The organism is Rhizobacter terrae, from assembly GCF_003852895.1.
Classification (GTDB): domain Bacteria; phylum Pseudomonadota; class Gammaproteobacteria; order Burkholderiales; family Burkholderiaceae_C; genus Albitalea; species Albitalea terrae.
Genome location: NZ_QUSW01000001.1, coordinates 1,068,753 through 1,295,287, shown reverse-complemented (window position 1 = coordinate 1,295,287; position 226,535 = coordinate 1,068,753). Strand labels below are relative to the sequence as shown.

Below are 226,535 nucleotides of genomic sequence, written 5' to 3'. Positions count from 1 at the left end.
ACCGCAACAGCACGCTGTGGTCCTCCATGGTCATCCACACGCCCCGGCACAAGGTGTTCTTCAGTGGCGACACGGGCCTCACGACCGAGTACGAGGTCATCCGCGAACGGCTCGGGCCCTTCGACCTCGTGATGCTGGAGGTCGGCGCCTTCCATCCGTCGTGGGGCGACATCCACCTGGGGCCTGAGAACGCACTGAAGGCCTTGCAGCTGCTGGGCGGCGGGGCCTTCCTGCCGGTGCACTGGGGCACCTTCAGCCTGGCCCTGCATGCCTGGGACCAGCCGGTGCAGACCCTCTTCGAGCAGGCGCCCAGGCAGGGCGTGCAGCTCGTGCTGCCGCAGCTGGGCGAAGCGGTGGAACCCTCGACGGTGGACCGCGTGACGCCGTGGTGGCGCGGGGTGGATACGATGGAAGGTCCCGGCCTGCCTGAGGACGAGGCGAAGAAGCCGCTGCCCAAGGCCATGCCCTTTCCCGTGGATTGAATCGACGACATGACCATGACAACACCGACCCTCGGCACACCACTGTCCCCCACCGCCACCCGCGTCATGCTCCTGGGCGCCGGCGAACTCGGCAAGGAAGTGCTCATCGCCTTGCAGCGCCTGGGCGTGGAGACCATCGCGGTCGACCGCTACGAGAACGCACCCGGCCAGCAGGTGGCGCATCACGCCCGCACCATCGCGATGAGCGACCCGGCCGCCTTGCGCACGCTGATCGAGACCGAGAAGCCGATGGTGGTCGTGCCCGAGATCGAGGCCATCGCCACGCCCATGCTCGAAGAGCTCGAAGCGCGCGGCGTGGTGCGCGTGATTCCCACGGCACGTGCGGCACGCCTCACCATGGACCGCGAAGGCATCCGCCGCCTCGCGGCCGAGACGCTGAAGCTGCCCACCAGCCCGTACAAGTTCTGCGATTCGCTGGACGAGCTGCAGGCCGCGATCGACGGCGGCATCGGCTACCCCTGCATCGTCAAGCCGGTGATGAGCAGCTCCGGCAAGGGCCAGAGCAAGATCGACGGACCGGCCGACGTGAAGAAGGCCTGGGACTACGCCATGGCCGGCGGCCGCGTGAGCCACGGCCGCGTCATCGTCGAAGGTTTCATCGACTTCGACTACGAGATCACGCAGCTCACCGTGCGTGCAGTGGGTGCGGATGGACTGGTCGAGACGCACTTCTGCGAACCCATCGGCCACATCCAGGTCAGCGGCGACTACGTGGAAAGCTGGCAGCCGCACCCGATGGCCAGCAAGGCCTTGCAGCGCTCGCGCGAGATCGCCAAGGCCGTGACCGACAACCTGGGTGGCCAGGGCATCTTCGGCGTGGAGCTGTTCGTCAAGGGCGACGAAGTGTGGTTCAGCGAGGTGAGCCCGCGTCCGCACGACACCGGCATGGTGACGATGTGCACGCAATGGCAGAACGAGTTCGAGCTGCATGCGCGCGCCATCCTCGGCCTGCCGGTGAACACGGCGCTCAAGAGCCCGGGCGCGAGTGCGGTGGTCTATGGCGGCGTCGAAGGCAAGGGCGTGGTGTTCGACGGCGTGGCCGAAGCGCTGCGCGTGCCCAACACCGACGTGCGCCTGTTCGGCAAGCCCGAAAGCTTCACGAAGCGCCGCATGGGCGTGGCCCTCGCGTTCGATGCGGACGTGGAGACCGCGAGGACCCGTGCGAAGGAAGCCGCCGGCAAGATCAAGCCTCGCCTGCCCTGAGTGGCCATGCGCGCCTTGCCGCTGCGACTGACACCGGGCCAGGACCTGCGCCTGGCCCTGCAGGAAGCTCTGGCGGCCGATGGCGCGCAGGCGGCGTTCGTGGTGAGCGGCATCGGCAGCCTCGCACTCGCGCAGCTGCGCATGGCGGGGGCGCAGGAATCGCTGAGCCTTGAGGAAGACCTGGAGATCCTCACCTTGTCGGGCAGCGTCACCCCCACGGCCACGCACCTGCACATCAGCGTGTCGCGCGCCGACGGCAGCGTGCTGGGCGGGCACGTCGGCCCTGGCTGCACCGTGCGCACCACCGCCGAGGTGCTGCTGGCCGTGCTGCCTGGGTGGCGCTTCACCCGCGAGCGCGACGAGGCAACCGGGTGGGACGAACTGGTGATCAGTCGCTCTTGAGGCGCTCGCGCACGGCCTGCGGCAGGAACCAGGTGAATGCCTTCATCATCAGCTCGACCTGCGTCGCGGCCTGGCGCTGCATCTGCTCCACCATGCTGTCGTAGACGCCGCCTTCGGCCTCGCCCTGGAAGCGCTCGGTGCGCAGCTTGCCGTTGCTGAACGTGGTCCGCTGCGAACGCACCTGCGTGCGACCGCCTTCGGAACTCCATTCGGTGACGCTGTAGTGGAAACTGAAGAAGGGGTTCCAGGCCTTGAAGGGTGAGGCCGGTTCCAGGGCCTGCTCATCGGCGTCGATCAGCTCGGTGCCCGTCTTGGCGATGTCGTGTGAACTCATGCGTTTCTCCTGCATCGGCAACTCAAACCATTCTAGGAAGCGTCGCGCCACGCACCGTGCAATGACCCATCGCGGTGCCGGGTCGTGCGCTGCGGTAGGCTGCGGTTTGCCACGCAAGGAACACGCCATGCTCGACACCGTCATCGATGCCCGCCATGCCGATCTCGGCCATGGATTGCTGGTCCGCCGCATCCTGCCGTTTGCCAAGCGGCGCATGGTTGGGCCCTTCATCTTCCTGGACCATGCCGGCCCGGTGAAACTCCCGCCCGAATCGGCGCGCCAGGCGGACGTGAGGCCGCATCCGCACATCGGCCTGTCGACGGTGAGCTACCTGCTGGGCGGCGCGGTGACCCACCGCGACAGCCTGGGCAAGGAGCAGATCATCCGTCCCGGCGACGTCAACTGGATGACGGCGGGCAAGGGCATCTCGCACTCCGAACGGTTCGAGGACCCGGCGGCGTTCTCCGGCACGGGGCTGGAGCTGCTGCAGTCGTGGGTGGCGCTGCCCGTGGAGCATGAGGAGACCGAGCCGGCATTCGACCACTACGCCATGCAGGTGCTGCCCGAGGCACGCGAAAGCGGTGTGTGGATGCGCGTGATCGCGGGCGAGGCGTTCGGCCTGCGCAGTCCGGTGCGCACGCATTCGCCGCTGTTCTATGTGCATGTGGAACTGGATGCCGGGGCGCAGCTTGGCATGCCCAAGGGCCACACCGAGCGCGCGGCGTATGTGGTGAAGGGACGCGTCGAGATGGGCGGCCATGCCTACGTGCCCGGGCAGATGCTGGTGGTGACGGCAGGCAGCCTGCAGAGCCTGAAGGCGCTGGAGCCCTCCACCGTGATGCTGCTGGGCGGCGAGCCGGTGGGCGAGCGCCACATCTTCTGGAACTTCGTGTCCTCGCGCCTGGAGCGCATCGAGCAGGCCAAGGCGGATTGGAAGGCGGGGCGCATGGCCTTGCCGCCGAATGACAACAAGGAATTCATTCCCTTGCCTTGATCGGGACGGAGAACAGCGCATGAGCGACCTTGTGCCTGGGCCCGTGATGGCGGTGATGGTCCACGTTGCTGATCCCGATGCGGCGTTGGCTTGGTATCGGCAAGCCTTCCCGTCTGCCGTGCTCAAGCATGTTGCCGAGCCGCATCGGTTCAGATGTCTGGATGTCGATGGCGTGCAGCTCGAATTGGTGCCCGCCGATGAAAAGGTTGGCGCCGGTGCTCGTGGCAGCGTGGTGTATTGGCGCGTGACAGCCTTTGATGAAGCCTTGGCACGAATCGTTGCCCTGGGCGCTCGTGCCTATCGTGGTCCCATGGACATCGAGGATGGCATGCGCATGGGACAGGTTCTCGACCCGTGGGGCAACTGCATTGGGTTGAGGGGACCTCGCTGACCATGGAACGAAAGATCGTCGGCTTTCATCTCGATGAAGAGAACGACTGGGTGGCCGAGCTGGAGTGCGGCCACAACCAGCATGTGCGCCACAACCCGCCGTGGATCAACCGGCCCTGGGTGGTGACACCCGAGGGGCGGGCGAAGGTGTTGGGGCAGGTGCTCAAGTGCAAGAGGTGTGATGACGGGGCGCCGAGGGATTGGTTCTCATCGGACCAGCCAGCGTGATGGTGCTGAGGGGTCGTGTCATCAAGCCATGGCAATTCGATCGGAACGGCACGAAAGTCGACTGGCATGGCACTGAACCCAAGTGCATCGAAACCTAGACTGACCGTGTTCCCACTCACCAGCACGGACATGCTTGAAATCATCACTTCCCTCTTGCTTCCCCTGGCCGGCATCGTCGCGGATGGCGGCGGTGGTGCTGCCGCCTTCGCCGTCAGCAGCCCCGACATGGCGGACGGCAAGGTCGCACGAGCCCAGTTCGCCAACATCATGGGCGGGCCGGGCGACAACATCTCGCCGCAGATCGAATGGCGTGGCGCGCCGGCCAGCGCGAAGAGCTTCGTCGTCACCATGTACGACCCCGATGCGCCGACGGGCAGCGGCTGGTGGCATTGGGTCGTTGCGAACATTCCGTCGACGGCCAATGCATTGGCACGTGGCGCCGGAACCAATCCCGCATCGCTTCCGGCAGGCGCCGTCCAGGTCAACACCGACATGGGCGTGCCCGGCTATGGCGGCCCGCTGCCGCCGCCGGGCCAGACGCATCGCTACGTCATCACCGTGACGGCACTCGACGTGCCCCGGCTCGACCTGCCTCCCACCGCGACGCCGGCCTTGCTGGCCTTCATGATGCTGGGCCACACGGTGGGCAAGGCCACCTTCACCGCACAGGGCTCGCGTTGAACGAACGCATCGTCACGCCGCCGGATGCTTCGGCGCTCGCCCGGGAGCTCAACGTCCGGCCGGGTGTGGGCGTCGCTGCCCACATCCTGCAAGGCCGCGGGCTGGAGATTCTTCGCGTCCGCGTGGAGTACCCGACCTTGATCCTCGTCGACAGAGGCATCAAGGCCGTGAAGGTAGAGCGCGGCAGCGGCGTCCGGGCGTTTCGCGGCCAGGGCATCGTGATCGCGGGCAACCAGACCGTCGACTTCACGAACTCGGTGCCCGACGGCAGCCACTACGAAGCCCGCTGGCTGCTCTTTGACCCGGCCTTGCTCGATGACGCCTACTACCTCGCAAGAGCGGGGCAGGTCGAGCTTCCTGGCCGCGCTTCGGCGGCGGCTCGACTGCTGTCCCATGTGCCGCAGGGCCTGGCGGGTGCGTTCGAGAACGCCCGCCAGGCACTGGCACCTGCCGCAGGAATTCCGGACGCCATCGCGCGCCAGAGGGCGCTCGAAGTCATGCACTGGTTGCTGGAAGACGGCATCGTCTTGCGCAGTTCACCTGCCAACCCGAGCGTCTCGGTCAAGGTCCGCGCATTGATCGCGGGTCGCCTGGAAGGTGCATGGACCGCGGACCGCGTGGCCAGCGAACTGGCCTTGTCGGAGGCGACGCTGCTTCGCCGCCTGGCCGCGGAAAACACGTCGCTCACTGAGCTGCTGGTGGACGCCCGCATGTCCACCGCGCTCACGCTGCTTCAGGCCACGGCGCAGCCCGTGTCCGACATCGCGCTCTCGGTGGGCTACGAATCGCCTTCTCGCTTTGCCGTTCGATTCCGCCAGCGCTTCGGCTTCGCGCCGACCGCCGTGCGTGGCCATGAGCGCGACCATTGAAACCACCGACCCCTGGACACCCCATGATCAGAATCCATCACCTCGGACACGCCCAGTCCGAACGCATCATCTGGCTTTGCGAAGAGCTGGGCCTTGCGTACGAACTTCGGCACTACACGCGGGACCCGGTCACCTTGCTGTCACCGCCCGAGCTCAAGGCGCTGCATCCTCTGGGCGCCGCGCCCTTGATCGAAGACGGTGACCTGCAACTGGCCGAGTCGGCTGCGATCGTCGAGTACATCATCGTGAAGCACGGTGGCGGCCGACTCAAGCCCGGGCCCGAGCATCCGGACTACGCAGACTTTCTCTACTGGTTCCATTTCGCCAACGGCAACCTGCAGCCGGCGATGGGTCGCGTGATGTTCCTCAGCCGGCTTCAGCTTCCTGCGGACCATCCGGTGCTGGCATCGGTGCGAGGCCGGCTCGACCGGATCGTGGCCCTGCTGGAGGAACGCCTGGGCCGCGTCCCCTACCTCGCGGGACGCGAGTTCACCGCGGCCGACATCATGAGCGTGTTCTCGCTCACGACGATGCGGCTGTTCCAGCCCCTGGATCTGGCGCCCTGGCCGAACATCCGCGCCTACCTGCAACGCATCGGCGAGCGGCCGGCGTATCGGCGCGCGATGGCCAAGGGGGATCCGGATCTGGTGCCGATGCTGGCGTGAGCATCCTCACTCCTCGATGGCCTCGACACCACGCTGCTTGAGTTTCTCAAGGTGGTCGCGCATTTCCTTGAGCCGTTCGGCGGAGTGCCCCTTCCAATCGGTGACCTCGCCGACGACTCGAAACGGATCCCGGGAACGGTAGGACTGTGTGGGGTTGCCGGGATACCGCTTGTTCGTCAGATTGGGGTCGTCTTCGATGGGACCGGTTGGTTCGACGATGTAGATCCGGCCCCGCCCTGTGCCGACGGCCAGCTCGGCGCCCCAGATGGCCGCATCCAGCGTGGCGCTCAGGTAGACGAAATTCGCCTGCTTCCGGCTTCCGTAGTTGGAATCGAAGCCTGGTTCGATCAGGTCTCCCACGGTCAGGTCGGCTTTCGTGCCGTGGTAGTAGGTGGGGGCTGCAGGGCTGTCCACCGGCTCACACCCCTGCACACATCACGCGGAACGCTCCGCCCGTCCTCAACCCATCCTTGCGCCGCGCCAGGTACCGCGCGTTCAGATCCGCCGCATCCCAGCTCTTGATCGACGTGAACCCGAGCGCGTTCAGTTCCGCCTGGAACGGCACCGGGTCGAAGTGGCATTTCCACGGCTCACCCTCGTCGGTGATGATGCGCCGCAGGTATTCATCGATCACCCGCTCGATCGGATTCAGCGTCGCGGGCGGCGCGCGGTAGTCGAAAGTCACGCTGCTGCCTGCGGGCATGCCGGCCACGAAACGCAGGGTGTTGATCACTGCCTCGCGCTCCAAGTACACCGTCACGCCCAGCCATGAGAAGCAGGTCGGCTGGTCCATGCGCAGACCTGATGCCGCGAGCTGCTCGCCCAGGCTGTCGCGCTCGAAATCCACCGGCACGAAGCGCATCGAATCGGGCACGCGGATGCCGGTCTCGGCAAGTTGCCTCTGCTTCCACACCTGCGTGGACGGATGGTCCACCTCGTAGACCATCAGCCCCTGCGGCGTGTGGACGTTGCGGTAGGCGAAGGTGTCCAGCCCCGCGCCCAGCACCACGTACTGCCTCACGCCGGCCTTCACCGCCCGAGCCAGTTCATCTTCGGCCGCGCGGCTGCGCACCACCAGGGCCGCGCGCAGCCCGCGCGACAGCGGGTCGTTGTACTGGAAGGGGTCTTCGCGCACCTGTGCTTCGAGTGCCGCGCCGAGGATGGGCAGCGCCACCGGATCCTCGAAGACGATGGGTTCGTCCAGCAGCTGATGCGCCCCGCGCAGCGTGGCCACGCGCAAGGCGGAGCGGCTGGGTTCGCCGGTCTGGATGATGTTGATGTCGGACGTCGTGTTCATCGGCACTCCTGGTTGATCGCATCAGAAAGAGGGTCTGTCCACGACTCTCGGGGCTCACGTGGTGTGAGGGTCAAGTCCTTTCTCGGTTTCCCGCGGCTGCTGCAGGTCGGCCATGGCCTGGCGGATGAACTCGCGCTGCTGTTGGCTGAGCACCGCCCCCTCGCGCAGCAGCGGTTCGGTGTCGAAGGCCTTCACCAGCCGGGCCTGGAGGTCCGCGTCGCCGCGGACCATGCGGTTCATGAGTTCGAACCAGCGCTGCGCCATCTCGCGCGCCTTCGGCGAATCGGGGCGCAGGCCCTCATCCATCAGCACCCGGAGCTCAGCGGCATATTGGCGGCATTGCGGATCCAGGGTCTTGTCCATCCGCGCAACGTCTTCCGGCGAGAGATGCCGGTGCAGCGCCGCCAAGCGCATCTCGACGGCCTTGCCGATGTAGTCGATGACGTCCAGGTCGATGCCGTGCCGCCCACGCGCCTGCACTTCCTCGCGGTACATGCGGCCCCAGCGGATCAGGCGGTCCATGTCGCCTTCCATCCAGCGGATCGAGAGGTCCATCCAGCGGCGCGCCAAGGGCTGGACGCTGAGGTCGGTCGGGGGCACGCCCAGCGCCATCTGCTCGCGGATCTGCGCCGTCAGCGGCTGCCATTCCGACTCCATGCGCTTCAAGTTCTGCAGGATGGTCTTGAGCTCGTCGGCTGCGAAGTACTTGCCGTAGGTGGACATGAGCGACAGCGTGTCCAGCCAGTCGCTGACGCTGGGCGTGCTGCCGGTGGCCATGGCGGCCTGCACCAGCGTCAACCGCGCGCGCAGTTCGCTGGCCTGCTCGATCTCGCGGTCCAGCGCCTGGATCTGCCGCTCGACGATGGCCGGCAGCGTGGCGCCGTCGCAGGCCAGCATCTCGCCCACTTCCGACAGCGGCAGGCCCAGCTTGCGCAGGGCCTGGATGGCATGCAGTCGTGCGACGTCGGCGCGGTCGTACAGCCGGTAGCCGCTTTCCGAGCGCACGGAAGGCACGAGCAGGCCGATTTCGTCGTAGTGGTGCAAGGTGCGAACGGTGAGGCCGCTCCGCTTGGCGAGTTCGCCGACTTTCAGCAGTGACATGGACTCCCCTCGCCATGGCATGTGTGATGAGCGCCAGTATGAACCCTGACGTTACGTGAGGGTCCAGCTTTCCAGCGCGGCGCCAATGGCCTTTGGCCCGACTTCGGTAAGCTCGCGCCATCTCTGGCTCCCCACGGGACTTTCGCGATGCGCCGCTTCCTCCCCCTCGTCCTGCTGCCCCTGGCTGTGGCCGCCCGTGCCGACTCGATCGGCGAGGTGGACACGGTGTTCAAGCTGATCGGCCCCGACCACAAGATCGTGGTCGACGCCTACGACGACCCGAAGGTCAACGGCGTCACGTGCTACGTGTCCCGCGCCAAGACCGGCGGCATCTCGGGAGCGCTGGGGCTGGCCGAAGACAAGGCCGAAGCCTCCATCGCCTGTCGGCAGGTCGGGCCGATCAGCTTCTCCAAGCCGCTGCCTCAGCAGGAGGAGGTGTTCAATGAGCGGCTGAGCCTGGTGTTCAAGAAGCTGCGCATCGTGCGGATGGTGGACAAGAAGCGCAACACGCTGGTGTACCTCACGTATTCGGATCGGGTCATTGAAGGGTCGCCGAAGAACTCGGTGACGGCGGTGGCTGTGGATCGGGATATGCAGATTCCCTTGCGCTGAGGGGGGCGCGGCAGGCGGCATGGGCCAGGGGCAGCGGCTGTGGCGGTCGGCGCGTAGCGCCGACTTCGCTGTGCTGCTCGCACCGAGGGGTGTGCCGCAGAACTCGCTACGCGCCCCTGCGGTGCGCTGCGCTCAAACAGCCGCGGCAAGCTAGAAGACGAAGCGCGCTGCGCGCGCCACCCCTCGGTGCTGCGCTGCTCGCCGCCACAGACGCAGCCCCTGGCCCATGCCGCCTGCCGCTCAACAACCGATGGGTGTGCTCGACGAGAAAACCCGAAGCCCACCCACGCCTTTGCCCCAACCAACCGAAGCAACAAAAGAAAACGGCCGCCCAAAAAGCAGCCGTTCCCAAAGAGAAGAAAGAACCCCGATCAGCCCTTGCGCTCCTGCGCATCATGCTTCTCGTGATGGATGCGCTTGCTCTGGCGGTCTTCGCTGCGCTGGATGCGCTTTTGCTCGTGCGCACCGATGTGGCCATCACGGCCCGCCACGTATTCCTTGCGGTCCACCTTCGCCTGGCCGCGCTCCAGCTTGGAAACTTCGTGGTTGGTCAGCGAGCCGTCCTTGATGCCGTTCTCGACGCGTTGCTGCTGGTTGATGTTGCGCTGCACATCGGCCTGAGCACGCTGCGAAGAGGCCGACAGCGGGTTGCCGTTCACGCCGTTGTTCTTGGCCGTGTCGATGTCGCGGCTCGCCTTGTTCTGGGCCGCACGCAGGCGGTCGCGCTCGGCGTCGGACAGCTTGCCATCCTTCAGCGCCTGCGCCTGCAGCTTGTCGACCTTGGCCTCGTCGCGTTCCAGCAGCGCGGCTTCGCGGGTGGTGATGCTGCCGTTCTGCAGCCCGGATTCGATGCGCTTTTCCTGGTTGACATCACGCTGCACAGTCGAGGCAGCGGTCTGGGCGAAGGCGCCGGCGCTCATCAGCGCGGCGATCAGGACGAGGGAATGCTTGGTCATGATGATCTCCTGGTGCGGTGGGTCTTGCTTGGTTCGCGGCCATTGCGGCCTGCATCTGAAAACGACGGCAGGGAGACATCGTTGACTGTGTGCAAACTGTCACCAGGTGAAGTTTCTTTGCCTTTGCATGAACGGTCAGCCTCTGCTCAGAAACCCGCCGCCGAAGCCCTCATCAGGCCGGCGTCCCTCGGCAACGCAGCGCAGGCGACTCTGCGTTCAATTCACACCGTGATGCGCACCGCGACCTCGCCTTGCTTGCGGATCACATCGACGCCCACGTTGTTGTCGAAGCGCTGCAGCAGCAGATCGACGCTGTGCTTGCCCACTTGCAGGTCCTTCAACTCGACCCATTGCAGGTAGTCAGGCAGCCGCGGCGAATGGAACGACACCGTACCGCTCACGGCATCGATGTCCAGCCCGAGGCAGGACTGCAGCATGCTGAACACCGACGCCGCCGCCCAGGCCTGCGGCGAGCAGGCCACCGGGTAGAGCGTCGGGCCTTCACCGGGCCGGCGCGAGAAGCCGCAGAACAGCTCGGGCAGCCGATGCTGGGTGAAGTGCAGGCTGGCATCGAACAGCCCGCTGAGCACCCGCATCGCCGCCTCGGTGTGCCCGTAGCGCGCCAGGCCCGAGGCGATGAGCGCGTTGTCGTGCGGCCAGATCGAGCCGTTGTGGTACGACATCGGGTTGTAGCGCGCCTGGCTCGTGGCAATGGTGCGGATGCCCCAGCCGCTGAAGAAGTCCGGCTCCACGAAGCGTGCGGCCATGCGCTGGGCATGCTCGGGCGAGGCAATGCCCGTCCACAGCGTGTGCCCTGCATTGGACGATGCCACGCGGCATGGCTTCTTATCGCCGTCCAGCGCGATGGCATAGATGCCCATGTCCTCGCACCAGAATGCGCTCTGGAATCGGTGCCGCAGCGTCTCCGCTTCGGTGATCAGCCGCGACGCGCGTTCCGGCTCGTGCAGCGCCGCTGCCAGGTGCGCGGCCATTTGCTTGGCTTCGTACACATAAGCCTGCACTTCGCACAGCGCGATCGGCGCGGTGGCCATGCGGCCGTCGATGTGGAAGATCGAGTCGTGCGAGTCCTTCCAGCCTTGCTGCACCAGGCCCTCGCGGCTGCGGCGTGCGTATTCGACGAAGCCGTCGCCGTCCATGTCGCCGTAGGTGTCGATCCAGGTGAGCGCGGCCAGCACGTTGGGCCACAGCGTGCGGATGAACTCGATGTCGCCCGTGCGCTTGAAGTAGGCACCCGCCAGCGCCACGAACAGCGGCGTCGCATCCACCGTGCCGTAGTAGCGCCCGAAGGGCACCTCGCCCGTCATCGCCATCTCGCTCTTGCGCGCTTCGTGCAGGATCTTCCCCGGCTCCGCATCGCGCTCCGGCTCCTCTGCCACCGCCTGCGTCGCCGCAAGGAAGGACAGCACGCCGCGTGCGAGCGACGGGTCCAGCCACAGCGCCTCGCGCGCGGTGATCAGGCCGTCGCGCCCGAAGGTGGTGGAGTACCACGGCACGCCGGCGTAGGGGTAGGGCCCGGTCGGCAGGTCGGTGGTGAGCATCACCAGGTCCGAGCGCGAGCGTTCGAGCCACAGGTCCATCAGGGGGTTGGATGTCTCCACCCGGCACTGCGCGCTCTGCTGCGAGAAGCGCGCCTGCGTGTTGAGCCGGTAGGCGCTGTCGTAGTCGCGAGCCCGGTCGAAGGACTGGCCTTCGATGTCGCAACTGATCGTGCAGTACAGATGGAACTCGGCCCCGGGCTTGAGCACGATCTGCAGCCGCGCCTCATGGCCGCTCCACGCCGTGGGCGCGGGATGCACGCAGATGCGGCTCGCGCGGCGCCGGCCGTCCAGCCCGCGATAGGCGAACACCAGCTCGTCGTGCGTCGTCTCGGTGGGCAGCATCTCGCCGCGACGTGCGCGTGGCGTGCCGCGTACCTCGAACAGGTCCACGAAGTCCGCCTCGAAGCGCAGCGCGAGCTCCAGCGTGAGCGGCTCCAGCCCGTGGTGCGCCAGGCGGATGTGCTCGTAGCAGGCCGCGTCCTTCAGCAGCTTGGCACGGAAGATGTGCACCTCGCCCTTGGGCACGGCCACGCGGCCATCCACCATGAAGTCGGGGTTCATCATCTCCACGATGAGAAGGTTGTTGCCTTCCTTCACGGTGGAGCCGAGGAACATCGGCTTCACGCCATTCAGGCCGAACTCCAGCTGCGAGAGGAAGCGCGTGTCCTCGTGGTACAGGCCCAGGCCGCTCGAACCCCAGGAGTGGATGTCGCCGAAGCGGTCGAACAGCGCGAAGGTCTCGTCGTGCTTGACGACTTGCGGGCTCTCCTCGGAACGCGCGGCGGTGGCCGCCACGTACCACTGGTCCCCGATGCGGATGCGGTCGTTCATGTCACACCTCCCAGGTGCTGGTCGTGCAAAGTCATGCTGCCTTGAGCGCGGCGGCCTGTGCGTTGTTGTCGCTGCGCGCGTCGATGAGGGCCTGGTACACCTGCAGGTAGCGGTGGGCCATGGTGTCGGCGCTGAATCGTCGCTCGAAGACTTCGCGGCAGCGTGTGCGGTCGATGCGATGGATGTTCCGGGCCGCGGCGATGGCGTCGGCCTGGTTGTCCACCACGAAGCCGGTCACGCCATGCTTGATCACTTCGGGCACCGAGCCGCGCTGCCAGGCAACGACCGGCGTGCCGCAGGCCAGCGCCTCGATCATCACCAGGCCGAACGGCTCGGGCCAATCCACCGGAAAGAGCAGGGCCTTGGCTCGGCCGATGAAGTCGTTCTTCTGCGCATCGCCGATCTCGCCCACGAAATCGATGAGCGGGTGGTCCAGCAGCGGCCGGATGACCTGCTCGAAGTAGGCCTCGTCCGCCCGGTCCACCTTGGCCGCGATGCGCAGCGGCGTGCCGCAGGCGATGGCGATCCCGATGGCGCGGTCCAGGCCTTTCTCCGGTGAGACCCGTCCCACGAAGGCGAAATAGTCGCCGGGCGTTTCATGGAAACCGTACAGAGAAAGTGGCAGCCCGTGGTAGACCGTGCCGCACCAGTTGGCCTGCAACATCGGCGCGCGCTGGCTGTCGGAAATCGACACCAGCGGCATGGCCTGGAATTGCTGGTGCAGCTCCACCAGGTCGGGCAGGTCCAGCCGGCCGTGCAGCGTGGTCACGCTGGGCACGCTGAAACGCTGCGCGAGCGGGTAGTGCAGGAAGTCGATGTGCCAGTGGATGACGTCAAACCCGTGTGCCTGCGAGAACACCTCGTCGACCATCATCGTGTGGCGCATCACCCAGTCGGGCCGGCGCGGGTCTGTTCGCAGGCTGCGCTCGCACATGGGCTGCAGCGTGGCGGCGGTGTCGGAATCGCCACTCGCGAACAGGGTCACTTCATGGCCTTGCGCCACCAGGGCTTCGGTGAGGTAGGACACCACGCGCTCCGTGCCTCCATAGGCCGTGGGCGGAACACTTTCGAACAGAGGCGCGACTTGGGCGATCTTCATGGAGTCCGGCAGCGAGGTGGGAACCCTCACAGGGGCAAACGCGATGCCCGCCCCGTTGCCAAACGTACGCGGGCCGCGCGAATCCAGCTCGGTCCCCAAGGGGCCCGGCTATCATTTGCCCGTTGGTGCTCGTGCCGGTGTTCAGCCGGTGCAGTTAAACGGGAAGCAGGAAGGGCGCTGCGCGCGATGCCGCACACGCCCCAACCTGAGCTGCCCCCGCAACGGTAAGCGGATGAGGGGTCACCCCCTCCGCCCGTGTCTTCGGTCCACTGGATGCCTCGCGGCACCGGGAAGGACGCACGGGTCATGTCTGCCAGCCCGGATACCGGCCAGCAAGGCGGCGTGGCGCGAATGAGCGCTGCGCCATGAGGTGCGTGCCTGCGGGGAAGCTGGCGCTCACGTGATTCGAAGCAGGTGCTGTTTTCCGTGTTCTGCCTTCTCGCCTGGATGGACCCGCCGTTGCCGGGAGGCCGCCATGCATGAGCTCGTGCTGGGCGGCTGCAAGAGCGGCAAGTCGCGCTGCGCCGAACGGCGTGCTGCCGACTGGCTGGCGTCACCGGGGCGCAGTGCCTGCCTGCTCGCCACCGCGCTGCCGCTGGATGCCGAGATGCGCGAGCGCATCGCCCGCCATCGGCAGGACCGCGCCGCGCGGCTGCCGTCCGTCTCTGCCATCGAGGTGCCGCGCCCTCTGCCGCAGGTGCTGCGCGACATGAGCGCCGAGCACCGCATGGTGATGGTGGACTGCCTCACGCTGTGGCTCACCAACCTGATGATGCCCATGGAAGGCGAACCCATCGGCGACGACGCCTGGGCGCAGCAACAGGCTGACTTGGTCGATGCGCTGCGCGGCGCACGAGGGCCGGTGGTGCTGGTGTCCAACGAGATCGGCCTGGGTGTGATGCCCATGGGCCGCGAGGCGCGCCGCTTCCTCGATGCGCTGGGCCTGCTGCACCAGCGCGTGGCCGAGGCCTGTGCCCGCGTGACGCTGATGGTGGCCGGCCACGAGCTGGCAGTGAAGGGGCGACCATGAAGTGGTGGCTCGCACTGCTGCTGGTCCTGTCCGGCACGTGGGCCAGTGCACAGGGCATCGAGCTGCGAGACGATCGCGGCGCGCTGCATCGCCTGGTCGCACCGCCAGTGCGCGTGGTGTCGCTGCTGCCCTCGCTCACCGAAACCGTGTGCTCGCTCGGAGCCTGCGCACAACTCGTGGGCACCGACCGCTATTCCAACTGGCCTGCGGCGGTGCTGCTGCTGCCCAAGCTCGGCGGGCTGGAGGATGCCAACGTCGAACGCATCGTGGCGCTCAAGCCCGACGTGGTGCTGGCCGCGAAGTCCGCGCGCGTCATCGAACGGCTCGAATCGCTGGGGCTGCGCGTGGTGGTGCTCGAATCGCAGACGCATGCCGACGTGAAACGCAGCGTGGACCTCATCGCGAAGCTGCTGGGGCGGCCGGCGGACGCGGTGCGGCTGTGGGCGCAGATCGATCAGGACGTGGCCCGCGCCGCGGCGATGGTTCCGCCCGCGCTGCGCGGCCAGCGTGTGTACTTCGAGGTCGCGTCGGCGCCGTACGCCGCGGGCGAGGCCTCCTTCATCGGCGAGACGCTGACGCGGCTGGGCATGCGCAACGCGGTGCCCAAGGCCCTGGGGCCGTTCCCGAAGCTCAACCCGGAATTCGTGGTGCGTGCCAAGCCCGATGTCGTGATGGCCGAGCGCCGCGCCGTCGACGAGATGCCGTCGCGTCCCGGCTGGCAAGGGATCGCGGCCCTGCACGGCCGAAGCTGCGGTTTCGAGAGCAGCCGCTACGAGACGCTGATCCGCCCCGGCCCGCGCATGGGCGAGGCGGCCTTGCTGATGGCCGAGTGCCTGCAAGGGCTGGAGACGCCCAAGTGAGCGCGTTGCCGGCCATCGATGCGGTCCCGCCTGCGCTGCCGGACGATGGCGCGCGTCGTCGCCGGCTCATGCTGGTGTTGGCTGCCTTGGCCATCGCATTGACAGCGACCGGCTTGATGGTGGGCAGCCAAGGCTGGTCATGGTCCGGGTTCCGCGCTGATCTCGTGGACTCGCAGGCGGCGCTCATCCTCGGCGAGATCCGACTGCCGCGAACGCTCGGTGCGCTGCTGGTGGGCGGCCTGCTGGGGCTGGCCGGCGCATTGGCGCAGGGGCTGTTCCGCAACCCGCTGGCGGACCCGTTCCTGCTGGGCTCGGCATCGGGCGCTTCCTTCGCCGTCGTGCTGGTGCTGGCTGCGAGCAGCCTGAGCGGCCACGCCCTGGCCATCGCCACCGCGGCCATGCTCGCGCGTGCCGGCTTGGTCCTGGCCGCGTTCTTCGGTGCGCTCGTCGGCGTGCTGCTCACGCTGGTGCTGGCGCGCGGTGCGCAGGAGAGCGTGCGGCTGCTGCTGGCGGGCGTGGTGGTGGGCGTGGTGCTTGGCGCTGCGACCGACCTGTTCACCACCATCTCGCCCGAGGCCTTGCGCGGCAAGCAGGTCTTCATGCTGGGCAGCACCGGCTTCCTCGGCTGGGGCAGCGTGTGGGTGCTGCTCGCGGGGCTGGTGGGGGCCTTGCCGCTGTCGGTGCGCCTGTCGCGCGCGCTCGATGCATTGAGCCTGGGCGACGACAGTGCCGCCAGCCTGGGATTGGACCTGCCGCGCATCCGCTTCGCGCTGGTGGTGCTGCTCGCACTGTGCACCGGCATCGCCGTCTCGCAGTCGGGCCTGGTCGCCTTCGTGGGCCTGGTCTCGCCGCATCTCGTGCGCCGATATGCGCCCTCGGCCCATGCCTATGCGCTCGTGGCCAGCACCTGCGTGGGGGCGGTGCTGCTGCTGGCGGCTGACGTGCTCGCGCGTGGCCTGGTCGCGCCGGAGGAGTTGCCCGTGGGCGTGCTCACTGCCTTGCTGGGCGGCGGCTATCTGTTGTGGCTGTTGCACCGTGGGAGGGTGGCATGAGCACCGCCCGGCCGCCCGAAGGGGCTCGTACCGCAGTGCGCAGCACGGAGGTTCCCCAATGAGTGAAATAAGAACCCGTGCCTTGCGTGTCGCCCTGGGAGGACGATTGGTGCTGCGCGACGTGGCCTGCACGCTGGGCCCGGGATGGACCGCGATCGTCGGCCCCAACGGTGCCGGCAAGTCGACACTGCTGCGCACGCTGGCCGGCTTGATTCCGCCGGCCGCAGGATCGGTGCGGCTCGATGGCAATGACATCAACACACTGTCGCCGACTGAACGTGGCCGGCGCATTGCCTGGCTCGCGCAGCAGACGCCCGTGAGCGGCGAACTCACGGTGCGCGAGACTGTGCGGCTGGGGCGGCTCCCGCACATTGGCATCTTCGGTTCGCACAGTGCGCATGACGAGCAGGTCGTCGACGAAGCCATGGCCGCCACCGAATGCGGCGCGTGGCGGCATCGGCGTCTGCACGAGCTGTCTGGCGGCGAGCGCCAGCGCGTGATGCTGGCGCGCGTGCTGGCCACCGAAGCGCAGGTGCTGCTGCTGGACGAACCCACCACGCACCTGGACCCGCCGCACCAGGTGGCGCTGGCGCGCCTGTTCCGGCAGCTCGCAAAGCAGCGCACGGTGGTGAGCGTGCTGCACGACCTGTCGCTGGCCCTGCATGCAGACCGTCTGCTGGTGCTTCGCAGCGGTGCGGTGCAGGCCGTCGGCGAGCCGGGCGATGGCCAGCTGCAGGCCGCGCTCGAAGCAAGCTTCGACCATGCCGTGCGCATCGAGACGCGCGGACGCCATGCCATTGCCGTGCACGAACTGGAGGAGGATTGATCCCATGACGCCACCCAAGGCCGCGATCAGCTGGAGCGCCGGCAAGGACTCGTGCCTGGCCTGGCTGCGCACGCGCGAGGCCGGCATTCCGGTGAAGACCTTCCTGACCATGCTGGACGTGGATGGCCTGAGCAAGTCCCACGCCTTGCCGCGCGAACTCATCGTCGCGCAGGTGAGGGCGATGGGCGGGCAGTGGCAGCCCGCGGTGGCCGCACCCGGCCAGTACGCGCGCGTCTTCGCCGAGCAACTGGACAAGCTGCGCGAGACCGGGCATGACCGGCTGGTGTTCGGCGACATCGACCTGCAGGCGCACCGCGACTGGCTGGAGCCGATGTGCGAGAAGGCCGGGCTGCAGGCGGCCTTTCCGCTGTGGGGCAACAAGCGCCAGGCGCTCGCGCAGGAGATCATCGAGCGCGGCATCGAGGCCACGCTGGTGTGCGTGGATGCGCGGCGGCTGGACGAGTCCTTTGTCGGTGCGGCCTACGACCCTGCGCTGCTGCGGCGCCTGCCGGACGGCGTGTGCCCCTGCGGCGAGGACGGCGAATTCCACACCTTCGTCTGGAACGCGCCCGGCTTTGCGAAGCCGCTGGTGCTGCGGCCCCTGGAGAAACGCCGCGTCGCCGCCACGCCGCCGCTGTCGCCGGGCGAACTCATCTTTCAGACCTTGGAGCTGGCATGAACCGGGCGGCGCGCAGCCTGATGGTGTGGGGCACGTCCAGCGGCGCGGGCAAGAGCTGGCTGACCACGGCCCTGTGCCGCGTGGCACGGCGCCGCGGCATTGCGGTGGCGCCGTTCAAGGCGCAGAACATGAGCAACAACGCGCGTGTCGTGCCGGGTGGGCAGGGCGAGCCCGGCGAGATCGGCTCGGCGCAGTACTTCCAGGCGCTGGCGGCGGGCGTGCTGCCAGAGGTGGACATGAACCCCGTGCTGCTCAAGCCGGAGCGCGACACCGCGAGCCAGGTCGTGCTGCAAGGGCGGGTGGATGCCGCACTGTCGCGCATGCCATGGCGCGAGCGCAGCGACCGGCTGGCTGCCGCGGCGCGCGAGAGCTTTCACCGGCTGGCGTCGCGTCATGAACTGGTCGTCATCGAAGGTGCGGGCTCCCCGGCCGAGATCAACCTGGCCGAGCATGACTATGTGAACCTCGCCACCGCACGCTGGGCGCGCGACCTCGGAGGCTTGCAGTGCGTGCTCGTGAGCGACATCGACCGCGGCGGCGCCTTCGCCCACCTGTACGGCACCTGGGCCCTGCTGCCGCAGGACCTGAGGCACAGCCTGTCGGGCTTCGTGCTCAACAAGTTCCGCGGGGATGCCGGCTTGCTCGCACCGGGCCCGCAGCAACTGCAGGAGCTGAGCGGCGTGCCCGTCATCGGCACCTTGCCGATGCGCCGCGACCATGGCCTGCCCGAGGAGGACGGCGTGTTCGACGATGGCGCGAGCGGATCGGGCGCGGTGAAGCTGCGCGTGGCCGTCATTGCCACGCCGCACATCAGCAACCTTGATGAGTTCCAGCCGCTCAAGCGCGTGCCGGGGCTGTGGCTGGTCTGGGCGCGCACGCCGGCGGCGCTGGAGGGCGCGGACTGGATCGTGCTGCCCGGATCCAAGCAGGTCAGCGGCGATCTTGCATGGCTGCGCGCGCAGGGGCTCGACCAGGCCATCCGCGCGCATGCTGCCGCGGGCCGGCCGGTGCTGGGCATCTGCGGCGGGCTGCAGATGCTGGGCGAGCACCTGTCCGACCCTGCGGGCTTCGACGGCGAGCCGCATGCGCAGCTGGCGGGCCTGGGCCTGCTGCCGCTGGGCACGCGCTACGAAGCGTGCAAGAAGCTTGTGCGGACGCGAGCGACGTTCACCCGCACGCAAGGCGCGTGGTCCGCGCTGTCGGGCGTGGCGGCCGATGGCTACGAGATCCGCCACGGCAGCACGCAAGCCTTGTCGTCCTGCGGTGCGGTGCTGCAAGATGCGCAGGGCGAGCCCATCGGCTGGCAGCATGGGCCGGTGCTGGGCGTGTATGCCCACGGGCTCTTCGAGTCGCCCGCGGTGCTGCGGGCCCTCTTCGGCGCCGAGGTGCCATTGTTGGACGATGCCTTCGACACGCTGGCCGACATGGTGGAAGAACACATCGACGCGCGAGCCCTGGATCGCCTGCTGGGCAAGGACTGGACATGACTTCAAGCTTCGGCCCACGACGCATCGTGTGCCTCACCGAAGAGCCTACTGAATGGCTCTACCTGCTGGGCGAGGAATCGCGCATCGTGGGCATCTCGGGCTACACCGTGCGGCCACGCCGGGCGCGCGACGAGAAGCCGCGGGTGTCGGCCTTCCTCGACGGCAAGATCGACAAGATCGTCGCGCTGGAGCCGGAGCTGGTGATCGGCTTTTCCGACATGCAGGCGGTGCTGGCCGACAAGCTCATCCGCGCCGGGTTGAACGTGTGGATCACCAACCAGCGCAGCGTGGAGGAGATCTTCGGTACCTTGCGGATGATGGCCTCGCTCGTGGGCGCCAATGACAAGGCCGAGGCATGGATCACCGCATGCCGCGGTCGCCATGCGCAGATTGCCGCGGCGGCATCGGCCTGGAAGCGCCGGCCGCGCGTGTACTTCGAGGAATGGGACTCGCCGATGATCAGCGCGATCCAGTGGGTGTCGGAGCTGATCGGCATCGCGGGCGGCGACGATGTGTTTCCCGAACTGGCCGTTCAGCGCATGGGCCGCGACCGAGTGATCCAGGATGCGATGGAACCTGCGCGCCGCGCGCCGGACGTGATCGTCGGCTCCTGGTGCGGCAAGAAGTTCCGCCCCGAGCACGTGCGCGCTCGCGACGGCTGGCAGGACGTGCCGGCCGTGCGCCTCGATCGGCTGCATGAGATCAAGTCCTGCGACATCTTGCAGCCCGGGCCGGCCGCCCTGACCGACGGGCTCGAACAACTTCATCGACTCTTTGCAGATTGGAACGATCACCCATGATGTTCGACATCGCCGACCTTCACGACGATGCGCTCGCTGCCCGGCTGCAGCACCGCATCGACCGCAAGACCAAGCCGCTGGGCGCGCTGGGGCGCATCGAGTCGCTGGCGTTGCAGATCGGCCTGATCCTCGGCACCGAGGCGCCTCGGCTCCAGTCTCCGCAACTGGTGGTGTTCGCGGCCGACCATGGCATCTCAGCGCAAGGCGTGTCTGCCTACCCGCAAGAAGTGACGGTGCAGATGGTGGCGAACATGCTGGCCGGCGGTGCCGCGGTGTCGGTGTTCACGCGGCAGCACGGGCTGGCATTGACGGTGGTGGATTGCGGCGTGGCCGCTGACATCGCTGCGCAGCCGGGCCTCGTGATCGCGAAGGCGGCGAAGGGCACGGCGGATTGCACCTTGGGACGAGCGATGACACGCCAGCAATGCGAGCTGGCCATCGACCACGGTGCGGCGCTGGTCACACAGTTGCCGGGCAACGTGCTGCTGCTGGGCGAGATGGGCATTGCCAACACCTCGTCGGCGGCGATGCTGATGAGCCGCCTGACGGGCTTGCCCATCGAGCAGTGCGCCGGCCGCGGCACGGGGCTGGACGATGCCGGCCTGTCGCGCAAGGTCGAGACACTGTCGCGCGCGCTGCGCCTTCACGAGCAGGCCCGCGAGCCGCTGGATGTGCTGGCTGCGCTGGGCGGACTGGAGATCGCCACGATGGTGGGCGCCGTGATCCAGGCCGCGCACGAACGGCGCGTGATCGTGGTGGATGGCTTCATCACCACCTCGGCAGTGGCGGTGGCTGCGGCCTTGTCGCCGGCGGTTCTCGAGCGTTGCGTGTTCTCGCACTGCTCGGCCGAAAGCGGCCACGCGGCCTGGCTGTCGAAGCTCGGTGTGCGTGCCTTGCTCGACCTGGGCTTGCGCCTGGGCGAAGGCTCGGGCGCTGCGCTCGCCTGGCCGTTGCTCAAGTCTGCCGAGCTGATGCTGCAGGAGATGGCGAGCTTCGATTCGGCAGGCGTGAGCGAGAAGAACGCATGAGGCCAGTGGCCGCGCTCGTGCATGAGGTGCGGCTGGTGTTCACGGCGATCCAGTTCCTGACGCGGTGTCCGGTGCCGCCGTGGGTTGGGCACGATCCCTCGTGGCTGAACCAGTGTGTGCGGTGGTTTCCGCTGGTGGGCATGCTGGTCGGCCTGGTTGGCGCGGCGGTGTTGGTGATGGCGTCATGCCTGTGGTCCCCAGGGGTGGCCGCAGCGCTGGCGGTGGCATCGACGGTGTGGCTCACGGGGGCGTTCCACGAAGACGGGCTGGCTGACACGATGGATGCCCTGGGCGGCGCCGTGCCGCGCGAACGGGCGCTGGAGATCATGAAGGACTCGCGGATCGGCACCTATGGCGCGGTGGCCTTGGTGTTGTCGCTGGTCCTGCGCGTGGTGCTGCTCGGCAGCCTGCTCACGACGGGCGTGTGGGCAGCCGCACTGGCGCTCGTGGGCGCACACACGCTGGCGCGCGCCGCGCCGGTGGCCGTGATGGCCACCTTGCCTTACGCCGGTGACATGGACCATGCCAAGGCCAAGCCGCTGGCGACACGCGTGGGTGCTGCATCTGCGGCGACGGCCGTGGCGCTCGCAGTCCTTCTGGCCGGCGCCATGGCGTTCGTGGATGGGCGAGCCGCGACGTGGGGCATCGCCGCCGCGTGTGCCGTGCTCGCCGCAGCCGCCGCCCGTCAATGGATCCGCCAGCGCATTGGCGGGTACACGGGCGACACCCTGGGTGCCATCGAACAGGTGTGTGAGTTGGTGCTGCTGTTGGTGCTGGCTGCCGCAGTGGGTCAGCCGCTGGCGCGCTGACATGCCTGCTGGGCGCCTTCTCGCGCCAAGTCCCGCTCGTACTGCTGTTTCGCGAGGCTGGTGCGAAGCAGATCGTTCGCATGGCTCCCGATTGTGACTGGCGCACACGGGTGAAACCGGTTCCGTTGTTGACCCACTGCCCGGATTCTCCACAGGTCTAACCCTGATGGACGCACCGAATCCTGCTCTGATAGCCTTGTGAAAGCGATTTCAGAAAGCGGTTCCAAACCGCGCCAGTGGACCAACGAGACAACCTTCGGATAGGAACATGACACAGCCATCTACGCTGCGTCGTCGCCTGGTGGCGACGGGGCTTGCCATTTTCTCGACGCTTGCATTGCACGCCTGCGGAGGCGGCGGATCATCGTCCGCCCCGGCGCCTGCACCGGCCCCAGCCGCGGGCGTGCGCGCCCTCGCGGCGGACTTCTACACCCGCAAGGCAGTGGCCTATTCCGGCTACCGTGGCGCGGACCGCAACACCGCGCCCACCACGGCCCAGGTGCTGGAAGACCTTCAACTGCTCACGCAGGCCAACTTCAAGCTGATCCGCCTGTTCGGCAGCGGCGACGCTGACAGCAAGGTCGTGCTCAAGACCATCGCCGACAACCACCTGGACATCAAGGTGCAGCTGGGCGTGTGGATCTCCGGTTCCAAGGCGACGCAGGACACCGAGAACCAGGCCGAGATCACCCGCGGCGTGGCGCTGGCCAAGACCTACAGCGACATCGTGATGTCGGTGAGCATCGGCAACGAGACCATGGTGGACTGGTCGGCCCTGCAGGTGCCGGCCGATGACATGGCCGCCTACATCAAGCAGGTGCGCGACCAGATCACGCAGCCGGTGACCACCGACGACAACTGGGCCTTCTGGGCCAACAAGGACGGCAAGTACGGCACCGACAAGATCCTCGCGGCCGTGGACTATGTGTCGCTGCACACCTACTCGCTGCTGGACAGCGTGTACGACCCGGCGTTCTCGTGGAAGATGGAATCGACGCCCGAGCCGCAGCGTGCCGCCGCGATGATGGACGCGATGATCGACAAGGCCAAGACCGACTACGGTGCGGTCAAGGGCTACCTCACGAGCAAGGGCGTGACGCTGCCCATCATCATCGGCGAGACCGGCTGGAAGGCCGCCGGTGGCGAGGCCAACCGCGACCACCCGGTCAACCAGAAGATGTACTTCGACCGCCTCAACGCCTGGATGGGCGGCCCCAAGCAGATCTTCTACTTCGAGGCCTTCGACGAACCCTGGAAGGGCGGCGACAACGGCTGGGGCCTGTGGGACGTGAACCGCAAGGCGCGCTACGTCATCTATGACCTGTTCCCGGCCAACATGCAGGACGGCGGCACCTACGCCGCGGCCGACGCGCTGTACTACAAGGCGCCCACCGCGAACCCCACCATCACGGCCAACACCTACGTGCTGTTCGCCGACACCGTGCCCGCCGGCGCGGCGCAACCCTCGGGCGCGAACACGCCGCTGACGAGCTGGCAACCCTGGGACAGCCCGGCCACCGCCACCGGCGCCATCATCGGCACGAGCACGGCCGAGGGTGCGAATGCGCTGGAGATCTCGCCGAATCCGAAAGACTGGGGCTGGGGCTTCTTCCTCGGCCTCGCGAATGCGGACGACCTGAGCAAGTTCAACGTGGCCGATGGCTACCTGAACTTCAGCATCAAGACCACGTATGCAGGCAAGCTGGAGATCGGCTTCTTCACCGGCAGCGCTGGCGCCAACACCGGCGTGGACGTGTACCTGGCCATTGCGCCGGGCCAGTACGGCTACCAGAACGACGGCGCCTGGCACAACGTGTCGATCCCCGTGACGGCGATTGCTGCAAAGGCAGCGCCGGCTTATGGCCAGCCTGCATCGGCCGCGCTGAACATGGCCCAGGTGACCAACGGCTTCGTGATCGCCGACCGCTACGCCGTGACCAGCAACACGCCGGGGTCCAAGATCAAGATCCAGGTCGACAACATCTATTGGGACCATCACTAGTCGGTTCCCGTGAGCGGCGGGGTGATGTGCCATGGCGCGTCACCCCGCTTTTTTCATGGTTCGCACGGCCCGGTGTGACGAGTTTGTGCAGTCGCTGAACACAGTGACCTTACCTACTGCGCAACCCGATTGACACTGCGCCAGGTGCTGCGCAACATGCGGCGATCCGGGCAGTGAGGTGTCGCGACAGTCCATGGTTTCCAACGATCGTGCCGAACCGCGCCTGCGCATCGGCGTCTTGCTGCCGGAAATCGACGGCGAGTACTACCGGCCGCTGGTCGATGGTGTGTGCCGGCAAGCCAGCGAACTCGATGTCGACCTGGTGTTCTACCCGGGCCACCTGCCTGGAACTCCGGGCGTGTTCCAGCGCCAATGGGGCGCGGTGTTCGAGCTGGTGGACTCCGACATCCTCGACGGCCTGCTGATCTTTGCCTCGACCCTTCAGTTCTACCTCGACGAACAGGGCATGCGCGAGTTCCTCTCGCGCTTCGAGCACATGCAGGTGGTGTGCGTGGGCCTGGAGACGGTGCAGTGGCCAGCCGTCATGCTGGACAACCACAGCGGCTTCAAGAAGCTGGTGGAGCACTTTATCGAGGCGCACGGGCACACCCGCATCGCCATGATTGAGGGGCCGCCCGACAACCGCGATGCCCAGGAGCGCCTGCAGGCCTACCTGGATGCCCACCGCGATGCCGGCCTCACACCCGATCCGATGCTGCGGGTGGTGGGCGCCTTCTCTCAGCACACGGCGCGCGAGGCGATGGACATCCTGTGGTCGCGCGGCGAGCCCTTCAGCGCCATCGTCTGTGCCAACGACGAGATGGCCCAGGGCGCGCTGGCCGCAGCCGTGGACCGCGGCATCGACACTCCCTCGGGCCTGGCCATCGGAGGCTTCGACGACCTGCTGTCCATCTACAAGACCGGCCCCTCGCTCACCACCGTCAACCAGGCCATCGACACCCAGGGCGCGACCGCGCTGGGTTTGCTGGTCGACAGCCTGCGCGGCGAGGAAGTGCCGCAGTACGTGGCCATCGACACCCGGCTGGTACTGCGCAGTTCCTGCGGCTGCCATGGCAGCTCCTCGCTGTCCGAGCGCGCCGGACTGATGGCCCAGCAGGTGCGCGACATGGCGCGCACCGAATCTTCATTCGCCATCGCCAACACGCTCAGCCGTGACCTGCTGAGCTTGCGCGATGCCATCCATGCGCTGGAGCTGACGGAGAACCGCCGCCAGGTGCAGCAGCGTGACATCGCCCTGGATTTCCGCAACCAGTTCAAGGCGCGCGTCACCACCGACAACCTGGACGACCTGCTCGCCGCGCTGGGCGAAGGCCTGAAGAACCTGGGCGTGGGCACCTGCCTCATTGCGCTGTACCGCGAGCCCTTGACGCTGGAGCAGATGCGCGACGAAGGCATGCCGTCGTCCTCGCGGCTCATCTTCGCGATGCACGAAGGCTGCCTGCGGCCGGAATGGGTGGAACAGGACTTCTCCACCTGCCGGCTCTCGCCCGACGACGTGTCCATCGGATCACGCGCCACCGAACGCGTGGTGCTGCCGATGTTCTACCTGCGGGAGCACTTCGGCTTCATCGTCATCGACCGGCAGGCCGAGACCGGCCTGCGCTGCGAAGACCTGCGGCACGAGCTGTCCACCTACATCCACCACTGCCTGCTGGTGCGCGACCTGGCCAATGCGCGCGACCTCCTGCGCTCCGACCTGGCACGCGTGCAGCGCGACAACGAAGCCTTGTCGCACCTGGCCATGCGTGACGAGCTGACGGGCCTGTTCAACCGCCGCGGCTTCTTCGAGCTGGCGCACACGCTGCTGAGCACCGCGCGCATCACCAGCAAGCCGGTGACGCTGATCTTCGCGGACCTGGACGGCCTCAAACAGATCAACGACACCCACGGCCACGAGGAAGGCGACGTCGCCATCCGCGAGGCGGGGCGCCTGCTGCGCGACACCTTCCGGCAGGACGACATCGTCTCGCGCATCGGCGGCGACGAGTTCGTGGTGCTCACGCGCATCCACAACCTGGACAGCCTGCCCGAGATCGAGAAGCGCCTGAGCAAGGCTTTCGACGACTACAACACCACCCACGGCAAGCCCTACACCCTGGGCTGCAGCGTGGGCGGCTACGTGATTCCGGTGGACTCGAAGGAGACGCTGGAGGACGTGCTAGCCCAGGCCGACCGGCTGCTGTACGCCACCAAGCGGCGCAAGCGGGCGCAGCGGGAAGGGCGCACGTCGAAGTTTTGAACGCTGGACGGTGAAGATGGGGGGGCCGCGTTCCAAGCTGTGCGGTTTCGATCGTGTCTGGTTGGCATGGGCGCGGCCGCAAACGACCCAAAGCGGAAGTTGCGATGCCTCGATCGGCCGCCGCAAAGTGGTCAGTCAGCGGAGCTGCGGACTGCCCATTCGTCAGCCCTCGTACGAACCACATAGATGTGCTGCCTGTCGGGAAAGTCTGGCAGCGGAATCGGATTCTCCTCGTAGACATCAAGTACCGAGAAAGTCGTCGATGAAGAGAAAAACAGTTCCTGGTTTGCGCCAAAGTCATACTCGATGTCACCGTCGTCGATGCGGAGCAGGACTCCCCAGATCGAGAGCGGATTTCCTTGCGAGGTCGTACTGTCAAATTCGGTCCAAAACTGCGGAATCGAAGATCGAGACGCAGTGTTCGCCAGTTGCATCGCTCGTTCTTTGCTGGCATGTGCCAGACGGAGCAGTTTGTTTCCCTTGGCGATCGAATCGACCTCGTTAGACGCCGCACTGAACTGGAACCAAACTAATGAGGTGCCCAGCTGGAACTCAAGCGAGACAAGAGCGCCCGCATCCACGCGCCCGAGTGCATCGGATGATCGAAGTTCCGGAACAGCGGGCAGTCGATCTAAAGTGGCTCGTACATGTTGGCGTGAGGTGGATGCCATCTTATGCCTAGTTGTGAAGCGAACGCTTCTCGGTCACCGCAATTGGCTGCTGGGACCGCGGAGTCAAACGTCCCGACAGGAGAGTTCAACCATCGTGCTCGGGTGACCAAGCAGGGGCGATCGAATGGTCGGGATACAGGAGGATCCAGGACGAACCGCACTGCGTGCAGCAATATCGGACGCGGAGCAATGCGCCTCCGTCGATGGGGTGTCCATTCGTCCGCAGCCGCCCGGTATCGACATTGTGCTGAAGCACGCCTTCCACAGTCGCGATCGGCTGTCGGAAGTGCACAGTCTTCGCAATGGCCAAGCAGGATGAACAGGTCATCGATTCCGCAGACACGAAGATTGACGATGTCGCCCTGGCTCTCGAACTGCACACCGATCGTGACCGGTTCGCCGGTTATCACGAAGTGCCGAGCCGAACGTTGCTTTGTCGATCCGCTCAGGAAGCATGGGCCCAGTCTACCAAGCGGCCCCGACACCTGTCTGTCGCGACCGGCAGCTCCTGGCCGGGGTCGTGAAGTCGCGGCTGAGCCTCGCTATCGCGCTAGAGTCACCAAATGGCAATCCTCACCACCGCGCGCCTGCGCCTCGAGCCTTTCAACCTGTCGCACCTTCACGGCCTGCACGAGATGAACGCCGACCCCGAGGTGATGCGCTACCTCTCAGGGCGGCCGGAGACGAGGGAAGAAACCATGGCTGTCATCGAACGCGTGCAGGCGCGTTGGCTTGAGTTCGGCTATTCCTGGTGGAGCTTCATCGATCTAGCAAGCGCTCAGGTCGTTGGCGCGGGATGCATCCAGAACCTGCGCCGCACCAACACGCCGTTGCCCGATCGCACCTGTCCACTGGAGATCGGCTGGCGGCTGCGACGCGACCGCTGGCACCAAGGCTTGGCCAGCGAGGCCGCTGTTGCCATGGCCGACTTTGCATTCGGGGCACTCGCGGCGCCGGAGCTCTATGCAGTCTGCGATCCAGAGAATGCGGCGTCCGCCTCGGTGATGAGGCGGCTCGGCATGGATGACCTGGGCATCGACACCTGGTACGGACACAGCCTGCGCACCTGTCGCGTGACTGCTGAACGGTGGGCCTCCAGGAAAAGCTGAAGCGAGGCTGACCACCAAGCGGTGGGCCATGCCCGTCACGGCAGAGGGTCGATCCGCAAGCCTCCTACGCTTGATGGAGATGTGGGATTGACGCCTCATCCGTCGTCCCTAACGATCTCCTGCGCAGGATGGTCCTGCCACGACGAAAGGAGCAGCGATGAACACGATGAAGTGGGTCCTCTTCGACCGCACCAAAGGCGCGACGACGCACGACGGCGCCAGCATCACGCCGGTGGCGATGGGCCAGATGGCGGAGGCTGTTCAGGCGCAGATCAACGAGGAATTCGCGGCCGAGTGGGGCGCGAAGGCGGAGATTCGCGTCGGTGCCAGCGCGAATGACGTGAAGCCTGGCGAGTGGGCGTTCATTCTCGTGCCGACGCTGCCGGACGCACCCGGTGCGAGCGCGTACCACGACATCAGCGACAAGGGCGTGCCGTACGCGTTCTGCGCGGTAACCACCTGCGGCAGCATTCTCGGGCGCGACGGCGTGAGCGTCGACCTGTCACACGAGATCCTCGAAACCTTCGGCGACGAGGGCGCGAATCTCTATGCCTACGACAACGCCGGCATCCTGCATGCGATGGAGATGTGCGATGCGGTGGAGCTGCAGACCTACTCGAAACTGACCAGGGACAAGACGCCGGTGCAGGTATCGAACTGGCTGCTGCGCTCGTGGTTCATGGTGGGGTCGAAAGGCCCGTACGAGTACATGTCGCTGGCGAAGTTGAATGGTGCAGTCCAGCCGGCAGGGCCGCTGAAGACCGCGCCTGGCCACGGTGGCAACTACCAGATTGTCGGCCGGTGGAGCGGCGCGACGCACAACGTGTTTGCCAAGCACGCGGCCGGTGCCGCGGAGCAGCACATCGAAGGCGTGCGGCACAAGGGCATGACGCCTCACTGGAGTTCGCGAACGGCACTTCGGCTGTCGAAGATGGTGCAGACGGACCCGGCCGTGCGCGGCCTGCCAGGCGACATGCGCAACTTCGGTCAGAACCGGATCTCCCGTGTGCCGGTCGGGACGGAACGTCTGGACTGATCGACGGTCGACAGGGCTGGTGCGTTCACTGTCCGAGCAGTGCTTCCCGGATCGGTGCGCGCCACGCCTTGCGGCCCGGGTCGTACACGCCGAACCCTGCGCCGAATTCCCAGTAGCCCCAGGTCATGCCGCGGCGTTCCGCTTCGTCGCGCATGATCCGGGTGAATTCCTGGCGCGAAGCCATCGGGGCCTTGCCATAGGCGCCGAACTCTCCGAGGTAGACGGGGTAGCGGTGTTGCCGGGACCACTGCGCGGCGATGTCCAGGGGAGCTCGCATCTGCTCTTGTTGCGCGGGTGAACAGCAGGTCGTTCCCAGCCAGGCCGCAGCATGACTGTCCCATTCGGCACCCTGGTGGGTGAACTGGAAGGGCTCGTAGTTGTGGACCGTGACGATCAGCTCCGGGTCATTGGGCAAGGTCAGCTGGTTCAAGGCCTTCGCGCTGTTCCATTGCGTCGGACCGATCATCACAACCCGCTTGGGGTTGGACTGGCGCACGACCTGCAAGGCTCGCGCGGCGAGCTCCGCTGTCCAGCGCGTCGCCATCGAGCTGCCGATAGTGATGCATGTTCACGATCACCGTGAGATGCCGCTTGAGCAGCTCATCGATGACGGCGTCCACGCGCTTGCCAAACCCTTCGTCGATGTGTGCCTGTGCGTCCAGCGAGGCGTGGTTGCTCCAGCGCACGGGCAGGCGCACGCTCTGGAATCCGGCCTCCACGACCTTGTCGTAGAACGAGTCTTCCACGCGAATGCCCCATGCGCCTTCAGTGGGTGCCTCCAGCATGTTGCCGAAGTTGACGCCTCGCCCCAGCGACTTCGCGACGGCCCACGCCTGCTCTGAGGCACCCGGTGCCGCACCGGCGGCCATGGGCGGGAACGAGTCCAGGCTGAAGGACGGGTCGTTCGGCGCCTTGACCGCCGCGCAGCTCGCCACGGCGATGCACAAGCCGAGGCGCGCCATGACGGACAGGGGCCTGAGCAGCCATGGCGGCAGCCACTTTTTCCAGGGGAGCAAGAGCATGCAATCTCCTCGCGACAAGACGGCTCGGCAGCCTACCTGAAAGCAACCACTCGTCCCAGGCTTTCGACGCGAAGGCCCTGATGCGCATGCTCGAGGCGACCCCAGGGCACTTATGGATTCCTAACGCCGTCATATGCGGCCCTGACGCACGCACTGGTGTAGTCACGCCCATGCGCTGACCGCAGCGCCCAACGGGTTGAAAGGCGCAAGCCATGACGGACACCACAGACACGGACAACAGGGACAGGCTCGGCTCCCAGCTATGGGGCGCCCTGAAGAATGCATTGACGGACGAAGATCCGATTGCGCAGGCGCGGCGCGCCAAGCTTCAAGGCGGCAAGGCGCCCGTCGCCGCGACGGGGCCGGCTCCCGAACCGTCCGTTCAAGCGCCCATGTCGCCCATGGCGGTGGCATTGCTGGAACAGGTTCTGTCGAAGGCGACGGCCTATACCGCACTCACCGAAAAGCTCGCGCCGCTCGAGTCGATCATCTCCGACGAGCGCATGCGCTATCAGGCGGCCTACGCGCTGATCAAGGGCTCGCGCTCGGTCGAGCAGGTCGTTCAGTCGATCGACATGCAGCACATGCAGGCGCTCGAGGCAGAGGTGGGGCGCTTCGCCGCGCAGTTGCGGGAGAAGGAACGCGTCGAGATCGGCACCCGGTCTTCGGAGTGCCAGACGCTGAGCGCCAACATCGATGCAGCCACTCGGCAGACGGCACGCCTGCGCGAGGAACTCGACGCTCGCATTCAACAGATCGAAGCCACGGTGGCAAGAGACCGCGAGCGACTGGCCCAGGTCTCCCAGGAGATCGATGCGAGGCGGCAGGAGTTGACAGGCGTGAAGCAGCAATTCGACGCCGCCGCGGCGACGGTGCAGGACTCCCTCTCCAGGGCGAAGGCCACGGTCGTGCGGCACCTCGCCTGAACACGACAGGCGCAACACACGGAAGGGCCGATGCGGCCCAGCAAGGAATGAACATGAACGACATGGTCCCCATGGACTACAAGCCCAAGAGCTTCTGGGAACGCAAGGAGGGCGTCACCGGGCAGGTGGTGGGTGTCGCCCTCGTGGGGGGCGCCGGATACCTGCTCTACAAGGCGCTGCCTGCGCTCATCACGCTGCTGGAAAACACCATCTACGCCGGCGTGCTTGGCGTGGTCGCGGTGTGCCTGGGCTTCGTGATCACGGACAGGCGCTTCTGGCGGCTCGGAGCCTGGGCCTACATGAGCGCCATGCGCCGGCTCACGCAGGTCTTCGTGGAGATTGATCCCATCGGGATCATGAAGAACTACGTCGAGGAGCTGAAGAAGAAGCTGGTCGACATGAACGCACGCGTCTCGCGCCTGTCCGGAATGATCCGCGCCTGCAAGGAAGAGATCGCGAGCAACGACCAGGTGAAGTCAGGCGCGCTGGGTCTCGTCAGCGAGGCCAGGCGCAAGGGGCTGACGATGGTCGCCGCGGCGCAGTCGCGCAAGGCGGGCCGCATGGCCGAGGCCAACCTGACGTACCAGGACTTGCTCGCGAAGATGGAGCTCCTTCACCGGGTGCTCGTGAAGTACCAGGAGGTGTCGAGCTTCCTCATCGAGGACATGACGCAGGAGGTTGCCGTCAAGGAGCGCAAGCGCGCGATGGCCAAGGAAGCGTACTCCGCGATGAAGTCGGCCATGGCCATCATCCATGGCGACCCGAGCGCCAGGCAGATGTACGACATGGCCAGCGAGTACGTCGCTGCCGACTACGCCATGCGCATCGGCGAGATCGAGGACTTCGTGCGGATGTCCGACACCTTCATGCAGTCCATCGACCTGCGCAACGGCGTGTACGAGCAACAAGCCGTCGAGCTCCTGGCCGATTGGGAAAAGAACGCCGATTCGATCGTGCTGGGCGACGCCAAGCGCCTGCTGATCGAGAACAACCCTGCAAGCGCTGCTTCGCCGCCGCGCGGTGGAACTACCCAGCAGGGCACCGCAAGCACCGACGCGCCGGCGCTGGACTGGTTCGGCAAGGCCAGCAAGTGAGCCGACTTCAAGACTGAATGTGAAAGGAAACATCATGGCACTCAAGCCCCTCCCGAGACTTCTTCTCATCGTGACCGCTGTCGCCGGCAGCTGGTATGGCCTCAACCGATACGTCCAGTACATGCACGCACAGAACGTGACTGCGAGCGCGGTGCCGGCTCATGTGGATGTGCCCGTCGCAGGCTCCGCTGCCCCCGCGGCAGGCCCGATCGCGCTCGGGCCGGCGCCGATGGCCGCGGCCACGGGCGACTACACGGCGCGCACGCTGGTGTTGCCGTGGAATGCGGTGGCAGGCCTGGCCTACGCCAACGGTGACTCGACCACCAGCGCCGGCAGCCTCATGGCTCGCCGTGGCGTTCGCCTGGCGTTGGAGCGCCAGGACGACTACGCCCAGATGGTGGCCGAGCAGGCACTCTTCGCGGCCGAGGTTGCCGCCGGCGTGGCACGTCCGGCCAAGGGCGCCGCGTTCGTCGTCATCATGGGCGATGCGCTGCCGGGCTACGCAGCCTCCGCCCAGGCCGCCCTGGCCAAGATGGGCCAGCAAATCGAAGTCGTCGGTGCGCTCGGCTACTCGCGAGGCGAAGACAAGTGCATGCTGCCTGCGGAAGTCGCGGCCGACCCGCAGAAGGCGCGCGGCTCGCTGATCGGTGCCGTCCTTCGCGACGGCGACTGGAACATCTGCATCAAGTACGCCTCGGACAACAAGATCCCGGTCAACCCGGACCCGAAGACCTACGACCCCGATGCGATGAACTTCGTGTCGGTCGGCGCGTTCACGGAAGCCGACGAGAAGCTGATCGCCGCAAGCAAGGGAGCCTGTGAAACCCGCCCTGTGGTGCGCAATGGCCGGGCCACGGGCGCCACCCAGAAGGTCTGCCAGAACGGCACCGCCACCTGGACGCCTGGCGACGTGAAGGTCGCCCGCGAGGTGGGGGGCCTCGCGGCCGTCGCATCGACCAAGGAGTACATGTGGCAGATGCCGGCGGCCATCATCGGCAACAAGCAGTGGATGGCGCAGAACGCCCCGTTCGTCCGCAACATGCTGGCGGCCGCCTTCGATGCCAGCGATGCAGTGAAGGCGAGCGATGCCAACCTGCTGGCGGCGTCCAAGGTGATGGCCAGGGTGATGCGCGAGCAGACGCCCGAGTGGTGGGCCAAGTACCACCGCGGCGTGGTGGAAAAGGACGCGAAGGGCCTGGACATCAGGCTGGGCGGCTCGACCACCAACAACCTGGCGGACAACCTGTACCTGTTCGGCCTGAACGGCAACGACAGCCTGTACAAGCGCGTCTACACCGTCTATGGCGGCATTGCCCATGACCTCTATCCGGAGGAAATGCCGGCCGTGCTGCCGTACGAGTCGGTGGTGAACACCAGCTACCTGCAGTCGCTCGCCGCCAGCGCCACCGCTGCCGCTGCCGCGAAACCCGCCACGCCCGTCTTCGAAGCGAATGCGCCGGCGACCTCGACCTTCGCGAAGCGCTCGTGGGCGATCGAGTTCGACACCGGCAAGGCGAGCTTCCGGCCGGAAGCCATTCCCGTGCTCGAGCAGATGATCGACCAGGTGGCCGTGTCCGGGCTGGCGGTGCAGATCGCAGGCCACACCGACAACGTGGGCGACTCGGCGTCGAACCTGGTCCTGTCCAAGCGCCGTGCCGACGCGGTCAGCAGCTGGCTGCAGGCCAACGCGCCTTCGTCGTTCCCGAAGGATCGCGTGCGGACCCGCGCGTACGGGGACCAGCAGCCGGTGGCGGCCAACGCCACCGCAGAAGGCCGCGCGAAGAACCGCCGTGTCGACATCGCGCTGATCCGCACCGAGTGATGCGATGGACGGATCGCCCGCCAGCCATCGTGCGGACGATCCGTCGCGAGAAGCACCGTGAAAGCCGTCAACCTCTTTCTCCCGTTCACGCCCGTGCGGGCGCGCTGGCTCCAGCTGACGCTGATCGTCCAGGCCTGCCTGGCCATCGCGCTGTGGGCCATGAGCGGATCCACGACGCTCCCGTCCCCGATGGAGGTGGCCCGCGCGTGGATCGATCTGGTCCAGCGGCAGGGACTGCTGTTCGAGTTGTGGGCCAGCGTCAAGGTGAGCGTCGTTGCCTTGCTCGTGTCCACACTGGCGGCTGTCGTCGTGGCCTGCCTGGGCACTGCACCGGTGTTCATGCCGGCGGCAAGGCTGTCGGCGGCCATGCGGTTCCTGGGCTTCGCCGGCCTCACCTACGTGTTCATGCTCGCATCCGGCGACGCGCACTCGCTGCGCGTGGCGATCCTCTCGTTCGGCATGTTCGTGTTCATGGTGACCTCGCTGCTGGCAGAGATCGCGGCCACCCCGCGCGAGCGCATCGACCACTGCCGGACGCTGGGCATGCGGCACTGGCGGATCACAGCGGAAGTCGTCGTGCTGGGCAAGGCGGATGTCATCCTGGACCTGATGCGTCAGAACGCCGCCGTCGGCTGGACGCTCCTGACGCTGGTGGAAGGCATGACCCGGTCGGAAGGCGGTGTGGGCGCGATGTTGCTGAACCAGAACCGCTACTTCCTGCTGGCCGGTGTCTTCGCGATCCAGCTGACGATCCTGACCTACGGGCTGGGGCAGGACTTCCTGCTGTCGCTGCTGAAGGACTCGTTGTGCCCGTACGGCAGGCTGGGCAAGGAAGGAATCTCAGCGTGAGCCCCGCCATGAAGCATCCGTACACCCTCGGCCAACGCCTGCTCACCATCGACAAGGTGTGCGTGAGCTACGACAGGCCCATCCTCGAGGCCGTGAGCGGCACGATCGACAACATCCAGCGCGAAGGCATGCAGCAGGGCCAGGTCGTGTGCCTGCTGGGGCCTTCCGGTGTCGGCAAGTCGCAGCTTTTCCGTTGCATCGCCGGCCTGCAAAGGCCGACCTCGGGAAGCGTGCGCCTCAACGGCGCTCAGCGCGAGGTGCAACCTGGCGAAGTGGGCGTGGTGGCCCAGAACTACCCCCTGTTCAATCACCGGACCGTGTGGGGCAACCTGATGGTGGCAGCGAGCAAGACCAGCGACACCGCGGAACAAGCCCGGCAGCGGTGCCTGGCCTTGCTGGAAGAGTTCGAAATGGTGGACACCGCGAAGTCGTATCCGCTGGCACTCTCGGGCGGCCAGCGCCAGCGCGTGGCCATTGCCCAGCAGCTGTTGTGCAGCTCGCACTTCCTGCTGATGGACGAGCCGTTCTCGGGCCTGGACCCGCTGGCCAAGACGAAGGTGTGCGAGACGATCATCCGGGTCTCGATGACGAACGAGCTGAACACCATCATCGTGGTGACGCACGATGTGGAGAGCGCCATCCGCATCGCGGACACGCTGTGGGTGCTCGGCCGCGAGCGCAATGCCGATGGCAAGCTGATCTCAGGGGCGTCGATCAAGGAGGTCTACAACCTGGCCGAGATGGGGCTTGCGTGGGACCCGGACATCGAGTCGCGCAAGGAGTTCTTCGAGATGGCGGCGGCGTTGAAAGGCCGCTTCGCAACCCTGTGAACCGGTGGGGGCGCAGCCAGGCGCTGCGAAGGTCATGGCTGCAGCGCCTGGATGCATTCATGGGCGTGCGCCTGGAGGCTGGAATGTCTGGTACGGTTGCCACCATGATGGACGATTCCTCGATCGCACCGGCGCGGCTGGCAAGGTGGCGCTGGGCATGGGCCTCGGCGGTCTGGGCCGTGGCGTGGGCGCTGATGGTCTATTTCGAGCGCCGCATCGGGCTGGCCCAGGTCGCGATCACGCTGGTCCTGGCGTCGGCCCTCGCCGCCATCTGGCTGCCCCTCGTGTCTTCGCTCGCGACGACGGTGGCGGCGGTGCTTGCGTTTGACTATTTCTTCGTGACCCCGAAGTACACCCTGCGCGTCGACATGACCGAAGACGTGCTGTTGCTGCTGGAGATCGTCGTGCTGAGCTGGGTCGTCTCGGGCCTGCTCGCGCGTGGCCGCGTGCTGGCGAGCCGGGCTCGACGCAACGCGCGGCATGCCGATCAGATGCGTGCACTGGGGGACGCCTTGCGTGAAGCGGAAGACCCGCTGCAGCGCGGGAAAGCCTTGCACATGGCCCTGAAGGACCTGCTGGGGCAAGAGCCGAAGCTGCTGCTGCGAAGCCATGCAGCGATGGATGGCGAGGCGAGTGAAGTCATCGCCGTCGACGCCCCCAACGCTGACGAGCTTGCGGGGATGCGGCACTGCATGCGCCTGTGCAAGCAGTTCGGCCCTGGCACCGGCTGCGAGCCGGAGTTGCCGGCGCTGTATCTGCCGCTGCGTGGCGGGGAAGACGAGGCGTTCGGTGCAGCCTTGATTCCAGTCAGTCAAAAGCAGATGGCCGCTCCCGATGCGCTGACGCAGGCGCAGGCCTTGTGCGACCAGATGGGTCAATTGCTGCATCGTGCGCAGACCCAGCGCGAGGCCGAAGCGGCGCAAGCCCATGCCCAGGGACAAGCGGTTCGCAATGCACTGCTGGCGGCCATCTCCCACGACTACCGCACGCCGCTCGCGGCCATCATGGGCGCAGCGTCCTCGCTGCGTGACGTGGGCAACAAGCTCGCCCCTGAACAGCGCGAACGGCTCGCACAGAGCATCGTGGCGGAGACCCACCAGCTCAGCCGATTGACCGACAACACCCTGCAGCTCGTGAGGCTGGACGCGCCGGGGGTGAAATTGCACCTCGACTGGGAATCGGCGGATGAACTGGCCGGAGCGGTGGCCGGCCGGGCCCGCCGGCACGACCCGGATCGTCGGTTGAAGGTGTGGACTGAGCCGGACTTGCCGCTGGTCCGCTGCGACGCGGTGCTGTTTGCGCAGATGCTGGAGAACCTCGTCGACAACGCACTGAAATACAGCGACGCGCCGGCCCCGGTCGAATTGACCGTGCGCAGGCAGGGACACCACATCGTCTTCGCCGTTCGCGACCGCGGATCGGGCATCGAGCCCGCTTGGCGCGAAAGGATCTTCGATGTCTTCCAGCGTGGCGACTGGCGGTCCAGCAGCACGAACAGCGCCGCGCAGCGTGGCGCCGGCGTGGGCCTGGCCGTGTGCCGTGCGATCGCGCGTGCACACGGCGGCGAACTCAAGCTGCGTCAGCGCGGCCACGGCGGGTCGAGCTTCGAGTGCTGGCTGCCGGAAGAAGAGGCGCCTCGCGTGGAGGAACACGATTCAGCGATGAATGGAGCGCCGACATGACGCTGCGAGTGCTGTTGGTCGAGGATGACCGCGAGTTGTGCCAGACGCTGAAGGACGCAGTGGCGGCCGAGGGCTACGAGGTCTACACCGCCGCGAGCCTGAGCGAGGGCTTCGCCCTTCTCAGAGGCCTGGGGGCTGGCACGTCGCAGGGATGCGCGCCGGTGGACATGGTGCTGCTGGACCTTGGCCTGCCGGACGGCGATGGCGAACAGTTGCTGGTGGCGCTCAGGCAGAAGCACAACGTGCCGCTCATCGTCATCTCGGCGCGGGAAAGCGATGGCCAGAAGGTTCGATTGCTTGACGAAGGCGCCGACGACTATCTGGTCAAGCCGTTCAGCATCCGCGAATTGCTGGCCCGCATGCGGGTCGGCCTCAGGCACCGGGGCACGAGCGTGGCGCCCGCGGTGACGCACTACAGCCTGCGAGGCCTGGACATCGACCTGGGCACACGCGACGTGCTGCTGGACGGCAAGGAAGTGCACCTGACGCCCACCGAGTTCAACTTGCTGGCCCGCCTGGTGCGCAGCGCAGGCCAGGTGGTGACGCACCGCCAACTGCTGCTGGACGTCTGGGGTGCGGAGTTCACCGAGCACACGCACTACCTGCGCCTGTACATGGCTCAGCTTCGTGCAAAGCTGGAAGAGAACCCTGCAGACCCGCAGTTGCTGATGACCGAGCCAGGCGTCGGCTACCGGATCGTGGAGCAGCGCACCTGAGCCGGCGGCAAGAAGAGAGTAGGGCGGACGCAGCCAACGCGCCCGCCCTACAAAGCGCCGCAAGCTTGTCCAGTACAAGCGACGCACCGATGACCATTCAGGAAGGCGCTTCGATGGCGCCTTCCTGTCTCAAGCGCTGATCACCACCAGGCTTCAGCCTGGATGCCGATGGACGTGCCGGACTTCTGGTCGCCATAGACCTGCTTCAGGCGTTCGCCGTTGACCCAGTTGTCACCCAGCACCTGGCGTGCAGCTTCATTCCAGAAGGCGTGCGTGACGAACAGGCGCAGCGTCGGACGCGACCAGGGCTCCTTGCCGGCGGAGACTGCACCAGCCAGCGTCAGCTTGGTCATCTGGCGCGTGGCGGCGCCATCGGGCTTGACGATGTCCGTGCCCAGTTCGGCCAGGAAGCGGAAGGGGCCGCTGATGTGCGTGTCGGTGCGGCCGCCCAGCGCGGTCCACTTGCTCTTCACGCCGGCGTTGTCGTTGATGCGGTACTCGCCGAACAGGTCGAAGCTGGTGCTGGCGGCCAGCTTGCCGGTCTGTTGCACGACGAAGCGCGTGTTCTTCACGTCGCCGGTCTTGTCGTGCTTGAAGCCCAGCAGCGTGTCGCCACCGAGGAAGCCCGACAGGCTCTGGTAGGCGCCGAAGGCAATGCCGTTGGGCTGCTTCACCGGGTCGGTGCCGGCGGTCTGGTCATGCGACTTCAGCTGGGCCGACGGCGTGACGTAGATCGACAGCTCGCCGTTGGGCATGTCCTTGATGTTGGTCAGGCGGATCGGCAGTGCGAAGCGGTTGTCGTTCGCGGCACCGCGGCCGTTCATCATGAAGGCCACGCTCAGCTTGCCCAGGCCCACGTCCATGTTCTCGATGCCGGCGCCGTCGCCGTCGTTGTTCTCGAGGAACTGGTCGTTGATGCCCGTCTGCAGGCGGTTGTAGAAGCGGCGGCCGGCCCAGGCCGTGCCGTTGCCCAACTGCGAGATCTTGTTGCCGAAGATGTAGATCTGGCCGAAGCGGGTGGTCAGCTCGTCCGTGCCGTTCTCGGTCTGGCCCCAGGCGCGGTAGACGCTGGGCATGACGCGCACGTTCCAGTCGGCGCCTTCGTACTCGGCCAGCTTGGCGGTGAAGGTGGGCTCGATCACGTAGTCGCACTCATTGCCCAGGCGCCACTTGGTGTCCGCGCCCGGCAGGCCGAAGCACACCTGCGTGCCGCCGCGGGCGTTGATGCCGGTGCCGGCGCGCATGTAGCCGGAGAAGTCCACTTGCGTCGCGTTCGCGGCGCCGCAGGCCGCGAGAAGCGCGGCTGCCAGTGCGAGAGTTGTCCTTTTCATGAGAGTCTCCTGTAGTGCTCGAAAGGTTTTTGGGCGTGAGGAAGTCCTGCACGCGGCTGCCCGGCGCCGCGCGCATGTGCGAGAAAGAGGGGTGGTGGGACTAGCGGCTCAGCGTGATGCGGCCCACCTGGAAGTCGATGTCGCGTTTGCCGCCAGCGACCTTCGGATCGGCCACTTCCACCGCGGACACCGCAGTGCTGGTGGCGGCGATGGTCCTGGCGTTGCCGCCGCAGTACGCCTCGGAAGCGAAGCGGCTGAGGTCGATGCTGTATTCGCGAAGCTCGGTGCTCACCGGTTGCACCACCACCGGGTAGCAGCCGTTGTCGCGCGTGGCTTTCTCATTGCCCATCACGCGGATGCGCAAGGTGCCCGGCGCATTGGCGGCCAGCTGCAGCGTGAGCGTCTTGTACGAGGACAGGTCCAGCGTCTTGCCGCCATTGCCGGCGCCCACACTGAAGCCGATGCCGCCCCAGCTGCTGCCCTTTTGCGGCCAGATCACGCCGGTGACGTGCGCCACGCCGTCGGCCACGCTGATCTTGCCGAAGGACGCGTCGCCGGGCTTCTCCGAGTAGGCGAAGCCGTCCAGCGAGGCGCCTTGCTCGGTGCGTCCCTCGGCCTTCATGGCGGCGAACACCAGCTTGCCGGCATCGGCGGTCGGGGCCGGCGCTGCGGCGGTGGCCGCAGGAGCGGGTGCCGGTGCGGGTGCGGGACTGGGCGCGGGCGCGGGCGGCGCCGTCGGTGTGCTGCTGCAGGCCGCGCCCAGGGCAGCGGCCGCCACAGCGGCGAGCCATGCGCGGCTCGCGGCGGGACGTTGTCTCATGTCGGTCTCCTTTTTCGACTGATGGACAGGAGCGCGTGGCCATTCCCCCGAATGGACGCGCGGCGAAGACTCTGGATGGCGGCGAGCCAGCTCTCGTCGCTCGAGGTGAGCGACCAACTGGTCTCCTTGACCGTGTCGAACCAGGTGAAGGCGCGCACGTTGGGCAGCGACTCGATGTCGCTGAACATGCGCGCGATCCAGGCGGCCTTGTCGCCGCCGGTTTCCGAGCAGCCGAGTTCGGCCAGCACGATGGGCTTGTCGGGCGAGATGGCGCGTGCGGTGGCGACGGCATCGCTGAATACATCGGCGAACGAGGTCCAGCGCGACCAGCTGCGGCTGCTGCCGAAGTTGTAGCCGTCGATGCCGATCCAGTCGACGAACTCGTCGCCCGGCCAAGCCGCGCGCGGGTCGTTCCACGACGCCGCCGGCGCACTCGCGTTGTTGAAGCACCAGACCCACTGCACCTGGTGCGCACCGGCATCGCGAAAGCGCTGCACCACGCGGCGGTGCGCCTTCACGAACAGCTCGGGCTGGCGCTCGTTGTTCACCGTGCACCAGGGGTACCAGTCGCCGTTGAACTCGTGGCCGAAGCGCAGCATGAAGGGCAGGTCCAGCTTGGCGGCGGCCTGGGCCCAGGTGTCAATGTAGGCATCCCACCGACCCTCGACGATGTCGGCCAGGGTGATCGGCTTGTTGCCGTGGCCCCAGGGTTCCCAGGTGACCTGCGCGGCGATGTTGCGCTGCGCGAGGAAGCGAAGCTGCGATTCCGGGAAGGCCGATTCGAAGCGCGTGAACCACATCGCGGCCGCCGGCTGGCGGCGAAGGTCCGATTGCGTGGTGGCCACCACGTCGGGCAGCGCGTCTTCCCGGAAGATGCCGAAGAAGATGCCCTTGGCCGCATCGTCGCTGCCGTCCACCAGTACGGGCAGCTTCAGCGCCTTGTCCAGCGCAGAGGGCGCGGGCGCGGCGAGCGCGGGCCAGGCCAGGCCCATGGCTGCGGCGCTGACGAGGTGGCGTCGGGTGCTGTTCACGGCTGCGCGTCCAGTTGAACGAGGGCCATGGACCGGGCGGGCAGCGTGAGTTTGCCGTCCTTCACCGCGATGTCGGCGAAGGGTGCTTCGCTTTCCACCACCTCGGCGTCAAAGCCGCGTGCGCTCACGGCACGCAAGCCGCGGGCGTCGATGCGCACGCTTTGCGCGCTGGCGGCGGTGTTGATGAGCAGCAGCTTCGCCTGCTTGCCCGAGCGCGCCGCGTGCGCCCACAGCGATGCATCGCTGCTGCGCGTGTCCACGAAGCGGCCGTCGAGTTCACGCACCAGCTGGAAGCCGTAGTAGGTCGGGCGCGGCACGCCGCCGATGTCCAGCAGGCCGTGAAAGCCAGTGCCCTGGTAGGCGAAGTAGTGCGCCACCGACACACCCTGCTCGGCCATGCGAAGCGCGGACTCGCCAGCCCACAGCGCGCCGGTCTGGTCGGCGAGGAAGCGCGGCCGGTCGGTCTTCCACGACAGGCCGAACTCGGTGATGCCGAACTTGATGGCGCGCTGGTGGCCCAGCGGATTGCGCTTCGCGTCCTTCCACAGTGCGGTGTAGTGGGCGATGGAGCGGTCGACCTCGGCCACGGTGGACAGCGCGGAGTCTTCGGTGCCGTCACCATCGGTGGGGTAGATGTGCCAGGTCAGCACGTCCACCACGTCGCCGCAGCGTTCGACGAAGGCTGCGACGAAGCGCGGGGCGCCCGGCTGTGCGCCGGAGACCGCCGGACCGGCGATGAGCGCCTTCGGGTCCTCGTGGCGAATCGCGGCTGCCTGGGCCCGGAACATGTCGCAGTAGCGCTGGGCGGTCCAGCTTGCATCGCCGCGCACTTCGCTGAAGAGGTCCGGCTCGTTGCCGATTTCCCATGTCGTGACGTTCAGGCCGCGTTCGCGGGCCATGCGCACCGCGCGGGCGGCGTCCTCGGGCTTGTTGCCGGCCGGCCGGTCCGGACGGCCTTCGAAGACGCGTGTCTGGATGGTGAGTTCCGGGCCACCCTTGACCATCGACAGCAGCAGCTTGAACGTGTCCAGCGATGCGGCATCCATGTCCTGCTCGTCGCCGACGTTCCCCCCCGGGAAGCGCAGGGCGGCGGTCGGCACCTTCGCGAGCTCGTCTTTCCAGTCGGCCACTGCCATCCAGTTGCCGAAGTTGAAGCCGGCGGTCACGGCACGGTTCACGGCCAGGCCTTCGCGGCCCGCGTCCACCGTCACCGTGGTTTCGCCGTGCGCCACGGCGAGCGCGAGCGCACTGCAGCCGAGGGCTGCCATGCGCGCGACCGTCCGCCGTGTGATGAGGTGCTTCATGCTGCGCAGCCGTTGTTCGCAATGAGCTGGCTGTACCAGTGGAAGCTGTCCTTGGGCGTGCGCTGCTGCGTGCCGAAGTCCACGTGGATGAGGCCGAAGCGCTTGCCGTAGCCGTAGGCCCACTCGAAGTTGTCCAGCAGCGACCAGGCCATGTAGCCGCGGATGTCGCAGCCCGAGCGGATGGCACGGTGCAGCGCGATCACGTGGCGGTGCATGTACTCCACGCGCAGCGCGTCGTGCACCTGGCCGTCATGGCCCACCTGCGTGTTGTCGCAGGCGCCGTTCTCGGTGATGAACACCGGCGGGTTGCCGTACTCGTCGCGCAGCCAGGTCAGCACCTTGGTGAAGCCTTCGGGGAAGATGGGCCAGTCGATGTGCGTCTTCGCGAAGCCGGGCACGTTGACCGTGTCCAGGTTGCGCAGCGCATCCATCTGCCGCTGCGGGCTGTCGCCGGGGCGCAGCGGCAGGGGGTTGGCCGGCGCCTTCGCGAAGCTGCCGGTGTAGTAGTTGATGCCCAGCATGTCCGGGTGCTGGCTGATGGTGGCCATGTCGCCGTCCTCGATGGGCGCGCGGATGCCCAGTTCGGCATAGCGCGCCGCCATCGCGGCCGGATAGCGGCCGTGGTAGATGGGGTCGATGAACCAGCGGTTGAACCAGTCCAGCCCGCGTTCGCAGGCAGCGATGTCCTCCGGGTCCTGCGAGTAGGGCTCGCGCCAGTCGACGTTGGGCGCCATGCCGATCTGGCCGCCCAGCTTGCGCTTGCGGAATTCCGTCATGGCGAGACCGTGGCCGAGCAGCAGGTGGTGGGCCACGGTGACAGCGCGGTTGAGGTCCTTCTCGCCGGGCGCATGCTCGCCGATGGCATGCGACAGGAACGAGGCGCACCACGGCTCGTTCACGGTGAACCAGAAGGGCACGCTCTCGCCGAGCGCGTCGAACATGACGGCGGCGAAGGCCGCGAAGTCCTGCGCGGTGCGGCGGTTCATCCAGCCGCCTTCGTCATGCAGGGCCTGCGGCAGGTCCCAGTGGTAGAGCGTGGCCATGGGCGCGATGCCCGCGTCGCGCAGCAGGCTCACCAGGCGCTTGTAGTACGCGATGCCCAGCGGGTTCACTTCGCCGCGGCCATGGGGCATGACCCGCGGCCAGGCGATGGAGAAGCGGTAGGCGCGTGCGCCCATCTGCTTGAGCAGCGCAACGTCTTCCTCCACGCGGCGGTAGGAGTCGCAGGCGATGTCGCCGTTGTCGCCGTTCACCACGCGGCCGGGCGTCTTGGCGAAGCTGTCCCAGATGCTGGGCGCACGGCCGTCGACGTCGTGTGCACCTTCGATCTGGTAGGCCGAGGTGGCAGCGCCCCACAGGAACTGGGACGGGAATTGAATGGGGGGATGTGACTTCATGGCGGCCACGATAGCTGGCCATGCAAGCGCTTGCAACAACGTCGCCTAGCGATTCTTGCGAAACCGCCAAATCTTCGCGTTTTACCTAGGTGAATGCCCCGTTCTCGTGCGCGATTACGACATGATCGTTGGCGAGACAAGCGCTATCATCCACGGATGTCGATCGAAAGCAACACTGTCACCTTGGAAGAGGTGGCGCGCCTGGCCGGGGTGTCCACCAGCACCGTCTCGCGCTACCTCAGCGGCACCCACCAGGTGTCCAGCGAGAAGAAGGCCGCCATCGATAGCAGCATCAAGCGCCTGAACTACCGGCCCAACCTGGTAGCCCGGGGCCTGGCCAAGGGGCGCACGATGACGGTGGGCGTGCTGACGCAGGAAATCGCGAGCTCATTCTTCAATGAGGCAATGCGCGGCGTGGAAGATGCGCTGGCCAGCCACAACTACGAAGCCATCTTCGTGAGCGGTCACTGGAACAAGGTGGAAGAGGAGCAGCGGCTGCTGTCGCTGATCGGGCGGCGGGTGGACGGTGTCATCCTGCTGGTGGCCGACCTCGACGACGAGATCATGGACCGGCATGCCCAGGGCGTGCCCATGGTGCTGCTGGGTGGCCAGTCGGCCTCCATGCGTGTGCATTCGCTGGGCTTCGACCACTACAGCGGCGCTCGCATGGCGGTGCAGCATTTTGTCGAGCTGGGTCACCGGCGCATCGCGTTCATCAGCGGTCCGCAGGGGCGGCACGATGCCGACGAGCGTTTGCGCGGCTACCGCGAGGCGCTGGAGGCTGCGGGCATTCCCTATGACGAACGCCTGGTGGCCAACGGCGGCTATGTGGAAACCGGTGGCGTGACCGCCATGAACACGCTGCTCGACCGTGGACTGCCCTTCAGCGCGGTGTTCGCGGCCAACGACGACTCGGCCTACGGCGCCATGCTGGCCATGTACCGCCGCGGCATGCGCGTGCCCGATGACATCTCGCTCATCGGCTACGACGACCTGCCGCATTCCTCGTTCTCGCTGCCGCCGCTCACCTCCGTGCGGCAGCCGCTGCGCGACCTCGGCCGGGAGGCCGCGAGCGCGGTGGTGGCCTTGATCGAAGGCCGCAAGCCGCCGCGCGCGACGGTGGCGATGCTGGAGCTGATCGTTCGCGAATCGACGAAGGCGCTGCCGGTCGGCTCGAACTGAAGGTTGGGGGCCATGTCCCCTTCGGGCTGAACCCGCCGGAATCTCCACATCCGGGTTTGCACGGCCCTCCTGCACAACCTCCGGACACTCCGTGCAAGCCTCGTGATACCGCTTGCATGCCATTTCTCACAAACCGCAAGATCCGCTAGCTTTCTTCAGGGTTCCCCCCGACGCGGCATCCAAAATCTCCTCCCTACACTGCAATGCAAGCGCTTGCATGAACCGGGTCAAGAAAGCAGGTTCGAAGGCGCCGACCGCCCACCATGAGGAGAACACAGTGAAATTCACATCCAGGCTCACGCTCGTTGCTGCCCTGCTGGCCACTGCCGGCTTCGCCCACGCCCAGACGGTGCTGACCGTGGCGTCCTTCAAGGACCTCGACCGCTCCGTGCAAGCGGCCATCCCGCTGTACAAGAAGGTTCACCCCGAGGTGGAGATCAAGCTCGTGGCGCTGGGCTACGGCGACCACCACAACGCGATGACCACCGCACTGGCCACCGGCGCCAACCTGCCCGACGTGATGGGCATCGAGATCGGCTTCGTCGCCAAGTTCGCCGAAGGCGGTGGTGTGGAAGACCTGTCCAAGCCGCCCTACAACGCACTGCAATACAAGGACAAGTTCTTCAAGTTCGCGGTGGCCCAGGCCACCAGCCGCGGCGGCATCTTCGCCGCCATGCCGGCCGACATCGGCCCGGGTGCGCTCTTCTACCGCAAGGACCTGATGGACAAGGCCGGCGTCACTGAAGCGCAGCTCACCAAATCGTGGCCCTCGTTCATCGACGCGGGCAAGACGCTCAAGGCCAAGACTGGCTCCTTCCTCATCCCGCACGCCTCGGCCATCAAGGACATCATGATCCGCTCGGGCCTGAAGGACGGCGAGGGCATCTACTTCGACGGCAAGGGCAAGGTGCTGGTGGATTCGCCGCGCTTCGTGAACGCCTTCGAGACCGCCAAGCAGGCACGCGCCGCCGGCATCGACGCCAAGATCGGCGCCTGGAGCAACGAGTGGAGCGAAGGCTTCAAGCGCGGCACCATCGCCTCGGAAATGATGGGCGCCTGGCTGGCCGGCCACCTGAAGAACTGGATCGCACCGGACACCAAGGGCAACTGGCGCTCGGCCGGCATTCCCGGCGGCGTGAACGCGTCGTACGGCGGCAGCTTCTACGCCATCCCCAAGGGTGCGAAGAACAAGGAGCTCGCCTGGGACTTCGTGAAGTTCATGACGACCAACAAGGAAGTGCAGATCGCTGCCTTCCGAGAGCTGGATGCCTTCCCGGTGCTGGTGGATGCCACCAACGACGCCTTCGTGTCGCAGCCCATCGAATTCCTGGGTGGCCAGAAGGCGCGTGAGCAGTGGAAGGCCACCGCCGCGAAGATTCCCGCGACCGAAGTCGACAAGCTCGATCCGGTGGCGCAGGAAGTGGTGAATGCCGAATTCGACAAGGTGCTGGAACAAGGCAAGGACGTGAAGGCCGCGCTCGCCGACGCCAAGAAGGCGATCGAGCGCCGCATCCGCCACTGACGGCTGGGCACGCGGCGCCCTTGACGTGAAGTCACGGGTGCCGCGTGAACAAACAGTCCGCAGCAGTCCATAACACACACCACCGAGCCGCTCATGTCCGCTGTCCTTGCTTCCAACGGCACGCCGCCGAAGGGGCAGAAGAAGCGCCGCCTCAAGCCGTGGCAGTTCATGCCCTACGTCTTCGTCGCGCCCTTTTTCATCCTCTTCATCGCGTTCGGCCTCTTCCCCCTGCTGTTCTCGGCCTACGCCTCGTTCTTCCGCTGGGAATTGACCGCGGGCATCGGCAGCATGAAGTGGGAAGGCTTTGGCAACTACGCCTTCGTCCTGCAGCTCAACGACCTGCCCTGGGGCCGGTTCTTCTCCGGCGAGTTCTGGAGCGAGCTGTATTCGCGCGACTTCTGGCGCGCCATGTACAACACCTTCTGGCTGGGCTTTGCCTCCGGCCTGCCGCAGCACTTCATCGCCGTGCCGCTGGCCTTCTTCATCCACACCAAGTTCCGCCGTGCGCGCAACCCGGTGATCGCGATGTACTTCCTGCCGTACATCACCAACACCGTGGCCATCACGCTGGTGTTCTCGTCGCTGTTCTCGCGCGACTTCGGCGTCATCAACCAGGTGCTCACCGGCCTGAATCATGTCGAGGTGTTCGGCATGCATCCGCTGTCGTGGATATTCCCGGCGCAGAACATCGATTGGGGACGTCCGGAATACACCCGGCCCATCGTCGCCTTCATCGTGTGGTGGCGCTTCGTGGGCTGGAACACCGTGCTGTACCTCTCCGCCTTGCAGACCATTCCGAAAGACCTCTACGAAGCCGCCACCATCGACGGCGCCGGCCTGTGGCAGCAGTTCCGCTACATCACCGTGCCGCTGCTGCGTCCCATGATGCTGTTCGCCGTGACGCTGACCATCATCGGCAACCTGCAGCTGTTCGAGGAGCCCTTCATCCTCACCGGCGGCTCCGGCGGCGTGGGCCAGGTGGCCGAGACCGTGGCCATGCAGATGTACAAGGTCGGCCTCACCGATGGCGACTTCGGCACCGCATCGTCGGTGGCCTGGCTGATGTTCATGGTGATCGCCGCGCTGACGTGGCTCAACAACCGCACCCTCGGGCGCAAGGAGTAAGCCATGGCCGCCACCCAACTCTCCGTGCCGGCGATGGCCGTCCAGCCCTCGGCGCCCGTCAAGCAGGCGCGTTCGAAGAAGCGCAGCGTCAATCCGCTGCAATGGCTGCCGTACGCCGTCATCCTCGTCGGCGCGCTCATCATGCTCGCGCCGTTCTACTTCATGTTCGTCTTCGCGACGCACACGAACACCGACATCCTCTCGGTGCCTCCGCCCCTGTGGTTCGGCTCCGCGCTGATGGACAACCTGCGCGAGCTGGTGACGCTGCGCCCGCACTTCTGGCACAGCGTGGGCCTGTCGCTGTGGATCGCCTTCGCGGCCACGGTGCTGAACCTGTTCTTCTGCTCGCTGGGCGGCTATGCGTTCGCGATGTACGACTTCCCCGGCCGCGAGAAGCTGTTCGGCGCACTCATGGCCACCATGCTGCTGCCGGCCTTCGTGGGCATGATCCCCTTCGTGCTGCTGATGAAGGAGTTCGACTGGCTCAACAGCACGCGGGCGCTGATCATCCCCGGTGCCTGCTCGGCGTTCGGCGTGTTCATGATGCGCCAGTACATCGGCTCGGCCATCCCGCGCGAGCTGGTGGAGGCCGCCCGCATGGACGGCTGCGGCGAGTTCGGCATCTACTGGCGCGTCGTGGTGCCGCTCATCGGCCCGGCCATGGGTACGCTGGGCCTGGTGACCTTCATCGGGGCCTACAACAACTTCGTCGGCGCGCTGCTCGTGATGAGCCGCATGGAGATGTTCACCGCGCCGCTGGTGCTGCGCTCGCTGCAGGGCACGGGGCAGACGCCGTGGGGCGCGATCAGCGCGGGATCGGCCATCACCGTGCTGCCGCTGCTGGTGCTCTTCGTCCTCTATTCACGTCGCCTCATCGAAGGCCTGACCGCTGGTGCCGTCAAGGGCTGACCAAGGAAGCATTCAAATGACTCATCTCGTTCTCAAGGGCGTCGAAAAACAATACGGGACCGGTCCCCGCGTGCTGCATGGCATCGACCTGCGCATCGAGTCTGGTGAATTCATGGTCTTCGTCGGCCCCTCGGGCTGCGGCAAGACCACGCTGCTGCGCTCCATCGCGGGGCTGGAAGACATCACCGCCGGGCAGATCTTCATCGGCGACGAAGAAGCGCAGGAGCTGCCGCCGGTGCAGCGCGGCGTGGCGATGGTGTTCCAGAGCTACGCGCTGTACCCGCACATGACAGTGGCCGAGAACATCGGCTTCGCGCTGAAGTTCACCAAGCTGTCAAAAGACGAAGTGAAGAAGGCCGTGCAACGCGCGGCCGAGGTGCTGCAGATCGTGCCGCTGCTCGGCCGCAAGCCCAAGGAGCTGTCGGGCGGCCAGCGCCAGCGCGTGGCCATCGGCCGCGCGATCGTGCGGCACCCCAAGGTGTTCCTGTTCGACGAGCCGCTGTCCAACCTGGACGCCGCCTTGCGCGTGCAGATGCGCATGGAGCTGGCCAAGCTGCACCAGGAGCTGGGCACGACCATGGTCTACGTGACGCACGACCAGGTCGAGGCGATGACGCTGGGCACGCGCATCGCGGTGTTCAACGCCGGACGCATCGAGCAGGTGGGCCGGCCCATCGACCTGTACCGCAGTCCGCGCACGCAGTTCGTCGCCGGTTTCCTCGGTTCGCCCAAGATGAGCTTCCTGCCGGCCATGGCGCATGGCGAAGGCAGCGGCCTGCGCGTGTCGCTGGGCGATGCGGGCAGCGTGTACCTCCCGGGGCAGAGCCTGGCCACGCCGCCGGGCGAGGTGACCCTGGGCGTGCGGCCCGAGCACTTCAGCTTCGCGCCCGAGGGCGGTGGCCTCAAGGCCAGGGTCGACCAGGTCGAGCACCTGGGCGACTGCGACATCGTCTACACCCGCGTGGCCGGCCTGGCCGAGCCCGCGGCGGTCAAGCTCGCGAGCGGCGCACGCACGCTCGCGACAGGGGAGGTGGTGTGGCTCAAGCCCGAGTCGGGGCAGTGCCACTTGTTCGACCGTGAAGGGCGCGTGGTCAACGCGCGCTGAAGAGACACACGGCGCTTTTCCACCCAGCGAGGTCCGCATGAACACGCCAGCTTTATCCCCGGCCCTGGCGCCGGGACGTGTCGCCACGCTCCAGCCCATCCAGGCCGAAGTGCTGCCGCCGACCGGGCGCACGCGCGAGCATCCGGCCTTGCGCAGCCATCACCTGCGGCGCATGGAGCAAGTGCTGGACCACATCGAGACGCACCTGTCGGAGGACCTGGGCCTGGAAAAGCTGGCGGATCTCGCGGCCTTCTCGCCCTTTCATTTCCACCGCCTCTTCCTCGCCTGGACGGGCGAGACGCTGAAGGAATTCGTGCGGCGCCGCCGCCTGGAATCGGCCGCGGGGCGGCTGCGGCACTGTCCCAACGAGAAGGTGACTGCGGTGTCGCTGAACTGCGGCTTCGCTTCGCCCGAAGCCTTTGCCCGCGCCTTCCGCGAGCACTTCGGCATGACGCCATCGCAGTGGCGCTCGGGCGGATGGATTGGCTGGCGCACGCCTGCAAACGATTGCTGGCGCACGAAGCACTTCCGCGTGGAGGTCAAGCGCATCGAGGCGCGCGAGGTGCTGTACATGCGCGAGCGCGGCGACTACGCCAGCCATGCGCATTCCCTGTGGCTGCGCTTCATTCCCTGGGTCGACAGCCTGGGCCTGGGTGGCCAGCCGCTGATGTCGGTGGGCCTGGACGACCCGTCCATCACGCCTGCATCGAACTGCCGCATGGATGCCTGCGTTGAACTGCCGCAGGAATGGAACGACCCCGGCCTTCGCACCATGCGACGCCAGCTGCCCGCGCAATGGGCGGCATGCCTGAAGTTCGACGGCCCGGCCGCGGACATCGGCGGCGGTTGGGAGGCGCTGCTCAACGAGTGGCTGCCCGGCTCGTCCTTCCGCCTCGGCGAGGGCCACTTCTTCGAGCGCTACGACCGCCGCGAGGGCGCACCCGGCGGCGAGCGCGTGAGCTGCGAACTGTGCATGCCCGTCGAGCCTGCGTGACCCGCGGACGCCGGGATTCATCCGGACGCAGCCGCTGAGGCTTGTGTCGAAAACGCCATCCATCGCCGGTTCAGGCGCACGGCGGACGACGGTGGCAGGAAGGGGACAAAAGATGAACGCTCGCCGATTGTTGGGGGCTGCGTGCGCGGCATGGTGCATGTCGCCAGTCTTCGCAGCCGACGGACCGTCCATGGTGTGGGCGGAGTTCAGGTCGGCCTCGGTCAGCACCTCGGGGGCGCCGGTGAATGCCATCGCGCTCGCGGAGAAGCCGGGCGATGTCTCGTCAGAGCCGCTCGTGTTGGCAGGATCGGCCGTGAGGGTGGCCGGCCGCATCGCCCGCGGCCAGGGCAGCCAATGGAGCACGCTGGGCTTGGCGGTGCCGGCCAATGCGGCCAACACCGCGGTCAACCTGTCGGGGTATCAGAGCCTGCGCATCCGTCTCGCGTCGAACGCGGCGCGCAACCTGCGCATCCGCCTCAAGGGGCCGGATGTGAAGACGCAGAAAGAAGGCTGCTATCCGGTGGTGTTCCAGCGCGTCGCGGCGTCGGCCGAACTGGAGATTCCGCTGGAGGCTTTCGAGCCGGAGCCTTACTGCGGTCCTCGCGGGGCCAGCATCGCGCAGACGCTGCCGGCCGTGGTGCAGGTGGAGGTGACGGCCAATGACGCTGCCGACGAGCCGGTGATCTTCGACGTGGGTCGCATCGAATTCGTGAAGACCGGCGCGACAAGCCACCTGGCGTCGGCCGCCCCGCCACCCCCGGCCTCGGCATCGCGGCCGGCGGCCTGGAAGCTGGCCTGGTCGGATGAATTCAACGCACCCTCGGGCGCGGGCATCGACGAGAAGCGTTGGCTCAACAACAAGGTCCCGGGCACCACCGTGCCGGTGCATGACGGCAACGGTCACCTGGTGTTGACGGCACCGTTCAGCATGCAGATGCGCTATCCGGCGGCACTCACGCATGGGCGCGTGGAGTTGCGCGCCAAGCTCCCGCTGTCGTCCGCCGTGCGGGTGTCGCTGCGCGGCGCGCCGCTCACCGCCTTGAACTGGCCGGAGGAGGGTGAGATCACGCTGCTGGACAACGAAGGGGCCGACACCCACGTCGGCGTCTATGCGCCGGGCATCGACGAAGACGCGGCCTACCAGGCGGCCTTGTCCACCGCGCAGTTGCAGGATGGCTTCCACACCATCGTGCTGGAGTGGGACCCGAAGCAACTGCGCTGGCAACTCGATGGAGCCACGGTGAAGACGGTGGCCATGGCCGACATGCCGCCGGCGGCCCGCGAGTCCTTCGAGCACTGGCCCTTCCTGCTGCGCATCGAGATGAACGCCGGCTCGACGACGCCATGGGTCGTGGACCACCTGCGGGTGTTCCAGAACGATGAGCTGGCGGCGGCTCACCGTGCGCGCATGGCCCCCTGGCTGGCTGCGCACGGCAAGGGGGATGCGGTGCTTGCGGCTGCCGCGCCCAGGCCCGCGGCCAAGCCTGCGGCCCCGCGCCGCGCGGCGCCGACCGAGGCGCCTGCGCCCGTCACGCGGCGGGTCGTGACATGTGAACGGAACAAGTTCGGCTTGATGATGTGCTACTGATCTGCGACAGGGCGATCGCAAGAACGGCTAGGCCCAACGCAAGGAAGCGACTGCGTCGGCCATGTCCCAGGAACACCATCTCCTGGCCACATCACAGGAGACAACAGTGGACCAGCAGCAGTTCTCGACCCGTTCCCGCGGCACGATCGCCGCGCTTTTCAGTGCGGTGATGTTGGCCGCATGCGGCGGTGGCGGTGACAGTCCGGCCCCAACGCCGGCGCCGACACCTACACCCGCACCTGCACCCGCACCTGCACCCGCACCCGCACCTGCACCCGCACCCGCACCTGCACCTGCACCTGCACCTGCACCTGCACCTGCACCTGCGGACACCGCCTTCGCCACGCCGACCTCCGCCACGGCCACCAGCGAGTCAGGCGCGGTCCAGTCGTACAGCTTCGCCGAGAAGAGCGCGCAGCTCACCTCGGGCACGCTGAGCTATGCATCGGGCGAGGTGAGCTACAGCACCACGCTGGCAGGCGCGCAGGCCTATGCGGGCGCGGCCATCCGGCTTTACGCGCCGAACAACACCGGCTCGCTGCCGGCCACGACCTTCGATGCGAGCAGCTTCACCAAGCTGAAGATCCAGCTGCGCTCCAGCACCGACGCCGTGCTCACCATCAAGCTGCAGCCCAACCCGGTGGCGGGCGACGGCTGCACGGCCACGGCGCAGGCCATCGTCAACTCGACCACGTCCGAACTGGTCATCGACTTGAACGACACCAGCTTCCCCTTGCCCGATTACTGCAACGGCACCGGCAGCAAGGTGGCCACCGTGAAGGCGGGTCTCTATGCGATCGACGTCGTCAACTCTGCGACCACGACCGGCACCCACGACTTGAGCGTGGGCACCGTGAAGCTCGCGACGCACTGAGACGTCCACACACAACAACGCAAGGAGACAAGACCATGACCTTCAACACCATCGTCCGCGCCGCATTGGCCGCAGGCGTGATTGCTGCATCGGCGCCGGCCCAAGCCACGAACTTCTTCGACGGCTTCGACGGAACGGGCGGCCCCAACGGCAGCGTGTGGGAGACCGCCACCTGGTTCAACGGCGACATCTTCGGCTGCACATTCGCGTACAGCGAGGTGTGGCTCACGGGCTGGGGCGCGCTGGACCTGAACGTGAACGGCAGCACCGCCAAGTGCGCGGAAGTGCGCACCTGGCAGAGCTTCACCTACGGCAAGTTCGTCACGCGGCTGCAGCCGGGGATGATCGCAGGTGGCGACAGCTCGTTCTTCCTCTACACGGGCACGGCGGGCACGTCGAACCACTTCGAAGTCGACCTGGAGTTCATCAACGCGGGGCGCACGCTGCACACGAACGTGTGGGTGGCGGGCAAGCAGAACTACCAGCAGTTCGCCATCGCCACCGGCTGGAGGACCATCGGCTTCGAATGGCGGCCGAGCTACATCCGCTTCTTCCATGTGAACGATGCGGGGCAGGAGCAGGAATTCCGCCGCGTGAACTCTGCGATTTCCGCGCCGATGCGGCTGATGCTGAACCACTGGGTGGGCAACAACTCGGCCGGCGCCAAGGGCTTCGTCGGGACTTACTCCGGTGGGGGTGGGCCGGCCTACTACGACTGGGTGAAGGTCACGGATTGAACTGAGCTGAACCGGAAGCCACATCACGAGTGAGAGAGCGTGAGGTGTTGGCCGTCGCGTGGTTGTCTGCGCGACGGCCTCTTTTTTTGTTGTTGCCTCATTGGTCTGGTTGATCCGCGGCAGGCGGCATGGGCCAGGGGCAGCGGCTGTGGCGGTCGGCCTGGGGCCGACTGCGCTGTGCTGCTCGCACCGAGGGGTGCACGGGGAAACTCCCGCCGCGCCCCTGCGGTGCGCTGTGGTCAGACAGTCCCCGTGAGTCAGAAGACGAAGCGTGCTGCGCACGCCACCCCTCGGTGCTGCGCTGCTCGCCGCCACAGACGCAGCCCCTGGCCCATGCCGCCTGCCGCTCAAGTGGTGAAGGCTTGGCTCGACGAGAAAACCCGAAGTCACAACAGCAAAGGCGTGGGTGGGCTGGCTGGGGCGCGCATCAGGAAGCGGCGAGGAGCGCAGGCTTCATGGGCGCGCGCGCAGCGCGCTTCGTCTTCTGACTTGCCGCAGCATGTTTGAACGCAGCGCACCGCAGGGGCGCGGAGTGAGTTCTGCGGCAGCCCATGAAGCCGAGCACCGCAGCGGAGTCGGCCAACGGCCGACCGCTTCCGCCGCGCGCCCCAGCCAGCCCACCCGCGCCTTTGCCCCACCCCAATCTGCCAAAAACCGCACAGTGCGCTATTCGGAAACCGTTTCCACCCTTCAGCGGTTTAAGGAAATTCTTCCCAAACGAGAGCAACTTTTCCCCACCTATTCCGCCAATCGGCACTCAAGCACCCAGGCACCATGCCGATAAGGTCTGAGCAGTATCGGCTCCGTCCGAGCCCCCATTACCTTTTCGAGATCATTGGCATGCTTTCCAACCTCAAAGTCGGCACCCGCATGGGTCTTGGTTTTGGCGTGATGCTCCTGGCGGCGGCACTCATGGCCGCCGTGGCCTTGTTCGAGTTCGCCCGCTTCAAGGGCGAGTTCGACCATGTGGCCCTTCGCACCGTGCCTTCGCTCGAGTCCTTCTCGGCCATGGACCACGACCTGCAGGAAATCCGGCAGGCGCAGTTGCAGATCATGATCGAGTTCGACATGGAGATCCGCAAGAAGCAGCTGGCTCGTGCGGCCAATGCCTTTGCGTCGCTCTCCAAGCACCAGGCCGACCACAAGGCGTTGATCCATGATCCGCAGTCGCTGGCGCTGTGGCAGGCCATGGATGAGAAGCTCGCTGCATCCAAGGCGGCCTTCGACAAGCTGCAGCCCCTGGCGCTTGAAATGTCCAAGGCGCAGGACCTGCGCGGCGTGGTGACCGGCGAAGCCGCCACCGCCGGCGAAGGACTGAGCCAGGCCGTGCAGACCGCCTCCGCGCACAACGTCAAGCTGTCGCGCAATGCGGTCGAGCAGGCGCACAACTCGTACAACGCTGCACTGGTGGTCATCCTGGCCGTCACCGCGGCCATGGTGCTGGGCGGCGCGGCCATCGCGTTCACCATCACCCGCGCCACGCTCAAGCCGCTGCGCGAAGTCATCGATGCCGCCGCCCGCGTGGCCAGCGGCGACCTCTCCAACGACATCCGCCCCGAAGGCAACGACGAACTCGCGCAGCTCATGCGCTCCTTCGCCACCATGCAGGACGGCCTGCGCCGCATCGTGACGGAGATCCGCCAGTCCAGCGAGATGGTCACCAACGCGGCCAGCGAAATCGCCAGCGGCAACCAGGACCTGTCCAGCCGCACGGAACAGCAGGCCGCGAACCTTCAGCAGACCGCGGCGTCCATGGGCCAGCTCACTTCCACCGTGCAGCAAAGCGCGGGCACCGCCAACGAGGCCAACCAGATGGCCATCGGCGCGGCCGAAGTGGCCGGCCGCGGCGCCGAGGTGGTCGACCAGGTCGTGTCCACCATGGGCCAGATCAGCGCGTCGTCGGCCAAGATCGGCGAGATCATCAGCGTCATTGACGGCATCGCCTTCCAGACCAACATCCTGGCGCTGAACGCCGCGGTGGAAGCCGCGCGTGCCGGCGAGCAGGGCCGCGGCTTCGCGGTGGTGGCCGCCGAAGTGCGGTCGCTGGCCCAGCGCAGTGCGCAGGCCGCCAAGGAAATCACCCAGCTCATCCAGGAAAGCGGCCAGCGCGTGGAAAGCGGCTCGCGCCTGGTGGATGACGCCGGCAGGACCATCCAGGAAGTGCGCCGCCAGATCCAGCACGTCACCACCATGGTGGGGCAGATCCACACTGCCACGGCCGAGCAGTCCGACGGCATCGTGGACGTGAACAAGGCCATCGGCCAGCTCGATGAATCCACCCAGCGCAATGCGGCGCTGGTGGAAGAGGCAGCGGCTTCGGCGGAGAGCCTGAAGGACCAGGCCCGCACGCTGACGCAGCTGACGCAGTCGTTCAAGCTGCCTGCGACGGAAGCAGTCTGAGCGGGTTCATTGCGTCAGATGACAAAGCCGGCGCCGATGGCCGGCTTTGTTCCTCGAAGGAAGCTGCCGGCCTACTTCGCGTGGGCCGCGCGTGACGCGCGCCCGTAGCATGACGACTTCTCAGCCGAGCCGCAGGTGAGGTAGCTGTTGCCACCATCCTCGAAGCTCAGCACGGTGTAGCTCGTTTTGTGCAGTTCGGTCAGGCCGCCCATGCAGTCGGGCTGGCCGTTGGAGCCCAGCGTCGTGCGCAGCATGGCGTGCTGCTCCTGCCGATTCATCTTCATCAGCCCATAGGCCGCATCCAGCCGCTCGCTGCCGCTTTCGACCAGCGCCGTTCCGTCGGCCCGGTACTCGTGCGTCTCTCGGCAGCGACCGTCGTTGGATGTCCATTCCCAGCGCCCCACGAGCGGTGCTGTCTGCACCGGGCTCGCGGGCTGGGGCAGCGTGATGGCCGACGACGTGCCGCTGCCGTTGTCGTAGATGTCGCTGGCGAGGACCGAGCTGCCGTTGTTGAAACGCAGCACCGTTCGCCCTTTGGCATTGAAAGGCTTGCCATCGCGGAACTCGCCCTGCAAGAAGGTGCCGTTCGACGAGGTCAGCGTACCGGTGCCCTGGGCCCTGCCGTTCGTGCATTCGCCCGACCAGTGGGTGATTTCACCGGCGCCTGGGTAGGGAACGGCCACCTGGCAGCCGGTCGCGGCGTCGGTGACGAGTTCGGCATGGGCCTGGCCAAAGGCCAGAAGAATGAGTGGGGCGAGTCGGATGAGCATGCGCAAATCATATCGACCCACCCTCCTGACACTCCCTGACAGCAGCCGCTCCTAGCATCCCTTCATCAACACGAGGAGCTTGCGATGAACGACCTGCTGACCATTCCCGACTCGGCCCGCTGCTGGGTCGCCGTCGCTTCCGCCGAACACGTGCGCCGCGGCCGCCGCGAAGGCTTCATGCAGGTCTGCCACGGCAAGGGCGGGCCGCTGCGGCGCATCCACCCCGGCGATCGGGTGGCCTACTACTCGCCCACCGTGACCTTCGGCGGCAAGGACCGCCTGCAGGCGTTCACCGCTGCCGGCGTGACGCGCAGCCGCGACCCCTACCAGGCCGACATGGGCAACGGCTACTGCATGTTCCGCCGTGATGTCGACTGGTTCCGCGTGCACGAGACGCCCATCGCCCCACTGCTGGACGAGCTGAGCTTCTCGCGCAGCAAGACGAACTGGGGCTACGTGCTGCGCTTCGGGCTGTTTGAGGTCACGCGCGACGACATGGGCCTCATCCTTGATGCGATGAGTTCCGCCGATTCGATACTGGCGGCCTGACGCGAGCCGAAGTGACCGCGATCAAGCCTGGCCGCGGTCGTCAAAGCGGATTTCGTCGAACGAACTCATCCGCTGCACGACGTCCAGCCGCGGATGGCGTGCCATCTCGAAGCGGCTGGCCAGCGATCGCTCATCGGTCATGGGAAGGTACTGGTTGCCGAAAGTCTCGAAGACTGCGTCCGGCGACCACACGGCAGCGGCGATTTTCTGGCAGGCCGTCGCGAAGCCGCGGTAGACGTGGGGCAGTCGGGCTTGGTCCCGGACGAACACGGCATCTTCGCCGTAGTACGCCTTGGGCACGGTGAACGGCGCGTAGACCCAGATCTGCGTCCCTTGCATTTGCGGTGGCAGCGTCGCGACGAACGCAGGGTAGGGCGGCATGGCGGGAACCTCGGTCATCACGGCGTGAACGAACCCGCCGCGGGCGAGGATGTCGACCTGGTCGAACAGCCGGGAGCGCATGGTTGCTTGCTCAACACCTTGATCCAGCGCCGCTTGCGCCTCGTCGGACTGCCAGTACCGCCTGAACTCGTTGATCGCCTGGCTGGACAGCGCAAAGGTGCCGGCAAGCGTTGCGGCGATGAGGCCGGGCAAGGCGCTCGCCCGGTAGGCATATCGGCCATACGGAAAGTCCGCAGCGCCGCCCGTGCCGCTTGCAGGCGTGTTGTCCGCAATGATCCGTACCAGCTGGTTCATCAGCAGGTCCTCGAACACCTGCAGCAGTGTCTGGACAAGGGCACCGGGCGGCACCTGGTTCTCCAGGCAGAACGCCGTGGCGAACAACAGGCCATGGAGGTCGGCGACCAGTTCCTCCGTCGCGGCGAACTCGATCCTTGCCAGCGCAGGCAGCAGTTGCGTACCCCGCGACGCACTCTTGAGGTACTCGCCGGCAGGGCCGATCGTGTACTCGGACGATGGCTTGACGATGGCGTGAAGCTGGCTGTACGTTCCCTCCAGCCCTTCCCACAGATGCTTGTGGACGATCGTGTTGGCAGTTGCCCGAAGCTGCGCCGCACGGTCCGACGAGCGCACGACGTGATGGCCGATTTCGTGGCCCACCACGAAGTGCGCGGCGATCGGGATGGCATGGCGAGCCTGGAGGTCGAGCCCGAGTTCGCCGTCGTCGCTTCGGTTCACGAGGATGCGTTGGGGGCGGTCGATGGCGGGAAAGCTGCGGCCCAGCTCGGCATGACGATGCAGGTCCCAATGCGCCCGCTGGCAGATGGCTGCCGCTTCGCGCCATCTTGACTGCTCGAGGCATCGCTCGGCTGCACGAAGCATGAGTTCGGTCTGGACAAAGATGGGCAACTCGTCGCTGAACCTCAGCGACTGCATCCAGCCCAGGGCATTGATGTGTTCGTCGTCCAGCACGATGAGGCCGAAGGCCCCGATGCTTCGGTACTCCGTGATCCGTTGGACGGTGCTGACCACGGTGATGTGCAGCGAGTCGGCCCCGTCGTCGATGGACTTCAGCCAGCGCCATGCACGGCGTGCGAGCTGCCGCGCATCGCGATGAACCGCAAACGCAGGCACACGCCCCTGCCGAGCCAGGTGGGCGCGGATGGGCTTGCGCAAGCCCAGACGTTCCATGTGCCTACTTGATCGGAATGCCGGTGCTCTTGATGGCCTTCAGGATCTTGACGATGTCGTCGGGCGAGATGTTCTCGAACTTGACCTTGCCGATCTGCACGGTGGCCTTGCGCTTGGCCAGAAACCCGAACATCGCGGTGAACACCGTGACGACACGGGGTGCAAGTTTCAGGACCCACTCCGCCACCGTCGCGCCGTCGAACCGTTCGATGGTGTCTCTCGGAGGCAGCGCGGCGGATTCTTCCGGCACGAGCAGCTCCGCGGCCTCGGCCCATGCGGCCTCCAGGGCCTGGGCATGCTCTTCGGGGAGGTGGATGGAGAGTTCGATGTCCATGTCGTGAACTCCGGGCGGTGGGCGGATCTTCGTACTCCGATGACGATCCCCGATCCAGCATTCGCCGGCCGGGGATCGCGAGGTCAGCGGTCAGCGGGAGGCGCCCGCCGCGTCGATCGCCACCGAACCCCAATCGCACAGCTGCGTGGCCGATGCCGGATTGATCGGCTCGGCCAGGTGCTGCGCTCCGATGCGCGAGGGCATGGGCGAGGGCAGGTTCAGGTGGATGCGAACCTCGGCGAGCAGTTGCTGGCCGTTGCGCGAGTCGCAGATGAACTCCACCGCGTCGCCGGCGCCGCTGCCCAGGTCCTGCTCGACGGCGGCGTAGAGGTCGTCGAGCATCACCGTGCCGCCGACGTTGCTGGCCACCAGCCAGCGCAGGTTGCCCGCGTTCACGCCGGCGAGCAGCGACAGCGCGTTGGAGAAGTAGGTCTGCTGCGACAGGCCAGAGCAGGTGCCGTGCTTGGTCCACTCGTGGCGCTCCAGGTACGACTGGGTACCGGGCATCTTCTGCTTGAGGTCGGTCCAGGTCGACGAACTCAGCGAGACCGCCGGCAGCTGGTTCCAGCGGTTGGAGGTGTCGTAGGACTTGTTGGTCTTGCTCACGCCGCAGTAGGACCCGCTTTGCGGCCACAGGCCGTGCAGCGTGAAGTGCGACGCGTCGAAGCGCGTGGACGTGGCCGTCTGGCATTCGAGCTTGGTGGGCTTGGTCTCGCAGAACTCGGGCTGCCAGCTGAGGGCCAGCAGGTAGTTCTCGGTGCCGGCCTGCGCATGGTTGGCGCCCAGGGCGCCAACCATGGCGGCCGACAGGACGAGGCCGCGGCGAAGCGATGCAATCGAAAGGCTCATGAGGTCTCCTGGTTGAAGGAGCGTGCATTCCACGATGAGTGCGTGACGATGTGGTGATTGCCCCTGGCTACGGCAATGTTCTTGGATGTTTCAGCGCGTGCTCCGCTTCCATCAGATAGCGGTCGGCTGCCGCTGCATCGGGTTGCACGCCGAGGTCGCCTCGGCGATACGCCATCGCGAGTTCGAAGTTGGCTTCGGGATGTTCCTGCTCGGCCGCGCGCTCGAACCACTGCCGCGCCTGCAATACATCAGCGGGGCCGCCTTCGCCGTGCGCCACCATTTGTCCCAGCATGAACTGGGCATCGGCCAGGCCTTTCTCCGCGGAGAGGCGCAGCCATCGGCGAGCCTCCACCGCATCGCCCTTCAGGCCTGCCGCGCCTCGCCGATGCAGCAGGCCCAGGTGGAATGCCGCTGCGGCCGAACCATGCTCCGCAGCCCGCTGAAGATGCTCGCGTGCAGCCAGCGCGTCGGCCGGCTGCTGCGCAGCGTTCGCCAGCAAGGCCTTGCCCGCGGCGAGCTCCATGGCCACGTCCGGCCCGCAGCCTGCCAGCAGGCCCAGGACGAGCAGGCCGGCGAACCGCTTCACTTGCTCAGGTCGATGGCGTAGTCGGCCAGGCCCTTGCCGCTGCCATCGTCGTTGTTGATGCTGCTCACGTTGGCCAGGCCCGCCGCGGTCGCCAGCGTGAGCTGGTTGGCGGCAGACTTGAAGGTCACGCGGCCGGCCGTCGCCACCTTCGTGAAGCTCCAGCTGCGGGCCGATCCATTGCTCACCAGGCTCAGGGTCTTGGCGGCCTTGATGTAGTTGATGAGCGCATCACGGTTCGCATCGGGCGAGGCATAGATGGTCTTGCTGCCGTCCAGGCCCGGGAAGCTGCCGCCGCCGCTGGCGCGGTAGTTGTTCGTCGCGACGATGAACTCCGCATTCGGGTCGATGGCCGTGCCCTTGTACGTGAGGTTCTTGATGCGGCTGCCCACGGCTTTCGTCACATCGATCTCGTACTTGAGGTCGGTCGAGGTGAACATGTCGAAGTTGTAGCCGGGGAAGCTGCTCACCAGCGCCTGGTCGGCAGTCGCCGCGGGGTCGATCTGGTTGAAGCGCTTGGCTGCGGTCTCCAGCCATGCCTGGACGTCGCTGCCCTTGACCTTCACCGCGTACACGGTGTTCGGGTACAGGTAGAGATCGGCCGCGTTGTTGATGGCCACGTTGCCCGAGGCCACGTCGGTGAAGTCGTTGCCGCCGCCGAAGCCGCTCTTGAAGGGCGCGCTCACCGACAGCACCGGCAGCGCCTGGTACTGCGGCAGGTTGGCGGCGATGTAGTCGGCGACGTACTTCGCCTGCGCCTGGTTCACGATCTGGATGGCCGAGACATCGCCCACGTCCGCGAAATAGGTGTTCATGCGGAAGTCGGTGCTGCCGATGGGCGTCTTCACGTAGGCGATGGTGGCGTTGTGTTCGGTGTCGATGGCCGTGGCCACGCTGGCATCCGCATCCACGTAGGTCTTGTCGGCGTTTTGCGTGGAGCGCGCTTCCACCGTCGTCTTGCCGGTGTCCACCGTCCACTTGCCACTGGCATAGGCCAGTTCCATCTTGATCACGCCCAGGTGCTTGCCCCAGAAGTTGGCCATCACCGTGGGCACGCCGTTGACGGTGCCCGTCGCCTTGTCCACGCCCGGCAGGTTGAACTGCGGCACGGTGCTGGCGGCATTCGGGAAGATCTGGTGCGAATGGCCGATGAGCATCGCGTCGATGCCGGCGACCTTGGACAGGTGCCAGTTGCCGTTTTCCATGTCCGGCGCGTAGGTGCTGTTGTCCAGCCCGCCGTGCGAGATGGCGACCACGATGTCGGCGCCCTTGGCGCGCATCTCGGGCACGTACTTCTGCGCGGTCTCCACCAGGCCTTCGGACTTCACTTTGCCGTCCAGCCAGCGCTTGTCCCAGGCGAGGATGGTGGGCGGCGTGAAGCCGATGATGCCGATCTTCACCGGCACGTTCACCTTGCTGCCGTCGGGCTGCGTCGCGGTGAAGGTCTTGGTGATGATGCGGTAGGGCTGGAACAGCGGCGCGCCGCTCTTGAGGCTCGTGATGTTGGCCAGCACCTGCGGGAACTTCGGACCCGCGCAGGCTGCACCGGCCGTCACGCCGTCGACGTTGAACTGGCTGCCCGTCACCTGGTTGAGGTAGGACAGGCCGTAGTTGAACTCGTGGTTGCCGATGCCCGCGCCGTCATAGCCGATGGTGTTCATCACCTTGTAGACGGCCAGCGTGTCGGAGCAGGCCACCGGGTTCACCTGCGCCTGGTAGTCCGACAGGGCGGTGCCCTGGATGGTGTCGCCGTTGTCCAGCAGCACGTTGTTCGGGAATTCGGTGCGTGCGTTCTTGATGAGCGTGGCCACGCGCTCGAAGCCGATGGACTTGTCCTCGGCGAGCTTGAAGTAGTCGTAGCTGCGCACGTTGGTGTGCAGGTCCGTCGTCTCCAGCAGCGCGAAGGTGGTGCGCGTGCCGTCGGGCAGCGAAGGGGTGTCGTCGCTGCCGCCGCAGCCGTTCAGGGCGAGTGCGGCCAGCGCGACCAGGGTGAGGTTGAGGCGCAAGGGGATCTCCGCGGTTCTTTGGAAAACGGCGGAGTATTCCGAGCCTCGATGAATGCGGCGTGACACATCGGCGTTATGCCCGACGCGTGTGCGAAAGACAGTGACGCCGTGTATCCACTCAGGCCATTGCCGCCATTCGCGCACGGTCCACGTCGGGGCTGCGGTACACCGCTTCCGCAATCGTGGAGAGCGACGAAGCATGCAGCTGCTGTGGTGCGAGGCCGTAGAACTTCTGGAAGCTCATGATGAGCGGGCGCCACTTGTCCGGGTCCACGTGGTCGGGTCGGTCCTTCATCAGGATGGAGGGGTGCAGATGCACCCGCTGCACCCGCACCTCGATGTTGAGGATGCGTCCGCGCTGCATCTCGTCGTCATCGGCGATGTGGTGGATGGCCTCGACCACGGCTTCCATCTGCACCGGGCATTCGCGGATGCGCGGTGCGTCGACGGTTTCCGATTCCTGCGGCGTGAAGCCCGACGCGGCGAACTTGTCGTGCACGTGGCGGTAGCCGCGCGCCGCCTTGAACGCCGGCACCGGGTTGGAACCGGTGGTCAGCGCCAGCCGGTTCACCTGCGCCACCTCGTGCTGCGACGGCAGGTTCAGCACGCACTGCCGCTCGCGCCGCAGGTTGTAGGCCGTCTGCGACGATGCACCGAGGCCGAGAACGCAGCGCCAACCCAGCCAGAAGGCCGATGACATGGGCGCGAGGTTGGGCGTGCCGTCTTCGTTCATCGTGCTGATGACGACCACCGGCGTGCCGAAGTAGAGGATGTTGGGTTCGCTGTGTTGGTGCATGGGAGCCTCTGCAAGGTGAAGTGATGGGCTTCACTGTGCAGGGCCAGGCCCGCGGCGTCTGGCCGCTTCCGGACACGTCGTCTCGCCCGCCCGGGTGTGTCAGTCCAGCGCGAGCACCGTGTCCTCGGGCCCGGGCACGCAGCCGTCGCCGATCGGGTCCCAGCCGCGATGGATCACCATCTGCCGGCCGGCGTGGCAGAACTCCACGCGTCGCGCCTCGGTCAGCCTGGACTGCACGAAGGACTCGATCGACGAGGGCATGCTGATGCGAAAGCGCGCCTGCTCGACGTCCTGCGGCGGATGGTCGTCATGGTGCACCCAGGGCACGAAGTGGCCGGCCAGCACCAGCCAGCGCGACACGTCGAAGGTGGTGGGCGCATAGTGCTGCGCCATCAGCCAGGACTGCGCACCGGCTCGTGCATCCTCGGGCAGCAAGGCGGGCTCGCTCCATGCGGCGGCCAGCAATTCCGCCGTCCACTGGTTGCAGTTCTGGTAGCGCGTGCTGAACGGATACGCGTTTGCGCTGTACGTGCCGCCCAGCAGCGCGAGTGCCAGCCGGTCGTCGAGGGCCGCGCGTTCCAGCGGCGCGGCTGCTTCCTGCGGCAGGAAGACGATGGACACGAAGCCCAGGCCGGGATCGTCCGTGCCCATGAGGAAGCCGGCGATGCCCTGGTCGTAGACGCGAGGCCGCTTCTCGTCACAGGCGTAGTACAGCTGCCGCACCGACCACGGCGTGTTGCCGCTGGCCTTCAGGCTCACGCCCGCATGCGAGTAGCGGACGCCGAAGCGGCTCAGGTCGAGGCCCGAACGCGAGACGATGGCCACGCTGGTGCCCGACGCATCCAGCTCCTTCTTGATGAGCGCGCCCATGCGCAGCAGGGTGTCCTGCTGCTGCGGGCTCATCTCGGCCGGCTTGTCGCAAAAGCGGGTGACGCCGGCTTCACAGGCGCCTGCGCCAGCCAGCGCCATGCACGCCAGCGCACAGCGCGCCCACGCGCGCAGGACGCTCAAAGCGCGACGGGGCGGGACTGGAGTTCCTTGAACCACTCGTCGGCCAGCACGAGGAAGAAGGGCTTGTCGTCGTGCAGGCTGGCGAACTCGTAGCCGTAGTCGCGGGTGCGCGCCGTCACCACGCCGCCCACGCGCACGTGGCCGCGTTCCACCGCTTCTTGCGGCAGCAGCAGCACGAACTCCTTGTCGCCGGTGGTCGTGCCCATGGCCTGCAGCTTCATGCGCACCTTGCCGGCTTCATCGGGCACCGCGGCCATCTCGATGACCTTGTACTCGCCGTCAGCCACCTTGTTGTCGGAGGAGCTGTCGCTGGAGCGCTGGAAGGAGCCGGAGATGCTGCCCACCGAGGTGGTCACGCTGTCCGAGGCGGACGAGGCGGCGGAGCTGGCGGCCAAGGCCGGCGCGCTCAACGCGAGGGCCAGGGGCAGGGCGGCGAGAAAGCGGGTGGTGTGGTGCATGGCGTGGTCGTTGGGGATCGAGGCGAACGATGGTAGCCATTGCGAATGTGTCGTGCGTGTCTGAATGTGCGTGGCCACCGAGGTTTTTGGGTCAGCCCGATGTCAGTTCAGGCCGGAAGTTTTCACGCCATTTGGGCGAATGCCGCGCAATTTCAGGACGCTTCAGCCCGTGGCGCGCGCCGCTCTCCAGAATCCAGCCATCAAGTTTGGATAACCACGCGTGAGCACGACGTTCCCCCTCGCCCTGGACTACAAGACCGCCGATTTCGAAGTGTCGGGGTCCCGCCCCATGCGCTTCCGGCTCGGGCAGAGCGCCGACGTGGCCTTGTGGCTGGACGATCTGGATGCGCACGTGGCCTTCCTCATCATCCCCTCGGGCCGCCCGGCCACGCTGGATGAACCCCAGGAACCGGCCACCGCCCTGCGCTGGCTGCTGGACATGCTCAAGAAGACCCAGCTGCAATGGGAGCTGGCCCGCGCCCACGTGCCGCACCAGCGAGAGGTGATGCACGGCGTGTGCGTCTTCGACGTGCCGTTCGCGCTGGTCGATGAGTGGCTCATGTGGATGGACCAGGACGCGGCCGTGCAGGCCACGGGGTCGGGCAACGTGGTGCTGCGCTCGCACCCGGCCATCCGCACGCGGCACGACCTGGACTGACCGGGCCTGCGGCCACGAACTCAGCCGCCGAGCGCGGCTTTTGTTTTGCCCCGACGATTTAAAGACAGTTGACTGTCAATAAATAGTGTCGTTAAATGGGTGCATGTCCTCTGCTGACGACACCCCCCGCCATTCGCTCGAATCCCTGGCCATGCTGGCCGGCCTCACGCCGCGCACCGTGCGCTACTACATCCAGCAAGGCCTCGTGGACCGGCCGCTGGGCGAGAAGCGCGGCGCCTACTACGGGGCCCGCCACCTGGAGCAATTGCTGCAGGTGCGTCGCTGGGTCGATGCCGGTCTGAGCCTGGAGCGCATCGCCGAGCTGATGGCGGGCGCGCCGGACGATCCCGCGCCGCGTGTCGCCAAGCCGGGCAGCGTCGAAGTGTGGAGCCGCGTGACGCTGGCGGATGGACTGGAGCTGCACCTGGAACCCGGGCGTGCCGGGCTGGGTGCTGAACAGGTGCGCCGTCTGGTGCGGCGCATCACCGAGGCGTACCGGGATGTGCGCTCGAACGACAAGGAAGACTCATGACCCATCAGGAATTCGGCCTGCGCCACATCGCAGGCGGCACCGCCGCCGCACCCGTGCTGCAGCACGTCACCGCGCAATGCCGGCTCGACGGCCTGCTGCTGGACACCACCGTTCGCCAGGCCTACCGCAACACGTCGAAGGACGTGCTGGAAGTGGTCTATACCTTTCCGCTGGCCCCGGGCGCGGTGCTGCTGGGCTTCAGCGTGACGCTGGCCGGCCGCCGCCAGGTGGGCGCCATCGTCGAAAAGGTCCAGGCGCAGCAGCGCTATGAGGAGGCGATGGAGTCGGGCGACGCGCCCATCCTGCTGGAGCGTTCGGGCGATGGGCTGTGCACGGTGAACCTCGGCAACTTCAAGCCGGGCGAGGAAGCGGTGATCGAATACCGAAGCGGCGAGCTGCTGGCAGTGGAGCAAGGCCGCGTGCGCATCTGCATTCCCACCACCGTGGCGCCGCGCTACGGCGACCCGCTGCGGGGTGGCCAGCTGCAGCCGTACCAGGTGCCGGAGGCCTCCCTGTCTGCGGAATACGGGCTGGCGCTCACGCTCGACGTGGATGCGCAGTGGGCCAAGGCGCCCATGCACTGCGCGACGCATCGCGCCACCTTCGCGGCGACCGAAACAGGCGCGCGCCTGAGCCTGGGCGACCGCGCCTGGCTGGACCGCGACGTGGTCATCACGCTCGATGCGCCGTCGTCCGGCTCACACCTGCACCACGCGGCCGATGGCTCGCAGCAGGTCGTGCTCGCTTCGTTCCAGCCGGCGAACGCCTTGCCGCCGCGCGAGCGCATCGACCTCAAGCTGCTGGTGGACTGCTCCGGGTCCATGGCCGGCGACAGCATGCAATCGGCCCGCGTGGCCCTCGCGCAGGTGGTGCGCCAGCTGCGCGAGGACGACCGCTTCAGCTACAGCCGCTTCGGGGACCGCGTGCACCACGGCTTTCGCCGCATGGCGACGGTGAAGCCGCATCACCTCGCGATGTTGCAGGCCATGATCGCGGTGACGCAGGCCGACCTCGGCGGCACGCAGATGCTGGCGGCACTGGAGTCGACCATCGCCTTGCGCGGCACGGCTGAACAGGCGGACATCCTGCTCATCACCGACGGCGAGGTGTGGGATGCCGAGCCGATGATCTCCGCCGCAGCGGCGTCGAAGCACCGCATCTTCGCCGTTGGCGTGGGTGCCGCGCCGGCGCATTCGCTGCTGCGCCGCCTGGCCGAGGCCAGCGGTGGCGCCTGCGAATTCGCGACGCCGGGAGAAAACCTGGAAGCCGCGGTGGACCGCATGTTCGCGCGCATCCGCCAGCAGTCGATGCGTGACGTGCGGGTGCAGTGGGACGGTGGCGCCGCGCCGGATTGGGTCACCCCGTTGCCCGGCAGCGTGTTCGCCGGCGACATGATCCATGTGTTCGCCGGGTTCTCGCACGGGCTTCCTCGCACGGCGACGCTGGTGAACAGTGAGCGAGCGCTGGCGGAGGGCTCGCCGCCGGTGTCGGCCGACAAGGGCGACGCCTTGCCCCGCATGGCGGCCGCGTCGCGCATCGGCCCTGCGTCTGCTGACGAAGCCTTGTCGCTCGCATTGCGCTACCAGCTGCTGACGGATCGGACGAACTTCCTCGTCATCCACGAGCGGGCGGAGGCGGACAAGGCCACGGAGATGGCGCAACTGCACCAGGTGGCGTCGATGCTGGCGGCGGGTTGGGGTGCTGTGGGGTCCGAACGCGCACGCGGCATCGCCATGGCGGCAGGCGCGGCGGCCATGCCGGCGCCCGCCGGTGGTATGCGCATGGCCAAGCTCGCAGCGCGGCCAAGTCCGATGCTCAGCCGTGCACGCTTTGATGCGCTCGATGCCAGCCCGATGGAGATGGGGCGTGCAGCGCCGGCGGCCAGCGGCCAAGCCGATGCCGACGAGGTGCTGCGCGCGGCCGTCGCCTTCCTCTCGCAGGGACGCCAGGGTCGTCTTGCCGATGCCATGGAGGCTTTGAAGCCGGACGATGCTGTCATGCACGCCATCACGGCTTTGCAGGGGTTGGGCCTCGACCGCGACACCGCCTGGATGCTTCTCGTGCGCTGGCTCGCCGAGCAGCGTGCGATGGACCTGGACGATGCGGCCGAAGATGCGATGGAGCACGCACTGGACGGCGTGTCCGCGGAGCAATGGCAAGGCGCCATCGTTGCGCTGGCCGACGCGCTGGACCCCGCACGCGCCTGATGCGCGGGGCCACGACAGGCCTTGATGGAGGCGATCCATGCTGCGACACTGCGTCGCCTTTGGAATCGTTCCCATCGAGGGCCTGTCCGTGACCCCCAACGTCCGCGTCGTCGCCACGTTCATCCATCCCATCAAAGCCTGCGCGGCGGTGGAGCTGCCTTCCGTCACCATCGATCGATGGGGTGCGGCACAAGGCGATCGCCGCTGGGCGGTCATCAACGCGGAAGGCTCGGTGACCTGGGCGGGGGAGTTTCCTCGGCTGGTGCTGGTCATGCCCGAACTGCTGCCGCAGGGCTTGCGGCTGACGGCGCTGGACCAGGCACCACTGGACGTCGATGACGCCGACCTTCCGCCGCGCACCATCGGCATCTGGAACGACCTGGCCAAGCGCGTGGACCACTTCACCGTCGGCGATGCCGGCGACGAGGCCGCGCAGTGGATGTCCGAGGTCGTGAAGGCGCCGGTGCGGCTGGTGAGATTGGGCGACGATGCCGTCGGCCGCGACAGCACGAACCGCCTGCACGTGGTCAGCACGGTGTCATGCGCTGAGGTGGATGAACTGCTGGCGCAACGCGGCCTGCAGGCCGAATCGCTGCGGCGCTGCCGGCCCAACATCGTCATCGAGGGGCTGGATGCCCCGCTGGTGCCCTTCATCGAAGACCACCTCACGCAGATGCGCTGGCAATGCGGCGATGGCATGGTGTCGATGAAATTCACCGGCCGCAGCATCCGCTGCGTCGTGCCCAACGTCGACACGCGCACCGGCGAGGCGCAGCCGGTGGTGCTGGAGTCGCTCACGACGTTGTCGGCGCAGCGCTGGCCCAACGAGGCCGTGAGCTTCGGCATCTACGGCCGGGCCACCCCCGGTGCCCGGCTGGACCGAGGCCAGCCGGTGGAGGTGGAGTTCGGCTTCTGAATCACGAGGCGTGGTTCACCGGAGTCTGCAGCCGAGGGGCTTCGCTGTCTTGCGGCACGAAGATCCACATCAGCAGGTAGAAGAAACCGCCGCTGCCGCCGAACATGAACATCAGCGTGAACACCAGGCGCCACACCCAAGAGGCGATGCCGGTGAGCCGCCCCAGCCCGCCGCACACGCCACCCAGCCAGCGGTCGCTGCGGCTGCGGCGCAAGGCATTCACGGCTTCCACCGCGGATGCATCGCTGCTGCAGCGCGTGCCCAGTCCGTCGAGCAGGCGCGCCTTGGCGCGTGCAAATTCTTCATCCGACAGAACGCCCTTCTGATGCAGTTCGCCCAGCTTGGCCAGTTCGTCGCTCGTGCTCATGATCCGTCTCCAGTGGAGTGCTTCGATGGGCACACCTTACGCTTGTGACCGATCGGGCCCAAGCCCCCTGCGACAGAGTGCATGACAGCGGGGACAGGATGAAAAAACGGGCTCCCGAAGGAGCCCGAACTGACCGCTCTCGAACCTGCGAGAGCCATTTCTCAATGGGACATCAACAGGACACTCAGAACCAGATCTCGACCTGCGCGCCGTAGCTCGTGCCGGTGGTCTTGCCATCGCCGATGCCAGTCACGCCGCCCGCGCCGGCCGCCGCGTTGGCAGCGGCATTCCACTTCGCAGTGGTCACGTACAGGCGCAGTTCAGGACGGTTCCAGAAGCCAGGGCCGGTGGTGAGCGCCGGGCCGAAGGTCAGCTTGGCCAGCTTCTGCGTTTCGCCGCCGTCGGGCTTCTTCTGCGAATACGCCGCTTCCGTCAGCCACTTGAGGTTCCTGGTCATGGCATAGGACATGCGGCCGCCGATGGTGCCGCTGTTGGTCTTCAGGCCGGTGGCGCCGTCCTTGTCCTGTTGCCACATGGCCTGCGCCTGGCCGCCGAAGGCGCCGACCTGCCAGGTCAGGCTTTCGACGACACGGAACCCGCGCGTGCCGCTGGCGGCATCGAGCGTGCCGAAGTTCTGGTCGAGGCCGGCGGAGCCTTGCGCGAACTGCAGCCAGAAGGTGTTGCCGCCGCCCAGGCCGAAGACGTTGTCCTGGTTGTGCTGGAAGCTCAGGCCGAAGCCGCTCTTGCCGCCGCTGAAGTCGCCATTGACGAAGCTGCCGCTCACGCGCAGCTTGCCGCCGGGGTTGGTGTCCACGCCTTGCAGGTCGAGGTTCACGCGCGTCCCGGGCTTGGTGGCGCCGCCGTCGGTGCGGAAGTAGGCCAGGTTCAGCTTGCCCGATCCCACGTCGATGCCGTCCACGCCCGCGCCCACGCCGGACATGTTGACGTAGAAGGTGTCGACGATGTGCACGTCGGCGCGGCCGTAGAAGCGCTTGCCGATCCAGAAGGTGTTGTTGGGTGCGACGTCGAAGCCCTTGCCTTCGAGGTACATCTGGTTGATGCCCAGCTTGGCGTCACCGCTGTCGGTGCCACCGTTGTACATGTTGGTCATCAGGTTGGCCTTGTACTCGACGCCATCGGTCTTGAAGCCCTGGCTGAGCAGGAACTCACCGTAGAAGTCGCACTCGTTGCCCAGGCGGTACTTCAGGCCAGGGCCACTCAGGCCGTAGCAGGCGCGCGCGGCGTCCTTCTTGGTGGCACCGGGGCCGGTGCGGAAGTAGCCGCCCCAGTCCACCGCGCCGGCGGAACCGGCGAGGAGGGCGAGCGTGGAAGCCAGCGCGAGCGGCGCAATGCGGATGATTTTCATGAGGTGACTCTCTTGGATGTGGATGCACTTGTCCGCCCGGCCTGCTTCGATGGCGGGCCGGGAACCTTTGGGGATGCGCGATGAGGAACGCAACCGCGCCGCCGCGCCAAGCGCGGTGCGTGGAAGGTGCCGAGGTTTGTCTCCTGTTGCCTCTTGTGTGTGGCAGGGCGCATTGCGGCCGGTGGATGCTGGCCGCGACGACTCATCGCCAGGGCATTGTGGGGTGCCGTCTTCTTTTAATCAATAAGCTTGAATAATAGAAAACCCCAGAGTGTTGCGGGCACGCGAATGCGTTGTGCCTGCCGCGTCGCGGGTCAGGCCATGGGTTTCATGAACAGCGCGTTGTCGGGTGCCGTGGTCTTGTACAGCGGCAGCAGCGCCGCACCGATGGCCCGCGCTTCGGGGCCGACGCTGCCGATGCCGATGTTCGGCTGCGACACGCCTTCCCAGGGGTACAGCGCGAGGTGATGCTGCACCGACTCCACCAGGGCCTGCGCGAGGCCGCGGCCCATGGTGCCGTCGATGATCACGCAGGGCAGGTCGATGATGCAGGCCGCGCTGTGCACGGCCATCGAGATGCCGGGCGCCACTTCACGCAGCCATTTCTGCGTGTGGGGCCGCCAGCCGTCGGACATGGCGCGGTGGTCCATCCACGCATCCGACGCGAGGCCCGCGTCCACGTAGCGTGCCTCCAGGCTGCGCAGCGAAGCGATGCTCAGCAACTGCGCCGGCAGCGAGGCCGGCGACTTGCCGGTGCCCAGCGCAAGCGATCCCAGCGCACCCGCGTTGCCGTTCGTGCCCAACCGGAGCTGGCCGTTGATGACGAGGCCGCCGCCGATGAACACATCGATGAACACGTACAGGAAGGTATCGATCTGCCGTCCATTGCCCACGATCAACTCGGCCACGCATGCAGCGGAGGTGTCCTTCACCGCATGCACGCTCAATCCGTGGGCGGAGGGCAGCTGCGACACGCTGTCGGAAATGGAAAGTCCTTCCCACTTCTGCGCCAGCCTTGGAGGGAAGCCCAGCAGCTCGCCCCATCCGCCGAAGCTCAGCGGCGCTGCCACGCCCACGCCGCGCAGCCGCGAACGCAGCTTGGGCTTGATGAGCTGGCGCAGCGCCTTCAGTGCTTCCTCGACTTCGGCGAACAGAACATCCGGATCCGGGTACCGGTGCGCGGCCGACCAGCGTTCGCGGATCACGCCGGTGAAGTCCATGAGCAGCGCATCGAGCCGGCGTCGGCCGATGGACACGCCGATGAAGAAGGCGCCGTCGGGGTTGAGCGCCACGGGAATCGACGGCGCACCCACCTTGCCGCGTACCGGCTCCAGGCGCATCAGCAGCCCTTCGCTTTCCAGCCGCTCGATGATGAGCGCCATGGTCTGCACCGACAGATGGGTCTGCGAGGCCAGCACCGACTGCGGCGTGGGGCCTTGGGCGCGGATGGTCTGGATGACGATCTGGTCGTTGAACAGGCGAACGCCGGTCTGGTTCGAGCCCCTGCGCCGGGATGTTGCCGAATCTGCGTCCATCGTGGGCTGAACTCCGCTGTGGTGCCACCTTGATGCGACGGCAGTGTAGCCAAGGGCCGTCACACGACCGTGCGGCAGCCTTCGCGTGCGCCCTGCGCCTCAGCAACAGAGATTTACCTGAGTGAGGGCTGACCTGTGTCGTCGACGGTCATCGACCGTGCGTTGTCCGGACGACGCCGGTGCAGTGACGGCCGGTTCATGCCAAGACCACGGAAAGAATCCAACGATGAAGATCCTCCACACCGCATTCGCCGTCCTGGCCACAGCCCTGGCCGCCCAGGCATCGGCGCAAGTCACCTTCTACGAGCACGACAACTTCGGCGGCCGCGCGTTCACGACGCAGGAGCCGGTGTTCAACTTCAGGGACTACGGCTTCAACGACCGCGCGTCGTCGGTGGTCGTCACCGGGCGTCCGTGGGAAGTCTGCGAGCACGCTGAATTCAAGGGACGCTGCATGGTCCTGCGACCCGGCTCCTATCCGTCCCTGAGCGCCATGGACATGAACGACCGCCTGTCGTCCACGCGCCCCTACGTGCCCGAGCGCCCCAACCCCGGTAGCTTCGCGCCTCATCCGATGCCCGGCCAGATCATCTTCTACGAGCACAACGACTTCCAGGGCCGCGCCTTCGCGACGGAACAGGACGTGCCCAGCTTCGCGCAGTTCGGCTTCAACAACCGCGCGTCGTCGGTGGTGGTGCTGGGTGAGCGCTGGGAAGCCTGCGAGCACCGCGACTTCACCGGCCTGTGCGTGATCCTTCGCCCCGGCCGTTACCCGAACCTCGGCGCGATGGGCCTGAACGACAAGCTCTCGTCCGTGCGCGCCGTGCCCTCGGCGGCACGCTACGACGATGCCCGCTACGCACCGCGCCCGGTGCCGGTCTACGACTGGCGCCGTCGCCCCGAAGAGCGCGTGTACGAAGTGAACGTGAGCTCGGTGCGTGCCGTGTATGCGGCACCGCAGCAGCGCTGCTGGGTCGAGCGCGAGCAGGTGGTCCGCGAGCGGCGCAGTGAGCCGAACGTGGGGGGCGCGGTGGTGGGCGGCCTCATCGGCGGCATCCTCGGTCACCAGATCGGCGGTGGAACTGGTCGTGACATCGCCACGGTGGGTGGCGTGGTGGCGGGTGCCGCCATCGGCGCCAATGCGGGCCGCGACAGCGGGCAGGTCACCTCCACGCAGAACGTGCAGCGCTGTGCGGCAGTGCCGGCTCAGGGCAGGCCCGAGTACTGGGACGTGACCTACAACTTCCGGGGCACCGAGCATCACATGCAGACCAGCACGCCGCCTGGTGCGACGGTCACGGTGAACGAGAGCGGCGAACCGCGTCTTTGATTCGCTGCTGAATCTTTTGGCTGGAGGGTCGTCCGATTGGGCGGCCCTTTTTTTGCTTTTTGCATTCGATTGGGGGGGCCGCGGCAGGCGGCATGGGCCAGGGGCTGCGGCTGTGGCGGTCGGCGCGGAGCGCCGACTGCGCTGTGCTGCTCGCACCGAGGGGTGTGCCGCAGAACTCGCTACGCGCCCCTGCGGTGCGCTGCGCTCAAACAGCCGCGGCAAGCTAGAGGACGAAGCGCGCTGCGCGCGCCACCCCTCGGTGCTGCGCTGCTCGCCGCCACAGACGCAGCCCCTGGCCCATGCCGCCTGCCGCTCAAGTGGCAAAGGCTTGGCTCGACGAGAAAACCCAATGCTGCAACAGCAAAGGCGTGGGTGGGCTGGCTGGGGCGCGCATCAGGAAGCGGCGAGGAGCGGAGGGCTTGTGGTCGCGCGCGCAGCGCGCTTCGTTGACTAGCTCGGCGCGGTTGTTTGAACGCAGCGCACCGCAGGGGCGCGGAGTGAGTTCTGCGCCGGACCACAAGCCCGAGCACCGCAGCGGAGTCGGCGCAAAGCGCCGACCGCTTCCGCCGCGCGCCGCAGCCAGCCCACCCGCGCCTTTGCAAAACCGAAAGATCAACCCTCCCCAGCAACCCCCTGCGAATCCAACCCCCGGGAGGCCGACTCCGCATGCTGCACTTCATCCGGCAGATCGATCAGCTCCTCGATCACGAAGCGCCCGTACTTCTGCGCCCGCACCGCACCAAAGCGTTGCCCGGTCTGCGCCACTTTCCGCGCGAGCTTGTCGTCTTGCGCATGCACGATGAGGAAGTGATACCCCCGCTCGGCCAGCGCCCGATGCGCCTTCACCAGGTTCTGCTCCTGCCCCAGCGAAGACAAGGCCCCCGCATGCGCCAGTTGTGACTCGGCCTGCGCCAGGATCTCCTGCGGCGCGTAGTGCAGCACTTCACTGGCCGTGAGGCCGTCGCGCCGCAGTGCTTCTTCGGCGCGTGAAACATTCGCATCCGGCGGAAACGCCATCACCACATGGCCCACCGGCTTGAAGACGCCGAATGCCGTGGGTTCATCGGACTTTTGCATCGTTTGCTCCAAGGTCGTGCAATGACCGATCGTCCAGTCCGGTGCGTCGGCTGTGTACAGGAGCGTGGCGCGTCTTCCCGTCGGCTGTGTCCTACGTGCGCCAGCACCGGTACCATGCGTGCCATGGACCACAACCCCTACCAGCCGCCCCGGTCGGATGTTTCCGATGATCCGCACGGGAAGGCCATGCCGCCGACCAGCGTGTACGTGGCCTGCGGGCTGGTCCTGGGGGCATTGGCACTCGGCCTGCTGGGCCTCTTGCCCGGCGTCCGGCCGGAAGAAGGCGAGCCCGTGCCGGCGTGGTTCACCCTGGTGCTGGTGATCGTCTTCGGCGGCGTCACCGTGGTGCTGTCGCTGGAGACCCTGCGCGGCCGCAACTGGGCCCGCTGGGCCTTGCTGGCCTACCTTGTGCTCGGCTGGTACCTCACCGCGCCCGACCTGCCCGTCAACTTCGACCGCGCGCCGATGGCTGCCATGATCGACTCCGTCGGCATGGTCATGGAGCTGGTGGCCACCTGGTTGCTCTTCTTCGGCGAAGGCCCCAAGTGGTTCACCAAGGCCAGGCGCTGATGCGCTGATCCACCATCAGCGCAGGGACAGCGCGAAGGCGTCCAGCTGGTCGATGCAGGTGTTCCAGCCGTCGAAAAAACCCATCTCTTCGTGGCGGTCGCGCGTCGCCTTGTCCGGATGCATCACGGTGGCCCCGTAGCGCGTGCCGCTGCCTTCGTCGGCCATGGTGATGATGGCGGTGAAGCTCATCCACGGCGTGTGGGGCCGCCAACCAGCGACGAGCTGCGAGGTGAACACGATGCGCGACTGCGGCGCGATGTCCAGGAAGCAGCCCGGGTTGTCGCTGGTGCCGCCATCAGGCCCCTGCATGAAGGTGTGGAAGGCGCCGCCCGGCCGCAGGTCGAAGGCGCGCACCTCGGTCGTCCAGGGCTTGGGGCACCACCATTCCTTGAGCAGGGCCGGGTCCGTCCATGCCCGCCACAGGGTGGCCCGCGGTGCGCGCACGAGGCGGGAGATGACGAGGTCGTTGACCTCAGCGTTGTCGTTTGCCACGAGAGATGTCCTCCTGGTGAAGTTGCTCCGCGAAAGCAGCCATGCGGTCGGTCCGTGCCTCCCACAGGGCGCGCTGTTTGGCCATCCATTGCTCCGCCTGCGACAAGGTCTTGGGCACGAGCTCGCAGGTGCGGACCCGCCCCTCCTTTCTGGAGCTGATGACCCCGCAGCGTTCCAGCACCGACAGGTGCTTCATGAACGAGGGCAGGGCCATGTCGAAGGGGGCCGCCAGTGCGGACACCGTTTCCGGGCCGCGGCCGAGCACGCTCACGATCTTGCGGCGCGTGGGATCGGCCAAGGCGTAGAAGACCTCCGACAGGTCGGCGCGTTGGTTAGCCATTTGGCTTAGTATGCGTGTATTGGTAGGGTGGGTCAAGCGAAGCGGACCCACCCTGCGGATCAGCGTTGTTCCGAGTCCGGCGCCAGCAGTCCGCCGAAGAGGAAGCGCACCGCCAGCAGCAACACCCCGGCGCTGGCCACCAGCACCGCATGCAGGCCCCAGAACTCGCGGCCCGGCATGGTCTCCAGGAAACCGGCCAGCCAGCCCACGAAGGTGTTGGCCAGGAACAGGTGCAGGTAGTACGCGCCGATGAGCAGGCCTTCCATGCGCCGTGGCGCGGCGCGCGAGTACAGCGCCAGGCCCACCGGCAGCACATTGGCGAAGCCGAGGTCGTTGACGATGGTGTAGCCCAGCGTCCAGACGAGGCTGATCTTCTCCTGCGAGTTCTCGATCAGTCCTGCGGCGATGATGAGCATCGCCGGTGCGCCCGCGGCGATCAGGGAGCCCAGCGCCATCTTCGTGAGTTCGTCGGGTTCGCGGCGGCGCGTGGCCCACCAGCGCCAGAACGCGATGGAGGCGACCATGGTGCCGGTGCTCACGATGGCATCGATCGCCTGCAGCCAGGTGACCGGCACCGACCAGCCGAAGAGCAGCAGGTCCATGTGCTTCTGCGACCACAACGGGTAGGCGTTGTTGAACTGCTGGTTGCCCACCACGCTGAGCATCAGCACGGGGATGAGCGCGACGAGCAGCACCAGCCGCGCGACCTCGGTGCCCGTCATCGCGGGGCGGGGCGTGGCGTCGGAATCTTGGCGCTTGAATTCCGGCTCGGCCGGCAGGTGCTTGCGGCCGGCCAGGTAAACCACCAGGCCGAAGAGCATGCCCACGCCTGCGGCACCGAAGCCCCAATGCCAGGCGACTTTCTCCCCCAGCGTGCCGCACACGATGGGCGCGAGGATCACCGCGATCTGCACCGCGAGCATGAAGATCTGGAAGGCGCTCGCACGGCGCTTGTCGCCGGGGGCGTAGAGGTCGCCCACCTGCGCCGCGATGTTGCCCTTGAAGCAGCCCACGCCCACCAGCAGGCAGGCCAGCGCGATGAGGAAGCTCGCCTCGAAGGCCATGAGGAAGTGACCCGCGGCCATCAGGCTCGCGCCGATGACCACTGTCTTCGTCCGTCCAAGCAGCCGGTCGGCCACGAGGCCGCCGAAGAGCGGCGTGAGGTACACGAAGCCGGCATACAGGCCGAACACGACCGAGGCCAGTTGCTGCGGCGAGCGCGGGCCGGTCACGCTCTCGATCCAGCGGCGGGCGGCATCCATGCCGGCCACGTGGCCGATGTTCTCCGGCAGGAACAGGTAGTTGGTGAGGTACAGCACCAGCAGCGCCTGCATGCCGTAGTAGGAGAAGCGCTCCCACAACTCGCAGAACGACAGCCAGCCCAGGCCGGCGGGGTGTCCGAAGAAGGCACGGTCGCTGCGGGTGTCGCGGGCGACGCTGGTGGAGAAGGCTGTGGTCATGGGTGTCGACACGGCAGCTCCGAAAGGTCGTCAGGGTGGCGGATTGTGCCTCCCGCCGGTGGCGCTGAAGGCCCGTGAGGCCTTCGGCGAAACCCTAGTTGCCGCCGCCGGCGCGTCGCCGTGCCGTACCGTGCGCATGGCTTCCATAATGCAGCCTTCCAGGAGCACGCCATGGTCATCCACGGAGCCTGTCACTGCCGCAACCTGTCGTTCACGCTGAGCTGGGATCCGGACCCCACCGAGATCCAGGCACGGGCCTGCAGTTGCTCGTTCTGCGTGAAGCATGGCGGCGTGTGGACCTCCAATCCGGCCGGCAAGCTGCGGGTGCATGTGCAGGACGAAACCGCGGTGTCGCGCTACGCCTTCGGCACGCACACGGCGGACTTCCATGTGTGCTCGCGCTGCGGTGTTGTTCCGGTCGTCACCAGCCGCATCGACGACCACCTGTATGCCGTCGTCAGCGTGCACGCCTTCGAGAACGTGGAGCCTGCGCTGTTGCGCCAGGTGCCGGTCACCTTCGAGGAAGAAACCGAAGCGTCGCGGCTCGCGCGCCGCCAGCGCGGCTGGATCTCCGACGTGGAGTTCATCGTCGATTCGCCGCACCAGGAAAAAGCGCCGGCTTGAAGCCGGCGCCAGGCGATTCGCGGTCTCAACCGCAACGCTTCAGGGGAAGTTCGTCACCGTCGGCGTGCCCGCCGCATTGCACACCGTCTGCGCGCCGGTGTTGTTGATGACGTGCACGATGCCGCCGTTGTTGCCCAGGCACACCGAGATCATGTCGTGGAAGCGCACGTTCGGGGTGTTGGGCACCTCGATCGCACGGTCCAGCAAGATGCCCCCGTTGGTGAACACGCTGTAGATGCCCAGGCCCCAGGCTTCGTGGCTGGTGACGGAGTCCGCCACCTTGTAGGAGGCGTAGCCGCGGCCGGTCGGGCTGTTCCATGACGACTGGCTCGGCACGTCGTACGGAATCTCCGACTGGTAGAAGTACACCCGGCCGCCGTTGCCGTTCCACACCACCTGGTAGCTCTCAAAGTGCTCCACGAACAGGCCATAGATGGTGACGTCATTGCCGTTCACCCACAGGCCGTTGGCCGACGGGTTGGTCGTCCAGCCCACGCCCGCACCATGGTCCGCGCGCCACAGCCAGGTGTGGTCCACGATGGTGTTGTTCGAGTTCAGGCTGAGGCCGATGCCCACGCGCCCCGCGGCAGCGCCGCCGATGCGGAAGAACAGGTCGTGCAGCACGGTCGGGTTGGCCGCGTGGTTGGCACTCGCGCCGTTCGGCCCGATCTCCATCAGCACGCCCGACTCTGCACTGCCTGCATCGAGGAAGAGGCCCGAGATGGTGAGGCCATCCACGTCCGCGGTCTTCACCAGCGGCTGCCCGTTGTCCGAACGCAGCGTCGGGAAGCCCAGCCCGAAGAGGATGGTGTTCGGGTTGTTGACCTGGATCGTCTGCGTCAGCACATAGATGCCCGGCGTGAACAGGATGTGCTTGCCTGCGGCGAGCTGCGCGTTGATGGTGGCCGCGCTGTCGCTGGGCTTGGCGATGAAGAACTGGTCGATGGGCACGGTGGTGCCGGGCGTGGTCGCGCCGTTGGCCCAGCTGATGCCCGCGCTGTTGGTCCGCAGCGAGGGCACGCGCACCGCGTAGTTGCCGTTCGCATCGATGAACAGGTACGGCTTCTCGCGGATGATCGGCGTCTGCGCGACCTTGGTGTAGCGCTGGCCGGCGGTCGGGAAGTTGCCGGCCGGCGGGTTGGGCACGCCCACGAACACCATGTTCCAGTTCGAGCCGGTCCAGCTGCCCCACTGGCTGTTGCGCGAGATCCATTGCTGCTGCGAGGCGGAGTTCACCTGCCCGTCCACCAGCACGTCGGAGAACCATCCGCCGCTGGACCAGCCGTTGTTCTGGTTCAGCCTGATGTTGCCGCGCACGTGCATGCGGCGGAACGGAATGGCCTGCGACACCGCCCATTGCATCGTGTTGTTGCCGATGCCCAGGCTGGGCGTCACCGAGAAGTTCTCGGCGCCGCGCCAGAAGTTCTGCGTGGCGTTGTCGCCGTCCAGGTAGGCATTGGAGCGCAGGTCGCCATTGACGTAGACTTGGTCCGGATGGCTGCCCAGGCCCAGCACCTGCGTGTAGAAGCCCACCGGGATGCGCAGGTTGTTGTACGTGCCCGGCTGCAGCAGGATGGCATCGCGCCGCGGCCCGAAGTGGTTGGGCTGCTGCGCGTTGTAGATGCTGTCGATCTGGCTTTGCAGGTTCGGCGTGGACGGGCTGTAGATGTGCACGTTCGGCCCGAAGTCCGGCGCCGTGCCCGGAGGCGTGGTGGGCTGGTCGGATATGACGAACTGCTCCCAGGCCTGCACCGTGTTGCGGTTGGCGACGAGCGCGCCGCCGATGTTCAGGTCGGCCGACACGTACAGGTTGTTCGCCGCCGCACGGATCGCCACCGTGCCGTTGCCTTGCGGCACCAGCGTGAACTGTTCCCAGCCGTTGATGGCGGTGCGGTTGGAGATCAGCTTGCTGGTGTTCGGCGCGGCCAGGCCGATGTCGGCCGAGACGTAGTTGCCGCTGATGGTGGCCTTGAACGACACCGTGCCGTTGGCGTTGCTGACGATCTCGAACTGTTCCCAGGTGCTGGCCGTCTGGGCCGTGGCGGTCAGGAACGACGTGCCGGTGGCGGTGGCGCTGACGAAGGCGTTGTTGGCCACCGCACGGATGGTGGCCGCTTGGGCGGTGTTCCATGCGCCCAGCAGCGCGGCCGATGCGGCAGCGCAGGCGAACCAGCGGCTTGGCAGCCTGCGGCGGGGCGTGGCGGCAGGCGGGCGCGAGGCGGCGCGCCCAAGGGTTGACTGCATCAGTGTTCTCCTCACGAGTTTGAGAGTGATCCCTCCCCGAGCGGGCACGCGGCGTGGGCATGCCTCTTGTGGCGGTTCGTCGCGCTGTGGGTTTGCGCGGGTGGTGTGGTCGTGGCCGCAGGACACACCATGTATGGAACCGATTCCAAATCCGCAGGGATTGTGAACACTTTTCTCCGGATGGCGATTGAGGGTTAGCCCGGAGGCCTTTGCAGCTCGATACATGTCGCCAGCAACTAGGCTAGTGCCGGCCGGGCTGGGCGCCTGGTTTGACCTCCCAGGTCATGGATTTGGTACTGCGCGGTTCCTAGACTGGCTGCACACACCGACCAAGGAGCGCAGACCATGAATCGCATCAGCACCGCAGACGGCACCCGGCTCTTCGTTCGCGACTGGGGCAGCGGGCAACCGATCGTCTTCCTGTCGGGCTGGACCCTGTCTTCCGACGCCTGGGGCTACCAGATGACGCCGCTGTCCGAGCGCTTTCGCTGCATCGCCATCGACCGCCGGTCGCATGGCCGCTCCGACGACCCCGGGCGCGGATACGACTACGACACCCTCGCCGATGACCTGGCCGCCGTGCTGGATGCGCTGGACCTCACCGGCGTGACGCTGGTGGCGCATTCATTCGGCGGCGGCGAAGCGGTTCGCTACCTCACCCGCCATGGAACGCGCCGCGTGAAGCGGCTGCTGCTGCTCGCGCCTGCGGGCCTGCCTTGCCGGCGGCAACTCGACGGCAACGAAGGTGTGCCCGACGAAATGATCGGGCAACTGGTCGACACGATCGGCCACGACTTCCCCGGCTGGATCGAGGCCAATGCCCTGCCGTACTTCATGCCGGACACGCCGCGCGCCGTCATCGACTGGACGGCACGCGACATGACCCGCACCTCGCTGCTGGCAACGGTGGCGTTGACCCGCCTGCAGATGACCACCGACTTCCGCGCGGAGCTCGCGCGGTTGGATGTGCCCACGCTGGTCATCCACGGCGATGCCGACGAATCCGCACCGATCGACCTCACCGGCCGGCCCGTGGCGGCCATGGTGCCGGGCGCCCAGCTGGTGGTCTACGAAGGCGCGCCGCATGGGCTGTACTTCACCCACCAACGGCGCCTGAACGAGGACATCGCCCGGTTCGCGGGCTGCTGAGCGCTACCCGCGGGCCGAGGACTTGTTCAAGGCCACGGCCGCACGGATGAGCGCCTTCAGGGCTTTCTCGTCCAGCTGCTGGCCTTCATGGAAATCGATGGCGCGCCTGACGTTTCCATCGAGGCTGGAATTGAACAGGCCGGCAGGATCCGGCAGCGAGGCGCCCTTGGGAAAGGTCGCCTTCACCGCCTTCTTGTAGCTTTCACCGGTGCAGACGATCCCGTCGTGCGACCACACGGGGTTGCTCCACTTCCACTCCTCGACCACCTCGGGGTCGGCCTCCTTGATTAGGACGCGCAGCCGCGCAAGCATCTCGCCGCGCCAGTCGCCCAGCTCCTCGATGCGCCCGTCGATCATCTCCGAGGCGGAAGCGGTGCCCGCCGGTGAACTCTTCTTCATGTGTCGTCTCCAGATTCAGCGCCGAGCCTGGATCATCTTCCATCCGTTGCCCGACGGATCACGAAAACCCGCGTCGACGGTGCCGTAACGGTCCACGGGCTCCTGCGTGAACTCGACGCCGTGGCCCAGCATGCGGTCATAGGCTGCGCGGCAATCGGCCACGGTCAGCACCATCGGCGGCATCGCGCCCTTGGCCACGAGGGCTTGCAGCGCCTGCGCGGTGGCGGCGTCATGCATGGGCGGGCCGGGCAGGAACAGCCCGAGCTGGAACGAGGGCTGGTCGGGGTGCTGCACCGTCAGCCAGCGGTAGTCGCCGTTGCGCACGTCGGTGTGGACGCGGAATCCGAGCTTGTCGACATAGAACGCGCGCGCTTCTTCCTGGTCTCGCACATACAGACCGATCACTTCAATGCCTTGGTTCATGGGACCTCCTTGTTGTCACCGGTGTCGTTTGTACCTGCCGCCTCGCGCCGCCGCTTCTCCAAAACTGCGATGTTGAGATCGGGCCGGTGCGCGGCCCGCAGCACGCACGCCGGCACGCGGTCGAGGCCCTGGTTCTCGGCGCGCGCACGCGTGCGCACAGCGCCCGGGTTCTCGCCGGTGATGTCGCGGAAGGTCCGCCCGAAGGTGCCCAGGCTGCTCCAGCCGGTGACGAAGGCGATCTCGGTGATGGACAGCTCGGTGTCGCGCAGCAGCGCGGTGGCGCGCTCGATGCGGCGCGTGAGCAGGTAGCGGTGCGGCGGCAGCCCGAAGGCCTGCTTGAACGAGCGCGCGAAGTGCGCCTCGGACACGCCGCTCACGCTGGCCAGTCGATGCACCGGCCAGTCCTCGTGCGAGGCGGCGTCCATGCGGTCTTTCGCGCGCAGCAGGCGGCGCAGGAGATGAGGGTCTTGCTCGGCGGGGGCGTCACTCATGCAGCTTCCAAGGCGATGGAATCGTCGACCGACGATTGTGTCGCCGATGCAAAACGTTCCTAATTTGCACTTTGGCGCGGGGGCGATCCTGAGGCATCCGCGGAGGCGCGGTTCCGGCCACTATCCTTGCGGCGTGATGCGTGACCGGTTGCTTTCCAAGTCTGTGCGCCGATGGATCGGCCTGGCCTTTGGCCTGGTGGGCTCGGCGTCGGTGTGGGCCGAAGCCGGCTACTACGTGGTCACGCCCTATTCGACGCCGGGCCAGCTCTCGGTCGACCTGCGCTACTGGACCGTCGATTCGAGAGACCGCGATGCGGTGCTGTGGCCGGAGGCCGGGCTGCGCTACGGCGTGACCAGCCGGTGGACCACGGAGCTCTTCGTGAGCTTCATCGGCCCGACGCTGCGCCAGCAGGGCGTGGACTCCTGGAACTGGCAGAACGACTGGCTGCTCACGCAAGGCCAATACAGCTTCGACCTCGCGCTGCACACGCAGCTCATCCACGAGCCGGACGAAGGCAACCTGATCGAGTTCGGCCCGGTCTGGCAGACCGAGTTCGGACGCCTGCAGATCAACGCCAACCTCTTCTTCGAGCGAGCCCTGTCGGAGCCTGATGGGACCGAGGCGAAGTACCAATGGCAGGTCCTGGGCCGGCTGCGCCCCGGTGTGCGCTGGGGCGTGCAAGGCTTCGGCGAACTGGGCCGCCTGGGGCATTCGGAAGATCCACATTCCGACCGCCTCGGTCCGGTGCTGAAGCTGGGACTGGGGGAGAAGGCCCAGCTCCAGGCGGCCTATCTCTGGGGGCGGGTGTATGGCCGCCGGGCCGAGATGTTCAGCGCCCAGTTCCTGTATTCGTTCTGAACCGGCCGGCCGTCGCTTCAAGCCAGCGTCTTCGCCCACAAGACCTGCAAGCCATGCGGCTCCAGCTTGGTGCCCACGGTGACGAAGCCACTGTGGAGATTGATCCGCGCCATCGCTGAATTCTCGTGGCGGCTGGATGTTTCCACCACCGCGAAGCCGCGCTCGACCAGCCACTGGTGCTGCATGTCGGCCAGACGGCTGGCCACGCCTTGGCGGCGCCACTGCGGGTGCACGGCGCCCAGCCAGCTGTAGTACTTGCGTTCAGCGATGGCGTAGCCGGCCTTGAAGCCGATGAGCTCGCCCGCCTGCCGTGCGCAGAACAGGCTGACGTCGGGCATGTGCGTCAGCCGCCATGCGTGGTCGATGGTGGACGTTTCAAAGACGTGCTCGGACAAGGAAGCCACCTCGGCGATCAGCTCGGGCGGGATGTCGCGATGGTGCAAGGCGTAGTCGATGGACATGGGATGGTCTGCAGGGGTGTGAGACAAGTCACAGAGGCTGGCGCGGGCCAAGTGATTCTCGCTGGGCGCGGGCAGCACAATCGAGCGCATGGCGTTCCTATTCGCAGCGGGCGTGGCCGCAGTCGTCTTCTTCATCGTTCGTGTGGTGCTGACCATGCTTGGCCTTGCCGGCTGGGGGCTGGTGGCGGCCATGCTGCTGGCGTGGCTGGCCTTTGCCATCACCTTCACGCTGCGGGTCAAGCCGCGGCGGCGCCAGCCGGGCGAGCCTGACCCGGTGCCGCTGGGCGGCGCGCTGATCGCCGGTGCCTTGGGTGCGGTGGCCGCGACGGCGGCGGCCAAGGCAGCCGACGACCTGGCAAGCGATGTGGCAGAAGATGCCGTGGACGCGACGCTGGACCTCGCCGGCAGCGCCATCTCGGGGCTGTTCGGCGACGATTGACCTTTGCATCGGGCCGTTTGCCCAGCGGGTCAATCCGCCAGGTGCGGACTGGGCCCGCGTTCGAGCAGCGTTGACAGGGCGATCTGCGTGCGGGTTCCTTCCACGCCGTCGACCCCATGAATCTTTGCCAGCAAAGTCTCCAGGGCCTGCGTGTCGCGCGTGCGCACCTTGAGCAGGATGCCGCTTTCGCCGGTGACAGTGTGGATTTCCTCGATGTCGGCCAGCGATGACAACGCGGCCACCTGCCGGGCGCGCTTCACGGTGCTGGTGATGACTTGCACGAAGCACAGGAGCGGACGGCCCAGCTTGGCGCCATCGAGCCGCGCCACGGTGGCGAGGATGACGCGGTCGCGCTTGAGCCGCTTCACCCGCTCATGCACGGCGGGGGCCGACAGGTGCAGGGCTTGTCCCAGTTCGCCGTAGCTCAAGCTGCTGTCGTCCGCCAGCAGCCCTAACAGCTTTCGGTCCACGGCGTCCAGGCGGGCGGCGGTGCTGCCCTCTGGCTGAAGTCCATTCGTATTTTTGGCCATGTGGTTCAGAGTGCTGTATTTGTTGAATGACATTCAAGAGAATGGAAGAACGACAGAACATCATTCGGTGGAATTCTAATGATTCATCGCCCGCAATCACAGCATCCGGCTGCCTCATCCGAAGCCGGGTGGCCAAGCCGCTTGCTCGGAGACGTCACGCCTCAGGCGTTCGCGAAGGCCGTGAGCCGCGTGGGCGACAGCCAGCAGCAGAAGCCCATGCAGCGCGCCGTGCAGGTCATCGACGCAGCGGGCGCTGCCGCCTTGCGCAACATGGGCGTGCCGGCCAAGGGGCGCCCGTTGAACGATGTGCTCACCCAGCTGCTGGAAGACATCCACCCATGGCGCGCGAAGATGGACCATCCCCGCTTCTTCGCCTTCATTCCCGGCCCGGCGTCGCCGCTGTCCGCGCTGGGTGAGCTGGCCACCGCCATGCACAACGCCCACGCAGGCAGCTGGCTGCAAAGCTCAGGCGCCAGCGCGATCGAGATGGGACTCATCGAATGGCTCGCGTCTCGCGTGGGCCTGCCGGCCACGGCCGGCGGGCTCTTCGTGTCGGGCGGCTCGATGGCCAATCTCACCGCGCTCACCGTGGCACGCGACCAGAAGCTGGCGCCGCACGAGAGATCCATCGCCGTGGCCTACGTTTCCGAGCAGACGCATTCCTCCGTGGCCAAGGGCTTGAAGATCATCGGCTTCCTGCCCGACCAGATCCGGCGCATGCCGACCGACGATGCGTTCGCCATGGACATGGCCGCACTGGCCTGCGCCATGGAACAGGACCGCGCTGCCGGCCTCAAGCCCTTCGTGGTCATCGCCAGTGCGGGCACCACCAACACCGGCAGCGTCGACCCGCTGCGGGCCATCCGGGCACTCTGCGACCAGCATGGCCTGTGGATGCATGTGGACGGCGCCTACGGCGCATCGGCGGCGCTGTCGCCGGCCCATCGAGGTCTGCTGGATGGGATCGGCGAGGCCGACAGCCTGAGCTGGGATGCCCACAAATGGCTGTTCCAGACCTACGGGTGCGGCATGGTGCTGATGCGCCATCGCGAGCATCTGCCGCAGAGCTTCCACACGCGGCCTGAATACCTGCGTGACGCGCAGACCGACGCCGACCAGGTCAACCACTGGGACCTGGGCGCTGAGCTGACGCGGCCGGCCCGCGCGATGAAGCTGTGGCTGACGCTGCAGGTGCTGGGCTCACAGGCGATGGGCGATGCGATCGCGCATGGCTGCCAGCTGGCGCAATGGGCCGAAGACGAGCTGCGCCAGCACGCCGGCTGGGACGTGGTGTCGCCCGCCCAACTGGCCATCGTCACGTTCCGCATGACGCAGCCGGGCTTGTCGCCGGAGGACACCGACGCGCTGAATCGCGCCATCTCCAGGCGTGCGCTGGAGGATGGCTTCGCCGCGGTGCTAACGACCCAGTTGAAGGGGCGCACTGTTCTTCGCATCTGCGCCATCCACCCGGATGCGACCGAGCTGGACATGCGCGAAACGATCCGGCGCCTGGATGCCTATGGACGCGAATCAGCCATGGCTTTGACGCTGTAGTGCTGGACCAGGGCTGTGTTGGTACCGGACAGTACACTGGCCCGCGGACAAGCGTTCACGGCATCGGACATGAGTTCCACAACAACCTTTCATCGCCGCTCGCGCGTCAGGCTGGCCCTGGCTGCTGCCGCGTTGCTGCACGCCCTGGCCGCCGTGCCCGTGCAAGCGGCACCGCTCCCTGCGGCAAGCGGCCCGGCGTCGTCGCCGGCAGCGGCCTTGCCGGATGCCGGCACCTGGACGCTCTCGAAAGACGGCGAGGGTGCACCCGCCTGCCGCGTGAAGCTCGAACGACGGCGCGTGATCGGCGGCTCGGCGATCAGCGCATCGCCACGCTGCTCCGGCGTGACGGCACGGGCAGAGGATCTCTACGCCTGGCACCGCAATCCTGCGGGCGAGCTGGTGATGAGCGATCCGCAGCGCCATGCGGTGTTGGTGTTCCATGCGCTGCCCAACGGCGTGTGGGCGACCGGCGAGAGCGACGAGGACCGGCTGCTGCTGCAACGGGTGCGCGGGCGCTGAAGCGGCGTTGCCGCGCAGGCAGGGCGCCCCTCCTGCGGTGTGACGGATTTCGCAGTCGACTGCAAGACCTTCGCTTGCATCCCGCCGAATAAGGGTTCCGACCAGACACCCGGCGCGCGGACTTGCGCGAGAGTCGCGACCGAGCCGCCGACTGCGCTCGGCGCACGAGTCCACCGAGGAGACCTTCATGTCCGTTCGTCGCTTCCTGGGCGCGGCCTGCGCCGCCTTGACCCTGGGTGCTGCCCACGCCGCCACGCCTGCGCCATCGGCCGCGCCGCTGCAGCTGTCCGTCGCCGGCCAGGCGCCTGTCACGCTCGCGCACCTGCGCACGCTGCCGCCCGACACGCCGGTGCGCACCGCAGGCGGCCGTGTCGTGACCGCCAAGCAGATGATTGCGCTGACCGACGCCATCCGCAGCGCATCCAGCAGGCCGCGCGTCGCCTCGGAGACCGGCTTCTCCCACCCGCAAGGGCCGGCTGCCACGGAGTTGTCTCGCGGCGCGTACCTGCCGGCGGTGCTCAACCGGCCGGGGAGCGACGTGGTGCAGCTGCCCAACGGCGCCAAGCTCACGGTGTCCGACCTCCACCGGCTGGACGCTGTCATGCAACGCTGGAAGGGCCACGGCATCGTCCAGGCGCAGCCGAGCCGGCCGAACCTGGCCGGACCCGCGGTGGTGGTGCACGACGCGCATGAGCTGCAGGCGCTGCAGGGCAAGCCCGACAGCACGGTGCTCGAGAACGCCAAGGGCGTGCGCGTGACGCTGGGTGAACTGCGTGCCCAGGCCAAAGCCACCGCCGTGCCCAAGCGCGCTCGCTGAAGGAGGGTCGACCATGCGAGCCATCTTCAACAGCCTGCGCCGCGGCGCTCTCGCGCTGCTGCTCCCTCTGGCGCTTTTCCTGCCCGGCGCCGCGCATGCCGACGCGCTGTCGCTGCTCGACAGCATCGTCTCCGTCGCTGGCGTCTGGCCTTCCGAGCTGCCCAGCATCAACACCATCCGCGCCGTGCCCGGCGCGCTGCAAAGCTGCGGCAACCTGTCAGACAGCGAATTGATGAACTGCGCGCAGGCCATCATCGACAACGCCGACGTCGACCCTGGCGATGCGCAGAAGGTCGAGACCGCGATCAACATCTACCTGGACCTGGAGAAGGCCGACTACGTGGCGCTGATGAAGGACAGCGGCCCGGTGATCGGCTGCCTTGCCGCGCAAGTCATGACGGGCTTCGATGTCTGCGGTGCGCTCGATGCCATTGTCGCCGTGGGCGAGGCGGTGGCTGATGTGGTGGGCGCCTTCGTCAGTGGGCTGGGCGCTGCGGCCGAATGGATATCGTGCCTCTTCGGATGCTCCAGCGACAGTGGCCCGCCGATCTCGGAGACGATGTTCACGAACCTGCGCGACAAGTTCGGCAACGAGGGCCTCACCGCGCACATGGACCCTGGTGGAGGAGGCGCGTGGACGGCGCACCTGGCCAAGGTGAACGATGGCGCCAAGCAGATGGCAGCGCAGATCAATGGCCCGCTGAAGGTGGAGTTCGTCAAGCAGGCCGACATCACCGCGGCGGTCACCGCCTACATCGCCTATGCCGGCGAGCGCTGGGACGCCGAGATGGACGCCACCGCCTGGGACCGCTCGCGCAAGGACTGGCAGGCCTGGACGCAGAAGCAGGGGCGCGCTGCGATGGTGAGCCTGTACAACGCCGACCCTGCGGCCCGCGCCGGGCTCGTGAAGACACTGACGGCGCAGTGCATCCAGGCCGATGTCTTCGGCAACGTGGTGCGTGCATGGCGCCAGGAGCGCGGCAAGGTCAAGCCCAACTCGACGCTCAACACGCTCGCCACGCCGGAAGAGTTCTGCACCAGTTGGATGGCGACTGCGAAAGCCGAGAAGGCGGCGACCAAGCGGAGCGAGGCATTGAAGGCGCAGTGCGGCGTGCAGTCCGCCACTGGCGACTTCGACAGCCTGCAGTGCAAGACCTACGCCGGCCTTGGCGCCTGCCAGGCGGCGCGCAACGCATTGGGCGTGGCCTTGGGCAACTTCTTCGGCAGCCCCGCCAAGGGCGGCGGTCTGCCCAACTGCTCGCCGGTGCCCAGCGGTGCGGGCGCGGAGTTCGCGGCCTTGCTGTCGCAGGTCGACCCCAAGCACCGCTGCACGCTCAAGGGCGACGGCAAGACCGTGGGCTGCACACGCGACCTCTCGGTGAGCAAGGCCTGCCAAGTCGCCGTGAAGCTCTACCCCACGCAGCAGTCGTCCACTGGTGACACTGTGGCGTCCAACCGGCCCGTCATCGGCGACATCGCATGCGTGCTGCAGCGTGATGCGGCCTACCAGGCGCTCGTCACGCAGGTGCAGGGCACCGCCGAGCAACTGGCCCAGGCGCTGGAGAACAGCGCGCGCGGCGACGTGGAACGCTACAACGCCGACCAGTCCAACCCGTCGCGCCGCCTGCGGCTGGTATCGGGGGACTACAAGGCTGCGTTCACGGTCAATGCCAGTGACCCGCTGTTGATCGATGTGGTCTATACCGATCCGGCGGAGAGCCTCGTCACGGGCCTGGTGCACAAGGCCAATCCGCCGCTTGCGCCGCGTGATGCGAGCGACCCCGACAACGATGGGCAGGACCAGCCCGGGTTCAACGTCGTGCATGAGATGACCTCGAAGCAGCGGGCGTTGATGGATCAACTTGTCCAGGCGATCGAGGCGGCGAAGAAGAGCCGGCCGGCGTTGTCGGGTGGTGGCCTGGTCGGTGGCGCTGCGGTGACGGAGCGGGTGACCGGGGCGCCGGTGATCAACCCGGCGCTGGTGCAGGGCGTGAATGCGCAGAAGGCGCAGGGCAACCCCGTGGCCGCGCCCGCGACCGGGCAGGGCGCGGTGATCAGCGTGCAGCGTCAGGGGCCGACGCCGGCCGCGACGATGAATGGCGGGGCGCTGGCGGCCGGGGCCAAGGCTGCGAACACGGCGGGTGGCGTCGGCATGGCGACGGGCGCGCCGACGGTCACAGGTGCCGGTGCTGCCACTGCCACGACCACGGTGCATTCGCTGGATGTGAGCGGGCAGAAGCAGCTTGCCGAGGCCGGGTGCAAGGCGGTGGTGGGCGAGCCGGGCGCATGGTCCTGCGCTTCGCCGCGTGCGATGGATGTGTGCAAGAAGCTGCTGGCGGACAAGAAGGTGGCAGCATGCAAACCGTGATGCGACCGAGTGCCCTCTTCATTGCGTTTTCGCTGGCCACGGGCGGCGCCCCTGCTCAGCCGTCTTCTGCGCCCCAGTCTCGCGAAGAGATGCTGAAGCGGATGACCACGGCGACAGGCGCTGCCCGTGCTTCGGCGCCTGCGTATTCGAGCGCCTATCCGCAGCGCATCCGTGACGCGGTCCGCTCACACCTGCTGTTGCCGGAGCCCATCGAGGGCAATCCGGTGGCAGAGGTTGAGGTGCGAACCAAGCCCGACGGCATCATTGCGTCGTTCACTTTGACACGCAGCAGCGGCAGCCCGGCGTGGGACACGGCGGTGTTGCGCGCCGTCGAGAAGACGGGTCGTATTCCGCCAGACGTTTCGGGTGCCGTGCCTTCAGTTCTGGTCATGGCGTTCAGGCCCAAACCCTGAGTCCTCCTGGCCGGCCGCGTGATCGCCAATCGCCCGATCCGCGGTGGCTGCCCATGTCAAACTTTGAGCTGCGATCACCGCCTCTTTCGACACTGAACGCAGCGCTTCATGACACTTTCCGACCCTCGATCGAGCCTCGACGAGCCGATCCATCAACTGTCACTGTCCGGTGGCGGCTTTCGCGCCGCCTTCTTTCACCTGGGTGCCTTGCATGCCTTGGCCGCACAAGGCCGCCTGCGCGAGGTGAAGATGCTGGTGACCATCTCGGGCGGATCCATCGCCGCGGGCTTCTTTCTGCAGGAGTGGCTGGCCGCGACGCGGCGTGGCCCCGTCAGCGACCAGGAGCTGGCGCAGTGCGCATTGCGTGCCCAGCAGGCCTTGTTCCGCAAGAGCCGGCGCAACCCTCGTTTGCGTGTGATGGCGTCCTTGCGCGCGCTGAGCAGCGGGCTGGTCCGCAACGAGTTCGGCTTCTCACAGGCCATGGCGCGCATCAACCGCCGTTGGCTCGCGGGCTTGCACCGGGTCACCTCGACGGGGTTGTGGCCTGCGGCGCTGCCTGAATGGCGCATCGCCTGTTCCGACTATGCGCAAGGCAACCGCTGCGTGATCGTCGTCGGCGACCGTGGCCTGCCGCGCCAGCCTGACGCCGGCTACCTGACGATGAACGATCTGCCGATTGCACGCGCCATTGCATCATCCAGCGCCGTGCCGGGCGTGTTCGAACCCATCCGCTGCGGCGAGCGCTACCTGGGCGATGGTGGCGTGCTCGACAACCATGGCTTGCGCGAGTTCAACCTGGGCATTGGCCCCGCCGTGTGCATCGATGCCTCGGCGCCCGCCTTGCCCATGCGGCCGGTGGATGGCTGGGGCACGCCGATGCGGGCCATGGACCTGATGATGGAGCAGACGCTTGGCGACGTGCTGCGCGAGCCCAGCTACAAGTGCGCACTGATCTCCTTGCGCAACCCGGTGCTGCAGCCAAGCGGGCTGGACTGGTGGACCCACCTGCGAGCCCTGCGCACCGACCTCGACGATTTCACCGCCACGGAAGCGCACCTCTTGTTCCTGGCCGGCTACCAGAGTGCCATGGGCAGCGCCGACATTCCTGATGGCTGTCCGCAGGACATGACGGCGTTGTGGAACGCCATGAGCCGGGCCGCGCCTGAGGATGCGCCGGCTGCGGATGGCCTTCGGCTGGCCGACGCCCGCACCGCCTGCATGGACGACCTGGAGCGAGGGCAGCATGTGCTTTTCGCGGGGATACAGAAGCGGTCAGCGGCCTCTGTGGCGGCGACGCTGGGGTCGCTGTTCATGCTGGTTTTGACGGTGCTGGTGTTGAGCTTGATGGCTCGCCTAGCCTTCAACGCCGGCATCACGCTCATTCCCAGATCCATCCGGACGCTTTCGACCGATGCGCTGCTGATACTGGGCTGGGCGGGCTGCTCGGCGTGGCTGTGGCAGTTCCACACGCCCAGGGCTGGAGCGATGTTCTACAACGTGCGGCAGTGGGTTGGGATTCTGGCTGGGCCTGTTGTGCTGCCGGCGTTGGTGGTGATGTCCATTGCGTTGCGGGTCAAGGCGGTGGCGTTTTCCACGCGGGATCTGACTGCGTGGACTCGGACGGCTTTGCTCAACTATGAGCGGCGGCGGCAAGCTACTGTGGACTTGAGGGGCACCAAGTAACTTGCCTGGCGGCCCGAACTATGGCGCGACGCTTGTGGAGACCGTTCGTGCCGTTACCGGCTCCTGCCCAGAGGAAAGAGCGTAATCATGGGGCCGCTCTGCAGCGTGACCGCTTCAGAGCCAGAAGCCTCACATCAACGGGACGAATCTATGTCGGTGCCCAAGGACTATGAGTCCTTGGGTAGACTGCAAAATCCTTACGCAAAACCAGTATCCATGCGGGCTTGCGGCTTCTCCTTGCACACTGGATTTCGTGCACATGATGCCGCAAGGCGGAAATCCTTTGCAAGCCCAGCATTCTTGCGGGTTGGCCACGCACCATTGCACACGGCACGACCGATTCGAGCCGATGTGCTCCTTGAGCGTGTGCACGCGGCCTGCCGACTTGCAGCCGTCGACAGCGTACCCTGGCCATCACCGCCACAGATCCGCCGCGACCAATACCTTCGAGATAGTCTGCTCATGAGGCAGATGCGGCGTGCCACTTAATGGCTCAGGCAACCTCGACTCACCCACCTGGAGCTAGGAAACGGATGGACCGCAATGGCAGCCGCCGTCTGGCTTGGTCAGTCAATTTGTCGTAGTGCTCATCCCACAGGTCGAACAGCTTCTCCAGTCCGATCAGCGTAACGCGGCGCTTCTCCTGAGTACGCGCCTCCGTTTCGGCGTCCTTCGTGAAGCCGCCCGTGCAGACGAAGAGGCCCACGTCGTCGTCGCCCAGCAATGCCATAAAGGATCGCAGGCCGTCAACGCTCACCGCTTGCTGTTGTCGCTTTACTTGCACCTTGATGCGCGGTGGCCGCGTACCCAAGGCATCAGGCCACGCAAGAATGTCTATGCCACCGTCCTTTCCGGGCAGCGAGACCCAGGTCACGTGGTAAGACATGGCACGCAGCAGATCGGCAACCAGGTCCTGAAAGTCATAGGGATTCATCGCACGGAGGTAGGCCGAAATTTCCGCCCATGCTTGCTCCTCCGCCTCTTCGTAGGTCACGCTCACCGCCTTGGCAGTCGTATCCGGCTCGTCAGTTCCCCCGCCCGTTCCAGCTGTCGCGGCCACGTCGGCGTCAGGCTGGGCAGCCCTCCACTCGGCGTAGAGCTTGCACGCCCGTCGATAAAACGCTTCAGGGTCGGGCAGCTCCAGATAAGCCTTGCGGCCTTCTTCGGTAATGGTCCAGATGCCCTTGTCCTTAACCAACCAGCCGGCTTTGACGCAGTCGACTGTCGCGAAGCGCACGATCTTCTCGAAACGCCTGCCGCCCGACTCGTAGGAGTCAGCCTCATAGGGTGTTAAGGTGACGCGACTGGCCAAAGCCTGCAACGCCGCACTTGCTTGCACACCATCGGGCGCGGCCATCAGGATGTTGAACAGCTCCCGAAGTAGTTCGCCGGTGCGGCGGCGGGTGATTTCGGCCATATCAGCTACTCCGATTCTGGCTATTGAACTGTCGCCAACTCAGCAAGCCAAGCTTGCATTCGGGCGGGCTCGATCATGGCTTGCCCAAGAGTGGTGTGAACCTCATGATGCGGCTCACTGGGCGAGAGGCCTCCCACCCACTGCTGAACGTAGCTTCCAAGCTCTTGCAGTGTGTGCCTCGCCTGTGCCGGCCCAATTCGTCGGCTCTCGCTGCGCCGAAGAACGTCCTGATGCTTGGCATATTCCGCCTTGAATTCGCGCGTCCATCGGCTTGCCAAGTTGAGCAACGCGTCGAGATTTGCGGCCTTGGGCTGATCGGCGGGCGCAACGGCCGAGCAATGCACTGCCGCTGCATGAACGTCATAGCCAAGCTGCAGGGCTCCGTTGCCCGGGCGCAAGTACGGGTGGAACCAGTCGGCAAAGCTGCCGGCACTGTGCACTGGCTTGTCCCCCTTGTTCGGCGCTTCGTTGCAGGTGCTACAGATGAGCGTCAGGTTGTCACCGCACATGCTGAGCAATGGGAACGCGCTCTTGATAACCCAGTGGTCCACGTGCGGCGTATCGCCCAGCGGCCCGCCACAGAGTACGCAAACCTGGCGGGCGTGGGGGTCGGTGTTCAGACGGTGCGCAACACGAAAGGCATCGACGAATACGGCGTAGGTGACACCTCCTGCCGCCACCGGCGTTCCGTCTTCGGCGTATGGCAGGCCGGCGTGGAATCCCTTGTCGTAGAAGGCCTCCATCAGAGTTCTGAACGCCGTCCAGTTCGCCGGCTCCGTCTGCGGGCCTGTCGCGGGCCAGGGCGGCGGCGCGGCTTGAAATTGCGTCGCGAGTGCCGAGACAGCCTGCACCCAGGCTGCCAAAGCGACCTTCTGTGCTGTTGGCATCGCCGCAACCAACTGCGCACGCTCAAGTAGCGGCCGTTTGTCTTTCTTGGTCTGGAGAAATCCCCACAGCCAGTCCGCTTCTATCGCACTGAGCATCACAGGCGGTTGCAGGCCCGCGGAAGTCAGGCTCGCCGCCGTGGTGCCAGGGGCGCAAAGCCACAGTGCGAACCGCTGCATCAGATGCTGGCACGCCACCAGCGCGGGGTAACAGGTCACGCGATGGATCGGCTTAAGCATCGCCGCCCCGCCAGGTGTTCAGCAAAGTGCGCAGCTCGCTGCGGTAGAAGCCCGATCCCATGCGGGCAATCAGCCGTTCCAGGTCGGCGATTTCGGCCTGCGTACCGGTGGTCTGCGCCAGCTTGCCTTCAATGAACTCCTGCGCCCTCTTGCCGATGCTGTCGTCAGCGCCAAACACCGTCATCATCAACGCACTCGGGTCGGTCCCGAACGTTGGCTCGTCGACGCTGCGCACATTGGAGCCATGCGGCGTCTTCTGCACCATCACGATCTCGTTGTTGAACACATCCGACAACACGATGGCCGAATGGGTGGAGATCAGCACGTCGTTGCTGGTGTGGCCAATGGCGTCGTCGATGATGTCGACGATCTCACGCTTCCATTTGTCATTGAAGTGGGTCTCTGGCTCGTCTAGCAGGAGCAATGCGTCCTGCTGACCCTGTAGCAGATGGAAGAGTGCCATGCGGCCCAACACCATCTGTTCGCCATCCGACAACTCTTCGTAGCGAAGCACGCCGATGTCGTCGACCTCCGTCACATTGGCATCGCTTGGCGCCGGTGCGCGACGTAGCCGGATCAACACGTCATCGAACAGGCCGACTTGGTTCAGCTCCAACAGGCGAGCAAAAAGGTCGAACGCACTGGCATCTTGGGCGCCACCCAACAACGCCCAAAGGGCCTCACCTTGGCTCGTGCAAGTCTGCAGTTCTTCGCGTGCGGCAGAGGCATAGCTCGAAGCCTGTGCATCGAACGAGCCCATCAAATCAAACAACAAGGTTCGGCGAGCTTCCACTGGATGGGGCTCGGCGATCACTTCGCTGGCGCACAGCCACCAGTCATGCGCGGTTTCGCAGAGCTTCCGGTCCCACTCTGCCGCCTGCAAGCGAGAGCGGAAGGCCACAGACACCAGGTGATGCCATCCGCCACGCTCCAACAGTTCCTGCATCGAAGTCCTGTTGTCGGAGCGACGGCGAAGCTGGGCCATTGCCGCATCGAGTTCAGCGCGACCTGGATAGTTAGTGGTTTCAATAAAGGCCTGCGGCAATGCCACTGCCAACAGAGCGCACTTAAGTAGCGTTGCATCCAAGAGCACTGGTCGCCGGAAACGGCCCGCCTCAGCATTGCTGCCACTCATGCCGCGCGGGGCAGCTTCTGCGTCTGTTTGTCGGATCGCTTGTAAGGTACGTTCCTGCGCTGCCGTCCATCCCGCTGGGCGCTCATCGCTCTGCTGGTCATCCCCACTGTCCAGAAAACCCTCGGCTCTTTGATTTCGGCTCCACACTGAGCGCCACGGCCGAAGGTCGCCGGTCGTGTATGCCAACACCGCAGAGGGCAGCGCAATGACCTGCGGCGTGACCGATCCGGCTGGCCATTCGCCTCGACGTATGAGCGGGCGGAAATCTGCTGGAATTTCGCTCGACTCGGTCGACAAGCAGAGAAATGCTTGGTCTAACTGCTCGGCTGTGGCGTTGTCTGGAAATACATACCGATCCCCGATCCAAAGACTCGCAGACTGACGGTCACCGAGCCAATCCAGGACCAGCGTTCGAAAGCGTGAAGAGTCGCGATGACCGAGTTCATAGATGAGGCGCACCGGAAATGGAGCACGGCGCCCATCCGCAATTGCCAGGAACACCTCCGCCACAGCGCGGAGCAGATTTGACTTTCCACTGCCATTCACGCCGACCACAAAACGAATGGCGCACTCGCGCTCCAGCGGCGAGCCACTGGCAAAGCACACCTTGATGTCTGAGATTGGCGGGTAGTTCTGCAGATGCAGATAGCGCAGGCGCATTACTTCTCCTCCAACTCAATTTGCTTCGCCGCCACCTTGAGGGCACTGGCAAGGTCAACTTTCAGATCATCGAGTGAGGCGTAGCGCCGGCTTTGGTCCACCAGATGGGTGAAGTCCTTGCCTTCGTCATCTTCAATCGAAATGACTTGAAACATGCTGCCCGCGCCGGCGCGCTGCGAGGTTTCATAGTCCAACTGCGCTTGAAAGTGGTAGTGCCCATGATCGTCATCAGCCGATAAGGCCTTGCGCAGACTCTGCACGTCGGCCAAGCGCGTGAACTCGTCGTTCCGCAGCGGACGAAAGGCTTTGAGGTAGTCGCGCTCGCCGCTTTCCGGGTCGACCTTGGGTAAGGCGACTTTTGCGATCAACCCCAGGGCAGCCAGTTGGCTGAGTGTGCGGCGGATACGGTTGCCGTGCGAGGTACCAAAAACTTGCAGCTGCTCGGTCACTGTCGTGTCGTCGCAGAAGCGCGCAAACACGTCTGGGTCTTCGACCAGCAGGGGTTCGCCGCTCGATTGGCAGTACACGGTGAAGGCAGTCAACACTTGGCGCTGAAACGCACTCAGTTGGCCCAGCAGCCAATGGCGGGCGGGCCGTACAGTCATTTCAGCCTGGGCGGACGGCGTGGCAGTGATGGTGGCGCTAGGATCGATCATGGCGCCCCGCTCGCGAAGTAGCGTGTCGCGGGTCTGCACGGCCTTCGCGATCTCGTTGGCGTGATCGTCGCGCCACGTGGGTGTCAGCTCACCGATCAACGCCTGTTGGCTTACTATTGTCTGCAGTTCAGCAAAAGCATCTAGCTTGCTGAGCATCTGTGATCGCAGCGCTTCGACGGTGCGCACAAACTTCGCAAACGCATCCTGGATGGCCAACGGTGGCAGCGGGACTGTGATCCGACCCAGGTCAGTCGGACTCACGTTGGCCATACTGACCGCCTGCTTGGCTGAATTTGCGAGCCGGTACTTGCCGTAGGCGCTGTTCAATGTGGCCCACAAGTACTCAGGCAGCATCTCGCTCTTCAAGCGCAGCCGAATCAGGTAGGACGCGAAGCTGAATGCGCCAGCAACTGGGCGCCACACTGCGCACTTGCCAACCAACTCTTTCGAGTTGGTTCGATTGAACAGCAGGTCACCATCCTGCAATTCAGTCGATGCGATGTCCTTGGCGGACAAGCTGGCGTACTTCAGTTCAGACAAGTCCAGCCAACCACTGCTGGTGATACTGTTCATGCGCAGCACTGCATGCGTGCCGTGCTCCTCCATCGCTTCGGAAATGCCGTACTGCGAGTCTGCAATGCAGTCGCTGATCCGCACTGGGTCGATCAGGCCGTCAGTGGTGTACCACGCGCCAAAGTGTTCCCAGTAGGCGGTTCTAACCAGTTGATCAATCTGTTCGCTGATCGACTGCTTGGCCTTCGCTACCACTTTCGCCTGTTGCAAAACATCGACGATGCGCTGTTGCTCGGGAAGGGTCGGGAGTGGGATCTTGACCCGAGCCAAGAAGTCAGGGGGAACTCTTTGTAGACCGCCTGTACCGACAAACGCAGAGGCGGCTCGATCACGAAAGGCTTGCTGACGAACGAAGCTGAAAACAAACTCGGGTAGTACAGCCGGCGTGGGGCGCAGAACATGGAATTCGGTAGATCCAAACCCAAGCCCATTTACTAGCTGACCAACAATCGCAGCCTTTCCGTTCTCCATGCAAGGCGTGACCTTTGCAAACAGTACATCGCGTTCACGAAAGCTTGTATAGCCCCTCGCGACTTCGCCAAACGTACGCTCCTCTGGTTTGTCGATGACCCCCGCAGATTCGTTCACGGCGGACATCGGCACAAAGGTCACCGGCAAATCGTCACTAGGCCGAATCTCGGCCAACAGCCGAGGGTTCAGTTCGCAAACATCAGTGAGCCGTACTTCTGCCCACGTCGCTGGCAGCCTCATTCCTGCCCCTCCACCATCGCCAGCAGCTTGTCGAGTCCCTTGATGATGTCCTGCTCAGTAGCCTTGAGTACACCGATCAGCTCAGCAACGCTCTTGTCGCTCTTCAGCTGAGTGAAGTCGAAGGGCTTGTACTGCCCGGCAGACAGGTTCCACTCGCGAGCCTCGATGCAGTCGGGATCGAGCAAACCGTCCTTGAGCGAGCCCTTGTCGTCGTACAGACCCTCAGCCAGCATGGCCTGCACATAGGCGTGACGCACCAGGCCGTCAGCATCGTGCGATCCGACGAGCGTGCCATCGTCGCCGCGCCAATCGTTGTTGCGGACCCAGGTGCGCACCGGCACCACCCAGTGTTTGGCCGCTTTGAGTTCCGTCGCCTGGTCAACGGCCAGGCTGCGCAGCGTCACGTCGAAGCCGTCAAGCTTGGCCACCTCACGGGCAATGGCTTCAAGCGCGGCCTTGAGGTCAGCCACGGGCGCCTGTTGACTGAACTGCACAACGGGTGCCTGCTTGACGGCGGTCTCATGGAATGACAGGCCGGCCTTCATAGCGTCCCTCACCAGGTCTTTCCACAACGGCAAGGCAGGGCCATCCTCAGCATCAAACAAGCGGTGAACCTCCTTGGCCGCCCGGTTGAAGTCTTGCTGGGGCACCCTGATAGCCTTTTGCCAGTCGGCCATAGCGAGTTCGGCGTTCATGGGTTTTTCGCTCGTGCCTGCTGTGCGCCATTGCTCCCAGATGGGCCGCGTGGGGGCCGCGAAGTACTTGACCGCCAAGTCGTACAACTGCTGGCTCGCGGCATTGCGCACTTGTGCTTCTGCGGCCTTGGGGTCGGCAGGCAGTTCGGGAAACAGCTCATGGATGCCCCAGACTTGGCCGTCCCACATGCTGGTGTCAGGCAAGGCCGCGAAAGCCTCTCCGGCCGGCGTGAGTTGGTCGGCAGTGTCACGCAGCAGCGCTTGGCGCCAGCGCTCGACGCGAAAGCGGGGTTGAAGCAGCACCTTTTCGTTGTGCTGCGCGCCTGTGCGGCCGTGCGCGAGCCAGGCTTTGAACTTCTCCAGTGCATCCCACAGGTCGTTCTGCTGGCCAGGTCGAGCATTGCGCTTGGCATCTTTCGAGTACCCGTCTTCCTCCACCTCGTAGAACCAGACATGCTCTGTGCGCGGAGCCGCGCGGCAGGTGGATGTCGGCCGTTCGTCACGCCGGGTTTCCTTGCGGAAGATGAGAACCGAAGTCTTCACGCCGGTGTAGGGTTGGAAAACGCCACCAGGCAGCGAGATAACACCCTCGACCACGTGCTCGGTCAGCAGCTCGCGGCGCAAGCGGGCGTGGGCATCGGTATTGCCGAACAGCACCCCCTCCGGAATGATCACCGCGCAACGGCCACCCACGCGCAGCAGATCGAGCATCAACCACAGGAAGAGCAGCTCGCTCTTGTTAGTAATGCTGTCATCCTTCTTCTTGCCACCACCGCCTACGCGCGGGAACAGCAAGGAGTCAGGCTCGAGGTCCCCACTGTCCACCGTGCCAGTGAAGGGTGGGTTGGCCAGTACGAAGTCGTAGGTTTCAGATTCCAGCAGTTGCTTGAGTTGGCCCTTGCCTTCGCGCTTGCTGAGCGAGTCGCCCTGCAACAGATGCGGGTCGGTCACGTCATGCAGCACCAGGTTCATCCAGCCGATGCGCGCCATGGTGCGGTCGTTGTCCAGGCCGACGAAGTTGGCGCCGTTATGGATGGCGGCGTACTGCTCGGGCGTGGCTGCGGCACCATCGGTGCGGTGCGGCGTGCCGTCCCATTCAAGCACCACGTTCTCTTGCGCAGAGTACTTGCGCATCAGGTGCTGCTGCGTGCTGAACAGAAAGCCGCCCGTGCCGGCCGCGGGGTCGATCACACGCTGGCCGGGCTCGGGGTCGAGCAATTCGACCATGAACCGGATCAAATGGCGCGGCGTGCGGAACTGCCCGTTCTTACCAGCGGTGGCCACCTCACTGAGCAGATACTCGAAGGTGTCACCCATGATGTCCTGGGCGGCGTTGCCGTCACCGGCGCGAGCAAATAGCTGGTCGATGGCGTCGATGGCGTCGCTCAGAACCTTACCTTTGTTGGGGTCGAGCTGAAAGTAGGCATCGGCCATGCGGTTGTTGAGGCTGGCCAGCTCGGTGCCGTCTGCGCTGGCAGTGGTGAAGTGCTTGTCGAGCTCGCGCAGCCACGGGAACACCACATCGATCAGGTGGCCGGGATTGGTCTTTTCCTGGCGGATGTAGCTCCACTTGCATGACTCGGACCCTGCGTAGATCGACGGAAACCCGCGCTGTTGGCGCTTGAGGTCAATGTCCTCCAAGCGCTTAAGAAACAGCAGGTAGGTGATCTGCTCCACGGCCACCAAAGGGTTGGTAAGGCCTGCGGCCCAGAAGCGATTCCAGAGTTCGTCAACTTTTTTCTTGATGTGCGGAGCAAGCATTAAGGTTTGTCCTTGAGGGATCAGGCGGCCTCGTCCATCAGCTGGTCGGCCAAGGCAATGAGTTCGTTGATGTCTTGCGGCGGGAACAACGATTCCACGCGGCCCACTCGCGACAGTGGTGGCTCGTTGAGCGCTGCGAGGGTGATGCGGCCGCGGCTTTGCACTGCGGCCTTTACAGCACGCAAGAAGTTGAGCTGGTTGGCACGGAGGTATCCGTGGCTGGCAATGAAGGCATCAAACGCGGCGTTGATGCGCTCTTCGCGGTTGGGCAGATGCACACCCTCGCACAACATGTGGCGCAGAAAGTCGGCCAGCGATGCAGCTCGCGCTTCGAAGGCTTTGCGCAAAGTCTCTTCGGTGACGAAGAGGTCGGCCTGGTTCAGCGCGGAGCTGATGCGCTCCAGCTCTTCGTCGCTCAGGGCTTTGCCGCCCTTGAGCTCGGCCAATTCGGGCAGTTTGTCAGCGAGGCGGCGAACAAGGGCTTCCACCTGCTGGCGGTAGCTTTCGGCAAAGGCGCCTTCGCCGGTGGGGCCGTAAATGATCCAACTGCGCTGGGTGATGCTGTCGGGGAGATTGATTTCCACCGTGTGACCTGGGGCACTGGTTCGGTAACGCATCAGTGGCGCGAACACCGCCTGCAACGTGGCAAGGCGGACCATGTCCAGGTGTTGCCAGAATCCGACCGACTGCACCCAGGCGCGTTGCTCAGCCGCGTCTTGCACCTCGGGGATGTTGTCGGCAAGGCTGGCCACGGCGCCCTGGATGCGCTCGCGCACAGTGACTTGGTCGTCGGCATTGCCCTTGAGCCAGCCCACGGTGAGCCGCTCGCACCAGATGCGGAACTGCAATTCGTCCAGACCTGCTAAAGGCGCAAGGCGCATCAGTGGTGCGATCGTCTTTGAGAGGTGTTCGAGCGTGCTGGGGTCGGGCGCCGGCCACTGCCGGGCCAGTGCATCTAGCTCGTCCCAATGTGGCCGTACGTTGACACTTTGGCGTGGCAAGGCCAGCAGCATGGCCTGCAGGACTGCAATGGCGTCGCGCGTGCCTTGCGCACCTGGCTCCTGGCCGTAGAGCAACTGCCACACCTCCAGCCGCAATCGAAAAAGGCGCACTGGCAAGGGCTCGCTGGGGTGCTCGATCTCACCGTCAGGCTTGAGCTTGAAGTAGGCGAAGTTCTTCCAGTGGTCGATGATCAAGAAGTCCTTCTTGATCTCACCCGTTGACTTGTCGATATGAAGTCGCGTGCCGCGACCAATCATCTGCCAGAACTTGACCTTGCTGAACACAGGCTTGGCGAACACCAGGTTCTGAATGGCAGGCACGTCAACACCGGTATCGAGCATGTCCACCGAGATGGCCACGCGCGGCATGGTTCGAAACTTGAAGTCATCCAGGGTGGCATCGGCACGCTCCATATGGCTGTCGATGATCTCGGCCATACCTTGGCGTTGCAGCTCCGGGTACAGGCGGTTGAAGCTCTCGTACAGCCGCTTGGCGTGAGCATGGCTAACAGCAAAGATGATCGACTTGTGAGGTAACCCGCGAACGTCTTTGCGGCTCTTGTCCATGAACTCCCGCACCATGGCGTCGTTAGTGCCCTGGTTGATGACGCACTTCTCGATGTCAGTGCCATCGAAGTTGAGTTCATCGACCTCCACGCCCTGGTCGCGCGCCATTTGCTGTAGTGGCTGCGGAAGGGCATCCCCTTGAATGCCCTTCAATTGGAAATTGGTCTGCGCGTCCAGCACGCGGTAGTTCACCAGGTTCTGGTCGGCGATGGCTTGTTCGTAGCTGTAGTAGTAGCTGGGAGCGCCGTCGCCGCAGTCGAACAATTCAAAGGTGTTGTGGTCGATGTAGTCGGTTGGCGTGGCAGTCAGGCCAAGCTGAATCGCATCGAAGTGGTCAAAGACGGCCTTGTAGCGCTGGTAGATGGATCGGTGACTTTCGTCTGCGACGATCAGGTCGTAGTAGCCCACCGACAGGCGCGAGTACACCTGCATCATGCTGGGGTAGGCGGAGAACTGAATGCGAGCGCCCGAGGTCTCGCCAGCCTCGATGCGGGCCAGGCTTTCGTTTGGCAGGTGAGACTTGAACTCCGACATTGCCTGTCGCACCAGTTCGCGCCGGTCGGCCAAGAACAGCACGCGCTGCACGCGTTTGGCGCGCAGCAAAGTGTCGACCAGAGCGATAGTCGTCCGCGTCTTGCCCGTGCCAGTCGCCATCACGAGAAGAAACTTGCGCTTGGCCGCGTCAACACCCTCGGTGACTCGCCGAATGGCCTCGTTTTGATAGTCGCGGCCAGCGATGTCCGCATTGATCGCGACGCCTTGTAGCGGTTGCGCGAACTGGCGCTGGTGATGCAGGCGCTCCAGGTCGTCTCGCGTGTAGAAGCCTGAAACCTTTCTAGGCGCGTAGCGCTCACGATCCCAGAATTGGATCTCGTTGCCATTCGTGAGGAAGATGAATGGGTCTTGGCCGAACTTCGCTCTGAGGACGTCGGCATAGTCTGCAGCCTGCCGCTTACCTGCCAGCTCGTCCCGCGACGTGCGCTTCGCTTCAACCACGGCTAGCGGCTTTCCGTCGCTACCAAGTAGCACGTAGTCCGCGAACTGCTGGGCGTTGTAGCCCGCCTCATTTTCCTGTGCCGACAGAACGAATTCTTCGATCAGGCTTCGCCGCGACTTGTTCCAACCGGCGTGCGCCAACTGAGCGTCAACAAGTTGAGCGCGTGTGGTTGCCTCATTGGAATTCGGGGTCGCCAAGTTGCTTCTCCCCTGCGGTCAGGTTGACGCCGGCCAATGCCGAGCAAAGTCAAACGAAAGCTGGCGATGGTGCCGAATTGACAGCAGGTACACAGTGGCATTGACCTCCACGGCCGCATACAGAATCAGGTAGTCACCATGCAGGTACTCGCGCAGGACGTTGGCCGAGCCTTCCGGCAGAGTGGCCAGTTGTGCCAGTGCCTCTGCCGATTGCGGTGGGTTGTCGAGGTAGCGACGGCCAATGCGAGAGAACCGCGCCAGGTTGGGGATCACAGTGGCGCGCAGTTCGGCGAGCAGGTCATCAAAAGCAAAGGCTGCATTCGCCTCCGTCAAGAACGCCTCGATGGTGTCCAGGCGTTCCAGGAAGCTTGCCGTCAGCTCGACCCGGTAGGCATGCTCAGCCACGCTTCTTGGCAGCCTTGCCGGTGGTAGCGCTGGCTCGGCGCTGTTGAATTTGGGCGAGGGCAGCATCCGCCCCGTAGGTACGGCCGGCCTCGACGTCGGCCAATCCACGCTTGGCATCGTCGATCAACAGCAGGTGGATGCGTTCGCGTTCCAGCCGGTGGTAGTAGTCCAGCCGGTCTGCGTCGATAAGGGCGACAAAGCTCTCACCGTTCTTGGTGATGATCTTCTCGGCACCGGCCTTCGCTTGGTCGGCGAGTTCGGAGAGGTTGGCGCGCGCCTGGGTAAATGGCACCACATCACTGGCTGAAAAGCCCATGGCTAGCTCCCGGGAAGGTGATGACAGAATTCTGTGCAGTCTATCTCACTGCGGCTCGCGCGGCCAACTCCGTCGGTCATCCCCCGGCCCTGCGGCGGCGCCCCGGTCCACGCGCACGAAACGTAATAACGCACCACAACCCAACCATGAGAAGGAAATCTTTAATGGCGACACGCGGTATGGCAGTTGTTGGCTCAAGGAGACTGGCCGGAACCCTCCACCAATGTCAGCACACAGCCTGAATCGTTCGTCCTGCTGAAAAGGATGAGCGCTTTTGGCTCGTATTCGCCAAGTGATTCAGGGTGGAGAAAGCAGCCAAGAAAAAAGGGGCCAACGGCCCCTTGTCGATTGACGCTCACTCCACCGTCACACTCTTCGCCAAATTCCTTGGCTTATCCACATCCGTCCCCCGCGCACAAGCCGTGTGATAAGCCAGCAACTGCAGCGGCACCACATGCAAGATCGGCGACAGCGCCCCATAGTGCTCCGGCATCCGGATCACATGCAGCCCTTCGCTGCTCTCGATGCGTGAGTCGCCATCCGCAAACACAAACAGCTCACCACCGCGCGCACGCACTTCCTGCAGGTTGCTCTTGAGCTTCTCCAGCAGCGCATCATTCGGCGCCACCGTCACCACCGGCATCGCCGCCGTCACCAGCGCCAGCGGCCCGTGCTTCAGCTCACCCGCAGGGTAGGCCTCCGCGTGGATGTAGCTGATCTCCTTGAGCTTCAGCGCCCCTTCCAGCGCGATCGGATAGTGCAGCCCACGCCCCAGGAACAGCGCGTTCTCCTTGCGCGCGAACTCTTCGCTCCACGCAATCACCTGCGGCTCCAGCGCGAGCACCGCCTGCACCGCCACCGGCAGGTGGCGCAGTGCCTTCAGGTGCTCGGCCTCCTGCTCGTCGCTCAGGTGCCCACGCACCTGCGCCAGTGCCAGCGTCAGCAGGAACAGGCCCACGAGCTGCGTTGTGAACGCCTTGGTCGACGCCACGCCGATCTCCACCCCGGCCCGCGTGATGTACGCCAGCTCGCACTCGCGCACCATCGCGCTGGTGGACACGTTGCACACCGTCAGCGTGTGGGTCATGCCCAGCGAGCGCGCATGCTTGAGCGCGGCGATGGTGTCGGCCGTCTCGCCGCTCTGGCTGATGGTGACGACCAGTGTGCGCGGGTTGGGCACGCTGTCGCGGTAGCGGTATTCGCTCGCAATCTCCACGCTGGTCGGGATCTTCGCGATGCTCTCCAGCCAGTACTTCGCAGTGGAGCCCGAGTAGTAGCTCGTGCCGCAGGCGAGGATGAGCACGGAGTCGATGTTCTTGAAAATGCTGTACGCCCCATCACCGAACAGCTCGGGCGAGATGCCGTTCACCGCGTCCAGCGTGTCGGCAATGGCCTTGGGCTGCTCGAAGATTTCCTTCTGCATGTAGTGGCGGTAGGGGCCCAGCTCGGCCGCGCCGGAGTGCGCATGCACGGTGCGCACTTCGCGTTGCGCGGCGGCGTAGCGGCCTTCGGCGTTGCGCTGGGTGATCCACACCTTGCCCAGCTGCAGGTCCACCACGTCGCCTTCTTCCAGGTAGACGATCTGGTCAGTCACGCCGGCCAGGGCCATGGCGTCAGAGGCCAGGAAGTGGTCGCCCGCGCGATCACCGGTGCCGATGCCCAGCACCAGCGGCGAGCCTTCGCGGGCACCGATCACGCGGTTGGGCTCGTCACGGCAGAACACGGCGATGGCGTAGGCGCCCTTCAGGTGCAGGCAGGCGCGCTGCACGGCGTCGAGGAGGTCGCCGTCGTACAGGTGGTCCACCAGGTGGGCGATGACCTCGGTGTCGGTCTGGCTGGTGAAGGCGTAGCCCTTGGCGATGAGCTCGGCACGCAGCTCGTCGTGGTTCTCGATGATGCCGTTGTGCACGAGCGCGATGCGGCCGGCGCTGCCTTCGCGCGCCTTCGGGCCGTGCGAGAAGTGCGGGTGGGCGTTGTGCACTGCCGGCGCTCCGTGGGTGGCCCAGCGGGTGTGGGCGATGCCGGTGCCGCCTTGCACCTTGTCGGTGGCGATGTTGACGTCCAGCTCGGCCACGCGGGCGGTGCTGCGGGCGCGGCGCAGTTCGCCGTCCTGGTGGACGGCCACGCCGCAGGAGTCATAGCCGCGGTACTCGAGGCGCTTCAGGCCTTCGATGAGGATGGGAACGATGTTCTTCTTGCTGACCGCGCCGACGATGCCGCACATGGGAGGGCTCCAGAGATATGTTCGATGGGGGAATTCTGGGTGGCGTCGATTGATGAAAGGGTGCGAAATTGACGTTGACTTGATCAATAAATTCACAAGTCCATTGATGTGAGTGATAAATTCACATCAATGAGTGAAGTGGTTGAAAAAATCGATCTGGACACCATCGACCTGCGGATCCTGGAGGTCTTGCAAGCCGATGCCTCCCTGTCCAACCTGGAGCTGGCTGCCGCCGTCCACACCTCGGCCGCCACCTGCCTGCGCCGGGTGAAGCGCCTGGTGGACTCCGGCTTGATCGAGCGTCGCGTGGCCATCCTTTCACCCGACCGCTTGGGCGCCAGCCTCACGGTCATCGCCGAGGTGACGCTGGACCGCCAGGGCGCCGAACATCTCGCGGCCTTCGAGGCACGCGCCGTGGCCGAGGCCGCGGTGCAGCAGTGCCACCGCGTCTCGCCGGGGCCGGACTTCATCCTCATCCTGCAGGTGAGCGACATGCCGGCGTGGGACGCGCTCGTGAACCGCCTCTTCACGCAGGACGCGAACGTGCGCAACGTGAAGAGCTTCTTCAGCGTGAGGCGCGCGAAGTTCGAGACGAAGCTGCCGTTGCCGGCTCCAACCCGTCCGGGCTGAGCCTCGCGAAGCCCGCTACTTCTTGATGATCACCAGGCCCTTGAGGTATTCGCCTTCGGGGAAGGTCACCGTCATCGGATGGTCCGGCGCCGCGCCCACGCGGGCGTAGATCAGCCCATCGACGTTTGCGTCCAGCCCCGCACCTGCCACGATCTTGTGGAACAGCTCCGCGCCCACGCCGCCCGAGCACGAGAAGGTGAACAGCGCACCCCCCGGCTCCAGCAGCTTGAAGGCCAGGCGGTTGATGTCCTTGTAGGCCCGCGCCGCGCGTTCGGCATGCGCCGCGGTGGGCGCGAACTTGGGCGGGTCCAGCACGATGGCGTCGAAGGTCTGGCCGGCCTTCACCGCGTCGCGCAGGGTCTGGTTCACGTCGGCATCGCGCGCTTCGTGGCGTGACGCATCGAAGCCGTTGAGCGTCACGTGCGCGCTTGCACGCGCCAGCGCCGGGGCCGATGAATCCACGCTCACCACTTGCGATGCGCCACCGGAGAGCGCCGCCACGCTGAAGCCGCCGGTGTAGCAGTAGCAGTTGAGCACACGCTGGTAGCCGAAGTGCTTCACCGTGTCGGCGAACAGCTTGCGGTTGTCGCGCTGGTCGAGATAGAAGCCGGTCTTGTGGCCCTCGGCCACGTCCAGCGTGAGCTTCCATTCATGCTCGCGGATGGTGACCTCGGTCGCACCGTCGCCGCGCAGCCAGCCCGTGACGGGTTCGAGGCCTTCGAGCCCGCGCACGCCGGAGTCGCTGCGCTCGTAGATGCGCGTGAGGCCAGTGTGCTTGAGCAGCAGGTCGGCGATTTGGTTCTTCCAGCGCTCCGTGCCGGCAGAGAGGAACTGCGCGCTCAGCACGTCGGCATACTGGTCCACGATGAGCCCAGGCAGGCCATCGGCCTCGCCGTGGATGAGCCGCACGCCATCGCTGGCGATCGGTAGCCGCTTGCGGATGGCCAGCGCCTGCGTGATGCGCCGCTCGAAGAAGCCGGCATCGATGCGCTCCGCTTCATCGAAGCTCCAGGCCCGCACGCGGATCATCGAGGTCGGGCTGAACGAGGCCCAGGCGAGGAACTTGTCGTCGTGCGAAACGACCTTCACGGTCTCGCCGCTGTCGGCCTTGCCGGAGTGGATGCTGCCCTGGAACACCCAGGGGTGACGGCGCAAGAGCGAACGCTCCTTGCCGTCGCGGAGCTTGATGACTTTCATGGGTGGGATTGTCTCTTAGGCCTGCAGGCGGGCCGGCCAGCCATGCAGCGCGTCGATGATCGCCGCGCGCAATGCATCGGCATCGCCTGCGGGCACGGTCTGCACACCGGGCATGCTTTCCAGACCGCAGGCTGCCGTGGCGATAACCGGCACGCCAGCCGCGATGGCGCGCAGTGCGGCGCGGGGCGAATGCTCGATGTGGGCCGGCATCACCACCACATCCGCTCGCGCCAGCCAGCCGGTGGCATGGCTGGCGTGGGTGACGTGCAGGCCCGGCCAGGCGTCAGGCCGGGCCGATGGCGTTCCGAGGACCAGCAGGTCCGCATCGATTCCGCGCAGTGCCTGCGCCAGTTCACGCTGGCCTTTGCGAGCCAGCGCGCTGCACGGAAACACGATGGCCGGACGCTCCTTCGCTGCACGGGCCCATGCCGGCGGCGCAGCATCGGGCATGGCCCAATCGATGAGCTGTACCTGATGGATGCCATCGCGTCTCAGGCATGCCGCCAGCTCCCGGTGCGAACACACAATCTCATGCGCACGCCGCAGCGCGAGTTCCTCCTCGCGCGCTAGCACCGGATCGGCACGAAAGTCTTTCAGGCTCGGCTCATCCGGCCAACGCAGGCTCGCTTCGTCCAGGCGGCGTTCGATCTCGTGCATCGGCAGGCTATGGGCGAGCACGGTCACCTTCCGGCCTTGCAAGACGCCCGCCATGGCAAGGTGCGGCAGCAAGGCCTGGTCGACGATCACGTGGGTGTGTTGCGGCCGCAGTCGCCGGGCATAGGCCGCGGCCAGCCTTCGTTGCTCGTTCATCACCGTGGCCTGCCGCTTCCCGCCGTCGCGACCGGCAAGGCGCGAGTGGATGGCGCGAAGCAGGAAGGTCCACCAGGCAACGTGGTACGGCGACGGGAAATGCCACGACGCACGCCCCGGGACCGGCAGGCCTTTGAAGCGCTGCGCCCTCGGCACCAATGCATCGGCTTGCATCGCGTGCTCGTGCAGATGGCGCTCGAATTCCGGGGTCCACGTGTCCAGCAACAGCGCCGTGGTTCCCCGCGTCAGTTGCTGCTCCGGCGGCCGGTGCCTGAAGCACGCCCGCTCATCGCAACTCAGGCATCCACGCAAGGGCTCACCGTCGGGCGATCGAGGCGCGACCGGGATGATCGTGCTCTTGCGCTGGGCGGCTGTGCCGCGCAGCCGGACGATCAATTCCGTGTCCGTCAGCATCGCCTCGATCTGCCAGTGCTGATCGCTGCGGATGCGCAGGTCCACATAGTTCCAGAACAGCGTCGCGTCCACGAGTTCGGGGCGGCTCGAGTCCAGCACTGCGCTGTGGCCATGGCGTTCGACCAGCGTGAATCCGGCCTGCACTGCACAGGTGGCCAGGGCGTTCGAGAGCTGGCACAGGCCACCGCCCAAGGTGGGAATCACGCAGCCTGCGCGCACCTCGCGCCCGACGGCGAAGCCACGTCCCCGGCGCACTCGGCCGACCTGCTTCCAGAAGCTGAAGGTTTCTCCTGCGGGCACGGCCGCGCCGTTCAGCGCCTGTGCGGCGATGCGCAGGTTTTGCACCTTGCCCGCCACCAGGGACCATTCGGATGCCGGCGCCTGTGTGTCCCACAGTGCGCTGCGCCATTCGGAGACGACCGGCAGTTCGAGGTCGTCGCCTGGTGCAGGCCACCGCCTGACAGGGGCTTGCACCCAGTCGTGCCACGCGCGGACCAGCATCAGCCCTCGTGAACGCAACCAGATCGAGACGGCTTGGCTGCGCGTGGGCAGGCGCCACGCTGACGTTGCCGGTGAACTCATGGAGGACGTCTTGTCCTAGCGCACGAGGCCAGCATGCCGCAGCAAGCTGCGCAATGCGGCCTCATCCTCGACCAACGACTCCACCACGGAGGCCATTTCCTGCAGCGCAAACGGGTTGCGATTCACCGCCGCGAACAGGTCGGCTTCACAGTCGAAGGTGGTTCCCACGAGAGTGTCTGGTGCGAGACGGGGAAGCACGGCTTCGAGCAAGTCTTCCCAGTCGTGCCCGCTGCCTTCAAGCCCGGCGTCCTTGAAGGCCTGCAGGTCAGGCGGTGAGAAGACAAGGCTGATCGTGCCGTCATCATGCTCGGACCAGTCGTACTCGAATTCGATCGACATGGGCTTCAGCCCTCCCTGGCTTCTATCGCTTCTTCGCCCGCGGATGCGCCGCGTCATACACCTTCGCCAGGTGCCCGAAATCCAGCTTCGTGTAGACCTGCGTGGTCGTGATGTTCGCGTGCCCCAGCAGTTCCTGCACGCCACGCAGATCGCCGCTGGACTGCAAGAGGTGGGACGCGAACGAATGCCGCAGCATGTGCGGGTGCACGTGCGTGGGCAAGCCTGCAACCAGGGCGCGGCGTTTCAGGCGCGAGCGGATCTGGCTGGCCGTCAGCCGGCTGCCGCGCTGGCTCACCAGCAAGGCGTGCTCGCCGGCCGACGCCATCTGGTCGCGCACCGCCAGCCAGGCCTGCAGCGCTTCGATGGCCGGCTTGCCCACCGGCAGGCTGCGCCGCTTGCTGCCCTTGCCCAGCACATGGGCGGTGGCATCGGCGATGTCGATCCATCCAGCCGCGTGATCAGAGGCCTGGACATCGAGCCCTTCCAGTTCGCCCACGCGCAGACCGCAGCCGTACAGCAGCTCCACCATGCAGCGGTCGCGCGCCATCAGCACGGGCGAGGTGGTGTCGTCGTCAATCTCGGCCAGCGCCACTGCATGGTCCACCGGCAGGGCCTTGGGCAGCGGCTTGGCCATCTTGGGGGCCCGCACGCCTTCCACCGGGTTCGCGCCGACCAGTGACTCGCGCCCCAGCCAGCGGTAGAACCCGCGCCAGGCCGAGAGCACCAGCGCGATGCTGCGCGGCGCCAAGCCACCGGCATGCATCTGCCCCGCCCAGCGGCGGATGTGATGCACCTGCACGCGTCGCAATTCGACCTTGGCCTCGCCCGCCCGCTGCTGCAGGCGCACGAAGGCTTCCTCGTACAAGGTCAGCGTGCGCGCGGCCAGGCGTCGCTCGACCTTCAGGTGCGTGAGATGCCGCCGGATGTCTTCGCTCAGCTCGACCGGCGCCGCATCGCTCATGGCTTCAACCTGCCGCTTGCAGCCTCGACAGGCCGGCGCTGGCGATCTCGCCGATGCGCATCAGGAACTCGGTGCCCATGTCGGCCGCATAGCGCGTGGGGTCGGGCGAGCCCAGCACCACCATGCCGAAGGCGGTGGGCGTCACGCCGTGCCGCAGGGGGATGAGCGCGATGGAGGTCATCGCCTTGCCGTCTTCCATCCACTGCGCCGCCTCGAAGCCGGTGTTGGGGCCGCAGTAGGGCGCCATCAGGCTGGTGGCGAAGCTCTTGAGGTCGTCGCTCACCGGCTTGGCAAACCCCAGCGCCGAGAAGGCGGGCGCTGCGCCCCACACGCGGATGCCCGCCTGCGGGATCATGAACTGGTGCATCAGCTCGGTGACCAGCACTTGCGGCAGGTCGGCCGCGTTGGCGGTGAGCATGATGGCGCGGGTGAAGCGGTGCAGGCGATCGGCGATGGCCACGTTCTCCTGGCCGTGGCGGATCATCTCCATCACCTTCATTTCCATGCCCTTGATCTTGTCGCGCAGCATTTCCATCTGGCGCTCCTGCAGCGACACGGCGCGCTGGCCGTGCGGGCTGGTGAGCTGGATGCTCGCGAGCAATTCGGCATGACGCTCGAAGAAGCCGGGAGTGTTCGCCAGGTAGTTGGCGATGTCGTTTTCGGTGATGCCTTGAATGCCAGCCGTGCTCACAGTTCGATGTCTCCTTCAAATACGGTTTGAGCCGGGCCGGTCATCAGCACGTGGCTGTCGCCGCCTTGCCATTCGATGGTGAGGCGGCCGCCTCGGGTGTCCACGTCCACGCGCGAGTCCAGCAGGCCCAGGCGGATGCCCGCGACCACCGCCGCACAGGCACCCGTGCCGCAAGCCAGCGTCTCGCCGGCGCCGCGCTCGTGCACGCGCAGCTTGATGTGCGTGCGGCTCAGGACCTGCATGAAGCCGGCGTTCACCTTGCGCGGGAAGCGCGAGTGCGCCTCGATCATCGGACCTTGCGAGGCGACCACGCCGGAATCCACGTCGACCACCACCTGCACCGCGTGCGGGTTGCCCATGGAGACCACGGCCAGGTCCACGTCGTAGTCGCCGAGCGAGACGGGCCACTGCTCGAAGTCGCCCATCCGCCTGGGCGTGAGGCCGGCGCCGTCGAACGGAATCTTCTCGTGCGAGAAGATGGGCGTGTTCATGTCCACCGTCACGCGGCCGTCGGGCTGAAGCTTCAGCTCCAGCACGTTGTTCATGGTCTCGACGCGGATCTGGTCCTTGTCGGTCAGGCCGTGGCTGCGCACGTAGCGCACGAAGCAGCGCGCGCCGTTGCCGCAGTGCTCCACCTCGTCGCCGGTGTTGTTGAAGATGCGGTAGCGGAAGTCCACCCCGGGGGTGTCGGTCTTCTCCACGATGAGGATCTGGTCGGCCCCGATGCCGAAGCGGCGGTCGCCCAGCCGGCGGTACTGCTCAGGCGTGAGCTCGACGGGCGCCCGGGTGGCGTCCAGCACGACGAAGTCGTTGCCCGCGCCGTGCATCTTCGTGAAGTGGAGTCGCATGGGGCCGATTATCGGTCCCGCCACGCATCCTTGAGTTCGAACCAGGAATACGTCGCCTGCGCGGCCAGCAGGCCGAAGGGGCGGTAGGTGGGCGGCAGGCCGTAGCGCTTGAAATCCTCGGGGATGGGCTCGTTCTCGGCGATGGCCCTGGCGATCAGCTCGCCCGCCGCGGTGGTGGGCGCCACGCCGTGGCCGCCGAAGCCCAGGCCGTACCAGATGCCGTTGGGCAGCCGGCCGATCTGCGGCATCTTGTGGCGGGCGTAGCTCATCATGCCGCCCCAGGCGTGGTCGACCTTCGCGTCCTTGAGGCTCGGGAAGACCTTGAGCATGTCCTGCTTGAGGAAGGCGGCGATGTCATCGGGCGAACGGTCGCGGATGGAGATGCGGCCACCCCAGAGGATGCGGCTGTCGTTCAGTCGCCGGTAGTAGTCGAAGGCGAAGCGCGTGTCGTAGATGGCGGCGCGGCAGGGGATGAGCCGTTCGGCTTCGGCACCCAGCGGCTCGGTGGTCATCACGTAGGTGGCGATGGGCAGGATGGCGCGTTCGAGCTTTGGAATCAGCTTGGAGAGGTAGCCGCCGCCGGCAATGACCACGTGCTTGGCGACCACCTCGCCCTGCGGCGCCTTGACGGTGGTGGAGGCGCTGCGCACGTCCATGGCCGTGACGCGCGAGCGCTCGAAGATGCGCCCGCCCAGCGACTCGATGGCCGCGGCCTCGCCCAGGGCGTACTTGAGCGGATGGAAGTGGAAGGCATCGGGCTCCACCAGCCCGGCGGTGTAGCGCACGGAGCGCACCCATTGCCCACGCAGCGTGTCCTGGTCGATGAACTGCCAATCGACGCCGAAGCGGTCGTGCATCAGGCCTTGCTGGCGTCGCAGGATGGATTCGTCGTCGAACCAGTTGGCCAGCAGCGCGCCGCCTTCCTCGGCTTCGCACTCGATGGCGTGGCGCACGATGCGTTTGCGGATGAGGTCCACCGCCTGGCGCGTGAGGCCGTAGATGTGGCGGGCGCGCGCCTCGCCCAGGTGATCGAGCAGGTCGGCGCAGTCCAGGCTGTAGCCGCCGAACACGAAGCCGCCGTTGCGCCCGGAGGCGCCGAAGCCCACGCGTTCGGCATCGAGCACGACGACGTTCTTCGTGCCGCGTTCCAGCAGGCCCAGTGCGGTGGCCATGCCCGCGAAGCCTGCGCCGACGATGCAGACATCGGCCTCGACCACGCCCTGCAGTTCAGGGCGCACGGGGCGCTGGCCGATGGTCTCGTCGTAGTAGTTGCGCAGGCTCATCGGGGTTGAGGCGCCAATCCCTTCACTTGCGCCATGAGCCGGATCATGCCCAGCAGCGAGTCCAGGTGTGGCGTGCTGAGCTTCAGCTGCTGCCCGATCTCGCGCACCGAGCCCACCAGCGCGTCGATCTCCAGCGGCCGGCCGCCTTCCACGTCCTGCAGCATCGAGGTCTTGAACGCGCCGAGCTTGCGCGTCACTTCATGCCGCTGCTCGGGCGTCTGGTCGATGGGCAGGCCGATGCGCGCGCCGATCTCCTTGGCTTCCACCATCACCGCGCGGCAGTAGTCGCGCACCAGCGGGTCGTCGAGCACGCGGTCGGCGGTGGCGCCCGTCAGTGCAGAGATGGGGTTCATGGTCATGTTGCCCCACAGCTTGAACCAGATGTCGCGCTGGATGCGGTCGCTGGCCGTGGTGGCGAATCCCGCGCGGTTGAGCACGTCGGCCAGCCGGGTCACGCGCTGCGAGACGCCGCCTGCCGGCTCGCCGATGATGAGTCCGTTGCCCATCACGTGCTTCACGCGCCCGGGCGCAGGTGTGGCAGCGCTCAGATGCACGACGCAGCCGACCACGTGCTGGAGCGGGATGTGCTGGCGCACCGCATCGCCGGGGTCTACCGACGCCAGGTGCAGGCTGTCGAGTTCGCCGCCGAGGCCATCGAAGAACCACCAGGGCACGCCGTTCATGGCCACCAGCACGATGGTGTCGGCATGCAGCATCTTCTGCACGGCGGGCGCCACCGCGGCCAGGGCGGGGCCCTTGACGGCCACGACCACCAAATCCTGCGGGCCGAGTTCGGCGGCATCGGCGGCGGCCTTGACCGGCACGCGCACGGTCTCGCTGCCGGTGTCCAGCGTGAGGCCCTCGCGCTTCAATGCGGCCAGCGTTTCTCCGCGGGCCAGGGCGCTCAGCGTCACCTCACCGGCCGGCAGCCGCGAGCCCATCCACCCCGCGAACAGCCCGCCAATGGCGCCTGCCCCGACGATGCAAACCTTCATGTCTCGTCCTTCCTCGCTTCATTCATCCAGCGTTCGGTCGCCCATTCCACCACGGCCGGCAAGGGCAGGCCCTGGCGGCGCTGCTCGCGCAGGGCGTGGGCGTCGTTGCCTGCGAAGAGGCTGTCGCGCAGAAGGTTGCTCGCGTCCAGCGCGCGCAGGTCCAGCGCATGTTCGTCGATGCGCGCCAGCGTGCGCAGGATGTCGTCGCGCAGCTTGTGGCGTTCCTTGGTCTTGGGGTCCACGATCTCGCCGTCCAGCCCGAAGCGGCAGGCCTGGAAGCGGTTGAAGGTGTAGACGAGGTAGTCGTCTTCCTCGGGCTGGAAGGGTTTCTCCTCGCGCAGGTAGCGGCACAGGCACTGCAGGTAGCAGGCCAGGGCCGCGGCCTTGGCGACGGTGAGCGGCGTGTCGCACACGCGCAGCTCGATGGTGCCGAACTCGGGCTTGGGGCGGATGTCCCAGTAGAAGTCCTTCATCGACTGCACGACGCCGGTGCTGGTCATCTTGTCGAAGTAGCGGCCGAACTCGTCCCATGTCAGTGCGAACGGTGCGCGGCCCGACAGCGGGAAGGCGAACACGGAGTTCAGGCGTGCCGAGTCGAAGCCGGTGTCCTGCCCTTGCACGAAGGGTGACGAGGCCGACAGCGCGATGAAGTGCGGCACGTAGCGCGACAGCGCATGCAGCAGCCACAGGGCCGTGTCGCCGTTCTCGCAGCCGACGTGCACGTGCTGGCCGAACACGGTGAACTGCTTGGCGAGGTAGCCGTACAGCTCGCTGATGTAGCGAAAGCGCTCGGTGGGAAAGATCTGCTGTGCGCTCCAGTGCTGGTACGCATGCGTTCCACCGCCGCCGATGGCGATGTTGAGCTTGCGCGAGCCGTCGCTGAGCTGGCGGCGCAGGTCGTTCAGCTCCGCCAGCAGCGGGCCGTGCTCGGTCTGGATGCTGGTGCCGATCTCGATCATGCTGCGCGTGATCTCGGGCTTCACGTCCCAGGCGCCAGTGTGGTTCTTGAGCACGCGCAGCAGGTCTTCGGCCTGAGGTGCGAGGTCAAAGTCGTGCGTGCTGACGAGCTGGAGTTCGAGCTCGACGCCCAGGGTCAGCGGTTCGGAGGTGGTGAATTCGGCAAGGCTCATGCGACCACCTCCGCGTCGGCTTCACGCGCCATCTGCTTGAGCGCCAGCGCCGTCCACAGCGGTCCGGTGAGTTGCATCAAGGTCGTGGCGGCCAGCAGCGCCTGCATCACCGACTTGTCGGCGCCGGGGAACTGCGAGGTCCAGTTGAAGGTGTCGGCTGCGAGCAGCACGGCCAGGCTGCTCATGGGTTGCAGGGCGACGATGAGCGCGGCGGACTGCCGCCATCCGAGGCCGCTGGGCCGGCTCAGCGCTGCCACGGCGAGGCCCTTGCCCAGCAACCGCGCGGCGATGATCGCCAGCACCCAGGGCCACAGCGAGCCGATGTGGTCCAGCGTGAGCAGCAGGCCCAGGCAGAGGAACAAGGCGACACCCAGCGCCGCGCCGGCCGAGCCCAGCTGCGGCTCGACGGTGAGGCCGTGCCGCATGCGGGTGCGTGCCACCACGCCGGCCACCAGCAGCGCGAGCAGCGGCGAAAGCGTCCACTGCACGGCCAGGATGATGGCGATGGTCACCAGCGCGATCTGGAGCACCGGGATCGCGCCCGTGCCGCTCACTCGCCGGCCCAGCACGTCCAGCAGCAGCCCGCACACGGCGCCCAGCAGGAAGGAGCCGGCCACCACCCATACCGCACTGGCCGAGGTGCTCACGAAGTCATGGTCGGCCGAGGCGGCGATGACGTGCCACACCTTGAGCGCCAGCATCGCCATCACGCTGTTGACGGCGGTCATCATCAGCAGTCGTTCGGTGACTTGCCCGCGTGGCTTCACGTCGTGCAGCACCGCCAGCGTGATGACCGGCGAGGTGGACATGGCCACGATGCCGGCCACCGCGGCCGACAGCATCGGCGCACCCAGCCAGTTCAGGGAGAAGGTCACCGCCAGGCCGGCCAGTGCGCCTTCGAGCAGGCAGGTCAGCGCGAGCGATGGGTTGTCGATGAGCCACCGGGGACGGATGCGCGTGCCCAGCTCGAACACCAGCACGCCGATGGCGAGATCGATCAGCGGCTTCCAGGCATCGAGCTCGGTGCGCTCCAGCAGGCGCAGCACCAGCGGGCTGGCGAGCACGCCCACCAGCATGTGGCCCAGCGGCCGCGGCAGCCGCGCATAGCGATGCAGCACGTCGGCCAGCACCACGGCCAGCACCATCATCAGCGCCAGGCCCAGCACGGGCGGTGCGGTGCGCAGGCCCTCCAGGGTCCACAGCGGCTTGTCCAGGCTCACCAGCGAGGTCAGTTCGGTCATAGGGCCCGCAGCTTACGCAAGTTCTGCGGGGCACGGTAACCGAAGGAGATGACTGCGCCGGGTCTCTCCCACGAGGAGAAGAGGGTCGGTGGGTGCTCCTCAGTTCACCTGGAACACCGTCACGCTCTGCGCACCGACATTGGCTGTCGCATTTCCTGCAGCGTCTGCGTTGATGCCAGCACCGCCTGTGGGCAGCAGCGGCGCGAGCACGGCATTGGCAGGCAGGTTGGCCAGGCTCACGGCCGCCGAAGACGTGCCGTAGTTGATGATCACGACCGTGCGCTCTGCGCCCTGCGCGCGCTGGTAGCTCATCACCGTGCCCGATGACGCCGGGTGTTCGTACGTCCCCAGTGCCAGCGAAGGATGCGCGCGGCGCAGCGCGATCAGCGACTTGTAGAAGTTCAGCAGCGAGTTCGCATCCGCCGTCTGCGCAGCCACGTTGTTGGTGGCCACGTTGCCCGATGAAGCGCGAAAAGCCGTGCCGGTGGTGAAGCCGCCCGCGGCCGTCCAGCTCATGGGCGTGCGCAGCTTCCAGTCGCCGCTCAAGCTCGACGCGCCGGCCATGCCGATCTCTTCACCGTAGTAGATGAAGGGCGTGCCCGGCTGCAGCAGGTAGGTGGCTGCCGCGAGCTTGTATTGCGCCGCGTTGCCGCCGACCTGGTCATACAGCCGCTGGCCGGCGAAGGCGTCGTGGTTGGACACCATGGTGGCCATGCCCGAGGGTGCGCTGATGAAGTATTCCGCCACCGCCTTCACCGCGCTGGCCGTGCCCTTGGCCGCGTTGACGATGTCGCTGCTGTGCCCGAATGCGAAGGCACTGCCGCACGCGGTGGAGGAGGCGAAGCCGACCGGGTCCGCCGGCGCCTCGCACACCATGTAGCGCCGCGAGTAGCCGTCCATCATCTTGCGCACGTCGTTCATGAGCGCGTAGTTCTGCGGCTGCTTCTCCCAGGCGGAGGGGCCGTTCTCCACGAGGTTGCCGACGGCGTCGAAGCGAAAGCCGTCTACGCCGCGATTGAGCCAGTAGCGCATGGAATTCTGGTGGTAGCCCACCACCTCCGCGTTGAGCAGGTTGAAGTCGGGCATCTGGTCCCAGAAGCCTGCGAAGTAATAGCCCGTGCCGCCCGAGTACCAGGGGTCGTTGCCGTAGATGCTCCAGCCGGTGGGCTTGTTGTCCTGCCACACGTACCAGTTGCGGAAGGCGTTGCCCTTGTCGGCCTTGGCGTTGATGAACGCCGGGTGCTGCGCTGCGCTGTGGTTCATCACGTAGTCGATGATCACGCCGATGCCGCGCGCATGCGCCTGCTTCACGAACTCGTCGAAGTCCGCGAGCGTGCCGTACTGCGTCTCGATGCCGCGGTAGTCCGTCACCGCGTAGCCGTGGTCGTGGTCCTGGCTTTGCGTCACGGGCATGAGCCAGATGCCGGAGATGCCCAGGTCCTTCAGGTAGTCCAGGCTTTGCGTCAGGCCCTTGAGGTCGCCGATGCCGTCGCCGTCGCTGTCCTTGTAGCCGCGGACGTAGATCTCCATGAACACGCCGGTCTGCCAGTTGGCGGCCAGGGTGCTGCCCGGGTCGGCCACGGCCACCGCGCTGGTGTCCACCGCGGGCAGGTTGCTCCCACCGCCGCTGCTGTCGCTGCCGCTGCCACCCCCGCCGCAGGCCGAAAGGACGATCGAGGCCAGCGCGCAGCCGGCAGCCAAGGACGGAAGGCGGGACATGGGCAGCTCAAAGTGAATGGAATGAAAGGCAATGTAGTTGAGGTACATGTAATCGGCAACGTCCTTGCTGAAACTACAGTAAGAACATCACTAAACCTAGGGAAACTCCCCGGAGTTGATTTGTAGTTTGACTCCATACCATCCGCACCGTCCTTAACTGAGGAGTTCGGCGTGGAGCGTTTGGTGCGTTTTTCGTGGCTGAGGCGGCTGGCTTCTGTCCTCGCGGTGGCCGGCACGGCAGTGCTGTCGGCGTGCGGTGGTGGCAGCGGTTCGGACAACAACAGCGGATCGTCGGAGCTGGAGGTGGGCAACGCGACGGCGTTCGCCACCGTGCTGCATGCGGTGCCGGCGGCGTCATCGCCGGGCACGGGCGGCACGTCGACCACGCTGACCATCCACTACCGCCGGCTCGACGGCAACACCACCGGCTGGCAAGTGCACAGCTGGGGCGCCGGCAAGGATCCGGGCTGGAACGTCGGCTGGAACGCCAGCGGCGGCGACGCTTTTGGCGCGATCTACGACGTGCCCCTGGCAGCCACCACGGGCACCGTGGGCTACCTCTTCCACAACGGCGACACCAAGGACCACGGCGGCGCCGACCAGAGCTACACGCTGAAGGACGGGAAGAACGAGATCTGGCGCATCGAGGGTGACAACACCACCTACAACACCAACCCGCTGGGCGCTGCCGCACCGGACATCAAGTCCATCCGCGTGCACTACAAGCGCTTTGATGGCGCCTACACGAACTGGGGCGTGCACATCTGGGACGGCAGCGGCCTGGACGTGACCGGCCTCAAGGCCGGCGTGAACATCGCCCAGTGGAGCTCGCCGGTGCCCTTCAGCGACTTCAACAACGCGAGCTCGACCGCCAGCGAGACGGTGTTCGAGATTCCGGTGCTGAACCCGAAGGATGATGCATCGCGCAAGTCGCTGGAGTTCATCATCCACGGCATGCCGCCCAACGAGAACGACAAGGACGGCCGCAGCGACAACATCAAGGTCGACTATGCCGCGGTGGCGCCGGTCTCGCAGGTCGCGGACATCTGGCTGATCCAGCAGGACGCCACCGTCTACACATCGGCACCTGACACCCGATCGGTGTCGACCACCGACGCCAAGGCGTACTGGTTCACCAAGAAGCTCATCCAGTGGCCGCGCGTGGACAGCTCGGGCGTGTTCAAGCTGTACTACTCGGCCAACGGCCAGATCGCGGCCGCCAAGGATGCGAAGGTGAGCGGCGCCGATGGCTCCATCACGCTGGACGTGTTCACCGACACCGTGCCTTCGGCCGCGGCCACCCGCTTCAAGTACGTCTCGCCCGGCGTGGTCGTGTCCGTGAAGGACAGCGACGTCGCCCAGCTCGGCGACCTGCACAAGAAGCAGCTGCTGCTGGTGCAGGAAGACTCGGCCGGCAACGTGCAGAACGCGACCTCGGCCCAGGTGGCCGGTGCGCTCGACGACCTGTACTCGGGCGCCACCGCGGTGACCGACCTTGGCGTGAGCGTGAAGAGCGGCGCGACCGGCTTCAAGCTGTGGGCCCCCACGGCGCAGAAGGTGACGGTCTACACCTATGACACCGGCTCGGGCAATGCGACTGCCTTCGATGCGATGAGCTTCGACGCCGCCACCGGCGTGTGGAGCGTGAGCAAGTCCGCCGACCTGAGCGGCAAGTACTACCGCTATGCGGTCGAGGTGTTCGTGCGCGGCGTGGGCGTGGTGCGCAACCTGGTGACGGACCCGTACTCCATCAGCCTCACGACCGACTCCAAGCGCAGCTACATCGCCGACCTGGGCGCCGACGCGCTCAAGCCCGCGCAGTGGGACAGCACGCCCGCACCGGCCACGGTGAGCGCGCAGGTGGACATGTCCATCTACGAACTGCACGTGCGTGACTTCTCGGTCAACGACCCGACGGTGTCGGCCGCCAACCGCGGCAAGTACCTCGCCTTCACCGAGACCGGCTCCAACGGCATGAAGCACCTGAAGGCGCTGGCCGATGCGGGCCTGACAGACGTGCACCTGCTGCCGGTGTTCGACATCGCGACCATCCCCGAAGCGGGCTGTGTCACGCCCAGCCCCTCGGGCGCGGCCGATGCCGAGACGCAGCAGGCCGCGGTGGGCGCGACCAAGGACACCGACTGCTTCAACTGGGGCTACGACCCGTACCACTACACCGCGCCCGAAGGCAGCTACGCCACCGACGCGGCCGACGGCGCCAAGCGCGTCATCGAGTTCCGCCAAATGGTGCAGGCCCTGCACAAGGCCGGCCTGCGCGTGGGCATGGACGTGGTCTACAACCACACGACCGCCTCCGGCCAGACCGAGAAGTCGGTGCTCGACCGCATCGTGCCGGGCTACTACCAGCGCCTGAACGCCACCGGCGGCGTGGAGAACTCCACCTGCTGCGCCAACACCGCGACCGAGAACGCGATGATGGGCAAGCTCATGAGCGACTCGGTGGTGACCTGGGCCACGCAGTACAAGATCGACTCCTTCCGCTTCGACCTGATGGCGCATGAGCCGCGTGCGGTGATGGAAGCGATCAAGGCCCGCGTGGCCACGGCCGCGGGCCGCGACGTGCAACTGATCGGCGAAGGCTGGAACTTCGGCGAAGTGGCCAACGGCGCCCGCTTCGTGCAGGCCTCGCAGCTGTCGCTCAACGGCTCGGGCATCGGCACCTTCAGCGACCGCGCACGCGACTACATCCGCGGCGGCGGACCCTTCGACGGTGGCCAGGACCTGGTGCGCAACCAGGGCTTCATCAACGGCCTGTACTACGACGACAACGGCAGCGGCGCGGGCAAGACCAAGACCGACCTGATGTGGGCGGGCGACATCGTCAAGGTGGGCCTGGCTGGGTCGATCCGCGACTACAGCATCACCACGCACTGGGATGCCAGCAAGCAGCTGCAGGAACTGGACTACGGCGGCCAGCCGGCCGGCTACGTCACGCAGCCGGGTGAAGTCGTGAACTACGTGGAGAACCACGACAACCAGACGCTGTTCGACATCAACGTGTACAAGTTGCCGCTGTCCACCACGGCCGACGACCGTGCACGCGTGCAGATGCTGGGCGCTGCGCTCAATGCCTTCAGCCAGGGCGTGAGCTACTTCCACGCCGGGATCGACACGCTGCGCTCGAAGAGCATGGACCGCAACAGCTATGACTCGGGCGACTGGTTCAACCGGCTGGACTGGAGCTATGCCGACAACAACTTCGGCGTGGGCGCGCCGCCTTCGGGCGACAACAGCGCGAACTGGTCCATCATCAAGCCGCTGTTGACCAACACGTCGATCAAGCCGGGCTCGGTGCAGATCACGGCGGCGCGCGACATGTTCCGCGACCTCCTGAAGATCCGCTCCAGCTCCACGCTGTTCCGCCTGCGCACCGCCGACGACATCAAGGCGCGCCTCAAGTTCTACAACACCGGCTCCACGCAGAACCCGGTGGTGATTGCGGCGCACCTGGACGGCACGGGCTACGCCGGTGCGGGCTTCAAGGAGATCATGTACTTCGTCAACGTGGACAAGACGGCACAGCAGATCACGATCGCGCCGGAACTGGGCAAGGCCTACGTGCTGCACCCGGTGCAGTCGGCAGCTGGTGCGGCCGATGCCCGCGTGATGACCGATGCGGCCTACGACTCGGCCACCGGCAAGTTCACGCTGCCCGCGCGTTCCGCGGTGGTGTACGTGGTGAACTGAACAGGCAGTTGAGAGAGCGGCGAGCGGCCCACCTTGGGCTGTGCGCGACCGTTGGGCCGTCCCCTTGGGGTCGGCCCTTTTTTATGTCCTCTTGAATCGTCCACAATCGCCCCTACTTTTTCGCGCGCGGCCGGTTGTTTCGGCCTCCGAAAGACACGGGACAAACATGGACAAACAGACGCTTTCATTCCAGGCCGAGGTCAAGCAGATCCTGCACCTCGTCACCCACTCGCTGTATTCCAACAAGGAGATCTTCCTTCGCGAACTGATCTCCAATGCCTCCGATGCCTGCGACAAGCTGCGCTTCGAGGCGCTGAACAAGCCCGAGCTGTACGAGGACCAGCCCAACCTCGAGGTGCGGGTGAGCTTCGATGCCGAGGCCAAGACCATCACCATCACCGACAACGGCATCGGCCTGTCGGCGGATGAAGCGGTGGCCAACCTGGGCACCATCGCCAAGAGCGGCACGCGCGAGTTCATGGCCAAGCTGGAGGGCGACCAGAAGAAGGATGCCCAGCTCATCGGCCAGTTCGGCGTGGGCTTCTACAGCGGCTTCATCGTGGCCGACCGCATCACGGTGGAATCACGCCGCGCCGGGCTGCCGGCTTCCGAAGGCGTGCGCTGGGTGTCCGAAGGTGCGGGCGAGTTCGAGGTGGAGACCATTGACCGTGCCACCCGCGGCACGTCGGTCATCCTGCACCTGCGCCATGGCGAGGAGGAGTTCCTGAGCGGCTGGAAGCTCAAGTCCATCGCCTCCAAGTACTCCGACCACATCTCGCTGCCCATCCTCATGCAGAAGGAGGAGTGGGATGCCGAGGCGCAGAAGCAGGTCACGCGCGAGGAATGGGCGCCGGTCAACAAGGCCGCGGCCCTGTGGACGCGCAACAAGAGCGAGATCACGCCCGAGCAGTACCAGGAGTTCTACAAGCAGATCAGCTACGACAGCGAAGCGCCGCTGGCCTACACGCACAACCGCGTGGAAGGCCGCAGCGAGTACACGCAGCTGCTGTTTATTCCGGCCAAGGCGCCTTTCGACCTGTGGAACCGTGACAAGCGCGGCGGCGTGAAGCTGTACGTCAAGCGCGTGTTCATCATGGACGACGCCGAGGCGTTGATGCCGGTGTACCTGCGCTTCGTCAAGGGCGTGATCGACAGCGCCGACTTGCCGCTCAACGTCTCGCGCGAGCTGCTGCAGGAAAGCCGCGACGTGAAGGCCATCCGCGAGGGCTCGACCAAGCGCGTGCTGTCGATGCTGGAGTCGCTGGCGGACAGCGAGGACGCCGCCGAGCGTGAGAAGTACGCGAAGTTCTGGGCTGACTTCGGCGTGGTGCTCAAGGAGGGCGTGGGCGAGGACCACGCCAACCAGGAGCGCCTGTCGAAGCTGCTGCGCTTCGCGTCCACGCATGCCGAGGAAGGCGTGAGCTTTGCGGACTACGTGAGTCGCATGAAGGAGGGCCAGGAGGCCATCTACTACATCACCGCTGACAGCCCCGCCGCGGCCAAGAGCAGCCCGCAGCTGGAGATCTTCCGCAAGAAGGGTATCGAGGTGCTGCTGCTCACCGACCGTGTCGATGAGTGGATGCTGAGCCATCTGTACGAGTTCGATGGCAAGCCGCTGCAAAGCGTCGCCAAGGGCTCGGTGGACCTGGGCACGCTGCAGGACGAAGAGGAGAAGAAGCAGGCCGAGCAGGCTGCGCAGGCGTTCAAGCCCATCCTCGATCGATTGAAGGAGTCGCTCAAGGACCGCGCGAAGGATGTGCGCGTCACCACGCGCCTGGTGGATTCACCGGCGTGCCTCGTGGTGGAGGAGGGCGACATGAGCGGCCACCTGGCGCGCCTGCTCAAGCAGGCCGGCCAGAGCGCACCGTCGGCCAAGCCCATCCTGGAAGTGAATGCCGAACATGCGCTGGTCAAGCGGCTGGATGGCAGTGCGCATTTCGACGACCTGGCGCACATCCTCTTCGACCAGGCCTTGCTGGCCGAAGGCGGGCATCTCGAAGATCCCGCCGCATACGTGAAGCGCGTGAACTCGTTGCTGGTTGGCTGAAACAGGAGCCGCTGGAAGCAAAAGGGCCTTCACGAATGCAGGCCCTTTTGTCTTGACGAGTTGCCGTTGCCAATGAAAAGAGCCGGCCCTGAGGCCGGCTCTTAAACCAACTCGAGACTAACGAGTTCAGTCCGCGCGACGACGGCGGGCAACGAAGCCCATGATGCCGAGGCCAGCGAGCATGAGAGCGTAGGTCTCGGGTTCCGGCACGACGGAAACCTTGAGGCCGACGACCAGGTCGTCATAGTCAGCGTCGATCTTGCGACCGTCATTGAAGCCGAGGACGAAGTCGAACTCGCCATGCGTACCGTGGTAAGCGGTGAAGTTGTGGGCGGTGTCGAACGTGCCGAGCACGACGTAGCTGGCGAAAGCCAGGGCGTTGCCACCGTTGGGCACTTCGCTGCCGTCAGTGGCGTCCTTGAACTTGAAGTCCAGGGGCGAGTGGGCGTAGAACGGGCCGTAGGTGGACGGAGCCGCTGCCAGGTTGTTGAACACCAAGCCGCCGTTCACGAAGAACTGGTTGATGTGCGCAGCTTCCTTGCCCAGGAAGGTGGCGGTGATTTGGTCCAGCGGGTTGTCGGACACCAGCAGGGCGTCTTGCAGACCGGAGGATTGCGGGTCGGTCAGAACCGGGGGGGCGTCGTAGCCGGTGAAATGGTTTTCCGTGCCGCCGACGAGGCTCACGGTCGCGTTGGCGGCGCCAACGGCAGCCAGCAAGGCTGCAGCAAGAAGAGTGCGTTTCATTGTTGGTCCCTTCGGAGTTGGTGTCGCAGAAGGCTCCTCCTTTTGCGATGGGGGGATGTTAGGTGTTACCGATTCGTAGCACATCCCGTATTCGGGGGGTCGATCCAGGGTTAGGGGGTGCTGAATCCCTAACTTGAAGTCTGGATGTAACCCGGGGTGCGCATAGCGTTCAGCTGCTCTCGCAGGACCTGTGTCTGCTGCTGCCAATAGGCGGCCTGGCCGAACCACGGGAATGCCGCGGGGAAAGCGGGATCGTCCCAGCGGCGCGCCAGCCATGCGCTGTGGTGGATGAGACGCAGCGTGCGCAAGGCCTCGATCAGGCCGAGTTCGCGGTCGTCGAAATTCATCATGGTTTCATAGCCGCGAAGCAAGGCGTCGATCTGGTGCCGATAGCTGGCCTTGTCGCCGGACAGCAGCATCCACAGGTCCTGGATGGCCGGTCCGTTCATGGCGTCGTCGAGGTCCACGAAGTGCGGGCCGGCGTCGGTCCACAGCACGTTGTTGAGATGGCAGTCGCCATGCAGGCGCACATGCTGCAGGGTTCCGGCCCGATCGAAGGCCTCGGCGGCGGCCAGCAGGCAGTCGTCCACCACGCCAAGCCAGCCTGGTTCGGCATCGGGCGGCACCATCCCCGACTGAAGCAGCCAGTCGCGTGACGAACGGCCGAGCAAATCGACGCTCAGCGTGAGCCGGTGCAAGAAGGGCTGGCGGCTGCCCACCGCATGGATGCGGCCGATGAACCGACCGATCCACTCCAGCTGCTCCATGGACTCCAGTGATGGCGCCCGGCCAGCCCGACGTGGCGAGACGGCGAAGCGGTGTGCCGGCGAGCGGGCCAGCGTGGGCGGGTGTCCACTCAGTTCGATGGCCATGCGTGCATCGCTGTCGCAGACCAGTGCCAGCGGAGCCACCACGGGTACTTCGGCTTGCGCCAGTTCGGTGGCGAAGGCGTGCTCCTCCAGGATCTGCTCGTCGCTCCAGCGTCCGGGCCGGTAGAACTTGGGCACGACCACCGAGCCGTCCTCCAGGAACACCTGGAACACCCGGTTCTCGTAGGAGTTGAGCTGCAGCAGGCGGCCGTCGCCACGCAGGCCGACCGCGTCCAGCGAATCGAGGACCGCGTCCGGCGTGAGCCCGGAAAATGGGGTGAGGGACGCCGAGGGCTCGCGGTCAATGCTCATCCGCGCATCGTAAGCCGACGCGGAACGCGGGCCGCGCGAGGCTCAGTGGCGGGTGGGGTTCGGTGTGCGCGGCGAATCGACGACCACGCCGCCGATGTCGTCCGACGGCAGCTCGCTGTCAGCCCGGTCGCCATTCATGCCCGACAAGGGGCCGAAGTCGGATGCGCCCATGCCGTCCAGGCGGTTGTCCGGCGCGAAGAACGAGTCCTGGAAGAAGGTCGAGTCTTGCCAGAGGGCCGTGCGCTCGGCGCGGCGGTTGGCCACCGTGCTGGACAGCGAATCGCGGGCCTCGTGCAGGCTGTGGCTGGGCGCAGGCGCGGCCTGGGGCGCACGAGCGGTGTTGGTGTGGTGAGGCACCAGCAACTGCAGCTCGGCCAGCGTGGGCAGGCGATCGGGCGGGCAGCGTAGGTAGCGCACGCGGCAGGCGTTGAGCACCGACTGCTTGATCTGTGCGATGCGCCGCGAGCTGCCGCGCTCGGTGTCCAGGTCGATGGCGGCCAGCACGCGGCCGTTGGCGCTGCACACGGCGAAGGCCACATGGTTGGCGCCCAGCAGGTCATACCAGTAGCGCACGTCGTTGGCGTCGACCGGCTGGCAAAAGCGCACCAGCGGCAGCTTGGCCAGGATGATCTGGTGGGGAAGCGCCTCGCGAAGCAGCCGGTAAACACGGCGCTCGTCGGTGTTGAACACTGGCCGCGCGGTCAAGGCCCAATCGGTCGGCAAAGGGGCCTGGTGCGGTGCGGGACGCGGACGCAGGGCCCACACCGCCAGTGCGATCACGGCCACGCCCAGCACGGCCACAAGGATGATCCACGGAAGCATTTGCATGGTCACGGCGTCGTCTGACAGCCGGCCCCGCGATGCATGGCCCTGGTCAGAATGTCCCTCAAGAAGAAGTCTGGATTGTTACGCACAAGTTCCAACGCCAAGCATCCCCAACATGAGGTGTCGGTGCGTCAATCGGTCACCCCGATGCCGATGGGGGTTTGTTGGAAATGTGAGTTTTCACTTCTGTAATGGCATCGATGATTTCTTGGAATCGATGCGCCTGGACTTTCAGCCGATAGTCGATCTCGGCGGCCTGCTCCTCCATCAGCTCGCCAAATCTGGTCGCGATTGTTTCCGGTGGGAGCTTCAGCCAGGCCTCGGTTTCAGAGCCGGAACGCTCTACCGTGGCGCCTGCCTTGCGGGCGATCTTGAGCATGGCCGTGTTCTCGCTCAGGGCATGGATGAACAGCGTGTCCACGCCCCGGTTGCGCGCATGCATGACCGCATGCTCGAAAAGGCGGGCGCCGTATCCGCGGCCGCGGGCCTTGGATGCCACGGACACGCCGAATTCCGCCACGGCATTGGAGCCGCACTGAGGCATGGAGACATTGGCCAGGTGGGCCATGGCGATCAGGTCCAGCCGGCGATTGAAGATGCCGAACACTTCGTCGCGGTCGAAGTCGATGTGCTCGACGTACTTGTCGATCTGCTCGTCGGTGGCGGGGTAGCCGAAGCGCAGGTAGCGGTCATGCGGGCCCAGTGCCTTCAGGTGGTCGGCGATGCGGCTGCGATGGCGCGGGGCGAGCGAGCGGATGGGCACCCAGGCCCACAGGCTGAAGGCGGCGGCGAGGGGAGAGGGGGCGTGCGGCGGGGTGACCGCGGGCGTCGGCGATGAACGGTGATCCACCATGATCGACTCCTTGGTGTTAACCCTAATTCTACCAAGGCTGGGTGACATCGGCAGGTCGGCCGTTACCTGACGCGGCGCGGAACTCTGCTAGAATCAAAAGCTTTCCCGAATCCAGCTCCAGGGAAAGAGCGTTCCTGGCCACGAAGGCCGTGGACGTACCGCCTAAGAGGCCGCCATCCAAAGAAGCGGCACCGACCGCGGGTCGAGGGGCTTACTTTACTCAAGTCATTCCATGAAAACCTTCAGCGCAAAACCCGCCGAAGTGACGCATGAGTGGTTTGTGATTGACGCAACCGATAAGGTTCTCGGACGGGTGGCCAGTGAAGTCGCCCTCCGCCTGCGCGGCAAGCACAAGGCCATCTACACGCCTCACGTCGATACCGGCGACTTCATCGTCGTCGTCAACGCAGACAAGATCCGCGTGACCGGCAACAAGGCCACCGACAAGGTGTACTACCGCCACACGGGCTACCCGGGCGGCATCTACGCCACCAAGTTCAAGGACATGCAAGCCAAGCACCCCGGCCGCGCCCTGCAAAAGGCGGTCAAGGGCATGCTGCCCAAGGGTCCTCTGGGCTACGCGATGGTCAAGAAGCTGAAGGTCTATGCCGGTGCCGAGCACCCGCACGCCGCTCAGCAGCCCAAAGTGCTCGAGATCTAAGGACAGCGGCAATGATCGGAAATTGGAACTACGGAACCGGCCGCCGCAAGTCTTCGGTGGCGCGCGTGTTCATCAAGAAGGGCACGGGCCAGATCGTCGTGAACGGCAAGCCGGTGGAACAGTACTTCGGCCGCCAGACGTCCATCATGGTCGTCAAGCAGCCCCTGGTGCTGACTGCCAACGACGCTGCCTTCGACGTGAAGGTGAACGTGCATGGCGGTGGCGAATCCGGCCAGGCCGGTGCTGTGCGTCATGGCATCACCCGCGCACTGATCGACTACGACGCAGCGCTCAAGCCCGAACTGAGCCGCGCCGGCTTCGTGACGCGTGACGCGCGCGAAGTGGAGCGCAAGAAGGTCGGTCTGCACGGCGCCCGTCGCCGCAAGCAGTTCAGCAAGCGCTGATCGAGCTTCAGCTCTATCGCTCGAACGAGCAAGGAAACAAGGCCGCTTCATGCGGCCTTTTTCTTGCTCGCTTCCAGGCCATCTGCCACCACTGCGGTTTTTGCGAAACCCTCGGACACACTGGACATGCGCTGGAAACTGATGCGTCGAAGACTGTCGGTCAGCGCCCCGCGCATGATCGTCCGCAGTCACCTGCCCTGGCCCTTGCGCTGGGCCGTCGTGGCCCTGATGCTGGGCTTTTCAGCGGCGATCGCGGTGTGGGCCTTCGAGTTCGGCAAGGACATCGCCGGGCTGGACAAGGGCGCCAAGGAAGAGCTGACGCAACTGCGCATCGAGGTGGCCCAGCTCAAGGCTGAGCGCGAGCGCACGTTGTCGGTGGCCAACACGGCCGACAGCCTGCTCAAGGCGGAGAAGGCCTCCCAGGAGCGCCTGACCCAGCAGCTCAAGCAGATCGAAGCCGAGAACCTGGCCATGAAGGCAGACCTGGGCTTCTTCGAGCGGCTGCTGCCCGCTGGCGCCAGCGCGGGGCTGAGCATCCGGGGCTTCCAGGCCGAGGCCAAGGCGCCGGGCCAGATCCGCTTCACCTTGCTGGTCATGCAACCCGGAAAGACACAAGCTGAATTCCGCGGTAACTACGAACTGACGCTTCAGGGCACACTGGATGGCAAACCGTGGTCGTTCACGCCGCCCAATGGCAGCAAACCGCTGCAGTTGAAACAGTATTTGCGGGTTGAAGGAATGGTCGATCATCCCCCGGCGGCCGTGGTAAAAACCCTGCAGATCCGGGTGTTGGACGCGAGCGGCGGCCTCCGGGCCACACAGACCGCCAAATTGTGAAGTCGTGTCGGCATGCGTTGTGCTTTTGACTGCCGACAGCCTCGTTGGAGACATCATGTTCAGCAGCAAGAAAAAGCAGCCGCCGATCCGTACGCTGATCGGCGAGGGAACCGTCATCCAGGGTGAAGTGCGCTTCACCGAAGGCCTGCGCATCGACGGCGAGGTCCATGGCGACGTGTTCGCCACCGGCGAGGGGCACAGCATCCTCGTGATCAGCGAGAAAGCGCGCGTGCACGGCAAGGTCAAGGCGGCGCACGTGATCATCAACGGCAGCGTGGCCGGGCCGGTGGTGTCCGACGGACTGCTCGAATTGCAGCCCAAGGCGAGCATTGTGGGCGATGTGCGCTACGAGGTCCTTGAAATGCACCAGGGCGCCACCATTGAAGGTGACATGCGCCCGCTCAAGGCCGAAGAGAAGCCCGCACTCAAACTGGCGGCTTCGAACGGCGGATAATGCGGGTTCGCGTTATTCGTTTGGAGTCCCCATGAGTGCCCTCGCCGAAACCCCCAACACCATCCCCGCGGACGAACCGCCGCCGCCGCTGGTGTTCACCGACAGCGCCGCCTCCAAGGTGCGCGAGCTGGTCGACGAGGAAGGCAACCCCGACCTCAAGCTGCGTGTCTTCGTGCAGGGTGGCGGTTGCTCCGGCTTCCAGTACGGCTTCACCTTCGACGAGATCATCAACGACGACGACACGCAGATGCACAAGAACGGCGTGACGCTGCTGATCGACGCGATGAGCCTGCAGTACCTCATGGGCGCCGAGATCGACTACAAGGACGACCTGCAAGGCGCCCAGTTCGTGATCAAGAACCCCAACGCCACGACGACCTGCGGTTGCGGATCGAGCTTCTCGGTCTGATCTGCGCTGGTTCGTGACAAAAGGCCGCCTTCGGGCGGCTTTTGCATTTCTGCAGGGAGAGTTGCCTAGGCGGGGTAGAACGCGCCCAGGATGCGAGGCCCGGCTGCCCCGGTCACGGCTGTGAGGTTGCCCGGCTGTCTCTCGACGAAAGCCTTCGCCAGCCATGCAAAGGCCGCGGCCTCCACCTCCAGCGGCGGCAAGCCCTGGTCATCAGTGGGGCGCACGGTGGCGTGGGGCAGGTGCGATGCGATGGATCGCATGAGGTGGCCGTTCAAGGCGCCGCCACCGCAGACCAGCACGCGGGTGGCGTCGCTGGCATGGGCCTGTATGGCCGTCGCGGCGGACCAGGCCGTGAGTTCGGCGAGCGTGGCTTGCACGTCCGCCGGGTTGGCGGAGCTCGGGCCGGAAGACAGCATCGATGCCAGCCACACCGCGTTGAAGAGATCGCGGCCCGTGCTCTTGGGCGGCGCCTTCGCGAAGAACGGCTCGGCCTGCATGCGCGACAGCAGCGTCGCGTCGATGCGGCCTGACGCGGCCCAGGCGCCATCGCGGTCGAAAGGCTGGCCGCGATGCGTGAGGCACCAATGGTCCATCAGCGCGTTGGCCGGCCCGCAGTCGAAGCCGATGGTGCGGCCATCCGCTGACAGCGCGGTGATGTTGGCGATGCCGCCGAGATTGAGCACGGCAACCGTCACGCCGGGCCGGCCGAACACCGCACGATGGAAGGCCGGCACCAGTGGCGCGCCCTGGCCACCAGCCGCCACATCGCGCGAGCGGAAATCGGCAATCACGTCGATGCCGGTCAGCTCGGCCAGCAAGGCGGGATTGTTGAGCTGCAGCGTGTAGCCGGTGCCATCGAACTCGCCGGGACGATGCCGCACCGTCTGCCCATGCGCACCGATGGCACGCACCTGCGAGGCGTCGATGCGGCTTTGGCGCAGCAGGTCCGACACCACGGCGGCGTAGACACGCACGAGGGCGTTGCCCGCCAGCGCCGCACGATGCAGTTCATCCGCACCCGCCGTGTTGAGCGCCATCAGCTCGGCAGCCACCGCAGAATCGAAGCCGCGATGCGCATGCGCCACCACGCGAAGGCTCGCTGCCGCGCTGCCGCCGAACTCGCACAACACACCATCCACGCCATCCAGCGAGGTGCCGGACATCAGCCCGATGTAGAGATCTGCCATGCGCGGATTGTGCCCGCCGAAAAGCACAAGGCCCGCGGTCGGCGGGCCTTGTGGTGGGAGAAGCGGCGCGCCTTACTCGGCGTACATGCTCGACCCGGCAATCGTCTGCGCCGCATCCAGCTGCGCGCGAACGCCTTGCGCCACCTGCGTGAACTGCACCTTCCCGGCGGGCGAGATGGTCAGCGTCTCAGACGCCTTGGCAATCGTCAGCGGGTTCTGGTGGATGCCGTTGAGCTTCACCTCGAAGTGCAGGTGCGGCCCGGTGGCCCAGCCGGTCGCGCCGACCGCGCCGATGCGCAGGCCCTGGTCCACGCGCTGGCCACGCCGCACGTCGATGCGGCTCAGGTGCGCATACACCGTCGAGCGGTTGTTGCTGTGCTTGATGCTGACCACGTTGCCGTAGCCGTTCTGCCAGCCGGCGAACTCCACCGTGCCGTCGCCCACGGTGCGCACCGGGGTGCCGCTGGGGGCGCCATAGTCCACGCCGTTGTGCTGTTTCCAGGTCTGCTGGATGGGGTGCATGCGCATCGCGAAGCCGGAGGTGATGCGCGAGAACTCCAGCGGGCTGGCGAGGAACGAACGGCGCTTGCTCTGGCCGTTCATGTCGAAGTAGGCGCCCTTGCCACTGGCCGGGTCCTTGAACCAGACGGCAGAGAAGGTCTTGCCGTTGTTGGTGAACTCCGCCGCCAGCACGCGGCCGGAGGACTGGCTCCAGGTGATGGGCTCGCCGTCGGCCGTCAGGGCTTCGTAGATCACGCGGAAGCTGTCGCCTCGGCGCAGCTCGCGGTGGAAGTCGACGTCGGTGGCGAAGATCTCCGCCAACTGGTTGGCGACCGGATCAGGAATGTGGGCGTCGTCGGTGGCCGCGAACAGCGAATTGCGGATCGTGCCGCTGCCCATGCGGATCTGCGAGGCCATCGGCAAGGTGTCCACCTTGGCCTGGAACTGCCCGTTCACGCGGCTGATGCGCAGCCGGGTGAAGTGCGTGCCGGCCTGCTCGCTGTTCTCGGCGGCGTAGCGGGCGACGAGGAAATCCAGTTCGCCCGAGGCATCGGTGCGGACCTGGACCATCTTGCCGGCCCGGCCGGACACCAGCTTCCTGGCCACCGCATCGCCGCGGATGAAGGCGGCGGCGTGCGGGTCGTCGACGTTCAGCCGGCGCAGCAGGGTGTCGGCGGTGTCGCTGGCGCGCGTCAGGTCGTTGCGGTAGAGCTCCAGCTCGTTGGCGGCCAGGGCTTCCAGCTGTGACGTAATGCCTTCCGGGGTGACGGTTTCCGTCACGATGCGACTCGGGAGGTCAGCTGCGTCGGGCGCCAGGGGCGCGATGCCGAAGGCCGTCACGCCGAAGCCAGCCAGGGCCAGGACCACCGCCGTGGTGATGCTGCGGGGGTGCCGGGAGACAAATTTTCCGGTGCGCTCCAGGGCCGAGGCCACAGCGCTGTCAACAGGATCCAACGAACTCAATTTGTGTCCCGGGGCCTGGCGGCCCGTCTAGCTGGCCTGCGCCATGCGGCGCAGGCTGGGTTGTACTTCACGACCCGAGGCGTCCACTAGAATCGCAACGCTTTCAAGTCCCGCTGGGATCGTGCGGTTGCCGGACCCTTCGCCCCGGCCGCAGCCGCCGCGCAGTATACCGACGCACCGCCGCGGAAAAGTCCGTAGAAGCCCCATCGAGGCACCCCTTCCAAACCGCTGTTCGCATCCCGATGACTCAGCCTGCCGAGCCCGTGTCCACCCCTCCCAAGTACCCCATCACCGACCAAGTTCTGGAGGCGATGGCGATTTCCAAAAGGGGCTGTGACGAGCTGTTACCCGAGGGTGACTGGCTGGCCAAGCTGGCACGTTCCCATGCAACAGGTGTGCCACTTCGGATCAAGCTGGGCCTGGACCCGACGGCACCCGACATCCACATCGGCCACACGGTGGTGCTCAACAAGATGCGCCAGCTCCAGAACCTGGGGCATACCGTGATTTTTCTCATAGGCGACTTCACCTCGATGATCGGCGACCCGTCGGGCCGCAACACCACCCGCCCGCCGCTCACGCGCGAGCAGATCGAGGCCAATGCCCAGACCTACTACAAGCAGGCCAGCCTGGTGCTGGACCCGAGCAAGACCGAGATCCGCTACAACTCCGAATGGAGCGACCCGCTGGGCGCGCGCGGCATGATCCAGCTCGCGGCCAAGTACACCGTGGCGCGCATGATGGAGCGCAACGACTTCAGCGAGCGTTTCAAGGCCGGCACGCCCATCAGCGTGCATGAGTTCCTGTACCCGCTGATGCAGGGCTACGACTCGGTGGCGCTCAAGAGCGATCTGGAACTGGGCGGGACCGACCAGAAGTTCAACCTGCTGGTCGGGCGCGCGCTGCAGACCGAATACGGCCAGGAGCCGCAGTGCATCCTGACCATGCCGCTGCTCGAAGGGCTCGATGGCGTCGAGAAGATGTCCAAGAGCAAGGGCAACTACATCGGCATCACGGATCATCCGAACGACATGTTCGCGAAGGTCCTGTCCATCAGCGACGAGATGATGTGGAAGTACTTCAAGCTGCTGAGCTGGCAGAGCGAGGCGGACATCGCGAAGCTGAAGGCCGAGGTGGATGGCGGGCGCAATCCGAAGGAGGCGAAGGTGATCCTGGCCAAGGAGATCACCACGCGCTTTCACGATGCCGCGGCGGCCGATGCGGCGGAGGCCGACTTCAACAACCGGGCGCGCGGCGGTATTCCCGATGAGATTCCCGAGGTCTCGCTGACTGGCGCTCCGCTGGGCATTGGCCAGTTGCTCAAGCAGGCGAATCTGGCGCCGTCGACCACCGAGGCCGGGCGCCTGATCGATGGCAACGGTGTGCGCGTGGATGGCAGTGTGGTCAGCGACAAGGCACTCAGGCTCGGACCTGGTGTTTACGTGGTGCAGGTCGGCCGTCGCAAGTTCGCCCGCGTTACGCTCGGATCATGATCCACCGCCGCCACGTCCTCTGCCTCATCGCTGCACTCGCCGGTTCGGGTGCGGCGCGTGCCGAGCTCTCGCCGGCCGAGCGCGCACGCATCGAGCGGCTCATCCGCTACGTCGAGTCGCGCAAGGACGTGCGCTTCGTGCGCAACGGCACCGACTACTCCTGCGACGATGCCGCCAAGTTCCTGCGCAAGAAGCTCGACAGCATGGGCGAGCACGTCAACACCGCGCACGAATTCATCGACCAGATCGCTTCGAAGTCCAGCACCAGCGGGCAGCCGTACACCATCCGTTTCGCCAGCGGCCTCATCGAGCCGGCGGCGAAGTTCCTGCAGGATGAGTTGAAGCGCATGGACGCGGGCAAGTGACCGCACCGGCTTCTTCGTCGTCGCACCACGCGAACTCTGGCCTGTCGGTCAGCGCCTTCCTCAAGCTGTCGGTGCTCGCCGCGCTGGCAACCATCGGGCTGAAGACCGCGGCCTGGTGGGTCACCGGATCGGTGGGGCTGCTGTCAGACGCGATGGAGTCCTTCGTCAACCTGGCTGCCGCCATGTTTGCGCTGGTGATGGTGACCATCGCCCAGGCACCGGCCGATGACGACCATCCCTATGGCCACAACAAGGCCGAGTACTTCTCCAGCGGCTTCGAGGCGATGATGATCCTCGGCGCGTCGCTGGCCATCATCTGGACGGCCTTGCACCGCTGGTTCTCGCCGCAGCCGCTCGAGTCACTGGGCTGGGGCGTGGCCTTGTCCATCGGCAGTTCGGCCATCAACGGCGTGCTCGCCACGGCCATGTTGCGTGCGGCCCGGCGCCACGACTCCATTGCGCTCGAAGCCGACGCGCGCCACCTGATGACCGACGTGTGGACGTCCGTGGGCGTGGCTGGTGGCCTGCTGCTGGTGCCGCTCACCGGCCTGCTGTGGCTGGACCCGTTGCTGGCCATCCTGGTGGCGGTGAACATTCTTCGCGAGGCCTACGGGCTGCTGCGCCGCTCGGTGGACGGCCTGATGGACCGCGCGCTCTCCGACGAGGACCGTGGCCGCATCGACGCCGCCTTGCAGCAGCTCACCAGCGAGCACGTTCACTTCGACCACCTGCGGTCACGCCGTGCGGCCAATGCCAAGTTCTGCCAGCTGCACATGCACGTCCCGTCCGAATGGCTGCTCGGCCGTGCCTTTCGCGAGCGCGACGAAGTGGAGCGCCGGCTCATCGACTCCGTGCGCGGCCTGCGCGTGACCATTGAGCTGCTGCCCGAAGGCAAGGAGCCGGTGGGCGTGCGGCAGGCGGAGGGCTGAGATGCTGGCGGTAGTGCAACGGGTCGCGCATGCGCGCGTGGAGGTCGAAGGCCGCACCACCGGCCAGATCGAACGCGGCCTGCTGGTGCTGGTTTGCGCCGAGCCGGCCGACACCGAAGCCATCGCCGACAAGCTGGTCGCCAAGCTGCTCAAGCTGCGCATCTTCAGCGACGAGGCAGGCAAGATGAACCGCAGCGTGGTCGATGTACAGGGCGGCCTGCTGATCGTGAGCCAGTTCACCCTGGCCGCGGACACTTCGGGCGGCAACCGTCCAAGCTTCAGCGGTGCCGCGCCCGCGGCCTTGGGTGAAGCGCTGTACGAGCGTGTGCTGGCGACAGCCCGGTCTCAGCACCCGATCGTGCAAAGCGGCGAGTTCGGTGCGGACATGAAGGTCCACCTGCTCAATGACGGACCTGTCACCATCCCCATGACCTTGCGCGATTGAGCTTTCCTCATTCGCGTACCCACTCGCACCTTTGCCACAACCCGAACACACGCGACAGACAAAGAAAAAGGCCGCCCGAAGGCGGCCTGTCAATCTGCGAGCATCCAACCATTCAATCGGCGTACTGTCCCGCCGCCTTGATCACCGGCCCCCACTTGCTGATTTCGCTTTCCACGAACTTCTTGTGGTCCGCGCCATTCACGCGGTTGTCGGTGATGATCACCGCGCCCAGCGACTCCTCGCGCTTGATGAATTCCGCGTCCTTGAGCGCGGCCTTCAGGGCGGTGTTGATCTTGTCCTGCGCAGCCTTGGGCGTGCCCTTCGGTGCGTACAGCGCGTGCCAGATGGTCACGTTGAAGCCCTTGAGCCCCGCTTCATCCAGCGTCGGCAGGCCAGACAGCGCCGCCGTCTTCAAGCGGGCCTTGCTCGTCACGGCATAGGCCTTGATCTTGCCGCCCTCGATCTGCGTGGTGGTGTTGGTCGTCTGGTCGCACATGATGTCGACCTGGCCACCGATGAGGTCCGTCATTGCCGGTCCCGTGCCCTTGTACGGCACCGTCTGCATCTCGATCTTGGTGGCGCTCTGGAACATCAGGCCGCACAGGTGCGAGGCGGAGCCCAGGCCCGCGTTCGCGAGGTTGACCTTGCCCTTGTTGGCTTCCAGCCACTTCACGAGTTCGCCGTAGTTCTTGGCCGGCAGCGTCGGCTTGGAGACCAGCGTCATGGGCACCTCGTTGATCATGCCGAGGTACTCGAAGTCCTCCAGCGTCTTGTATTGCAGGTTGCGGTACAGCGCGGGCGCCGTGGAGATGCCTGCGTGGGCCAGCAGCAGCGTGTAGCCGTCTGGTGCAGCCTTGGCGACCTTGGTGGCGCCCAGCGTGCCGCCGGCGCCGCCCACGTTCTCGATGATGATCGTGGCGTTGCCCATGGGCTTGCGCAGGGCTTCGGCCAGGTCGCGCGCCACCTTGTCGGTGGGGCCGCCCGCGGCGAAGGGCACGACGATGGTGATCGGCTTGTCCGGGTAGTCGGCAAAAGCGGAGGCAGCGGCGAGGGTGGCCACGGCGGCGAACAGCAGGCGTTTCATGGGTTGCTTTCCCTGGTTGGCAATACTGTCCAGGATTGTGTGCCGGACCCCACCGTGCGGATTGCGGAAACTACGTAATGCCCGGGAAAGCCCGGGAAAGCCATCACACGTGCTACTCGTAGCTGCGCGCGTCCTCGATCACCTTGCCGTCGTTGGGCAGGCTGCCGGGCTCGCTGAACACCACGTTGCCGCGCAGCTTGGTCACCTCACGAATGCTCTCGGCGATGCGCGCATCCAGCCCTTCCGACCGCGACGCCACCTCCACCTTCAAGGTCATCTGGTCATTGGCCATCTCACCGCTGACCACCAGCCGCGCCCGATGCACCTCGGGATGGCGCCGGGCGATGGCTGCGACCTGCGAGGGATGCACGAACATGCCGCGCACCTTGGCCGTCTGGTCGGCCCGGCCCATCCAGCCGCGGATGCGGGTATTGGTGCGGCCGGTGGGACACGGGCCCGGCATCACGGCCGACAGGTCGCCGGTGCCGAAGCGGATCAGCGGGTAGTCCTTGTTCAGCGTTGTCACCACGATCTCACCGACTTCGCCTGCCGGCACCGGGTCACCGGTGCCGGGCCGCACGATCTCCACGATGACGTGCTCGTCCAGCACCAGCCCTTCGCGCGCCTCGGTCTCGTAGGCGATGAGCCCGAGGTCCGCCGTGGCATAGCACTGGTAGCCCACGATGCCGCGCTCGGCCAGCCAGTCGCGCAGCGACGGCGGAAACGCCTCGCCCGACACCAGCGCCTTGCGCAGCGAGGGCAGGGCGGTGCCTTGCTCGGCCGCCTTGTCCACCATGATCTTCAGGAAGCTGGGCGTGCCCACGTAGCCGTGCGGGCGCAGCTCGGCCGCGGCCTGCAACTGCAGTTCGGTGTTGCCCACGCCGCCCGGGAACACCGTGCAGCCCAGGGCATGCGCGGCGGTTTCCATCATCGAACCCGCCGGCGTCAGGTGGTAGCTGAAGCTGTTGTGCACCAGGTCGCCCTGGCGGAAGCCGGCGGCGAACAGGGCCCGCGCGGCGCGCCAGTAGTCCGGCCCTTCGCCCTCGGGCTCGTAGATCGGACCGGGCGACGAGAACACCCGCACCGCGCCGCGGCGAGGACGCCACCCGATGGTCGCGAAGCCGCCGAAGGCATCACCTTGTACCCGCGCCGTCTTCTGGCGCTCGATCAGCTCGCTCTTGCGCGTCACCGGCAGCTTCGCCAGCGCGGTGCGGCTGCCCACCTCGCTGGGCGTCAGGTCGCCGAGGATGGCGGCATAGGCCGGCGCATGGGCCCGGGCGTGCGCCACCACGTCCGGCAGCGCGGCCATCAACGCGTTCTCGCGCTCCTCGGGTGCGCGAGTCTCCAGCGCGTCGTAATAGGCGGCCGTCGCGGCGCTCATGATGCTCACTCCTCCGTCCAGCGCACAAGGCGCTTCTTGGCGTCATCGACACACCGGCGCACGTCAGCACCGGACTTGAGCACGACACGTTCCCACTGCGGCGAGCGCGACTGGGTCTTGGCGAACTTCACGGCGATGGTGTCGCCCTCGACCGCGAGCTCGATCACCCGGCAGCCCTGCAGCTCGAAGCCGTCGCCGCGCTCGGCCAGCGGCCGCAGGTCGCGCAGGCTGCGCTTGAGCTGGATCAATGATTCCGCCGGCTTGAAGGGCGGCGGTGCAAAGAAGTCGTCACTCATGTGGATGCTCCCTCGGGACGGTCATCAACGGATCACGACAGCCAGCGCTTGCGGCGCTTGTAGCTCTTCACGTCGCGGAAACTCTTGCGGTCGCCGCCGCCCATGCCGAGGTAGAACTCCTTCACGTCCTCGTTCTCCGCCAAGTCGCGGGCCGACCCGTCCATGACGATGCGGCCGTTCTCCAGGATGTAGCCGTAGTCCGCATAGCGAAGCGCCATGCTGGTGTTCTGCTCGGCCAGCAAGAAGGTGACGCGTTCCTTGGTGTTGAGGTCCTTCACGATCTCGAACACCTCCTCCACGATCTGCGGCGCCAGGCCCATGGAGGGCTCATCGAGCAGCACCATCTTCGGGTTGGCCATCAGCGCGCGGCCGATGGCGCACATCTGCTGCTCGCCGCCCGAGGTGTAGGCCGCCTGCGAACTGCGGCGCGTCTTCAGCCGCGGGAAGTAGTTGTAGACCTTCTCCAGCGTTTGTGCGACGGCGGCCTTGCCGTCGCGGCGCGTGTAGGCGCCGGTCAGCAGGTTCTCCTCGATCGTGAGGTGCGCGAAGCAGTGCCGGCCTTCCATCACCTGCACCACGCCGCGCTCCACCATGTCGGAGGTGCTCAGCGCCTCGATGCGTTCGCCGCGCAGCTCGATGGCTCCCTTGGTCACCTCGCCCCGCTCGCCGCGCAGCAGGTTGCTCACCGCGCGCAGCGTCGTGGTCTTGCCCGCGCCGTTGCCGCCGAGCAGCGCCACGATGCTGCCCTCGCGCACCTGCAGGGACACGCCCTTCAACACGAGGATCACGTGGTTGTAGATCACCTCGATGCCGTTGACGTTCAGAACGATGTTGTCCATGGGGCGTGTCTCTGCAAGTGGTCTAGACCGGTCAGGACTGGCAATCTGCACCGGTGCGCGGCGTCAGCTTCTTCTCCGTCGCGTACTTCGCGGCCGTGGCCTTCACCAGCGGCTTGATGATCTGCTCATCCGCCTGCATCCAGTCGGAGCTGAACTTCCACTGCTTGCCGTCCCAGGTGTGGATGCGCGCCCAGGCCGAGCCCATGTGGTCCACGCACGAGGTGCTGATCGGCCGCATCACGCCCGCGAAGCCCAGTGCGTCGAGCTTGGCCTGCGTGAGGTTCAGGTTCTCCAGGCCCCAGCGCACCTGCTCGCCGGTCACGACCTTGCCCTTGCCGTAGCGCTCCTGCGCGGCGCGGATGCCTTCCACGCCCAGCATGGCGCTCATGGCGCCGCGCATGTACAGCACCTGGCCGACTTCTTCCTTCGGCCCCGTGCCCTGGCCCTTGCCGTGGACCATGCCGAGGATGTCCTGCACCACCTTGGACTGCGGTTCCGCGCCGTGCTGCATGGTCACCGCGTTGTAGCCCTTGGCGCCTTCGGCCACGTCCTTCACGTCGGGCTCGGCGCCGGCCCACCACACGCCGTACATCTTCTCGCGCGGGTAGCCCGTGGCCTGGGCTTCCTTGATGGCGGTGGTGTTCATGATCCCCCAGCCCCACAGCGCGACGTAGTCAGGATGCTGCTGGCGGATCTGCAGCCAGGTGGCCTTCTGGTCCACGCCCGGTGCCGTCACCGGCAGCAGGATGAGCTCGAAGCCATGCAGCGCCGAGCGCTCGCGCATGAGCGCGATGGGTTCCTTGCCGAAGGGGCTGTCGTGGTAGACCAGCGCGATCTTCTTGCCCTTGAGCTTGTCCCAGCCGCCTTCCTTCTTGGCGATGGCCTGCAGGATGGTGTCGCTGGCGACCCAGTAGGTGCCGGCGATCGGGAAGTTCCACTTGAACACCGAGCCGTCGGCCGATTCGCTGCGGCCGTAGCCCACGGTCACCAGCGGAATCTTGTCGGTCGGCGCCTTCTCGGTGATGGCGAAGGTGCCGCCGGTGGACAGCGGCTGCACGAACGATGCGCCCTTGCCCTTCAGGCGCTCGTAGCACTCCACCGTGCGGGCGGTGTCGTAGCCGGTCTCGCATTCCTCGAAGGCGAGCTTCACACCGTTCACGCCGCCGCGGGCATTGACGAGCTTGAGGTAGTCCACGAAGCCGTTGGCCCAGGGCGTGCCGTTGGGCGCGTACGGGCCGGTGCGGTACGACAGCACGGGAATGAACTGCTCCTTGGCCTGCGCCAGGGCAGCGGTGCTGCCAAGCGTGGCCGACAGGACCGCGACAGCGAGGGCGAGATGTCGAAACTTCATGAATGTCTCCTGTTGTGTGTGCAAACCGCGGGTGAACAAAACCGGCTCCGATGTCAACTCAATGTGGGAAGGGCCACAGGCGCAGCTTCTGCTTTCCGGTGGACCACAGCTTGGCCAGGCCGTGCGGCTCGACGATGAGGAACCACACGATCAGCGCGCCGAAGATCATCAGCTCCGCATGCGAGATGCCCGCTGTGGAGATGTTGATGCCGAACAGGCCGAGCAGCGCCGGCAGGAACAGGTTCAGCGCGATGGGCAGGATGACGATGAAGGCCGCCCCGAAAAAGCTGCCCATGATCGAGCCCAGTCCGCCGATGATCACCATGAACAGCAGCCGGAAGGACTGGTCCACCGAGAAGGCCGCAGGCTCCCACGCGCCGAGGTAGACGAAGGCCCACAGCGCGCCGGCCACGCCGATGATGAATGAGCTGACCGCGAAGGCCGTGAGCTTGGCGTACATGGGGCGGATGCCGAGCACTGCTGCGGCCACATCCATGTCGCGGATGGCCATCCACTCGCGGCCGATGGCGCTGCGCACCAGGTTCTTGGCCAGCAGCGCGATCACCGTGAGCACGCCCAGGCAGAAGATGTACTTGGCGGGCGCGCTCTCGATGGGCATGCCGAACACCTGCAGGTTGGACACCGACACCGAGCCCGAGGGCGTGTCCAGCGTGAACCACTTGATGCGCAGGAACATCCAGTCGGCGAAGAACTGGGCGGCCAGCGTGGCGACTGCGAGGTACAGGCCCTTCACGCGCAGGCTCGGCAATCCGAACAGCACGCCGAAGCAGGTGGCGCACAGGCCGCCCAGCAGCATGGCAGGCACCAGGGGCAGGCCGGGGATGCGCATGAAGAAGTTGTAGGCCCCGTAGGCGCCGACCGCCATGAAGGCGCCCGAGCCCAGCGAGATCTGTCCGCAGTACCCCACGAGGATGTTCACGCCCAGCGCGGCGAGCGACATGATGACGAAGGGAATCAGCAGCGCGCGCAAGAGGTAGTCGCTGGCCAGGCCCGGCACGACGACGAAGGCCACCACCAACAGCAAGATGATGAAGAGGCGGTCCTGGGCGATCGGGAAGATCGCCTGGTCAGCGCGGTAGCTCGTCTTGAACTGGCCGTTTTCGCGGTAGATCATGGGGTGGGCCTCGGGTCAGACGCGGTCGATGATCTTCTCGCCGAACAGGCCCTGCGGCCGCACGAGAAGGAAGCACAGGGCCAGCACGTAGGCGAACCAGATCTCGATGCCGCCGCCCAGCATGGGGCCGATGAACACCTCGGCGAGCTTCTCGCCGACGCCGAGGATCAGGCCGCCCACGATCGCGCCCGGCACCGACGTGAGGCCGCCCAGGATCACCAGCGGCAGCGCCTTGAGCGCCAGCACCGACAGCGAGAACTGCACGCCCAGCTTGCTGCCCCAGATGATGCCGGCCACCAGCGCGACGAAACCCGCCACGCTCCACACGATGACCCAGATGCGGTTCAGCGGGATGCCGATGGACTGCGCGGCCTGGTGGTCATCGGCCACGGCGCGCAGCGCGCGGCCGGTGCCGGTGTACTGGAAGAACGCGGCCAGCGCCGCGACGAGCGCAGCCGCGATGACGGCCGCCACCAGGTCTTCCTGGTTCACCAGCAGCCCGCCCTGGAAGGTGCTCTCCAGCAGGAACATCGGATCCTTGGGCATGCCCACGTCGATCTTGTAGATGCTGGAGCCGAACAGCGTCTGGCCGAAGCCGTCGAGAAAGTACGACACCCCCAGTGTCGCCATCAGCAGCGTGACGCCTTCCTGGTTCACGAGCTTGCCCAGCACGAAGCGCTCGATGAGCCAGGCGCACACGATCATCAGCACCATGGCCACGACGAAGGCCAGTGCGTTCGCCACGAACTTGCTCTCGATGCCGGTCCACTGCGGGATCCATTCCGAGAAGCGCGCCATGGCGAGCGCGGCGAACAGCACCATCGCGCCCTGCGCGAAGTTGAAGACGCCCGAGGCCTTGAAGATGAGCACGAAGCCCAGGGCGACGAGCGAGTACAGCATGCCCGTCATGAGGCCGCCGATGATGGTTTCGAGGATCGGTCCCATGCGTGCTCCGTCAGTGGCTGGTGCCCAGGTAGGCCTTGATGACGTCGGGGTTGCGGCGCACCTCGTCGGGCGTGCCGTCGCCGATCTTCTTTCCGTAGTCGAGCACCACGACGCGGTCCGAGATGTCCATCACCACGCCCATGTCGTGCTCGATCAGCACGATGGTCGTGCCGAACTCGTCGTTCACGTCGAGGATGAAGCGGCACATGTCCTGCTTCTCTTCGACGTTCATGCCGGCCATGGGCTCGTCCAGCAGCAGCACCTTGGGCTCCATCGCCAGCGCACGTCCCAGGTCCACGCGCTTCTGCAAGCCGTAGGGCAGGCGACCCACCGGCGTCTTGCGGTGCGCCTGGATCTCCAGGAAGTCGATGATGCGCTCCACGAACTCGCGGTTGCGGATCTCTTCCTTTTCGGCCGGCCCGATGCGCAGCGCCTGCAGCAGGAGGTTGCTCTTCATGCGCAGGTTGCGGCCGGTCATGATGTTGTCCAGCACGCTCATGCCCTTGAAGAGCGCGAGGTTCTGGAAGGTGCGTGCCACGCCCATCTCGGCCACCTGGCGCGAGTTCATGTGCCTGAAGGTCTTGCCGCGGAAGGTGATGGCGCCTTGCTGCGGCCGGTACACGCCGTTGATGCAATTGAGCATGGAGCTCTTGCCCGCGCCGTTGGGGCCGATGATGGCGCGGATCTCGTGCTCGCGCACATTGAAGCTGATGTCGGTGAGCGCCTTCACGCCGCCAAACGACAGGCTGATGTTCTGGACGTCCAGCACGACGTCGCCGATGCGGCGCTGCGCGACGGGCGTGTCGTGGGCTTGCGCGTCGTTGGATGCGGTGTCTTGCGCGTCGATGGCCATGGCCGGCTCGGGCTTCATGGCGGCTGCGGCGAGGGCGGTCATGCGGCGCTCCGGACGGAATGGAATGTCTTGGCATCGACGATGCGAAGCTCGGCGCTGACCACACCCGTGCGGCCGTCCTCGAACTTCACCTGCGTCTCGATGTATTGCGAATCGCGGCCGGCGTACAGCGCATCCACCAGCACGCCGTATTTCTCGGCGATGGCGCCGCGGCGGACCTTGCGCGTGCGCGTGAGCTCGCCGTCGTCGGCGTCCAGCTCCTTGTGCAGCACGAGGAAGCGGCTGATCTGGCTGCCCGCCAGGCGCTCGTCCTGCGAGAGGTCGGCGTTGACCTTCTCCACGCATTCGCGCACCAGCTCGATCACCTCCGGCTTGGCCGCCAGGTCGGTGTAGCCGGCATACGGCAGGTTGCGGCGCTCGGCCCAGTTGCCCACCGCCTCGAAGTCGATGTTCACGAAGGCGCAGACCTTCTCGCGCTTGTCGCCGAAGGCCACGGCCTCCTTGATGAACGGGAAGAACTTGAGCTTGTTCTCCACGTACTTGGGCGCGAACATGGCGCCGTCGTTGGCGCCGCCCATGATGCGTCCCACGTCCTTCGCACGGTCGATGATCTTCAGGTGGCCGCCGTGGTCGAGGAAGCCGGCATCGCCCGTGCGGTACCAGCCGTCGGCCGTGAGCACCTCGGCGGTGGCTTCGTCGTTCTTGTAGTAGCCCTTGAGCAGGCCCGGCGAGCGCACGAGGATCTCGCCGCTGTCCAGCACCTTCAGCTCGACGCCGGCGATGGGCACGCCCACGGTGTCGGACTTGGCCTCGTTGTCCGGCTGCAGGCAGACGAACACCGCGGTCTCGGTGGAGCCGTAGAGCTGCTTCAGGTTGATGCCGATGGCGCGGTAGAACACGAACAGGTCCGGCCCGATCGCCTCGCCCGCGGTGTAGGCCACGCGCACGCGGCTGAAGCCCAGCGTGTTGCGCAAGGGGCCGTAGATGAGCACGTCGCCCAGCGCGTAGAGCATGCGGTCGGCGAAGGACAGCGGCTTGCGGTCCATGCGCGCGGGGCCAACGCGGCGGGCCAGGTCCATGAAGCGCTTGAACAGCCAGCGCTTGGGCGCGCCCGCGTCTTCCATGCGGATCATCACCGAGGTGAGCAGTGCCTCGAAGACGCGCGGCGGCGCGAAGTAGTAGGTGGGGCCGATCTCGCGCAGGTCGATGCTCACCGTTTCGGCGGACTCGGGGCAGTTGACCACGTAGCCGCAGGCCAGCCACTGCGAGAAGGAGAAGATGTTCTGGCCGATCCACGCGGGCGGCAGGTAGGCCAGCACTTCTTCCTGGCTGGTGAGCCTGTCGAAGCTGGCGCCGGCCTGCGCGCGGTCGATGAGCGTGAAGTGCGTGTGCACGACGCCCTTCGGATGGCCGGTGGTGCCGGAGGTGAAGAACATCGCGGCCACGTCATGCGGCTGGATGTCGTTCACCCATTGTTCGAAGCGGCCCGGTGCCTTGGCGTCGAGCTGTGCGCCGTCGGACACGAGCACATCCAGCGCTTCCAGGCCGCGCTCGCGGTAGTTGCGCAGGCCGCGCGGATCGTCATACCAGATGCGCGCGAGCTGCGGGCACTGCTCGCGGATCTCCAGCAGCTTGTCGACCTGCTCCTGGTCTTCCACCACGGCGAAGGCGATCTCCGCGTTGTTGATGGGAAAGACGAACTCGTTGCTCACGGCGTCCTGGTACAGCGGCACGGGGATGGCACCCAGTGCCTGCGCCGCGATCATCGACGCCGACAGGCGCGGACGGTTCTCGCCGATCACTACCACGTGCTGTCCGCGCGTCACGCCGGCGGCGTGGAAGCCGGCCGCCAGTGCGCGCACCAGGCGCGCCAGTTCAGCCCAGGTCGTCGTCTGCCAGATGCCGTATTCCTTTTCACGCAGCGCTGCGTCGTCGGGACGCTTCGCCGCGTGGTCGAGCAGGAGCTTGGGAAAGCTTGTCGTCACCGGAGTCTCCTTGCGGCCTGGCAGGGACACATCGTGCAGGCCGTCACATTGGGGTCTGATGCTACGGAGAAGTTTGACGCCATGTTGTCGGTGCGACGACAATCCCCGGGTCCGCCCCCTCAGGACTTTCCCGAGGTGCCATGAACACTGCGCAGATCTCCGTGCCCCTGTGGCAACGAGCCCGGCCACTCACAGAAGCCGAGCTCGAGAACATTCCCTGGATGAAGTCGCTCAGCCGCGCGGAGCAGGAGCACGCGGCCTCGCACCTGCGCGCCGCGACGGCACAGGCGGGCGACACCCTGTGCCGCATCGGCAAGCCGCCCACCTACTGGTTCGGCGTGATCGACGGCTTGCTCAAGATGAGCAACGACAACGCGAACACGCCGCCCATCACTTTCACCGGCGTGCCGCCGGGCGCGTGGTTCGGCGAAGGCACGCTGCTCAAGCGCGAGCCTTATCGCTACAACATCCAGGCCCTGCGCAAGAGCACGGTGGCGGGGTTGCCCATCGACACCTTCCACGAACTGCTGGACACGAGCCTCGCGTTCAACCGCTTCGTGCTGCGGCAGTTGAACGAGCGGCTCGGGCAGTTCATCGCGGCGGTGGAGATCGACCGCCTCAACGACACCGATTCACGCGTGGCGCGAGGATTGGCGGCGATGTTCCATCCCATCCTGTACCCCGGCGTGGGGCAGTTGCTGCGCATCACGCAGCAGGAGCTGGGCTATGTGGTCGGCTTGTCGCGGCAGCGGGTGAACGAGGCGCTGAACGTGTTGCAGGACCGGGGGCTGATACGCATCGAGTATGGTGGGGTGCGGGTGCTGGACCTGGACGGCCTGCGCAACGCGGTGCCGGTGGGGGAGTCATCCATGCCGGGCTTCAACGAACGTGACCGGTGAGTCGAACGAGGCGACTGATGCATGGCATCACCGGCCCCGGCCAACGGTGGCAGACTCGCGCCACCCATCCGACACGGAGTTTCCCAATGGCTGAACACCCCATCGCGGCCTGGCATCGGCTCGTGAAGACGCAGGACGCTGCAGGCCTGGACACCCTGCTCGACGACGAGGCCGTGATGCACTCGCCGGTCGTGCACAGCCCGCAGCGCGGCAAGAAGATCACTGCGATGTACCTGGGCGCGGCGCTCCAGGTGTTCTTCAACCCGAGCTTCCGCTACGTGCGCGAGATCATCGGCAGCACCGATGCGATGCTGGAGTTCGAGACGGAGATCGACGGCATCCTCGTCAACGGCGTGGACATCATCAAGTGGAACGAGGCCGGTCGCATCGTGGACTTCAAGGTGATGATCCGGCCGTTGAAGGCGATCAACCTCATCCACCAGCGCATGGGTGCGATGCTGCAGGCTGGGAAGTGACATTGCGAGTGCGCAATGGCGATGGTCCGACGCCCCCACTACTACAGCGAAGACAGCCTGCGCCTTCTTTTCAAGATGGAGGGGCTGTTCTACCTGCGACTTTCCAATGGCGGACTTGCGGGCGTGCTCAAGTCCATGTGCATGGCAGGCAGAGACTATGCGAAGTTCTTGCAGCACTACCCGACTGTGCAATGCGAGCCGCTTGAATGGTTCTACCTGTGTCGCAGAGCGTCGTGCTCGCTGGATGAACCGTTGCTGCAGGACCTGCTTTTTTCTTATTCCTGGCGCGAAGCGAATTGGGGTGCATGGCTGGCGTTGCTGGCCCCCAGAAGTTCATTTGTCGACCACCTTGAAGAGCGCAGGCCGACGCTTTCGCACGGCGCTCATGTCATGGAACTGGCACTGGCTGCTTGCGGTGACAGACGGGTCCCGGACACGCTGGTGCAACAAGCCCGATGGGCCAGCGAGATTCGTGGTCTGCTCGAGCTGATGCCACGTGCATTCAGTCCGATGCGGCTGAATCCTTCGCAGGAACAGGAGGTAGCGATGAGCGGAAGTGTCGAGGACGTTCGTGCTGCTTTTCGGCAAGGTGGCCTCCAGCAAGCAAAGCTAGTGCTAAAGCAAGGCCCTTGGAGTGACTATGTCCTCACCCCTGCGGAGTGGCTGGCCAAAGCTGCTGGTGCGACGGTGGGGCCTCCTATGCCGGCAACCTCCCCTTGAGCCGCTGACTGCTCATTTCAACCGAAGCTGTGCCTCAGGTCCAGGCGGCGAAGCCCTTGACTACACAGTGATCGACAGCATCAGGAAACGACGTTCCTCACGCCCGACGCCACGTGCCCTGCCGGCACATGGGCCAATGCATTCTCGATGTGCCCCGTCTGGTCGTCGAAGAAGAAGTCCGGTTCGAACTCGCGCAGGAACTCGCCCTTGGGCAGGCCGCCGAGGAACATCGCCTCGTCCACGTCGATGCGCCAGTTCATCAGCGTGCGGATGGCCCGCTCATGCGCCGGTGCGCTGCGGGCCGTGACCAGCGCAGTGCGAATGCGCATGTCGCCGCTGGGGTTGCGCTGCAGGCGGTGCAGCGCCTCCAGCAGCGGCTTGAAGGGGCCGGCGGCCAGCGGTGTCTGCGCCTGGCTCGATTCGTGGCTCTGGAAAGCATCCAGCCCGTCGCGCTGGAACACCTGCTCGGCTTCGTCGGAGAAGAGCACCGCGTCGCCGTCGAAGGCGATGCGCACCTCGTTCGGATGTGCATCGGAGGCCCGCGCCGACTGCGGGTACACCCGCGCCGCCGGCACGCCCGCTTCCAGCGCTGAGCGCACGTCGGGCTCGTTGGTGGACAGGAAGAGGTTCGCGCTCAAGGGCCGCAGGTAGCGCCACGGCGACTGCCCGCGCGTGAACACGCCGCGCTGGATGGGCAGGCCGTAGTGCCTGGCCGATCGGAACACGCGCATGCCCGACACCGGGTCGTTGCGCGAGAGGATGACCACCTCCACCCGTGGCGCATCCCCCACATTGAAGGCCAGCAGCTTGTTGACCAGCGAGAAGGCCACGCCGGCCTTGGCGGGGCGGTCCACCCGTTCGAGCTGGAGCTGCATGTAGGCGCGGTCGTCCGAGGCCTCGAAGACCTGGTTCTCCTCCTCGAAGTCGAAGAGGGCGCGCGAGGAGATGGCGACGACCAGTTGGCCGTCCAGCGAGATGGGCATGCGGTCGATGATACGGGTGCCAGGTCGTCGACCCGGTCACGGCGGGCCATACCGTTCGTCCGCTTTCCGGGAAATCACGGACGCAAATGCTTACGCGCTGTCGTCGCGACGACAGGACGGGCCTCGACGCCTGCCTAGCATCCGCCCCCATGCCGCCAGCTGAGCGGCGGCTGTGGAGTAGCAAATGAGCGGTTCCTCTGGCGGGTCTTCGGACCCCACGTCGACGAATTTCCTGATGACTCGCCGCAACTGGCTGGCCCAGGCCGCGGCACTTGCCGCATCGGCCGCGGCGCCCAGTGCCTTCGCGCAGGACGACGTCATCCGTCTCGGGCAGACGGTGGCGCTGACCGGTCCGCTGGCCGACATCGGTGCCGCGATGCACCAGGGTTCCAAGCTGTATTTCGATGCCGTCAATGCCCGTGGCGGCGTGAATGGCCGCCGCATCGAACTCGTGGCGCGCGACGATGGCTACGACGTGAAGCGCGCGCTGGCGAACATCGACGGCTTCATCAAGGACCCCGGCCTCTTCGGCCTGTTCGGCTGCATGGGCACGCCCATCATCGAAGGCACGCTGCCGCTGATCCGCAACACCGACATTCCCTGCTTCTCGCCGCTCACCGGTGCCAGTTCGGCGCGGCCGGCGGACATGCGCAACGTGCTAAACCTGCGCGCGAGCTACCCCGAGGAGACGGAGCGGCTCGTGGAGCACCTGGCCACCATCGGCATCCAGCGAGTGGGCGTGGCCTACCAGAACAACTCCTTCGGCAAGGAGGTGATGAGCGCGGCGGAAGCAGCGATGAAGAAGCATCGCCTGCAGGCCGTGGTGTCGGCGCCGGTGCAAAGCGATGCCAGCGATGCGGCCGCTGCCGCGAAGCGCATTGCCGCGGCCGGCCCTGAAGCCGTGCTGCTGGGCCTGGCCGGCAAGCCCACGGTGGCGTTCATCAAGGCCTTCCGTGCCGAGAAGCGCGGCCTGCCGCTGTACGCGCTGTCGGTGATGGGCTCGGCTGCCACGCTCTCGGCACTGGGTGACGACGGCATCGGCATCGCCGTGTCGCAGGTGGTGCCCATGCCCACCAACGCGGTCGTGCCGGTGGTGCGCGACTTCCAGCAGGCGTGGAAGGCGGCGCCCTCGGGCATGGAGCCCTCGCACCTGGCGCTGGAAGGATTCATCAACGCCCGCGTCTTTGTCGAGGCACTTCAACGCGCCGGGCGAAATCTCACGCGCAAGAGCTTCGTCGATGCGGTATGGTCGATCCATCGGCTCGACATCGGCGGCTTCGAGCTGCATTTCCAGCAACCCGGGCGCAACGCGTCGCGCTTCGTGGAGCTGACGATGATCGGACGCGGTGGGAAGTTCATCCGATGACGGCATCGAATCCCTTGAAGGTCATCCATCTCTCGCCCGGCCACCGGCTGCCCACGCTGGAAGGCGTGATCCGCCATTCGCTGTGGGGCCGCACGCTGACCGAGCCCGAGCTGGAGCGCGTGATCGCCGAGTCCTTCGAGCGGCAAGTGCCTGCGGGCGGCATGGTGGCCCGCATGGGGCAGGTGGTGGACCACTGGATCGGCGTGATCGACGGCCTGCTGAAGATGTCGGTGACGTCGCCGGACGGCAAGGTGAGCACGCTCACGGGCATCAACACCGGCGGCTGGTTCGGCGAAGGCTCGCTGCTCAAGCACGAGGCGCGACGCTACGACGTGGTGGCGCTGCGCCCCTGTCGCGTGGCCATGGTGCCGCGCACGACCTTCGAGCGGCTGCGCGCGACCAGCCTGCCCTTCAACCACCACCTGCAGCACCTGCTGAACTCGCGGCTGAGCCTGTTCATCGGCATGCTGGAGTACGACCGCCTGCTGGACACCGATGCCCGGGTCGCACGCTGCATCTCCACGCTGTTCAGCACCGACCTCTACCCCGAGCCGCGTGCCTACGTGGACCTGCGGCAGCAGGAGATCGGCCTGCTGTGCGGCATCTCCCGCCAGCGGGTCAACGTGGCCTTGCGGACCTTGCAGACCTGCGGGTTGCTGAAGGTGGAACCGCGCGGGGTGACGGTGCTGGACCTGGATGGGTTGAAGACCTACGGGGCGATGGGCACCTGAACTCAAGCGCGAGGCTGGAGGGGTTCACCTTCGAAGCCCACACCCTCCCACCCGTGCTTCATGAAGTTGCGGATGTTCATGTGGTCGGTGCCTTGCGGGTTCTTGAGCACGTCATCGCGGTAGTAGGCACCGTAGCAGGCGAGCGTCTGGTCTGGGCTCAGGCCTTGCAGCTTCGCGAAGGCGAAGAGCTGGCACGAGCGCGAGTTCTGCCCGGCTTCGTTGCGCAGGCCGCCGTTGGTGAATGCGGTGGGGGTGAAGTCGTAGGCGCTGGCGATGGCCGCCATCGTGTCGTCGAAGCTGATCGACGCGGGAGCGGACTGGAGCTTGGTCAGGAAGGTGTCGAGATTCATGGGCGGCCTCACGGGTGAGGCCGCACTGTATCCGCCCTTCAGCAGGTTTCCGCGCAGACCTACTGCACGAACCCGATGCTTGACTTGCGCCCGCCAGGCTCGGGCAGGTCTTTCGGCTGCACGGATTCACGACGATCGAGCTTGGCATTGCCGAAGGCCGTCATCCAGGCCCGCCGCATCTCGCGCGGCGCCAGTTCGCTCATGCGGTCGAGCACCTCTGCCGCAGGTTCGGGATCGAAGCGCGAGCCCCAGTCGTGGTCCGCGCGGATGCTGCGGTACAGCTTGGCCGCGATGTGCCGAGCCGCCTCGCGGTCGGGCATCTGCACCTCGTAGACGTTCATCCGGTTCAGGATGGGCTCGGGGATGTTGCGTGCGTCGTTGGCCGTGGCCACCCAGATCACCTGGCTGGCGTCGATGGGCACTTCCGCGAATTCGTCGGTGAAAGAGCCGGCGGTGTCGTGCTCCAGCAGGCTGTACAGCGCACCCAGCGGATCGTAGGCATGCTCGCCACCCGCCTTGTCGATCTCGTCGACGACCATCACCGGGTTGGCGTACTGGCCGTCAACCAGCGTTTCGAACACCTTGCCGGGACGCGCGCCTTTCCATTGGCTGGAAGCGCCGCTGAGCACCCAGCCTGCGGTGAGCGAGCTCATCGAGACGAAGCCCATGCCGGTGCCCAGCAGCTGCGAGAGTTCGCGCGCGAAGTGCGTCTTGCCCACGCCCGGCGGGCCCAGCAGGAGCAAGGGCGTGATCTCCAGCGCGTCGCGGCTGTCTTCGCACAGGGCGAGCTGGCGGCGCACGTCGTCCAGCACGTCGGTGAAGTTGGGCAGGTCGTCGTAGAGGTGGTCCATCACCGGCAGGCCGGAAGGTTTCACCTGGAAGCGTTCGGAACCTTTTTCGATCATGCGCTCGTAGGTGGCGCGCAGGCTCTCATGTTCCTTGGGCGGCAGCTTGTCCAGCTTGCGCCCGACCTCGTCCACCCGGTACACGTGCCGCATGCGGGCAATCGGGATGCCCCGGCGTGTCAGCGGAACCAGCTCATTGGAATCACCCATGAGAACCTCCGAACAACAGGTCTGGCTTGATTGAAGCAGAGGGGCTTCAGGAATGCACCAGGAAAAAGCCCCTAAGTTCGTGTCAATTGACATGCAGATTGCGTGCCTGACGCAAAAGTTCCGGCCTTACTTGACCCAGGTGTTGAGTTGGATGATGGGAAGAAGCACCGCCAGCACGATCAGCATGACGACCCCGCCCATCGCCACGATGAGCAAGGGTTCCAGGATGGTGGCCATGGCCATGGCCCGCCGCTGCACTTCAGCCGACAGCTGCTTGGCTGCACGATCGAGCATCTTCGGCAATTGCCCGGTTTGCTCGCCCAAGCGGCAGAACATCGCCAGCAGCCCCGGGAAGCGCTTCTTGCCGGCCAGTGCCGAGGCCAGCGGCGCGCCTTCGCGCACCTGCACCAGCGCTTCGAGCGCATCGGCCCGCATGGCGCGGTTGGACAAGGTTTCTGCCGCAGCCTGCAAGGCTTTCAGGATGGGCACGCCCGCCCCGGCCAGCATCGCCAGCGTGCCGGAGAAGCGCGCTGCGTTGTAGCCGCGCGAGAGCCGGCCGATCAGCGGAAGGCCGAGCCAGCCCGCATCGAAGCGTTCGCGGAAGGCCTCGTTGCGCAAGGCCGTCATCAAACCCGCGACGCCGGCGATCAGCGCCAGCAGCAGCAGCCAGCCGTAGCTGCGAAGAAAGCTGCTGATGCTCAGCATCAGCACGGTGAGGAAGGGCAGGGCGCGCTTGGAGCTGGTGAACACCGACGCCACCTGCGGCACCACGTAGGTGACGAGGAAGATCACGATCACCACCGCGATCATCGACACGATGGCCGGGTACAGCGTGGCGCCGATGAGCTTGTTGCGCAGGGCCTGGCGTTCTTCGAGGTCATCTGCCAGCCGTTCCAGCACCTGGCCCAGGGCGCCGCTGGCCTCGCCGGCCGCGACCACGCCGCGGTACACGTCGTCGAACTCGCGGGGCGAGCCGGCCAGCGCACGGGCAAAGGGCGAACCGGCGTTCACTTCGGAGCGCAGGTGGGCGATCAGCTCGCGCTGCTTCGGGTCTTCGGATTCATCGGCCAGGGCCGTGAGCGCGCGTTCCAGCGGCAGGCCGCTGCCGACGAGGCCGGCCATCTGGCGCGTCCATACGGCCAGGCCTGTTTGCGAGAACACGCGGCGCTGGAAGCGCGAGGACTTGCCTTCGCGGTTCGCGGCGGAGACCTGCGTGACATCCAGCGGCACCAGCGACTGCGCGCGAAGCTGCGCGCGGGCGGCGCGGGCGTTGTCGGCTTCCAGCAGGCCGGTGGTGGCCTTGCCGGCGGCGTCCAGCGCCTCGAACTTGTAGGCGGGCATCGCTTACTCCCTCGTCACCCGCATCACCTCTTCCGGCGAGGTCACCCCTTCGGCGATCAGGCGCTCGCCGTCTTCGCGCATGGAGCGCAGGCCGCCTTGTTCGGCCGCGACGAACAGCTGCGACTCGGCGGCGCGGCTGTGGATCATCGAGCGCACCTTGTCGTCGGCCACCATCAACTCGTACACGCCGGTGCGGCCCTTGTAGCCGCTCTGGCCGCAGGCGGCGCAGCCCACCGGGTGGTAGCGTCCGCGGCCATCGGGCTTCTTGCACACCGGGCACAGCTTGCGCACCAGGCGCTGCGCCAGCACGCCCAGCAGGCTGGAGCTGAGCAGGAAGGGCTCCACGCCCATGTCGGTCAGCCGGGTGACGGCAGAAGGCGCATCGTTGGTGTGCAAGGTGGCCAGCACCAAGTGGCCGGTGAGCGAGGCCTGGATGGCGATCTGCGCGGTCTCGAAGTCGCGGATCTCGCCGATCATGATGACGTCCGGGTCCTGGCGCAGGATGGCGCGCAAGGCCTTGGCGAAGGTGAGGTCGATCTTCGGATTGACCTGCGTCTGCCCGATGCCGGCCAGCTCGTATTCGACCGGGTCTTCCACCGTCAGCACGTTGGTGGTGGAGGTGTCCACGCGGCCGAGCGAGGCGTACAGCGTGGTCGTCTTGCCCGAGCCCGTCGGGCCGGTCACGAGCACGATGCCGTGCGGCTGCTGGATGAGCTTGTCGAACTTGTTGAGCACCTCGCCGTCCATGCCCAGCCCTTCGAGGGTGAACTTGGACTCGCCCTTGTCGAGCAGACGCAGCACGGCGCGTTCGCCGTGTGCGGAGGGCAGCGTGGACACGCGAACGTCCACCGCGCGGCCGCCGATGCGCAGCGAGATGCGGCCGTCCTGCGGCAGGCGCTTCTCGGCGATGTCCAGCTCGGCCATGATCTTCAGGCGCGAGATCATCGCCGCGTGCAGCGCCTTGTTGGGCTGCACCACCTCGCGCAGCGTGCCGTCCACGCGGAAGCGCACCGAGCTCGAACGCTCGTAGGGCTCGATGTGGATGTCCGAGGCGCCGTCCTTCGCGGCCTGCGTGAGCAGGGCGTTGAGCATGCGGATGATGGGCGCGTCGTTGGCCGCTTCCAGCAGGTCTTCGACCGCGGGGATCTCCTGCATCATGCGGCTCAGGTCCACCGCGCTCTCGACTTCGCCGATCACGGTGGCGGCGCTCGATTCACCGCCTGCATAGGCCGCGGCGATACGGTTGGTGAGGGTGGCCGCGGCCTCGCGCTCCAGCGCATCCACGTCGTACAGGCGGATCACTTCGCTCAGGGCGGCGAAGGGCACCGTCTCGGGCGCCCACAGCACGAGCTGGTTGCCGTCGTCTTCCAGCAGCAGCGTGTGGGCCTTGGCGAAGGCGTAGGGGAGAGGGTGGCGCGCGCCCATGGTGGCCTTTCGGGTCCTACTTCTTGGTTTGCGGCGTCATCGGCGCCGAGGCGGCCGGTGCGGCGGTCGGCGCGGGGCCTGAGGCGGGCGCGGGCGGAGGAATCAGGGTCTGGATCGGCGGGATGACCGGTGCTTCGTTCACTGGAACCACGATGCTGTGGTTAGGCTGCGTGTTCTGCTGCAGCCCGCGGATGGCGTCGTACCGATCCATCGTCAGCGCATTCGACGCATCCTGCGTGCGCACGATGATCGGCCGCAGGAACACCATGAGGTTGCTCTTGGTGCGCGAGCGCGTGTCGGTCTTGAACAGGTTGCCCAGCACGGGGATGTCGCCCAGCACCGGCACCTTGCTCACGCCGCCGCTGTATTCGTCCTTGAGCAGGCCGCCCAGCACCATGATCTGGCCGTCGTCGACCACCACGTTGGTCTCGATGGCGCTCTTGTCCGTCGTCAGGCCTTGCGGCGAAGACTTGCTCGATGCATCGACCGAGGAATTCTCCTGGTAGATGGTCATGCGCACCGTGCCGCCTTCGCCCACCTGTGGCTTGATGCGCAGCGTGAGGCCCACGTCCTTGCGCTCGATGGTCTGGAAGGGGTTGGCCGAGCTGCCACTGGTGCCGGTGTTGGTGAACGAGCCGGTGATGAAGGGCACGTTCTGGCCGATGACGATCTTGGCTTCCTCGTTGTCCAGCGTCACCAGGTTCGGCGTGGACAGGATGTTGCCGTCGGTCTTGGTCTCCAGGAAGTGCGCCAGGGCCGTCAACGTGTAGACCCCGCCGAACTGCCGCAGCAGCCCGACGTTCAGCCCGACGCCGGGAGGCGTTGCGCTGCCGGTGCCGATGCCAACGGCCAGCGGAATGATGTTGTTCGCGCCGTTCTGGGCGACGTTGTAGTTCGTGCCTGCGACGCCCACGGTCTTGCTGCCCGTGCTGTTCAGCGGCCCCTGGAACTGGAAGCCGAACTCGGCCGCCTTGGTCGCATCGACCTTGATGATCATCGACTCGATGTAGACCTGTGCACGGCGTGAATCGAGCTGGTCGATCACGGAGCGCAACTGCCGGTACATCGGCTCGGGCGCGGTGATGATGAGCGAGTTGGTGGAGGGGTCGGCCTGCACGAAGCCACCGGTGGACGGTCCGGCCGACGGCGTGATCGGGGCGGTGGACTGCGGCGAAGCGCCTGCGCCCGCGCCCTGGGCGTTCTGCGTGGGCGGCACCGCGCCGGAGGTCGACGAGGAACCGGTGGAGGAACTGCCGCCGGACGACGCACCGCCGCCCGCGCCGTAGGCCGCGCGCAGCACCGACGCGAGCTTCACCGCATCCGCGTTCTTCAGGTAGACCACCCAGATGTTGCCCATCGGGTTGTTGCCCGGGATGGGCTTGTCCAGCTTTTCCACCAGCGAGCGGATGGCCGCCATGCGTGCCGGATTCGGCGCGCGCACCAGCAGCGAGTTGCTGCGGGGATCAACGAGGATGGATGCGCCTGTGCCCGACACGCCGGGTACGTTGGGCGCACCGGGGCTGCTTTCAGTCAGGCGCTGCACCATCACGGCGAGATCTGAGGCCACGGCATGCTGCAGCGGAATCACCTCCACGTCGCCGGCAGCTGGCGTGTCCATGGCCGCGATGATCTTGGCGATGCGGTTGAGGTTGTCGGCGTAGTCGGTGATGACCAGCGAGTTGTTGCCGGGATTGGCGTTGATGGTGTTGTTCGGGCTGATCAGCGGACGCAGCACCGGCACCATGTTGTTGGCGCTCTCGTGGTTGAGCTTGAAGATCTGGGTGATGACCTGGTCGCCGCGGCGGTCCACGCCGCCCACCGACACGGTGCCCGCCTGCAGCTTCGCATCGGCTTCGGGCACCACCTTGTAGATGCCGCCGGACTCGACCACCGTGAAGCCCAGCCCGCGCAGCGCGGCCAGGAAGTTCAGGTAGGCCTCGCGCGGCAGCAGCGGCTCTTCGCTGTAGAGGGTGATGGTGCCCTTGACCCGCGGATCGACCACGAACTGCTGCTTGAGGATGGCGGCCATGGCCCGCGTCACGCCTTCGATGTCGGCATTGACGAAGTTCAGCGTGACCGGCTCTCCCTTGAACTTGGCATTGGGCGATTGGGCGAAGCTGGCCGGCGTCATCGCCAGCGACAGGCAAAGCACCGCGGCCAGGCTGCGCGTCCCAAGCCGTCGCGGCATCGTGTGCCAGGAGGTCGATGGTGTGCGTTGCTTCATGGTCATCCGATCGAAATGACGGAGCGCGCGCCTTCGCGCTTTCCGATGATGTTCAGGAGATTCGAGAGAGCGGCGTCGTCGGCGCCCGCGGCGCGCGCCTCGCCGCGGAAGCGGAACTTGCCCGCGCCCCAGGTGCCGTTGCCCGTGAGCTGCAAGGCGCCTTCCAGCGTGGTGAGGTTCATCGTGGGCGTGCCGTTGGCGCCTTCGCCAGCCAGCGTCACGCGGTAGCTGCCCAGCGAGTCCAGCGTGGACATGCGCGAGGAGGCGTTGACGAACTCGATGTCCAGCCGCCCGTTCATGATCGCGCGGCCCTGGGCCTGCTCCACGGTGAAACCAGGGGTGGTCATGCGGATGGAGCCGCCCAGCTGCAGGGTGTTGAAGGGCGTGCCCATGCCGGCCAGCCAGGCACTGGGCCACTGGCCGATCCACCCGCCCATCGGCGGCTCCATCTTGATGACGGAGCTGCCCAGTCCGGGCCGGTACTGGATGGCCACTGGGTTGTTGTTCAGGCAGCAGTCGTGCTTGGCGCGCAGCTCGAAGGCCAGGCCCTTGGTGCCCACGGTCCATTCGAGGCGGCCGGGCAGGGCGCTGGCATCGCGGCTGCCGGGGCCGCCGGTGAGCACGAGCACGGCGCTGCCGGACCACACCGTCCCGCGGGCTTCGGTCAGCAGCAGGCGCTCGCCCGTGGCGGAGGCCACGGCACTGGCCAGCCACGCTGCTGGCGCGAAGGCGATGATGCCGATCACGCTGCCCAGCACCGCCCCCAGCACGCCCCAGCGCGTGGCGGCGCTGCGGGCCTTGTCCCAGGCCATCTCGGCAAAGGTGGATTCACCCCAGCCGGTCGCGGCAACCGTGTTGCTCCAGCCTCGCTTGGCCCCTCGTCGACGCAGCAAGGTGGCCATCAGGACCCCGGCCCGAAGGTGACCACGACCGTGCCGGCATAGCCTTGCGGGTTGCGGTTGAGGGTGACCTCCACCGGCCGTGCATGCGCGGCGGTGCGTGCCTCGCCGAGCCAGTCGCGCAGCGCGTCGCCGGACACACCGGTAACGGTGAGCGTGGCGCGGTCGCCCTGGATGTTGATGGTCGAGCCGTTGCCCAGGCGTTCGGTGGCCATCTTCAGCGGCTCCACCGCCTGGGCCACCGACACCTCGGGTGCGCCGCGCAGGGTCTTGGCTTCGGCCGCAAGGCGCTGCATCTGCTGCAGCTGGGCTTCCAGCTTGTCGAGCTTGGCCGGCGCTTCGCGCACGGTGCGCAGGGCCGGGGCCACCAGCAGCATCCACACGATGAAGACCACCAGCACGGCGATGCCCACGCCGGCCGCCGCGCGGTCACGCGGCGCCATGGCTTTCCACTTGGCCAGGCCCTGGGTGCGCAGGGCGGCCATGGCTGGCGGCAGGGTCACGGCGCGAGCGTTCATGGCGTGCCTCCAGCGTTGCGGGAGACGACCAGTCGCCCATCGCCGGCGTTCTCGGCCTTCCAGCCGGCCGGGCGCAGCCGGCTCTGGAAGGTCTGGATCGTGTTCGGGTCCCACCCGATCGTGGCCACGGTGAGCTTGCCGTTCTCGTACTTCATGTTCTCCACCGGAGTCTTGTCAGGCGGCCAGGCGGTGGCGGCAGCCTGAAGCAGCGGCTCGAAGTCGTTGTCGCCCGGCTTGCCGGCACTGCGGCGCAGGGCGTCGGTCTCGCGCTGCATCACCAGTGCAGCGTCACGGCGCAGAGAGTTCTCATCCACCTTCGGAAAGGCTGTCTTGGCCACGGCCAGCAGGCCCTCGGTCTTGGCCTTCACCGATGAACTGAGCGACAACGCCCACAGGTTCAGCCCGACGACCTGCGCGATGACCAGGGCTGCCAGGCCGATGCGCACGGGGCGCCAGCCGGGGCTGAGGAAGCGCTTGAAGGCGTCCCCCAGCGCACGGGTGCCACGGTTGCGGCGGGCGAGGTCGAACTGGCGCAGGTTCCACAGCGTGCGGGCGGCCTGCAGCAGGCGCTGCGCCGGCTGCATGACGTTGACGGTGGTGCCCAGCCACTGCTCGGCGGACGCCGCCGCGCCGGGCGTGGCGCTCCAGCGGGTGCCGTGCGGCGCTGGAACCGGTACCACTGCGCGCGCCAAGCCGCCGTGCAGCCGCAGGTTGGCCACGCCGTCGGGATGCGACCAGGTGAGGGTGATGCCTTGCTCGCCACCGTTGTGGCGCGAGTCGGTCTCCGCGAAGTGTCCGCCGGGCGGGTCATCGGGCCAGGAGCTGGGCACGACCCGGTCGACGAAGACATTGGCCTGTTCCAGCGCGGCCAGTTCGGCGCGCAGCCAGGACCGGTCGATGGCAGCGATCCAGGCGGGTTGCCCGGCAGTGGCGTCCGGCGCCACCGCGAAGTGAGTCTGCTCGGCGTCTTCCAGCACGGCCTCTTCCAGCAGGCCTGCCAGTGCGGTGCGCATCTTGGCGGCCGGTGCCTTGGGCAGGGTGATGCGGTGCCAGCTGATGTCCGCGTCGCCCAGCACGGCGACCACCTGGTCGGCCTTGGGCAGCAAGGAGGCGGCGCACTGGCCCTGCGAGTCCAGGCTCAGGCCGCCATCGGGACTCAGGGCGTAGACGTACTCGTCGGTCAGGCGTGCGCCGTCGGAGGCGGGCGCCTGCGAGGCGCTGGCACGCAGCCGTTGGCGAGGTGATAGCTGGATGACGAGGATTGACATGGATGGGCCCGGTCGGCGGGGCGAAGACTACTGCAAATCAATGACTTAGGACGTATTGTTGTAGCTCGGCCGCAGGATTGTGACTGCGTTTTCGCCGTTCGCTATTCGGAAGAATCCCGGCTGTTCTCCCGTTGGCGGCTCAGGGTGACGATGGTGGTGCCCTGGCGCTCGACCAGGGAGCTCTCTTCCAGCACCCGGTCGGACAGGCGCAGACGGCCCCGGACCTCGAAGAAGGAGGAGGAGACGTTCACCTGGGTGGCCGTCGTGTTCGCCCTCACGGCCTCGGGCACGAGGTCCAGCACGTCCTTCGGGCTCTTGAAGGGGTTGCGCTGGCGGGATTGCACGATGCGCTGGGCCGTGCCCCGGTCCAGCCCGGGAATGGCCGCCAGCAGTGCCTCGGCGCTGGCGGTGTTGGCATTGACAGGCGTGGGCACGGGCAGGATGGTCACGTAGCTCTTCATCAGCTTGATGGAGTCGTCGTCGATGCCCAGCCAGGTGAGCTGCGAGACCTCTCGTGGCATCAGCGGTCCGTTCTGGCTGCCGCCGTTGGCCATGGGCGCGATGGCCTGGCGCAGCCCGTCGGCGATGCGGTCGGCCACGCCTTCGCCGACGTTCACGGCGCGCAGCAGGTTCTTGAAGGCCGCCACCTGCGTGGCGTCGATCTTGCCGGTGTTGTCCACCAGGTTGCGCAGGTTGTAGCGCGACTGCACGTCGGTGATGCTGCCCGAGAGGAAGGCCTCAGGGCCGCCTTCGTCGGTGTTGTCCTTGTCGGCGGCCAGGAAGGTCGACAACCGGGCCTCGGCCAGCGGCACGGCCCAGGGTTCGCCCAGGTGGTCAGGGCCGCCGCTCTTGGCGTCTTCCTTCAGGATGAGCTTGGCCCAGTCCAGCGCGCCGGAGAGTATCCACGAGGACTGCATGCGCGATCGCTCGGCCACTTCGATTTGCACCGCGCGCCACTGCTGCCACACCATGGATGCAGCCAGCGTGGCGATGAGCGCGACGATGATCATCGCGGTGAGCATGGCCGCGCCGCGCTGGCGATGTGCGGGGTGGCGGTGCTTCATGGTCCGAGCGCCACATCTCGCACGAGGCTGCCGTTCAGGCCTTCACCCGCGAAGTCCAGCACCAGGCGCACACCGCTGGGCAGGGCCTGGCGCTGCGGGGGAGGCTGGGGTTGCTGTGGCTGGCTGGAGCCGGGGTCGGGCGGCTTGGCGGTGGCCACGTCGCCGGAAGACTGGCAGTTGCTCCACGAGCCCCAGTAGCAGTACATCTGCCACTGGTTGATGCCCTTGAGCGTCTTGAGCTGGCCGGCTTCCAGGCCCTGGAACTGCTGGGTGCGCATCCACAGTTCCTGCAGTTCTCCGCTGGTGCGCACCGAGGGGCTCGCCCAGCGCATCCAGGTGTTGCCGCCGGTGCCGTCTGGCGAGGGCTTGAGCGACCAGGTCACCACCTGCATGCCGCGGTCGGCGCGGCGGGTGAGGCGGGCGGTGCTGCCGTCGAAAGTGAGGCCGGGGACGGCCGGGGTTTCCTGCACGGCGGCGAGGTCCTGCTCCCACTGGGCGATGACGGTGTTCAGCCGCAGGGTCTGGTCCAGCCGCGTCTGGCTGAAGTTGCGCGCCCGCATGATGCCGTCCACGCCCTGCCAGGCCATGAGCGCGAGCATGGCCATGATCATCATGGCGACCAGCACCTCGACCAGCGTGAAACCGTGGGGGCGCTTCATCGCGGCAGCACCGTGGAGACGGTGAGGATGGGTTGGCCGCCTTCGGTGAACATGGCGGCGTCCACGCGGCGGAAGTTGATGTTTGGCGTGGGCCGCACGACGAGCTTGCCCTTGTAGCTGCGGCCCAGCTGCTCGCACACGAAGTCGCTGTCGCCGATGGACAGGCCGGGGTGCGACAGCTTGAGGCTGATGAGCTGGTTGTCAGCGCACCACTGGGCGAGGCTGGCGTCGGTGAGCCGCTCGGCGTTGTACGAGAGCGAGCCGGCCGCCTTGATGCCGGCGCCCAGCGTGATCGCCACGATGGCCAGTGCCACCAGCACTTCGATCAGCGTGAAACCCCGGGCGCGGCGCTTGTTCATTCGCCTTGCACCTCGAAAGGCCCCAACCCGTCGGTCGCGAGCGTGAGCTGGCGGTCTTCGAGCTTGAGCGTGATGCGCTGCGCGCCGATCAGCGGTTCGGGCCCGAGCACCACCGCGCCGGCGCCCTGCACCTGCGCCGAGACACCGTTGGACAGCCATTTGCTCGGCATCTCGTTGGACGAAGGCAGGCCGGTGAAGCGGAACTCGCCGGAGTTGTCGGACGTGCGCGGTTCCCATCGGACCATCACGCCTGAGGCGCGCGACTCGGCACGCGCGGATTCCAGCAGTGCTGCCAGCCGCGCGGCTTCCTGCTCCAGCGCGGTGGCGTTCGGGTCGCGGATGGACAGGCTGACCAGCCCGGTGGCCACCGCCACGAGCGCCAGCACGACCATCAGCTCGATGAGGGTGAAGCCGCGCTGCCGGATGTTCACGATGGGCTGGGCTTACTGCCAGGAGCCGATGTCGGCCGCCTTGCCTTCGCCGCCCACGGTGCCGTCGGCGCCGAAGCTGAAGACATCGATCTCGCCCTTCACGCCCGGGTTGGCGTACTGGTAGGCATTGCCCCAGGGATCCTTGGGCAGCTTGTCGAGATAGGGGCGCCAGTTCGGCGGGATCGGGTTGGTGGTGGGCTTGGCGATGAGTGCGTTCAGGCCCTGCTCGGTGGACGGGAAGCGCTGGTTGTCGAGCTTGTACATCTTCAGTGCTTGCACGAGCGTGTTGATGTCGCTCTTGGCGCCGGTGACCTTGCCCTCGTCGAGGCGGTCGAGCACGTTGGGCACGATCAGCGCCGACAGCACGCCGATGATGAGCAGCACGACCATCAGCTCGATGAGGGTGAAACCGCGCTGGATGCGATGGATGGCAGGCATGCCTTGGGTCTGGAGTCTCGTCATGTGTGGATTTCCCGGCGGACCGTTGAAGTCGCATGAATCATAATCGTCGGATATGCCGGCAAGACTGTCCGCCTTCATCATCTGGGCCCTCGTGGCCGCGAGCGCCGTGTTCTGGGGTCTGCGACTATTTGTAAAGCCGCCGGTCGCGCCCCTTCACACCCAGCTCGCGTCCGACGCCGGCCCAGCCCGCGTCGATCTCACGCGCATGCTCGGGGCACCGCCAGTCCAGGCGCCTGTTTCGGTTCAAACGCCGGCAATCAGTTCCCGATTTCAGCTCACGGGCGTGATGGCTCCGCGCCAGGCCGGAGGCGACGGCATCGCGCTGATCGCAGTGGACGGCAAGATGCCACGGGCCTATCACGTGGGCGCGGCCGTCGATGGTGAGCTGGTGCTGCAGTCGGTGAACCACCGTTCGGTGTCCATCGGACCGGCCCAAGGCGCTGCCGCGGTGGTGCTGGAACTGCCCGTTCTGCCACCTCCCGCGACAGGAACCTTGCCACCCCCTGCAGCGATGGTGCCTCCGGTGGCCGGCCCGGCACCGGTGATCCCGGCCGCGCCCATGCCGGTAGCACCCGTGGCGCCGCCGATGGTCCAACCGCCGATGGGGCAGGGCGACCCGAATGTGCCGACCGCGGGGCCGCGCCGTTCGCGCGGCATGATGAGCCGCCAGCAGCAGCAACCGCAGCAGCCGGCAGAAACCCAGTAGTAGCCTGCCGCGCCGCGTCAGCGCTTCACGCGCCGGGCAATGAGCCGTTGATGCTGGCCGGCTGCGAAGGTCCGGGGTCTTCGCCCTCGGCCACTTCCGTCAGCAGGGCCGCGGCGCTTTTCACCAGCGGCCAGGCCAGCGTGGCCCCGGTGCCGTCGATGCTCTCCATGCCCAGCTCCAGCATCGCCGTCGTGTGGAACAGCGACAGCGCGATGTCCAGCCCCTGGTGGCTGTGGCTGCGGCAGTAGATGCAATAGTCTGTGACAGCCGGTGCGATGCGCGACGCCACCATCAGTGCGGCGCACGCGGCCATGCCGTCGGCGATGATCAGGTGCCGCTTGCTACCGGCCACCAGCATCACGCCCACCATCATCGCGATCTCGAAGCCGCCGAAGGCAGCCAGCACCTCGACCGGATCCGTCACGTCCTTGTGCTTGCCCTGGGCGCCATAGAGCACGACCTGCAGGTGGGCGAGGTCGTCCGGATTCATCGCCGGGCCCGAGTTGACGAGGTCGCGCACGTTGGCGCCGGTGAGCCTGGACAGCACCAGGGCCGAACTTTCGTTGGAGCCGATGCCGAGGCCGGCGCATGCGACGACGTTGCCCGGCAAGGCATCGCCAATCTCCATGCCGGCGCGGATGGCCGCATGGGCCTGCTCGATGGACATGGCCGACACCACCCGTGCATTGCGCGTGCCGTGTGCGATCTTGCGGGCCAGCAGCCGCGCATGCGGCGTCACCGGCTCGGCCACGCCGCAGTCGACCACCGACAGCTCCAGGCCCTGGATGCGCGCGAAGACCGACACGGCGAGCTGCGAGGTCAGCAGGTTGTTGACGATCTTCGCGGTGGAGGCGCGGCCCGGCGCGCTGATGCCGTCGACCGCCAACCCATGGTCCGCGGCGAACAGCGCGAGTTGCGGCGCCCTGAAGCGCGGCTTGAGTGTGTTCTGGATCAGCCCGAGCCTGACCGCCAGCGGCTCCAGTTCGCCCAGTGCCCCGGTCGTCTCGCTGCGGCGCTTGAGCTTGTCCCGCAACGCCTGTTCCAGCGTGGGATTGGTCGTCGGGGCGATCAGCGAACGGTTGACGGACATGGGGCGCTCAAGCGGGTCGGCAGGCTCCGCACGCCAACAACACTCGTGGGAGGAGGGACTTCAGGGGCGGATTGTGAGGCCGGAGGTGCCTGCTGCGCCAGTCGGATCATCGCAGGAAGAGCCTGTAGACCGGATTGTCGGTCTCGTCCTCGCACGGGTAGGCCAGCGTGTCCAGGAACTCGCGGAAGGCGGACTTGTCGTCCCTGGGCACCTGGATGCCCACGAGGATGCGGCCGTAGTCCGCGCCCTGGTTGCGGTAGTGGAAGAGGCTGATGTTCCACTCCGGGTGCATGCTGGACAGGAAGCGCATCAGCGCGCCCGGCCGCTCCGGGAAGATGAAGCGGTACAGGCGCTCGTCGCGCGCGAGTTCGCTGCGGCCACCCACCATGTGCCGCACGTGCTGCTTGGCGAGCTCGTCATGGGTGAGGTCGATGGTCTTGAAGCCGTGGCGCTCGAAGTTGCGCGCGATCTTGTCCGACTCGCCGCGGTTCGTGGTGGCGATGCCCACGAACACATGCGCCTGCTTCTCGTCGGAGATGCGGTAGTTGAACTCGGTCACCGAGCGCGGACCGATGAGTTCGCAAAAGCGCCGGAAGCTGCCACGCTCTTCGGGAATGGTGACGGCAAAGAGCGCCTCGCGTTCCTCGCCCACCTCGGCCCGCTCGGCCACGAAGCGCAGCCGGTCGAAGTTCATGTTCGCGCCGCAGGTGATGGCCACGAAAGTCTGGCCCTTGAGCTTGTGCTGCTCGACGTATTGCTTGACGGCGGCCACGCCCAGCGCGCCCGCGGGTTCGAGGATGCTGCGCGTGTCCTGGAAGACGTCCTTGATGGCGGCGCAAACCGCATCGGTGTCCACGACGACGAAATCGTCCACCAGTTGCCTGGTGAGCCGGAAGGTCTCTTCGCCCACCATCTTCACTGCGGTGCCGTCGGAGAAGAGTCCGACGTCGGGCAGTGCGATGCGCTTGCCGGCCTTCACCGATCTCACCATCGCATCGGAATCGGTGGTCTGTACGCCGATGACCTTGATCTCCGGCCGCACGGCCTTGATGTAGGCCGCCACGCCCGAGATGAGCCCGCCGCCGCCGATGGCGACGAAGACCGCATCCAGCGGCCCCTGGTGCTGGCGGAGGATCTCCATCGCGATGGTGCCCTGGCCGGCGATGACGTCCGGGTCGTCAAAGGGATGCACGAAAGTCAGGCCGTGCTCGCGCTCCAGGTCCAGCGCATGAAGATAGGCGTCGGAATAGCTGTCGCCATGGAGAACGACGTCGCCGCCCAAGGATTTCACCGCGTCGACCTTCAGCTTGGGCGTGGTGACGGGCATGACGATCATCGCCTTGCATCCCAGCCGCTTGGCGCCCAGCGCCACGCCTTGCGCGTGATTGCCGGCAGAGGCACAGATCACGCCTCGCTCGAGCTGCTCGGCCGACAGCTGCGCCATCTTGTTGTAGGCCCCGCGGAGCTTGAAGCTGAAGACAGGCTGGCTGTCTTCGCGCTTGAGGAGCACCTGGTTGGACAGCCGCTTCGACAGATTGCGCGCAGGCTCCAGCGCCGACTCGATGGCCACGTCGTAGACACGCGCGGTCAGGATCTTCTGCAGGTACGCGGCCAGCGGCAGCTTCTTGGTGGACGCCTTGGCATCCTGGTTCTTCCCCGCGCTCCTCGCGCCGCCTGCTCGGCCGGTCATGGTCTGTCTCTCCTGGTCGCCCGTCGTGGCGAGCGCGGGATGATACGTGAGCACCCGCGCGCCCAAGCGATCCCAGCAAAGCGCACATCAAGCCACGCCCGCGGATCCGGCTTCGCCGGTCCGCAGGGTGGCGCCCCTCGGGGGCAGGAGCGCAGCGACTGGGGGGCTCAAAGACTGGGGGCACAAAAAAGAAAAACCCGAGGTCGTGAGACCTCGGGTTGAATCCACCAATGGAGGAGGTGGAGGAGACAATCGGTTGGCAATTCGCATCGCCAGTGAGAAGCAGTTTAGTCGGTCGTATGCTGCACTGCAATATCCATGAGGCGAATCCAGTAGATTCTCGACTCGAATATGACGTGATGCGTTGCACAATCCACGAATGCCGGGCTGGCGGCGCCCCGAATGGGTGCCTGCATGCGAACGGCGCACCGACCACACAGCAAGCGCACAGGAAACGCAGCACATGGAATGCACCGTCAATTGGTTGCCTGCCTCAGGCATGGGATTCGTCGCAGAGACCGGCAGTGGCCACGTGCTCGTCATGGACGGTGCTCCAGATGGCGGCGGCCGCAACCTGGCGCCGCGGCCGATGGAAACGGTATTGGCCGGTACCGCAGGTTGCACGGCCTACGACGTGGTGCTCATCCTCAAGCGCGGGAGGCATGAGGTGTCAGGCTGCCAGGTGAAGGTGACGTCGGAACGCGCCAGTACCGATCCGAAGGTCTTCACCAAGATCCACATGCACTTCAACGTCACGGGCAAGGACGTGCCGGAGGCGGCTGTCGCGCGCGCTATTCAGATGTCGCACGAGAAGTACTGCTCGGCCAGCATCATGCTGGGCAAGACGGCGGAGATCACGACGTCATTCGAGATCGCTGCAGCCGCCTGAACCGTCAGATGTAGTAGGCGGTGGTCGTCATGACCTTCGCCGCGGCACGCATCGCCCACTTCACCGGCATGGGCAAGGCGGCCGCGCCAGCTTGTTCGGCGCCTGCGGCGTGGCGTGCTTCGTCGTCCTTCATCTGCCGAACTATGGTCCGCGAACGCAGGTCGGCTGCGGGCAATTCGTCGAGATGGCCTTGCAGGTGCTCCTCGACCTGGCGCTCCGTCTCGACGACGAAACCCAGGCTCACCGCATCGCTCACGCGACCGGCCACGAGCCCGATGCCGAATGCACCGGCATACCAGAGCGGATTGAGGAGGCTGGCGCGCGAGCCGAGTTCATCCAGGCGCTGCTGCGTCCATGCGAGGTGATCGGTTTCTTCTCGCGCGGCCTGTTCGAAGTGCGATCGCAGTTGTGGGTCGCGTGTGGTCAATGCCTGTGCCTGGTACAAGGCCTGTGCACAGACCTCGCCGACGTGGTTGACCCTCATCAGTCCGCTGGCGTGCGCTCTGTCGATGGCTTGAAGTTCGTCATCGCTCTGCAGTGCGTCCGATGGATTGGGCCTGCTGGCTCGTCCACCTCCAGACAGGGTTCGCAGTGCGTTGTCGGCGGCGATGAGCAGGCGGTCGAACATGTCTATGCAAGTCGTTGGGAACGAGTTTCAGCATAGCGCAGCCACTGCCTTTCACTCATGGAACGGGGCGCTTGGCGGGCCTTGAAGTACGTCGCGCTCGTGACAGTTTCGCGTCGGTGCCTCGTTGTGCCGGGACAACATAAAGGCCTTTTTCAGCCCCCGAATCCTTTGCAATGGGGAGGGCGTCTGGTGCAATACGTCCAACTTCCGCTGAGGGGGTTTGGCCTGGTCAGCCCTCGATGCAGGGCTTTCGGATCGGGACCTCTTTGTTCAACCTAGGAGATAGTCGCAATGAAAAAATCTCTGCTCGCTCTCGCAGTTCTGGGCGCGTTCGCTGGTGCCGCTTCGGCCCAGTCGTCGGTCACCATCTACGGTTCGCTGGACTTGGCTGTGACCAAGGGCAATGGCGGCACCGCCCCGAACAACAGCGCCAACGGCACGTCCAAGGCCTGGATCGAGAAGCAGTCCAACGGCTCGCGCCTCGGCTTCCGCGGCAATGAAGACCTGGGTGGCGGCCTGTCGGCTCAATTCCAGATCGAGCACCGCTTCAACCCGGACGAAGGCGTCCTGAACAACCCGTCGTTCTTCTGGCAAGGTCGTTCGTACGTGCAACTGTCGTCGGCGACTGCTGGCCGCGTTTACCTGGGTCGTGACTACACGCCGGCTTTCTGGCCCGCAGTGAAGTCTGACCCGTTCGGCTGGGACGGCGTGGGTCAAGCTGGTTCCACGATGTGGGCAGGTTTCCTGACCCCGGCCAATGCCGGCGGCACAGCTGCCGCTTCTGGCGTTCGCGCCTCCAACACCGTGGGCTACAAGTCGCCCAACCTGTCCGGCCTGACTGCTCAAGTGGCCGTGGCTCTGGGTGAAAGGGTGGTCGGTCGCGACACTGGATTCAACGTCGAATATTCCGGCGGTCCGATTTACGCCGCGTTTGGCTATGAAGGTATCACGGGTGGTCCGACGGCCTCTGTAGATGGCAATCGCCTGATCAACCTCGCACTGCACTATGACCTCGGCATGGTCAAGCCGATTTTCTATTACTCGCGCGCCAAGGTGAATGCCGGTACGGCCACCCCGCTGACGAACAAGTACTGGATGCTGGGCGCCTTGGCCCCGATCGGTGGCGGCACGCTGAAGGCAGCCTATGGCCGCCTGACGCCGGATGCCAATACGCCTGCTCCGGTGAGCGCTCCGTGGAGCAACCAGACCCAGTCCAAGCTGGGCCTGGGCTACGACTACCCGCTGAGCAAGCGCACCAACGTCTATGCTGACATGGGCATGGGCCGCGCCACCAACGCCACCAACAACACCGCTTACGCTGTCGGCGTGAAGCACACGTTCTAATTCGACGCTCGCTTGCGAGCAGCGATTCAAAGGCCGCCTTCGGGCGGCCTTTTTCATTGTTCGATTCCATGCACCACGGGTTCTCCCGGTGTGCGAGTCCCGACGCTCATCGGGCATTCCCCTTTGACGCCTTGAAGGCGATTTGCTCAGATCGGGGTCAGCCTTCCCCGATGGCGCGACCACCTGCATCGTGCCGGACCATCGCGGGGCGCGGCACACATCCTGCTGCGTCTACACAGCGTCAACCATGCTTGCATTCATCCTGCGCCGACTCGTCCAAGCCGTCATCGTGATGCTGACGGTGGCATTCATCGCCTTCATGCTGTTCCAGTACGTGGGCGATCCGGTGACCAACCTTCTCGGACAGGATGCGACGCCCGAGCAGCGCACACAGCTGCGCGCCGACCTGGGGCTGGACCAATCGTTCCCGGTGCAATTTGCGCACTTCGTCGGCAACGCGGTGAAAGGTGAATTCGGGCTGAGCCTGAAGCTCGGCAAGAAGGTGTCCACGTTGATCGTCGAGCGACTGCCTGCCACCCTGGAACTCGCGTTCAGCGCCGGCGTGCTTGCGCTGGTGTTTGCCATTCCGATGGGCGTCTATTCGGCCCTTCGTCGAGGGACTGCCGGCTCGCATTTTTTCATGACCTTGTCGCTGATGGGCGTGTCATTGCCGACCTTTCTCATCGGCATCCTGCTCATCTGGATCTTTGCCGCCAACTTGCGATGGCTGCCCGCGTTCGGCCGCGGCGATGTGGTCGATCTCGGCCGCTGGACCACGGGCATGCTGAGCATCGATGGATGGCGGCACCTCCTCCTGCCCGCGATCACGCTCGCGGCATTCCAGCTCACGCTCATCATGCGTCTGGTGCGAGCGGAGATGCTCGAGGTGCTGCGTTCCGACTACATCAAGTTCGCGCGGGCCCGCGGGCTTCCCAACCGGGTGGTGTATTTCAGCCATGCGCTGAAGAACACGCTGGTGCCGGTGATGACCATCACCGGCCTGCAACTCGGTTCGCTGATCGCCTTTGCGATCATCACCGAGCAGGTGTTCCAGTGGCCCGGCATGGGGCTGCTGTTCATCCAGGCAGTGCAGTTCGCCGACATCCCCGTGATGGCCGCCTACCTGTGCCTGATCGCGCTCATCTTCGTGCTGATCAACCTGGTGGTGGACCTGCTGTACTTCGCGGTCGATCCCAGGCTGCGCATCGAGCGATCCGCAGGAGCGCACTGACATGCTGCAGGCCGTCGACCCCGCGCGATCCGGTGCGTATCAGCGCCTGTCATCCTGGCACGCCGAGTTGACTGCGTTCAGGCGCGACCTGCATGCGCATCCTGAACTCGGCTACGAAGAGCATCGCACCGGCGGCCGCGTCGTGGAGGCGCTCAAGCTTTTCGGTGTGGATGAGGTGCACGCCGGCATCGGCAAGACGGGCGTGGTGGGCATCATCCGCGGACGCACGCAGGCCGCACAGGGCGCCAAGGTCCGCAGCATCGGCCTGCGCGCCGACATGGACGCCCTGCCGATGCGCGAGGAGAACGATTTTGCCTGGCGCTCCTCAGCGCACGGCCTGATGCACGGCTGCGGCCACGACGGCCACACCACCATGCTGCTGGGCGCGGCGCGCTACCTCGCTCAGACACGCGACTTCGCGGGCACTGTCGTCCTCATCTTTCAACCGGGCGAAGAAGGCTTTGCCGGTGCGAAGGCGATGATCGACGATGGCCTGTTCGAGCGCTTTCCAGTCGATGCGGTGTATGCCATGCACAACTGGCCCAGCATGGCACCGGGCACCATCGGCCTGAACCCGGGCGCGATGATGGCCTCGGCCGACCGCTTCGAGATCACGGTCCAGGGCCGGGGCGGCCACGGTGCGCATCCGTACATGACCATCGACCCGGTGCTGGTGGCCGGGCACATCATCACCGCTGCGCAAAGCCTGGTCTCGCGCAACATCAATCCGCTGGACAGCGCCGTGCTCAGCATCTGCGCGATGCAGGCAGGTGACCTCGGCGCCTTCAGCGTGATTCCGCGTCAGGCGCAGCTCATCGGCACGGCCCGCAGCTTCAGGCGTGAGGTGCAGGACATGATCGAAGAGCGCCTGGGCCGCCTGTGCGAATCCATCGCACTCGGCTTCGGCGCGACGGCACGGCTGGACTACCACCGCATGTACCCCGCCACCATCAATACAGCCGAGGAGGCCAGGTTCGCAGGCGATGTCGCAGCCTCGCTGGTCGGCGATGACAAGGTGGTCCGCGACCTCACGCCCAGCATGGGCGCGGAGGACTTCTCCTTCATGCTGCAGTCCAAGCCGGGTGCCTACCTGCGCATCGGGCAGGGCGGCGAAGGCGGATGCTTCCTGCACAGCCCGCGCTACGACTTCAACGACGACATTCTTCCGCTCGGCGCCGCGCTCTTCGTGGGCTTGGCCGAGCAGGCCATGCCGCTGCCCACGTTCCAGGAGAAATCATGAACTTCAAGCTCTCTCTTGTTGCCGCCGCGTTGCTGGCAGCCAGCGCGGCCCAGGCGGTGACGCTGCGCGTGGCCAACGTCGGCGACGTGCAGTCCATGGACCCGCACTCGCTGAACGAGACGCTGCAGCTGAGCTTCACCGCCAGCGTGTACGAGGCGCTGGTGGGCCGCGACAAGAAGATGAGCGTGATCCCGCTGCTGGCCACCAAGTGGACGCAAAAGACGCCGACGGTGTGGCGCTTCGACCTGCGGCACGGCGTGAAATTCCACGACGACACCCCGTTCACGGCCGATGACGTCGTCTTCTCGCTCAAGCGCGCGGCCGACCCGGCCGGCGACATGCGCGGCTACACCACCTCGTTCAAGGAGGTGCGCAAGATCGATGACTTCACGGTGGAGATCGAGACCACTGCACCCAACCCCATCCTTCCCGACGTGCTCACCAACGTCTACGTGATGAGCAAGAAATGGTGCGAGGACAACAAGGCGCTCGGACCGGTGGACCGCCGAAAGGGCGTGGAGAACACCGCCAGCTTCAAGGCCAACGGCACCGGGCCGTTCCGCCTGAAGGAGCGCCAGCCGTCGACGCGCACGGTGCTCGTGCGCAACTTCAACTACTGGGACAAGCCCGAGACCAACATCGACGAGATCGTCTTCACGCCCATCGGCAACGATGCGACGCGCGTGGCGGCGCTGCTCTCGGGCGAGATCGACGTGATGGAGCCAGTGCCGCTGCAGGACGTGGAGCGCATCAAGTCGGCGGGCAAGTTCACCGTGCTGCAAGGCCCTGAGCTGCGCACCATCTTCCTGGGCATGGACCAGAAGCGCGACGAACTGCAGTTCAGCAGCGTGAAGGGCAAGAACCCCTTCAAGGACAGGCGCGTGCGGCAGGCGCTGTACCAGGGCATCGACATCGAGGCCATCAAGTCGCGCGTGATGCGCAATGCCTCGACGCCGACGGCGCTCATGGTCGGGCCCGGCGTGCGCGGCTTCCAGCCTGACATGAACAAGCGCCTTCCCTACGATGTGGAGGCCGCGAAGAAGCTGCTGGCCGAGGCGGGCTACCCGAACGGCTTCGAGGTGGGCATGAATTGCCCGAACGACCGCTACGTCAACGATGGCCAGATCTGCCAGGCAGTGGCGGCCAGCCTCGCGCGCATCGGCGTGAAGGTGAACCTGCAGACGGAGACCAAGGTCAGCTACTTCCCGAAGATCCTGCGCCGCGACACCAGCTTCTACCTGCTGGGCTGGACGCCGAGCACCGGCGACTCGCACGACGCGCTGTCTGCGCTCATCGCCACGCCCAACGACAAGGGGCAGGGCCAGTTCAACCTGGGCAGCTACAGCAACCCGAAGGTGGACGAGCTGACGCAGAAGATCCAGTCCGAGACCGACCAGGCCAGGCGCAACGAGTACATCCGCGAAGCCTTCAAGCTGCACATGGACGACGTGGGCCACATTCCGCTGCACCAGCAGGCGCTGGCCTGGGGCTTCAGCAACAGGGTGACCCTCACGCAGTTGCCGGACAACCGCATGTTCTTCAAGTGGGTCACCATCAAGTGAGCGTGCCCTTGTCCGAGCCTGTTGACTCCACGCCCGCAGTGAAAGCGCCCGGCCGCTTTCGCCGCTTCCTGGACGGCGACGTCTGGTTCAGCTTCAAGACCTCGCCGGTGGCCATCGTGTCGGCCATCGTGGCGCTGGTCTTCCTGGTCTGCTCGCTGGGTGCGAACGTCATCGCGCCGCATGACACGCAGGACCTGGCCAAGATCGAACTCGGCGACGCGAGGCTGCCGCCGGCATGGTCGGCCGAGGGCAAGTCCACCTACCTGCTGGGCACCGACGACCAGGGGCGCGACATCCTGTCGGCACTGATGTTCGGCACGCGCATCTCGCTCGTCGTGGGCATTGCGTCAGTCATCGTGTCGATGGTGCTGGGCGTGAGCCTGGGGCTGCTGGCCGGGTTCATCGGCGGACGCACCGATGCCTTCATCATGCGTGTGTGCGACGTGATGCTGTCCTTCCCATCCATCCTCGTGGCCCTGCTGGTGGACGGCGTGGGCCGCGCGCTGTTCCCGAACGCGCACGACCTGCTCGCCTTCGTGGTGCTGATCGTGGCGATCTCGCTGTCGGGCTGGGTGCAGTACGCCCGCACGGTGCGTGGCTCGACACTGGTGGAACGCAACAAGGAATATGTTCAGGCGGCGAGGGTGATCGGCGTCTCGCCGATGCGCATCATGCGGCGCCACGTGCTGCCCAACGTGATGGGGCCGGTGTTCGTGCTCGCGACCATCCAGATCGCCACGGCCATCATCATCGAGGCCACCCTGTCCTTCCTCGGCGTGGGCGTGCCGCCGACTTCGCCGTCGCTGGGCACCATGATCCGCGTGGGCAACGACTACCTGTTCTCCGGCGAATGGTGGATCACGTTCTTCCCAGGCGCCGTGCTGGTGCTCATCGCCCTCAGCGTGAACTTGGTGGGCGACTGGCTGCGTGATGCGCTCAACCCGCGGCTGCGCTGAATCGCCATGACCCAAGCCCTGTTGTCCGTCAGCCATCTGCGCGTGGAGTTTCCGACGCGGCAAGGCACGCTCGTTGCGCTGGACGATGTGTCCTTCGACATCGCGCCCGGCGAGATTCTTGGTGTGGTCGGCGAGTCCGGTGCCGGCAAGTCGCTCACCGGCGCCTCCATCATCGGGTTGCTGGATCCGCCGGGGCGCATCGCCGCAGGCGAGATCGTGTTCGAGGGTCGTCGCATCGACAACCTGCCCTACGAAGAGATGCGCAAGGTGCGTGGCCGAAGCATCGGTGCGATCTTCCAGGATCCTCTGACGTCGCTGAACCCGCTGTACACCGTCGGGCGGCAGCTCATCGAGACCATCCGCACGCATTTGCCAGTGAGCGAAGCCGAGGCGCGCCAGCGGGCCATCCGCCTGCTCGAAGAGACCGGCATCCAGGCCGCCGCGCAGCGCATCGACCACTACCCGCACCAGTTCTCCGGCGGCATGCGCCAGCGCGTGGTGATCGCGCTGGCGTTGGCGGCCGGGCCCAAGCTCATCGTGGCCGATGAGCCCACGACGGCGCTGGACGTGTCGGTGCAGGCGCAGATCATCTCGCTGCTCAAGCGCATGTGCCGCGAGCACGGCGCCGCGGTGATGCTGGTGACGCACGACATGGGCGTCATCGCCGAGACCTGTGACCGGGTGGCGGTGATGTACGCAGGGCGTGTGGTGGAGATCGGTCCTGTGCAGGACGTGATTCACTCGCCCGCGCACCCCTACACGGTTGGCTTGATGGGCTCGATCCCCGAGATGGAAGGCGAAAGCGAGCGGCTGCTGCAGATCGATGGCGCGATGCCGAGACTCAATGCGATTCCAAAGGGCTGCGCATTCAATCCGCGGTGCCCCAAGGCGTTTGGACGATGCCGTGTGGAGCGTCCCGATTTGCTGGACGCCGGTCCGACCCGGGCGGCTTGCTGGTTGCATGACTACAAGGAAAGGGCAGTGGCATGAACGGCCCGCCGCTGGTCGAGGTGCAAGACCTCTCCAAGAGCTTCGATGTGTCGGCGCCCTGGCTCAACCGCGTCGTCGAAGGCAAGCCGCGGCAGTTCGTGCACGCGGTCGATGGCGTGAGCTTCTCGATCGAGCGCGGCAAGACGCTCGCGCTGGTGGGCGAATCGGGCTGCGGCAAGAGCACGGTGGCGCGGCTGCTGGTCGGCCTGTACGCGCCGACGGCCGGGCATGTGCGCTTCGATGGCATCGACATCGCGCAAGGCCTGCGCGGCGCGCAGGCATCAGTCCTGCGCCGGCGCATGCAGATGATCTTCCAGGACCCGTATGCCAGCCTGAACCCTCGCTGGAAGGTGCTGGACATCGTGGCCGAACCGTTGATCGAGCATCGGCTGATCGACGAGGCGGACAAGCGCCGTGCGCGCGTTGGCGAGCTGCTGAAGTCGGTGGGCCTCACGGCGGCCGACATGGAGAAATTCCCGCACCAGTTCTCGGGCGGGCAGCGTCAGCGCATCTCGATTGCACGGGCGCTGGCGACGCAGCCGGAGTTCCTTGTCTGCGACGAGCCGACGTCGGCATTGGACGTGTCGGTGCAGGCCCAGGTGCTCAACATCATGAAGGACCTGCAGCGCCAGCGAGGCCTGACCTACCTCTTCATCTCGCACAATCTCGCGGTGGTGCGGCACGTGAGCGATCAGGTGGGCGTGATGTACCTGGGCCGCCTCGTGGAGCTGGCTGACAAGGCGGAGCTGTTCTCACGGCCAAGGCATCCGTACACGCGCATGCTGCTGGATGCGATTCCCGACATCCGCATGAGCGGACGATCGCGCACGCCGGTGCAGGGCGAGGTGCCCAACCCGCTGAATCCGCCCAGCGGCTGCTCATTCCATCCGCGCTGCCCGCTGGCGAATGCGCGGTGCAAGGTGGAACGGCCGGCGCTCCAGGCGATTGCGGGCGTGCGCATCGCCTGCCACGCGATCGAAGAGGGCCGCTACCAGCCCGAGCCGCGCTCAGCCGCCGGGAACCAGGTGCTCACCGCGGAACAACTCTGAGGGCTGCTCGCGGTCGCGGATCAACCAGGATTGGCTGCCCGACACGAGCACCTCGGCCGCACGGCCGCGGGTGTTGTAGTTGCTGGCCATGGACATTGAGTAGGCGCCAGCCGACAGCACAGCGATGTGCTCGCCGGCTTTCACGGCCAGCGGACGGTCTCGTCCGAGCCAGTCGCCGGATTCGCACACTGGGCCGACCACGTCGTAGGTGACCGGCTGATCGCCGGATTGGCGGCATGCCACGATGTTCATCCACGCCTGGTACATCGCCGGACGCATGAGATCGTTCATCGCGGCGTCGACGATGCAGAAGTTCTTCTCTTCGCCGGGCTTGAGGTACAGCACCTCGCTGACCAGCACGCCGGCATTGCCCACCAGCGAACGGCCCGGCTCGAAGAGGATCTTGCGGTGGCCATGCCCGCGCTCGTCGATGCGCTTGAGCAGCGCGGCCACGAGCACGTCGGCCGACGGCGGCTGCTCGTCGGTGTAGGTGATGCCCAGGCCGCCGCCCAGGTCCAGGTGATGCAGGCGCACGCCATGCGATTCGACCGCCTCGACGAGATCGAGCATGCGGTCCAGCGCATCGAGGTAGGGCGTGGATTCGGTGATCTGCGAGCCAATGTGGCAGTCGATGCCCACCACCTCGATGCCCGGCAGCGAGGCGGCGTGGCGATAGACCTTCACGGCATCGGCATGCGCGACGCCGAACTTGTTGCCCTTCAGTCCGGTGGAGATGTACGGGTGCGTGCCGGCATCGACGTCCGGATTCACCCGCAGGCTGATGCGAGCGGTGCGGCCGGCCTGCGTGGCCACGTCGGACAGCACGTCCAGTTCGGCCTCGCTCTCGACGTTGAAGCACATCACGCCGGCATCCAGCGCCTGGCGCATCTCGGCGCGCGTCTTGCCCACGCCGGAGAACACGATCTTGCCGGGCTCGGCGCCTGCGGCGAGCGCACGCGCCAGTTCGCCGCCGGACACGATGTCGAAGCCGCAGCCCGCCTGCGCAAAGGTCTGCAGCACGGCGATGTTGGAATTCGCTTTCATCGCATAGCAGACGAGGTGGTCGCGCCCTGCGAGCGCGCGCTGGTAGGCGCCGACGGCGGCCAGCATGGAGGCGCGCGAGTAGACATACAGCGGCGTGCCGTGGCGCGCGGCCAGGTCGGGGAGTGCACAGTCTTCGACGTGCAGCGTGTCGCCGCGGTAGGCGACATGCGGCGATCCGGGCAGTGTCATTTCGAGGTGGAAGCAGAAGAGGCAGGAGAGGACGCCGAGGCGGCGGCCGGCGGAGCGGAAGACGACGATGGTTGTGCCAGCGTCAGCGGACCTTTCTGCCCGCAAGCGCTCAATGCCAGCACGGCGGCCAATAGGCCTGATGCCGTCGTGACAACCCCGAGGGATAAACTGCGGTGGCGCTTCAACATCTTTCGATTTTACCGACCATGACTGCCGAGATCGCCGCCACGCCCCTGACCGACAGCGAGTACCACGAGAAGACCTCGGCCGTGCTCGCCAGCGTGGAGCAGGCGGTGGACCGTTACCTGCAAGACGATGTGGTCGACATCGATGCCCACCGCACTGGCGGCCTGCTGGAGCTGGGCTTTCCCAATGGCAGCAAGATCGTGCTGAACACCCAGCCGCCGCTGCATGAACTGTGGATGGCAGCACGCTCGGGCGGCTACCACTACAAGTTCTCCAACGGCCGCTGGCTTGATCGCGAAGGCCGCGAGTTCTTTGAAGCCCTGTCGGCCAGCGCCAGCGAGCAAGCGGGCGTGGCCGTGAAGTTCGCGCCGCCCGCCTGAAGACGGACGGCGGCTGAGCGAGGGGCTCAGCGCTTGAACAGGTCGAGGATGCTCTTGCGCTCTTCCTCGGTCGGCGTGGCCGGTAGCTTGTCCTCCAGGCCCACGCTGGTCACACCCGTGCCGTGGGTGTATTCCTCGTAATACCACTCGCCGCCGATGTTCACCACGCCTTCGGGCGCCGGCGGTTCCTGGATGGGCACGCTCTTGAGCGCGTAGCGCATGTAGTCCACCCAGATGGGCAGCGCGAGGCCGCCGCCGGTTTCGCGGTCGCCCAGCTTGCGCGGCGTGTCGTAGCCGATCCAGACGATGGCCACGAGGCTGGGCTGGTAGCCCGCGAACCAGGCGTCCATCGAGTCGTTGGTCGTGCCGGTCTTGCCGTACACGTCGGGCCGCTTGAGCTTGTCCTGCGTGCCCGCGGCGGTGCCCGAGCGGGTCACTTCCTGCAACAGGCTGGTCATCACGAAAGCGTTGCGTGCGTCCAGCGTGCGCATGGACTCGTCCAGCGGCGGCGGCTTCACTTCACTGAGCACGCGACCCTTGTGGTCGGTGAGCTTGCTGATGAGGAAGGGGTTGGTCCGGTAGCCGCCGTTGGCGAACACCGAATAGGCGCTGGCCATCTGCAGTGGCGTGACTGAGCCCGCGCCAAGCGCCATCGTGAGGTAGGCCGGATGCTTTTCCGCCTCGAAGCCAAAGCGCGTCGCCCACTCCTGGGCATACGCCGGGCCGATGCTCTTGAGGATGCGGATCGACACCATGTTCTTGGACTTCTTCAGACCGGTGCGCAGCGTCATCGGACCTTCGAACTTGCCGTCGTAGTTCTTGGGCTCCCAGGGCTGGCTGCCGGTGGTGCCGGCGTCGAAAAAGAGCGGGGCGTCGTTGACCATCGTGGCGGGCGTGAAGCCCTTTTCCAGCGAAGCCGAGTAGATGAAGGGCTTGAAGCTGGAGCCCGGTTGCCGCCACGCCTGCGTCACGTGGTTGAACTTGTTCTTGGCGTAGTCGAAGCCGCCCACCATGGCGTGCACGGCCCCGGTGCGCGGGTCCATGGAGACGAAGGCGCCCTCCACCTCGGGCAACTGGGTGATGAACCAGTCGTTCTTCGGGCCGCCGCGGACCAGGCGGATCACCGCGCCAGGGCGGATCTGGGTCTTCGGGTTGGCCTTTTCGGACAGGCCTGAGGTCGCGGGCTTCAGTCCATCGCCGGTGATGGTGACCGACTCGCCGCTTTGCAATACCGCCACCACCTTTTTCGGACCGGCCTCCACGGCCACCGCCGCCTTGATCTCGTCGTTGTCCGGGTGATCGACCAGCGCCTCGGCGATGCGCACGTCCAGCTCCTTGCTGTTGCCGGGCAGGTCGATGTAGGCCTCCGGACCGCGGTACACCTGCCGGCGCTCGTAGTCCATGATGCCCTTGCGCAGCGCCCGGTAGGCCACCATCTGCTCGCCGGAGTCGATGGTGAGGTAGACGTTCAGGCCGCGGGTGTAGGCCTCTTCGCCGTACTGGCTGAAGATGAGCTGGCGGGCCGCCTCGGCGACATATTCCGCATGCACCGGCACGTCCGCCGGCGCGCGGTAGCGCAACTGCTGCTTGCGTGCCTCGTCATGCTGCTCCGCGGTGATGAAGCCGTTCTCCAGCATGCGGTCGATGATGTAGGCCTGACGCTTGTTCGCCCGCGCCGGGTTCACGATCGGGTTGTAGGCCGAGGGCGCCTTGGGCAGTCCGGCCAGCATGGCGGCCTCGGCGATGGTGATGTCCTTCAGCGGCTTGCCGAAGTAGATGTCGGCCGCCGCCGAGAAGCCGTATGCGCGCTGACCCAGATAGATCTGGTTCATGTAGACCTCGAGGATCTGAGGCTTGGTCAGCTGGCTCTCGATCTTCAGCGCCAGCAGGATCTCGTAGATCTTGCGGGTGAAGGTCTTCTCGGTGGAGAGATAGAAATTGCGTGCCACCTGCATGGTGATGGTGGATGCGCCCTGGCTGCGCGCCTCGCCGAACTGGGCGAATGCCGCGCGCACCACGCCCTTGTAGTCCACGCCGCTGTGCTCGTAGAAGCGCGAGTCTTCGATGGCCAGCACGGCTTGCTGCATCACCTTCGGGATCTCGGCGATGGGCGTGAAGTTGCGCCGCTCCTCGCCGTACTCGCCCACCATGACGCCGTCGGCCGCGAAGATGCGCATGGGCAGCTTGGGCCGGTAGTCGGTGAGGCTCGCCGTTTCCGGCAGGTTCGGGTAGGCCACCGACAAGGCAATGGCCACGACCATGAGGATGGAGACGATGCCGGCCAGGGCCAGTCCGAACAACCAGGTCAGGGTGCGTGCGACGAATTGGCCCCAGGGCGGCAGAGACGAGAAAACCTTGGGACGCGGGCGTTGGGCTTCTTGCTCGGACGAGCTCATGGGACTCCAGAGGTGGCTCGAAGAATTATAGGAAGGGTGTTACAGCTCAATCGGGCCGAGCGTGATTTGGTTGGCAACCAAGCGTGAGCCGCGCCCAAATCTTCTCAGGGTTGACCCGAAATCGGGCCCGGATTCGTTACGAACACGTGCTGGTTTAGCAACGGGAACGAGGTTCCGGAAACGGAAATTTCGTTGTGGGGCAAAGGGTTTACTGCTAGCATTGAAGTAACTTATTAACAGTCCAATGCACCTGTTCATGCGTTGGGAGAGGGCGCTGTGAGCTTTCTGGACACCTTGTTGGGCCGCAAACATCCCCCGATGATCGGGCTGGACGTCAGCTCGTCCAGCGTGAAGTTGGTGGAGCTGTCGCAAGACGCCTCGGGCGAGTACGTGCTGGAGCGGTTTGCCGCCGAAAGCTTCGAAAAAGGCTGGATCCAGGACGGCCAGATCGAGAAGTTTGACGAGGTGGCCGACGCCGTCAAGCGCGTGGTCTCCAAGAGCGGCACCAAGACCAAGAACGTGGTCATGGCCATGCCGCAGTCCGCGGTCATCACCAAGAAGATCGTGCTTCCCGCCGGCCTGCGCGAGGAAGAGCTTGAGCTGCAGGTCGAATCCGAAGCCAACCAATACATCCCGTTCTCGCTGGACGAGGTGAGTCTTGACTTCTGTGTGATCGGGCCGAGTCCCACCTCGGTGGGCGACGTCGAGGTGCTGATCGCTGCCTCGCGCAAGGACCGGGTGCAGGACCGCCAGGGCTTGGCGGAAGCTGCGGGCCTCAAGCCCATGGTGCTGGACATCGAATCGCATGCTTCTCGCCTGGCCATGAGTCGTGTCGTCGCCACCTTGCCTAACGAAGGCCGTGACGCACTGGTGGCGTTGTTCGAGATTGGTGCCGACACCACCAGCCTCAAGGTGCTGCGCGATGACGAAATGCTCTACGACCGCGACCAGGCCTTCGGCGGCTCGCAGCTCACGCAACTGATTTCCCGGCAGTACGGTTTCTCCTTCGAGGAGGCTGAGCAGAAGAAGCTCGCCGCCGACCTGCCCGACGACTACGAGACTTCCATCCTGGCGCCCTTCGTCGACAGCCTTTCGCAGGAAATCGGCCGGGCGCTGCAGTACTTCTTCACCAGCACGCCGCACCACAAGGTCCACTACGTGATGTTGGCGGGCGGCACGGCCACGCTGCCGGGCCTCAAGGACCGGGTCACGGAGCTGACCGGATTTGCATCGATGGTGGTCAACCCGTTCGACAACATGAAGCTCGGAAGCGCCGTGCGCGAGAGCAAGCTGCGCCGTGAAGCCCCGTCGTACCTGACGGCCTGCGGTCTGGCGATGCGGAGGTTCCTGCAGTGATCCTCATCAACCTTCTCCCGCACCGGGAGGAAAGGCGCAAGCGTCGCAAGGCGGCCTACTTCATCGGCCTGGGGGCGGCAGCGGGCGTTGGCCTGGCGGTCGTCGGCATCTGGTACCTCGTCTTGCAGCAGATGACTTCTTCGCAGCAGGAGCGCAACGCGTTCCTCAATGCGGAGATCAAGAAGCTGGAAGTGCAGATCAAGGACATCGCGACCTTGAAGGCAGAAATCGAGTCCCTGAAGGCGCGCCAGAAGGCGGTAGAAGATCTCCAGATCGATCGCAATGTGCCGGTGTATGTGCTGAACGAACTCGTGAAGCAGACTCCGGAAGGGGTGTACTTCACGTCGATCAAGCAAGACGGGCAGACCTTGTCGGTGAATGGCATTGCGCAGACCAATGAGCGCGTGTCTGAATTTCTGCGAAATACAGCCAACACGTCCGAGTGGTTGGTCAAGCCGGAGTTGCTGGAGATCAAAGCGTCCAGCACGGCTTCTGGTAAAGACCAGAAGCGTTTATTCGACTTCGGCGTGAAGTTGACCATCAAGCGTCCGCAGGACAAGGCGGCCACGGAATTGTTGGCGCCCGCCAAGCCAGCCAGCGGCCCGATGGTTGCTGCGTCGGCCAGCAAGGCCTGAGGTTGACGACATGGCTACCAAAAACGTGAACGTCGATCTCAACTCGGTCTTCGAAGGGGCCGTCTCACAATTTCGCGGGCTGAACCCGAATGAGCCTGGCCAATGGCCGGTCCTCCCGAAGTTGTTCACCTGGAGCTTGCTGGCTGTCGCCGTGGTCGTGGTGGGCTGGTTCCTGCTGCTTTCCAGCGCCAACGATGATCTCGAAGCTGAGCGAGGCAAGGAACCGACGCTGAAGACCGACTACCGGGCCAAGTTGTCCCAGGCGGTGAATCTGCCGGAACTGCGCAAGCAGAAGCTTCAAGTCGAGGAATACGTCACCCAGTTGGAAAAGCAGTTGCCCGGCAAGGCGGAAATGGATGCGCTGTTGTCGGACATCAATACCGCCGGCCTGGGACGCGGCCTTCAATTCGAACTGTTCAAGCCGGGTCAGGTGGTGGTGAAAGACTACTACGCTGAACTTCCAATCTCGATCAAGGTGACCGGACGCTATCACGACATTGGAGCCTTTGCCGCTGACGTATCGAATCTCTCGCGCATCGTGACCCTGCACAACATGAGCATCGTGGCGGGCAAGGATCAGTCTTCACCTTTGACGATGGAAGCGACCGCGCGCACTTACCGTTACCTGGACCAGTCCGAGATCGAATCGGTCCGCAAGGCCAACGACAAGAGCAAGCCGGGGGCGAAATGAGCATGAAGATCGCTCTGACTGGTTTGTCTGCATACTTGCTTGTGGTGGGTCTGGCGGCATGCAGTGGCGAGCAGGATGAACTGACGCAATGGATGGAGCAGCAAAAGCGCGAAGTCAAGCCGAGCGTGCTTCCGCTGACTCCTCCGAAGAAGTTCGACCCGCAGCCGTACACCGCCCTCACTGGCGTGGATCCGTTCAGCGCGCAGAAGCTGACGGTGGCCCTCAAGCAAGAGGCGCGGCAACCGAACTCCATGCTGGCGGCGGAAATCAACCGGCGCAAGGAACCGCTGGAGGCTTATCCGCTTGACAGCATGGCCATGGTGGGCAGCGTGGCCAAGAAGGGCCAGCCCTATGCCTTGCTGAAAGTCGACAACCTTCTGTACCAGGTCAAGGTGGGGGACTACCTCGGCCAGAACTACGGAAAGATCACCAAGATCACCGAAACCGACATTTCTCTGAGAGAGATCGTTCAGGATGCGGCCGGCGAATGGATTGAGCGTTCCAGCTCACTCCAGCTCCAGGAGAAATCGCGATGAAGAGCATGCAGGAGACAGGAATGATGGGCAATTGGCGGGCTCGAATGCTGGCGCTCGCGGTGTGCTTGGGCGCGACGGTCTCGGCGTTGGCACAGAATGCCATTCAGTCGATCAACAGCAGCCAGCAGGCTGGCTCGGAGGTCGTGCGGGTTGAACTGGCGCAGCCTCTGTCGGCCTTGCCGAACGGCTTCTCGGTGCAGACGCCGCCGCGAGTGGCCATCGACCTGCCTGGTGTGACCAATGCGCTGGGCAAGTCCAGCGTGGACATCAACCAGGGCAACCTGCGTTCTGTCAACGTGGCGCAATCGGGTGAACGGACTCGCCTGGTGCTGAACCTGAAGCAGGCTGCCAACTACCAGCTTCAATTGCAAGGCAAGGTGCTGCTGGTGGTGCTGGATGCGCCGACGACGGCAGCGACACCTGCGAGTACCGCGACCGGCGAATCGGTTCATTTTGCAGAGAGTCTCAACCGAAACCCCGTGGCCCTGCGTGACATCGACTTCCGTCGTGGCCCGGATGGTGCTGGCCGCGTGGTTGTGGATCTGCCCAACAACCAGGTCGGCGTGGACATCCGTCAGCAAGGCCAAAGCCTGGTCGTGGAATTCCTGCGTTCAACCCTGCCGGACAGCTTGCGTCGCCGCCTGGACGTGACCGACTTCGGAACACCCGTGCAAACGGTGACTGCCATGCAAAGTGGCGACCGTGTTCGCCTCGTGGTTGATCCGCGTGGTGCCTGGGAACACAGTGCCTACCAGAGCGACAACCAGTTCGTGCTGGAAGTGCGTCCGCAGAAGATCGATCCCAACAAGTTGACGCAGGGACCCGGCTACTCCGGCGAAAAGCTGTCGCTCAATTTCCAGAACATCGAAGTTCGCGCCCTGCTTCAGGTGATTGCCGACTTCACCAACTTCAACGTGGTGACCAGCGACACCGTGACCGGCAACGTGACCTTGCGTCTGAAGGACGTGCCCTGGGACCAGGCGCTGGACATCATCCTCCAGGCCAAGGGGCTTGGCCTGCGCAAGTCGGGCAACGTGATCTGGATTGCGCCGAAGGACGAACTGGCAGCGAAGGAAAAGGTTGACCTTGAAGCCAAGGCACAGATTCTTGCGCTGGAGCCGGTGCGGACTCAGTCGTTCCAGCTGAACTACACCAAGGCCGAAGACGTTGCCAAGGGGTTGACTGGCCAATCCACGGCAACGGGTACTGCGAGTCGCATCCTGTCGCCGCGTGGCAGTGTGATCTATGAAACGCGGACGAACCAGCTCTTCGTGAGCGACATTCCGTCCAAGCTGGAAGAGATCCAGGCCATGATCGCCAAGATCGACATTCCGGTTCGCCAAGTGTTGATTGAAGCTCGGATCGTGATTGCAGATGACAAGTTTGGCCGCTCCCTGGGTGTGAAGCTTGGTGGTGCCGATCTGCGTGGTGTCCGTGGCGGTACCCCTGGCTACAGCGTGGGCGGGGACAACCGTGTGACAGTGGGTGGGAACATGAATGCCATCGGTGCACAGACAGGCCAGACCACGGCGACCTCTGTACCGTTCAACGACACGCAGTTCGTGAATCTGCCGGCGGTGGGTCAGAATAATTTTGATGCCGCCACGTTTGCACTCTCCCTTTTTGGTGCGTCATCGAATCGATTCCTGAACCTGGAGATTTCCGCTCTGGAAGCGGACGGCAAGGGCAAGGTCGTCTCTAGCCCCCGGGTGATCACGGCTGACCAGGTCAAGGCGTTGATCGAGCAGGGTGAAGAATTGCCCTACCAAACAGCAACGTCCAGCGGCGCGACCGCACTTCAGTTCCGCAAGGCCAATCTCAAGCTTGAAGTCACGCCGCAGATCACTCCGGAAGGCAACGTGATTCTCGATGTCGATGTGACCAAGGACAGCGTGGGCCGCGTGACGGCTGCAGGCTTCGCCATCGACACGAAGCATGTCAAGACGCAAGTGCTGGTGGAGAACGGTGGCACGGTGGTGATCGGTGGCATCTTCGAGCAGACCGATCGTGAAGACATCACCAAGGTGCCGGTGCTCGGTGACATCCCCTACCTTGGCAACCTGTTCAAGAACAAGGCCAAGACGTCCAACAAGACGGAACTGCTGATCTTCATTACGCCCAAGGTCGTGACGGATCGCTCGGCAGCGCGTTGAGCGTTGCGTGTAGCATCTGAAAAGGCAGCATCTTGAGAGTGGAAACAATGATTAAGTCAAAGTGGTTCGGTGCAGTGGCGGTGGTTCTCGCACTGATCGGATGCGGCGGTGGCGGTAGCGACGCCGGCACGGCGCCATTCGGTGGTGGAACTACTCCCACCCCAACAACGACAGTGGCCGACTTGAACGTGTCACTGAGTAAGACCAGTTTGCAGGACAGCGGCGGCGATTCTTTGACTGTGACAGTGACCGCCGTTGATGCGTCACGTGTAGCCGTGCCTAATGCGGCAGTGTCGATCGGGGCGGACAACGGTGCGGTGGTCGTGGCAGCCAGCACGTCAACAGATACATCGGGCAAGGTCACTGCCACTGTTGGGACCGGCGCAGACAAATCCAATCGTACTGTGACGGTGACCGTGACGAGTGGAACGATCACCAAGACCATCAGCTTTACCGTGATTGGCGCCAAGCTGAGCGCGGCAGCCTCGCCTGACATCATCGCACCGGGGGCGACTGGCAAGATCACTTACACCCTGAAGGACTCGACTGATACGGCAATTGCGGGAACGACCATCATCGTGTCTGCGTCCGGTTCCAGCACGACTGGTACGACCGACAGCAACGGTGAATACGTCTACAACTACACGGCTCCGGCCGCCGCAGGCATTTTGAATGCGACGGCGATTGCAGCAGGGGTCACTCTTGACAAATCGATCAATGTGCAAGCTGGTGGAACCACACCGTTGCCATCGGCCATTGTCACTTCCGCTTCGATTTCTGTGGATCCCAGCGTTGTTCCGATCAACAGTGGAACCTCCACCAATCGCGCCAATATCCGTGCATTGTTCCTGGGAGCCAACAACGCGCCAATTCAATACATCCGCGTTCGATTCGACTTGGCTGGCGATCCCAATTCGATTGGGGGGACGCTCTCCACGGACACCACACTGATTCCCAGTGACGAGAACGGCTTGGCCGTGTCGGCTTACAGTCCGGGTTCCCGCTCGAGCCCTACCAACGGCGTCACCATCCGCGCATGCTGGGACTACAACGATTTTGCCGTTGGAACCTGTCCGAACTCGGTTACCAAGACCCTAACTGTCACTTCCGAGGCTCTTGCGGTATCGATCGGTTTTGACGCCACGATCACCGAAGGCAATGGTGGTCTGACCTACGTCAAGAAGTTCGTTGTGACTGTTGCCGATGCAGCAGGCCAAGCCAAATCGGATGTTCAGGTCACGCCGTCGATCGACTTGGTGAACTACATCAAGGGGTCATACCAAAACCCGGGCGCCTGGGTTCTGAAGCCCGGTAGTGGCCAAATGTGTGCCAACGAGGACATCAACCGAAATGGGGTTCTGGAAGCGACCGAGGACTTCAACGGCAACGGTCAACTCGATCCGAGAAAATCAGATGTCTTGGTCAGTGTGGTTGGCTCGTCGAAGACCAACAGCAGTGGCATCGTCATACTGCAAATTGAGTATCCCAAGAATGTTGCCACTTGGATTCAGTACAAGCTGTCGGTGACCGCTGGCGGCGTGTCCGGCACTGAAGGTCGAGCCAGCCTCACAAAGATTCTGACTGCAGATGCGTCTTCATTCACAGCGACGGAGGCTCCCGCCTTCGTGGTCAGCCCGTATGGCACGGGAACCGGAGCGCCGACCACCTACACCCCGCCGGGAGGTACGGCGATCACGGTGTGTACTGATCCTAACTGAGTGACAGCGGCTTCGAACAAGCTGTCACTGATCGCGCTGGTTGGCATGCCCGGCGGTGGTAAATCCACCGTCGGGCGCCAGCTTTCCAGGCGGCTGGAAATGCCATTTGTGGACTCCGATGCTGTCATCGAGGCCCGAATCGGGACGAGCATCCGCCAGTACTTCGACGAGCATGGCGAAGCGGCCTTCCGCGACATCGAAGAGTCCGTCATCGACGAACTGACTCAGCGACCTTCGGGTGTGATCGCCACGGGCGGCGGCGTGGTATTGCGCGAGGCCAACCGGGCACATCTCAAGAATCGCTGTTCGGTGATCTACCTGCGCTCGTCTCCCGAGGAGCTGTATCGGCGTCTTCGGCATGACACGCAACGCCCGCTGTTGCAGGTGGCGGATCCGTTGGGCAGATTGCGTGATCTTCATCAGCAACGGCACCCGCTGTACGAGTCGACCGCAGACTACGTGATCGAGACCGGGCGGCCCTCCGTGCCGGCGCTCGTGAACATGATCCTCATGCAGCTTGAACTGGCGGGTATCTCGCCACCGCCGCAGTCTTCGCACTGATCCTGCGTTGACGGCAGGCTGGAACCGCCCGGCTAAACTCCTGCCATGTCCTCCAGCATCCAGAAGGTGGCGATCGACCTTGGCGATCGCAGTTACGACATCCTCATCGGCCGTGGCCTGATCGGTGCCAGCGAGCATTTCCAAAGGCTTGGATTCAAGGGCCACGCCCTGATCGTCACCAACGAGACGGTGGCACCTCTGTATGCACAGGCCTTGCGGCAGACCCTTGAAGCAGTGCATCGGCGTGTCGACATGGTCGTGCTGCCCGACGGCGAAGCCTTCAAGCAGTGGGACACCCTGAACCTGATCTTCAACGCGCTGCTCGAGCGCGCCTGTGACCGCAAGACGGTGCTCTATGCGTTGGGCGGTGGTGTCGTCGGCGACATGACAGGATTCGCTGCAGCCTCCTACATGCGCGGCGTGGACTACGTTCAGGTCCCGACCACCTTGCTGGCGCAGGTGGACTCGTCGGTGGGAGGCAAGACGGCCATCAACCATCCGATGGGAAAGAACATGATCGGTGCGTTTTACCAGCCGCGGCTGGTGGTGGCCGACCTGGCGACGCTGGACACCTTGCCTCAACGTGAGTTGTCCGCAGGCCTGGCCGAAGTGATCAAGTATGGTCCGATTGCCGATGCTGCTTTCCTGGACTGGGTGGAAGCCCATGTGGATGCGCTGATGCAGCGGGATGAATCGGCACTGGCCTATGCCGTCAAGCGTTCATGCGAGCTGAAGGCGCAGGTGGTGGGCAAGGACGAGCGGGAGTCCGGCCTTCGTGCCATTCTCAACTTTGGGCATACCTTCGGCCACGCCATCGAGGCGGGCATGGGCTACGGCGCATGGCTGCATGGGGAGGCTGTGGGCACGGGCATGCTCATGGCCACGGACTTGTCCATGCGCCTCGGCCTTGTCGATGCATCGCTGGCTCGCCGCATCGAACAAGTCGTCGCCAGGGCAGGGTTGCCGCTGAAAGGCCCGGACTTGCCGGCCGCCCGCTACCTGGACCTCATGCGCGTGGACAAGAAAGCCGAGGCCGGAGAAATCCGTTTCGTGCTGCTCGACGGCGCGGGACGGGCCGTGATGAAATCCGCGCCCGATGCACTGGTAGCAGAGGTCATCGAGAGCAGGACGGCACGCTGAGACCGAGACCGCGGGATGCTTGCCCCCTATGCCTGCTCCGCCGGATCCAGCCGTGGGCGCCGATTTCCGGAAAACCCAGCCCCGACGCGAGACGATTTTCAGCGTGATCGCGATCGCATCGTTCACAGCACGGCGTTCCGCCGGCTCGTCTACAAGACCCAGGTCTTCCTCAACCATGAGGGTGACCTCTTCCGGACGCGACTGACGCACTCGATCGAAGTTGCGCAAGTGGCGCGTTCGATCGCTCGCCGCCTGCAGCTCAACGAAGACCTGGTCGAGGCGCTTGCCCTGGCCCATGACGTCGGCCACACGCCGTTCGGACACGCCGGGCAGGATGCACTGCATGCCAGCATGAGGGCCGTCGAGCCCGGCACTGCAGGCTTCGAGCACAACTTCCAGAGCCTGCGGGCCGTGGACCGGCTCGAAGAGCGCTACGCTGCTCACGACGGACTGAACCTGTGCTTTGAAACCCGCGAGGGCATCCTCAAGCATTGCGCGCGTCGCAATGCGCAGTGGCTGGAAGCTCGGGAACCGGGGGGCATTGGGCGCCGGTTCCTCGATCGCACTCAACCGAGCCTTGAGGCACAGCTGTGCAATCTCGCAGACGAAATCGCCTACAACGCCCATGACGTGGACGACGGTGTGCGCTCCGGCTTGATCAGCTTCGACGAAGTTTGCGACGTGCCGCTGGTCCGGCGCTTCAAGGAAGAAGCGCTGCGTGAGCATCCCGATCTTCAGGGCCGCCGGCTGCTGTTCGAGACGATCCGCCGGATGCTCAGCAACCAGATCTATGACGTGATCGATTCGTCGTCGACGCTGCTGAATCAGCATCGACCGGAAACGGTAGATGACGTACGCCGCTGCGCGCCGCTCATCGCGAGAAGCGCCGAGATGGAATCGCGCCACCACGAACTCAAGGGCTTCCTGCGCGAGCACCTGTACCGGCATCCTCAAGTGGTGAAGACCACCGATCAAGCGCGTACGGTCGTGTCAGACCTGTTTGGCATCTACGTGAATGATCCCGCGCAGATGCCCAGGGACTATGCGCAGCAGCCTCGCATGTTGCGCGCCGTGGCGGACTACATCGCGGGCATGACGGATCGATTCGCGCTGCGCGAACACGAGCGCCTGACGGGAAGGAAAACGTTCCAATCCTGATCGGCGTGCTATTCCTGCGTCAGCAGGATTTCCACGTGCCGCACGCTGGCGACGGCCACGCCCTGGCGCATCGCGGGTGTCAGCCGGGTGGCGCAGACCTGGCGTGCGATGGCCTGGTGCAGTACGGGTCGCGGCGGCTCCATGGCCTGCACGGTGCACTTCTCGGCGCGGCCCTTGTCGGACACCAGCACTTCCACCCGCAAGCTGCGCACGCCATTGCGCACGAGCATGTCGGCATCGAGCGCCCAGTCCGGCGTGGGCATCGCAGGCTGATCCACCTCCGACACATCGAAATATCGGCGGGCAGGACCACCCTCGGCGCCTGCTCCTTGGAGCGAGGCCTTGTCATCACTTGTCGTCACGGATGAAGAACTGGTGGCCGCCGAAGATCGCGCCGAGTCTTCCGCACCCGGGTCAGGAAGGATGGCGGGAGACGAAGGCTCCACGTAGCGCACCAGCAGGGCCTGATGCCCGTCTACTGAATGGTCCGCGCCGTTGCTGTCGAACGAATAGCCCAGCATCCATACGGCGCCGACATGGACGGCGACTGCTCCTGCGCTGGCCCAGATCACTGGAAGACCTCCGATCTTCACGACGAGAATCAGCCCCGCTTCGGCGGGCGCTCGCCGATTACTTCCAACAAGCCGCCAACGCCGCGGCATCCGTGGCGTAGGACGAACTGTATGAATCGATCGACTTGCGACCCAGGTTGTCGATGCCGAAGTTCCCGCACTTGTCGGTGGCCATGGTGCCCGAACGGGTGGCCTTGACCACGTAGGTGTTCGCGGCAAGGCTCGCCGACGGTAGCGTGATGGTGTAGTTCGTGCCGGAACCGCTCTTGGGCGACTTGCTGAACCGTGCCGCAAACAAGGCGCCGTCGGTCACGGCCACCCCGGCCGTGTTCTGGTCGTACCGGTAGTTTTCGGCGAAGAAGCGCTCCATGTATTGCGAGGCCTCCATCAGGATGGCCTGCGCCTCCGCCCGTTTGCTGCGGGCGATGTATTCCGTGTACGCCGGATAAGCGATGCGCGCGAGAAGCGCAATGATGGCCACTGTGATCATCATCTCGATGAGCGTGAAGCCCCCAGACCGTTGCCCTTTTGGGGGCCTACCGAACACGGGCCGGCCGAGGGGCGTTGCACCTGATAAGTGGTTCTTGCTCATGGTCATGCTCAACGAGTCTTCAGGCCGGGAATTTCACGCCAGAAGATCCGGCCCGTGTCCGTGGCGGTGGAGAAGCGCTTGCCCTTGTCCGAAGCACCCTCGACGGCCGTGCAATTCAGCGCGCCGCTGGCGCAGCCAGCCTGCGTGCTGCCCTTGCCGACCAGGTCCTTGGCGATGCGCACCTTCTGGTCATTGATCGAGGTCGTGGCCAGGTTGACGACGGTCGGTACGCCAGCGATGGTGACCGTGGTCGTGCCCAGCAACGAGCTTGGCAGGCCGGTGATCGGATCCATGGCATTCAACCGCGCGATCGGATTGTCAAAGCAGGGATCGGTGGCCGTGCCGGTGTGCGCCAACGGGGGAGACACGGTCACGGTCAGCAATTGGCTGTTGGTGATGGTCAGGTTGCTCAACGACATCTCCGAACTCACCGGCAGGTAGACCTTCCAGCCCAGCTTGGTGGACCAGTCGATCGCGCTGCCAGTGATGTAGCGGCTCGTCGTGTCCGTGCCCACGTTGTTCAGCGTGCGCGCCTCCAGTGTTGCCACGCGAGGCAGCGACGTGGCCACAACCGCCGCAGACATCGAGGCAAAGGTGGTCTTGTCCCAGACGCCGAAGATGCCGTTGGTGCGGGTGGTGTTCGGGAAGTCACCGGAGTTCACCGCCATGCCGGTGGCCACGTTGATCATCACACCGCCCATCGGATGGAAGCGGACTTCGGGCGCGCCGGTGATGGGCAGCCGGTTGGCGCTGGCGTCCGTCGCGATGAACAGCGGATTACCGTAGTAGGCCACCTTCCAGTTGACGGAGTCAGCGTCGCTGACATCGAACTTCCAGACATTGCCCTTGATGTCGCCAGCGTAGATGTAGTCGGCCACGCCGTCGTTGTTGGTGTCGACCCAGATCGGTGTCGACAACCCGTTGTCGGTGCTGGTCGAGTCGGCCACGAGCTTCTTGTAGACGCCGCCGTTGCTGGCGCTTCCGGCCGGGCCTTCGGCGAACATGATGAACAGCGCCGCATGGCCGGTCGCGCTGCCCACGCCATTGCCGAACAGGGCGGCCCAGCGGCCGTTGTTCAGGCGGACGATCTGGCCGGCCTGGTTGTTGAATCGGCTGGTGGTGGGCTCAGACACGATGTAGCCCAGGTCGCTGTCGGAGTTCGCCGTGAACTGCCACTTGAAGATGTCGCTCGCATGGGCTTCATCCAGCTGGTTGCCCGTGATGCTGCCGTCGCTGGCCACGACGGTACCGGCGTTGGTCACATCCAGCGCGAACAATCCCTTGCCGCCGCGGCCAAGGCTGGAGAAGAGGTAGGTCTTCCAGGTCGAACTCACCTTCAGGTCACCGACGAAGGGCGAGCCGTCGACGAAGGACTGGACCTTGGCGCCCTGGGAATTCGCCCAGTCCGGCAAGGTGGAGGCGTTGTCCACTGCGTTGGTCACCGAGTCGGGCGTGAAGAACGGTTCGGGCACGTAGGACATGATGGGTGCGCCCCCACCCGCTGCATTGCGGGCGTCGAATGCATGCAGCATGCCGTCGCCGGCGCCCACCCAGATCACCGGACGCCGGTTCTTCCAGGTGGTCACGAAGGTGTCGTAGCCACTGAAGGCCGAGCTGAAGAACTTGCCGCTCGGGACGCCCTCCACGACCGGGTTGGAGTTCACGATCGGGCCCATGATCGAACTGGCCGCACGTTTGCGGAACAGCGAGACCTCGGTCTTGTCGCCCCGCAGCCAGTTCAGCAGCTTCTGGCCGTAGGTGTCGTCGCCGCTGCCCTTGATGAGACCCTGCTTGGTGGTGCCGATGTCGGCCCAGCGGAACTTGATGCCGGTGGTGCCGTCATTGGTGATGATGTTGCGGCTGTCGGCGGACATCGCCGTCAGCTGCGCATGGGCTTCCCACTTCGGCACGGAGTCGAAGTCGCCGGTGGACAGCAGCGGGAAGGCGCGCAGTGCTCCGCTGGCGTCGCCCGGATCGAAGGTCGCCACGTACTTCAGGTCATTCGTGCGCAACTGGCTGGATGCGATGGCCGGTGCCGTGTTCGAGGAGTTGGTGATGTCCTCGAGGATGGCATTCAGCGAGGTTTCCAGTTTCTCCGGACTGCGGGCCACGAAGTAGTTGTCAGGCTCGCCGTCGTAGCAGTTGACGCCCGTGCTGCCACCGCAGGCCTGGTCGTCGTTGCGCTTGGTGTCCCAGGACTGGCGGTTGCTGTCGGTCGGATACGCGTCGCTGTAGGCGGTCTTGCTGGTGTCGTACTTGAAGCCGCCGTACTTGGAGATGTACCACAGCGGTTCACGGATCAGCGCGTTCGAGCCGCCGACGGCCTTGTAGGTCTTGTAGGTCTCGCCGCGCGTGGTCTTTCCATTGACCACCGAGCACAGCTTGCCGTTGCTGCCGGGGGACGGATCGCACACGCCGCCGCTGGTGTCCGTGTCGTTGGCGCCTTGCAGCACGCCGGCCGAGTAGCCCACGGTACCGGAGGCATCGTTCGGGCCCATCGGCGCCAGGTTGATGCCGCTGTGGAAGTGCACACCGTCACTGGCGGAATCATCCAGGTTCTTCGTGCCGACGATGGTGTAGCCGAAGGCGTAGGCAGCGCCCGAGCCGGTGTCCGACTCGAGGGCCTGGGTGTAGATGCGGATCTGCGGCCCGGCGAGCACTTCATAACGAAGCACGCCCAGCATGTCCTGGTCCTGGTCTTCGCCGAGCATCGAGTGTTGCCACAGGACCAGGGCCGACCCGGACTTGCCATCCGCCGAGCGGCTGAGGATCTTGAAGTCCACCATGTTGCCCGGCAGGTAGTTGCCGGAGATCTTGTCGCGACCGGCGGGCGTGATGTAGACGAATTTGCCGGTGTCGATGGGCACGGCGATGGTGGCCACGCCGCCAGACATGGACACGCCATAGCTGCGTACACGCAAGGCGTTGTTCGGCCAGTCTGTGGGGTGCGCGGTGCTTGCGTCGAAGTCGTTGCGGATCCGGTTGGTGTTGGCTTGGTACGCCACGCCCGCACCCAGGTAGGTGCCACGGAAATTCGGACCGTCGGCGCAGATGCCCTTGACCTTGCTCAGGTCGCTGATGGTCTTGGCCGTGCACAACAGGTCAGGACCGGCATCGCCGTTTTCTCCGACCAGGCGGCTGGTACCAGTCACACCTTCGAGGTCCCCCAGTTTCTTCACGATGCCTTCGACGGTGGCTGAGCCGACATTCAGGTCGGTGAAGCGCGAACCGTAGTCGTCGTCGTCGAAGCTGTTGGCGCCGCTGGTCACCGCCAGCATGTTCAGCGGGCGGCAGATCGGATTGCCGTACAGCGCGCTGCGGGTGGATGTGCCGATCGCCGGGTTGCTGACCATCGGATCGACACGCGTCGCTGCAGTCAGGCCCACCGCAGCGTCATAGCCGCTGCCTGACGACGTGTAGGCGTCCTTGTTGGCGAAGTAGCGCATGGTCTCCAGCACCAGTTCGCCGACGGGGTTGCCCCAGGAAGGGCAAGTGCCGTTGACGATCTTGTCCGAGAAGCGCTTGTCGGTCGGGCATGAGGTGGTGCTGTAGTTGCCGCTGCCCACGTCGTAGTCATAGAGCGTGATCTCGTTGAGCGACTTGATGATGCCTGTGGTGGACGTGAAGCGGCCGGTGCTGGCCTCGATCTCGTCGTTCATCTGGCCCATGTTCTTGCGCAGCACCCCGCCCTTGAGGTTGTTGTCGTAGGAGCCCATCATCAGGCCGAACTCGGCACGGGCCGCCTCGACGCCGGAGTTCTTGCTCTCGCCGAAGTCCTGCAGCAGGCCGATGGGCTTCCACTTGGGGCTGGCAGAGGTGTTGTAGTTCTTGCACTTTTCGTTGCCCAGCAACGCCGTGCTCGCACAGACCTGCACACGAGCCACGAAGCTCGTATTCCCGGTATCCGACTTCTTCGGCGTGGTGGACAGGTGGACGTGATTGCCCGTGGCCAGGGTGCCATCCGGTGTCACGTAGTTGGCCGACAGGTAGGAGATGGTGTCGCTGCGCCAGGTGTAGGACGGTTCGCTGGAGCCGCCATCGGCCCAGTTGCAGGTGCGGACCTCCGTCATGTTCCAGAGGATCACGTTGCCCACGGCGACGCGGATCTCAGGCGTGAACGTGCCCGTGTGGGAGACACCGGAGTCTTCGGCCGGACGACGGCATGTCGTGATGCCCTTGGCCAGCGCATCCGACGTGTTGTAGGACGTGAGCTTGTTCAGGTCCGCGCCGTTGTAGTACTTCACGAATGCCTGGCTGTTGCGCGGGACGAAGCTCAATTCCAGCGTGGTGCTGTCGGCCGTGTCTTCCGAACGCATGCCGCCATAGAGCACCTTGCGCAGGATGTCGATGCGAGACATCGTGGCCCAGTTCAGGAAGTTGCCGCTCCATTCGCCGGCGCCGGGCGTGCAGTAGTACTTCACCCGCTCCACGCCATTGATCGTGGTCTTGTCCACCTGGTCAGCCAGCCGGCTGGGCTGGAAGCGATTGTTGGAGGTGCTGTAGGTGTAGCACTTGACCGGGTCGAAGTAGCCGTAATACCGGAAGTTCGGCATGAAGGTGCGATCCACCACGCCATCGAAATCGATGTCGTCGAAATCGGTGTAGGCCTTCCAGAACATCGTGAAGTCCTTGGAGGCCGACAGCATCACCATGGGCTTGTTGTCGGTGGCCAGGATGTTCGGCGGAATGGCGCTGGGCGCGGCCAGCGCTTGCAGGCTGCTTGCGACCAGTGCGAACAGGACGGCGAATTTGGAAAGGTGTCGGCTCATGAGGGGCCTCTCTGTCAATCCAGCGCAGCGCGGATGTAGGTTTGCAGGACGACTTCGGTGTTGACGTCGGCTCCGAAGCCGCGTGCAGTCACGCGAATGACGGGGTCGTCAATGCGGGCGATGTATTCAATGATGTATTCAGGCTGGCGGGCCACGCCGGAGATCTGCGGCGAGCCGGTGTACGTGCCGATGGGCACGCCGCCGGTGAAGCTGCAGGTTGCCGCGGACGTGGCGTTGTCGCCCCACTTGCCGTTGTTGGCGTCAGGCCACCAAGGCATTGGGTTCGTGCCAGAGCTGAAGACGCTGGTGGCCAGGTACTCGGCGGTCACGTAGCACTGTCCGTTGGGGCAGGTGGAGCCCCAGTACGGGGGCTTGATGGCGTCGCCCAGCGGGCGGTTTTCCATGCGATCGCATTTCGCTGTGGCGGCCTTGGACAGCATGAACAAGTCACGCTCGCCGTCGCGCAAGGCGGCTTCCGCGGCGTTGCGGGCAACCTCATAGTCGAGCTGGTTGCGGGTGACGCCTTCGCCGAGGATGGCGCGACGGATGCCGAAGCCGGCCGCCACGGTGATGACCAGCATGAACATCAGCACGATCGGCAAGGCAATGCCGGCAGCGCGACGACGGTAGGAGCGGAGTTGGGATTTCATCTCGGTCACCGGTCAGAAGGTGCCCACGGCGTTGAGGTTGTTGCGAACGGCGAACACCCGTGTGAAAACCTTGTGGAGGTACTTGTCGGTGGGCGTGATCGTCGACCCCCGGCAATTGACATAGGTTCGCTCCGAGCCGGACTTGTCTTCGAGGCGGTTGTTGTCCATCGAGCGCACCTCGATGCACACACTCACCGCGGTGACGCGCTGCCACGGATTCAATCCATCCGATGTCGTGCTCAGGGATGTCACACCGCTTGCACCGGTGGCCGGTCGAAAGGCCGTCGGTGACTGCACGCCGTTGCCGGCGCTCACGCCGTACCGGATGACCAGGTCGTCAACGCCTTGGATCATCGACTGCGGTGCAGTGGAGTCGGCGCCGTTGCCCTGGCAGGTCAGGTTGCGTGTCGAGACGGTCGAGCCATCGGGTGCCGTGTAGGTCACCAATCCCGACAGGCCGAAGCGGTTGGAGACAAATAGCGGCATGCTGGCGGCGGCCAGCGGCGTGTTGACGCTGTCGCCGGAGACGGCTTGCCGGTTGCAATCATTGGTGTTGCCCAGCAGGGAGGACGTCCCGAACTCAGGCGAAGAGAAATAACTGATGATGACCGTGTCGCCAGTCGTCGTGGTGCTGCTGCACGCATGGGTGGCCGGGTCGTACGCCTTGTCATCGCAGCCGGAAAGTCCGTAGGTGAACGCGGCATAGGTCGTCGGGTTGTAGTAGCGACCCGAATGCGCCACGTCTGACGGCGTCGTGAATTGCGCCGGGTAGAAGCCGGCCTTCTGCAACTCGCGGCCGATCATGTCCAGGGCAATCTTGCCGGTTTCGTTGATGTCCGTGTGTCCCTGGGCGGCGCGTGATGACTCCCTCGTCGCCAGGTACAGCGCGGAGGCTGCCAGCGAAATCACGATGCCGATGACAAGGCCAACCATCAGCTCGACGAGCGTCAAGCCGCGCTGCCTCGAGATCGGGCGTACCAAGCTCATGTTGTTCGAATTCATTCTCATGGCACCACCGTCATGTTTGTGCAGCGAACACCGGGCACGCCGGTCCCGCCGACGGCTCCTGACGGACAGCAGGAGCGCTGGGCGATGGCATTGGTGATCGTGGTGGCGCAGGTGGTCGCCGTGTCCAGCGTGACGCCATCGCTTTGCACGAAGCCCTTGTCGAACCACAGGACCGTGGCTTCATAACCCGTGCTGCGCGAACCAGACACCCAGATGGCTGACGAAGGCAGGCTGCGCTTCACCGAAAGCCGCCATTGCTCCAGCTGGTAGGCGGCGAGGTCACTTCCAGAGCAGTTTGCCGAGGCGGAGGAGCAATCGGTGCTGTAGCTCAAGGCGTAGCTGCCGCCCTGCTGGGTGCTGTAGTTGTCAGAGCTTTGCAGGTAGGCCGTCGCCGAAGCCGCGGGATTGCTGCGCACGCGGTCGGCGAAATCGGTGAGGGCGGCGGAGACGGTCGCGCGAGCCCACGAGCCTTGCGAATAACGCATGGACGCTGAGGTCAGCCCTGCGATTCCAAGCATGCCGATGGAGAGCACCAGCACGGCAACCATCACTTCGATCAGCGTGGCGCCGTGCTGCCGGCGCGCGCTGCGGGTCTTGTTCAAGTAGGTCTTCATGACTTGCAACTCAGCAGCTTGAGGAGAACGAACGCACCGTCGGACGGCCGGCGGCGTCAAGGCACACGATTCGCTTGTAGCTGGCGTCCAGGGTGCCGGGTGGGACGATTTCGAACTTGCCTGACGCGGTGAGATTGGCATATCCACGCGGGTCGAACATCACGATGTTCCAGCTCGCATTGGTGGGCTTCATCGTGTAGTTGTTGGATTCACCGGTGCGTTGTTGGAGGATCACGTTCGGCGAGGTGCCAGCGGTAGTGGAGGCCGCGTTGCACTGCGGATTGCGGAACACGATCCAGCCGTTGGCCTGGTAGTCACTGACCGCCGCGGTGCCTGCGCAGCTGGAGCTGTTGCTCGCGCTGGCCACGCACACGGACACGCAGCTATTCTTGGCGATGGCCAGCGAGCGGCCCTGCGACAAGGCGGCCACGAGTTCATTGCTCATGCTGGCCACCTTGTTGCGGACCACGAAAGTCCGAAGGTTGGGCGCAGCCAGTGCACCGATCACGGCCAGGATGGAGATCGTGACCAGCAACTCGATGAGCGTGAAGCCTCGCTCGGTGCGGTGTGGGGCACGTTGACGTGAAGGCATGTCGGCAGTGGAGGTTGACGGCTGGGAAAGGGTTTCGCGGTAGTCCGCTCGTGTAAATTAACCGCGTCCCTTGCCGCAACCCAGCGCCCTCAGACGAACGGTCGTTCCTGCGTGACTTGCGGAATCTTCCCGAAAGCCTTCGTGAACAAAGTCTCGAACCGCTTGTTGCATCCCTGGCGTCCATGGCGCGCCTGAGCCGGTTGGTCGTGCCCGGCGAGGCGCATCTGGTGCGACAGGCGGTCGTGGAGGGCGCACAGCCGTTCGCGCAGGATGTCGATTGCCGCGCGTTCCTGGAAAGCCTGCGCCGGGCTGCGACCGAGAAGGGTGTGGCGGTCCACGGCTATGTCTTGCTGCCCGATTCCTGGCTGATGGTGTGCGTGCCTTCAACGGCCGACGCGCTGGGCAAGCTGATGCAGGCGATGTCGCGCTGGTTCGTGACCGATTTCAACCGCCGCCATGCGCGAACAGGCTCGTTGTGGAACGGGCGCTTCACGGCGGGCCCGCTGGCGGCCGAGCATGTGCTGGATGCCGTCGTCTATGTCGAACTCGCTGCGGTGCGGCGAGGCCTGGCCTACTTGCCGGCGGAACATCCGTGGTCGAGTGCCGGGCACCACGTCCTGGGGGGGCGTGACCCGCTGCTGGCCGGGCATCAGGCGTTGTGGGCACTCGGCAATACGCCTTTCGAACGAGAAGCTGCCCATCGGCAGGTGTTGGAGCGGGGCTTGTCCGGCGCCGTCAGTCATGCGATCGAAAGCCAGCTGCTCAAAGGTTGGGGTTGGGCGTCGGCGCAGACCTTGGCCGAGTGGGCCGAGCGTGGCCGGCGCACGACGCCACTGCAGCGAGGGCGCCCCAAAAGTGTGCAATCTGCATAGTGTCCCCAATTAAATTCACAAGCGTGGGGCGTTGCATTTAATTGGGGACATATAAACAAGATTTCCCCTTGTGACCCTTGCTGCGCTGCATTACTCTCGCGGGAATCCCCAGGAAAACCCGCCATGGACACGTCCGCATTCCCCGCGTCCTCGCAGCTCGCGACTGCTTCTCTCGATGAACGGCTCGACGCCGCGAAGGGTCTTTACAGCCCATCCAATGAACACGACGCTTGCGGCGTGGGCTTCGTCGCCCACATCAAGGGCCAGAAGGCTCATGGCATCGTCGAGCAGGGCCTGAAGATCCTCGAGAACCTCGACCACCGCGGCGCCGTCGGTGCCGACAAGCTGATGGGCGACGGCGCGGGCATCCTCATCCAGATTCCCGACGAATACTTCCGTGCCGAGATGGCCCAGCAAGGCGTGGAGCTGCCGCCCTACGGCGAGTACGGCGTGGGCATGATCTTCCTGCCCAAGGAGCACGCTTCCCGTCTCGCCTGCATCCAGGAGCTGGAGCGCGCCGTGAAGGCCGAAGGCCAGGTGCTGCTCGGCTGGCGCGACGTGCCGGTGGACCGCGACATGCCGATGTCGCCCACCGTGCGCGAGAAGGAGCCCATCCTCAAGCAGATCTTCATCGGCCGCGGCCCGGACGTGATCGTCCCCGACGCGCTCGAACGCAAGCTGTACGTCATCCGCAAGACGGCCTCCAGCGCCATCCAGGCCCTGAAGCTCACGCACAGCCGCGAGTACTACGTGCCCAGCATGAGCTGCCGCACCATCATCTACAAGGGCCTGCTGCTGGCCGACCAGGTCGGCAAGTACTACAAGGACCTGAAGGACCCGCGCGTGGTCTCGGCCCTGGCCCTGGTGCACCAGCGCTTCTCCACCAACACCTTCCCCGAATGGCCGCTGGCCCACCCCTACCGCATGGTGGCCCACAACGGTGAGATCAACACCGTCAAGGGCAACTTCAACTGGATGCGCGCCCGCGAAGGCGTGATGAAGTCGCCCGTGCTGGGCGACGACCTGAAGAAGCTCTACCCCATCAGCTTCGAAGGCCAGTCCGACACGGCCACCTTCGACAACGCGCTGGAGCTGCTCACCATGAGCGGCTATTCGCTGGCCCATGCCGCGATGATGATGATCCCGGAGGCCTGGGAGCAGCACACGACGATGGACGAGCGCCGCCGCGCGTTCTACGAGTACCACGCCGCCATGCTGGAGCCCTGGGACGGCCCGGCGGCCATGGTCTTCACCGACGGCAAGCAGATCGGCGCGACGCTGGACCGCAACGGCCTGCGCCCGGCGCGCTACATCGTGACCGACGACGACCTGGTGGTGATGGCCTCGGAATCCGGCGTGCTGCCGATCCCCGAGAACAAGATCGTCAAGAAGTGGCGCCTGCAGCCGGGCAAGATGTTCCTCATCGACCTGGAGCAAGGCCGCATCGTCGATGACGAAGAGCTGAAGAACCAGTTCGCCTCGGCCAAGCCGTATCGCCAGTGGATCGAGAACATCCGCGTCAAGCTGGAAGAGATTCCCGTCGATGCGGAGCAGCACGCCTTCACCGAAACGCTGCTGGACCGCCAGCAGGCCTTCGGCTATTCGCAGGAAGACATCAAGTTCCTGATGAGCCCGATGGCGCAGGCCGGCGAAGAGGGCATCGGTTCCATGGGCAACGACTCGCCGCTGGCGGTGCTGTCGGACAAGAACAAGCCGCTGTACAACTACTTCAAGCAGCTGTTCGCGCAGGTGACGAACCCGCCCATCGACCCGATCCGCGAAGCGATCGTGATGTCGCTGGTGTCCTTCATCGGGCCCAAGCCCAACTTGCTGGACATCAACGCGGTGAACCCGCCGATGCGCCTGGAAGTGCCGCAGCCCATCCTCGACTTCGAGGACATGGTGCGCCTGCGCCACATCGAGAAGCACACCCACGGCAAGTTCAAGAGCTATGAGCTGAACATCACCTACCCGGCCGAGTGGGGCGACGAGGGCGTGGAGGCCAAGCTCGCCTCGCTGTGCGCGGAGACGGTGGACGCGATCAAGACCGGCCACAACATCCTCATCATCAGCGACCGCAAGATGGACCGCGCGCACATCGCGATCCCGGCGCTGCTGGCGCTGTCGGCCGTGCACCAGCACCTGGTGCGCGAGGGCCTGCGCACGACCTGCGGCCTGGTGGTCGAGACCGGTTCCGCCCGCGAAGTGCATCACTTCGGCGTGCTGGCCGGCTACGGCGCGGAAGCCGTTCACCCGTACCTCGCGATGGAAACGCTGGCCAGTCTGCACAAGGACCTGCCCGGCGACCTCTCCGCCGAGAAGGCCATCTACAACTACGTGAAGGCCATCGGCAAGGGCTTGTCGAAGATCATGTCCAAGATGGGCGTGTCGACCTACATGTCCTACTGCGGCGCGCAGCTGTTCGAAGCCATCGGGCTTGAGAAGGACCTGGTCGACAAGTACTTCCGCGGCACGGCCTCGCAGGTGGGTGGCATCGGCGTGTTCGAAGTGGCGGAAGAAGCCATCCGCATGCACAAGGCCGCCTTCGGCGACGACCCGGTGCTCGAAGGCATGCTGGACGCCGGCGGCGAGTACGCCTGGCGCGTGCGTGGCGAAGAGCACATGTGGACGCCCGACGCCATCGCCAAGCTGCAGCATTCCACGCGTGCCAACAAGTTCGACACCTACAAGGAATACGCGCAGATCATCAACGACCAGTCGCGCCGCCACATGACGCTGCGCGGATTGTTCGAGTTCAAGTTCGACCCGAGCAAGGCGATTCCCGTCGACGAGGTCGAGTCCGCGGCGGACATCGTCAAGCGCTTTGCCACCGGCGCGATGTCGCTGGGCTCAATCTCCACCGAGGCGCACTCCACGCTGGCCATTGCGATGAACCGCATCGGCGGCAAGAGCAACACCGGCGAAGGCGGCGAAGACCCGGCGCGTTACCGCAACGAGCTCAAGGGCATCCCGATCAAGGATGGCACCAAGGTCAGCGAAGTGATCGGCGAGAAGGTCATCGAAGCCGACTACGTGTTGAAGGAAGGCGACTCGCTGCGCTCCAGGATCAAGCAGGTCGCGTCGGGCCGCTTCGGCGTCACGACCGAGTACCTGGTGAGCGCCGACCAGATCCAGATCAAGATGGCCCAGGGCGCCAAGCCCGGCGAAGGCGGCCAGCTGCCCGGTGGCAAGGTGTCCGACTACATCGGCTTCCTGCGCTACTCGGTGCCGGGCGTGGGCCTCATCTCGCCGCCGCCGCACCATGACATCTATTCGATCGAAGACCTGGCGCAGCTCATCCACGACCTGAAGAATGCCAACCAGCGCGCGAGCATCAGCGTGAAGCTGGTGAGCGAAGTCGGTGTGGGCACGATTGCAGCCGGCGTGGCCAAGGCGAAGGCCGACCATGTGGTGATCGCCGGCCATGACGGTGGCACTGGCGCCTCGCCATGGTCGTCCATCAAGCATGCCGGCACGCCCTGGGAACTGGGCCTGGCCGAGACGCAGCAGACCCTGGTGCTCAACCGCCTGCGCAGCCGCATCCGCGTGCAGGCCGACGGCCAGATGAAGACGGGCCGCGACGTGGTCATCGGCGCGCTGCTGGGTGCCGATGAATTCGGCTTCGCCACCGCGCCGCTGGTCGTCGAAGGCTGCCTGATGATGCGCAAGTGCCACCTCAACACCTGCCCGGTGGGCGTGGCCACGCAAGACCCGGTGCTTCGCAAGAAATTCCAGGGCAAGCCCGAGCACGTGGTGAACTATTTCTTCTTCGTCGCCGAAGAAGCACGCCAGATCATGGCGCAGCTCGGAATCCGCAAGTTCGACGACCTCATCGGCCGCGCGGACCTGCTGGACATGAAGAAGGGCATCTCGCACTGGAAGGCCAGGGGCCTGGACTTCACGCGCGTCTTCCACCTGCCCGCTGCACCGGCCGACGTGCCGCGCCGCCAGGTCGAGGAGCAGGACCACGGCCTGGCCCGCGCTCTGGACGTCAAGCTCATCGAGAAGTGCAAGCCCGCCTTCGACAAGGGCGAGAAGGTGCAGTTCATGGAAGAGGCGCGCAACGTGAACCGCACGGTGGGCGCGATGCTCTCCGGCGAACTCGTGCGCCGGCATCCCGAGGGCCTGCCCGACCAGACGGTGTTCATCCAGTTCGAGGGCACGGGCGGTCAGAGCTTCGGCGCCTTCCTCTCCAAGGGCATCACCTTCTACCTGATCGGTGACGCCAACGACTACACCGGCAAGGGCCTGTCGGGTGGCCGGATCGCCATCCGCCCGAGCATCGACTTCCGCGGCGACGCGACCAAGAACATCATCGTGGGCAACACGGTGCTGTACGGCGCGACCAGCGGCGAGGCCTTCCTGCGCGGCGTCGCGGGCGAACGCTTCGCGGTGCGCCTGTCGGGTGCCACCGCGGTGGTGGAGGGCACCGGCGACCACGGCTGCGAATACATGACCGGCGGCACGGTGGTCGTGCTGGGCCAGACCGGCCGCAACTTCGCGGCCGGCATGAGCGGTGGCATCGCCTACGTGTTCGACGAAGACGGCAAGTTCGCCCAGCGCTGCAACACCGCCATGGTGGCGCTGGAGCGCGTGCTGCCCAACACCGAGCAGGAAGCGCAGGTCGATCGCGCCATCTGGCACAAGGGCCAGGCTGACGAGGTGCTGCTCAAGAAGCTGATCGAGGACCACCACAAGTGGACGGGCTCGCTGCGGGCCCGCCACATCCTCGACCACTGGGCCGAGTCGCGCGCGAAGTTCGTCAAGGTGTTCCCGAACGAATACAAGCGTGCGCTGGGTGAGCTCAATGCCGCCAAGGAAGCTGACGACACCATCGCCAAGGCCAAGGCTTCGGACAAGAAGTCCAAGACCGTGTCCGCCAAGTAATTCGAGAAAGACCAGAGAGAACACACCATGGGAAAAGTCACCGGCTTTCTCGAGTACGAGCGCCTGGAAGAAGGCTACGCGCCCGTCGCGAAGCGCGTGAAGGACTACAAGGAATTCGTCATCGGCCTGAACGAGGCCGAGGCGAAGGTCCAGGGCGCGCGCTGCATGGACTGCGGCATTCCGTTCTGCAACAACGGCTGCCCGGTCAACAACATCATTCCGGACTTCAACGACCTCGTGTACCGAGGCGACTGGCACAACGCCTTCCGCACGCTGGACTCCACCAACAACTTCCCGGAGTTCACCGGCCGCATCTGTCCCGCGCCCTGCGAGGCGGCCTGCACGCTGAACTTCAATGACGACGCGGTGGGCATCAAGAGCATCGAGCACGCGATCATCGACCGCGCCTGGCAAGAAGGCTGGGTGAAGCCGCGGCCTGCGAAAGTGAAGACCGGCAAGAAGGTGGCGGTGGTGGGCTCCGGCCCCGCGGGGATGGCAGCGGCCCAGCAGCTCGCGCGCGCCGGCCACGACGTGACGGTGTTCGAGAAGAACGACCGCATCGGCGGCCTGCTGCGCTACGGCATCCCCGACTTCAAGATGGAGAAGTCGCACATCGACCGCCGCGTGGAGCAGATGCGCGCCGAAGGCGTGGTCTTCCGCGAAGGCGTGATGGTCGGTCACCTGCCCGAGGGCAGCAAGGTGACCAACTGGGCCAAGGAGATCATCAGCCCCGAGGCGCTGAAGGAGCAGTTCGATGCGGTCGTGCTGACCGGCGGTGCCGAGCAGCCGCGCGACCTGCCGGTGCCCGGCCGCGATCTTGAAGGCATCCACTTCGCGATGGAGTTCCTGCCGCAGCAGAACAAGGTCAACGCCGGCGACAAGGTGAAGAACCAGCTGCGCGCCGAGGGCAAGCACGTCATCGTGATCGGCGGTGGCGACACCGGCTCCGACTGCGTGGGCACGAGCAACCGCCACGGCGCGGCCAGCGTGACGCAGTTCGAGCTGCTGCCCATGCCGCCCGAGCAGGAGAACAAGCCGCTGGTGTGGCCGTACTGGCCGATCAAGCTGCGCACCTCGTCCAGCCACGAAGAGGGCTGCGAGCGCGAGTTCGCCATCGCCACCAAGGAGTTCATCGGCGGCGAGGGCAAGGACAAGGGCAAGGTCAAGTCGCTCAAGGCCGTTCGCGTGGAATGGCAGGGCAACAAGATGGTCGAGGTGCCGGGGTCGGAGCAGATCCTGAAGGCTGACCTGGTGCTGCTGGCCATGGGCTTCGTGAGCCCGGTGGTGAGCATCCTCGATGCCTTCGGCGTGGACAAGGACGCACGCGGCAATGCCAAGGCCGGCACCGAGTTCATCGGCGGCTACCAGACGAACGTGCCCAAGGTGTTCGCCGCCGGCGACATGCGCCGCGGCCAGTCGCTGGTCGTGTGGGCCATCCGCGAAGGCCGCCAGGCGGCGCGTGCGGTGGATGAGTTCCTGATGGGCGCGAGCGACCTGCCGCGCTGAGTCTGCCTGCTAGGCATCGACCAAGGCCAGCCGCTAGGCTGGCCTTGTCGTTTCAGGCCAAGTCCTTGTCCTGAACGCCGCAGGTTGGTGGCCTACAACACCATGCCGGTCAATCCCCTGAGGGTTGGCCCGCATGCCCGGCGCGACCGTGCGAGAATGCCCAGGTTTTCGTGCGCCATGCCTCAGTCGTTGTCCGAGGGGCGCATTTCGCACCAAACCCACAGCGCCGGGCCGTCCGTGGCGGCCGCCATCCCCGATTGAAATCCGACAGCCTGATCGAGATCGACCGCGTCACGTTTGGCTATGACGCCCGCCGCAAGATCCTCAGCGACCTGAGCCTGCGTTTCGGACGCGGCAAGGTCACGTCCATCCTGGGCGGCTCGGGCTGCGGCAAGACGACGCTGCTGCGGCTGATCGGCGGCAGCAACACTCCCGACTCCGGCGAAGTGCGCTTCGACGGCGAGAAGGTCGATGGCCGCGACCGCGAGAAGATGTTCCGCATGCGCCGGCGCATGGGCATGCTGTTCCAGTTCGGCGCGCTGTTCACCGACCTGACGGTGTTCGACAACGTGGCCTTCCCGCTGCGCGAGCACACCGACCTGCCCGAAGCGATGATCCGCGACATCGTGCTGATGAAGCTCAATGCCGTGGGCCTGCGCGGCGCGGCCAAGCTGCGAATCTCCGAAGTCTCGGGCGGCATGGCGCGCCGCATCGCGCTGGCACGCGCCATCGCGCTGGACCCCGAACTCATCATGTACGACGAGCCCTTCGCGGGCCTGGACCTCATCTCCATGGGCGTGGCCGCCAACCTCATCCGCACGCTCAACGACGTGACCGGCGCGACCTCGCTGGTCATCTCGCACGACGTGCCCGAGTGCATGGCCATCAGCGACTACGTGGTGCTGCTGGCGCCGGGTGGACGCATCGTGGCGCAGGGTGTGCCGGCAGACCTGATGAACTCGTCGGACGCCGAGGTGCGCCAGTTCGTCAAGGGCGAGCCGGACGGTCCTGTCAAGTTCCACTACCCCGCGCCCACGCTGGCCGAGGACTTCGACCTGAAGGGCGTGGCGCCATGACCAATCCCGTCACCCAAGTCGGTGCGCGCACGCTGGATGTGCTGCGTTCCTTCGGCCACGCCGCCTATTTCTTCGGGGATCTGATCAAGGCCATCCCGGCTTCGCTGCGACGCTTCGGCCTCGTGATCACGCAGATCCACGCCATCGGCAACCTCTCGCTGCTCATCATCCTCGCCTCCGGCATGGCGGTGGGCTTCGTGCTGGCGCTGCAGATGTACTACGCACTGGTCACCTACGGCGCGACCGAGTCGCTCGGGCTCATCGTCAACCTGTCGCTGGTGCGCGAACTCGGACCCGTGGTCACGGCCTTGCTGTTTGCCGGTCGCGCAGGCACCTCGCTCACTGCCGAGATCGGCCTCATGAAAGCAGGCGAACAGATCGCCGCGATGGAAATGATGGCCGTGGACACCAAGAGCCGCGTGCTCGCGCCGCGCTTCATCGGCGGCATGGTCTCCATGCCCTTGCTCGCCGGCCTGTTTTCTGCCGTCGGCATACTCGGCGCCTATGTCGTGGCGGTGCTGCTGCTGGGTGTGGACTCGGGCAACTTCTGGTCGATCATGCAGTCGCGCGTCGATGTGTGGCGCGACGTGGGCAACGGCATCGTCAAGAGCTTCGTGTTCGGCGTGATCTGCACGGCCGTGGCGCTGTACCAGGGGTACGAGACCGAGGCCACGCCCGAGGGAGTGGCCTACGCCACGACGCGCACCGTGGTGATCTCCTCGCTGTCCGTGCTGGCCATGGACTTCGTGCTCACCGCGCTGATGTTTTCGACGGGCTGAGACACCGTCGCCAAGGAAGAATCATGTCCAAAAAGGGAATTGAAACGCTGGTCGGGTTGTTCGTGCTGCTGGGCTTGGCAGGCTTCGTGTTCCTGTCGCTCAAGGCGGCCAATCTCGCCAGCTTCGGCGCGCGCGAAAGCTATGTGGTCACCGCCCGCTTCGACAACATCGGCGGCCTGAAGGCACGCTCGCCCGTGCGCAGCGCCGGGGTGAACGTGGGCCGGGTCACGTCCATCTCGCTGGACCCCAAGACCTTCCAGGGTCTGGTGGTGATGGAACTGGACAAGGGCGTGCTGTTCCCCAAGGACTCGTCGGCCAAGATCCTCACCAGCGGCCTGCTGGGCGATCAGTACATCGGCATCGAGCCCGGCGCCGACGAGAAGAACCTGGCCGCGGGCGACACCATCAAGCAGACGCAGTCGGCGGTGGTGCTGGAAAACCTGATTGGCCAGTTCCTGTTCAACAAGGCAGCTGAAGGCAGCAGCAACAGTGCCGGCGCCGCCGCACAGGCTGCTTCCGCGCCTGGGGCCAAGAAATGAACCTGCTCGCCTTCTTCGGCCGGAGCCGGCGCCTGGCTGCCTGGGCCGCGTTGGCGCTCGGGCTGGTGCTGCTGCAAGGCTGCTCCACGCTGGGTGCGCGCACGGCGGGCGACAAGGTGGACCCGTGGGAGAACTGGAACCGCAAGGTCTTCACCTTCAACGAGAAGCTCGACGAGAAGGTGCTCAAGCCCGTGGCCGTGGGCTACAGCAACGTCGTGCCGCGCCCCGTGCGCAACAGCGTGGACAACTTCTTCGGCAACTTCGGCGATGCCTGGTCCGCGGTGAACAACTTCCTGCAAGGCAAGGTCGGCAACGGCTTCCATGACGTCATCCGCTTCGGCACGAACACGGTGTTCGGTCTTGGCGGCACGCTGGACGTGGCCACCGAGTTCGGGCTGGACCACCAGTACGAAGACTTCGGCCAGACACTGGGCACCTGGGGCTTCGGCCCGGGCGCATACATCGTGTGGCCGCTGCTGGGGCCGTCCAGCGTGCGCGAGTCCATCGCCTTGCCATTCGACAGGGCGGTGTCGCCGGCGCTGGTCATCCACGACGGTGCGGTGAAGTGGGAGGTGACCGGCCTGCAGATCGTCAACACGCGTGCGGGCCTGCTGGGAGCGAGCAAGGTGCTCGATGACATCGCGCTGGACAAGTACACCTTCATCCGCGATGCCTACCTGCAGCGGCGCCGAAGCCTGGTCTACGACGGCGAAGAGCCGCCACCCAAGGACGATGGCAGCAAGCCGCTCGACGACGGCAAGACGGCGCCGGCCAAGGCCGATGATGCGAAGCCTGCCGATGGCAAGGACGGCAAACCTGGCGACAAGGCACCGTCACCACCCGCAACCAAATAGCCGCCAACCGCAGCCGCCTCTGACACGTTGTCACTCCGAGGCCGGCGCTGGCGCCGAACTCCGAGGCGCCCAGGCACTCGAAATGCCGGTGTCCGACAAGGACATCGCTCAGAAAGGTAACGAATGATTTCTCGTCGAATTGCTCTCTTCCTGTTCAGCGCCTCCCTGGCGTTCGGCAGCGTCGCCATCCGTGCGGAAACCGCACCGGATGCACTCATCAAGCAGGTGTCCACCGAGGTGCTGGACTCCGTGAAGGCCGACAAGTCCATCAAGTCCGGCGACGTGCAGAAGATCATCGCCCTGGTCGACGCCAAGGTGATGCCGCACGTGAACTTCCAGCGCATGACTTCCTCCGCGGTCGGTCGCTACTGGCGACAGGCCACGCCCGAGCAGCAAAAGCGCCTCGAGGACGAATTCAAGGTCCTGCTCGTGCGCACCTACTCCGGCGCGCTGGCCCAGGTGAAGGACCAGACCGTGCAGCTCAAGCCCACCCGTCCCGGCGCCGACCCCAACGAGGTCGTCGTGAAGACCGAGATCCGCGGCCAGGGCGAGCCCATCCAGCTCGACTACCGCCTGGAGAAGGCCAGCGGCGACTGGAAGATCTATGACGTGAACGTGCTGGGTGTGTGGCTGGTCGAGAACTACCGCAACAGCTTTGCGCAGGAGATCGGCGCCAACGGCATCGACGGCCTGATCAACAAGCTGGCCGAGCGCAACAAGAGCGCCTCGTCGGCCAAGTAAGCCATGCTGCTGCTGCCCGCCACCGTCACCCTCAAGGAAGCCCGCGACACCAGCGCCATGCTGGCGCAGGCCTTGAAGCGCGAGCCTGAAGGTCCCGTGGTGATTGATGCGTCGGGCCTGCAGCAGTTCGACACCGCGGTCATCGCCGTGCTGCTGGAGTGCCAGCGCCAGGCCCAGGCCTGGGGCAAGAGCTTCAGCGTGAAGAACGCACCGGTGAAGCTGTCGTCGTTGGCGAAGCTGTATGGTGTCGATCCGCTGTTGAGCCTGGAAGCTGTCTGACGCGGGGGGGCAAGCGCCCTGAAAACAAATGCCCACTTCGGTGGGCATTTGTTTTTGGAATCGGCGAAGACCTCAGGTGGGAGTAGCGTAGCGTTTCGCCCGCAGGTTCTTCTTGATCTCCTGCAGCATCGGCCGCAACTCTCCCGGTAACCGCAACGCGACTGCTGTGGTGAGGATGTCGATCACCATCAGGTGCAGCAGCCGCGACACCATCGGGCTGTAGCGGTCGTAGTCTTCCGGGTGATCCACCGCCAGCAGGACCTGGTTGCTGCCCTGCGCCGTCTGCGCCAGTGCTGAGCCACTTGCCGTGATGAGGATGGTCGTCGCACCCTTGCGCCGCGCGATGTCCGCGGCATCCAGCAGGTCACGGCTGCGGCCGGAATTGCTGATGATCACTGCGCAGTCGCCCGGCTGCAGCATGGTGGCCGACATCACCTGGATGTGCCCGTCGCTGATGGCCGCGGTGTTCACGCCCAGGCGGAAGAACTTGTGCTGCGCGTCCTGCGCCACGATGCCCGAGTTGCCCACGCCGTAGAACTCGATGCGCTTGCCCGACTGCCCCGCCGACGCCAGCGCCGAGATGGCGCGCTCGAACGCATGGCTGGCTGCATCGTTGCGGTACTTCAGCAGGGCCGACACCGCGTTGTCGATGACCTTGACGATCACGTCCGACGGTTTGTCGTCTTCATCGACCGAGCGGTGAACGAAGGGCACGCCTTCGTTCACGTTGCCGGCCAGCTTGAGCTTGAAGTCCGCCAGCCCGTCGTAGCCCACGCTGCGGCAAAAGCGCACCACGGTCGGCTTGCTCACGTGGGCCCGCTCGGCCAGCTCGCCCACGGGCAGGCTGGCGAAGCTGCGCGGGTCGGTCAGGACGAGCTTGGCCACGCGCTGCTCTGCCGGGGGCAGGGCGGGAATGGAGGCGCGAATGCGGTCGAGCATGGTTTGTCGTCCTTCCACCAGCGCGGCCGTTCTCGCGAGGCCTGCGCGATTACTGCGTTACTGCTCCTCGGCCCAGGCGAAGCTGTCGCGCGCCACCAGGGCGCTGGCCGCTGCCGGGCCCCAGGTGCCGGCGGCATACGGCCGCGGACCACCGGAGGCGGCGTTGTCGCGCTCCCAGGCATCGAGGACGGGTTCGACCCAGCGCCAGGCCTGCTCCTGCTCATCACTGCGCACGAACAGGTTCAGCCGGCCGGCGATCGCGTCCAGCAGCAGCCGCTCGTAGGCGCCCACGCGGTTCTCGGCGAAGGCCTTCTCGAAGTCCAGGTCCAGGAAGACCGGGCTCAGCGCTTCCTGCTGGCCGCTGCCCTTGGCCGCGAGCAGGTGCAGCTCCAGGCCGTCTTCCGGCTGCAGCTTGATGACCAGCTTGTTGGGCTGGTTCACGCCCGGGAAGATGCTGTGCGGCGTGGGCCGGAAGTTCACGACGATCTGCGCGTCGCGTGCGGCCAGCCGCTTGCCGGTGCGCAGGTAGAAGGGCACGCCGGCCCAGCGCCAGTTCTCGACCTCCGTGCGCAAGGTGACGAAGGTTTCGGTCTTGCTGTCGGCCGGCACCTTGGCTTCTTCCAGGTAGCCCGGCACGGCCTTGCCGCCTGCCGTGCCCTTGCGGTATTGGCCGCGGATCACGTCGCGGGCGACGCTCTCCTCGGTGAAGGGCTTGAGGGAGCGCAGCACCTTCAGCTTCTCGTCGCGGATGGCGTCGGCGTCGTTGCGCGAGGGCGGTTCCATGGCAACCATGGTGAGCAACTGCAGCGCATGGTTCTGGATCATGTCGCGCAGGGCGCCGGTGCGGTCGTAGAAGTCGCCGCGGGTGCCCACGCCCAGGTCTTCGGCCAGCGTGATCTGGATGTTGGCGATGCTCTCGCGGCGCCACAGCGGCTCGAAGAGGGCATTGCCAAAGCGCAGCGCCATGAGGTTCTGCACCGAAGGCTTGCCCAGGTAATGGTCGATGCGGAAAGCCTGCGTCTCGCTGAAGACCGAGCGCACCACGCGGTTGATTTCCTGCGCGCTTTGCAGGTCGTGGCCCAGCGGCTTTTCGAGCACCACGCGGATGTGCGGGCCGTTCAGGCCGGACGCGCCGAGCTGCTCGCAGATCATCGGGAAGAGGTGAGGGCTGGTGGCCAGGTAGAGCACCGCGGTGTCGGCACCGCGCTCTTCCAGCCACTTCTTGAGCTTGAGGTAGTCCTCAGGCTGCGAGAGGTCCATGCGCCGGTAGTGCACCAGCTGGGCGAAACGCTCGAATTCCTCGTCGCTCGGGCGCTTGGCGTCGACCACGTCCTGGAAGCGGTCCTTCAGCCAGCTGCGGTATTTCTCGTCGGACTGCTCGTCACGGGCCACCGACAGGATGCGCCCGCCGGGCGGCAGCTTGCCGTGCCTGAAAGCCTGGAACAGCGCGGGCATCAGCTTGCGCCACGTGAGGTCTCCGGTGCCGCCGAAGAAAACAAGATCGAAAGACATTTCAGCGTTCGATGTAATTTAGTTTCACCTTCAATGATGCCGAAGTTTCTTGGCGAGGTCAACGCCGCCAGTCGCCGAGGGCTGGAAATGCGGGCAATCGGGAGGCCCGGTTACCTGTTGGCGACAAGCGAACGGGGCATGGCGCGATTGGTCATGCGCTCGGGTTCTAATCGGGGGCAGGAACAGCGCAAAGGCCACAGACGCTGTCACCCCAGGACGCAGCCATGAACCGACTCGACCAGCTCAAGCAATACACCACCGTCGTTGCAGACACCGGCAATTTCAAGCAGCTCGCCGCCTTCGCGCCGCGAGACGCCACCACCAATCCCTCCCTCATCCTCAAGGCCGTGCAGCAGCCCGAGTACGCGCCGCTGCTGGCCGAAACCGTGGCGCGAGCCAAGGGCTGGCCGCTGGAGGAAATCGTCGACCAGGTGCTGGTGCGCTTCGGCCTGGAGATCCTGAGGGTCGTGCCCGGCCGCGTGTCCACCGAGGTCGATGCGCGCCTGAGCTTCGACTGTGCCGCCACGGTGGCGCGGGCCCACCGCATCATTGCCCTCTACGAGGAAGCGGGCATTGCGCGCGAGCGGGTGCTCATCAAGATCGCCTCGACCTGGGAGGGCATCCAGGCCGCACGCATCCTGGAGCGCGAAGGCATCCATTGCAACCTCACGCTGCTGTTTGCCTTCTGCCAGGCCGTGGCCTGTGGCGAAGCCGGCGTGAGGCTCATCTCGCCCTTCGTCGGCCGCATCTACGACTGGTACAAGAAGTTCGCCGGTTCGAGCTGGGACGAGGCCGCCAACGCAGGCGCCAACGACCCTGGCGTGAAGTCCGTGCGCGCCATCTACGAGTACTACAAGAAGTTCGACATCGACACCGAGGTGATGGGCGCGAGCTTCCGCAACGTCGGCCAGATCACCGCGCTGGCGGGCTGCGACCTGCTGACCATCAGCCCCGAACTGCTGGCCTCGCTACAGGCCAGCGACGAACCGCTGCAGCGCGCGCTGGACCCGGACGTGGCCCGGGGCTGCGGCGTGCACGCCCTCACCTACAACGAAGCGAGCTTCCGCTACGCGCTCAACGAAGACGCGATGGCCACCGAGAAGCTGGCCGAAGGCATCCGTGCCTTCGCCGCCGACGCCGCCAAGCTCGACAAGATGATCCAGAGCCTGTGATGAACACCCTTCGCTGCGATCAAACCGAAGCCTGGGCCGCACTGCGCGGCCACTACGAAGCCCACGGGCGTGACTTCGACCTGCGCGAGGCCTTCGCGCGCGACCCGGGCCGCTTCAATGCGCTGAGCGTGGAGGCGCCGCAGGTCTTCGCCGATCTGTCCAAGAACTGCATCGACACCGCGACCCTGCACTTCCTGCTCGACCTTGCGCAGGAATGCCAGCTCGAAGCACGGCGCGACGCCATGCTGCGCGGTGATCCCATCAACCACACCGAAGGCCGGCCGGTGCTGCACACGGCCTTGCGCTCGCCGCGCGGGCAGGGGCCCTTCAGCGATGACGTGCACGGCGTGCTCGACGCCATGCTCGCCTTCGTCGAGACGGTGCGCGACACGAAGGCCAGCGGCATCCGCCACATCGTGAACATCGGCATCGGCGGCAGCGACCTCGGCCCGCAGATGGTCGTGCCCGCGCTCGATGCCTTCGTGCACCCGGGCTTGCAGTTCCACTTCGTCTCCAACGTCGACGGCCACGACATCGCGCCGGTGCTGCGCCATCTCAAGCCGCAAGAGACGCTGTTCATCATCGCGAGCAAGACCTTCACCACGCAGGAGACCATGGCCAACGCGCATGTCGCGAAAGCCTGGTTCGATGCCAACGGAGGCACCGACACGGCCAGGCACTTCGTGGCCACCACCACCAACGTGAAGGCTGCGGCCGAGTTCGGCATCACCACCACCTTCGGCTTCTGGGACTGGGTGGGTGGACGTTACTCGTTGTGGTCGGCCATCGGCCTGCCCATTGCCCTGGCGATCGGCGCGGACAACTTCCGCGCGCTGCTGGCCGGCGCGCATTCGATGGACCGCCATTTCGCCACCGCGCCGCTGGCGAAGAACCTGCCGGTGGTGCTCGCGCTCATCGACGTCTGGTACCGCAATTTTCATGGCTTCAGCAGCCGCAGCGTCGCGCCGTATCACCAGGGCCTCAAGCGCCTGCCGGCCTACCTGCAGCAGCTGGAGATGGAAAGCAACGGCAAGTGCGTGGACCTGGACGGTACCAGCCTGCCCTACGCCACCAGCCCGGTGGTCTGGGGCGAGCCGGGCACCAACGGCCAGCACGCCTACTTCCAGATGCTGCACCAGGGCACGGACGTGATCCCGGTGGAGTTCCTCCTCGTGAAGCGACCCACGCATGCCTTCACCGACCTGCACACCAAGCTGCTGGCCAATGGCCTGGCGCAGTCGCAGGCATTGATGCTGGGCAAGACGACCGAGCAGGCCAAGGGCGAGAAAGCGCCCACCGCCTCGAAGTCCCTCGATGCCGACACCATCGCCAGGCACCGGACCTTCCCCGGCAACCGGCCGAGCACGACGCTGGTGCTGGACCAGCTCACGCCCGAGAGCCTGGGCGCGCTGATTGCGCTGTACGAGCACCGCGTGTTCGTCAGCGGCGCGCTGTGGGGCATCAACAGCTTCGACCAGTGGGGCGTGGAGTTGGGCAAGGCCTTGTGCAACGACCTGCTGCCTCGCCTCGCCTCCGGCGAGACGGGCGGCCTTGACGGTTCCACCGCAGGGCTGTTGCAGCGGCTGCGGGCGTGAACGTCGTCTTCGACTTCGGCGGCGTGCTGTTCCGATGGCAGCCGCACGAATTCATGCCGCGCCTGTTGCCGCTGCATGCGCGCAATGAAGAGACGACGGCAGCCCTGGTGGCCGAATTCTTCCAGGGCTACAGCGGCGATTGGGGGGAGTTTGACCGCGGCACGGTGGACGCCTTCCGCGTGGCCAACCGCATTGCCTTCCGCACGCAGCTGGACTTGGCCGACGTGCAGCGGGTGATCGACGCGATTCCCTCGGAGCTGCATCCCATGCCCGCGAGCGTCGCGCTGCTGCGGCGGCTGAAGGCGCAGGGGCACCGGCTGTTCTTCCTGTCGAACATGCCGATTCCCTACGCCGAACACCTGGAGCGCACGCAGCCGCTCAAGGAATGGTTCGAGGATGGGCTGTTCTCGTCGCGCATCCAGATGGTCAAGCCCGAGCCGGCGATCTTCCACCGCGCGGCGCAGGCCTTCGGCATCGCGCCGGGCGAGAGCGTGTTCATCGACGACTTCGCGCTGAACGTGAAAGCCGCCAAGGCGCTGGGGTGGGATGCGATCCACTTCCTCAGCAGCGAGCAGTGCGAGGCGGATCTCGTCAAGCGTGGGTTGATCTGACCACGTCGCGCGGCGAGCCGCTCAGGTGCCGGCTCCAGGCGCGCCGCAACTGCAGGTCCGAACTGAACCCGGCCACTTCCGCCGCCCGCGTGACGCTAGCGCCGCGCAGCAGTGACTGCCTCGCGTGCTCCAGCCGAATGCGTTCCAGGTAGTGCAGCGGCGACACGCCGGCATGCTCGGCGAAGAGGCGCTGCAGGTGCCGCTCGGTGACGTGTGCGACGGCTGACAGCGAGGCCATGTCCCAGTCCCGCGTCGGCTGCTCGCTCACGGCATCCTGCACGCGGTGCACGGCGGGATGCAGGTGGTGCCGGTGGGCCAGCATCGGTGACAGCTCCGGATCGTTGGGCGTGCGGCGCAGGTAGACCACCATGTCCTTCGCGACCGATGCGGCGATGGCGTCGCCGCAGGCCTGCGCGACCAGATGCAGCGCAAGGTCGATGCCGGCCGTCACGCCCGCGCTGGAGGCGATGGGGCCATCGACCACGAAGACGCGGTTGTCCACCACCTGCGCCGACGGGGCCAGGGTGCGCAGTTCGTCCAGCATCTCGTGGTGCGTGGTGCAGCGGTGCGAGCCCAGCAATCCGGCGCGCGCCGCGAGCAAGGTGCCTGAGCAGATGGTGAGCAGCCGATGCCCGGCGGCGGCGTCCCGCAGCGCCGGCGCGAAGCATCGGCCCAGCCAGCTGGCCGTGGCGTGCATGGCTCGGCTGGGCTCGGCGAGCGTCTCGCTGGGCTGGCCCAGCAGCACCACCCAGGTCGGTGAATCGAAGCGGGCAGGCAAGGGTTCGAGGCCGTTCACCACCAGACCGACGGAGGTTTCCAGTGCCTCGGACACCGCTGTGTAGCGCAGCCTGAAGCAGGCCGGCCGCCCTGCATGCTTCAGATGCTGGTTGGCCAGCCGGAACGCCTCCGCCGGCCCCGCCAGGTCCAGCAGCAAGGCCCTGGGCGTGAGCACGAACAGCAGGTCGATGCGCGCTGGCTCAGCGGGCACGCTGCAAGGCCTCCTCCACGGTGCAGATGGTGGCGAAGCGGTCCTTCAGCACGGCGCAGGTGCGCGCCACGATGTCGGCCGCCGGCAGCGGCGAGCCGTCGGCGTATTGCATGTCGAAGGTGAGCGTGGCCTCGGCCACGTAGTCGACCTGGAAACCTTCATCGCTGGCATGGCGCGTGGTCGTCTCGCAGCATTGCTCGGTGCGGATGCCCGCCACGATGAGCCGGCCGATGCCGCGCTCGCGCAGCCACACCGACAGGCCCGTGCCCACCAGCGCGCTGTGGCGGTTCTTGATGAAGGTGGCGCCAGCATCGAATTCGGTCAGGCCCTTCAGCGGCCGGACGTGGCCCGACTCCATCGAGAAGGGGTTGTCCGGCGTGGCGGGTTCGTCCACGTGCAGCACGCGAACGACCGGCACGCCGCGCTGGCGGCAGCCCTCGATCAGCGGATTGACTCGCGCAAGAAACGACATGGCCGGATCGTCGCGGAAGTACGAGCGCTGGCGGAATGATTCCTGGACGTCGATGAGCAGAAGGGCGGTGTTCAAGAGGGGCTCCTGTGTGGTCAGAGCCGCCACTTTGGCGGAAATGGCTGGCCTGGTCGCGGCGCATCGCGACCAGCTCCGATCATTTTCGGACATTCAGGCCGACAGGCCGGCCAGCGCCCCTCGCGCGGCATCGAAGGACTGTTCGATGACCTGGGCCTTCCACTCGTCGGTGTCGACGTAGAAGGCGTCGCGGATCGTCTTCTTGATGACGGCCCGCAGCGGTTCCGGCGCCTCCGGATGATTCTCCAGCCACTGGTCGCCGCGCAGCGCATTGACCACGTCCAGCAGCGGCCAGGTGCCGAACTCCAGCACCACGCCGGTGTACTCGGCCTGCGGGCATTCCTCGTAGGCGGCGGCCCACATCAAGCCCTTCAGCTTGGCCGAGGTGGAACTGCCGTCGTAGATGGAAGTGAGGTCCCGGCCCCACCAGGCGCGCGCCCGGGTCAGCGCGGGCGCGTCGTCGCGGCAGGCAAAGATGCGCTCGCCGTGGCCGAGCGGCCCGAGGCCCGTGTGCAGGTCGATCCAGCCCAGACGCCGGCATGTCTGCGCATGGTCCTGCAGCACGTGGCGCAGGGTCTGGTTGCTCCAGGTCGGGTTGCGCCCGCCGTAGAACAGGCCTTCGGGATGCTCGTACTGCCCGCTGGAGACGGCTTCCTGCAAGGCGTCCAGGCCACGTTCCTGCAGCAGCCGCATGGTCTTGGCGTTGATGTAGTCCGACGGTGGCCAGGTCGGGGGCACGAGGATGCCGGCGATCTCGTCGTAGCCCGGGTTCAGGGGCAGCGGCTGGGAGAAGTCGCAGAAGTTGCGGTTGAGGTCCACGTTCTCCTGCGTGACGCGGCGCCACCAGGAAAAGCCGTGCGGGTTGAGGGCGTGGATGTAGAGCACAGCCACGCCGCACTCGGCCGCTTCGCGCCTCCACGCTGCGTCACCCAGCAAGGCCGTCTGCACGGCCGAGCCGCAGAAGCCTTCCACACCGTGGCAGCCGCTGGAGATGACCAGCAGCGATTCCGCGTCCCGGGGGCCTTCCAGCACCACGTCCATGGCGAGCGCCTCGCCGTCGCGGCCCAGCATGGGATGCACATGCGGCTCGACGTCCAGCGATGCGGCTTCGGCCGCGGCCAGGAACTTGGTGCGGGCCTCTTGGTAGCTCTGCGAGAAGTGCCGCGATGCCGTCATGCGGAAGCTCCTCGTTCCGAAGATGTCAGCGCGCCGTGGCGAGCCACTGCTCCGCCATGCGCACCCACAGCGTGGCACCCAGCGGAATCAGGTCGTCGTTGAAGTCGTAGCTCGGGTTGTGCAGCATGCACGGGCCCATGCCGTGGCCGCCTTCGCGGTGGCTGCCGTCGCCGTTGCCGATGAGGAAGTAGGCACCCGGCTTGTCCAGCAGGAAGTAGCTGAAGTCCTCCGCGCCCATGGTGGGCTCGAACTCCTGCACGTTCTCGGGGCCGACCACCTGGCCCATCACCTGGCGCGCGAACTCCGTCTCGGCCGGGTGGTTGATGGTGGGCGGGTAGTTGCGCACGAACTCGAACTCGCAGGTCGCGCCGAAGGCCGCCGACGTGTGCTCGGCGACCTCCTTCATGCGCCGCTCGATCATGTCCAGCACCTCCAGCGTGAAGGTGCGCACGGTGCCTTCCATCACACAGGCATCGGGCACCACGTTGGTTGCTTCGCCGGTGTGGATCATGGTGACCGAGATCACGCCCGCGTCGATGGGCCGCTTGTTGCGCGAGATGATGGTCTGGAAGGCCTGCACCATCTGGCAGGCCACGGGCACCGGGTCCACGCTGTTGTGAGGCATGGCCGCGTGGCCGCCCTTGCCGTGGATGGTGATCTTGAACTCGTTGCTCGACGCGAAGCACGGACCGCTCTTGATGGCGAACTGGCCCACCTGCATGCCCGGCCAGTTGTGCGCGCCGAAGATGGCTTCCATCGGGAACTTCTCGAACAGGCCGTCGCGGATCATCTCGCGCGCGCCGCCGCCGCCTTCCTCGGCCGGCTGGAACACGAGGTAGACCGTGCCGTCGAAGTTGCGCTGGCGGCTCAGGTGCTTGGCCGCGGCCAGCAGCATGGCGGTGTGGCCGTCGTGGCCGCAGGCGTGCATCTTTCCGTGGTGCCTGCTGGCGTGGGCGAAAGTGTTGTGCTCGGTCATCGGCAGCGCGTCGATGTCCGCCCGAAGACCGACGGCGCGATCGCTGCTGCCGTTCTTGATGATGCCCACCACGCCGGTCTTGCCCATGCCGCGATGGATGGGGATGCCCCAGTCGGTGAGCTGCCTGGCGATGAGGTCGGAGGTGCGCTGCTCTTCGAAGCACAGCTCCGGGTGGGCGTGGATGTCGCGGCGCACGGCGGCGATGGACGCGGCGTCGGCGAGGATGGATTCGATCAGGCGCATGGCGTGCGGCAAGCGCCCGCGCGAAGCCCTCTGCGGCCCCGGCGAGCGGTCACGTGGAAAAGGCTGGAAGGGCCATCTTACCCGCCAGCCCTTGGCCGTGTCGTGACTCGGGAAACGATCAGCGCACGGCCGGGAGCACCGCCGGAAATCAGCGCTTGACGCGTCCGTCCTCGGTCAGCATGGACAGGTCCACGAACTTCGATGCGACGTGGTCCCGGCCGCCGAACTTCACGTGGAATCCGCCGAAGTCACCGTTGTTGATGGACTCCAGCGCCGTCACCAGCGACTCGCGGTTCAGGTTCTTGCCGGCGCGGCGCAGGCCCTCGGCCAGCACCTTGGCGGCGAGGTAGCCCTCCATGCTGGAGTAGTTGGGCTTGAAGTTGCCGCCGGCCTTGGTGACCGCGTCGGTGTACTCGCGGGAGATCGGTGTGGTTGTCGAGAAGGGGAAGGGCATGACCTGGCTGATCATCACCCCATTGCCTTCCTTGCCCAGCTCGTCGGCCAGGGCCTGCGTGCCCACGAAGGACACGTTGTAGAACGTGCCGCCATAGCCTGCCTTGCGCGCTTCGCGGATGAAGGCAGCGCACGACTTGTACGCGCTGATCTGCACCACCGTGTCGGGCGACTTGGCCACGATCTCGCTCACCGCCTGCGCCACGTTGACCGTGTTGCGCTCCACCGTGCCCAGCGCGACCGGCTCCAGGCCCAGCGGCTTGAGCGCGCGGCGCACGCCTTCCAGGCCGGCCTTGCCGTAGGCGTCGTTCTGGTAGAAGACCGCGATCTTCTTCAGCCCGAGCTCGGTGAGCTGCTTCACGATGAGGCCGGTCTCGTCGTAGTACGAAGCCCGCAGGTGGAACACCCACTTGCTGAACGGGTCTCGCAGCGCCTCGGCGCCGGTGAACGGGCCGAACAGGGGAATCTTCGCCTCGTTGATGAGCGGCAGGGCGGCCAGGCAGGTGGGCGTGCCCACGTAGCCGAAGAGGGCGAGCACCTCTTCCTTGATGAATTTCTCGGTGTTGGCCTTGCAGCGGTCGGGCTCGTAGCCGTCGTCCAGCGTGCGGATCTCCACACGCTGGCCGTTGATGCCGCCGCTGGCGTTGAGGTGGTCGAAATACAGCTTGGCGCCCGCATTCATCTGGATGCCCAGCTGTGCGGCCGGTCCGGTGAAGGCGGCCGACTGACCGAGGATGATGCGGCTGGCCTGTGCCCAGGCCGGTGCGGCAACGGCGGCCCCGACGGCGGCCAGCCGGGTGATGGCGTCACGACGGTTCATTGTTCTTTCCTCCTGCCCCAACAGATACAGGCACGGCCAGGACGCCCCTCGTCCGCCATGCCATGCCTAGGGTTTTCAAGCATAGACGCGGCTCGTGCCGTCCGGCCGGCCCCTGAGCGCATGACGCACCAAGGGTTGTGCAATAGTTGCCAGATGAACGAAGCAACTGCAGTCACGACCGTCCGGGCCGCCTGTCCCCACGATTGCCCCGACACCTGCGCGATCCGTGTGACGGTGCAAGACGGTCGTGCGATCAAGGTGCAGGGCCACCCGGACCATCCGCCCACCCATGGTGCGCTGTGCACGAAGGTGTCGCGCTACCCCGAGCGCACCTATTCAGCCGATCGCGTGCTGCATCCCCTCAAGCGCGTGGGTCCCAAGGGCAGCGGGCAGTTCGCGCGGGTGAGCTGGGACGCGGCGCTCAGCGACATCGCCTCGCGGCTGAGGGCGATCGCCGCGCGCGACCCGCAGGCCATCGTGCCTTACAGCTATGCCGGGACGATGGGGCTGCTGCAAGGCGAGAGCATGGACCGCCGCTTCTTCCACAAGCTGGGCGCGTCACTGCTGGACCGCACCATCTGCGCCTCGGCGGGTGGCGAGGCGCTGGCGGCCACCTACGGCGGCAAGATCGGCATGCATGTGGAGAACTTCGCGCACAGCAAGCTCATCATCATCTGGGGCAGCAATTCCATCGCGTCCAACCTGCACTTCTGGACTTTCGCCCAGGCAGCCAAGCGCAATGGGGCGAAGCTCATTTGCATCGATCCGCGCAAGACCGAGACGGCGGACAAGTGCCACCAGCACATCGCCATCCTGCCGGGCACGGATGGAGCGCTGGCGCTGGGCCTGATGCACGAGCTGATCATGAACGACTGGCTTGACCACGACTACATCGAGCAGTACACCGAAGGCTGGCCCAAGCTGCGCGAGCGTGCCTTGCAGTGGACGCCGGAGCGCACCGCCGAGACCTGCGGCATCAGCGCCGACGAGGTTCGCGGCCTGGCGCGCGACTACGCGACGGCCAAGCCCGCGGCCATTCGACTGAACTACGGCATGCAGCGCGTGCGCGGCGGCGGCAATGCGGTGCGGCTGGTGGCCATCCTGCCGTGCCTGGTCGGCGCCTGGCGCGACAGGGCGGGCGGCATGCTGCTGTCGGCCTCGGGCTGGTTCCCGGTGGATCGCGCGGCCTTGCAGCGGCCCGACCTGATGGCGGGCCGCCAGTGCCGCACCATCAACATGAGCACCATCGGCGACGACCTGCTGCGCGAAGCCTCTCCGGAGTTCGGGCCGAAGATCGAGGCGCTCGTCGTCTACAACAGCAACCCCGTGGCCGTCGCACCGGAGTCGCCCAAGGTGGTGAAGGGCTTCAGCCGCGACGACCTCTTCACTGTGGTGCTCGAACAGTTCATGACCGACACCGCCGACCATGCCGATTACGTGCTGCCGGCGACGACACAGCTCGAGCACCTGGACGTGCACACCAGCTACGGCCACAGCTACGCGCTCATCAACGAGCCAGCCATCGCGCCGCTGGGCGAGGCGCGGCCGAACACCGCGGTGTTCCGCGAACTGGCGCAACGCATGGGCTTCGACGAGCCCTGCTTCAGGGACAGCGACGAAGCCATGGCCCGCGTGGCCTTCAGCCGCGACGTGAGCTTCGATGCGCTGCGCGAATCGCATTGGGTGAAGCTGCCGCTGCCCGATGCGCCGCTGGCGCAGGGCCAATTCCGCACGCCCAGCGGCAAGTGCATCATCGACTCGCCCCTCTTCGGCGTGCCGGACCATGTGCCCAACTATGAAGCGCCCGGCAGCGAGCTGGCGGGCCGGTATCCACTGGCGATGATCTCGCCGCCGGCGCGCAACTTCCTC

At 65.9% G+C, this 226,535-nt stretch carries 210 protein-coding genes, 1 pseudogene and 1 riboswitch (2 of these 212 cut by a window edge); of the genes and pseudogenes, 106 read left to right on the top strand and 105 right to left on the bottom strand.

Annotation, left to right across the window (positions count from 1 at the left end; all coding sequences use genetic code 11):
- The 3 genes in view from DZC73_RS05975 to DZC73_RS05965 are tightly spaced (at most 15 nt apart) and all read left to right on the top strand, a layout consistent with a single transcriptional unit that may run on beyond the window.
- Positions 1–482, top strand: the end of a protein-coding gene (locus tag DZC73_RS05975; RefSeq protein WP_124539237.1) for an MBL fold metallo-hydrolase. Its footprint begins 637 nt before the window's first position; 482 of the gene's 1,119 nt are visible here — the last part of the coding sequence; its start codon lies off the left edge, out of view; its stop codon occupies positions 480–482.
- A gap of 15 nt (positions 483–497) precedes the next feature.
- The gene (gene purT / locus DZC73_RS05970; protein WP_124539236.1) at positions 498–1,706 is read left to right on the top strand and encodes a formate-dependent phosphoribosylglycinamide formyltransferase; all 1,209 of its coding nucleotides are present in this window, start codon (positions 498–500) and stop codon (positions 1,704–1,706) included.
- Positions 1,707–1,712: 6 nt separating this feature from the next.
- Complete coding sequence (locus tag DZC73_RS05965; protein ID WP_124539235.1) at positions 1,713–2,108, top strand: PPC domain-containing DNA-binding protein; 396 nt, start codon at positions 1,713–1,715, stop codon at positions 2,106–2,108.
- On the opposite strand, the gene DZC73_RS05960 is transcribed toward DZC73_RS05965, so the two are convergent.
- Entirely contained in the window at positions 2,095–2,442 is a 348-nt protein-coding gene (locus DZC73_RS05960; protein WP_124539234.1) for a hypothetical protein, read from the bottom strand. The genes DZC73_RS05965 and DZC73_RS05960 overlap by 14 nt on opposite strands.
- Before the next feature lie 127 nt (positions 2,443–2,569).
- Here DZC73_RS05960 and DZC73_RS05955 point away from each other — a divergent pair, with 127 nt between their 5' ends.
- The 6 genes from DZC73_RS05955 (at position 2,570) to DZC73_RS05930 (ending at position 6,269) form a co-directional block, all read left to right on the top strand.
- A complete protein-coding gene (locus DZC73_RS05955) occupies positions 2,570–3,436 on the top strand; it encodes a pirin family protein (protein ID WP_124539233.1) in 867 nt (288 codons plus the stop codon).
- Between the two features lie 19 nt (positions 3,437–3,455).
- Positions 3,456–3,827: a VOC family protein gene (locus tag DZC73_RS05950; protein ID WP_198414784.1), complete on the top strand. Its 372-nt coding sequence runs from the start codon at positions 3,456–3,458 to the stop codon at positions 3,825–3,827.
- 2 nt (positions 3,828–3,829) lie between these two features.
- Complete coding sequence (locus DZC73_RS05945) at positions 3,830–4,054, top strand: DUF3565 domain-containing protein (protein WP_124539232.1); 225 nt, start codon at positions 3,830–3,832, stop codon at positions 4,052–4,054.
- Between the two features lie 129 nt (positions 4,055–4,183).
- Positions 4,184–4,735 carry a YbhB/YbcL family Raf kinase inhibitor-like protein gene (locus tag DZC73_RS05940; protein WP_124539231.1) on the top strand — a complete coding sequence of 184 codons (552 nt, stop codon included), beginning with the start codon at positions 4,184–4,186 and terminating at the stop codon, positions 4,733–4,735.
- Complete coding sequence (locus tag DZC73_RS05935; RefSeq protein ID WP_124539230.1) at positions 4,732–5,604, top strand: helix-turn-helix transcriptional regulator; 873 nt, start codon at positions 4,732–4,734, stop codon at positions 5,602–5,604. Before DZC73_RS05940 ends, DZC73_RS05935 begins: the two co-directional genes overlap by 4 nt.
- A 23-nt stretch (positions 5,605–5,627) precedes the next feature.
- Positions 5,628–6,269 carry a glutathione S-transferase family protein gene (locus DZC73_RS05930; protein ID WP_124539229.1) on the top strand — a complete coding sequence of 214 codons (642 nt, stop codon included), beginning with the start codon at positions 5,628–5,630 and terminating at the stop codon, positions 6,267–6,269.
- A gap of 6 nt (positions 6,270–6,275) precedes the next feature.
- Here the strand turns inward: DZC73_RS05930 and arr are convergent, their stop codons facing one another.
- From arr to DZC73_RS05915, 3 genes are read right to left on the bottom strand one after another with little or no spacing between them, the layout of a single operon-like run.
- Positions 6,276–6,683: an NAD(+)--rifampin ADP-ribosyltransferase gene (arr, locus tag DZC73_RS05925; protein ID WP_235835001.1), complete on the bottom strand. Its 408-nt coding sequence runs from the start codon at positions 6,681–6,683 to the stop codon at positions 6,276–6,278.
- 4 nt (positions 6,684–6,687) lie between these two features.
- Positions 6,688–7,566, bottom strand: a complete 879-nt coding sequence (locus DZC73_RS05920) for a class I SAM-dependent methyltransferase (RefSeq protein WP_124539227.1) — start codon at positions 7,564–7,566, stop codon at positions 6,688–6,690.
- Between the two features lie 54 nt (positions 7,567–7,620).
- Entirely contained in the window at positions 7,621–8,667 is a 1,047-nt protein-coding gene (locus tag DZC73_RS05915) for a MerR family transcriptional regulator (protein WP_161974469.1), read from the bottom strand.
- Between the two features lie 147 nt (positions 8,668–8,814).
- On the opposite strand from DZC73_RS05915, the gene DZC73_RS05910 reads away from it, so the two are divergent.
- A complete protein-coding gene (locus DZC73_RS05910) occupies positions 8,815–9,279 on the top strand; it encodes a CreA family protein (protein WP_124539225.1) in 465 nt (154 codons plus the stop codon).
- Between the two features lie 371 nt (positions 9,280–9,650).
- Here the strand turns inward: DZC73_RS05910 and DZC73_RS05905 are convergent, their stop codons facing one another.
- The 3 genes from DZC73_RS05905 to DZC73_RS05895 form a co-directional block, all read right to left on the bottom strand.
- A complete protein-coding gene (locus DZC73_RS05905) occupies positions 9,651–10,235 on the bottom strand; it encodes a hypothetical protein (RefSeq protein WP_124539224.1) in 585 nt (194 codons plus the stop codon).
- 221 nt (positions 10,236–10,456) lie between these two features.
- Complete coding sequence (locus DZC73_RS05900) at positions 10,457–12,625, bottom strand: amylo-alpha-1,6-glucosidase (RefSeq protein ID WP_124539223.1); 2,169 nt, start codon at positions 12,623–12,625, stop codon at positions 10,457–10,459.
- Positions 12,626–12,656: 31 nt separating this feature from the next.
- Positions 12,657–13,724, bottom strand: coding sequence for a glycosyltransferase family 4 protein (locus DZC73_RS05895; protein ID WP_124539222.1), 1,068 nt, complete (start codon positions 13,722–13,724; stop codon positions 12,657–12,659).
- Positions 13,725–13,833: 109 nt separating this feature from the next.
- Positions 13,834–14,072: riboswitch (cobalamin riboswitch) on the top strand.
- 127 nt (positions 14,073–14,199) lie between these two features.
- Here DZC73_RS05895 and cobU point away from each other — a divergent pair.
- The 11 genes from cobU (at position 14,200) to DZC73_RS05840 (ending at position 26,557) form a co-directional block, all read left to right on the top strand.
- Entirely contained in the window at positions 14,200–14,754 is a 555-nt protein-coding gene (gene cobU, locus DZC73_RS05890) for a bifunctional adenosylcobinamide kinase/adenosylcobinamide-phosphate guanylyltransferase (protein WP_124539221.1), read from the top strand.
- Entirely contained in the window at positions 14,751–15,614 is an 864-nt protein-coding gene (locus tag DZC73_RS05885; protein ID WP_124539220.1) for an ABC transporter substrate-binding protein, read from the top strand. The genes cobU and DZC73_RS05885 overlap by 4 nt, the downstream gene beginning before the upstream one ends.
- Before the next feature lie 68 nt (positions 15,615–15,682).
- A complete protein-coding gene (locus tag DZC73_RS05880) occupies positions 15,683–16,666 on the top strand; it encodes a FecCD family ABC transporter permease (protein WP_124539533.1) in 984 nt (327 codons plus the stop codon).
- Between the two features lie 58 nt (positions 16,667–16,724).
- Positions 16,725–17,492, top strand: a complete 768-nt coding sequence (locus tag DZC73_RS05875; protein WP_124539219.1) for an ABC transporter ATP-binding protein — start codon at positions 16,725–16,727, stop codon at positions 17,490–17,492.
- Positions 17,493–17,496: 4 nt separating this feature from the next.
- On the top strand, positions 17,497–18,171 hold the full coding sequence (locus DZC73_RS05870) for an adenine nucleotide alpha hydrolase (RefSeq protein ID WP_161974468.1): 675 nt from the start codon (positions 17,497–17,499) through the stop codon (positions 18,169–18,171).
- Positions 18,168–19,658: a cobyric acid synthase gene (locus tag DZC73_RS05865; protein WP_124539217.1), complete on the top strand. Its 1,491-nt coding sequence runs from the start codon at positions 18,168–18,170 to the stop codon at positions 19,656–19,658. The genes DZC73_RS05870 and DZC73_RS05865 overlap by 4 nt, the downstream gene beginning before the upstream one ends.
- A complete protein-coding gene (locus tag DZC73_RS05860; protein WP_124539216.1) occupies positions 19,655–20,458 on the top strand; it encodes a helical backbone metal receptor in 804 nt (267 codons plus the stop codon). The genes DZC73_RS05865 and DZC73_RS05860 overlap by 4 nt, the downstream gene beginning before the upstream one ends.
- Positions 20,455–21,486 carry a nicotinate-nucleotide--dimethylbenzimidazole phosphoribosyltransferase gene (cobT, locus tag DZC73_RS05855; RefSeq protein ID WP_124539215.1) on the top strand — a complete coding sequence of 344 codons (1,032 nt, stop codon included), beginning with the start codon at positions 20,455–20,457 and terminating at the stop codon, positions 21,484–21,486. Before DZC73_RS05860 ends, cobT begins: the two co-directional genes overlap by 4 nt.
- On the top strand, positions 21,483–22,295 hold the full coding sequence (gene cobS / locus DZC73_RS05850) for an adenosylcobinamide-GDP ribazoletransferase (protein WP_124539214.1): 813 nt from the start codon (positions 21,483–21,485) through the stop codon (positions 22,293–22,295). The genes cobT and cobS overlap by 4 nt, the downstream gene beginning before the upstream one ends.
- Before the next feature lie 268 nt (positions 22,296–22,563).
- Positions 22,564–24,297 (top strand): glycoside hydrolase family 17 protein, encoded by a 1,734-nt coding sequence (locus tag DZC73_RS05845; RefSeq protein WP_124539213.1) that lies wholly within the window; start codon positions 22,564–22,566, stop codon positions 24,295–24,297.
- Positions 24,298–24,490: 193 nt separating this feature from the next.
- A complete protein-coding gene (locus tag DZC73_RS05840; protein WP_124539212.1) occupies positions 24,491–26,557 on the top strand; it encodes a diguanylate cyclase in 2,067 nt (688 codons plus the stop codon).
- 131 nt (positions 26,558–26,688) lie between these two features.
- Here DZC73_RS05840 and DZC73_RS05835 read toward each other — a convergent pair whose 3' ends face one another.
- Positions 26,689–27,228: a hypothetical protein gene (locus tag DZC73_RS05835; RefSeq protein WP_124539211.1), complete on the bottom strand. Its 540-nt coding sequence runs from the start codon at positions 27,226–27,228 to the stop codon at positions 26,689–26,691.
- 563 nt (positions 27,229–27,791) lie between these two features.
- On the opposite strand from DZC73_RS05835, the gene DZC73_RS05830 reads away from it, so the two are divergent.
- Together DZC73_RS05830 and DZC73_RS05825 are read left to right on the top strand one after the other, a co-directional pair.
- Positions 27,792–28,337, top strand: coding sequence for a GNAT family N-acetyltransferase (locus tag DZC73_RS05830; protein ID WP_124539210.1), 546 nt, complete (start codon positions 27,792–27,794; stop codon positions 28,335–28,337).
- A gap of 157 nt (positions 28,338–28,494) precedes the next feature.
- Positions 28,495–29,373: a hypothetical protein gene (locus DZC73_RS05825; protein WP_124539209.1), complete on the top strand. Its 879-nt coding sequence runs from the start codon at positions 28,495–28,497 to the stop codon at positions 29,371–29,373.
- Between the two features lie 25 nt (positions 29,374–29,398).
- Here DZC73_RS05825 and DZC73_RS30565 read toward each other — a convergent pair.
- Positions 29,399–30,158: pseudogene (locus DZC73_RS30565) on the bottom strand (glycoside hydrolase family 5 protein).
- A gap of 449 nt (positions 30,159–30,607) precedes the next feature.
- On the opposite strand from DZC73_RS30565, the gene DZC73_RS05810 reads away from it, so the two are divergent.
- The 7 genes from DZC73_RS05810 to DZC73_RS05780 all read left to right on the top strand — a co-directional run bounded on the left by DZC73_RS05810 (position 30,608) and on the right by DZC73_RS05780 (position 38,314).
- Entirely contained in the window at positions 30,608–31,321 is a 714-nt protein-coding gene (locus tag DZC73_RS05810) for a coiled-coil domain-containing protein (protein WP_124539206.1), read from the top strand.
- Positions 31,322–31,374: 53 nt separating this feature from the next.
- Positions 31,375–32,415 (top strand): hypothetical protein, encoded by a 1,041-nt coding sequence (locus DZC73_RS05805; protein WP_124539205.1) that lies wholly within the window; start codon positions 31,375–31,377, stop codon positions 32,413–32,415.
- A gap of 34 nt (positions 32,416–32,449) precedes the next feature.
- Positions 32,450–34,237, top strand: coding sequence for an OmpA family protein (locus DZC73_RS05800; protein WP_124539204.1), 1,788 nt, complete (start codon positions 32,450–32,452; stop codon positions 34,235–34,237).
- 57 nt (positions 34,238–34,294) lie between these two features.
- Positions 34,295–35,086: an ABC transporter permease gene (locus DZC73_RS05795; protein WP_124539203.1), complete on the top strand. Its 792-nt coding sequence runs from the start codon at positions 34,295–34,297 to the stop codon at positions 35,084–35,086.
- Positions 35,083–35,916, top strand: a complete 834-nt coding sequence (locus tag DZC73_RS05790; protein ID WP_198414782.1) for an ABC transporter ATP-binding protein — start codon at positions 35,083–35,085, stop codon at positions 35,914–35,916. The genes DZC73_RS05795 and DZC73_RS05790 overlap by 4 nt, the downstream gene beginning before the upstream one ends.
- An 83-nt stretch (positions 35,917–35,999) precedes the next feature.
- A complete protein-coding gene (locus tag DZC73_RS05785) occupies positions 36,000–37,598 on the top strand; it encodes an ATP-binding protein (protein ID WP_235834999.1) in 1,599 nt (532 codons plus the stop codon).
- On the top strand, positions 37,595–38,314 hold the full coding sequence (locus tag DZC73_RS05780) for a winged helix-turn-helix domain-containing protein (RefSeq protein WP_124539202.1): 720 nt from the start codon (positions 37,595–37,597) through the stop codon (positions 38,312–38,314). The genes DZC73_RS05785 and DZC73_RS05780 overlap by 4 nt, the downstream gene beginning before the upstream one ends.
- Positions 38,315–38,454: 140 nt before the next feature.
- Here DZC73_RS05780 and DZC73_RS05775 read toward each other — a convergent pair whose 3' ends face one another.
- From DZC73_RS05775 to DZC73_RS05750, 5 genes are all read right to left on the bottom strand, one after another.
- Positions 38,455–39,645, bottom strand: a complete 1,191-nt coding sequence (locus tag DZC73_RS05775; RefSeq protein WP_124539201.1) for a carbohydrate porin — start codon at positions 39,643–39,645, stop codon at positions 38,455–38,457.
- A 100-nt stretch (positions 39,646–39,745) separates the two neighbouring features.
- Positions 39,746–40,465 (bottom strand): hypothetical protein, encoded by a 720-nt coding sequence (locus DZC73_RS05770; protein ID WP_161974466.1) that lies wholly within the window; start codon positions 40,463–40,465, stop codon positions 39,746–39,748.
- On the bottom strand, positions 40,462–41,496 hold the full coding sequence (locus tag DZC73_RS05760; protein ID WP_124539198.1) for a glycoside hydrolase family 26 protein: 1,035 nt from the start codon (positions 41,494–41,496) through the stop codon (positions 40,462–40,464). Before DZC73_RS05760 ends, DZC73_RS05770 begins: the two co-directional genes overlap by 4 nt.
- Positions 41,493–42,800, bottom strand: coding sequence for a glycoside hydrolase family protein (locus DZC73_RS05755; protein ID WP_124539197.1), 1,308 nt, complete (start codon positions 42,798–42,800; stop codon positions 41,493–41,495). Before DZC73_RS05755 ends, DZC73_RS05760 begins: the two co-directional genes overlap by 4 nt.
- A complete protein-coding gene (locus DZC73_RS05750; RefSeq protein ID WP_124539196.1) occupies positions 42,797–44,197 on the bottom strand; it encodes a GH1 family beta-glucosidase in 1,401 nt (466 codons plus the stop codon). Before DZC73_RS05750 ends, DZC73_RS05755 begins: the two co-directional genes overlap by 4 nt.
- Positions 44,198–44,353: 156 nt before the next feature.
- On the opposite strand from DZC73_RS05750, the gene DZC73_RS05745 reads away from it, so the two are divergent.
- The 10 genes from DZC73_RS05745 to DZC73_RS05700 all read left to right on the top strand — a co-directional run bounded on the left by DZC73_RS05745 (position 44,354) and on the right by DZC73_RS05700 (position 56,633).
- Positions 44,354–45,379: a LacI family DNA-binding transcriptional regulator gene (locus DZC73_RS05745; protein ID WP_124539195.1), complete on the top strand. Its 1,026-nt coding sequence runs from the start codon at positions 44,354–44,356 to the stop codon at positions 45,377–45,379.
- Between the two features lie 277 nt (positions 45,380–45,656).
- A complete protein-coding gene (locus DZC73_RS05740) occupies positions 45,657–46,901 on the top strand; it encodes an ABC transporter substrate-binding protein (protein ID WP_235834998.1) in 1,245 nt (414 codons plus the stop codon).
- A gap of 93 nt (positions 46,902–46,994) precedes the next feature.
- Entirely contained in the window at positions 46,995–48,026 is a 1,032-nt protein-coding gene (locus tag DZC73_RS05735; protein WP_124539193.1) for a carbohydrate ABC transporter permease, read from the top strand.
- 3 nt (positions 48,027–48,029) lie between these two features.
- On the top strand, positions 48,030–48,935 hold the full coding sequence (locus tag DZC73_RS05730) for a carbohydrate ABC transporter permease (RefSeq protein ID WP_235834997.1): 906 nt from the start codon (positions 48,030–48,032) through the stop codon (positions 48,933–48,935).
- A 16-nt stretch (positions 48,936–48,951) separates the two neighbouring features.
- Positions 48,952–50,040 (top strand): ABC transporter ATP-binding protein, encoded by a 1,089-nt coding sequence (locus DZC73_RS05725; RefSeq protein ID WP_124539192.1) that lies wholly within the window; start codon positions 48,952–48,954, stop codon positions 50,038–50,040.
- Between the two features lie 37 nt (positions 50,041–50,077).
- Positions 50,078–51,034: an AraC family transcriptional regulator gene (locus DZC73_RS05720; protein WP_124539191.1), complete on the top strand. Its 957-nt coding sequence runs from the start codon at positions 50,078–50,080 to the stop codon at positions 51,032–51,034.
- Positions 51,035–51,191: 157 nt separating this feature from the next.
- The gene (locus DZC73_RS05715; RefSeq protein ID WP_161974465.1) at positions 51,192–52,622 is read left to right on the top strand and encodes a glycoside hydrolase family 16 protein; all 1,431 of its coding nucleotides are present in this window, start codon (positions 51,192–51,194) and stop codon (positions 52,620–52,622) included.
- 61 nt (positions 52,623–52,683) lie between these two features.
- Complete coding sequence (locus DZC73_RS29960; RefSeq protein WP_124539189.1) at positions 52,684–53,496, top strand: hypothetical protein; 813 nt, start codon at positions 52,684–52,686, stop codon at positions 53,494–53,496.
- A 35-nt stretch (positions 53,497–53,531) separates the two neighbouring features.
- Positions 53,532–54,233 carry a family 16 glycosylhydrolase gene (locus tag DZC73_RS05705; protein ID WP_124539188.1) on the top strand — a complete coding sequence of 234 codons (702 nt, stop codon included), beginning with the start codon at positions 53,532–53,534 and terminating at the stop codon, positions 54,231–54,233.
- Between the two features lie 840 nt (positions 54,234–55,073).
- Complete coding sequence (locus DZC73_RS05700; RefSeq protein ID WP_161974464.1) at positions 55,074–56,633, top strand: methyl-accepting chemotaxis protein; 1,560 nt, start codon at positions 55,074–55,076, stop codon at positions 56,631–56,633.
- Positions 56,634–56,704: 71 nt separating this feature from the next.
- Here the strand turns inward: DZC73_RS05700 and DZC73_RS05695 are convergent, their stop codons facing one another.
- Positions 56,705–57,403: a hypothetical protein gene (locus DZC73_RS05695; RefSeq protein ID WP_124539186.1), complete on the bottom strand. Its 699-nt coding sequence runs from the start codon at positions 57,401–57,403 to the stop codon at positions 56,705–56,707.
- A gap of 84 nt (positions 57,404–57,487) precedes the next feature.
- Between DZC73_RS05695 and DZC73_RS05690 the strand changes: the two genes are divergently transcribed.
- Positions 57,488–57,952 (top strand): EVE domain-containing protein, encoded by a 465-nt coding sequence (locus tag DZC73_RS05690; RefSeq protein ID WP_124539185.1) that lies wholly within the window; start codon positions 57,488–57,490, stop codon positions 57,950–57,952.
- Between the two features lie 21 nt (positions 57,953–57,973).
- Here DZC73_RS05690 and DZC73_RS05685 read toward each other — a convergent pair whose 3' ends face one another.
- The 8 genes from DZC73_RS05685 to DZC73_RS05650 form a co-directional block, all read right to left on the bottom strand.
- Positions 57,974–59,542 (bottom strand): hypothetical protein, encoded by a 1,569-nt coding sequence (locus DZC73_RS05685; protein WP_124539184.1) that lies wholly within the window; start codon positions 59,540–59,542, stop codon positions 57,974–57,976.
- A 4-nt stretch (positions 59,543–59,546) separates the two neighbouring features.
- Positions 59,547–59,876, bottom strand: a complete 330-nt coding sequence (locus DZC73_RS05680; protein ID WP_124539183.1) for a hypothetical protein — start codon at positions 59,874–59,876, stop codon at positions 59,547–59,549.
- A gap of 90 nt (positions 59,877–59,966) precedes the next feature.
- Entirely contained in the window at positions 59,967–60,725 is a 759-nt protein-coding gene (locus tag DZC73_RS05675) for a ribonuclease T2 family protein (protein ID WP_124539182.1), read from the bottom strand.
- 67 nt (positions 60,726–60,792) lie between these two features.
- Positions 60,793–61,311: a tetratricopeptide repeat protein gene (locus DZC73_RS05670; RefSeq protein ID WP_124539181.1), complete on the bottom strand. Its 519-nt coding sequence runs from the start codon at positions 61,309–61,311 to the stop codon at positions 60,793–60,795.
- On the bottom strand, positions 61,308–63,320 hold the full coding sequence (locus DZC73_RS05665) for a bifunctional 2',3'-cyclic-nucleotide 2'-phosphodiesterase/3'-nucleotidase (protein WP_407924090.1): 2,013 nt from the start codon (positions 63,318–63,320) through the stop codon (positions 61,308–61,310). Before DZC73_RS05665 ends, DZC73_RS05670 begins: the two co-directional genes overlap by 4 nt.
- A gap of 112 nt (positions 63,321–63,432) precedes the next feature.
- The gene (locus tag DZC73_RS05660) at positions 63,433–64,110 is read right to left on the bottom strand and encodes a flavin reductase family protein (protein ID WP_124539179.1); all 678 of its coding nucleotides are present in this window, start codon (positions 64,108–64,110) and stop codon (positions 63,433–63,435) included.
- Between the two features lie 99 nt (positions 64,111–64,209).
- Positions 64,210–65,079 (bottom strand): DUF2145 domain-containing protein, encoded by an 870-nt coding sequence (locus DZC73_RS05655; protein ID WP_124539178.1) that lies wholly within the window; start codon positions 65,077–65,079, stop codon positions 64,210–64,212.
- 38 nt (positions 65,080–65,117) lie between these two features.
- Complete coding sequence (locus DZC73_RS05650) at positions 65,118–65,579, bottom strand: hypothetical protein (RefSeq protein WP_235834995.1); 462 nt, start codon at positions 65,577–65,579, stop codon at positions 65,118–65,120.
- A gap of 220 nt (positions 65,580–65,799) precedes the next feature.
- Here DZC73_RS05650 and DZC73_RS05645 point away from each other — a divergent pair, with 220 nt between their 5' ends.
- The 4 genes from DZC73_RS05645 (at position 65,800) to DZC73_RS05630 (ending at position 69,892) form a co-directional block, all read left to right on the top strand.
- Positions 65,800–66,237: a hypothetical protein gene (locus DZC73_RS05645; protein WP_124539177.1), complete on the top strand. Its 438-nt coding sequence runs from the start codon at positions 65,800–65,802 to the stop codon at positions 66,235–66,237.
- A gap of 103 nt (positions 66,238–66,340) precedes the next feature.
- Positions 66,341–66,769, top strand: a complete 429-nt coding sequence (locus DZC73_RS05640) for a helix-turn-helix domain-containing protein (protein WP_124539176.1) — start codon at positions 66,341–66,343, stop codon at positions 66,767–66,769.
- Positions 66,766–68,976, top strand: a complete 2,211-nt coding sequence (locus DZC73_RS05635; RefSeq protein ID WP_124539175.1) for a VIT domain-containing protein — start codon at positions 66,766–66,768, stop codon at positions 68,974–68,976. The genes DZC73_RS05640 and DZC73_RS05635 overlap by 4 nt, the downstream gene beginning before the upstream one ends.
- Positions 68,977–69,013: 37 nt before the next feature.
- Positions 69,014–69,892 carry an MOSC domain-containing protein gene (locus tag DZC73_RS05630; RefSeq protein ID WP_124539174.1) on the top strand — a complete coding sequence of 293 codons (879 nt, stop codon included), beginning with the start codon at positions 69,014–69,016 and terminating at the stop codon, positions 69,890–69,892.
- Position 69,893: 1 nt separating this feature from the next.
- On the opposite strand, the gene DZC73_RS05625 is transcribed toward DZC73_RS05630, so the two are convergent.
- From DZC73_RS05625 to DZC73_RS05615, 3 genes are all read right to left on the bottom strand, one after another.
- The gene (locus DZC73_RS05625; RefSeq protein ID WP_124539173.1) at positions 69,894–70,259 is read right to left on the bottom strand and encodes a PspC domain-containing protein; all 366 of its coding nucleotides are present in this window, start codon (positions 70,257–70,259) and stop codon (positions 69,894–69,896) included.
- Positions 70,260–70,443: 184 nt separating this feature from the next.
- The gene (locus DZC73_RS05620; RefSeq protein ID WP_124539172.1) at positions 70,444–71,625 is read right to left on the bottom strand and encodes a maltoporin; all 1,182 of its coding nucleotides are present in this window, start codon (positions 71,623–71,625) and stop codon (positions 70,444–70,446) included.
- Positions 71,626–71,939: 314 nt separating this feature from the next.
- Positions 71,940–73,160 carry an ROK family transcriptional regulator gene (locus DZC73_RS05615; protein ID WP_124539171.1) on the bottom strand — a complete coding sequence of 407 codons (1,221 nt, stop codon included), beginning with the start codon at positions 73,158–73,160 and terminating at the stop codon, positions 71,940–71,942.
- Between the two features lie 226 nt (positions 73,161–73,386).
- Here DZC73_RS05615 and DZC73_RS05610 point away from each other — a divergent pair, with 226 nt between their 5' ends.
- Positions 73,387–74,490, top strand: a complete 1,104-nt coding sequence (locus DZC73_RS05610; protein ID WP_124539170.1) for a beta/gamma crystallin-related protein — start codon at positions 73,387–73,389, stop codon at positions 74,488–74,490.
- A gap of 612 nt (positions 74,491–75,102) precedes the next feature.
- Here DZC73_RS05610 and DZC73_RS05605 read toward each other — a convergent pair.
- Positions 75,103–75,567: a hypothetical protein gene (locus DZC73_RS05605; protein ID WP_124539169.1), complete on the bottom strand. Its 465-nt coding sequence runs from the start codon at positions 75,565–75,567 to the stop codon at positions 75,103–75,105.
- Between the two features lie 114 nt (positions 75,568–75,681).
- Between DZC73_RS05605 and DZC73_RS05600 the strand changes: the two genes are divergently transcribed.
- Positions 75,682–76,137 (top strand): hypothetical protein, encoded by a 456-nt coding sequence (locus DZC73_RS05600; RefSeq protein ID WP_124539168.1) that lies wholly within the window; start codon positions 75,682–75,684, stop codon positions 76,135–76,137.
- Positions 76,138–76,152: 15 nt separating this feature from the next.
- Here DZC73_RS05600 and DZC73_RS05595 read toward each other — a convergent pair whose 3' ends face one another.
- Genes DZC73_RS05595 through DZC73_RS05585 form a run of 3 tightly spaced genes read right to left on the bottom strand, consistent with a single transcriptional unit; the run spans position 76,153 to position 78,429 of the window.
- Positions 76,153–76,629 (bottom strand): SRPBCC family protein, encoded by a 477-nt coding sequence (locus DZC73_RS05595; protein WP_124539167.1) that lies wholly within the window; start codon positions 76,627–76,629, stop codon positions 76,153–76,155.
- The gene (locus DZC73_RS05590; RefSeq protein ID WP_124539166.1) at positions 76,610–76,969 is read right to left on the bottom strand and encodes an ArsR/SmtB family transcription factor; all 360 of its coding nucleotides are present in this window, start codon (positions 76,967–76,969) and stop codon (positions 76,610–76,612) included. Before DZC73_RS05590 ends, DZC73_RS05595 begins: the two co-directional genes overlap by 20 nt.
- A gap of 59 nt (positions 76,970–77,028) precedes the next feature.
- The gene (locus DZC73_RS05585) at positions 77,029–78,429 is read right to left on the bottom strand and encodes a peptide MFS transporter (protein ID WP_124539165.1); all 1,401 of its coding nucleotides are present in this window, start codon (positions 78,427–78,429) and stop codon (positions 77,029–77,031) included.
- A gap of 171 nt (positions 78,430–78,600) precedes the next feature.
- Here DZC73_RS05585 and DZC73_RS05580 point away from each other — a divergent pair, with 171 nt between their 5' ends.
- Complete coding sequence (locus DZC73_RS05580; protein ID WP_124539164.1) at positions 78,601–79,053, top strand: GFA family protein; 453 nt, start codon at positions 78,601–78,603, stop codon at positions 79,051–79,053.
- 39 nt (positions 79,054–79,092) lie between these two features.
- On the opposite strand, the gene DZC73_RS05575 is transcribed toward DZC73_RS05580, so the two are convergent.
- Complete coding sequence (locus tag DZC73_RS05575; RefSeq protein WP_124539163.1) at positions 79,093–81,297, bottom strand: fascin domain-containing protein; 2,205 nt, start codon at positions 81,295–81,297, stop codon at positions 79,093–79,095.
- A gap of 345 nt (positions 81,298–81,642) precedes the next feature.
- On the opposite strand from DZC73_RS05575, the gene DZC73_RS05570 reads away from it, so the two are divergent.
- Complete coding sequence (locus DZC73_RS05570) at positions 81,643–82,446, top strand: alpha/beta fold hydrolase (RefSeq protein WP_124539162.1); 804 nt, start codon at positions 81,643–81,645, stop codon at positions 82,444–82,446.
- Positions 82,447–82,449: 3 nt separating this feature from the next.
- On the opposite strand, the gene DZC73_RS05565 is transcribed toward DZC73_RS05570, so the two are convergent.
- Genes DZC73_RS05565 through DZC73_RS05555 form a run of 3 tightly spaced genes read right to left on the bottom strand, consistent with a single transcriptional unit; the run spans position 82,450 to position 83,759 of the window.
- Positions 82,450–82,845: a DUF1801 domain-containing protein gene (locus DZC73_RS05565; RefSeq protein ID WP_124539161.1), complete on the bottom strand. Its 396-nt coding sequence runs from the start codon at positions 82,843–82,845 to the stop codon at positions 82,450–82,452.
- A gap of 15 nt (positions 82,846–82,860) precedes the next feature.
- Complete coding sequence (locus DZC73_RS05560; RefSeq protein ID WP_124539160.1) at positions 82,861–83,268, bottom strand: VOC family protein; 408 nt, start codon at positions 83,266–83,268, stop codon at positions 82,861–82,863.
- Positions 83,265–83,759: a helix-turn-helix transcriptional regulator gene (locus DZC73_RS05555; RefSeq protein ID WP_124539159.1), complete on the bottom strand. Its 495-nt coding sequence runs from the start codon at positions 83,757–83,759 to the stop codon at positions 83,265–83,267. The genes DZC73_RS05560 and DZC73_RS05555 overlap by 4 nt, the downstream gene beginning before the upstream one ends.
- Before the next feature lie 148 nt (positions 83,760–83,907).
- On the opposite strand from DZC73_RS05555, the gene DZC73_RS05550 reads away from it, so the two are divergent.
- Positions 83,908–84,618 carry a hypothetical protein gene (locus DZC73_RS05550; protein ID WP_235834994.1) on the top strand — a complete coding sequence of 237 codons (711 nt, stop codon included), beginning with the start codon at positions 83,908–83,910 and terminating at the stop codon, positions 84,616–84,618.
- Between the two features lie 17 nt (positions 84,619–84,635).
- Here the strand turns inward: DZC73_RS05550 and DZC73_RS29625 are convergent, their stop codons facing one another.
- Complete coding sequence (locus tag DZC73_RS29625; protein WP_161974463.1) at positions 84,636–85,079, bottom strand: GNAT family N-acetyltransferase; 444 nt, start codon at positions 85,077–85,079, stop codon at positions 84,636–84,638.
- A gap of 88 nt (positions 85,080–85,167) precedes the next feature.
- Here DZC73_RS29625 and DZC73_RS29620 point away from each other — a divergent pair, with 88 nt between their 5' ends.
- Entirely contained in the window at positions 85,168–85,518 is a 351-nt protein-coding gene (locus DZC73_RS29620; protein ID WP_161974462.1) for a hypothetical protein, read from the top strand.
- A 29-nt stretch (positions 85,519–85,547) separates the two neighbouring features.
- Here DZC73_RS29620 and DZC73_RS05540 read toward each other — a convergent pair whose 3' ends face one another.
- Positions 85,548–86,048 carry an Lrp/AsnC family transcriptional regulator gene (locus tag DZC73_RS05540; RefSeq protein WP_235834993.1) on the bottom strand — a complete coding sequence of 167 codons (501 nt, stop codon included), beginning with the start codon at positions 86,046–86,048 and terminating at the stop codon, positions 85,548–85,550.
- 141 nt (positions 86,049–86,189) lie between these two features.
- Here DZC73_RS05540 and DZC73_RS05535 point away from each other — a divergent pair, with 141 nt between their 5' ends.
- From DZC73_RS05535 to DZC73_RS05510, 6 genes are all read left to right on the top strand, one after another.
- Positions 86,190–87,602 (top strand): pyridoxal phosphate-dependent decarboxylase family protein, encoded by a 1,413-nt coding sequence (locus DZC73_RS05535; protein WP_161974461.1) that lies wholly within the window; start codon positions 86,190–86,192, stop codon positions 87,600–87,602.
- 69 nt (positions 87,603–87,671) lie between these two features.
- On the top strand, positions 87,672–88,121 hold the full coding sequence (locus DZC73_RS05530) for an AprI/Inh family metalloprotease inhibitor (RefSeq protein WP_124539154.1): 450 nt from the start codon (positions 87,672–87,674) through the stop codon (positions 88,119–88,121).
- Between the two features lie 187 nt (positions 88,122–88,308).
- Entirely contained in the window at positions 88,309–88,938 is a 630-nt protein-coding gene (locus DZC73_RS05525; RefSeq protein WP_124539153.1) for a hypothetical protein, read from the top strand.
- A gap of 13 nt (positions 88,939–88,951) precedes the next feature.
- Entirely contained in the window at positions 88,952–91,306 is a 2,355-nt protein-coding gene (locus DZC73_RS05520) for a hypothetical protein (protein WP_124539152.1), read from the top strand.
- A complete protein-coding gene (locus DZC73_RS05515) occupies positions 91,294–91,719 on the top strand; it encodes an energy transducer TonB (protein WP_161974460.1) in 426 nt (141 codons plus the stop codon). The genes DZC73_RS05520 and DZC73_RS05515 overlap by 13 nt, the downstream gene beginning before the upstream one ends.
- Before the next feature lie 108 nt (positions 91,720–91,827).
- The gene (locus tag DZC73_RS05510) at positions 91,828–93,402 is read left to right on the top strand and encodes a patatin-like phospholipase family protein (RefSeq protein WP_124539150.1); all 1,575 of its coding nucleotides are present in this window, start codon (positions 91,828–91,830) and stop codon (positions 93,400–93,402) included.
- A 508-nt stretch (positions 93,403–93,910) separates the two neighbouring features.
- On the opposite strand, the gene DZC73_RS05505 is transcribed toward DZC73_RS05510, so the two are convergent.
- The 9 genes from DZC73_RS05505 to glmS form a co-directional block, all read right to left on the bottom strand.
- A complete protein-coding gene (locus tag DZC73_RS05505) occupies positions 93,911–94,819 on the bottom strand; it encodes a restriction endonuclease (protein ID WP_124539149.1) in 909 nt (302 codons plus the stop codon).
- A 20-nt stretch (positions 94,820–94,839) separates the two neighbouring features.
- Complete coding sequence (locus DZC73_RS05500; RefSeq protein WP_124539148.1) at positions 94,840–95,943, bottom strand: HNH endonuclease signature motif containing protein; 1,104 nt, start codon at positions 95,941–95,943, stop codon at positions 94,840–94,842.
- Positions 95,936–97,738: an AAA family ATPase gene (locus DZC73_RS05495; protein WP_124539147.1), complete on the bottom strand. Its 1,803-nt coding sequence runs from the start codon at positions 97,736–97,738 to the stop codon at positions 95,936–95,938. The genes DZC73_RS05500 and DZC73_RS05495 overlap by 8 nt, the downstream gene beginning before the upstream one ends.
- Complete coding sequence (locus DZC73_RS05490; RefSeq protein ID WP_124539146.1) at positions 97,738–99,678, bottom strand: restriction endonuclease subunit S; 1,941 nt, start codon at positions 99,676–99,678, stop codon at positions 97,738–97,740. Before DZC73_RS05490 ends, DZC73_RS05495 begins: the two co-directional genes overlap by 1 nt.
- Complete coding sequence (locus DZC73_RS05485; RefSeq protein ID WP_124539145.1) at positions 99,675–102,134, bottom strand: N-6 DNA methylase; 2,460 nt, start codon at positions 102,132–102,134, stop codon at positions 99,675–99,677. The genes DZC73_RS05490 and DZC73_RS05485 overlap by 4 nt, the downstream gene beginning before the upstream one ends.
- A 20-nt stretch (positions 102,135–102,154) precedes the next feature.
- Positions 102,155–104,896: a type I restriction endonuclease subunit R gene (locus DZC73_RS05480; protein ID WP_124539144.1), complete on the bottom strand. Its 2,742-nt coding sequence runs from the start codon at positions 104,894–104,896 to the stop codon at positions 102,155–102,157.
- 18 nt (positions 104,897–104,914) lie between these two features.
- Positions 104,915–105,301 carry a type II toxin-antitoxin system RelE/ParE family toxin gene (locus tag DZC73_RS05475; RefSeq protein ID WP_124539143.1) on the bottom strand — a complete coding sequence of 129 codons (387 nt, stop codon included), beginning with the start codon at positions 105,299–105,301 and terminating at the stop codon, positions 104,915–104,917.
- The gene (locus tag DZC73_RS05470; protein ID WP_124539142.1) at positions 105,294–105,617 is read right to left on the bottom strand and encodes a type II toxin-antitoxin system Phd/YefM family antitoxin; all 324 of its coding nucleotides are present in this window, start codon (positions 105,615–105,617) and stop codon (positions 105,294–105,296) included. Before DZC73_RS05470 ends, DZC73_RS05475 begins: the two co-directional genes overlap by 8 nt.
- Before the next feature lie 355 nt (positions 105,618–105,972).
- The gene (gene glmS, locus DZC73_RS05465; RefSeq protein ID WP_124539141.1) at positions 105,973–107,841 is read right to left on the bottom strand and encodes a glutamine--fructose-6-phosphate transaminase (isomerizing); all 1,869 of its coding nucleotides are present in this window, start codon (positions 107,839–107,841) and stop codon (positions 105,973–105,975) included.
- A 129-nt stretch (positions 107,842–107,970) separates the two neighbouring features.
- Between glmS and DZC73_RS05460 the strand changes: the two genes are divergently transcribed.
- Positions 107,971–108,471 (top strand): Lrp/AsnC family transcriptional regulator, encoded by a 501-nt coding sequence (locus DZC73_RS05460; protein WP_124539140.1) that lies wholly within the window; start codon positions 107,971–107,973, stop codon positions 108,469–108,471.
- A 15-nt stretch (positions 108,472–108,486) separates the two neighbouring features.
- Here DZC73_RS05460 and DZC73_RS05455 read toward each other — a convergent pair whose 3' ends face one another.
- The 11 genes from DZC73_RS05455 to DZC73_RS05405 all read right to left on the bottom strand — a co-directional run bounded on the left by DZC73_RS05455 (position 108,487) and on the right by DZC73_RS05405 (position 120,681).
- The gene (locus tag DZC73_RS05455) at positions 108,487–109,668 is read right to left on the bottom strand and encodes a class I SAM-dependent rRNA methyltransferase (RefSeq protein ID WP_124539139.1); all 1,182 of its coding nucleotides are present in this window, start codon (positions 109,666–109,668) and stop codon (positions 108,487–108,489) included.
- A 15-nt stretch (positions 109,669–109,683) separates the two neighbouring features.
- The gene (locus DZC73_RS05450; protein WP_124539138.1) at positions 109,684–111,474 is read right to left on the bottom strand and encodes a VanW family protein; all 1,791 of its coding nucleotides are present in this window, start codon (positions 111,472–111,474) and stop codon (positions 109,684–109,686) included.
- A 15-nt stretch (positions 111,475–111,489) separates the two neighbouring features.
- A complete protein-coding gene (locus DZC73_RS05445; RefSeq protein WP_124539137.1) occupies positions 111,490–111,870 on the bottom strand; it encodes an Imm51 family immunity protein in 381 nt (126 codons plus the stop codon).
- Entirely contained in the window at positions 111,836–112,774 is a 939-nt protein-coding gene (locus DZC73_RS05440; protein WP_124539136.1) for a tyrosine recombinase XerC, read from the bottom strand. The genes DZC73_RS05445 and DZC73_RS05440 overlap by 35 nt, the downstream gene beginning before the upstream one ends.
- Before the next feature lie 4 nt (positions 112,775–112,778).
- Entirely contained in the window at positions 112,779–113,465 is a 687-nt protein-coding gene (locus tag DZC73_RS05435; RefSeq protein ID WP_198414781.1) for a DUF484 family protein, read from the bottom strand.
- On the bottom strand, positions 113,462–114,313 hold the full coding sequence (gene dapF, locus DZC73_RS05430; RefSeq protein ID WP_124539135.1) for a diaminopimelate epimerase: 852 nt from the start codon (positions 114,311–114,313) through the stop codon (positions 113,462–113,464). Before dapF ends, DZC73_RS05435 begins: the two co-directional genes overlap by 4 nt.
- A gap of 8 nt (positions 114,314–114,321) precedes the next feature.
- On the bottom strand, positions 114,322–115,590 hold the full coding sequence (locus DZC73_RS05425; protein ID WP_124539527.1) for an NAD(P)/FAD-dependent oxidoreductase: 1,269 nt from the start codon (positions 115,588–115,590) through the stop codon (positions 114,322–114,324).
- Between the two features lie 2 nt (positions 115,591–115,592).
- Positions 115,593–116,591 carry a 2-dehydropantoate 2-reductase gene (locus DZC73_RS05420; RefSeq protein ID WP_124539134.1) on the bottom strand — a complete coding sequence of 333 codons (999 nt, stop codon included), beginning with the start codon at positions 116,589–116,591 and terminating at the stop codon, positions 115,593–115,595.
- Positions 116,588–117,721 (bottom strand): YbdK family carboxylate-amine ligase, encoded by a 1,134-nt coding sequence (locus tag DZC73_RS05415; protein ID WP_124539133.1) that lies wholly within the window; start codon positions 117,719–117,721, stop codon positions 116,588–116,590. The genes DZC73_RS05420 and DZC73_RS05415 overlap by 4 nt, the downstream gene beginning before the upstream one ends.
- Positions 117,718–118,962, bottom strand: a complete 1,245-nt coding sequence (locus DZC73_RS05410; RefSeq protein WP_124539132.1) for a cation:proton antiporter — start codon at positions 118,960–118,962, stop codon at positions 117,718–117,720. The genes DZC73_RS05415 and DZC73_RS05410 overlap by 4 nt, the downstream gene beginning before the upstream one ends.
- Positions 118,963–119,061: 99 nt before the next feature.
- A complete protein-coding gene (locus DZC73_RS05405; RefSeq protein ID WP_124539131.1) occupies positions 119,062–120,681 on the bottom strand; it encodes an alpha-amylase family glycosyl hydrolase in 1,620 nt (539 codons plus the stop codon).
- A 171-nt stretch (positions 120,682–120,852) separates the two neighbouring features.
- Between DZC73_RS05405 and DZC73_RS05400 the strand changes: the two genes are divergently transcribed.
- Both DZC73_RS05400 and htpG read left to right on the top strand, forming a co-directional pair.
- The gene (locus DZC73_RS05400) at positions 120,853–124,389 is read left to right on the top strand and encodes an alpha-1,6-glucosidase domain-containing protein (protein WP_235834991.1); all 3,537 of its coding nucleotides are present in this window, start codon (positions 120,853–120,855) and stop codon (positions 124,387–124,389) included.
- Between the two features lie 166 nt (positions 124,390–124,555).
- The gene (htpG, locus tag DZC73_RS05395; protein ID WP_124539130.1) at positions 124,556–126,436 is read left to right on the top strand and encodes a molecular chaperone HtpG; all 1,881 of its coding nucleotides are present in this window, start codon (positions 124,556–124,558) and stop codon (positions 126,434–126,436) included.
- Positions 126,437–126,562: 126 nt separating this feature from the next.
- Here htpG and DZC73_RS05390 read toward each other — a convergent pair whose 3' ends face one another.
- From DZC73_RS05390 to DZC73_RS05375, 4 genes are all read right to left on the bottom strand, one after another.
- On the bottom strand, positions 126,563–127,153 hold the full coding sequence (locus DZC73_RS05390) for a PEP-CTERM sorting domain-containing protein (RefSeq protein ID WP_235834990.1): 591 nt from the start codon (positions 127,151–127,153) through the stop codon (positions 126,563–126,565).
- Positions 127,154–127,308: 155 nt separating this feature from the next.
- On the bottom strand, positions 127,309–128,361 hold the full coding sequence (locus DZC73_RS05385; protein WP_124539128.1) for a serine/threonine protein kinase: 1,053 nt from the start codon (positions 128,359–128,361) through the stop codon (positions 127,309–127,311).
- A gap of 42 nt (positions 128,362–128,403) precedes the next feature.
- Positions 128,404–129,189, bottom strand: a complete 786-nt coding sequence (locus tag DZC73_RS05380; protein WP_124539127.1) for a DUF2726 domain-containing protein — start codon at positions 129,187–129,189, stop codon at positions 128,404–128,406.
- A 136-nt stretch (positions 129,190–129,325) separates the two neighbouring features.
- The gene (locus tag DZC73_RS05375) at positions 129,326–130,039 is read right to left on the bottom strand and encodes a GNAT family N-acetyltransferase (protein WP_124539126.1); all 714 of its coding nucleotides are present in this window, start codon (positions 130,037–130,039) and stop codon (positions 129,326–129,328) included.
- A gap of 232 nt (positions 130,040–130,271) precedes the next feature.
- Here DZC73_RS05375 and rplM point away from each other — a divergent pair, with 232 nt between their 5' ends.
- The 5 genes from rplM to erpA all read left to right on the top strand — a co-directional run bounded on the left by rplM (position 130,272) and on the right by erpA (position 132,804).
- Positions 130,272–130,700, top strand: a complete 429-nt coding sequence (rplM, locus tag DZC73_RS05370; protein ID WP_124539125.1) for a 50S ribosomal protein L13 — start codon at positions 130,272–130,274, stop codon at positions 130,698–130,700.
- Between the two features lie 11 nt (positions 130,701–130,711).
- The gene (gene rpsI / locus DZC73_RS05365) at positions 130,712–131,104 is read left to right on the top strand and encodes a 30S ribosomal protein S9 (protein ID WP_124539124.1); all 393 of its coding nucleotides are present in this window, start codon (positions 130,712–130,714) and stop codon (positions 131,102–131,104) included.
- 126 nt (positions 131,105–131,230) lie between these two features.
- Positions 131,231–131,941, top strand: a complete 711-nt coding sequence (locus tag DZC73_RS05360) for a DUF6776 family protein (protein ID WP_124539123.1) — start codon at positions 131,231–131,233, stop codon at positions 131,939–131,941.
- A gap of 55 nt (positions 131,942–131,996) precedes the next feature.
- On the top strand, positions 131,997–132,395 hold the full coding sequence (locus DZC73_RS05355) for a bactofilin family protein (protein ID WP_124539122.1): 399 nt from the start codon (positions 131,997–131,999) through the stop codon (positions 132,393–132,395).
- A gap of 31 nt (positions 132,396–132,426) precedes the next feature.
- A complete protein-coding gene (gene erpA / locus DZC73_RS05350) occupies positions 132,427–132,804 on the top strand; it encodes an iron-sulfur cluster insertion protein ErpA (protein WP_124539121.1) in 378 nt (125 codons plus the stop codon).
- A 65-nt stretch (positions 132,805–132,869) separates the two neighbouring features.
- On the opposite strand, the gene DZC73_RS05345 is transcribed toward erpA, so the two are convergent.
- Together DZC73_RS05345 and DZC73_RS05340 are read right to left on the bottom strand one after the other, a co-directional pair.
- On the bottom strand, positions 132,870–133,991 hold the full coding sequence (locus DZC73_RS05345; protein ID WP_124539120.1) for an anhydro-N-acetylmuramic acid kinase: 1,122 nt from the start codon (positions 133,989–133,991) through the stop codon (positions 132,870–132,872).
- Positions 133,992–134,063: 72 nt separating this feature from the next.
- Positions 134,064–135,455, bottom strand: a complete 1,392-nt coding sequence (locus tag DZC73_RS05340) for a M23 family metallopeptidase (RefSeq protein WP_328589476.1) — start codon at positions 135,453–135,455, stop codon at positions 134,064–134,066.
- 242 nt (positions 135,456–135,697) lie between these two features.
- Between DZC73_RS05340 and tyrS the strand changes: the two genes are divergently transcribed.
- Genes tyrS through dtd form a run of 4 tightly spaced genes read left to right on the top strand, consistent with a single transcriptional unit; the run spans position 135,698 to position 138,687 of the window.
- Positions 135,698–136,948: a tyrosine--tRNA ligase gene (gene tyrS, locus DZC73_RS05335; protein ID WP_124539119.1), complete on the top strand. Its 1,251-nt coding sequence runs from the start codon at positions 135,698–135,700 to the stop codon at positions 136,946–136,948.
- On the top strand, positions 136,945–137,313 hold the full coding sequence (locus DZC73_RS29615) for a DUF5329 family protein (protein WP_161974459.1): 369 nt from the start codon (positions 136,945–136,947) through the stop codon (positions 137,311–137,313). Before tyrS ends, DZC73_RS29615 begins: the two co-directional genes overlap by 4 nt.
- Positions 137,310–138,242: a cation diffusion facilitator family transporter gene (locus DZC73_RS05325; RefSeq protein ID WP_407924087.1), complete on the top strand. Its 933-nt coding sequence runs from the start codon at positions 137,310–137,312 to the stop codon at positions 138,240–138,242. Before DZC73_RS29615 ends, DZC73_RS05325 begins: the two co-directional genes overlap by 4 nt.
- Position 138,243: 1 nt before the next feature.
- The gene (gene dtd / locus DZC73_RS05320; RefSeq protein ID WP_124539117.1) at positions 138,244–138,687 is read left to right on the top strand and encodes a D-aminoacyl-tRNA deacylase; all 444 of its coding nucleotides are present in this window, start codon (positions 138,244–138,246) and stop codon (positions 138,685–138,687) included.
- 112 nt (positions 138,688–138,799) lie between these two features.
- On the opposite strand, the gene DZC73_RS05315 is transcribed toward dtd, so the two are convergent.
- The 9 genes from DZC73_RS05315 to DZC73_RS05275 all read right to left on the bottom strand — a co-directional run bounded on the left by DZC73_RS05315 (position 138,800) and on the right by DZC73_RS05275 (position 148,556).
- Positions 138,800–139,771: a tripartite tricarboxylate transporter substrate-binding protein gene (locus tag DZC73_RS05315; protein ID WP_124539116.1), complete on the bottom strand. Its 972-nt coding sequence runs from the start codon at positions 139,769–139,771 to the stop codon at positions 138,800–138,802.
- 112 nt (positions 139,772–139,883) lie between these two features.
- A complete protein-coding gene (locus tag DZC73_RS05310; RefSeq protein WP_124539115.1) occupies positions 139,884–141,152 on the bottom strand; it encodes a phenylacetate--CoA ligase family protein in 1,269 nt (422 codons plus the stop codon).
- A 5-nt stretch (positions 141,153–141,157) separates the two neighbouring features.
- On the bottom strand, positions 141,158–141,448 hold the full coding sequence (locus DZC73_RS05305) for a hypothetical protein (RefSeq protein WP_124539114.1): 291 nt from the start codon (positions 141,446–141,448) through the stop codon (positions 141,158–141,160).
- A 32-nt stretch (positions 141,449–141,480) separates the two neighbouring features.
- Entirely contained in the window at positions 141,481–142,287 is an 807-nt protein-coding gene (locus tag DZC73_RS05300; RefSeq protein WP_124539113.1) for an ABC transporter ATP-binding protein, read from the bottom strand.
- A 31-nt stretch (positions 142,288–142,318) separates the two neighbouring features.
- Positions 142,319–143,638 (bottom strand): ABC transporter substrate-binding protein, encoded by a 1,320-nt coding sequence (locus tag DZC73_RS05295; protein WP_124539112.1) that lies wholly within the window; start codon positions 143,636–143,638, stop codon positions 142,319–142,321.
- Positions 143,639–143,696: 58 nt separating this feature from the next.
- The gene (locus DZC73_RS05290; protein ID WP_124539111.1) at positions 143,697–144,773 is read right to left on the bottom strand and encodes a branched-chain amino acid ABC transporter permease; all 1,077 of its coding nucleotides are present in this window, start codon (positions 144,771–144,773) and stop codon (positions 143,697–143,699) included.
- Between the two features lie 15 nt (positions 144,774–144,788).
- Complete coding sequence (locus tag DZC73_RS05285; protein WP_124539110.1) at positions 144,789–145,718, bottom strand: branched-chain amino acid ABC transporter permease; 930 nt, start codon at positions 145,716–145,718, stop codon at positions 144,789–144,791.
- A 10-nt stretch (positions 145,719–145,728) separates the two neighbouring features.
- On the bottom strand, positions 145,729–146,571 hold the full coding sequence (locus DZC73_RS05280) for an ABC transporter ATP-binding protein (RefSeq protein ID WP_124539523.1): 843 nt from the start codon (positions 146,569–146,571) through the stop codon (positions 145,729–145,731).
- 38 nt (positions 146,572–146,609) lie between these two features.
- Complete coding sequence (locus tag DZC73_RS05275) at positions 146,610–148,556, bottom strand: AMP-dependent synthetase/ligase (protein ID WP_124539109.1); 1,947 nt, start codon at positions 148,554–148,556, stop codon at positions 146,610–146,612.
- Positions 148,557–148,696: 140 nt separating this feature from the next.
- On the opposite strand from DZC73_RS05275, the gene DZC73_RS05270 reads away from it, so the two are divergent.
- The 3 genes from DZC73_RS05270 to DZC73_RS05260 all read left to right on the top strand — a co-directional run bounded on the left by DZC73_RS05270 (position 148,697) and on the right by DZC73_RS05260 (position 150,651).
- Positions 148,697–149,455, top strand: a complete 759-nt coding sequence (locus DZC73_RS05270; protein WP_124539108.1) for a Crp/Fnr family transcriptional regulator — start codon at positions 148,697–148,699, stop codon at positions 149,453–149,455.
- Positions 149,456–149,541: 86 nt separating this feature from the next.
- Positions 149,542–149,931 (top strand): nuclear transport factor 2 family protein, encoded by a 390-nt coding sequence (locus DZC73_RS05265; RefSeq protein ID WP_124539107.1) that lies wholly within the window; start codon positions 149,542–149,544, stop codon positions 149,929–149,931.
- Between the two features lie 15 nt (positions 149,932–149,946).
- Positions 149,947–150,651: a hypothetical protein gene (locus tag DZC73_RS05260; protein ID WP_124539106.1), complete on the top strand. Its 705-nt coding sequence runs from the start codon at positions 149,947–149,949 to the stop codon at positions 150,649–150,651.
- Between the two features lie 80 nt (positions 150,652–150,731).
- On the opposite strand, the gene DZC73_RS05255 is transcribed toward DZC73_RS05260, so the two are convergent.
- Complete coding sequence (locus tag DZC73_RS05255; protein WP_124539105.1) at positions 150,732–151,634, bottom strand: 5'-nucleotidase; 903 nt, start codon at positions 151,632–151,634, stop codon at positions 150,732–150,734.
- 184 nt (positions 151,635–151,818) lie between these two features.
- On the opposite strand from DZC73_RS05255, the gene DZC73_RS05250 reads away from it, so the two are divergent.
- Together DZC73_RS05250 and DZC73_RS05245 are read left to right on the top strand one after the other, a co-directional pair.
- Positions 151,819–153,000, top strand: a complete 1,182-nt coding sequence (locus tag DZC73_RS05250; protein ID WP_124539104.1) for an ABC transporter substrate-binding protein — start codon at positions 151,819–151,821, stop codon at positions 152,998–153,000.
- Positions 152,997–153,731, top strand: a complete 735-nt coding sequence (locus tag DZC73_RS05245) for a Crp/Fnr family transcriptional regulator (protein ID WP_124539103.1) — start codon at positions 152,997–152,999, stop codon at positions 153,729–153,731. The genes DZC73_RS05250 and DZC73_RS05245 overlap by 4 nt, the downstream gene beginning before the upstream one ends.
- A 2-nt stretch (positions 153,732–153,733) precedes the next feature.
- Here DZC73_RS05245 and DZC73_RS05240 read toward each other — a convergent pair whose 3' ends face one another.
- From DZC73_RS05240 to gspG, 13 genes are all read right to left on the bottom strand, one after another.
- Positions 153,734–154,081 carry a HopJ type III effector protein gene (locus tag DZC73_RS05240; RefSeq protein WP_124539102.1) on the bottom strand — a complete coding sequence of 116 codons (348 nt, stop codon included), beginning with the start codon at positions 154,079–154,081 and terminating at the stop codon, positions 153,734–153,736.
- Positions 154,082–154,140: 59 nt separating this feature from the next.
- Entirely contained in the window at positions 154,141–155,136 is a 996-nt protein-coding gene (locus DZC73_RS05235) for an AAA family ATPase (protein WP_124539101.1), read from the bottom strand.
- A 126-nt stretch (positions 155,137–155,262) separates the two neighbouring features.
- Positions 155,263–156,477 carry a type II secretion system inner membrane protein GspF gene (gene gspF / locus DZC73_RS05230; protein ID WP_124539100.1) on the bottom strand — a complete coding sequence of 405 codons (1,215 nt, stop codon included), beginning with the start codon at positions 156,475–156,477 and terminating at the stop codon, positions 155,263–155,265.
- A 3-nt stretch (positions 156,478–156,480) separates the two neighbouring features.
- The gene (gspE, locus tag DZC73_RS05225) at positions 156,481–157,902 is read right to left on the bottom strand and encodes a type II secretion system ATPase GspE (protein ID WP_124539099.1); all 1,422 of its coding nucleotides are present in this window, start codon (positions 157,900–157,902) and stop codon (positions 156,481–156,483) included.
- Positions 157,903–157,918: 16 nt separating this feature from the next.
- A complete protein-coding gene (gspD, locus tag DZC73_RS05220; protein ID WP_235834989.1) occupies positions 157,919–160,126 on the bottom strand; it encodes a type II secretion system secretin GspD in 2,208 nt (735 codons plus the stop codon).
- 2 nt (positions 160,127–160,128) lie between these two features.
- On the bottom strand, positions 160,129–161,028 hold the full coding sequence (gspN, locus tag DZC73_RS05215; protein ID WP_235834988.1) for a type II secretion system protein N: 900 nt from the start codon (positions 161,026–161,028) through the stop codon (positions 160,129–160,131).
- Entirely contained in the window at positions 161,028–161,543 is a 516-nt protein-coding gene (gspM, locus tag DZC73_RS05210; protein ID WP_124539098.1) for a type II secretion system protein GspM, read from the bottom strand. Before gspM ends, gspN begins: the two co-directional genes overlap by 1 nt.
- Positions 161,540–162,811: a type II secretion system protein GspL gene (gene gspL, locus DZC73_RS05205; RefSeq protein WP_124539097.1), complete on the bottom strand. Its 1,272-nt coding sequence runs from the start codon at positions 162,809–162,811 to the stop codon at positions 161,540–161,542. Before gspL ends, gspM begins: the two co-directional genes overlap by 4 nt.
- 101 nt (positions 162,812–162,912) lie before the next feature.
- Entirely contained in the window at positions 162,913–163,875 is a 963-nt protein-coding gene (gene gspK / locus DZC73_RS05200; RefSeq protein ID WP_235834987.1) for a type II secretion system minor pseudopilin GspK, read from the bottom strand.
- Positions 163,872–164,534 carry a PulJ/GspJ family protein gene (locus tag DZC73_RS05195; RefSeq protein WP_124539096.1) on the bottom strand — a complete coding sequence of 221 codons (663 nt, stop codon included), beginning with the start codon at positions 164,532–164,534 and terminating at the stop codon, positions 163,872–163,874. The genes gspK and DZC73_RS05195 overlap by 4 nt, the downstream gene beginning before the upstream one ends.
- Positions 164,531–164,893, bottom strand: a complete 363-nt coding sequence (gene gspI, locus DZC73_RS05190) for a type II secretion system minor pseudopilin GspI (RefSeq protein WP_124539095.1) — start codon at positions 164,891–164,893, stop codon at positions 164,531–164,533. The genes DZC73_RS05195 and gspI overlap by 4 nt, the downstream gene beginning before the upstream one ends.
- The gene (locus tag DZC73_RS05185) at positions 164,890–165,324 is read right to left on the bottom strand and encodes a prepilin-type N-terminal cleavage/methylation domain-containing protein (protein ID WP_328589475.1); all 435 of its coding nucleotides are present in this window, start codon (positions 165,322–165,324) and stop codon (positions 164,890–164,892) included. Before DZC73_RS05185 ends, gspI begins: the two co-directional genes overlap by 4 nt.
- A gap of 12 nt (positions 165,325–165,336) precedes the next feature.
- Complete coding sequence (gspG, locus tag DZC73_RS05180) at positions 165,337–165,786, bottom strand: type II secretion system major pseudopilin GspG (RefSeq protein WP_124539094.1); 450 nt, start codon at positions 165,784–165,786, stop codon at positions 165,337–165,339.
- Between the two features lie 52 nt (positions 165,787–165,838).
- On the opposite strand from gspG, the gene DZC73_RS05175 reads away from it, so the two are divergent.
- Entirely contained in the window at positions 165,839–166,492 is a 654-nt protein-coding gene (locus DZC73_RS05175) for a type II secretion system protein N (protein WP_124539093.1), read from the top strand.
- Positions 166,493–166,517: 25 nt separating this feature from the next.
- Here DZC73_RS05175 and DZC73_RS05170 read toward each other — a convergent pair whose 3' ends face one another.
- Both DZC73_RS05170 and ilvA read right to left on the bottom strand, forming a co-directional pair.
- On the bottom strand, positions 166,518–167,582 hold the full coding sequence (locus DZC73_RS05170) for a nicotinate-nucleotide--dimethylbenzimidazole phosphoribosyltransferase (RefSeq protein WP_124539092.1): 1,065 nt from the start codon (positions 167,580–167,582) through the stop codon (positions 166,518–166,520).
- 106 nt (positions 167,583–167,688) lie between these two features.
- On the bottom strand, positions 167,689–169,272 hold the full coding sequence (gene ilvA, locus DZC73_RS05165) for a threonine ammonia-lyase, biosynthetic (RefSeq protein ID WP_124539091.1): 1,584 nt from the start codon (positions 169,270–169,272) through the stop codon (positions 167,689–167,691).
- Positions 169,273–169,735: 463 nt separating this feature from the next.
- Between ilvA and DZC73_RS05160 the strand changes: the two genes are divergently transcribed.
- Positions 169,736–170,161 (top strand): OsmC family protein, encoded by a 426-nt coding sequence (locus DZC73_RS05160; protein ID WP_124539090.1) that lies wholly within the window; start codon positions 169,736–169,738, stop codon positions 170,159–170,161.
- Between the two features lie 4 nt (positions 170,162–170,165).
- On the opposite strand, the gene coq7 is transcribed toward DZC73_RS05160, so the two are convergent.
- Positions 170,166–170,789, bottom strand: coding sequence for a 2-polyprenyl-3-methyl-6-methoxy-1,4-benzoquinone monooxygenase (gene coq7 / locus DZC73_RS05155; RefSeq protein ID WP_124539089.1), 624 nt, complete (start codon positions 170,787–170,789; stop codon positions 170,166–170,168).
- 291 nt (positions 170,790–171,080) lie between these two features.
- Between coq7 and DZC73_RS05150 the strand changes: the two genes are divergently transcribed.
- From DZC73_RS05150 to DZC73_RS05120, 7 genes are all read left to right on the top strand, one after another.
- Positions 171,081–172,133 (top strand): porin, encoded by a 1,053-nt coding sequence (locus tag DZC73_RS05150; RefSeq protein WP_124539088.1) that lies wholly within the window; start codon positions 171,081–171,083, stop codon positions 172,131–172,133.
- Between the two features lie 247 nt (positions 172,134–172,380).
- Complete coding sequence (locus tag DZC73_RS05145) at positions 172,381–173,364, top strand: ABC transporter permease (protein ID WP_124539087.1); 984 nt, start codon at positions 172,381–172,383, stop codon at positions 173,362–173,364.
- Position 173,365: 1 nt separating this feature from the next.
- Positions 173,366–174,604, top strand: coding sequence for a M20 aminoacylase family protein (locus DZC73_RS05140; RefSeq protein ID WP_124539086.1), 1,239 nt, complete (start codon positions 173,366–173,368; stop codon positions 174,602–174,604).
- Entirely contained in the window at positions 174,601–176,166 is a 1,566-nt protein-coding gene (locus tag DZC73_RS05135) for an ABC transporter substrate-binding protein (protein WP_124539085.1), read from the top strand. The genes DZC73_RS05140 and DZC73_RS05135 overlap by 4 nt, the downstream gene beginning before the upstream one ends.
- An 8-nt stretch (positions 176,167–176,174) precedes the next feature.
- Entirely contained in the window at positions 176,175–177,122 is a 948-nt protein-coding gene (locus tag DZC73_RS05130; RefSeq protein ID WP_235834986.1) for an ABC transporter permease, read from the top strand.
- Positions 177,123–177,128: 6 nt separating this feature from the next.
- On the top strand, positions 177,129–178,112 hold the full coding sequence (locus DZC73_RS05125) for an ABC transporter ATP-binding protein (protein ID WP_124539084.1): 984 nt from the start codon (positions 177,129–177,131) through the stop codon (positions 178,110–178,112).
- On the top strand, positions 178,109–179,161 hold the full coding sequence (locus DZC73_RS05120) for an ABC transporter ATP-binding protein (protein ID WP_124539083.1): 1,053 nt from the start codon (positions 178,109–178,111) through the stop codon (positions 179,159–179,161). The genes DZC73_RS05125 and DZC73_RS05120 overlap by 4 nt, the downstream gene beginning before the upstream one ends.
- Here DZC73_RS05120 and lysA read toward each other — a convergent pair.
- Entirely contained in the window at positions 179,120–180,394 is a 1,275-nt protein-coding gene (gene lysA / locus DZC73_RS05115) for a diaminopimelate decarboxylase (protein WP_124539082.1), read from the bottom strand. The genes DZC73_RS05120 and lysA overlap by 42 nt on opposite strands.
- Positions 180,391–180,582, bottom strand: coding sequence for an LPS translocon maturation chaperone LptM (lptM, locus tag DZC73_RS30655; protein WP_124539081.1), 192 nt, complete (start codon positions 180,580–180,582; stop codon positions 180,391–180,393). Before lptM ends, lysA begins: the two co-directional genes overlap by 4 nt.
- Positions 180,583–180,600: 18 nt before the next feature.
- Between lptM and cyaY the strand changes: the two genes are divergently transcribed.
- On the top strand, positions 180,601–180,960 hold the full coding sequence (cyaY, locus tag DZC73_RS05105) for an iron donor protein CyaY (protein ID WP_198414780.1): 360 nt from the start codon (positions 180,601–180,603) through the stop codon (positions 180,958–180,960).
- A gap of 26 nt (positions 180,961–180,986) precedes the next feature.
- Here the strand turns inward: cyaY and DZC73_RS05100 are convergent, their stop codons facing one another.
- Positions 180,987–183,356, bottom strand: coding sequence for a penicillin-binding protein 1A (locus DZC73_RS05100; RefSeq protein WP_124539080.1), 2,370 nt, complete (start codon positions 183,354–183,356; stop codon positions 180,987–180,989).
- Positions 183,357–183,632: 276 nt separating this feature from the next.
- Here DZC73_RS05100 and DZC73_RS05095 point away from each other — a divergent pair, with 276 nt between their 5' ends.
- Genes DZC73_RS05095 through DZC73_RS05055 form a run of 9 tightly spaced genes read left to right on the top strand, consistent with a single transcriptional unit; the run spans position 183,633 to position 193,304 of the window.
- Positions 183,633–184,712, top strand: coding sequence for a pilus assembly protein PilM (locus DZC73_RS05095; RefSeq protein WP_124539079.1), 1,080 nt, complete (start codon positions 183,633–183,635; stop codon positions 184,710–184,712).
- Positions 184,709–185,347, top strand: coding sequence for a PilN domain-containing protein (locus DZC73_RS05090; protein ID WP_124539078.1), 639 nt, complete (start codon positions 184,709–184,711; stop codon positions 185,345–185,347). Before DZC73_RS05095 ends, DZC73_RS05090 begins: the two co-directional genes overlap by 4 nt.
- A gap of 10 nt (positions 185,348–185,357) precedes the next feature.
- On the top strand, positions 185,358–186,038 hold the full coding sequence (locus tag DZC73_RS05085; protein ID WP_124539077.1) for a type IV pilus inner membrane component PilO: 681 nt from the start codon (positions 185,358–185,360) through the stop codon (positions 186,036–186,038).
- Between the two features lie 2 nt (positions 186,039–186,040).
- The gene (locus DZC73_RS05080) at positions 186,041–186,574 is read left to right on the top strand and encodes a pilus assembly protein PilP (RefSeq protein WP_235834985.1); all 534 of its coding nucleotides are present in this window, start codon (positions 186,041–186,043) and stop codon (positions 186,572–186,574) included.
- Positions 186,571–188,727 carry a type IV pilus secretin PilQ gene (gene pilQ, locus DZC73_RS05075; protein ID WP_124539075.1) on the top strand — a complete coding sequence of 719 codons (2,157 nt, stop codon included), beginning with the start codon at positions 186,571–186,573 and terminating at the stop codon, positions 188,725–188,727. Before DZC73_RS05080 ends, pilQ begins: the two co-directional genes overlap by 4 nt.
- 38 nt (positions 188,728–188,765) lie before the next feature.
- On the top strand, positions 188,766–190,445 hold the full coding sequence (locus tag DZC73_RS05070) for an Ig-like domain-containing protein (protein WP_216629186.1): 1,680 nt from the start codon (positions 188,766–188,768) through the stop codon (positions 190,443–190,445).
- Positions 190,446–191,006, top strand: coding sequence for a shikimate kinase (locus DZC73_RS05065; RefSeq protein WP_124539073.1), 561 nt, complete (start codon positions 190,446–190,448; stop codon positions 191,004–191,006).
- Between the two features lie 45 nt (positions 191,007–191,051).
- Positions 191,052–192,146: a 3-dehydroquinate synthase gene (aroB, locus tag DZC73_RS05060; protein WP_124539072.1), complete on the top strand. Its 1,095-nt coding sequence runs from the start codon at positions 191,052–191,054 to the stop codon at positions 192,144–192,146.
- A gap of 15 nt (positions 192,147–192,161) precedes the next feature.
- Positions 192,162–193,304, top strand: a complete 1,143-nt coding sequence (locus tag DZC73_RS05055; RefSeq protein WP_124539071.1) for a deoxyguanosinetriphosphate triphosphohydrolase — start codon at positions 192,162–192,164, stop codon at positions 193,302–193,304.
- Positions 193,305–193,312: 8 nt separating this feature from the next.
- Here DZC73_RS05055 and DZC73_RS05050 read toward each other — a convergent pair whose 3' ends face one another.
- The 7 genes from DZC73_RS05050 to DZC73_RS05020 form a co-directional block, all read right to left on the bottom strand.
- Positions 193,313–193,825, bottom strand: a complete 513-nt coding sequence (locus DZC73_RS05050) for a hypothetical protein (protein ID WP_124539070.1) — start codon at positions 193,823–193,825, stop codon at positions 193,313–193,315.
- A gap of 109 nt (positions 193,826–193,934) precedes the next feature.
- Positions 193,935–194,468 carry a type IV pilin protein gene (locus DZC73_RS30425; protein WP_124539069.1) on the bottom strand — a complete coding sequence of 178 codons (534 nt, stop codon included), beginning with the start codon at positions 194,466–194,468 and terminating at the stop codon, positions 193,935–193,937.
- An 8-nt stretch (positions 194,469–194,476) separates the two neighbouring features.
- Positions 194,477–199,237, bottom strand: coding sequence for a pilus assembly protein (locus DZC73_RS05040; protein ID WP_124539068.1), 4,761 nt, complete (start codon positions 199,235–199,237; stop codon positions 194,477–194,479).
- A 14-nt stretch (positions 199,238–199,251) separates the two neighbouring features.
- Complete coding sequence (locus tag DZC73_RS05035; protein ID WP_124539067.1) at positions 199,252–199,887, bottom strand: pilus assembly PilX family protein; 636 nt, start codon at positions 199,885–199,887, stop codon at positions 199,252–199,254.
- 12 nt (positions 199,888–199,899) lie between these two features.
- Entirely contained in the window at positions 199,900–200,889 is a 990-nt protein-coding gene (locus tag DZC73_RS05030) for a PilW family protein (protein WP_161974458.1), read from the bottom strand.
- 2 nt (positions 200,890–200,891) lie between these two features.
- Positions 200,892–201,509 carry a type IV pilus modification protein PilV gene (gene pilV / locus DZC73_RS05025; protein ID WP_161974457.1) on the bottom strand — a complete coding sequence of 206 codons (618 nt, stop codon included), beginning with the start codon at positions 201,507–201,509 and terminating at the stop codon, positions 200,892–200,894.
- A 10-nt stretch (positions 201,510–201,519) separates the two neighbouring features.
- Positions 201,520–202,101 carry a GspH/FimT family pseudopilin gene (locus DZC73_RS05020; RefSeq protein WP_124539515.1) on the bottom strand — a complete coding sequence of 194 codons (582 nt, stop codon included), beginning with the start codon at positions 202,099–202,101 and terminating at the stop codon, positions 201,520–201,522.
- A gap of 182 nt (positions 202,102–202,283) precedes the next feature.
- On the opposite strand from DZC73_RS05020, the gene DZC73_RS05015 reads away from it, so the two are divergent.
- From DZC73_RS05015 to DZC73_RS04975, 9 genes are all read left to right on the top strand, one after another.
- A complete protein-coding gene (locus tag DZC73_RS05015; RefSeq protein WP_124539065.1) occupies positions 202,284–202,973 on the top strand; it encodes a transposase in 690 nt (229 codons plus the stop codon).
- A gap of 123 nt (positions 202,974–203,096) precedes the next feature.
- Positions 203,097–207,860 (top strand): glutamate synthase-related protein, encoded by a 4,764-nt coding sequence (locus tag DZC73_RS05010; protein WP_124539064.1) that lies wholly within the window; start codon positions 203,097–203,099, stop codon positions 207,858–207,860.
- A gap of 27 nt (positions 207,861–207,887) precedes the next feature.
- On the top strand, positions 207,888–209,366 hold the full coding sequence (locus tag DZC73_RS05005; protein ID WP_124539063.1) for a glutamate synthase subunit beta: 1,479 nt from the start codon (positions 207,888–207,890) through the stop codon (positions 209,364–209,366).
- 257 nt (positions 209,367–209,623) lie between these two features.
- A complete protein-coding gene (locus tag DZC73_RS05000) occupies positions 209,624–210,442 on the top strand; it encodes an ABC transporter ATP-binding protein (protein ID WP_124539062.1) in 819 nt (272 codons plus the stop codon).
- A complete protein-coding gene (gene mlaE / locus DZC73_RS04995) occupies positions 210,439–211,221 on the top strand; it encodes a lipid asymmetry maintenance ABC transporter permease subunit MlaE (protein WP_124539061.1) in 783 nt (260 codons plus the stop codon). The genes DZC73_RS05000 and mlaE overlap by 4 nt, the downstream gene beginning before the upstream one ends.
- 23 nt (positions 211,222–211,244) lie before the next feature.
- Positions 211,245–211,760 carry an outer membrane lipid asymmetry maintenance protein MlaD gene (gene mlaD, locus DZC73_RS04990; RefSeq protein ID WP_124539060.1) on the top strand — a complete coding sequence of 172 codons (516 nt, stop codon included), beginning with the start codon at positions 211,245–211,247 and terminating at the stop codon, positions 211,758–211,760.
- A complete protein-coding gene (locus DZC73_RS04985; protein WP_124539059.1) occupies positions 211,757–212,614 on the top strand; it encodes an MlaA family lipoprotein in 858 nt (285 codons plus the stop codon). The genes mlaD and DZC73_RS04985 overlap by 4 nt, the downstream gene beginning before the upstream one ends.
- A gap of 123 nt (positions 212,615–212,737) precedes the next feature.
- Positions 212,738–213,355, top strand: coding sequence for an MlaC/ttg2D family ABC transporter substrate-binding protein (locus DZC73_RS04980; protein WP_124539058.1), 618 nt, complete (start codon positions 212,738–212,740; stop codon positions 213,353–213,355).
- 3 nt (positions 213,356–213,358) lie between these two features.
- Positions 213,359–213,634 carry an STAS domain-containing protein gene (locus DZC73_RS04975; protein WP_124539057.1) on the top strand — a complete coding sequence of 92 codons (276 nt, stop codon included), beginning with the start codon at positions 213,359–213,361 and terminating at the stop codon, positions 213,632–213,634.
- Between the two features lie 72 nt (positions 213,635–213,706).
- On the opposite strand, the gene DZC73_RS04970 is transcribed toward DZC73_RS04975, so the two are convergent.
- Together DZC73_RS04970 and zwf are read right to left on the bottom strand one after the other, a co-directional pair.
- Positions 213,707–214,573: a MurR/RpiR family transcriptional regulator gene (locus DZC73_RS04970; RefSeq protein WP_124539056.1), complete on the bottom strand. Its 867-nt coding sequence runs from the start codon at positions 214,571–214,573 to the stop codon at positions 213,707–213,709.
- 57 nt (positions 214,574–214,630) lie between these two features.
- On the bottom strand, positions 214,631–216,085 hold the full coding sequence (gene zwf, locus DZC73_RS04965) for a glucose-6-phosphate dehydrogenase (protein ID WP_124539055.1): 1,455 nt from the start codon (positions 216,083–216,085) through the stop codon (positions 214,631–214,633).
- 224 nt (positions 216,086–216,309) lie between these two features.
- Here zwf and tal point away from each other — a divergent pair, with 224 nt between their 5' ends.
- The 3 genes from tal to DZC73_RS04950 are packed head-to-tail and all read left to right on the top strand — an operon-like array spanning position 216,310 to position 219,463.
- A complete protein-coding gene (tal, locus tag DZC73_RS04960) occupies positions 216,310–217,257 on the top strand; it encodes a transaldolase (protein ID WP_124539054.1) in 948 nt (315 codons plus the stop codon).
- Positions 217,257–218,852 carry a glucose-6-phosphate isomerase gene (gene pgi, locus DZC73_RS04955; protein ID WP_124539053.1) on the top strand — a complete coding sequence of 532 codons (1,596 nt, stop codon included), beginning with the start codon at positions 217,257–217,259 and terminating at the stop codon, positions 218,850–218,852. Before tal ends, pgi begins: the two co-directional genes overlap by 1 nt.
- Positions 218,849–219,463, top strand: a complete 615-nt coding sequence (locus tag DZC73_RS04950; protein ID WP_235834984.1) for an HAD family hydrolase — start codon at positions 218,849–218,851, stop codon at positions 219,461–219,463. Before pgi ends, DZC73_RS04950 begins: the two co-directional genes overlap by 4 nt.
- Here DZC73_RS04950 and DZC73_RS04945 read toward each other — a convergent pair.
- The 5 genes from DZC73_RS04945 to DZC73_RS04925 all read right to left on the bottom strand — a co-directional run bounded on the left by DZC73_RS04945 (position 219,444) and on the right by DZC73_RS04925 (position 224,666).
- The gene (locus tag DZC73_RS04945) at positions 219,444–220,451 is read right to left on the bottom strand and encodes a GlxA family transcriptional regulator (RefSeq protein ID WP_124539052.1); all 1,008 of its coding nucleotides are present in this window, start codon (positions 220,449–220,451) and stop codon (positions 219,444–219,446) included. The genes DZC73_RS04950 and DZC73_RS04945 overlap by 20 nt on opposite strands.
- Positions 220,441–220,998, bottom strand: coding sequence for an isochorismatase family protein (locus tag DZC73_RS04940; protein ID WP_124539051.1), 558 nt, complete (start codon positions 220,996–220,998; stop codon positions 220,441–220,443). Before DZC73_RS04940 ends, DZC73_RS04945 begins: the two co-directional genes overlap by 11 nt.
- A 93-nt stretch (positions 220,999–221,091) precedes the next feature.
- The gene (locus DZC73_RS04935) at positions 221,092–222,174 is read right to left on the bottom strand and encodes a M14 family metallopeptidase (RefSeq protein ID WP_124539050.1); all 1,083 of its coding nucleotides are present in this window, start codon (positions 222,172–222,174) and stop codon (positions 221,092–221,094) included.
- Between the two features lie 25 nt (positions 222,175–222,199).
- Positions 222,200–223,393 (bottom strand): M20 aminoacylase family protein, encoded by a 1,194-nt coding sequence (locus DZC73_RS04930; RefSeq protein ID WP_124539049.1) that lies wholly within the window; start codon positions 223,391–223,393, stop codon positions 222,200–222,202.
- Between the two features lie 148 nt (positions 223,394–223,541).
- Positions 223,542–224,666 (bottom strand): ABC transporter substrate-binding protein, encoded by a 1,125-nt coding sequence (locus tag DZC73_RS04925; protein ID WP_124539048.1) that lies wholly within the window; start codon positions 224,664–224,666, stop codon positions 223,542–223,544.
- Between the two features lie 153 nt (positions 224,667–224,819).
- Here DZC73_RS04925 and DZC73_RS04920 point away from each other — a divergent pair, with 153 nt between their 5' ends.
- A protein-coding gene (locus DZC73_RS04920) for a molybdopterin-containing oxidoreductase family protein (RefSeq protein ID WP_124539047.1) crosses the window boundary here: on the top strand, positions 224,820–226,535 show its 5' portion. Its footprint extends 333 nt past the window's final position; only the first 1,716 of its 2,049 coding nucleotides appear in the window; the start codon lies at positions 224,820–224,822; its stop codon lies beyond the right edge, outside the window.

Coding starts and splice junctions, on each gene's coding strand:
- DZC73_RS05715 (WP_161974465.1), top strand. CDS start 51,192: ATGTCGCCAGTCTTCGCAGCCGACGGACCGTCCATGGTGTGGGCGGAG.
- lysA (WP_124539082.1), bottom strand. CDS start 180,394: ATGACACTGCCCGGATCGCCGCATGTCGCCTACCGCGGCGACACGCTG.
- DZC73_RS05705 (WP_124539188.1), top strand. CDS start 53,532: ATGACCTTCAACACCATCGTCCGCGCCGCATTGGCCGCAGGCGTGATT.
- DZC73_RS05150 (WP_124539088.1), top strand. CDS start 171,081: ATGAAAAAATCTCTGCTCGCTCTCGCAGTTCTGGGCGCGTTCGCTGGT.
- DZC73_RS05055 (WP_124539071.1), top strand. CDS start 192,162: ATGCTTGCCCCCTATGCCTGCTCCGCCGGATCCAGCCGTGGGCGCCGA.
- DZC73_RS05955 (WP_124539233.1), top strand. CDS start 2,570: ATGCTCGACACCGTCATCGATGCCCGCCATGCCGATCTCGGCCATGGA.
- DZC73_RS05655 (WP_124539178.1), bottom strand. CDS start 65,079: ATGGCGCTGGCTGGCGCAGGCGCCTGTGAAGCCGGCGTCACCCGCTTT.
- DZC73_RS05450 (WP_124539138.1), bottom strand. CDS start 111,474: ATGAGTTCACCGGCAACGTCAGCGTGGCGCCTGCCCACGCGCAGCCAA.
- DZC73_RS29615 (WP_161974459.1), top strand. CDS start 136,945: ATGATCCACCGCCGCCACGTCCTCTGCCTCATCGCTGCACTCGCCGGT.
- DZC73_RS05140 (WP_124539086.1), top strand. CDS start 173,366: ATGCTGCAGGCCGTCGACCCCGCGCGATCCGGTGCGTATCAGCGCCTG.
- DZC73_RS05965 (WP_124539235.1), top strand. CDS start 1,713: ATGCGCGCCTTGCCGCTGCGACTGACACCGGGCCAGGACCTGCGCCTG.
- DZC73_RS05565 (WP_124539161.1), bottom strand. CDS start 82,845: ATGAAGAAGAGTTCACCGGCGGGCACCGCTTCCGCCTCGGAGATGATC.
- DZC73_RS05100 (WP_124539080.1), bottom strand. CDS start 183,356: ATGAGCTCGTCCGAGCAAGAAGCCCAACGCCCGCGTCCCAAGGTTTTC.
- gspI (WP_124539095.1), bottom strand. CDS start 164,893: ATGAACAAGCGCCGCGCCCGGGGTTTCACGCTGATCGAAGTGCTGGTG.
- DZC73_RS05755 (WP_124539197.1), bottom strand. CDS start 42,800: ATGAAGCACCTCATCACACGGCGGACGGTCGCGCGCATGGCAGCCCTC.
- DZC73_RS05360 (WP_124539123.1), top strand. CDS start 131,231: ATGCGCTGGAAACTGATGCGTCGAAGACTGTCGGTCAGCGCCCCGCGC.
- DZC73_RS05500 (WP_124539148.1), bottom strand. CDS start 95,943: ATGCTTAAGCCGATCCATCGCGTGACCTGTTACCCCGCGCTGGTGGCG.
- DZC73_RS05160 (WP_124539090.1), top strand. CDS start 169,736: ATGGAATGCACCGTCAATTGGTTGCCTGCCTCAGGCATGGGATTCGTC.
- DZC73_RS05170 (WP_124539092.1), bottom strand. CDS start 167,582: ATGTCCGTCAACCGTTCGCTGATCGCCCCGACGACCAATCCCACGCTG.
- DZC73_RS05315 (WP_124539116.1), bottom strand. CDS start 139,771: ATGAAACGCCTGCTGTTCGCCGCCGTGGCCACCCTCGCCGCTGCCTCC.
- DZC73_RS05525 (WP_124539153.1), top strand. CDS start 88,309: ATGTCCGTTCGTCGCTTCCTGGGCGCGGCCTGCGCCGCCTTGACCCTG.
- DZC73_RS05810 (WP_124539206.1), top strand. CDS start 30,608: ATGACGGACACCACAGACACGGACAACAGGGACAGGCTCGGCTCCCAG.
- DZC73_RS04930 (WP_124539049.1), bottom strand. CDS start 223,393: ATGCGCCTGATCGAATCCATCCTCGCCGACGCCGCGTCCATCGCCGCC.
- DZC73_RS05695 (WP_124539186.1), bottom strand. CDS start 57,403: ATGCTCATCCGACTCGCCCCACTCATTCTTCTGGCCTTTGGCCAGGCC.
- DZC73_RS05780 (WP_124539202.1), top strand. CDS start 37,595: ATGACGCTGCGAGTGCTGTTGGTCGAGGATGACCGCGAGTTGTGCCAG.
- DZC73_RS05460 (WP_124539140.1), top strand. CDS start 107,971: ATGAGTGAAGTGGTTGAAAAAATCGATCTGGACACCATCGACCTGCGG.
- DZC73_RS05415 (WP_124539133.1), bottom strand. CDS start 117,721: ATGAGCCTTGCCGAATTCACCACCTCCGAACCGCTGACCCTGGGCGTC.
- DZC73_RS05700 (WP_161974464.1), top strand. CDS start 55,074: ATGCTTTCCAACCTCAAAGTCGGCACCCGCATGGGTCTTGGTTTTGGC.
- tal (WP_124539054.1), top strand. CDS start 216,310: ATGAACCGACTCGACCAGCTCAAGCAATACACCACCGTCGTTGCAGAC.
- DZC73_RS30425 (WP_124539069.1), bottom strand. CDS start 194,468: ATGAGCAAGAACCACTTATCAGGTGCAACGCCCCTCGGCCGGCCCGTG.
- DZC73_RS05620 (WP_124539172.1), bottom strand. CDS start 71,625: ATGAAAATCATCCGCATTGCGCCGCTCGCGCTGGCTTCCACGCTCGCC.
- DZC73_RS05490 (WP_124539146.1), bottom strand. CDS start 99,678: ATGAGGCTGCCAGCGACGTGGGCAGAAGTACGGCTCACTGATGTTTGC.
- DZC73_RS05520 (WP_124539152.1), top strand. CDS start 88,952: ATGCGAGCCATCTTCAACAGCCTGCGCCGCGGCGCTCTCGCGCTGCTG.
- DZC73_RS05560 (WP_124539160.1), bottom strand. CDS start 83,268: ATGAACCAAGGCATTGAAGTGATCGGTCTGTATGTGCGAGACCAGGAA.
- DZC73_RS05835 (WP_124539211.1), bottom strand. CDS start 27,228: ATGGCATCCACCTCACGCCAACATGTACGAGCCACTTTAGATCGACTG.
- DZC73_RS05290 (WP_124539111.1), bottom strand. CDS start 144,773: ATGATCTACCGCGAAAACGGCCAGTTCAAGACGAGCTACCGCGCTGAC.
- DZC73_RS05920 (WP_124539227.1), bottom strand. CDS start 7,566: ATGAACACGACGTCCGACATCAACATCATCCAGACCGGCGAACCCAGC.
- DZC73_RS05960 (WP_124539234.1), bottom strand. CDS start 2,442: ATGAGTTCACACGACATCGCCAAGACGGGCACCGAGCTGATCGACGCC.
- htpG (WP_124539130.1), top strand. CDS start 124,556: ATGGACAAACAGACGCTTTCATTCCAGGCCGAGGTCAAGCAGATCCTG.
- DZC73_RS05265 (WP_124539107.1), top strand. CDS start 149,542: ATGGCTGAACACCCCATCGCGGCCTGGCATCGGCTCGTGAAGACGCAG.
- DZC73_RS05080 (WP_235834985.1), top strand. CDS start 186,041: ATGAAGATCGCTCTGACTGGTTTGTCTGCATACTTGCTTGTGGTGGGT.
- DZC73_RS05005 (WP_124539063.1), top strand. CDS start 207,888: ATGGGAAAAGTCACCGGCTTTCTCGAGTACGAGCGCCTGGAAGAAGGC.
- DZC73_RS05085 (WP_124539077.1), top strand. CDS start 185,358: ATGGCTACCAAAAACGTGAACGTCGATCTCAACTCGGTCTTCGAAGGG.
- DZC73_RS05510 (WP_124539150.1), top strand. CDS start 91,828: ATGACACTTTCCGACCCTCGATCGAGCCTCGACGAGCCGATCCATCAA.
- DZC73_RS04925 (WP_124539048.1), bottom strand. CDS start 224,666: ATGAACCGTCGTGACGCCATCACCCGGCTGGCCGCCGTCGGGGCCGCC.
- DZC73_RS05635 (WP_124539175.1), top strand. CDS start 66,766: ATGACCCATCAGGAATTCGGCCTGCGCCACATCGCAGGCGGCACCGCC.
- ilvA (WP_124539091.1), bottom strand. CDS start 169,272: ATGACCGGCCGAGCAGGCGGCGCGAGGAGCGCGGGGAAGAACCAGGAT.
- DZC73_RS05570 (WP_124539162.1), top strand. CDS start 81,643: ATGAATCGCATCAGCACCGCAGACGGCACCCGGCTCTTCGTTCGCGAC.
- DZC73_RS05730 (WP_235834997.1), top strand. CDS start 48,030: ATGGCCGCCACCCAACTCTCCGTGCCGGCGATGGCCGTCCAGCCCTCG.
- DZC73_RS05580 (WP_124539164.1), top strand. CDS start 78,601: ATGGTCATCCACGGAGCCTGTCACTGCCGCAACCTGTCGTTCACGCTG.
- gspF (WP_124539100.1), bottom strand. CDS start 156,477: ATGCCCGCCTACAAGTTCGAGGCGCTGGACGCCGCCGGCAAGGCCACC.
- DZC73_RS05145 (WP_124539087.1), top strand. CDS start 172,381: ATGCTTGCATTCATCCTGCGCCGACTCGTCCAAGCCGTCATCGTGATG.
- gspG (WP_124539094.1), bottom strand. CDS start 165,786: ATGACGAGACTCCAGACCCAAGGCATGCCTGCCATCCATCGCATCCAG.
- DZC73_RS05235 (WP_124539101.1), bottom strand. CDS start 155,136: ATGGGTGATTCCAATGAGCTGGTTCCGCTGACACGCCGGGGCATCCCG.
- DZC73_RS05630 (WP_124539174.1), top strand. CDS start 69,014: ATGCTGCGACACTGCGTCGCCTTTGGAATCGTTCCCATCGAGGGCCTG.
- DZC73_RS05590 (WP_124539166.1), bottom strand. CDS start 76,969: ATGGCTAACCAACGCGCCGACCTGTCGGAGGTCTTCTACGCCTTGGCC.
- DZC73_RS05280 (WP_124539523.1), bottom strand. CDS start 146,571: ATGGCCATCGACGCGCAAGACACCGCATCCAACGACGCGCAAGCCCAC.
- purT (WP_124539236.1), top strand. CDS start 498: ATGACAACACCGACCCTCGGCACACCACTGTCCCCCACCGCCACCCGC.
- DZC73_RS05245 (WP_124539103.1), top strand. CDS start 152,997: ATGACGGCATCGAATCCCTTGAAGGTCATCCATCTCTCGCCCGGCCAC.
- DZC73_RS05050 (WP_124539070.1), bottom strand. CDS start 193,825: ATGCTGGGCTATTCGTTCGACAGCAACGGCGCGGACCATTCAGTAGAC.
- DZC73_RS29960 (WP_124539189.1), top strand. CDS start 52,684: ATGTCCCAGGAACACCATCTCCTGGCCACATCACAGGAGACAACAGTG.
- DZC73_RS05410 (WP_124539132.1), bottom strand. CDS start 118,962: ATGACCGAACTGACCTCGCTGGTGAGCCTGGACAAGCCGCTGTGGACC.
- DZC73_RS29620 (WP_161974462.1), top strand. CDS start 85,168: ATGGCGTTCCTATTCGCAGCGGGCGTGGCCGCAGTCGTCTTCTTCATC.
- tyrS (WP_124539119.1), top strand. CDS start 135,698: ATGACTCAGCCTGCCGAGCCCGTGTCCACCCCTCCCAAGTACCCCATC.
- DZC73_RS05885 (WP_124539220.1), top strand. CDS start 14,751: ATGAAGTGGTGGCTCGCACTGCTGCTGGTCCTGTCCGGCACGTGGGCC.
- DZC73_RS05345 (WP_124539120.1), bottom strand. CDS start 133,991: ATGGCAGATCTCTACATCGGGCTGATGTCCGGCACCTCGCTGGATGGC.
- DZC73_RS05420 (WP_124539134.1), bottom strand. CDS start 116,591: ATGAAGGTTTGCATCGTCGGGGCAGGCGCCATTGGCGGGCTGTTCGCG.
- cobS (WP_124539214.1), top strand. CDS start 21,483: ATGAGGCCAGTGGCCGCGCTCGTGCATGAGGTGCGGCTGGTGTTCACG.
- DZC73_RS05020 (WP_124539515.1), bottom strand. CDS start 202,101: ATGCCTTCACGTCAACGTGCCCCACACCGCACCGAGCGAGGCTTCACG.
- DZC73_RS05385 (WP_124539128.1), bottom strand. CDS start 128,361: ATGAGCATTGACCGCGAGCCCTCGGCGTCCCTCACCCCATTTTCCGGG.
- DZC73_RS05690 (WP_124539185.1), top strand. CDS start 57,488: ATGAACGACCTGCTGACCATTCCCGACTCGGCCCGCTGCTGGGTCGCC.
- pilV (WP_161974457.1), bottom strand. CDS start 201,509: ATGAAGACCTACTTGAACAAGACCCGCAGCGCGCGCCGGCAGCACGGC.
- DZC73_RS05775 (WP_124539201.1), bottom strand. CDS start 39,645: ATGAAAAGGACAACTCTCGCACTGGCAGCCGCGCTTCTCGCGGCCTGC.
- DZC73_RS04985 (WP_124539059.1), top strand. CDS start 211,757: ATGAACCTGCTCGCCTTCTTCGGCCGGAGCCGGCGCCTGGCTGCCTGG.
- DZC73_RS05120 (WP_124539083.1), top strand. CDS start 178,109: ATGAACGGCCCGCCGCTGGTCGAGGTGCAAGACCTCTCCAAGAGCTTC.
- DZC73_RS05270 (WP_124539108.1), top strand. CDS start 148,697: ATGAACACTGCGCAGATCTCCGTGCCCCTGTGGCAACGAGCCCGGCCA.
- gspM (WP_124539098.1), bottom strand. CDS start 161,543: ATGAACGCTCGCGCCGTGACCCTGCCGCCAGCCATGGCCGCCCTGCGC.
- DZC73_RS05840 (WP_124539212.1), top strand. CDS start 24,491: ATGGTTTCCAACGATCGTGCCGAACCGCGCCTGCGCATCGGCGTCTTG.
- DZC73_RS05175 (WP_124539093.1), top strand. CDS start 165,839: ATGCCGGCAAGACTGTCCGCCTTCATCATCTGGGCCCTCGTGGCCGCG.
- DZC73_RS05515 (WP_161974460.1), top strand. CDS start 91,294: ATGCAAACCGTGATGCGACCGAGTGCCCTCTTCATTGCGTTTTCGCTG.
- dapF (WP_124539135.1), bottom strand. CDS start 114,313: ATGCGACTCCACTTCACGAAGATGCACGGCGCGGGCAACGACTTCGTC.
- DZC73_RS05555 (WP_124539159.1), bottom strand. CDS start 83,759: ATGAGTGACGCCCCCGCCGAGCAAGACCCTCATCTCCTGCGCCGCCTG.
- gspN (WP_235834988.1), bottom strand. CDS start 161,028: ATGGCCACCTTGCTGCGTCGACGAGGGGCCAAGCGAGGCTGGAGCAAC.
- DZC73_RS05615 (WP_124539171.1), bottom strand. CDS start 73,160: ATGGACGCAGATTCGGCAACATCCCGGCGCAGGGGCTCGAACCAGACC.
- DZC73_RS05725 (WP_124539192.1), top strand. CDS start 48,952: ATGACTCATCTCGTTCTCAAGGGCGTCGAAAAACAATACGGGACCGGT.
- mlaE (WP_124539061.1), top strand. CDS start 210,439: ATGACCAATCCCGTCACCCAAGTCGGTGCGCGCACGCTGGATGTGCTG.
- DZC73_RS05530 (WP_124539154.1), top strand. CDS start 87,672: ATGAGTTCCACAACAACCTTTCATCGCCGCTCGCGCGTCAGGCTGGCC.
- DZC73_RS05485 (WP_124539145.1), bottom strand. CDS start 102,134: ATGCTTGCTCCGCACATCAAGAAAAAAGTTGACGAACTCTGGAATCGC.
- DZC73_RS05660 (WP_124539179.1), bottom strand. CDS start 64,110: ATGCACCAACACAGCGAACCCAACATCCTCTACTTCGGCACGCCGGTG.
- gspL (WP_124539097.1), bottom strand. CDS start 162,811: ATGTCAATCCTCGTCATCCAGCTATCACCTCGCCAACGGCTGCGTGCC.
- DZC73_RS05895 (WP_124539222.1), bottom strand. CDS start 13,724: ATGAAGATCGCCCAAGTCGCGCCTCTGTTCGAAAGTGTTCCGCCCACG.
- DZC73_RS05880 (WP_124539533.1), top strand. CDS start 15,683: ATGCTGGTGTTGGCTGCCTTGGCCATCGCATTGACAGCGACCGGCTTG.
- DZC73_RS05455 (WP_124539139.1), bottom strand. CDS start 109,668: ATGAAAGTCATCAAGCTCCGCGACGGCAAGGAGCGTTCGCTCTTGCGC.
- DZC73_RS05260 (WP_124539106.1), top strand. CDS start 149,947: ATGGCGATGGTCCGACGCCCCCACTACTACAGCGAAGACAGCCTGCGC.
- DZC73_RS05305 (WP_124539114.1), bottom strand. CDS start 141,448: ATGAGTGACGACTTCTTTGCACCGCCGCCCTTCAAGCCGGCGGAATCA.
- DZC73_RS05875 (WP_124539219.1), top strand. CDS start 16,725: ATGAGTGAAATAAGAACCCGTGCCTTGCGTGTCGCCCTGGGAGGACGA.
- DZC73_RS05135 (WP_124539085.1), top strand. CDS start 174,601: ATGAACTTCAAGCTCTCTCTTGTTGCCGCCGCGTTGCTGGCAGCCAGC.
- DZC73_RS05600 (WP_124539168.1), top strand. CDS start 75,682: ATGCGTGCCATGGACCACAACCCCTACCAGCCGCCCCGGTCGGATGTT.
- DZC73_RS05950 (WP_198414784.1), top strand. CDS start 3,456: ATGAGCGACCTTGTGCCTGGGCCCGTGATGGCGGTGATGGTCCACGTT.
- DZC73_RS05860 (WP_124539216.1), top strand. CDS start 19,655: ATGACTTCAAGCTTCGGCCCACGACGCATCGTGTGCCTCACCGAAGAG.
- gspD (WP_235834989.1), bottom strand. CDS start 160,126: ATGAAGCAACGCACACCATCGACCTCCTGGCACACGATGCCGCGACGG.
- cobT (WP_124539215.1), top strand. CDS start 20,455: ATGATGTTCGACATCGCCGACCTTCACGACGATGCGCTCGCTGCCCGG.
- DZC73_RS05495 (WP_124539147.1), bottom strand. CDS start 97,738: ATGCGCCTGCGCTATCTGCATCTGCAGAACTACCCGCCAATCTCAGAC.
- DZC73_RS05355 (WP_124539122.1), top strand. CDS start 131,997: ATGTTCAGCAGCAAGAAAAAGCAGCCGCCGATCCGTACGCTGATCGGC.
- DZC73_RS05785 (WP_235834999.1), top strand. CDS start 36,000: ATGTCTGGTACGGTTGCCACCATGATGGACGATTCCTCGATCGCACCG.
- dtd (WP_124539117.1), top strand. CDS start 138,244: ATGCTGGCGGTAGTGCAACGGGTCGCGCATGCGCGCGTGGAGGTCGAA.
- lptM (WP_124539081.1), bottom strand. CDS start 180,582: ATGTTGAAGCGCCACCGCAGTTTATCCCTCGGGGTTGTCACGACGGCA.
- DZC73_RS05675 (WP_124539182.1), bottom strand. CDS start 60,725: ATGAGCCTTTCGATTGCATCGCTTCGCCGCGGCCTCGTCCTGTCGGCC.
- DZC73_RS05770 (WP_161974466.1), bottom strand. CDS start 40,465: ATGAGACAACGTCCCGCCGCGAGCCGCGCATGGCTCGCCGCTGTGGCG.
- DZC73_RS05800 (WP_124539204.1), top strand. CDS start 32,450: ATGGCACTCAAGCCCCTCCCGAGACTTCTTCTCATCGTGACCGCTGTC.
- DZC73_RS05380 (WP_124539127.1), bottom strand. CDS start 129,189: ATGCAAATGCTTCCGTGGATCATCCTTGTGGCCGTGCTGGGCGTGGCC.
- DZC73_RS05250 (WP_124539104.1), top strand. CDS start 151,819: ATGAGCGGTTCCTCTGGCGGGTCTTCGGACCCCACGTCGACGAATTTC.
- DZC73_RS05240 (WP_124539102.1), bottom strand. CDS start 154,081: ATGAATCTCGACACCTTCCTGACCAAGCTCCAGTCCGCTCCCGCGTCG.
- DZC73_RS05540 (WP_235834993.1), bottom strand. CDS start 86,048: ATGGCCAAAAATACGAATGGACTTCAGCCAGAGGGCAGCACCGCCGCC.
- gspK (WP_235834987.1), bottom strand. CDS start 163,875: ATGAAGCACCGCCACCCCGCACATCGCCAGCGCGGCGCGGCCATGCTC.
- DZC73_RS05505 (WP_124539149.1), bottom strand. CDS start 94,819: ATGGCCGAAATCACCCGCCGCCGCACCGGCGAACTACTTCGGGAGCTG.
- DZC73_RS05930 (WP_124539229.1), top strand. CDS start 5,628: ATGATCAGAATCCATCACCTCGGACACGCCCAGTCCGAACGCATCATC.
- glmS (WP_124539141.1), bottom strand. CDS start 107,841: ATGTGCGGCATCGTCGGCGCGGTCAGCAAGAAGAACATCGTTCCCATC.
- zwf (WP_124539055.1), bottom strand. CDS start 216,085: ATGTCTTTCGATCTTGTTTTCTTCGGCGGCACCGGAGACCTCACGTGG.
- DZC73_RS05440 (WP_124539136.1), bottom strand. CDS start 112,774: ATGAGCGATGCGGCGCCGGTCGAGCTGAGCGAAGACATCCGGCGGCAT.
- DZC73_RS05575 (WP_124539163.1), bottom strand. CDS start 81,297: ATGCAGTCAACCCTTGGGCGCGCCGCCTCGCGCCCGCCTGCCGCCACG.
- DZC73_RS05910 (WP_124539225.1), top strand. CDS start 8,815: ATGCGCCGCTTCCTCCCCCTCGTCCTGCTGCCCCTGGCTGTGGCCGCC.
- DZC73_RS05300 (WP_124539113.1), bottom strand. CDS start 142,287: ATGGACAACATCGTTCTGAACGTCAACGGCATCGAGGTGATCTACAAC.
- DZC73_RS05845 (WP_124539213.1), top strand. CDS start 22,564: ATGACACAGCCATCTACGCTGCGTCGTCGCCTGGTGGCGACGGGGCTT.
- DZC73_RS05830 (WP_124539210.1), top strand. CDS start 27,792: ATGGCAATCCTCACCACCGCGCGCCTGCGCCTCGAGCCTTTCAACCTG.
- DZC73_RS05445 (WP_124539137.1), bottom strand. CDS start 111,870: ATGACGCGGCGCATCCGCGGGCGAAGAAGCGATAGAAGCCAGGGAGGG.
- DZC73_RS05905 (WP_124539224.1), bottom strand. CDS start 10,235: ATGACCAAGCATTCCCTCGTCCTGATCGCCGCGCTGATGAGCGCCGGC.
- DZC73_RS05745 (WP_124539195.1), top strand. CDS start 44,354: ATGTCGATCGAAAGCAACACTGTCACCTTGGAAGAGGTGGCGCGCCTG.
- DZC73_RS05735 (WP_124539193.1), top strand. CDS start 46,995: ATGTCCGCTGTCCTTGCTTCCAACGGCACGCCGCCGAAGGGGCAGAAG.
- gspE (WP_124539099.1), bottom strand. CDS start 157,902: ATGGGCGCGCGCCACCCTCTCCCCTACGCCTTCGCCAAGGCCCACACG.
- pgi (WP_124539053.1), top strand. CDS start 217,257: ATGAACACCCTTCGCTGCGATCAAACCGAAGCCTGGGCCGCACTGCGC.
- DZC73_RS29625 (WP_161974463.1), bottom strand. CDS start 85,079: ATGTCCATCGACTACGCCTTGCACCATCGCGACATCCCGCCCGAGCTG.
- DZC73_RS05470 (WP_124539142.1), bottom strand. CDS start 105,617: ATGGGCTTTTCAGCCAGTGATGTGGTGCCATTTACCCAGGCGCGCGCC.
- DZC73_RS05650 (WP_235834995.1), bottom strand. CDS start 65,579: ATGCACCACACCACCCGCTTTCTCGCCGCCCTGCCCCTGGCCCTCGCG.
- rpsI (WP_124539124.1), top strand. CDS start 130,712: ATGATCGGAAATTGGAACTACGGAACCGGCCGCCGCAAGTCTTCGGTG.
- DZC73_RS05375 (WP_124539126.1), bottom strand. CDS start 130,039: ATGGTGGATCACCGTTCATCGCCGACGCCCGCGGTCACCCCGCCGCAC.
- DZC73_RS05405 (WP_124539131.1), bottom strand. CDS start 120,681: ATGTCCCGCCTTCCGTCCTTGGCTGCCGGCTGCGCGCTGGCCTCGATC.
- DZC73_RS05605 (WP_124539169.1), bottom strand. CDS start 75,567: ATGCAAAAGTCCGATGAACCCACGGCATTCGGCGTCTTCAAGCCGGTG.
- DZC73_RS05295 (WP_124539112.1), bottom strand. CDS start 143,638: ATGAAGTTTCGACATCTCGCCCTCGCTGTCGCGGTCCTGTCGGCCACG.
- aroB (WP_124539072.1), top strand. CDS start 191,052: ATGTCCTCCAGCATCCAGAAGGTGGCGATCGACCTTGGCGATCGCAGT.
- DZC73_RS05030 (WP_161974458.1), bottom strand. CDS start 200,889: ATGAATTCGAACAACATGAGCTTGGTACGCCCGATCTCGAGGCAGCGC.
- DZC73_RS05900 (WP_124539223.1), bottom strand. CDS start 12,625: ATGAACGACCGCATCCGCATCGGGGACCAGTGGTACGTGGCGGCCACC.
- DZC73_RS05255 (WP_124539105.1), bottom strand. CDS start 151,634: ATGCCCATCTCGCTGGACGGCCAACTGGTCGTCGCCATCTCCTCGCGC.
- erpA (WP_124539121.1), top strand. CDS start 132,427: ATGAGTGCCCTCGCCGAAACCCCCAACACCATCCCCGCGGACGAACCG.
- DZC73_RS05040 (WP_124539068.1), bottom strand. CDS start 199,237: ATGAGCCGACACCTTTCCAAATTCGCCGTCCTGTTCGCACTGGTCGCA.
- mlaD (WP_124539060.1), top strand. CDS start 211,245: ATGTCCAAAAAGGGAATTGAAACGCTGGTCGGGTTGTTCGTGCTGCTG.
- DZC73_RS05640 (WP_124539176.1), top strand. CDS start 66,341: ATGTCCTCTGCTGACGACACCCCCCGCCATTCGCTCGAATCCCTGGCC.
- DZC73_RS05625 (WP_124539173.1), bottom strand. CDS start 70,259: ATGAGCACGAGCGACGAACTGGCCAAGCTGGGCGAACTGCATCAGAAG.
- pilQ (WP_124539075.1), top strand. CDS start 186,571: ATGAAGAGCATGCAGGAGACAGGAATGATGGGCAATTGGCGGGCTCGA.
- DZC73_RS05015 (WP_124539065.1), top strand. CDS start 202,284: ATGGCGCGCCTGAGCCGGTTGGTCGTGCCCGGCGAGGCGCATCTGGTG.
- DZC73_RS04975 (WP_124539057.1), top strand. CDS start 213,359: ATGCTGCTGCTGCCCGCCACCGTCACCCTCAAGGAAGCCCGCGACACC.
- DZC73_RS05035 (WP_124539067.1), bottom strand. CDS start 199,887: ATGAAATCCCAACTCCGCTCCTACCGTCGTCGCGCTGCCGGCATTGCC.
- DZC73_RS04980 (WP_124539058.1), top strand. CDS start 212,738: ATGATTTCTCGTCGAATTGCTCTCTTCCTGTTCAGCGCCTCCCTGGCG.
- cobU (WP_124539221.1), top strand. CDS start 14,200: ATGCATGAGCTCGTGCTGGGCGGCTGCAAGAGCGGCAAGTCGCGCTGC.
- DZC73_RS05805 (WP_124539205.1), top strand. CDS start 31,375: ATGAACGACATGGTCCCCATGGACTACAAGCCCAAGAGCTTCTGGGAA.
- DZC73_RS05680 (WP_124539183.1), bottom strand. CDS start 59,876: ATGGACATCGAACTCTCCATCCACCTCCCCGAAGAGCATGCCCAGGCC.
- DZC73_RS04970 (WP_124539056.1), bottom strand. CDS start 214,573: ATGCTCGACCGCATTCGCGCCTCCATTCCCGCCCTGCCCCCGGCAGAG.
- DZC73_RS05310 (WP_124539115.1), bottom strand. CDS start 141,152: ATGAGCGCCGCGACGGCCGCCTATTACGACGCGCTGGAGACTCGCGCA.
- DZC73_RS05865 (WP_124539217.1), top strand. CDS start 18,168: ATGAACCGGGCGGCGCGCAGCCTGATGGTGTGGGGCACGTCCAGCGGC.
- rplM (WP_124539125.1), top strand. CDS start 130,272: ATGAAAACCTTCAGCGCAAAACCCGCCGAAGTGACGCATGAGTGGTTT.
- DZC73_RS05685 (WP_124539184.1), bottom strand. CDS start 59,542: ATGGAACGTCTGGGCTTGCGCAAGCCCATCCGCGCCCACCTGGCTCGG.
- DZC73_RS05915 (WP_161974469.1), bottom strand. CDS start 8,667: ATGTCACTGCTGAAAGTCGGCGAACTCGCCAAGCGGAGCGGCCTCACC.
- DZC73_RS05940 (WP_124539231.1), top strand. CDS start 4,184: ATGCTTGAAATCATCACTTCCCTCTTGCTTCCCCTGGCCGGCATCGTC.
- DZC73_RS05750 (WP_124539196.1), bottom strand. CDS start 44,197: ATGAAGTCACATCCCCCCATTCAATTCCCGTCCCAGTTCCTGTGGGGC.
- DZC73_RS05195 (WP_124539096.1), bottom strand. CDS start 164,534: ATGAAGCGCCCCCACGGTTTCACGCTGGTCGAGGTGCTGGTCGCCATG.
- DZC73_RS05010 (WP_124539064.1), top strand. CDS start 203,097: ATGGACACGTCCGCATTCCCCGCGTCCTCGCAGCTCGCGACTGCTTCT.
- DZC73_RS05945 (WP_124539232.1), top strand. CDS start 3,830: ATGGAACGAAAGATCGTCGGCTTTCATCTCGATGAAGAGAACGACTGG.
- DZC73_RS05720 (WP_124539191.1), top strand. CDS start 50,078: ATGAACACGCCAGCTTTATCCCCGGCCCTGGCGCCGGGACGTGTCGCC.
- cyaY (WP_198414780.1), top strand. CDS start 180,601: ATGACTGCCGAGATCGCCGCCACGCCCCTGACCGACAGCGAGTACCAC.
- DZC73_RS05825 (WP_124539209.1), top strand. CDS start 28,495: ATGAACACGATGAAGTGGGTCCTCTTCGACCGCACCAAAGGCGCGACG.
- DZC73_RS05870 (WP_161974468.1), top strand. CDS start 17,497: ATGACGCCACCCAAGGCCGCGATCAGCTGGAGCGCCGGCAAGGACTCG.
- coq7 (WP_124539089.1), bottom strand. CDS start 170,789: ATGTTCGACCGCCTGCTCATCGCCGCCGACAACGCACTGCGAACCCTG.
- DZC73_RS05585 (WP_124539165.1), bottom strand. CDS start 78,429: ATGACCACAGCCTTCTCCACCAGCGTCGCCCGCGACACCCGCAGCGAC.
- DZC73_RS05285 (WP_124539110.1), bottom strand. CDS start 145,718: ATGGGACCGATCCTCGAAACCATCATCGGCGGCCTCATGACGGGCATG.
- DZC73_RS05125 (WP_124539084.1), top strand. CDS start 177,129: ATGACCCAAGCCCTGTTGTCCGTCAGCCATCTGCGCGTGGAGTTTCCG.
- DZC73_RS05610 (WP_124539170.1), top strand. CDS start 73,387: ATGAAGATCCTCCACACCGCATTCGCCGTCCTGGCCACAGCCCTGGCC.
- DZC73_RS04935 (WP_124539050.1), bottom strand. CDS start 222,174: ATGACGGCATCGCGGCACTTCTCGCAGAGCTACCAAGAGGCCCGCACC.